The following is a 230,686-nucleotide window of genomic DNA, read 5'->3' on the forward strand; positions in this document are numbered from 1 at the left end:
GCTCGAGGAGACCGGACTGCTGCCACACCTCAACCCGGGGGTGATGACCTGGTCGGAGCTGGCGCGGTTGAAGCCGGTGGCGCCGTCGATGGGCATGATGCTGGAGACCACCTCGCGGCGGCTGTTCGAGACCCGCGGGGAGGCGCATTACGGCAGCCCCGACAAGGATCCCGCAGTGCGGCTGCGCACGCTCACCGATGCGGGGCGGCTATCCATTCCGTTCACGACGGGGCTGTTAGTCGGGATCGGCGAGGACCTGACCGAGCGTGCGGAGACCATTCACGCGATCCGCAAGGTGCACAAGGAATTCGGGCACGTGCAGGAAGTCATCGTGCAGAACTTCCGGGCCAAGTCCGATACGGCCATGCAGACGACGCCCGATGCCGATATCGACGACTTCCTGGCGACGATCGCGGTGACCCGGCTGGTGCTGGGGCCGAAGATGCGGGTGCAAGCTCCGCCAAATCTGGTGTCCCGCAGCGAATGCCTGGCGTTGATCGGGGCCGGTGTGGACGACTGGGGTGGGGTGTCCCCGTTGACGCCCGACCACGTGAACCCCGAACGGCCGTGGCCGGCATTGGATGATCTGGCGTCGGTGACGGCAGAGGCGGGTTACGACTTGGTGCAGCGCCTGACCGCGCAGCCACAATATGTGCAGGCCGGGGCGGCATGGATCGATCCGCGGGTCCGCGGGCACGTGGAGGCCCTGGCGGATCCGGAAACCGGTTACGCCTTGGATGTTTCGCCGACGGGCCTGCCGTGGCAGGAGCCGGATGAGACGTGGGAGTCGACGGGCCGGGTAGACCTGCATTCGGCCATCGATTCGGAAGGCCGCAATACCGACACCCGCAGTGATTTGGCCAGTGCCTTCGGGGATTGGGAGTCGATCCGCGAGCATGTGCGGGAACTGAATGCGCGCGCACCCGAGAAGGTGGGCGCCGACGTGTTGGCGGCCTTGCGTGCCGCCGAGCGGGACCCGGCCGGGTGCAGCGATGACGAGTATTTGGCGCTGGCGACGGCCGAGGGGCCAGCCATGGATGCGCTTGCCGCGCTGGCAGATTCGATTCGTGCCGATGTGGTTGGCGATGACGTCACCTATGTGGTGAACCGGAATATCAACTTCACCAACATCTGCTACACGGGTTGCCGGTTCTGCGCGTTCGCACAGCGCAAGGGTGATGCAGACGCATTCTCGCTGTCCGCCGAGGAGGTGGGGGACCGGGCGTGGGAGGCGTATGTCGCTGGTGCCACCGAGGTCTGCATGCAAGGCGGTATCGACCCGGAGCTGCCCGTCACCGGGTACGCCGATCTGGTTCGTGCGGTGAAGAAGCGGGTGCCCAGCATGCACGTGCACGCCTTCAGTCCCATGGAAATCGTCAACGGCGCCTCCAAAGGTGGCCAGAGCGTGCGTGATTGGCTGACCGAGCTGCGCAGTGCGGGTTTGGATACCATCCCCGGAACCGCCGCCGAGATTCTCGATGACGAGGTCCGATGGGTGCTCACCAAGGGGAAGCTGCCGGCGTCGGAATGGATCGATGTCGTCAGCACCGCACACGAGGTGGGGCTGCGCTCCAGTTCGACGATGATGTACGGCCACGTTGACACCCCCAAGCATTGGGTGGGACACCTGCGGGTCCTGGCCGGAATTCAGGACCGCACAGGCGGATTCACTGAGTTCGTGCCGCTACCTTTTGTGCACCAGAGCGCGCCGCTGTACCTCGCGGGCGCTGCCCGCCCCGGGCCCACCAACCGGGACAACCGGGCGGTGCATGCGCTGGCGCGCATCATGCTGCACGGACGCATCGACAACATCCAGACAAGTTGGGTCAAGCTGGGCATCGAGGGCACTCGTGCGATGTTGCAGGGTGGCGCCAACGATCTCGGTGGCACGCTGATGGAGGAAACCATCTCGCGGATGGCCGGCTCCGAGCATGGATCGGCCAAGACCATCGCCGAGCTGGAGGAGATCGCCGAAGGCATCGGACGTCCCGCGGTGGAACGCACCACCACGTACTCGCGGCGGCCGTCGGCGGCGTAGTTGACGGTTACAGGGAATCTGCCCGAGCAAGGCAGTTGACGTCGTGACCGTCGCCTCGTGTGCCTGAATCGTGCAGGCGTCCGGCCAGGATCTCGCACGTAATCGATTCGGCCGAGCCCATTATCGGGTCAGCCCCAACAAGTTGGCTGCCGCTTGCTCCCTGGCTGAACCTCGCCGCGCCGCCGCAATGATTGGTGGTACTAAGTACTCCCGCCGCCGATGCGTCCGGGGCGGTGATGTCTATGCAGTCTGTGCCGGTCCAGTTGACGACTGTCTCGTAGCTTCCGCCTCCGGACAATGGGCCGGGGGCGGGGGTCGGCGTCGAAACTGGTTGTGGGACTTGCGTTGGCGGGATTGCCGGAGCAGGGATCGATTGGCTGGGTGAGTAGCGTGACGAGCCGGACTCGCATGCGACGCCGTCACCGTCGCGGTCGAGCTTCGAACTGTATCCGGGTTGACCGCGGTAGATGGGTGCGGCTCCTGCCGCTCGGGCGGCGGCGCAGCTGGGATACGCCTGCGCCAGGGGAGCGGAGACGAGACCGACAGCAGGGCCGGCGGCCACTGCGATGATGGCGAGAAATAGAACGTGAGTACGCAATTGGGCCCTCCTGGGGTGCATCGTGATCTTGATCTTCTACCGGACGCAGCAGCTGCTCGGACGCAATTCGGGAGAATGGGTGCGTCCCCGCCGAGACTGCGAGGGATCCCGCTAAGTTGACGGTCTCGGTCAGCACCTGACTGACTGGATGGCGTTGGGTTAACTCCCGCGATCGGTTTGGGCATCGTGATGTGCGTGATTGCCCGCCTGGTAGCGACAAGCTTCATCGTTGCGGTGCTTGGGTTTGTGGATGTCGCCCCGGCCCGCACGGAGCCGAGAGAGATGGCGCCGCAGTCGTATTCGCGGACGACCAGAGATGGCTGGCAGCTGCAGATCAGGCTCGACAACGAACGTGTCAACGCGGTGCCGAACTTGGCGGCGGCCGCGAATTCGCGCGAGGCATTCGTCACCTTGTCGGGGACCGCAGCAGCGACCGGCGGCGTCAATCCCATCACCGACAGCCTCTTTGTCATCGGCTACCAACTCGGCTGCCAGTCGGACGTGTCTTCGGGTTTGCAGCTCGGCGGGTCGGCCGGTGTCGCACCATCGGTAAGCCTGGGGGTAGTGCCGACGCCGACCGTCGGGGTCGGTGGTAGCGCGGGGGTGAGCGGTTTTGTGCAGACCGTGGTGCAGCCGGGTGTCATCGTGAACCTGCCGATGGGCAATATGGTGCTCTCCCGCGGCGGTACCGGGGCACTGGACTTGGACAACGTGCACGTGAAGGCCGATGCCTGCGGTGGAGACGTGACGATCCGTTCGTTCGCTTCGTTGCGCGCGTCGACCGAGACCGGCCATACCGAGTTCGCCATCTACGGCGACCCGATCAAGATCTGACGATGAAATTCATATGTGTCGCAACGCTGTTGGCGTGTTCGTTGTGGTGGGCGCCGGTGGCGGCGGCAGACCCGCCGCCCGGCAACCCCGCGGTACCCGTTCCGCTGCCCGGCGGGACACCCAACTATGCGGCGACCGCATCGCAGCCACCCTATGGCCTGGCCCCGCCGGTGCAGCGTGGAACCAGAATCTCTGCCGGCGTCGACTCTGGGTACACCGTCCGTATCGGCGCCGGAATGACCGGTGGGCAATTGGAGGACCCGCGCGGCACATCCGAAGGAGCAGCCCCGTGATTCGAACATTCTGTGTGGCACCGGTTATCGCCGCGGTTGCCGTCGGACTTGCCGTGCCCGTCGCCGCGGCGCCACCGCCGCCGAACCCGGGGCCCTACAACCCGGTGTTCGTCCCCGGTCAGCTACCGGCACTGCGGCCGTCGCGCGGGACGCAACTGCCGGTGCTGATGTCGGGACCGCCTCGCGGCCCAAGGATCGCTGCCGGCGTGGACGGAGCCGCAGCACCGGGCGGCGTCAAGCCGGGTGTCGGTGTCGGCGACGGAACGCTGGAAAGCCCCACCGGGGCGCCGGCGCGCTAGATCGCCGAGAGTGAAGCCATTGCGGTGATTCGGTCGATTTCCCGCAATAGCTTCACACTCGGCGTGTGGTTAGAGCTTGGCGGCCAGCTCGGTGCCCTGACGGATGGCACGCTTGGCGTCCAGCTCTCCGGCCAGCGCCGCACCACCGATCACGTGGGCGTTGATCCCGGAATCCTTCAACACGTCATCGAGATCGCGCACCGACTCCTGGCCGGCGCAGATCACCACGTTGTCGACTTCGAGCACGCGCGGGTCCTTGCGCTCCTCACCAAAGCTGATGTGCAGCCCGGCATCGTCGATCTTCTCGTAGTTGACCCCGGCCAACTCGGTGACCTTTTTGGCCTTGATGGATGCCTTGTGCACCCAGCCCGTGGTCTTACCGAGGCCCTTGCCCAGCGATCCCTTCTTGCGCTGGCACAGGTAGACCTCGCGAACCGCCGGCGCCGGAATGGGTTTGGTGAGTGAACCGCGGGAATCGTGCTCCTCCGAGATACCCCATTCGGCGCGCCACTCCTTGAGGTTGAGCGTCGGTGACTCGTCGGTCGTCAGGAACTCGGACACATCGAAACCGATGCCGCCCGCACCGACGACGGCCACGCGTTTGCCGACGGGCTTGACCTGCTTGATGACCTCCGGGTAGGAGAGCACCATCGGGTGATCGATACCGGGGATGGCCGGTACCCGAGGCTTGACGCCGGTGGCGATGATGACGTCATCGAACTTGCCGTCGATGAGCTCCTGGGCGTCCACCCTCTTGTTCAGAAGCACGGTGACGCCGTACTTCTTGAGCATCGTGGTGTAGTACCGGATGGTCTCGTTGAACTCTTCCTTACCCGGAATCTTGCGGGCCATGTCGAACTGGCCGCCGATCTCGGGGTTGGCCTCAAACAGCACCACCTTGTGGCCGCGCTCGGCCGCGGTTACGGCGGCCGACAGCCCGGCGGGACCCGCACCGACGACGGCGACCTTCTTGGCACGCCGAGTGGGCAGCAGCTTGAGCGTCGTCTCATTGCCCGCCCGTGGATTGAGCAGGCAGCTGGCCTTCTTGTTCGCGAACGAGTGATCTAGGCAGGCCTGGTTGCAGGCGATGCAGGTGTTGATCTCGTCGGCGTGATCAGCGGAAGCCTTTTTCACCCAATCCGGGTCCGCAAGCAATGGCCGCGCCATCGAAATCAGTTGCACCTGACCGTCACTGAGGATCTGCTCGGCCGACTGCGGCATATTGATGCGGTTGGAGGCCATCACCGGGATGGTGACCTCCTGGGCGATCTTGTTGGACAGGTCCACGAAGGCGTTCTGCGGTACCGAGGTGACGATGGTGGGGACGCGCGCCTCGTGCCAGCCGATGCCGGTGTTGATGATGGTGGCGCCGGCCGCCTCGATTTCCTTGGCGAGAGCCACGATTTCGTCCCAGGTCTGACCGTCGGGGACGAGGTCGGCCATGCTCATCCGGTAGCAGATGATGAAGTTGGGGCCGACGGCCTTGCGTACCCGCTTGACCGTCTCCACCGCCAGCCGACGGCGATTCTCGGGGCTGCCGCCGAACTCGTCGGTGCGGTTGTTGGTGCGCGGTGCCAGGAACTGGTTGATGAGGTAGCCCTCGCTGCCCATGATCTCGACGCCATCGTATCCGGCGAGCTTGGCCATCTTGGCGCTGTTGGCGAAGTCGCGCACCACATTCCAGGCGCCCTTGGTGCTCAGCGCGCGGGGCTTGAACGGGGTGATGGGCGACTTAATGTTCGATGCACCCCGCTGCAGTGGGCTGTACCCGTATCGACCGGCATGGATGATCTGCAGCAGGATCTTGCCGTCGTTCTTGTGTACGGCGCTGGTGACGGGACGATGCCGGTATGCCTCAAGGGGATTGGACATCTTGCCGGCAAAGGGCAGTAGCCAGCCCTCGCGGTTGATGGCGAAGCCGCCGGTGATGATCATCGCGGTGCCACCCTTGGCGCGCTCCGCGAAGTACGCGGCCAGCGCCGGGATGTCCCAGATGCGATCCTCCAGGCCGGTGTGCATGGACCCCATGACGACACGATTCTTCAGCTTGGTGAATCCAAGGTCCAAGGGGGACAACAGGGTTGGGTACGGATTACTCATTATCTTCACTTTCATCAGTCCGGGCTGGGACATTTGGGCTGGACAAAGCTGAAATCATTTCGTCGCACCAATCGGTGAAGCCCTCTTCCATGCGGACACCGCCGCGTAGGACGAGATATTGATGCAGGGCCGCGCCGGTGAGCTGATCCGGAGCGGGAAACTGACGTTTTTCCATTTCGCGGTAGTTGTCGAGCATGACGGCGTGTGCGTCGCGTTGAACGCTGATGTGCTCGACCACTGCGTCGATCTCGCCGTAGGTGCCGGCGCGGACCTTGAGGGCTAGGTCGCGCATATCGGTGCCCTCGGCGCTGTTGACCCACCGGGACAACTCGCGATAGCCGAGCTCGGCAACGTCGTACACCTTCTTGGCGGGTCGCCCTTCCTGGTCGACGACGGTGCAGCGCAGCCAGCTGTCGTCTTCCATGCGGCGCAGGGTGCGATAGATCTGCTGGTGCGTAGCGCTGTAGAAGTATCCGATCGACCGGTCGAATCGGCTCGTGAGCTCATAGCCCGACCCGTTCTGCTCGGCCAGGGACAAGAGAAGTGCGTGCGCTAGGGCCATGGATGAGCCGCTTGCGCGAAGACCGAGGGCGCGGGATGAGCCGCTTGCGCGAAGACCGAGGGCGCGGGATGAGCCGCTTGCGCGAAGACCGAGGGCGCGGGATGAGCCGCATGCGCGAAGACCGAGGACACGGCAGCATGCTGGCACGAAACGAGACCCTATGCAACTTGTTGCAGTGCAACAGGCTGCATACGGGCGCCAGTTAAGTGTTGTCGCTGGTGAGACGGGCGTACCGATTGCCGCGCAACTTCCCATTTAACGGCTGCGCGCGTCTTCTGGACGTTGGGCCAAGTTAAACGTTAAGCTCGGTACCTGTAACCCGTGGATACGGTTAGATTGCCCTGGCGAGTTAGGACAGCCTGTGTCGCGAGGCACATTTAAAGACCGGGATACTGGCCGCAACGCAGGAACTGGACATCGAGGAGAGCTTCGTGACCTACACGATCGCGGAACCGTGCGTCGACGTTATGGATAAGGCATGTATCGAAGAATGCCCCGTCGACTGCATCTACGAGGGCGGGCGGATGCTCTACATCCACCCCGACGAGTGTGTGGACTGCGGTGCTTGCGAACCGGTGTGTCCGGTGGAGGCCATCTTCTATGAGGACGACGTACCGGACCAGTGGGTCGGGTACACCCAGTCCAACGCCGACTTCTTCGTAGACCTGGGTTCTCCCGGTGGCGCCGCGAAGGTGGGCAAGACCGAGTACGACCCACCGTCGGTCAAGGAGCTTCCGCCTATGGGTGAGGGACACTGAGCTCAAGGCGTATCCGGCGCGTGTCCGCATTGCTGCCGGAATTTCCCTGGGACACCATCGCTGACGCCAAGGCGACGGCCGCGGCGCATCCCGATGGGATCGTGGATCTGTCGGTCGGCACCCCGGTGGATAGCGTCGCACCGTTCATTCGTGACGCGCTTGCCGCGGCGAGCGATCTGCCCGGATATCCGGCGACCGCGGGCACGCCCGCGTTGCGGCAGGCAATCCGCGAAGCAGTGACTCGGCGATACGGTGTTGTCCCGTTGGCCGACAACGCCGTGCTACCGGTCATCGGCACCAAGGAGCTCATCGCTTGGCTGCCCACGCTGCTCGGCTTGGGCGCCGACGACTTGATCGTCATCCCCGAATTGGCTTATCCGACCTACGAAGTGGGTGCACGGTTAGCCGGGGTCCCGACGGTTCGGGCCGACTCGCTGACGCAGTTGGGGCCCCAGCACCCCGCGGTGATCTACCTCAACTCGCCGAGCAACCCGACCGGCGCCGTGTTGCCGATCGAGCACCTGCGCAAGGTTGTGGAGTGGGCGCGTGAACGCGGCGCCCTGGTCGTCTCCGATGAGTGCTACTTGGGTCTCGGATGGGGCGCCGAGCCGGTGTCTGTGCTCGACCCTCGGGTCTGCGACGGCGACACCACCGGATTGTTGGCCGTGCACTCCTTGTCCAAGACCTCATCACTGGCGGGGTATCGGGCCGGTTTCGTCTTAGGTGACGCATCGTTGGTCGGGGAGCTGCTCGCGGTGCGCAAGCATGCCGGGATGATGGTGCCGGGGCCGGTGCAGGCGGCAATGACCGCCGCGCTGAGCGAAGACGAGCATCAGCGGGAGCAGCGGGCACGCTACGAGCGTCGCCGCGACAAGTTGTCGAAGGCGTTGACGGGTAATGGATTCCGGATTGACCACTCCGAGGCCGGCCTGTATCTCTGGGCCACTCGGGGCAGCTCTTGCGATGACGCGCTGGCATATCTGGCGCAGCGCGGGATCTTGGTAGCACCCGGACGGTTCTACGGTCCCCGCGGTAAGGAACATGTGCGGGTCGCGCTGACCGCGACCGATGAGCGGATCGACACGGCGGTCTCCCGCCTCGCCGACTGACCGTCGAAGATCAGGACTACCACACGTAACGTCCCGCCGGATTTCGCCGTTACCTGAGGTTTCGTTGCGCAATCTTCGGAACCCTCGACACCCGCGGGCGAACAGGACCATGCTGGATGCATGGATGCCATCACCAATGTGCCGGCTCCCGTCAACGAGCCGGTGCTCACGTACGCTCCCCACACTCCCGAACGCGACCGATTGATCACGGCACTGTCGAACCTCACCACGACCGCCGTCGACCTGCCCCATGTGATCGGCGGAGTCCGCCGCATGAGCGATGGTGAGCGCATCGATGTTGTGCAGCCGCACAACCACCGCGCCGTGCTGGGCACCGTCACCAATGCCGGGCACACCGACGCCCGTGATGCGGTGGAAGCTGCCGTCGCCGCAAAAAACGATTGGGCGGCACTGTCTTTCGATGACAGGGCGGCCGTCTTCCTGCGGGCGGCGGATCTATTGTCCGGGCCATGGCGCGCCACGCTCAACGCGGCCACCATGCTGGGTCAGTCGAAGACCGCTTACCAGGCCGAAATCGACTCCGCGTGCGAGCTGGCGGACTTCTGGCGATTCAATGTGCAGTTCGCGCGACAGATCCTCGCCGAGCAGCCCAGCAGCGGCGACGGCGTGTGGAACCGGATGGAGTACCGCCCGCTGGAGGGCTTCGTCTACGCGATCACGCCCTTCAACTTCACCGCGATCGCGGGCAATCTTCCGACCGCCCCAGCGCTTTTGGGAAACACTGTGGTGTGGAAGCCGTCCATAACTCAGGCGTTCGCCGCGCACTTCACCCTTGAGCTTCTCGAGGCCGCCGGGTTGCCGCCCGGCGTCATCAACCTGCTCAACGGCGACGGGATCGCGGTATCCGATGTGGCGCTTGCCGACCCGCGCCTAGCCGGCATCCACTTCACCGGCTCCACCAAAACCTTCCAGCATCTGTGGCGTGAGGTGGGGGCGAATATCGACAGATACAACACCTACCCGCGGCTCGTCGGAGAGACAGGTGGCAAGGACTTCGTCGTCGCTCACGCGTCCGCGCGTCCAGATGTGTTGGCTACGGCGCTCATTCGCGGCGCGTTCGATTACCAGGGGCAGAAGTGCTCCGCCGCCTCCCGGGCCTTCGTGGCCCGTTCGGTCTGGGACAAAATGGGCGAACAGTTCCTTGACGACACCTCCGCATTGACCTACGGCGACGTCACCGACCTCACCAATTTCGGCGGAGCCGTAATCGACGAGAAGTCATTCACGCGCAATGCGGTCGCCATCGATCGTGCCAAGAGTGCCGGGGTGACGATTGCCGCCGGTGGCGAATACGACGACAGCGAAGGGTACTTCATCAGGCCCACCGTGCTGCTCTCGGACGACCCGACCGACGAGGCATTCTCGACCGAGTACTTCGGCCCGATCCTTGCGGTGCACGTCTACCCCGATGACGACTACGACCGCATCCTGGATGTTGTCGATACCGGCTCGCGGTACGGACTCACCGGTGCCGTCATCGCCGACGACCGTCAGGCCGTTCAGGCGGCCAGCGACCGGCTCCGGTACACGGCCGGGAACTTCTACGTCAACGACAAACCCACCGGTGCCGTTGTCGGCCAGCAGCCCTTCGGCGGCGGCCGGGCATCTGGCACCGATGACAAAGCCGGGTCGCCGCTCAATCTGCAGCGCTGGCTGTTGCCGCGATCCATCAAGGAAACATTCAACGCCCCAACGGAATACAAGTACCCTCATATGGAGCATGAGGATGGCTGAATGGTTCGGAAGAACGGCACGGCCCGTCATCCTGGCGGCCAGTAGGTCGGGACGTCTGCGCCATACTGCCGAACGGATGCCGCTAACCAGACAAGTGGTACGTCGCTTCGTCCCCGGTGAATCACAGGACGATGTGCTCGGAGCCAGTACGGCACTGCTGGATTCGGGACGATTCATCTCGATTGACTACCTGGGCGAGGACACCACCGACTCCGAGCAGGCCACCCGCACGGTTTCGGCCTACCTGTCATTGCTCGATGCACTGGCGCAGCGGCGTGACACCGTGCACACCGGCATGCGACCGCTGGAGATCTCACTCAAGCTCTCGGCGCTGGGACAAGCGCTGCCCCATGACGGGGAGCGAATCGCCCTGGAAAACGCTCAGCTGTTGTGCGCCAAGGCCGATGAGGCCGGTGTATGGGTCACCGTGGACGCCGAGGATCACACCACTACGGACTCAACCCTGAGTATCGTTCGCGAATTGCGTGCCGATTTCCCTTGGTTGGGTACCGTGCTGCAGGCGTATCTAAGACGTACCTACGCCGACTGCGCAGAGCTGTCCGGCGAGGGCTCACGCATCCGGTTGTGCAAGGGTGCCTACGACGAGCCCGAATCCGTCGCCCACCGGGACCCCGAGGACGTCGATGTTGCTTACTTGCGTTGTCTGCGCGTGCTGATGGAAGGTGATGGCTATCCGATGGTCGCCTCCCACGACCCAGCCATTATCGAGGCGGCCGGGGTGATGGCGCGTGAGACGAGCCGAGGTCCAGGCGATTTCGAATATCAAATGCTCTACGGGATCCGTGATGCTGAACAACGCCGCCTCGTCGGTGAGGGCCACTCTATGCGGGTGTACGTGCCGTTCGGTGAGCAGTGGTACGGGTACTTTGTGCGGCGTATCGCCGAGCGCCCCGCGAACATGACCTTCTTCCTGCGCGCGCTGCTCTCCCGGGGGTAGCTTTAGGCTGAACCCATGCTGTTGACGTCTCTTCACCCCAAGATGCCCGACCTCGCGGATGCGGTACGTATCGGTGAGGACAGCTGGGGCCGCGGCGACCTCGTGGGTGCTGCGACGGCGGCGGCCGAGCGGATCGGCGGAGCATCGGGACCGGTTGCCGTGCTGGCGCGCCCGAGCATCCAGACAGTGCTCGCGGTCATCGCCGGTCTCATCGCCGGGGTCCCGATCGTGCCGGTCCCCGCGGATGTAGGGATGGCCGAACGCCGTCACATCCTTGCCGACAGCGGGGCGGTCGGATGGCTGGGCGAGTTGCCTGATGAGTTGGAGGGATTGCCTCATGTACCGGTGCGTCTGCACGCCCGGTCGTGGCATCAATACTCCGAACCGCGCCCCGAGGCAACGGCACTCATCGTGTACACCTCGGGGACCACGGGCGCGCCTAAGGGAGTTCAACTGAGCCGCCGCGCGTTGGCCGCCAGCCTCGATGGGCTCAGGGACGCATGGGCGTGGGCACCCGACGACGTTCTGGTGCACGGGTTACCGCTATTCCATGTACACGGGCTGGTACTCGGATTGCTCGGATCACTGCGGGTGGGAAACCGTTTTGTGCACACCGTGAAACCGACGCCTGAGACCTATGCCGCCGCCCAGGGGACCTTGTACTTCGGCGTACCGACGGTGTGGTCGCGCGTCGCGGCGGACGAATGCTGTGCTCGGGCACTGTCTTCGGCTCGGCTGCTGGTATCGGGCAGTGCCCCGCTACCGGTGCCGGTTTTCGATGCGCTGCGCCGGCTCACCGGACACGCCGTCATCGAACGGTACGGCGCCACCGAAACCGTCATCACGCTCTCCACACGTTTCGACGGGGAGCGTCGCGCCGGTTGGGTCGGTCATCCGTTGACGGGCATCCAGACTCGTCTGCTGGCCGAGGACGGCACGGCGGCCCCACACGATGGAGAAACCGTTGGTCAGCTGCAGATTCAGGGGCCAACATTATTCACCGGCTACCTCAATCTGCCGGAGAAGACGGCGGAGGTACTTACCGAGGACGGGTGGTACCGCACCGGCGATGCCGCCGTCGTCGACGAGAGTGGAATGCATCGCATTGTCGGACGCGAATCCGTTGACCTCATCAAGTCGGGCGGCTATCGCGTCGGTGCGGGGGAGATCGAGACCGTGCTGCTGGGGCACCCCGACATCGAGGAGGCTGCGGTGGTGGGTGTTCCGGACGAAGACCTGGGGCAACGCATCGTCGCCTACATTGTCGGTGACGTGGCGGAGGCTGACGTCATTGATTACGTGGCACAACAACTATCGGTACATAAGCGTCCCCGTGAAGTGCGGCGTGTGGATGCATTGCCGCGGAACGCCATGGGCAAGGTACTGAAGAAAGAGTTGATCACGTGAACGTGACCGAGGAAGTCGTCGACCAGATCAATTGGCATTGGACATCGCAGCTGCGGCCTCGCTTCGACGGATTGACCGACGACGAGTACTTCTGGGAGCCGGTCCGCGACTGTTGGAGTGTGCGTCCACGCGACACCTCGACGGCGCCGTTGCTCGGCGGATCGGGGGAGTTCGTCATCGAATTCGCCGCTCCACCACCAGAACCCGCACCGGTCACCACCATTGCGTGGCGACTCGGCCACATCATCGTGGGCGTGCTCGGGGCGCGCATCGCCAGTCATTTTGATGGGCCGCCCGTCGACTACATGACCTACGACTACCCGGGTACGGCTGCCGATGCCCTGCAACGGCTCGATGTCATGTACGAGGCCTGGCGCGACGGGGTGCTGAGCAAGGACGAAACCGCGCTGGCGTTGCCGGTCGGACCGGCCGAAGGTCCGTGGGCCGAGAAACCGTTCCTGACGCTGGCGCTGCACATCAATCGCGAACTGTTGCATCACGGAGCGGAGATCGCGCTACTGCGCGACCTGTACGCCTGGCGTTAATGCCGAGACCGAGGTTGTGGCGAAAACGTGCGAGACGTTCTCGCCACAACCTCGGTCTCGATGCAGGGTTAGTTGGCGTGCAGGGCGGCGTTCAGCTCGAAAGCGCCACCGTCACGCGACACCACTTCGACCGCGCCGGTCTGCGAATTACGCCGGAACAGCAGGTTATTGGCGCCGGACAGCTCGAGTGCCTTGACGGTCTTGCCGTCGGGTGTGCCGACCTTGGTACCCGCCGTGACATAAAGCCCGGCCTCGACGATGCAGTCGTCGCCCAGGCTGATTCCGACACCCGAGTTGGCGCCCAGCAGCGAGCGTTGGCCCACCGAGATCACCTGGCTGCCACCACCGGACAGGGTGCCCATGATCGATGCACCGCCGCCGATATCGGAGCCGTCGCCCACCACGACACCGGCCGAGATACGGCCCTCCACCATCGACGCACCGAGCGTGCCGGCGTTGAAGTTCACAAAGCCCTCGTGCATCACCGTGGTGCCGGAAGCTAGGTGCGCACCGAGGCGCACCCGGTCGGCGTCGGCGACCCGGACACCCGTGGGCACCACGTAGTCGACCATGCGGGGAAACTTGTCGATACCGAATACCGTCACCACACCGCGGGCACGCAGCTTGGCCCGCACCGTCTCGAAGCCCTCGACGGCACACGGGCCGAAGTTCGTCCACACCACGTTGGTGAGCACGCCGAACAGTCCGTCCATGCTGGCGCCGTGCGGCTGCACCAGCCGATGCGACAACAGGTGCAGACGCAGGTAGGCGTCGTAGGCGTCGGCGGGCTTATCCGTCAGCGAGCCGATCGTGGTGCGCACCAACACCTTCTCCACGCCACGATCGGGGTCCGATCCGGCCAGCGCTGACAGTTCAGCGGGTGCGTCTGCCGCAGAGATCCGCTCGGTACCCGGCGTGCCGGGTGCATCGGTCGATTCGGGCGCCGGGAACCAGGTATCTAGTACCGATCCGTCTGCCGCGATGGTTGCCAGGCCAAGTGCTACTGCTCCGCTCACGTCGTACACGCTAGCCTGAATCGGTGCCGCTTGAACTCGCTGGTGACCCGGTTGCGCTGACCGCTGCCCTGGTGGACATTCCCAGTGAGTCCCGGCACGAGGCCCAGATCGCCGACGCAGTGGAGACCGCGCTGCGGGAACAGACCAGCGGTTTCGAGGTCATTCGCAATGGCAATGCGGTGCTGGCCCGCACCAACAACGGCCATGGCACCCGCGTGATGCTTGCCGGGCATCTCGACACCGTGCCCGCCGCCGATAACGTCCCGAGCCAGTGGAAGAGGGGGGAGGGCGGCGATCTTCTCTACGGCTGCGGCACCGTCGACATGAAATCGGGCGATGCCGTCTTCCTGCACCTGGCCGCCACGGTGACGCCCCGTGTCGACCTGACGTTGGTGTTCTACGACTGCGAGGAGATCGAATCCTCGCTCAACGGGCTCGGCCGCATCGAACGCGAACTACCGGAGTGGCTCGACGCCGACCTGGCCATCCTCGGCGAGCCCACCGCCGGCCTCATCGAGGCGGGCTGTCAGGGCACATTGCGTGTGGTCGTCCGGGCGGCCGGTACCCGTGCGCATTCGGCGCGGTCCTGGCTGGGCGACAACGCGATTCACAAGCTCGGTGCCGTGCTAGACAGGCTGGCGGCCTACCAGGCGCGCATCATCGACATCGATGGCTGCGAGTACCGGGAGGGCCTGTCCGCGGTGCGCATCGACGGCGGGGTCGCCGGGAACGTGATCCCCGACGCCGCGGCGGTCACCGTGAATTTCCGTTTCGCCCCCGATCGCACCCCGGAGCAGGCGCTCGCGCACGTCCTCGAAGTGTTCGACGGGCTCGGCGTCGAGATCGAACTCACCGACTCCGCCGCCGGCGCGCTACCTGGACTCGACCGTCCCGCCGCCGCCGAATTGGTCCGCGCGGCAGGAGGAGTGGTACGCGCCAAGTACGGATGGACCGACGTGTCCCGGTTCGCGGCGCGCGGCATCGCCGCGGTCAACTATGGACCGGGCGACCCCAACCTGGCGCACACCCGCGGGGAACACGTTCCGGTTCAGCAGATCACCGACGTCACCGAGGTGCTCCGGCGCTACCTCAGCGCATGACGGGCGAGGCATACGTACCCGGGGTTTGACCGAGGGTGCGCCGATACACGTCGATGAACGCACTTGGTGTGGCCCAACCACATTGATGCGCGACATAGGTCACCGGTTTGTCTTCCGCCAGCAGCCGCAACGCGTGATGAAGGCGGATCTGGGTGCGCCACTGCGGGTACGTCATCCCCATATCCGTGCGGAACAGCCTGGTCAGGGTGCGCTCACTGGCACCCACCTGCCGTCCCAACTCCGCCACGGTCCATACCGTGGTCAGGTCGCCCTCCACCAGGGCGCACGCCTCGGCCAGACGCTCGTCGCGAGGGGTGGGTAATTTCAGCGCCTGCTCCGGGCTGTGCCGCAGTTGGTCGACGAGAACGCCACGTAGCCTTGCGATTTCATCGCTGGGCAGCTCGCCCGGATCGGAGCAGCTGATGATCAGCTCACGCAGCAGCGGTGACACCGCGATCACCGTCGGGCTGCTCATCTCCACCACGTACTTTTCGGGATCGAAGCCCACCGAGTGAAACGCGGTAGGCCCGTAGAAGCGGTGTTCGTGACCGGCGCCGGCAGGTATCCACAACGCGCGGTTCGGCGGTGCGATCCAGGTGCCTTCGGCCGTCGTCACCGCGATGACGCCGGAGGCCGGGTACACGATCTGGTGCACCTCATGCCAGTGGTGGTCGATGCGATGGCCACCAGCCAACGACATCACTCCGGTGACGTGGCGGTTAATCAACACAAGATGGCACTTTATCGGAAGTTCACGTGATGGGGAATCCATAACCTTGCGTCGTGACCGATCTAGCGAACGATGAACAGCTGACTACCGAGCGAGTCATGCCCGCCGCTCCATCATCGACATCGGCGTGGAATCGCATGCGGTACTGGGTCATCGCACATGCCGTTGACGACTTCTATCAGGGTCTGGTGCCCGCGGCGATCCCGTTCTTCGTGTTGGAACGCCACTACAGCTATGCGGCGGCATCGGGTCTGGCACTCGCGGCCACCCTGGGCAGCGCCTTACCTCAACCGCTGCTCGGGATCATCGCCGATCGATGGAAGCTGCTGTGGATGGCCCCTGCGGGCCTGGCCGCCGCCGGGATCGGTGCCGGACTAGCCGGGATGATGCCCGGCTACTGGCTCGTCTGGACCATGTTGCTGATCTCCGGCCTCGGCGTGGCGGCCTTCCATCCCGCGGCGGGACGCGACGCTCGCCGCGATGCGGGCAACAGCGCCACCGCGATGAGCCTGTTCGCCGCGGGCGGCAGCGTCGGCTTTTTCCTGGCTCCGGCGTTGGTGACACCCGCGTTGGTGTCCTGGGGGCTCGATGCGACGGCCTGGTTCATCCCGCCGGCCGTCGTCATGGGATTTGTACTGTGGCGGTATCAGCTGCAGCAGGGATCAGCGACCTCTGTTGTGCGGGAGCTGACGGGACACGACCGCTGGGGCGCGTTCTCGATCCTCGTCGGCGTCGAAGTGGTGCGTTCGGCCATCTACTTCGGCATGAATACGTTCATCGCCTTGTATCTCATCGACCATCTGGGCGCGTCCGCCGCTCTAGGCGGCGTGGGGCTGGCGATGTTTCTGGGGGGAGGCGTGATCGGCACGCTGCTTGGCGGCCGGATCAGCGACCGCATCGGCATGATCGCGACGATCCGGATCGGCAGCGTCGTTGCCATCCCGGCCTTCGTCGCCCTGCGGGTGTCCCCGCAGCCGTGGATCGCGCTGGCGTTGGCGGCCCTCGCCGGAATCGCGGTCAACATCCCGTTCGCGGTGCTGGTCAAACTCGGGCAGGACTACCTGCCGACGCGACCGGGAACGGCCGCCGGGGTGACGTTGGGTTTGGCGGTGAGCGTCGGCGGGTTCTTCGTCCCGCTGCTGGGAATCTTGGCCGACCACCACGGTCCTGAGGCGGTGCTGACGGCACTTTGCTTCGTGCCGATTCTGGCGATCGTGCTGGCCTTCCTGTTGCCGCGTCCCGAGCGGGAATAGGGGCCCGAACGCGACGGGTTGGCCGAGAGGTGAAACTCGGAGTGGCCATCGGCCGACCTCTCAGCGTGCAAACCGACACCAACCTCGTCGACTCGTTCATCGCGCACGGGCGCAGGGTGGCCGAGGCCGGGATCAGCACGCTCTGGCTCGGGCAGATGTACCACTATGACTCCATAACCATGGCCGCAGTGGTCGGGCAGGCAGTTCCCGGTGTCACCGTGGGGGTTTCGGTCATTCCCATCAATCCGCGCCACCCCATCGAGGTGTCCGCCGCGGCGCAGACCGCGCAGGCCGCGACCCATGGGCGGTTCCAGCTGGGGCTGGGGCTCGGCGCGCCGACGATCGAGGGGCCGAGCTATGGCCTGCGCGTGGAAAAACCCATCCGCCGCCTGCGCGAATACCTGACCACGTTGCGGCAACTGCTGGACACCGGAACCGCGGATTTCCATGGCGAAACACTCACCGTCGCACCAAAATTCACCACCGCTCATCCTGGTGGCGAGAACGTTCCGGTGTTGGTGGCGGCCATGGCGCCGCAGGCGCTGCGCGCCACCGGAGAGCTGGCCGACGGCACGATTCCCCTGCACGCCGGACCTCGGGCGCTGGGTCAGCAGATTGTGCCCGTCATCAACCAGGCCGCCGAGCGGGCCGGACGACCGCGGCCCCGCGTCATCGCCGGAGTGGCCGTCGTCGTCACCTCCGACCCGGACCGGGTGCGAGCCTTGGCGATCGAGGACATGGCGTTTTACGAGACAATCCCGTCGTATCGGAAAGTGCTTGAAGCCGAAGGTGTTCAGCACACCGGGGAACTGGCGATCATCGGCGACGAGGTGCATGTGGCCAAGGGGCTGCAACGATACTTCGACTCCGGTGCCACCGAAGTCTTCGCGAGCCACACGGAGCTGGGCGGGCCCGACGACGAGGCGCGCACCCTGGCGCTGCTGGGTGAGCTCAGCACCTCTCGCCGACACGCCCGTTAGCGGCGGATGTGTGCGATACGAACCCGTCATGAGATGGCGTGTCGGCGAGTTTGAGGTCGGCCCTTAGGCTGGCAAGGTGCCCGAAAGTACCGAACCCCAGCTACACGGACCGGTTCAGCTGCGCCGTGATCGCTGCGAGAACATCACCGCCGACCAGCGACTCCTGGATACCCGAGACACCACAACCTGGACGCATACCGACCCATGGCGGGTGCTGCGCATCCAGGGCGAATTTGTCGAGGGATTCGACGCACTTGCGGAAACCCCCAAGGCGGTAACGGTTTTCGGCTCGGCCAGGACAAAGCCGGATTCACCCGAATACCGGCTCGGTCGTGAGCTGGGGATTGCCCTCGCCAAGGCGGGATACGCCGTCATCACCGGCGGCGGGCCGGGCGCCATGGAGGCCGCCAACCGCGGCGCCAGCGAATCGGGCGGCTACTCGGTAGGCCTGGGCATCGAGCTGCCCTTCGAACAGGGCCTCAACGAATGGGTGGACCTGGGCATCAACTTCCGCTACTTCTTCGTCCGCAAGACGATGTTCGTCAAGTACGCGCAGGCATTCGTCTGTCTGCCCGGCGGGTTCGGCACCCTCGACGAGCTCTTCGAGGCGCTCACCCTGGTGCAGACCCGCAAGGTCACGCGCTTCCCGATCATCCTGCTCGGCACCGAGTACTGGTCGGGCCTGATCGACTGGATCCGCGGCACGCTGTTGCCTGCCGGCAAGATCGGCGAGCAGGACATCGCGCTGCTCTCGGTGACCGACAGTGTCGAAGAAGCCGTGGCGGCGATCCTTCAGGCCGAGGCAGCCAACGGAAATGGAAGCGGGGCACGTTCATGAGTTGGTCGGTCTGCGTGTACTGCGCCTCTGGGCCTCGACACCCAGAACTGCTGGACCTGGCTACCCGGCTGGGTACCGCCATCGCCGAACGCGGCTGGACCTTGGTATCCGGCGGCGGCAACGTCTCGGCCATGGGTGCAATAGCCCAGGCGGCCCGCGCAGCCGGCGGACGCACCATCGGCGTCATCCCCAAGACCCTGGTGCACCGGGAGGTCGCCGATACCGACGCCGACGAACTCGTGGTCACCACCACCATGCGCGAACGCAAGCAGATCATGGAGGACCGCTCCGATGCCTTCATCACGCTGCCGGGTGGAATCGGGACCCTCGAAGAGGTTTTTGAGACGTGGACGGCCGGCTACCTGGGATTACACGAGAAGCCGGTGGTGCTGCTCGACCCCGACGGTCATTACACCGGGCTGCTGAGCTGGCTCGACGAACTACAGGACAAGGGTTACGTGGCGGCCCCCGCCCGGGACAGGCTGCTGGTGCACACCGATATCGGTGCCGCATTGGACGCGTGTAAATCTACGGATTGACGGCGCCTGACGGTTCGTCAACAATGCGGTGAGCCAATACCTACCGGGCGGTAAGAAACGTGGATGACCCGCTTGCGGGAAGACCAAAAGTGTGGATGAGCCGCTGGCGCGAAGACCGAGAACAGGGAGACCTAGATGTCTGCAAGTAGTGCCATTCCGTCCACCGCCCGTGAACGGGTCCGGCTGACCGAGGTGCTCGCACAGCTGCCCGGCATAGCTTTTGACCTGCCGATCATGGCGCGCGGCATCATCAGCGGTATCAAGTCCAGCCCCACGGGAAATTGGTCGATCGGGGCGGTATTCGCTCAGCGCGCCGCCAAACACGCTGACCGGGTCTTCCTGCGTTTCGAAGGTCAAGACATCACCTATGCGCAGGCGAATGCCACCGCCAACCGCTATGCCGCCACCCTTGCCTCGAAGGGCGTCGGGCGCGGCGACGTGGTGGGCATCATGCTGCGCAACTCGCCTCAGACGGTGCTGCTGATGCTGGCCACCGTCAAACTCGGCGCCATCGCCGGCATGCTCAACTACAACCAGCGCGGCCATGTGCTGTCCCACAGCATCGGTCTGCTTGATGCCAAGCTGCTGATCAGCGATGCCGAATTCGTTGACGTCGTCAATGAATCCGGCGCCAATGTGGTGTCGCTGATGACCGGCGATGAGCTCGACAGGCTGTCAGTCCTGGCGCCGACCAGCAATCCTGCTGTCACCGAAGCCGTGATGACCAAGGATCGGGCCTTCTACATCTTCACCTCGGGCACCACCGGGCTGCCGAAAGCCAGTGTGATGACCCACTATCGGTGGCTGCGGGGCATGTCGGGTATCGGCGACATGGCATTGCGGCTGCGCCCCAACGATGTGCTCTACAGCTGTTTACCGCTCTACCACAACAACGCGCTGACGCTGGCGGTCTCGACCACGATCAACGCCGGCGCCACCCTGGCGATCGGCAAGTCATTCTCGGTGTCGCGGTTCTGGGACGAGGTGATTGCCAGCCGTGCAACGGCTTTCATCTACATCGGCGAGCTGTGCCGATACCTGCTCAACCAGCCCGCCAAGCCCACCGACCGCCAGCACAAGGTGCGGGTCATCATCGGCAACGGACTGCGGCCGGAGCTGTGGGGCGAGTTCACCCAACGGTTCGGCATTAAGCGGGTGTGCGAGTTCTACTCCGCCAGCGAGTCCAACACCGCGTTCGTTAACGCCCTCAACATCGACCGCACCGTCGGGATCTGCCCGATGCCCATCGCCTACGTCAAGTACGACGTGGAGACCGGTGAGCCGCTGCGTAATTCGAAGGGTTTCCTGACCAAGGTGGGTGCGGGTGAGGCCGGCCTGCTGATCAGCAAGATCACCAGTCTCTCGCCGTTCGACGGGTACACGGATCCGTCGGCATCGGAGAAGAAGCTGGTGCACGACGCCTTCAAGAAGGGCGACACCTGGTTCAACACCGGCGATCTGATGCGCAACCTCGGCTGGGGCCACGCGGCATTCGGTGACCGGCTCGGTGACACCTTCCGGTGGAAGGGCGAGAACGTGGCCACTACCGAGGTGGAGGCCGCAATCGACCACAACGGCGCCGTCGAGGAGTCGACGGTCTTCGGCGTAGAGGTGCCCGGGACCGACGGGCGCGCAGGGATGGCCGCGGTCAAGTTGCACGACGGCGTGGAGCTCGATCCAAAGGCGCTGGGCGACACGGTGTACCAGCACCTGCCCGCCTACGCGCTGCCGCTGTTCATCAGGATCGTCGACAGCCTGGAGCACACCACCACCTTCAAGAGTCGCAAGGTGGAATTGCGCAACGAGGCCTTCGGCGAGGCGGTGACCGACCCGGTGTACGTGCTGGCCGGCCGCAGCGAGGGATACGTCCCGTTCTATCCCGAGTACCCGGCCGAAGTGGCGGCCGGGCAACGTCCTAAGGGCTAAGGGTCCCAAGGGATAGGCCCCCAAGGGGTTACTGTTCGGAGCGTGGGAGTCAGCCGACGAGTGCGCGCCTCGCGGCGCCGTCAACGCCGGGTGAAGCTTGCCGACAATGACCTCACTGATGCCGAATGGTCCGCGCTGGTAGCGGCGTGGGGTGGCTGCGCCTACTGCGGTGCAACTGGATTGGCTTTGCAGCGTGACTGCGTGCAGGCGATCTCCCGGGGCGGGCGCTACACGCGCTCAAATGTCGTGCCCGCCTGTGCATCCTGCAACGCAAGTAAATGCAATGCGGAAGTCACCAGCTGGATGCGGCGTAAACGGCTCGATGAGAGCGCCTTCCTGCGCCGGTACGTGGAGGTCACCGCGACGCTGGCCTAGCGCCCCGTTGCGTTCGCCGAGTGTGATGTCACCGTGGTGTATCTGCCGTTTTTTCGGTGACGTCACACTCGGCGCAGGCGTCAAGGCCTTGGCCTGCACAATGAGGGCGTGCAGGAGACGTTCTGTGGGAGACCCGTCCGGACGGACCGTGCGCTCATCATGGCGATCGTCAACCGCACGCCCGACTCCTTCTACGACCGCGGCGCCACCTTCACCGACGACGCCGCTCAGGCCGCCGTGGACAAAGCGGTGGCCGACGGCGCGGATGTTGTAGACATCGGCGGCGTTAAGGCGGGCCCTGGCGAGAACGTCGACGCCGAGGCGGAGATCGCGCGGGTAGTGCCGTTCATCGAATGGGTGCGCGGAGCCCATCCGGACCTGCTGATCAGCGTCGACACCTGGCGCGCTGAGGTAGCGGATAAGGCCTGTGCGGCCGGCGCCGACCTCGTCAACGACACTTGGGCGGGCACCGATCCAGACCTACCTGCAGTGGCGGCCGCGCACGGCGCCGGTTTGGTTTGCTCACACACGGGCGGCGCGGAACCGCGGACCAGGCCGTTCCGGGTGAATTATGGGACTGAAGTGCACGGTGTGGTTGACTCCGTCATCGCCGAGGTGACGGCTGCGGCCGAGCGCGCGGTAGCGCTGGGCGTGGCCAAGGATGCGATTCTGATCGACCCGACCCACGATTTCGGCAAAAATACCTTCCACGGGCTCGCTTTGTTGCGCCAGGTAAACGATCTCGTTAAGACCGGGTGGCCAGTGTTGATGGCGTTGAGCAATAAGGATTTCATCGGGGAGACTCTTGGTGTGGGACTGACGGAACGACTCGAGGGCACTCTCGCCGCGACCGCGTTGGCGGCGGCGGCCGGTGCTCGCATGTTCCGAGTACATGAAGTCGGACCCACTCGCCGCACGCTGGAAATGGTGGGCTCCATCGTGGGAACCCGTCCGCCGGCGCGAACAGTGAGGGGGTTGGCATGACCGCAACTGTTGGAATTGACTCAGGTTGGATCTCGCCGGCTCCGCGTCTCCCGGGCTGGCTGGACACCCACAGCTGGAACCGGCCCGAATGGACTGTTGAACAGCTCATCGCCGCGAAGAAGGGCCGCACCGTATCGGTGGTGCTGCCCGCGCTTAACGAGCAGGAGACCGTCGCGGCCGTCGTCGACACCATCAGCCCGCTGCTGGGCGGTCTGGTGGATGAGCTGATCGTGCTCGACTCCGGCTCCACCGACGACACCGCGATCCGTGCGGTGGCCGCCGGGGCGCGAGTCATCAGCCGGGAGCAGGCGCTGCCCGAGGTGCCGCCCACGCCCGGTAAGGGTGAGGTGCTGTGGCGGTCGGTGGCCGCGACGACGGGCGACCTGATCGCATTCGTTGACTCCGACCTGATCGACCCCGACCCGATGTTCGTGCCACATCTGTTGGGCCCGCTGTTGTTGGGGCAGGGCATCCATCTTGTGAAGGGCTTCTACCGGCGTCCGCTGAGGGTGAGCGGCGCCGAGGACGCCAACGGTGGTGGACGAGTCACCGAGCTGGTGGCCCGGCCCATGCTGGCGGCGCTGCGGCCCGAGCTGAGCTGCGTGGTGCAGCCGCTGGGCGGCGAGTACGCCGGAACCCGTGAGCTGCTGTCGTCCGTGCCGTTTGCGCCCGGCTACGGCGTGGAGATCGGCTTGCTGATCGATACCTACGACCGGCTGGGGCTGAATTCCATCGCCCAGGTGAATCTGGGTGTGCGCAGCCATCGCAACCGGCCGCTGGTCGAACTCGGGGTGATGAGCCGTCAGGTGATGGCGACCATGCTGTCGCGGTGCGGCATTCCGGATTCCGGAGTGGGGATCACTCAGTTCTTCGCCGACGGTGACGGGTTCACCCCGCGTAGCTCGACGGTCTCGTTGGACGACCGTCCGCCGATGAACACCCTGCGCTGACCTCATCTTTTCGTCGAGTGAGAGCGCCAGCGCTCACTCGACGAAGCTGTCAGATCTTCTGGATTTCTCGCTCGCCCTCGGTGGGCGACCACACCGTGACGACCATGTGGCCACCATCAAGCCGGACTGCGGACGCCCCCTCGATATCGGCGACGTAGAACGGCGCGAACCGGCGTTCGCGCAGATCGAATCCGATCGTGGCGTAGAGATGCTCGGCGAAGGCGGCATGCAGATCGAGATCTTGCTCGTCGCGCACGGTGCCCCAGACCTTCGCGTCGCCCTCGACGATGTGGGTGTCGGTGGAGGCAGTGTGCAGCTCGAACCGGGGATCACGGGCCAAGTCGCCGAGCTTGGTGGTGCCAGGCATGCCGCCGACGATGAGTCGGCCATCGAAGACGCGTGGCTCCATCGGGCTGATGCGTGGGGCGCCGCTGCGGCGAAGCGTCGAGAGAAAGCACAGATTGCGCGTCGCGGCGTGGCGGCGGACGAAGACTTCGGTGATCGTCGGAGCTTGTTGCGTGAACTCTTGCCAGGAGGTCATCACCCCACGGTAGGTCCGATTGTCGGACCTCGCTGGCAAGATCGGTGTCGTGACGTTCGCACTGACATATCTGCTGGTTCTCATCGCGGTGGCCGCCGTGCTGTTCGTGTTGGGCTCGACGCTCTTTGGTCGCGGTGAGGAGCTGCCACCCCTACCCAAGGGCACCACCGCCACCGTCCTGCCGGCCGAGAAGGTGACCGGCCCTGACGTGGATGCCGTCAAGTTCTCGCTGGTGTTTCGCGGGTACAAGGCCAGCGAGGTCGACTGGGTACTGGACCGGCTCGCCCGGCAGATCGACAAACTGCGTGCCGAGCTAGACGAGGTGCAGGACGCCCGCGCCAGGACCGAAGCCCATGTCGAGTAAGGAGCCCACCCGCTGCTCCTGGGCCGTCGACCCGCCCGGATCCACGTTATACGCCGAGTACCACGACACCGAATGGGGACGCCCGTTGCGCGGACGCGACGCCATGTTCGAGCGGTTGTGCCTGGAGGCGTTCCAGAGCGGCCTGTCCTGGATCACCATCTTGCGTAAACGCGAGGGGTTCCGGCGTGCGTTCGACGGATTTACTCCGGAGACCGTCGCTCGGTACGGCGACAAGGACATCGCCCGGCTGATGGATGACGCGGAGATCGTCCGCAACCGCGCCAAAATCGTATCGACCATCTCCAACGCGCGGGTTGTCGTCGATCTGGACACCGATCTTTCTGACCTGTTGTGGTCGTTCGCACCGAAACGCCGCGCCCGGCCACAGCGCGTTTCCGACGTCCCCGCCGTCACCGACGAATCCACGGCGATGGCGATCGAACTCAAGCGTCGTGGGTTCCGTTTCGTGGGTCCTACCACGGCATATGCACTGATGCAGGCCACCGGGATGGTGGACGATCATGTGCGGTCCTGCTGGGTTCCACGAGTCGATACCGCACCTGCCGGATAGCTCAGTTGAGGGTCTGCTGTCCCCAGATGTTCGCGATAGGGAAGAATGGTCCAGTGAAACGGCAGCTCAGATAGGGAACAATGGTCTGAGATGCCGAACACCCTTGGCAGGAATTTGGAGGGAGCAACACGATGGCGGCCATGAAGCCCCGAACAGGCGACGGTCCTCTCGAGGCTACGAAAGAGGGGCGCGGGATCGTCATGCGCGTGCCACTGGAAGGTGGCGGTCGCCTGGTGGTCGAGCTGACCCCCGATGAGGCTGCCGCGCTCGGCGACGAGCTCAAGAACGTCACCAGCTAGGACTCCTCCCGCGGGAGGTACCCCCACCCGCGGGAGGGTGGCCTTAGCGCACCTTTTCGTAGATCTGCAACGTCATCTCCGCGATGTGCGCCCACGAGAACTCCTCGATACATCGCGCTCTTCCCGCAGTGCCGAATTCTTTGGCACGCGTAGGATCGGCGACCAACGCATTGACCGCATCGGCGAGCCCCGCCTCGAATGCGGCGGCCTCGCTGCTCTCATACGCCACCAACGTTCCGGTAACGCCGTCCGCGACCACTTCGGGTATCCCGCCGACGCGTGAGGCGACGACAGCCGTTCCGCACGCCATGGCCTCGAGATTCACAATGCCGAGCGGTTCGTAGATCGACGGGCACACAAAAACCGTTGCTGCGGAAAGCACTTCCCGCAGCTTGTGGGTGGGCAGGAACTCGCGTATCCAATGCACTCCCGGCCGTACGGCGGCCAACTCGGTGACGGCGCCGGTGATCTGCTCGGCGATTTCCTGGGTGTCCGGCTCACCGGCGCACAGAATCACCTGGATCTCGGGGTCGAAGTGGTGCGCGGCGGCGACTAGATGCCCGAGTCCCTTCTGCCGGGTGATCCGTCCGACGAATACGACAATCGGGCGCGCCAGATCCACACCCAGCTCGGCAAGCACCGACCCGGGTTGAGCGATCGCTTCCGCCGGGTCCACCGGGTACCAGGTAGCGGTGTCGATTCCGTTGCGCACCACGTGAATCCGGCTGGGGTCCAGGTCCGGGTAGGTCGCCATTATGTCCTCGCGCATCCCGCTGCTGACCGCGATGACGGCATCGGCTGCGTGCATTGCGGTGTGTTCCACCCACGACGACACCCGGTATCCGCCGCCGAGCTGCTCGGCCTTCCACGGACGGCGCGGCTCCAGAGAATGCGCGGTCACGACGTGCGGGATGCCGTGCAGCAGCTTGGCCAGATGCCCGGCCATGCCCGTGTACCAGGTGTGCGAATGCACCACCGCCGCCCCGGCGGCCCCGGCGGCCATCCCCAGATCGGCCGACAGCGTCGTCAGTGCCGGATTGGCGCCGTCCAACGCGGGATCGGGTCGATGCACGTGTGCGCCGTCGCGGGGCACGCCCATGCAGTGCACCTCGACGTCGCAGAGTGTGCGCAGCTGAGCCACCAACTCGGTGACATGCACCCCGGCCCCGCCGTACACCTCGGGTGGATACTCCCGTGTCATCATTGCCACCCGCATAGCCACGACCGTAGTAGGTGGCTCGGATGAACGCAGGCTCGCCACGGGGCGTAGCGCTGGCCGCTTATGCCGCATGCCGATAGGTTGATTGCTATGAGGGCATCGCCACACGTTCTGGGGATCGTGCTTGCCGGCGGTGAAGGCAAGCGGCTCTACCCGCTGACCGCCGACCGTGCGAAACCGGCGGTGCCCTTCGGAGGTGCCTACCGCCTCATTGACTTCGTGCTGAGCAACCTGGTCAATGCGAGATTTCTGCGGATTTGTGTTCTGACCCAATACAAGTCGCACTCACTTGACCGGCATATCTCGCAGAATTGGCGACTCTCGGGTCTGGCAGGGGAGTACATCACGCCTGTTCCCGCGCAGCAGCGGCTCGGTCCGCGCTGGTACACGGGTAGCGCCGATGCCATCCATCAGTCGCTCAACTTGATCTATGACGAGGACCCCGAGTACATCGTGGTGTTCGGTGCCGATCACGTGTACCGGATGGATCCCGAGCAGATGCTCGACTTTCACATCGACAGTGGGGCGGCGGTGACGGTCGCCGGCATCCGGGTGCCCCGCGCGGAGGCCACCGCGTTCGGTTGCATCGACGCCGACGATACCGGCCGGATCCGCGAGTTCGTTGAGAAGCCGGCGGATCCTCCAGGGACCCCAGATGATCCGGACGCCGCTTTCGTCTCGATGGGGAACTACATCTTCACCACGAAGGAACTCATCGACGTTATCCGTGCGGACGCCGAGGACGACCACTCAGATCACGACATGGGCGGCGACATCATTCCGCGGCTGGTGGCCGACGGCCGTGCCGCGGTCTACGACTTCAACACCAACCTGGTGCCGGGGGCCACCGAACGCGATCATGCGTACTGGCGTGATGTCGGAACCCTCGACGCCTTCTACGACGCTCACATGGATCTGGTGTCCGTGCACCCGGTGTTCAACCTGTACAACCGGCGCTGGCCGATCCGCGGCGAGTCGGAGAACCTGGCCCCCGCCAAGTTCGTCAACGGCGGTTCCGCGCAGGAGTCGGTGGTGGGCGCCGGGAGCATCATCTCGGCAGGGTCCGTCCGCAATTCGGTGCTGTCCTCGAATGTCGTTGTCGACGACGGCGCCGTCGTCGAGGGCAGCGTCCTGATGCCCGGGGTGCGCGTGGGTCGTGGTGCCGTGGTCCGGCACGCGATTCTGGACAAGAACGTGGTTGTCGGGATTGGCGAGCAGGTCGGCGTCGACATCGAACGCGACAGGGAACGGTTCAACGTCAGCGCGGGCGGTGTCGTCGCCGTCGGCAAGGGCGTCTGGATCTGACGTGGTTCGCACGCCGGTGTCGATGTATGCGTCGATCCGCGAATGTCGAGTCGCGACAACACAATCAACCGTCGTTGGTCTCCCGTAACGCAGGCAGTGTGGCCAATCGGTTCACCGCCCGCCGGATCGTGGCCGGCTTGAGCTGTCCATATCCGAGAACCAGCCCGGGGCTCGACATGTCTGGACGGGCCCGGTAGTCATCGAGGTCCGTGATGTAGATACCGCGGCTACGGGCTTGTTCTACCGCCGCTGAGGCTGAAACACCTTGACGCAGTGACGCTAAGACGTGCAGCCCGGCCTCGGCTCCGGTGATGTGGTCGATGGCGGGGATTCGCTCCAGCGACCGCAACATGGTCAGGCGGCGGTCTTGATAGAGCCTGCGGACACGGGCAATGTGCCTGGCGAGTTCGCCACTGCTCAGTAAGTGGGTGACAGCTTGCTGTACCGGGGCAGCTACGGTCGTGCCCAACATGTCGCGAGTTTCCAGGACAGGACCCAGCAGGTGGGTTGGCACTCGTAGGTAGCTGAGCCGGAGTCCGGGGTCCAGGACTTTCGACATCGTTCCCAGGTAGATCGTGCTGGCGGTTGTGTCCAGGCCGGCCAGGCTGGGGAGGGGCGAGACGCCGAACCGGAACTCGCTGTCGTAATCGTCCTCGATCAGGATCACTCCTGCCCGGTTCGCCCATCGCAAGATGTCGCTGCGCATGTCGGGGGCGATCCGATGGCCTAGAGGGTACTGATGGCTGGGTGTCAGATACGCTGCTGCGATTGATGTTTCAGTGGATTGAAGGTTGGCCAGAAGTTGGTCGGGGTCGGTGACATCCACCGGCTCCCACGACACCCCGAGGGCGTGGAAGGTCCGTCGTACCGCGGGGTAGCCGGGGTCTTCGACGGCGACCGTACGTCCCTGCCACCGGAAGGCAAGTGCGAGAAGGGTTAACGCTTCCGAGGTTCCGGCGCACACCACGATCTGCCGGGGGTGGCACGGGAGTCCGCGGGACGATCCCAGATATGCCGACAACGCCTCACGTAACTCGAGGCAACCTGGTGGCGGGGGAGGCGTGGTGGAGGGTTCGATCGACCGCCAGGCTGCGCGCCAGCCGGCCCGTGAAATGTCTTCGGGGTTGAGATCGCCTGGGCGCATATCGATCTCGATATCTTGCCCCGAGGAGGTCTCTGACTGATCTAGATCGTGGTCGGTGCTGCTCGTGGCGTCCAGGCGGCGAGATACCACAGTGCCGGAGCCTTGAGAGGACTCGATCCAGCCCTCGCCTTCCAGTTCTTGAAGCGCCGATACGACGGTGCTCCTGGACACGCCCAATCCTGTTGCCAACGCGCGGCTCGACGGCACCGGACGGCCTGATGGGAGCAAGCCGGATTCCAGGGCATTTCGAAGCTGCTGGACGATCTGTGCCCGAATGCTCACGCCGGACGCACGGTCAATTCTCATCGGGATGTCCAGAGTCAAGCCAACACCTCACCGCAACGTGGCCCGAATGTATCGCAGGTCAACGGCATCATCTCACACCCGCACTGGACTGGTCGAAATCAGAGAATGTGGTCTGTTGTCCCAGAGCCGCTTCGCGGCACGATGGGCCCCATGACAGTAAGCGCGACGAATGCCGGTGACCGACTGCTCGACTCCCCAGACCTTCAGGTGCACCGCTATAAGTGGCTGCAACGGCGTGAGCGGTCCGACCTGTTCGCGGTTTTGGATGCAGGGACCATTGCCCATGTCGGTTTTGTCCGTCCGGACGGTAAGCCGATGGTGATTCCCATGGCGTATGCGCGGGACGGCGATTTTCTTCTCATGCATGGGTCTTCAGGCGCGGGTTTGACAAAATCTGTCAACGCGGGTGTCGAATTGGTCGCCACGATCTCCATCTTCGATGGTCTCGTTTTCGCGCAATCACTGTTCGACTCAACGGTAAATTACCGTTGTGCAATGGTTTTCGGCAACGCGATCGATGTTCCGGCGGAGGAACGCGAGGGCTGTATCCGCACAATCTCGGACCGCCTGATGCCAGGTCGATGGGCAGAAGTGCGACCACCGACGAAGCGAGAATTGGCCGCTACCCACGTGTTACGGCTGCCGCTGGACCACGCCAGCGTCAAGGTCCGTGAAGGGCACCCCACCGAGGACCCCAGCGCCGGGATATGGACTGGATATCTTCCATTCGAATCTTCCATCGGGGAGCCTGTGCCCCAGCCCGGTGTCGATGCCGTGCAGGCTCAATCCATCACAACGGCTGCGGATGCGTGGAGCGAGCGGCTGCTACGGCCATCATGGGATAGCTGAACGTAGGGTGTGGCTCGGCGCCCCTCACCACACCAACGGCACCGGGAGGCTGGGCACTTTCTTCGCGCGTCGGTGGCGTGTCAGGTGACTGGATAGCAGTCCGACGGGGTTGACTCGGGTCATGACAGTGGGGGCTGGGCGTGATTGACAGACGAAATTTCATGGCTGCCACGGTGGTAGCGGCCGTAGGCGCGGCGGCCGCCTGTGCGGCGCCTGCGGCGTCGGTTTCCTCCGCCGAAGACGATGTGTACTTCATGTCGCTTCTCGATGTCGCGAAGGAGATTCAGCACGGTCGTATCTCGCCGACAGAACTCACCAGCGCCATGCTGGACCGAATCTCCCGGCTGCAGCCGCGATTGCATGCCTACGTGACTGTCACCGAAGACCTCGCCATGCGCCAGGCCGCGCAGGCTGAGCAGGAGATCCGTCAGGGTCGCTATCGTGGGCCGCTTCATGGAATGCCGATAGCGGTCAAAGATCTGATCCGTACGCGGGATGTCCGTACCACCGCAGGGATGTCGATTTATGCTCACTACACACCGGATTACGACGCAACGGTTGTCGAGCGATTGCGGCAGGCCGGTGCGGTTCTATTGGGCAAGCTTGCGCTGACCGAGGGTGCCTCCGGAGAGCACCACCCCAGCGTGGTCGCACCGGTCAATCCATGGAACCCGGTGCATTGGGCTGGGGCGTCGTCGAGCGGTTCGGGGGTGGCGACCGCTGCAGGTTTGTGTTTCGCGGCCTTGGGTAGCGACACCACCGGATCGATTCGCTACCCAGCGGCCGCTAACGGGCTGACGGGTCTCAAGCCGACCTGGGGAAGAGTCAGCCGGTATGGGGTATTTCCCTTGGCGGAGAGCCTCGATCACGTCGGACCGATGACGAGGTCGGCGGTCGATGCGGGCGTTGTCTTATCGGCCATAGCGGGACGTGACCCCAACGACCCCACCACACTCGCGGCGGGTGTGCCCGATTACCTGGCCGCTACCGGGGCGCGAATCGACGGACTGGTGATCGGTTTCGACCCGGCTTACAACGATGCCGGTGCGGACGAGGAGACCGTGGCCATGATCCGAGCGGCTCGGAGCACCCTCGAATCGTTGGGCGCGGAATTCAAGGAAGTCACCGTTCCGGATCCGAGTGAACTCATCACTACGGGGATCGCATCATGCGCCTCCGAGGCGGCCCTTGCGCACGAGACGACGTATCCCGCTCGCGCTGCTGAATATGGCTCTCTGGCCAAGCTTTTAGATCTGGGCAGAGCGGCGACCGGTGTGCAAGTCATGAAGGCTCAGCATGCTCGCTTGAGATTTGCCGGTGGGCTTGATGCGTTGTTCGGAGATATCGATGTGCTTCTCACACCGACGCAGCCACCGTCGAACCTCACGATTGATCGCATCAAGCAACTGTGGGCAACCCCGGAGGGGACTGCGCTGATGTGGCGATTCACCGAACCCTTCAACATGTCCGGGAGTCCCACGATCACCTTGCCCGGCGGATCTACTTCGGGCGGCCTACCGCTGACATTCCAACTTGTGGCCCGCCATCTCGATGAAAGTATCTTGATCAGAACAGGTTACGCATACCAGCAGGTCACCGACTGGCATCGCAGACATCCTCCGGTGTAGCACTCACCACACCAGAGGCACCAGCCGGCTGCGCACCTTCTCGGTGTACTCGTCATACCCCTGCAGCTCGTGGCGCAGCATTTTCTCCTCGTCCACGATCCGCACCACCAGTGACCCGGCCGCTGGGATGACCGCGAGCAGACCCCAATAGGAGCCCAGCGCCAACGGCATTCCCACCATCATCACCAGCGAGCCCGTGTACATGGGGTGACGAACCAACCCGTACAGGCCGGTCGAGGTGACGGTCTGTCCGGACTCGACGGTAATGCTCGCCGCGGCATAGTTGTTCTGGGCCACCACCAGCGTGGCGGCGCCCAGTCCGAGGATCACCATCACCTCGCCGACTATCACCAGCCAGGTCGGTACATGCGACCAGCCGGAGCTGTGGTCGAACGCGCTCACCACGACGATCGCCAGGAACGAGCTCAGCAGCACCGTGACCGCGAACTTCTGCACGAGGCGAGTTTCTGCGATCGGACCGCCGTGTAAACGTCGCTGCAGCACAGCAGGATTGGTCTTGGCCAGATAGATCGAGGAGACCACGGAGCACGTCGTGAAGATTCCTAGGAAAACCCAGGCCTGCCAATAGTCGAATGTTCCCGCGGGCCAGAACAGCGCCGTGCCGAACACGCCGAGGCCGATGACCCCCGAAACAAAGGCTTGTACACCATTTTTCATGATCTTCCCTTCTCAGATTGCATCTCGACGGCGGTAGATGTTGCCGGCAGCGGCAATGAGCCCGGCACCGATAACCACCAGGACGAACATGGTGAACCACGGATACTCGACGGGCGCGCTGACGCGCATGACAGGAGATAGCTTCACCATCCAGGCCGGGAGCTGCAGTATCCCGGCGTAGAGCATGCCCACGGAGAGCGCCACCGTCAGCCAGCCAATCCAGGTCTGCCGCACCGCAACCGCGACGGCCGCAATGCCGCTGATGACCAACAGTGCCGGAATCTGTGCCAGCCCGGCGAGCGTGAGGCGCCACACCAATTCCGGGTTGTGCAGTGCGGCGGCTGCGCCCAGCCCACCGCCCACACCGGCGATCACCATGAGCAGCACACTGCCCAGCGCCGTCACTCCCACCGCGGATAGCAGCCAGTTCCAGCGTGATACCGCGCGCGCCAGCACGGCCTCGGCGATACCCGACTGTTCGTCCTTGGTGAGCTTCACGATCGCCGACACCACGTACGCGGTGACCGCGATGGCGAGCACCTGGTTGAAGGTGGCGAAGATGCTGTCGAGCCCGTGGGCCTTGAAGGCGCGGGCCAGCAGCGGGTTGGTGTCGATCGAATCCCGCAGACTCTTGGCCATCGAGCCGAATGCCATCCCGCCCAGGAAGACTCCGATACCCCAGCCCGCCAGCAGCCCACGTTGCAGTTGCAGGTTAAGCCCAAATACCGACCTGATCGTGAGGGCATTGGGGTTCTCGCCCCGCGAGGGCAGCACCCCCGCGTCGTACTGGCGATGCCCCTCGAGCACATGCGCGGTCAATATCAGGGCGAGCGTGGTGCCCACCAGCAGCAGGAAGGGCCACCAGCGCAGATCGACGAACGGCCGCATCTGCTGGGCCCAGGCCAACGGGGAGAACCAGCTCAAGGCGCTGCCCTTGTTGTCGATGATGTCGCCGAGTCCACGAACCACGACCGATGCTGCTAGAGCCGCCATGGCGACGCCACTGGCAGCTCGGGAGGTACGCCACAGCTGCGATGTGACGGCTGATATCCCGGCGAAAATCATGGAGGCTCCGGTGATTCCGAAACTGATCCCGAGGCTGTCGGCGACATCGAACCCGGCCGCGGACAACGCGAGCGTCATCGCGACGGCCAGGACCGCATTCATCAGGCCCACCACGATGAGCGCCGCGTAGGTGCGTGTCTGGTGCCCGACCACCGCCGACATCACCAGCTCGGCAGCGCCGGATTCCTCCTCGGCGCGGGTGTGCCGGATGACCGTCAGGATGGACATGATGGCGGCTGCGGCGATCATGACGGTCATCAGCTCGCTGGCCACCATGACGCCGATATCGGTCTCGTTGATCCCAAAGTTTGGTCCGCCCATGATGATTCCGGCGGGCGTCTTCATCATGGTGACCCGCGCCATGCGTTCGGTGCTCGTCGGATACATCGACTTGAACGCCAGCGGGGTGTACGTCATCAGCAGGGTCAGCCAGCCCACCCACATACAGATCCGGAATCTGTCGCGGCGTAGCGCCAGCGCGATCAAGGTGCCGAGGCCGGTCAACGGATGCCTCGGGGTGCCGTCCGAAATCGGATGTCGGATGGGGAGGGTCGCGTAGTCGGTCGTCACTGGTTCACGCCCTGATACTCGCGCATGAAGAGTTCTTCCAGCGACGCCGGCGCCACCGCGAGGTCGATAATCCCGAGGCTTGCCAGTTGTTCCATGGTGCGGTCCAGGTCGCTGCGCTCCACCGTGAAGGAGGCTCGATTGCCGCCGATAGTGAGGTCCCGCAACTGTGGAATGGACTTGAGCCCTGAGGGACTGGCCAGGGTGCGGACCGTGACCGATGTCCGCATCACGTGGCGCAGCTCGGCCAGCGAGCCGGAGAGCACCGTACGCCCGTCTCGCACGATGGTGACTCGGTGGCACAGCTTTTCCACCTCGGCCAGGATGTGGCTGGATAGCAGTACCGCACAGCCGCGCGCGGCCACCTCGGCCACGCACTGCTGGAACACCGTCTCCATCAAGGGATCTAGTCCCGATGTCGGCTCGTCGAGGATAAATAGCTCGGCATCGGAGCAGAACGCGGCAATGAGTGCGACCTTCTGCCTGTTCCCCTTGGAATAGGTGCGTGCCTTCTTGGACGGGTCGAGTTCGAAACGCTCAATGAGCTCGTCGCGCCGTGGCGGTGAAATATGCGCGGCGCCACGCATTCTGGTAAGGAAGTCGATCGCCTGCCCGCCGGTGAGATTCGGCCACAACGTGACGTCGCCGGGGACGTACGCGATGAGTCGATGCAGATCCACCGCGTCGACCCACGGGTCGCCGCCGAGAAGCTGCACGGTGCCGGCATCGGCGCGCAGCAGCCCGAGAAGCACCCGGATGGTGGTGGATTTTCCCGCGCCGTTGGGCCCGAGGAACCCAGCCACCTCACCGTGCGCGACAGACAGATCGAGCCCGTCGAGGGCCTTGGTCTTGCCGAAAGACTTCGTCAGGCCGCGAATTTCGACCGCATGGTTCGGGAACGTCACTTCGTATCTCCTTCGTTGGCAGAGTCTTTCTGTTGTGCGGCAAAGGCATCGAGCATGGTGGAGTCGGTCAACAGGCCTTCGGTGTAGATCTCGATTGCGGGGAAGATCAGTTCATCGGAGTAACGACGCAATACCGTGCGCAGGTCTTCGTCGGGGTGCATCTGTACGTAGATGGTCAGCGCGCCCAGGCCGTTCAATGACAACCACAGCGCCCGGCCCTTGGGGTTCCGGCTCGGCTTGATGGTGCCGGCGCGTATCCCGTCTTCGAGGTATTGCTCGGCGTCGGCGATGGAACGCTGGAGGAATGCGCGTCCCGGTTCCCCGCCCGACCGCACGCTGTGCAGCAGGTACCTGACCATCGGCGCGAACGATTCGATCTCGTCGAGGGCATCGAGCCAGACCCTGGGGTCATTGGAGGTGATGGTCCGCGATTTCTCCGAGCGGATGTACTCCAGAAGGTACTGGTCCACGGCCTCCCGCAGGCCGTCCTTGGATCCGTAATGGTGGATCACCAACCCGGGACTAACCCCGGCCGCATCGGCGATGGCCCGCACGCTGGCACCGAACCCTTGCTCGCCCCACAGCCTGATAGCGGCATCGCGGATCCGGGCGGCGGCGGTGAGGTCCTCGACTGAACGCATGTTTAGTAGACTAAACGGGCGTTCAGTCGAGCGTCAAGCATCCCGCGCCGAGTGTGAGTGCCAGGGCGATAAAAACGCCGAATGTGAGCAGTAGCGCTCACACTCGGCGGGGTGGTGACCGCGGAGAACTAGTCGCGGGTGGCGGCGAGCAGGCCACCGCCCAGAGGAATCAGCACCGCAGTAAACCGGCCGTCATCGGCGATGATGCGGGCCGCCTCACGGACTCCGATCACATCGGGATCGTTGGCCGAAGGATCTCCGGCGCGCCCACCGGCGGACGCTCCGTGGATGACGACAGCCCCGCCCGGACGCAGCAGTCGAATTCCGCCGGCCAGGAATTCGGGCTGATCGGCCGGCGCGGCATCGATCACGAGCAGGTCGTAGGACTCGTCGGCTAGCCGTGGCAGCACCTCTTGGGCGCGTCCGCCGATCAGCCGGGTGCGCGAGGGTGCGATGGATGCTTCCGAGAACGCCTGCTTGGCGCTGCGCTGGTGCTCAGGCTCCAGGTCAATGGTGGTCAGTACGCCGTCTTCGCGCATTCCTGAAAGCAGCCACAGTCCGCTGACTCCCGCGCCGGTGCCGACCTCGACGACGGCCTTGCCGCCGGACAGTCGCGCGAACACACTCAGCAGGGCGCCCACCGCGGGGGTTACCGGGTCCGCGCCCAGGTCAACGGCGCGTTCACGGGCGCCGGCAACAATGTCATCTTCGGAAATGGCGCCCTCGGCGTGGCTGACCATCGCCTCGACGGGGGATCGATCTGCGCTGGTGGTCACGATTCGATCCTGTCGAGCGGGAGTGGATCTGTCCTGCGACACGCCGAACTCCCGACCGATCGGCGGGTTTTCTTGCTGCGGATCCCCTGGTGAGATCGGATCGAGACCGCATTCTCAGGAAGAGTTAAGTTTGCTCATAAGTGCCCCACACCTCGGTGGTAGAGGGTCAGTACATGTCGCGATCGACCTTGAACCACAGCCGGAGTGCCCCGCGCCAAGCTGGGAATAACAGCGATGGCATCCGGGTTGAGCGAGCTGACAGTCTCAGCATCGAGACCGCCACCGTCGAACAGGAGGAACACGCGATTTCGCTTACGCGCATCAGCGAGCCAGCCGAATACAGCGACTTTGTTGAGGTCGCCGATCCCGATGAGCTGTCCGGGACCGCAGTATTCGATGCCACCGGAGACCAGGCTGCAATGCCGTCCTGGGATGAACTGGTTCGTGAGCATGCCGACCGCGTGTACCGCCTGGCCTACCGTCTCGCCGGCAACCAGCAGGATGCCGAGGACCTGACGCAGGACACCTTCATCAGGGTTTTCCGCTCGCTGCAGAACTACCAGCCCGGCACGTTTGAGGGATGGCTGCACCGCATCACCACCAATTTGTTCCTCGACATGGTGCGCCGCCGTGGACGCATTCGCATGGAGGCCTTGCCTGAGGACTACGACCGCGTCCCGGCAACCGACCCGGACCCGGAGCAGATCTACCACGACGCCCAGCTGGGCGCCGACCTGCAGGCCGCGCTGGACTCGCTCGCGCCGGAGTTCCGTGCCGCCGTGGTGCTGTGCGATATCGAAGGTTTGTCCTATGAGGAAATCGGCGCCACGTTGGACGTGAAGCTTGGTACGGTCCGTAGCCGCATCCACCGCGGCCGGCAGGCAATCCGTGAGTACCTGGCCGCACGTTCGGCGACCGCGCTCGCGGTTGCCGAATAGCACGCGACACCATTGGTGCAGGTTGGTACGCAATGAGTACATTCGCGCGCTACATTCGAGGTAGGTCGGGACGAGTCCGCCGGCCGATCCGGATGGAAGGGAGCGTCGCCGTGGTGGATGGTGGTTCGTTCCGCCGGGCGTTCTCGAGCTTCTCTTCGTTTTCGCGACTGCCGTCGCCCTTCGCCTCGCAGAGTGAGGCTCCGGTGGGCGCTCCACGACAGTTCGGGTCCACCGAACATCTGTCGACCGAGGCGATAGCGGCGTTCGTCGACGGCGAGCTGCGGATGAGCGCGCACCTGCGGGCGGCACACCACCTGTCGATGTGCCCGGAATGCGTACTGGAAATCGACGCCCAGCGCCAAGCACGCAGCGCTCTGCGCGATTCCGGGACGATCCGGGTGCCGGGTTCGTTGCTTGGGTTGCTCAGCCAGATTCCGCACATCCCGCATGAGGCGGCGTCGTCGTCCGCACCTGACGGCGACTTGCCGTCAGCATTTGGCGATGACGCGGTGCGGCCAGATAGCCGCGCACGCCGTAAGCGCCGGTAGGGTAGGCCGGTGACCGCAAATCAGGACACCGCGCAGCGGTTGGCGCCGCGCCCGGTTGACCGGCCGGCCGTTGATCCCGCTTCGCAGCGGGCGTTCGGTCGTCCTTCGGGGGTAGACGGTTCGTTCCAGGGGCTGGACAAGTACCGCGACCAGGGGGAGTACACGCCGAAGGTCGGGCCGCCCGACCCGGTGTTGGCGCAGGCTTTTTCACGGCCGGATAACTCCAATACTTCGTTGCAACGCCATCCCGCAGACGCCGGCAAGCTCAACGCCGTTGACGAGGGCCCGGATGCCGCCGAGGATCCGTGGCGCGACCCGACCGCACAGGTCGGGCTCGGTACGCCCGCCGTCGCCAAGGCGCCGGTCGCAGTCTCCGGTGCGCCGGCCCCGAAGTTGGGTGTGCGCGAAGTCCTGTTCGGTGGTCGGGTTTCGGTAACCGCGCTCGCGGTCCTTGCGGTGATTGCGCTGCTGATCGGCCTGCTCGGCGGCATCATCGGCCGTAAAACGGCCGAGGTGGTTCAGGCCTTCACCACCTCGAAGGTCACGCTGACAACTGATGACAGCACGCAGCCCGATGTGTCTCGCTTCACCGCGGTCGCCAATGCGGTCAAGGGTGCAGTGGTGACCATCGAGGCCAGCTCGGATGATGAGGTGGCCCAGGGCTCGGGAGTCGTCATCGATCCCAAGGGCTATGTCGTCACCAACAACCACGTCATCTCCGATGCTGCCAAGAACCCCGGCAAGTTCAAGATCGAAGTCATCTTCAACGACAGCAAGAAGGTGCCCGCCAACCTCGTAGGACGGGACCCGAAGACCGACATTGCGGTGTTGAAGGTGGACAACGTCGATAACTTGACGGTGGCGCGGTTGGGTGATTCCGACAAGGTCGAGGTGGGCGCCGAGGTTATCGCGTTCGGTTCCCCGCTGGGTCTGCGTAGCACCGTGACCAGTGGCATCATCAGTGCATTGCACCGCCCGGTGCCGCTGTCGGGTGAGGGTAGTGACACCGACACGGTGATCGACGCGCTGCAGACGGATGCCGCTATCAACCACGGCAACTCGGGTGGTCCGCTCATCGACATGAAGTCCCAGGTGATCGGCATCAACACCGCCGGAAAATCGTTGAGCGACAGCTCAAGTGGTCTCGGCTTTGCGATCCCGATCAATGAAGCGGCCGAGGTCGCGCAGACACTGATCCGCGACGGCAAGGTTGTGCATGCGACGTTGGGTATCAGCGCTCGCACGGTCAGTAACGCGACCGCGACGGGCGCCGAGGTGGCGAACGTCAAGGCCGGCAGCCCCGCGGAGAAGGGCGGCATGCTCGAGAACGACGTGGTCGTGAAGGTCGGTAACCGAACCGTGGCCGATGGAGACGAGTTCGCGGTCGCGGTGCGGCAGTTGAAGATTGGGCAGGAAGCCACCATCACGGTGCTGCGCCAGGGTCGCCCGGTCGAGCTCAAAGTCACTCCCGGCCCCGACACCCCCTGATGTTCGGCAGTATCGGCTGGGGCGAGCTCTTAGTTCTGCTGGTCGTTGGGCTTGTGGTGCTTGGCCCGGAGCGGTTGCCCGGGGCTATCCGTTGGACCACCGAATCGCTGCGCAAGGCGCGCGATTATGCGACCGGTGCGACGGCTTCCCTGCGCGAAGAGCTGGGCCCGGAATTCGACGATGTGCGCAAGCCGCTCGCCGAGCTGCAGAAGCTGCGCGGCATGACGCCACGCGCTGTTATCACCAAACACCTTCTGGACGGCGATGATTCGGTGCTCGATTCGTTGACCAGGCCGCTCGATGATGTGCGGAAGGCAGTGTCGGAGCCGGCACCCACGCCGGTTGTGAACCCCGAGCTCAAGCAGCCGGGCCCGACACGTTTCGACGCCGACGCGACGTAGTTTGCGCCGAGAGTGCGCTCACGCAGCGAAAAATGCCGAAATGTGTGTGTAGGCGCACACTCGGTGACTTAGTTCCGCCGGGCGGTGTCGATGTTCAACGACATGCCCGCCAGTCCGCGGCTGCGTGTCGAGAGTCTGTCCGCCACTGTCCGAAGGGCTTGGCCCGCAGCCGAATCCGGCTGGCTGAGCACGATCGGCAGCCCGTCGTCGCCACCCTCACGCACCGCGGGGTCGAGCGGGATCTGGCCGAGTAGCGGCACATTCGTACCCACTAGCCGGGTCAGACTCTCGGCGACCGCCTCGCCGCCACCGGACCCGAAGACCTCCATGCGGGAACCGTCGGGCAAGACCAGCCAGGACATGTTCTCGACTACGCCGACGATGCGCTGACGGGTTTGGGTCGCGATCGCGCCCGCCCGCTCGGCCACCTCGGCGGCGGCCTGCTGCGGCGTTGTCACAACCAGGATCTCGGCACCCGGAATGAGCTGCGCCACCGAGATCGCCACGTCTCCGGTGCCCGGCGGCAGATCCAGCAGCAGTACGTCCAGATCTCCCCAGAACACGTCGGCCAGGAACTGCTGCAGGGCCCGGTGCAGCATCGGCCCGCGCCACACCACCGGGGTGTTGCCCTGGGTGAACTGCGCGATCGAGATGACCTTCACGTCATGGGCCACCGGCGGCAGAATCATCCGCTCCACCTGAGTGGGGCGGTCCGAAGTACCCATCATGCGCGGCACCGAGTGGCCGTAGATGTCGGCATCGAGCAACCCGACGGACAGGCCCTTGGCTGCCATTGCCGCCGCGAGGTTGACGGTGACACTGGACTTTCCGACGCCGCCCTTGCCGGATGCCACCGCATACACGCGGGTCAGCGAGCCCGGCTGGGCGAACGGGATGACCGGCTCGGGGCTATCGCCGCGCAGCTGCTTGCGCAACTCGGTGCGCTGCTCGTCGTTCATGACGTCGAGCTGCACCCGCACGGTGCCGACGCCGTCGACGTCGGCAGCGGCCTGGGTGACGCGCTCGGAGATCTCGGTCTTCTTCGGACACGCGGAGGTCGTGAGGTAGATCCCGATCTCGACATTGTGGGCGTCGTCGAACGTGATGTTCTTGACCATCCCCAGTTCCGTGATGGGACGGCGAAGTTCGGGGTCGATAACCCCGGCGAGTGCGCTGCGCACGGCCGTGGTGAGCTCGGATGTCACTACCCGAGTCTAGGGCGTGCCGATCAGGGCTTTGGCGCTGCCGGTGCAGGCGCGGGTCCGGGGGCAGGCCCCGGTGCCGGTCCGAGCTCCACCGGCGGTGGCGGCGGGGCGAACGGATTGAACGGCTGCGGAGCCGGCGCGAACGGGTTGAAGGGTTCGGCCGGGGGCGGCGGCGCCATCGGTGCGACAGGCTCGGCCGGCGCTGGCGGCGCGCAGAAGAACATGCAGTTCGACGGGGGTGCCTCGGGGGCCGGGGCAACGACTCCTGGAGGCCCCACGACGGGTGTCAGCGGATTGCCGAGCCGTAGCTGAGCCAGCGGGTCTTCGGGGGAGAGGCTGGCGACATCGGTGGCCGAGCCCGGCCCGAGGCCGCGGGACTCGCCATCGCCGAGGTGGGCTTTGCGATCGGGTGAGACATCGGCGGCGGTCAGGGCCGGCAGGTTGAGCGGGATGACCCCGGTGGCGTAACCGGCCGCCCAGGCGAGCACGTTCTGCGCATAGGCCACCGAGTTGTTGTAGCGCAGGATGGACGACATCACCTGCGAGTGATCCCGCAAATTTAATCCGCCGCTGCATAAGTAGCGAGCCGCGGCGAGGCTGGCGTCGAAGATGTTCTGCGGGTCGGCCTTGCCGTCACCGTCGCCGTCGGAGGCGTAGTGGTTCCAGGTACTCGGCAGGAACTGCATAGGTCCCATGGCGCGGACGAACACCCGCGAGCCCTGGGTGCGGCTCTGCTCGTGGTCGACGATGACCTCGTTGCCCGGGAGGGTGCCGTCGAGACTCGGGCCGTAGATGGGGCGGACCACGCGGCCCTTGATATCGGTGGCGCCGTTGTTGGCGTGGCCCGATTCGATCCGGCCGATGCCTGCCAGCAGATTCCAGCTGACCCCGCAGCCCGGCGCGGCCTTGGCCATCATCTTTTCGGCGTTCTGATAGGCGTCCAGGGCGATCTTCGGGATGCCGAGGCCCCCAGGGGCCATCGCAAGTCCCGGCGGTGGCGGTGCGACCGCAGCGCTCGGTGCGACGCGGTATTGCATCGGCGGGCGGTTCACGGTCACCAGATTCAGTGGTCCAGTTTCAGCCGTTTGCGCCACGGCCGCGGAGGCCATCGGAACCGGGACGGGCACGACGGCCTGACCGCTGACCTGTGCGCTGCTGGCGGCCACGGCCGAGCCGACGATCACCAGGGCGCCGAGCCCGCCGACCCGAAGCCAGGGCACGGGGGCGTTGGTGACGCGGTGGACCGCATCGCGGGCATGGTTCACCGATGCCGCAATCCAACTCGGAAGCTCCACTCGGTCCCTTCCTCTGGGCCCCTATTTCTCGGGCCCCTGCCGTACATCGGGGTCATCCGTCGGCCGCCATTATGGCCCAAATTCTGACCTATGCGCCCGTGACGGGTGTGACCGATGTGAACCGGAGCAACCATACCGGCGCGGTGACGGTCGGGTTGCAAAACGGGCAAACCCCAACGAATCTCGGGTCTCCGTCGAATCCGGGCTGAGTATGGCGGGTTCGGTCCGCGGCGTGCGGCGGAAAATGGGCGAGTGGCTATCTCCGGCGGGCCAATGCCATTAAACTGACTTACGGTCAGTGTCTGGACGTAAACATAATGAGTTGATAGCGTTGCAGCATGACCGCTTCACCAGACGTTGCCGTCCATTGGGAACTTGGTTCGGACCGCCCCCGCGAGGATTACGGCTTCTTCGGGCCCGACTCTCCGACATGGAAGGTGTGGACCAGCCCTACCGCATTGATTGGGTTTCAGCGCTCGGTGGTCCTGGAGCATTTCGACCCGCACCTGGCCGCGGCCGTCGCCGATACGGCGGGTATCTACCGTGATCCGCGCGGACGGATGGACGGGACCCTCGCCTACTTCCTCATCGTCGCGACGGCCGATTCACGGACCGCCGTGGAGGCCTCCGAGCACCTGCAGAAGGTGCACGCGCGCGCCAAGGGCATCGACCCCGTCACCGGGACCCGGTACAGCGCCAACGATCCCGCCTCGCAGCTCTGGATTCATGTGACCGGTTGGCACTCGGTCCTCAAGTGCTACGAGATGTTTGGTGCCGGGCCGTTGAGCCAGGCCGAGGAGAACCGCTACTGGTCCGAGTGCGTGGTTGCCGCCGAGCTGCAGACCGTCAACCCGGCCGACGTGCCGCGATCCCGCGACGAGGTACGCCAGTACTTCGCCGAGATGCGCCCCAAGCTGTGCACCTCGGAACGGGCGCAGGCGGCCATGCATTACCTGCTGCGCACTCCCCGCTCGAGCAGCAATACGAGGTTTTGGGCGGCTAGCCGACTGATGGCTCCGGCGACGATTACGACGCTGCCACGCTGGATGCGGGAGCTGGGGCAATTCGATCAGCCCGGAATTGTCGACCTGGTTTACCGGCCGTTGGTATCGGCCGCGATGGCCATCGCCAGCGTTCCGACGGTCGAGGATTCGATTGCCCGGTTCGCGAGACTGCCGATGACAGCGACAACGCTGCGCGACTTCCACAAGGCCAAGACCCCGCTGCGGCCCGTGACCGTGACGCCGGCCGAAGGGAAGGAGCGTTACGGGAGGCGAGCCACCGCCTAGGGCGGCGCTTACTCTGGCTAGCTGTGACCTATCGCCTGTACCGTCCACGTCGGACCACGCTGGCCGTTCCCGGCAGCAGCCAGAAGATGATCGACAAGGCGAAAACCCTTCCCGCGGACGAGATCTTTCTCGACCTGGAGGATGCGGTCGCGGCCCCCGCGAAACTAGAGGCGCGTCAGCGCATTGCGGACGCCCTGAACGCGCCCGGATGGTCGGGGCAGCTGCGCTCGGTGCGTGTCAACGACTGGTCCACCGAATGGACCTATGGCGATGTGGTGGACGTGGTCTCTCAAGCAGGAGCCCACATCGACAACATTCTGCTGCCCAAGGTTGTGGACGCCTCACATGTGACGGCGCTGGATCTGCTGCTGACTCAGGTCGAGCGCTCGCACGGACTCGAGGTGGGCGCGATCGGTATCCAAGCGCAGATCGAGAATGCCGAGGGCCTCACCAACATCGATGCCATCGCATCCGCCAGCCCGCGCGTGCAGTCGTTGGTGTTCGGTCCCGCCGACTTCATGGCCAGCCTTGGCATGCGCACGCTGGTGGTCGGGGAGCAGCCACCCGGCTACGACGGCGAGGCGTATCACCACGTGCTGATGACGATCCTGGTGTCCGCTCGTGCCCACGGAATCGACGCCATCGACGGTCCCTATCTCAAGGTGCGCGATGTCGACGCGTTCCGGGTGGCGGCGAACCGTTCGGCCGCACTGGGTTTCGACGGGAAATGGGTGCTGCACCCCGCACAGGTCGAGGCCGGTAACGAGATCTTCAGCCCACGTCAGGAGGACTACGACAGGGCTGAGCTCATTCTCGACGCCTATGAGTGGCACACGTCGGTGGCTGGCGGTGCACGCGGTGCGGTGATGCTCGGTGACGAGATGATCGACGAGGCCAGCCGAAAGATGGCGCTGGTGATCGCGGGCAAGGGGCGTGCCGCGGGGCTGGCGCGGCAGGCGCCCCCGTTCGCACCGCCGACGGGCTAGAAGGAGCCCGAGGTGTCGCCGCTGTTGGAAATGCCGATGACCATGATCAGCAGCCAGAACAGTATGAGTGCGGCGCCGATGACGATGCCCGTGATGGCCAGCCCCTTGCCCTCCTGTTGTGAGGTCTTGAGCTGGCCCAGTGCGATGAAGCCCATGATGACGCCGGCAATGGATCCGAGGCCGCAGGTGAAGATGCCCAGGATCGATGCGACGAGCGATGCGATGGCCAGCCCGTTGGTGCCGCTCGTCTGCCCGTATCCGCTGTACCCGTAGGGATCGGCGTAGCCGGGCGCTGGATATCCCGGATAGCCGCCAGCAACGGGGTATCCCTGCGGCGGGGGGTAGGCGCCCTGTTGTCCCGGTGGGTACGAGGGATAGCCCTGGCCGTATTGGGGATACGACGGAGGAGCCGTCGGATATGTGGGAGGTGCCGTCGGATACGCGGGGTAGATCGGAGGAGCTCCTGGCGTCTCCCACGCGGGAGGGAGATTCGGCGGCACCGGGTTGGCCGAGGAGGCGGCATCGGCAGGCGGCGTGGACCGCTCCAGGGACGGATACTCGTACCCCGACGAGGCGTCGGATCCGGAGCCTGTCTCGGGGTGGTCGCCGCCCGGGGAAGTCATGGCGCCAACCTAGCGCATCTAGGCTGTTCCTGGCCGCGTCGCCGAGCCGAAAGTCGCAGGTAGCGGCCAAAGGGGCACCATTGGGTGCCGTCCGGCGTTAAATAAGTGCTAGCTCGAGCGTCACCGTGCATCATCAACTTCTCCAGGAGGACTGAACTCGTGGGACAACCGCTCACACCCGGGCAACCAACTCGCTCGACGTCACAGCGATCAGGGTTGTCTTCCGCAATGTCGTTGCCGACACCACCGCAGGGCTGGCCCATCGGTTCGTACCCGACGTACGCCGAGGCTCAGCGCGCCGTTGACTACCTGTCGGATCAGCAATTCCCGGTCGAGAACGTCACGATCGTCGGCGTGAACCTGATGCAGGTCGAGCGGGTGACCGGCCGCTTGTCCTGGCCCAAGGTGCTCGGTGGGGGCATGCTCAGCGGAGCGTGGCTGGGGCTGTTCATCGGCCTGGTACTGGGGATGTTCAGCACAAATCTGGCCGGCTCGCTCGTCGTGGGGCTCACGGTCGGGTTGGTGTTCGGATTGGTCACCGCCGCCGTGCCCTACGCGATGACAAGGGGTACAAGGGATTTCGCATCGACCATGCAGCTGGTTGCCGGACGGTACGACGTGCTGTGCGAGCCGGCGCAGGCCGAGGCCGCGCGCGACATGTTGGCCAAGCTAGCTATCTAGTCCGCAGCGGTTCGGGGCCGTATGGCGCTGGCCTGCGATGTTGCCGAGGCGCTCGACAGTGCGACGCACGCACCGAACGTGTTGCATGTCACCTGGTTTTAGCTCTACGGTTGCCGCGCGGGACGATGACGCCCGTCGTGCTCGCACGCAGGTGTGCCAGGCACGTCAACGGACCAGGAGGCGGTCGTGCTGGAGTCGTCGGCCGGATGGTTCCGACGTAAGGGTGTGGCGCTGGGCGTTACTTGCCTGACGCTGGCCGCGCTGACGGGATGTGCCCGCTCGGACGACGACATCGTCATCCGTTTCTACACACCGGCCAGCGAGGCCGGAACCTTTACGGCTGCCGCGCAGCGATGCAATGCGCAATTGGGTGGCCGGTTCACCATCAGGCAGGTAAGCCTGCCGAAGCGGGCCGACGAGCAGCGGTTGCAGCTGGCCCGGCGATTGACCGGCAATGATCGCACGTTGGACCTGATGGGCATGGACGTGGTGTGGACCGCGGAGTTCGCCGAAGCAGGTTGGGCGCTGCCGCTTTCCGATGACCCGGCGGGCGTGACCGAGTCCAACGCGCAGCGTGACACCCTGGCCGGTCCGTTGGCGAGTGCCCGGTGGAAGGACAAGCTGTACGCCGCCCCGTTGAGCACCAACACGCAACTGCTCTGGTACCGCAAGGATCTGATACCGGAGCCGCCGGCGACGTGGGATCAGACTGTGCAGGAGGCGGAAGGACTTGCGCGTTCGGGCGGACCCAGTTGGATTGCGCTACAGGGCAAGCAGTACGAGGGCCTGGTAGTGCTGTTCAACACCCTGCTGACCAGCGCCGGTGGCTCCGTCCTGGCCGATGACGGTAAGACCGTCACGCTGACCGACACTCCGGAGCACCGTGCCGCGACCGTCACTGCGTTGCGGATCATCAAATCGATTGCGACCGCCGATGGTGCCGACCCTTCGATCACCCAGACCGATGAGGGCACAGCGCGTTTGGCGCTCGAACGGGGCGATGCGGCGTTCGAGGTCAACTGGCCGTTCGTCATGGCCAGCATGATGGAGAACGCCATCAAGGGCGGGGTGCCCTTCCTGCGACTGGACCGACGCCCGGACCTGACCGGTGCGATCGGCGATGCGGGCAGGTTCACGCCGAGCGATGAGCAGTTCACCGCCGCGTATGAGGCGACCGGTGCCGCGCTCGGTTTCGCCCCCTATCCGGCCGTGGTGGCGGGGCGGCCTGCCAGGGTCACCATTGGTGGACTGAACATTGCGGTCGCTAAGACCACGCGGTACAAGGCACAGGCTTTCGAGGCGCTGAACTGCTTGCGCAGTCGGGAGAATCAGAAGGCGACGGCCATCGAGGGCGGATTGCCCGCCGTGGACTCCTCGCTGTACGACGATCCCGAGTTCCAGGCCAAGTACCCCGCGTACGCCATCATTCGTGAGCAGCTGGCCAACGCCGCGGTGCGTCCGGCGTCGCCTTACTACCAAGCCATCTCGACGCGGGTCTCGGCCGTGCTGGCTCCGATCACCGCGATCGATCCCGAGCGCACCGCCGACCTGCTCACCGATCAGGTGCAGAAGGCCGTCGACGGACGGGGGCTGATTCCATGACAGTTTCCGAGGGTAAGAAGTCCGAGCGCAGGCTGGGCCTGCTGCTCATTGCGCCGGCCGCAATCTTGATGATCGCGGTCACCGCCTACCCCATCTGCTACGCGGTGTGGCTGAGCGTGCAGAAGTACAGCCTCGCCAGTCCACAGGATCGCCAGTTCGTGTGGTTCGACAACTACGTCACGGTGCTGACCGACAGGTATTGGTGGAGCGCCTTGGTCGTGACGCTGGTAATCACCGTGATTTCGGTGGTCATCGAGTTCGCGCTGGGCCTGGCCCTCGCACTGGTGATGCATCGGACCATCTTCGGTAAGGGCGTGATCCGCACCGCCGTGTTGATCCCGTACGGAATCGTCACGGTGGCAGCCTCGTACAGCTGGTACTACGCGTGGACGCCCGGCACCGGATACCTGGCGAATCTGCTGCCCTCGGGCAGTGCGCCGCTGACACAACAGATCCCGTCACTGGCGGTTGTCATCCTGGCCGAGGTGTGGAAGACCACCCCGTTCATGGCGCTGCTGTTACTGGCCGGACTGGCGTTGGTGCCCGACGATTTGTTGAAGGCGGCCCAGGTCGATGGCGCCAGCGGTTGGAACAGGCTGATCCGCGTCACCCTCCCGATCATGAAACCCGCGATTCTGGTGGCACTGCTGTTTCGCACCTTGGACGCCTTCCGCATCTTCGACAACATTTACGTGCTCACCGGTGGTAGTAACAACACAGGGTCGGTATCGATCTTGGGGTACGACAACTTGTTCAAGGCGTTCAACGTCGGACTTGGCTCGGCGATCAGCGTCCTGATCTTCCTGTGCGTGGCCCTCATTGCGTTCATCTTCATCAAGGGTTTCGGTGCCTCGGCGCCCACGGCTGATGGTGGGGAAAACCGATGACCGCCGCGAATCCCCGCCGGGTTGCGGGATGGGTGATCGCCGACGTACTGGTGCTGTGTTACGCACTGGTGCCGGTGCTGTGGGTGCTCAGTCTTTCGCTCAAGCCCACCTCGACAGTCAAGGACGGCAAATTCATTCCGTGGCCGGTGACCCTGGACAACTACCGGGGCATCTTCAGCGGCAATGTCTTCACATCGGCGCTGGTGAACTCCATCGGCATCGGGCTTATCGCGACGGTGATCGCCGTGGGTGTGGGCACCATGGCGGCTTATGCGGTGGCGCGCCTGGACTTTCCGGGAAAGAAGGCGCTCGTCGGCGCCGCCCTGCTCATTGCGATGTTCCCGCAGATCTCGCTGGTGACACCGATTTTCAACATCGAACGCTCGGTGGGGCTGTTCGACACGTGGCCGGGCCTAATCATCCCGTACATCACCTTCGCGCTGCCGCTGGCCATCTACACGCTGTCCGCGTTCTTCCGTGAGATCCCGTGGGAATTGGAGAAGGCCGCCAAGATGGACGGCGCCACTCCGGCGCAGGCGTTCTGGAAGGTGATCGCCCCGTTGGCCACACCGGGCATTGTCACCTCCGCGATTCTGGTGTTCATCTTCGCGTGGAACGACCTACTGCTGGCGATCTCGCTGACGGCCACGGACCGGTCGATCACCGCGCCGGTGGCCATCGCAAACTTCACCGGCAGTTCGCAGTTCGAGGAGCCCACCGGATCGATTGCCGCGGGCGCCATCGTCATCACGGTGCCGATCATCATCTTTGTGCTGATATTCCAACGACGTATCGTCGCCGGATTGACCTCCGGTGCGGTGAAGGGTTAGCGATGGCTGAGATAGTGCTCGATCGGGTGTCCAAGACGTACGCGGACGGTTCCGCGGCGGTACAGGACGTCAGCCTGAGCATCGCTGACGGCGAGTTCATCATCCTCGTCGGGCCATCCGGGTGCGGTAAGTCCACGACGCTGAACATGATTGCCGGACTTGAGGACATCTCCTCCGGGGAGCTCAGCATCGCCGGCGAGCGGGTCAACGAGAAGGCGCCCAAGGACCGCGATATCGCGATGGTGTTCCAGTCTTACGCGTTGTACCCGCACATGACGGTGCGACAGAACATTGCCTTCCCACTCACTCTGGCCAAGATGAGCAAGGCCGACGTCAATGCCAAGGTCGAAGAGGCCGCGAAGATCCTGGATCTGACCGACTATCTGGATCGCAAACCTGCCAACCTCTCCGGCGGACAACGGCAGCGGGTGGCGATGGGCCGCGCGATCGTCCGCAGTCCCAAGGCGTTTCTGATGGACGAGCCGCTGTCCAACCTCGATGCCAAGCTGCGGGTGCAGATGCGCACCGAGATCGCGCGTCTGCAAAAGCGATTGGGCACCACCACCGTCTACGTCACGCATGATCAGACCGAGGCAATGACCCTCGGGGATCGGGTGGTGGTGCTGCGGGCCGGAAAGGTGCAGCAGATCGGTGCGCCTCAGGAGCTGTATGACACTCCGACCAACCTGTTCGTGGCCGGCTTCATCGGATCTCCGGCCATGAACTTCTTCCCGGCGACCCTTACCGATGTCGGTGTGCAGCTTCCCTTCGGCGAGGTGACGCTAGACGCCCAGGTGTACGCGGGCATCACCGCCAAGAAACAGTCTGGCGATGTGATCGTGGGCATCCGCCCCGAGCAGTTCGAGGACGCCACCCTGGTGGACACCTACAAGCGGATCACCGGGTTGACACTCACGGTCAACGCCGATGTGGTGGAGTCGCTGGGCTCGGACAAATTCGTGCACTTCACCACCGAGGGTGGGGCGGCCCATTCGGATGAGCTGACTGAACTCGCTCAGGAGGCAGGGTCGTCCGGGGGCAGCGAGAACGAATTCGTGGCACGGCTTTCCGCGGCATCGAAGGTCGTCGAGGGTCGGCCCATCGAGTTGATCATTGATACCGGCAAGCTGGTGATTTTCGACGCGGAGTCGGGGGAGAACCTCTCCCTCTCCGTCAATGACACTGCCGGCGAGTGAATTCTGACGATATCGTCCGCGGGGTGCGTGCGCACCTGGCCGGTCATTTCGCGGGTCTCGGTGCGGGGGAGCCTGATTCAGCCTCCGTCACGTTTCTGGGATCCGAACCATATGAGCTGCTGCGCTACGGCCCTGATGACGCCGGACTGTCGCATTTCGTGTCCCTTGGGGCTGCCCGATATCCCATGACGGATCCGACGGAGATGCTGGCCTCCGAGGATCTCGGCCCGCGGGCTGAGGTGCTGATCAGCCTGCGAGGCAGCGTGTTTCCCGGCCTGGCCCGATCTCTTGCGGTACTGGCCGCGTCGCCCGCGGTGGAAGGGCTGGTGCTCACCGAGGATGCGCTCGTCGATCTGGGTGAGCCGTTATGGGACGACCCGCAACGGCAGGCGTTCACCGCCGTATTGTTGCAGAGTAGCGATATCCCGGATTTCGCTCTGCCGGAACCGCTCTCACCCGTGCGCCTTATTGCGGCGGCGCCTATCACTGCCAATGAGGCCGCCTGGGTCCGGCTCAAGGGAGCCGATGCGCTGCGTGATGCTTGGCGGCAGGCCGGAATCGACATTTTGGACCCGGCGCGCGCCCACGCCCAGCCGTCCTGACAGGTCCGCTCGAGCGTGCGGTTTACGTCGGTTTTCGTGGGATTGTCAACACAATCCGCACACTCGGCCGTTGAGAGGGGAAGCTACAGCCAGCGGTTGCGCCGCAGTGTCCGGTACACGAACGTGCAGGCGCTCACCATGACCAACAACACCACCGGATAACCCCACGGCTGATGTAGCTCGGGCATGAAATCGAAGTTCATGCCGTAGATCCCGGCGATCATGGTGGGGACGGACACGATGGCGACCCAGGCGCTGATCTTGCGCATATCGGTGTTCTGCTGCATGGCCACCTTGCCGACGGCGGCATTCACCAGGGAGGTCAGCATCTCGTCGTAGCTCGAAATCTGGTCGGCGGCATGGGTCTGGTGATCCAGCACGTCACGCAGATACCGGCGGACTTCCTTGGTGATGAGATCATTGTGATCCTGCGTCAGCTTGCTCAGGGCGACCGAGAGCGGACTGATCGCCCGACGCAGCTCGACCACCTCGCGCTTGAGCATGTAGATGTGTTCGATGTCGGTGGCCGACCGCGGAGAGAACACGTTCTCTTCCATGGAGTCGATATCGTCCTCCACCAAATCGGAAACCTCGAGGTAGGAGTCGACGACACGATCGGCGATGGCATGCATGACGGCATAGGGGCCCAACCGCATGTGGTCGGGGTCGGCGTCCATCTGCGCGCGCACTTTCGCCAGCCCGCTGTGGTCGCCGTGGCGTACCGTCACCACGAAGTCGCCGCCGACGAAGATCATGATCTCGCCGGTCTCGACGATCTCGCGGGCCGTCGAAATTGATTCGTGTTCAACGTAATTGACGGTCTTGAGGACCAGGAACAAGGTGTCGTCGTACCGCTCCAACTTGGGCCGGTTGTGTGCGTGCACCGCGTCTTCGACGGCCAGTCGGTGCAGGCCGAACGGCCCAGCGACGGCTTCCATCTGATGTTCGTCGGGTTCGTGTAGCCCCACCCAGACAAACCCGCGATCCAGCGAGCGCACCTTCTCCAACGCGGCGGTCGGGGTGTACTTGCCGGGCAGCCGGACGCCGTCGACGTAGACGCCGCAGTCGACGATGGCGCGGGCCAGGGGAACCGGGATCCGTTTGGCGTCCGTCAGCGGTTCGCGACTGCGGATGGGCGAACGCAACGACGACGGATTGACCGACGGAAATCGCGCCATGATGTGGGCTCCCTGCTCGCAAACCAATCGTTCTCCGGAACCGTTCTGCGAGATGGTAGCTCGTGGTCCTGGGAGGGGCTGACCTAAGCCCGTTGCGGCCATGTCGGAGATGGCGGTGTGCCGCGCGGCGAATGTGAGCGCGGTATCAAGACTCAAGTATCTAGCAAACTGGAAACCGGGTTCTTTCAAGGAAGTTAGAACTGGACTCACCGGGTGGGCGGACGTCGCCACGTGTGTGGGAATCTGTCGACTTTCTCACACATTCAGCAAAGTCTGATAACACCGGTAACCAATCCAATCGTCTTCTGCGAGATGCGAACTGGCTGTTTTGAGTCTCGCGGGCAAAAGGGTCAACCAACTGTCGGCTGAAGAGTGAAATGGCTATTGAACAGCGCGTATATAGTCGCTTATGCGCGTCCTGCCGCGCTGGTTCTCGCGCGAGCGGCTAGCCGTACGAGGCTTCCGGGCCTAAGCAGGGGAATTTTTAGACGCCAAATTCAGAAATGTTAACTCTGTGTTAAACCGGATCTGGTTACCGATGGTGACTTGATACGTTGCGCCGGACACGTCGCCGAAGATGGGATGGCAAATGACGGATTCCGTGTGCCAATACGGGCATTCGCGGCACAATCACAGCTATCCATGTGCGGCTCCCTTGGCGGACAGAGAGGTGCTCCTGGGGAGCATCCCGGCATTCCGGAAAGACATCCTCAAGGCCACCAAACGTGGATGGGATCTCCATGGGGGCGTGGTGCGCTACCGGCTGGGTCCCATCGGCGTGTACTGCGTATCGGACTACACGCTCGCCACCGAGGTGCTGACAGATACGGCGGTCTACGGCAAGTTGGGAAAGACGAGCCCAGTGCGATTGCTTGTTGGTGAGGGCCTGCTGTCCATCGCCGATCACGACCGGTGGAAACGCAATCGCCGGATGATGCAGCCGATGTATGCCAGGAGTCATATCGCGGGGATGTGCGACACGATGACTGCCGCGGCCGCGGAGGCACTTGGCGATCTGTCTGTCGCTGGACGCGCCGCCGGAGCGGTTGACATCCACCCGATCATGACCCGGACGACTCTTGATGTGGTGTCACGGTGCATGTTTGGGCTCAAGGCCGCCGATGCGGAACTTGCCGTTACACCCGATGCTGTCGACGAAGTGATGACCTATGCCTTCAATCGGCAGCAGAACCCGTTCAGCCCTCCAGTGTGGTGGCCGAGCGCGACCAATCGCAGGTTCCGGGAACTGATGCGGGCGTTTGACGACTTTATCCATGGCCTGGTCCGGGACCGTCGGGAGAACCCCGGAGACCGGGGAGATCTGCTCGACATGCTGCTAGCCGCCAAGGACGCCGATACCGGTGAATCACTCTCGGACGCTGAGATTCGCGATGAGGTGATCACCACTTTCGCCGCGGGGCATGAGAGCACCGCGCAAACACTCACCTGGATCTTCTATCTTCTCTCCTTGAATCACGGAGTCAGGGCCGAACTCGAAGCGGAGTTGGATCGTGTGCTCGCCGGCCGTCTCCCGACGTACGCGGACTTGCCTGAACTCGCCTATACCTTGCAGGTCGTCAGCGAGGCCTTGCGGATCTACCCGTCTGCGCCGATCATTCCGCGGTTGGTGCTTCGGGATACGGTCCTCGGTCCTTACCGAATCCCCAAGGGCGCCCGACTGCTTATCAACGTCGTCAACATCGGGCATGACGGGAAGCGCTGGGCCGATCCGGACACGTTCGACCCGCACAGATTCGAGGGTGACAAACCCAGAGAAGCGCCCCATCGCGCCTACCTCCCATTCGGAGCTGGTCCTCGGATTTGCATCGGGAAACACTTCGCGCTGATGGAGGCGCAATTGATCCTGGCCGTCATCGCTCAGCGATTTCGGTTTGAACACGATCCGACGCATCCGGTGGAGGCAGAGGCCAAGTTCACTCTTCGTCCCAGATATGGGATGCGCATGATCGTCAGCGAGCGATAGCGATGTCACCGGAAAACCAACAACCCCAACGAATTTGACATGAAAGGCGCCCCATGACTGTCGCGACACCCACCACCGTCATCGGTGGGGTGAATGTGATCGACGCTGAATTGGCGGAATCGCTTCAACAGAGTCTGGCCGATGTCGAGCGGCGCTTCGCCGAGGAACTCGGTGACCGGGACGAGCGGGTGGTTGCCGCCACGACGTATCTGGCGAAGGCCGGCGGCAAGCGCTTCCGCCCCCTGTTCGCATTGCTTGCCGCGCAGTTCGGTCCGCGACCGCAGGACGAGAGTGTGCTGCTGGCCGCGACGATGATCGAGTTGGCGCACCTCGCCACGTTGTACCACGACGATGTGATGGACGAGGCTACCGCGCGACGCGGGAGCGCCGCGGCGAACATGGTGTGGGGCAATAAGATTGCCATCCTTGCGGGCGACTACCTGATTGGTCATGCCTTGCGTATCGCGGCGACTCTCGGGTCGCGGGCGATGCACGTGATCGCAACCACCTTCGCCGAGCTCGTCACCGGGCAGATGCAGGAGACGCTGGGAACTGACGATCCCGCCGGTGTCGAGGCCCACTACCTCCGGACGATCGAGTGCAAGACCGGGTCGTTGATCGCCGCGTCGGGTCACCTCGGCGCCCAACTCGCCGGCGCGCAAGAAGTGCACGTCGATCGTATCGAGAGCTTCGGCATGCGGCTCGGAACGATGTTCCAGATTGTGGACGACATCATCGACGTCTCATCCGCGTTCGAGCACTCAGGGAAGACTCCCGGCGCCGATCTTCGGGAGGGCGTCATCACGCTGCCGATCCTGTACGCGACCTACGACGAGGGGCCGGCGGGCAGGCGGCTGCGTGAGCTGCTCACTGGTCCTATCCGCGATGAACGGTTAATGGAAGAAGCCCTTTTCCTTATTCACGACGCGCATGGGGTGGAACTCGCTCGGCAGAAACTGGCCGGACTGGCCTGTCTTGCCCAGGCCGATCTGAGCTCGTTGCCGTCGGTGCCGGCCAGGGCCGCCTTTGCGAACCTGATCGATCACACCGTCACACGGGCGGCATAGCCATGGTCGAACTTTCCGGGCGCCAGCGTGCCGAAGCGTCGTGGCGGCACTCCGTGCGTATCCGCAGGCCCGAATTCCTTTCCAGCACTTTAGCGACGGTCTTGGTAGCCGCATTTCTGGCCGCCCAGTCGTGGCGGGACCTGTTCACGCTGCCATTCCTCGCGGCGGTGCTCGCCGTGATCCAGGGCGAGTGGGTCTGCAACATGGTGAACTGCCTGGCCGATCGGGAACAGGACGCGGCCCATAAGTCGGGGCAGGCCGATGCGGTTCAGTGCCTGGGGGAGAGCCGTATCAGATACGAGATCATGGGCACGACCGCGTTGGGCGTCGCGCTCGGGACGTACGTGGTGTTCGCAACCCGTCACTGGGATCTGTTGGCAGTCGGGCTGGTTGCATTGTTCTTCGGCGCGCAGTATTCGTTACCTCCGTTGCGACTCAAGGGCCGTGGCTTATGGCAGATCGTTGCGCTCAACGCCACGCTGACGTTAGTCCCGGGATTGCTCATCATGCGTTCGCTGCCATATCCGGTGGAATGGACCGCGGTGGTCGCGATCTTCGGTATGGGACTGACCCTCAACGGGATCATGATCGCCAAGACTGCCGAGGACATCCCCGAGGACGAGCAGTTTGGAGTGCGCACCAGCGTGCGGGCGCTCGGACTTGAGCGTTCTTTCGCCGTGGGGATCACGTTTCTATTCGTCGGCGGCGGCCTGATGGGTTGGGGCGCATGGCAACTCGCCGGCCCCTCATGGACTCTCGCCCTCTACGCGGCCACGGTATGCGCCGCCGCGCTGGTGAACGTCAGCATCCTGCAGCGGGTACGTGGCAAGCCGGTCTTAGAAGGGGTTGCCGTAGTCCGTTTGTACACAAGGTATTTACCGCTGTACGCACCTGTTCTGGCTTGGTCCACGCTGCTCCCGGCGATGCATGTGCTGCTCAGCAGGTAGAGAGGCGACCTCTTGCGCGTACCGACGAGTGTTCCTGAGCTGACTGGTGTGTCGAATCCTACGAAAGAGCAGCCGATGATTGATATGGACAAGGCGGAACTTGCCATTGCGGACTTTCTGGTGGCCGCGGGGGTTGATGAGGGGGAGCACACCCGCGAGACGCCGTCCCGAGTGGCCAGAGCGTGGCGGGAGGCCCTTACCGGCTATGAGGAGGACCCGGCCGTGCACCTGCGGCGTCAGTTCGAGGCGCCCGATGATCCGGGTCTGGTCATTGTGGCTGGTATCCGATTGGTGTCCACGTGCGCACATCATCTGCTGCCGATCACCGGCCATGCCACGGTCGCGTACCGCCCGGAGCCAGGCAATCGAGTGGTGGGCCTGTCCAAGTTGGCGCGGGTGCTGCATGGATATGCCCGCCGTCTGCAGGTGCAGGAACGGATCGGGTATCAGGTTGTCGAAGCGCTGCGAGCGGAATTGCGTCCGGTGGGTGCGGCGTGCGTCATCACGGCAACGCATGGGTGCATGGCGATGCGTGGGGTGATGGAACCGCACGCAGTGACCACCACGCACGCACTTGCCGGGCAATGGCGCCCAGAACACCCCGATGTACGCGCGGTTCTGGACGAGCACAACAAGAATCGTGAGGGGTAGCCAACGATGGCGACAACAATCACAACCGCAGAGATCGGCGACTACTACACGCAGACATGGCACCAGTATCGGCAGGTCTGGAGTGACGAATCCAGTTATGCTCTGCACTACGGGTTTTGGAGCGAAGACACGCGCTCGCACGCAGAGTCACTGTTAGAGGCTAACCGCAGGCTGCTCTTGGGTGTGTATCCGACTCCCGGGGCGCGGGTACTGGATGCCGGATGCGGTGTCGCGGGTACTGCGATGTGGCTGGCGCGCAATTTCGAAGTGACGGTGGACGGAATTACTGTGTCAGACAGTCAGATTGGCGTCGCCTCCGACCTCATTGCCGCAGCGGGCCTCGCTGACAAGGTCACCGTCGAGCGAAGGGATTTCATCGATACCGGGTATCCGGACGGGCGATACGATCTGGCCATCGCACAGGAAAGCATGTGTCACGCTCCGGACAAGGCGCGATTCCTGGCTGAAATGGCCCGGGTACTCAAGCCCGGCGGGCGCATCGTGGTTGCGGACGGATTTCGGACATCGCGCCCGCTACCGCCAGACGGCGAGCGAAGATTGAGCGACTGGGCGACGTGCTGGGCAGTGCCTGATCTCATCACGGCAGCCGAATTCGGTCGCTACGCAACGGCTGCCGGGCTCGTCGACGTGGAATGTCGCGATGCGACGACCAACGTCATGCGTTCGTCGCGTCGGATGCGAAAGCTGGCCATCGCCAAGTTGATTGTGGAGGCACCTACTCTCATCGCGCACCCTGGCCGCCGACAGACGCATGCCACCCGCAATGTCATCGGTGGCTTTCGGCAGGCGCGGGCGCTGCGCCGGGGCGATTGGATCTACTGCTTTGCCTCTGCGGTCAAGCCCGGTGGAGGGACCACATGACTCGCTGCGGTGCGGAACCGCGGTTTCTCGATACCGTCGATCCGGAGTTCCGATTCGACAGCGACGCAGTGGGGAATGCCCGCCGCCGGCATTGGTATGCCCGCACACCTCAGGCTCCGATGGTTCTCGGTCTCCCCGAATGTTATGAGCTACTGCGTAATCCAGGGCTTGTCCAGGACGGGCCGAGATTCATGCGGGCCCACGGCGTCGAGTCTGGTCCGTTCTATCGGTGGTTTGTTGCCACGATCCAGAACTCCACCGGTGAGACGCATTATCGGTTACGCAGGGTGCTTGGCCCCCTCTTACGCTGTCCCGAAAACGGTCAGCATGATCGTCACATCGAAGAGGTCGCGGCGAAGTTCGTAGAAGACATACCGGTCAACTCCGTCGTCGACTTCGGTTTCCACGCATCGCGATACGCCTCCGCGGTCCTATGCAAACTGCTCGGTATTGCAGAGACGGACTTCGATCGATTCTGGTGCCTCGCCCATGATGCCGGGCAGATCTTCGCGTGGACCGATCTGGTCTCCATTCGTGCGCGGCTTGATCAGGCCATCTCCGAGCTGAACCAGTTCATCGAGGAACTGGTGGACATCAAGAGCCGCAGTCCTTCTCGGGATGTCACGTCCGCTCTGCTTCTGGCGTCCGACGACGCCGGTTCAGCGGCTATGACGCGAACAGAGTTGGTGAACGCTTTGGTGTTCATGTCGTGGGCCGGACAGCAGTCGGTCGCCCGACAGCTCACGGAGGCCACTCGAGCCCTGTCGGCCCAACCCGAGCAGTGGGACGCTGCGGGAAGATCCGCGGCGGCAGCTCAGGGAGCCGTCGAGGAGGCCACCCGATGGGCACCCCAGATTGGCATGCTGTTCCGATTTGCTACGACCCGAATTAGCTTCCGAGACCTTGTGATTCCCCCGGGAACCTTGGTCTTGTTCTGCCCGCCCTCGGCTGCGCGCGACGCACGCCGCTATGTCGATCCGGACGTGTTCGACATATGGCGGAGGGAAAGGAACGGCTCATTGCTCTTCGGTCATGGGATCTACCGCTGTCTCGGATCAACCATCGCGAAAGCGGAACTTGAGCATGGTCTGGCCGCCCTCAGCCGACGGTTTGCGGCACCGACATGGTTCCCAGAGTGCGCCGATGCCGTTCCTACCGCGGCAGTGAACGCCAACAACTGTGCACCGGCGATGTTCCAGTCGAGGGAAGGTGGTGTGTGACATGGTCGAGTCGACCACGACGACAACGGGATTAGCTGAAAATGGCGAGCTGTTCGATCGCTACCGGTATCCCGACACGGCCGCCCCGTACGTGCGGGTCAGCTTCATCGCGAGCATCGACGGTGCTACCGAGATAGACAGTTTGTCCGGGCCGCTGGGAAATGCGGGTGACCATCGGTTGCTCGCGCTATTGCGCGAGATGGCCGACGTTGTGTTGGTGGGTGCGGGTACTGCCCGGGTCGAGCAGTACTCAACAGTGGCCGTGAGTCAGACCGCTGCCCTTGCGCGTCGGGCGTGCGGGCAGGCGCCAGTGCCCCCCATCGCGGTCGTCAGTGCCAGCCTGGATCTGGATACCTCCGGGCCGCTGTTCTCCGACCCGAGCACGCCACCCGTCGTCATCACCTGTGGTAGTTCACCGGTAGCGGCTCGGCGAGCAATTGCGGCGGCAGGAGGACTGGTAGTGCTGGCCGGCGACACCGCCGTTGAGCCACGGCAGGCCATCGCCGCGTTGGGCAGTCTCGGGTTGCACCGCATCTTGTGCGAGGGTGGGCCCACTCTCCTTGGTCATGTTGTCGCAGCGAGTCTGGTTGACGAGATTTGCCTGACCACTGCGCCGCTGCTGGTTTCCGGACCGTCGAAACGCGTGTGCCTCTCGTCGTTGCCGGTGCGTCAGCCCATGCGACGGATGTTTACGATCGACGATTGGGACGGCTATCAGTATTCACGTTGGATACGCGAACCCGGTCGATATCGCTAGCGTGACGAGCGACAGCCGGTGAATGCGTGGGATGGCCTGAGACACTGAAGTCGTGGCATTCGATATCGCGGTGTTCACCTCAGCTTTCATCACCCTGGTGGTCATCATGGATCCCCCGGGTGCGGTACCCGTGTTTCTGTCGCTGACGGGTCGGCTGCCCGCCGCGCAGCGACATCGCGCCGCCTGGCAGGCCCCGCTGGTATCGCTGACGGTCATTTCGATGTTCGCGATCGGCGGCCAGGCGATCTTGTCCTACCTACATATTGGTGTGCCCGCGCTGCAGGGCGCCGGCGGTCTGCTGCTCCTCATCACCGGCCTGTCGCTTTTGATGGGCGGCGCCACCAGTCAGAACGCCGACAGCGGGGTGAATGTGGCTCTGGTGCCGCTGGGCACCCCGTTGATGGCGGGGCCCGGAGCCATCGCGGCAACCATCATCGCGGTCCGCCAGGCCGAAGGTCAGTGGGGTACGTACCTGGCCATCGCTGCCGCGATCCTCTGCGTGCACCTGGTGCTCTATCTGACGCTGCGATTCTCGACGCTGCTCATCAGGGTGCTGCGTGAGGGCGGAATCATGCTGTTGGCCCGGGTGGCGGGTCTGTTACTGGCCGCTATTGCGGTGCAGATGATCGCCGAGTCGGTGCGCGGATTCGTGGCGGGCGCGTAACGGTCGTTTCACACGGTGAAGCCATGACGGCGTGAGCCGTGCAGGCCGGGGGCCACTTGCCCCCAATTCGGGGTCGAGCCGGGCGAGGTTACTCGGGAGTCGGACTGTCCGGTAGCAGGCAGGACCAGTAGCCTGACGCGGTGACCGCATCCGACGTCGTCGTAACCGATGAAGAGATCTTCGAAGCACATATCGATGGAAAGCTGTCGGTAGAGCTCAAGTCGCCGCTGGATACCCAGCGTGCACTCTCGATCGCCTACACCCCCGGCGTAGCGCAGGTGTCGCGCGCCATCGCCGCTGATCCCAGCCTGGCCAAGAAGTACACCTGGGCGCATCGCCTGGTTGCGGTGGTCAGCGACGGCAGTGCGGTGCTGGGGCTCGGCGACATCGGCCCGTCGGCGTCACTGCCCGTCATGGAGGGCAAAAGTGCCCTGTTCAAGACCTTCGCGGGGCTCAATTCCATCCCGATCGTGCTCGACACCAAGGATCCCGACGAGATTGTTGAGACGCTGATCCGACTGCGCCCGACGTTCGGTGCCGTCAACCTGGAGGACATCTCGGCCCCACGTTGTTTCGAGATCGAACGCCGCGTCATCGAGGCGCTCGACTGTCCGGTGATGCACGACGACCAGCACGGCACCGCGATCGTGGTGCTGGCCGCGCTCATGGGCGCGTCACGAGTGTTGGGCCGCGACCAGAAGTCGCTCAAGGTCGTGATCTCCGGTGCGGGTGCGGCGGGCGTCGCGTGCGCCAATATCCTGCTGGCGGACGGCATCACCGATGTCACCGTGTTGGATTCCAAGGGCATCGTGCACACCAGCCGCGACGATCTCAACGAGTTCAAGGCCGACCTTGCCGTGCGTACCAACCCGCGCGGTCTCGTCGGAGGGCAGGCCGAGGCATTGGCGGGAGCCGATGTGTTCCTGGGCGTTTCGGCCGGAAAGGTCGATGAATCGCTCATTGCGACCATGGCCGACCAAAGCATCGTCTTCGCGTGCTCCAACCCAGACCCCGAGATTCATCCGCATGTTGCCGCCAAGTACGCCGCCATCGTGGCGACCGGACGCAGCGACTTCCCGAACCAGATCAACAATGTGCTGGCCTTCCCCGGTGTGTTCCGGGGGGCGCTGGACGCCGAGGCCACCAAGATCACCGAACGGATGAAAGTGGCTGCAGCCGAGGCGATCTTCTCGGTTGTGGAACCGGACCTGGCGCCCAACAAGATTGTGCCCAGCCCGCTGGATCCGCGCGTCGGCCCTGCCGTGGCCGCGGCTGTCCAGGCTGTTGCCCACGAGATCGACTAAACGTTTGACTTCTCGTGCAGGGGCGGCGGGGCTGCTGATTGCGGTAGCGGTGCTGTCCGGCTGCTCCGGAACCCCTGGTCCTGCACCCTATTTGACGGTGGTGACCACCGCCGACCCGCAGCATCTGGTGCTCGCGCATATCTATGCGGCGGTGGTGAAGGCGACCGGTATTGACACCAAGGTGCGGGAGAGTGTCGATCCGGTGGGAGAGTTAGACACCGGGATCGCGAGTGTGGCACCGGGATTCACCGGAGGAGTGTTGCGCCAGTTCGCGCCTCAGCAGCGGCCAAGCGGTGACGCGGAGGCCACCTACACGGCCATGATCGCGGCGCTACCTGCCGGCGTGGCCGCCGCCGACTACGGCACCGCCGAAGATCGCCCCGCCGTGGCCGTTCCGGCCACCGCGGTCAGTGTGTCGGCCAAGCCCACGCTGGCCGGTCTCGCGCGCCATTGCGATGAACTGGCGCATGCCGGCCAGGTGGGTCAGGGACCCGTGCCCATCGCGCGCATCGGCACCTGCCCGACGGGTAATCCGCGGCAATTCACTGGCACCGGAGAGCTTTTCGCGGCGCTCACCCGTGGAGATATCGCGGTTGCTTGGACGTCTACCGCCAATCCAGCCCTTCCCGCCGACGGAGTTACCGTGGTCGACGACGAGAAGGACTGGCTTCCGGCCAACAATGTGGTGCCGCTCTACCGGCGCAATGAGCTGTCCGAGCCGCAGGTGCTATCGCTCAATAAGGTTGCCGGCGAGCTGACCACCGGGGAGTTGGCGACGATGACGCGTGAAGTCTCCCGCGGTGGCGACCCCCGTCGCGTGGTGGACACCTGGCTGGGCGATCACCAGATCCTGCTGCGTTGACGCCGTTAGGTCTGTGTTCCTGCTGAGTTACTCAGCAGGAAGTGCTGGACCTACGAGGGGATGCCCGGAGATGTGGGCCAGATCGACGCTGTGGACACTCCGCGGCAGGAAATCGGCGGTATCCAAGTTGGGCCCGGTCTGATCATCGGGCTCGGCGAATGCCGGCGCAGCGGCGAAGGCCATAATCCCGCCGGCGAGTGCGGCGACGGCAATGCCCGAAGTGATGCGGCTGATGGTGCTCATGATGTTCCCCTCCGTGGATGGTGCTCTGGTGGCGTGCGCGTGCAGCGGACGCCACCTTCCATTTGACCTGATGACTCTGTGAATTCAGTAAAAGTTCGGCTTGGAACTGGATCCGAGCACACCCCTCGACGCTCAATCGTGACTTGACCTGGCTATTTTGCGCGTGATAGTCACATCTGACTATGGCGATCCCACTAGGCCCCAATGTTGCGGCCACTGCACCTGCACGTATCGGCGAGCTTTACCCGGATGACCAGCCGGGATTGCGGCTGCCGTATGGGGTCGAGGGCTGGGCGCGGCCCGAGCTCGCGCCTGTTGTCCGGACCTTCGAGTGGATGTTCACGAAGTATCGCCTGGGTGGCGGTGGGCTGAGTGTCTATGTGGACGGCGAACCCGCGTTGGACATCTGGGCGGGTGCGGCTGCCGCCGGGCAGGGCTGGACCCGCGATACCGGAGCGCTCGTCTTTTCGGCGTCGAAGGGCATCGCCGCTACCGTCATTCACCGCCTGGTAGACCGTGGCCTGCTCGCCTACGACGCCCCGGTCGCGCGGTACTGGCCCGAATTCGGTGCCAACGGCAAGTCGTCGATCACCGTGCGGCAGGTGCTGGATCACCGCGCCGGACTTTCCCGCCTGGACGGAATCGTCTGCCATGCAGAGGAAATCGTCGATCACGAGCTGATGGAACAGCGCCTGGCCGCGGCGCCCGTCGACAAGTTCTACGGCAAGCGGGCGTACCACGCGCTCACCTTCGGCTGGCTGCTTGCGGGTATGGCGCGTGCGGTCACCGGGCAGGACATGCGTGAGCTGTTTCGTACCGAAATCGCCGAACCGCTTGGGGTGGAAGGGATTCACCTGGGTCGCCCGCCGCGCACCTCGCCGACCAAGGCTGCATCGATGTATCCGTTCCTGGAATCTGTTGTGAGCAAGCCTCTGGTGGGCCGGGTGCTGCCGACGGTCATCCGTGCCATTGACCGCCTCCCCGGTTTCGAAGGCGCCATTGGGACGATGTACGAGCCTGGAATGGAGCGGATCCTCGCCGATGACGGCACCTTGAACTCAGCGCTGTACGACATGCAGGCGCCCGCCGCCAACGCGGTGGCCACGGCGTCCTCGCTCGCCAAGATGTACGCGGCCCTCGCCGGCGGCGGCACCGTCGACGGGCGCGAGTTCCTTTCGGAGGAAACCGTTGCCGGACTGTCTCGTAAACCCAATCTGGCCATCGATCACACCATCGTGTTCCCCATGGGAATGCACCTCGGATACATGTCGCTGCCGATGAGAGGTTTCCGCAGCGGGTTCGGCCATATCGGACTTGGCGGTTCGATGGGATGGGCTGATCCCAAGCGCCGGATCTCGGTCGGCTTCACCCATAACCGGCTACCCATGACGATGGCACTCGACCAGATCTCGTTCGCGTTCCTGTGGCCGCAGATCGTCAAGGCCGTCGGCTGAGGGTGCGCGTGTCCTGACATTGCTGCGGACACCCTTGTCTTAACGTCAAGTACCTGGTACTCAGTGTTACATGGCACAACCGCACGGCCTTGATGACGGGGCCGCAGAACCGTCACCTTCGCAGTTCGCCTACCCGCCGCTGGAACGCGGTATGGAGCTGCCTGCGGGGGTGCATGGGTGGGCTCGCCCCGAGTTCCGGGGAGTCGTTCGGGTCTTCGCGCTCGCCTTCACCCGATACCGCGTCGGGGGCGGCGGTATCTGCGTGTACATGGATGGAGAACCCGTACTCGATCTGTGGGCGGGTACGGCGCAGAAGGGCCACGAGTGGACTCGTGACACTGCCGGGAACATCTTCTCGGCGTCCAAGGGGGTCACCGCGACGATCATCCATCGACTGGTGGATCGCGGGCTGCTCGAGTACCACCAACCGGTCGCACGATATTGGCCCGAGTTCGCGGCCAACGGTAAGGGCGCGATCACGGTCGACGAGATCCTGTCACACACCGCGGGTCTGTCGCGGCTGACGGGTGTGGCGCACAACTATGAGGAGATGTTCGATCCGGACCTGATGGCGGATCGGCTTGCCGCCGCACCCGTCGACAGATATTTCGGGAAGCCCGCCTATCACGCGCTGTCCATCGGCTGGCTGATGGGACGGCTCGCCAAGGCCGTCACCGGCAAGGATCTGGAGGAGCTGTATCGCACCGAGCTGGCTGAGACGCTCGGGGTTGACGGCATCTACCTGGGGCGCCCGCCTGCTGACGCGCCCTCCGAGTCTGCCGCGCTCACACCGTATTTGGATCGTGTCGCGCGGACCGGGTTCATTCGCCGCACCGCCCCGCCCGTCATGGGGATGTTGGACAAGATCCCCGGGGTTAAGGGTGCGGCGTCAACGCTGTATCAGCCCGGTGCGGAAATGCTGTTGGCCGATGACGGACACGCGAGCGCCGCGGTGATGGATCTGCGCTGCGGTGCGGGTAGCGGCTGTTGTACCGCACCGGCGCTGGCCAAGCTGTACTCCGCGCTGGCCGGTGACGGCAGCGTCGGTGGAATACGCCTGCTTTCACCGGAAGTCACCAAGGGGCTGGGGCGCAAGAACAGCTACCGGATCGATCATTCGTTGGGACTTCCCATGGGTTGGCATCGCGGCTACCACTCACTGCCGATTCCCGTCATCGGTGGTGGCTTCGGGCATATCGGTCTGGGCGGTTCCTTCGGTTGGGCCGATCAGAAACGCAAGATCTCCGTGGCCGTGGTGCACAACCGGCTTCCCAGCACGATGGTCTTCGATCAGACCATCATCGGTACCTTCTTGCCGTCGATTGTCCGCGCGGCGCGGTAACTCTCATTGCCGAGTAGACGCTTCTTACACGCGCATGCCGGGGATTTCGTGCAAGAAGCGACTACTCGGTGTGAAGGAGTGGGCTACTTCCCGGGCTTGGGCAGGACAAACCGGGTGACCAGCGAGAAAATATCCTCGTAGCGGGCACCGGTGACGCGCACCAGGAGATCGAGAACCTTGGCGTCGGCTCCGACGAGTACACGCGGCTTCTTCTTGCGGACCGCTGTCATGATGATGCGGGCTGCCGCCTCGGGGCTGGTGTGCGCCAGGTACTTGTCGAACATCGCCGCCATTTGCTTCTGGTTGTAGCCCTCGGCGGTGGTGGAGTTGCGTGCGATGGCGGTCTTGATGCCGCCGGGGTGCACGCAGGTGACGGCGACGGGCTTTTTGCCGATGATCATCTCCTGGCGCAGCGATTCGGTGAACCCGCGCACCGCGAATTTGGCTGCGTTATAAGCGCTTTGGCCGGGCATGGCCAGCACGCCGAACAGGCTGGAGACGTTGACGACGTGACCGTCGCCGGAGGCGATCAGGTGCGGCAGGAAGGCCTTGGTGCCGTTGACCACGCCCCAGAAGTCGACATCGATAATCCGCTCGATGTCCTTGAACTGGCTTTCCTCCACCTCGCCCTGGAAGGCGATACCGGCGTTGTTGTAGATCTGGTTGACCTTGCCGAAGTGGTCCTTGATGGCATCGGCGTAGAGCAGGAAGGCTTCGCGCTCAACGACATTGAGGCGATCGGCGCGCACCTCGGCACCCAGTGCCTTGACCTGGCGTTCGGTCTCGGCCAATCCTTCGGCGTCGACGTCACTGATGGCCACCTTGGCGCCGGAGCGGGCCAGCTCGACGGCCAATGCGCGTCCGATACCGGAACCCGCGCCTGTGACCACGGCGACCTTGCCGCTGAAGCCTTCCATGTGTGCCTCCTTGTTATACCTGTGTCTAGTAGTGAGCGTACTGGGTCAGCTGGATCGTTTGGGCATCAGGAACCGCTCGCCGAGGAGGAAGAGGTCCTGGTAGCGGGCGCCCGTCAGCCGAACCGCGACGTCGATCACCTTGGCGTCGGGTCCGACCAGTACTCGCGGCTTCTTCTTGCGGACGGCGGTCATGATGATCCGGGCCGCCGCCTGCGGGCTGGTTCGAGCCAGCTTGTCGAACAACTTCGAGAACTCGGCGTGGTCATACCCTTCGGCCATCGTGGCATTGCGGGCCACATTGGTCTTGATGCCGCCGGGGTGCACGCAGGTGACGGCGACGGGCTTTTTGCCCACGATCATCTCCTGGCGCAGCGATTCGGTGAACCCGCGCACCGCGAATTTTGCTGCGTTGTAAGCACTTTGACCTGGGCATGCCATCACACCGAAGATGCTGGAGACGTTGATGACGTGACCGTCGCCGGAGGAGATCAGGTGCGGTAGGAAGGCCTTGGTGCCGTTGACGACACCCCAGAAGTCGACATCGATGATCCGTTCGATGTCCTTGAACTCGCTGATCTCGACGTCGCCGTGGAAGTCGATGCCGGCGTTGTTATATATCTGGTTGACCTTGCCGAAATGTTCCTTGACGGTATCGGCGTAGAGCAGGAAGGCTTCGCGCTCAGCCACATTGAGGCGATCGGCGCGCACCTCGGCGCCCAGCGCCTTGACCTGGCGTTCGGTCTCGGCCAATCCTTCGGTGTCGATATCGCTGATGGCCACCTTGGCGCCGGAGCGGGCCAGCTCGACGGCCAGAGCCCGCCCGATACCCGAACCCGCGCCGGTAACCACCGCGACCTTGCCGCTGAAGCCCTCCATTGGGCACTCCTGACCATTTACGTTGTGAGGCTGACGTCAATGAGTGAGAGTAATGGATGACCTGCGGACGGGTGAGGGCTCATCATCCGTTCGGGTGGATCTGGCGCCTTACCCCGTCATTCGTGTCATCACGTTTCACGGCTAAGTGCCGTTCGCCTATTCCTTGCGCCCACTCACTCTTGCGGAGAGGTGGGTGCAAACGCCTCGTCGATGATCTCCTGCTGCTCGACTGCGTGCACCTTCGAGGAGCCGGAGGACGGTGCCGACATGGCCCGCCGCGAGATCTTGGTGAGGCCGGCCAGGCGCGGCACTACTTCGGGCAGATTCAGTCCGAAGGTCGGCCACGCGCCCTGGTTGGCAGGTTCTTCCTGCACCCAGATGTACTGCGTACCATCCGGATACCGTCCCAGGGTCTCTTCGAGGCGGTAGCGCGGGATGGGGTACAGCTGCTCGATGCGCACGATCGCAACGTCTTCGCGCTTGTCGGCGTTCTTGCGTGCCAGTAGGTCGTAGTACAGCTTGCCGCTGGTCAGCAGGATTCGCTTGACCTTGCTGTGATCGCCGATGCCGTCCTCGTAGGTGGGCTCTTCGAGCACCGAGCGGAACTTGCGGTCGGTGAAGTCCTTGATATCGCTGACCGCGGCCTTGTTGCGCAACATGGACTTTGGCGTGAATACCACCATCGGCCGGGTGATGCCGTCCAAGGCGTGGCGCCGCAACAGATGGAAGTAGTTGGCGGGCGTGGAGGGCATCGCTACCGTCATCGAGCCCTCGGCGCACAGTTGGAGGAACCGCTCGATGCGGCCCGAGGTGTGGTCGGGGCCCTGTCCTTCGTGGCCGTGGGGCAGGAGTAGCACTACCTCGGAGAGCTGACCCCATTTGGCCTCACCGGAGGAGATGAACTCGTCGATGATGGATTGTGCACCGTTGACGAAGTCGCCGAACTGGGCTTCCCACAACACCATTGCGTCGGGATTGCCTACGGAATAGCCGTACTCGAAGCCCAGCGCCGCATACTCCGACAGCGCCGAATCGTGCGCCACGAGGCGTCCACCCGTGGGATTGCCCTCGGCGTCGACCCCGACCAGTTGCAGCGGGCTGAACTCGATGCCGGTGTGGCGGTCGATGATCACCGCGTGGCGCTGGGTGAACGTCCCGCGCTTGGAGTCCTGACCCGTGAGCCGCACCACCTTGCCTTCGGCGACCAGGGTGCCGAGGGCAAGCAGTTCGCCGAAGGCCCAGTCGACCTTGCCTTCGTAGGCCATTTCGCGACGCTTCTCCAGCACCGGCTTGACGCGCGGATGCACGGTGAAGTCCTCCGGCACCGACAGGAATGCGTCGCCGATGCGTTGCAGTAGTGCCTTGTCGACGGCGGTGACCAGCTTCTGTGGCAGCTGCTGATCCTCTTCCACCGACTCGCTGGGCCGCTGCTGGTACTTCTCTAGATCGCGGACCTCGTTGAACACCCGCTCCAGCTGGCCTTGGTAGTCGCGCAGGGCGTCCTCGGCCTCCTTCATCGAGATATCGCCGCGGCCGATCAGAGATTCGGTGTATGTCTTGCGCACACCGCGCTTGGTGTCGATCACCTCGTACATCTGCGGGTTCGTCATCGAGGGATCGTCACCCTCGTTGTGGCCCCGCCGGCGGTAGCAGACGAGGTCGATGACGACGTCCTTGTTGAACTGCTGCCGGAAGTCGACGGCGAGTCGCGACACCCAAACGCATGCCTCGGGGTCGTCCCCGTTGACATGGAAGATCGGTGCCCCGATCATTTTCGCGACGTCGGTGCAGTACTCGGTGGATCGTGAATGCTCCGGGGAGGTGGTGAAACCGATCTGGTTGTTGACCACGATGTGAATGGTGCCGCCGGTGCGATAGCCCGGGAGATTGGCCAGGTTCAGGGTTTCGGCGACCACGCCCTGTCCGGCGAATGCGGCGTCACCGTGCAGCATGAGCGGCACCACGGTGAAGCGACCACCGTCGGTGTCGACGTCGAGAACGTCCTGCTTGGCCCGCACCAGGCCTTCCAGAACCGGGTCGACGGCCTCCAGGTGCGAGGGGTTGGCGGTCAGCGAGACCTCGATGTCGTTCTCGCCGAACATCTGGATATAGGTGCCGGAGGCGCCCAGGTGGTACTTGACGTCGCCGGAACCATGCGCCAGCGCCGGATTCAGGTTGCCCTCGAACTCCGTGAAGATCTTGGAGTAGGGCTTGCCGACGATATTGGCCAGCACGTTGAGGCGACCGCGGTGCGGCATGCCGATGACTACCTCGTCGAGGCTGTGCTCGGCACTCTGGTCGATGACGGCGTCCATCATCGGGATGACGCCCTCGGCGCCCTCTAGTGAGAACCGCTTCTGTCCAACGTATTTGGTGGCCAAGAAGGTCTCGAACGCCTCGGCGGCATTGAGCTTGGAGAGGATGTACTTCTGCTCGGCGACGGTGGGCTTGTCGTGCTTGACCTCGATGCGCTCCTGCAGCCACTTCTGCTGCTCGGGTTCCAGGATGTGGGTGTATTCCACCGCGGCATGCCGGCAGTACGCGTCGCGCAACACCGAGAGCACGTCGCGCAGCTTCATGTACTCCTGGCCCTTGAACCCCGAGACCTTGAACTCGCGGTCCAGGTCCCACAGCGTCAGCCCGTGGGTGAGTACATCCAGATCGGGGTGGCTGCGGAAGCGGGTTTTGTCTAGGCGCAGCGGATCGGTATCGGCCATCAGGTGGCCCCGATTGCGGTATGCCGCAATCAGTTCCAGTACTCGGGCGTTCTTGTCGACGATCGAATCGGGGTTGTCGATGCGCCAGCGCACCGGCTCGTAAGGGATGCCCAGCTCGCGGAAGATGTCATCGAAAAAGTCGTCGGAGAGCAGCAGCTGGTGCACCGTGCGTAGGAAATCGCCGGATTCGGCGCCCTGGATGAGGCGGTGGTCGTAGGTGGACGTCAGCGTCATGAGTTTGCCGATGCCCAGATCGGAGATGCGTTCCTCGCTGGCACCCTGGAACTCGGCGGGGTACTCCAGCGCGCCGGCACCGACGATGGCGCCTTGACCGCGCATAAGCCGCGGTACCGAATGCACAGTGCCGATGGTGCCCGGGTTGGTCAGCGAGATGGTGACCCCGGAGAAGTCCTCGGCGGTCAGCTTGCCGTCCCTGGCGCGGCGCACGATGTCTTCGTAAGCAGCGATGAACTGGCCGAAAGCCATTGTCTCGCAACCCTTGATGGCGGCGACGACAAGGGTGCGATTGCCGCCCTTGCCGGGCAGGTCGATGGCCAGGCCCAGGTTCACATGAGCGGGCGTCACCGCTACCGGCTTCCCGTCGATCTCGGCGAAATGCCGGTTCATGTTCGGGAAGCTCTTGACGCCCTGGACGATGGCGTAGCCCAGTAGGTGGGTGAAGGAGATCTTGCCGCCGCGGGTGCGCTTGAGGTGGTTATTGATGACGATGCGGTTGTCGATCATCAGCTTGGCGGGGATAGCCCGGACGCTGGTGGCGGTCGGGATCTCCAGGGATGCCGACATGTTTTTGACGACGGCGGCCGCGGCACCGCGCAGCACCTGAGTCTCGTCACCTTCGGCGGACGGTATCGGTGCGGGCGGGGCAGCGGGAGAAGGCACGGTCGCCGGCTTCGGCGCGGGAGCTTGGGGGGCAGCGGGCGCCGGCGCAGCGACCGCCGGAGCGGCAGGCACAGGGGCCGTGGGCGCAGGGGCCGCGGGTGCAGGTGTTGGGGCGGTCGCGGCCGCCTGGCCGTTGGCCGTCGCGCCGGCCGATTCGGCTACGGGCTCGGCTTGGTAGTCGGCGAGGAATTCGTGCCAGCTGGAGTCCACCGACGACGGGTCTTCCTTGAATCGCCGGTACATCTCCTCGACCAGCCATTCGTTCTGCCCGAATTGGGGATTTGAACCGTTCACGGCAGTCTTCGCCTCGCTCCGTCTCGTTCGATCTTCAGTCCGATTAGCGACCGGTACCAGGCTAACGCGTCGCCATTTGGGATGACGTGTCAGCGTTCCATGACAGCGGCGACATCTTCGGCGCGGCTGATGGCCGAGGAGTGGCGGCGCGGTGAACAGCCACCCCTGGTCGTTGCTAGCTGTTGGGCGCGACCAGCCGCAGCTGCGCCGGCCACGACCTCGGGGGCGGCCCAAAGGCATTGCGCGCATTGTTGATAATTCGTTTGCCGATGAACCTGTTCCCGCCGGCCCCGATCACGGCGCCGATCCCGGCGGGCAACAACTTGCCGAAAGCCATCGCGCCGCGCTTGAGCGCGAACTTCTTGGTGAACCGTTTGAGCAGGGTGGCATTCAGGTGGCTGAGTGCGGGCATCGGTAGCGTCGAGGTCGCTTCGGCCAGCCAGCCACCGCCGACGGTGCGCTCCTTGCCCAACACGTCCGAGACCGTCGTTTCACCGTCCTCGCCCAGCAGGACCGCGAGCACCAGGGTGTGCCGGTGCTCGACCTTGGCGAGTTCGATGTCGTGGACGGCGGCCAGCGCAAGGGTGAACAACGACGTCGCCTCGAGAAACAAGACCGCTTCGCCGGCGGTGGCCGACAGCGCGGCCAGTGTGCCGACTCCCGGGAAGGCGGCGGCGGCACCGACGGCCGCACCACTGCCCATCACCGTCGCCAGGTACCGTTTCTCCAGCATCGTGATGATGTCGGCGGGGCCGGCACCGGGGTGGGAAGCGCGCAGTTTTTGGACGTAGGCGCGGACCGCGGGCTCCTGAACCTTGGTGCTCTGGCCCAGGATGAGCGAGAGCAGCTTGCCGGAGGCCCCGAGCTTGGGCTCCTTCAACGCGAGCTGCCGCTGCGGTTCGGTGATACGAGTGCTCATCGGCGTGTTCCTTCAGTGCGGTGGGCTAGACGGGGATCACTGGTTATGAGCGAAGTTCCGTCCTCACAGTAGTGAAGACGAACGACGCCTGTTTTTCGTTCCTGGCGTGGCGGCCGAAGCGAACACTCGATGGGCACCGCGCTCATGAGACGCAGCTCACATTTGTTAGGAAAGGGAAGGATTTTCCACATGCGCGCGCTGAGCACTGAGATGACATCTGCCGCGAGTGAGACGACTACGCCCGCTCCCACGTCAGGGAGTCCGGTCGTGGCCCCCTCCACCCGGCTGGGTAGAGCCTGGCTCATCACCGTGCTGGGTGCGATGGTTGCCTTGGGCCCGCTCACCATCGACATGTACTTGCCGGCCTTGCCCGATATCGGGTCTGACCTGCATGTCACCTCGACCCTGACGCAGCTGACTCTCACCGGAACGTTGGTGGGTTTGGGTCTGGGGCAGCTGTTGGTGGGGCCACTGTCGGACTCGCTGGGTAGACGCCTGCCGCTGATCGCCGGGGCCGCCCTACACGTGGTGGCATCGCTGGCGATCACCGTCGCACCGAACATCGTGGTGTTGGGCATCTTGCGGGCCATCGAGGGAGTGGGTGCGGCGGCGGCCATGGTGGTGGCGATGGCGGTGGTGCGCGATCTCTATACCGATAAGGCCGCAGCCACGGTTATCTCCCGGCTCACCCTGGTGATCGGCATCGCGCCGATTCTGGCCCCGTCGCTGGGCGCGGCCGTGCTGGTGCGCGGGTCGTGGCACCACGTGTTTGCCGCCCTGTCGTGTTTGGGGGTTCTGCTCCTCATCCTGGCGGTGGTGGCACTGCCCGAGACGCTGCCGCCTGCCGCGCGGCGACCGCTACACGTGCGGTCCATCCTGCAGACGTATCGCGATCTGCTGCGCGACAAGGTGTTCGTGGTGCTGGTACTCGTGGCCGGGCTCTCGCTGTCCGGCCTGTTCGCCTATATCTCTGGTGCCTCCTTCGTGCTGCAAGGGCAGTACGGCATGAATCAGCAGATGTTCGCGATCGTCTTCGGCGCAGGAGCCATTGCGTTTGTCGCGGCGTCGCAGCTCAATGTGGTGTTGCTCAAGCGATTCGAACCGCAACAGATCGTGCAATGGTGCCTGTCGCTGGCCCTGATTCCGGCGGTGGTGTTGTTGGTGCTGGCCGGGCTGGGTATTGGTGGGCTCGTCGGATTCGTGGCGCCGGTATGGACGCTCATGGCGCTGATGGGATTCGTTATCCCCAACGCGCCGGCGTTGGCGCTGTCCCGGCACGGTGAGGCGGCCGGAACTTCGGCGGCGGTGCTGGGCGCCTCGCAGTTCGGCGTCGGCGCGGTGATCGCGCCCCTGGTGGGAGCGTTGGGCAACAACGCACTCGCCGTGGCTGTTGTCATGACGATCGGGGTGGTGCTGGCCCTGGTGGGGCTGGCGGTCGTGCGAAATCGTGTCGCCAGTTGAGCGACGACTAGATTCCGTGGCCGTGCACCCTGAATATCCGCGGCCGTGGACGACGTTGTGGGTGGTGCTGTTCGGGCTGTTCATGATCCTGCTCGACTCGACGATCGTGTCGGTCGCCAATCCCGCCATCAAGGCCGGGTTCGATGCCGACTACTCGGCGACGGTGTGGGTGACGAGCGCCTACCTGCTGGGCTACGCGGTGCCGCTGCTGGTCACCGGGCGACTGGGGGATCAGTTCGGTCCACGATCGATGTACCTGGCGGGCCTCGCGGTTTTCACGGCGTCCTCGCTGTGGTGTGGGCTCGCTGGATCGATCGGCATGCTGATCGCCGCGCGGGTAGTGCAGGGCGTTGGCGCGGCGATGCTGACGCCGCAGACGCTGACGGTGGTGCAGCGTGTGTTCCCGCCGGAGCGACGCGGCACCGCGATGGGGGTGTGGGGTGCGGTCGCGGGAATCGCGACGCTGGTCGGTCCGGTCGCCGGTGGCGTATTGGTCGACGGGTGGGGCTGGCAGTGGATTTTTTATGTCAACGTTCCCGTCGGAGTGCTGGGCATGATCTTGGGCGCGATCTACATCCCGACATTTCCCACGTGCCGACACCGGCTGGATCTGCTCGGCATCGTGCTCTCGGCCGTCGGCATGTTTGCGTTCGTGTTCGCCCTGCAGGAGGGGGAGAGCTTCCGTTGGGCGCCTGGCATCTGGGTGCTGATGGCCGCCGGTGTGGTGATGCTGGGGGTGTTCGTGTGGTGGCAGTCGGTGAATCGGGGTGAGCCGCTGATCCCGCTGCGCTTGTTCGCGGACCGCAACTTCTCGCTGTCCGGTGTGGGCATTGCGTCGATGAGTTTCTGCGTGATCTCCACCAGCCTGCCGATGATGTTTTACACCCAACTGGCGCTGGGCTTTTCGCCGACAAAGGCTGCGTTGACACAGGCCCCGACGGCCATTGTGAGCGGGATCCTGGCGCCGGTGGCCGGATGGCTGGTGAACCGGGTGCGGCCCTCGATTCTTGTCGGCGGGGGCATCTCGTTGATGATCGTCTCGACGTTGTGCTGGACGGCGATGATGCGGCCGGGCACGCAGATGTGGCAGCTCATGGTGCCGGCAGCGGGCATCGGTGCGGCTATGGCATGCATCTGGGGGCCGTTGGCCACCACCGCAACTCGAAATCTGCAGTCCGAGGTGGCGGGGGCCGGTTCTGGGGTTTACAACACACTGCGCCAGGTTGGCGGCGTGGTGGGCAGCTCGGCGATGGGGGCGTTGATGACGGCGCGACTCACGGCGAATATGCCTTCGATGTCTGGCTCTTCGGATCAGGTGGGTCCCGTGCCGGAGGCGTTGCGTGCGCCGTTCTCGACGGCAATGTCGCAGTCCATGCTGCTGGGAGTCGCCGCGCTGGTGGTGGGTCTGGTGGCCGCGCTATTCATGCGGCCCGCAGGTTCACAGGTAGGTGCCGTGCCCCTCGATCACGCTGTCGCCGTCGAAGATTAGGACCTCGTTGACGAGGTCGCCGCGGTGGTTTCGGTAGTTGATGACGATGGATGTGACACCCACATAGACGTTGACGGGTTCAAAGTGCAGATCCGGGTTGCTCTCTAGGGCCTTGGACCAATAGGCGCGTATCGCCTCCTTGCCCCGGAAGACGCCACCGGTCTCCGGCGCGACCTCGGCGCCGTACGGAGAGGTAAAGACGGCGTCGTCATGAAAATGCGCCAGCACCGCCTCCGCATCGTGGGCGTTCCAGGCCGCGATCCAGTTCTGGGTGAACTCCTTCGGATCACGCATTGTTGCTCCCGAACAGAACCGCCGGATTGAGATACCCGGTGGGATCGAACGCGGCCTTGACCGCCCGCATGGCGGCGATGTCTCCGGACGTGCGGGCCATGCCGAGGTAATCACGTTTGAGCGTGCCGACACCGTGCTCGGAGCTGACGTTGCCGCCGAGGTCGGCGATGAGCGTCATCATGGGCTGATACAACGCGGTGGAGTCGGGGCAGCGCAACACATTTAAGTGCAGGTTGCCCTCGCCGACATGGCCGAACAGTACGGGTATCGCGTCGGGGACGGTGGTGGCAATCAGCGCGGTGGCGCGGCGTTCGAACTCGCCGATCTGCGTCAAGGGCAGGGCCACATCGAATTTCAGCGGTGGACCGTAGGTGCCCAGCGCCTCGGCGATGGATTCTCTGACCTGCCAGAGCCTGTCGCGGGAATTGGCGTCCAGGCCGACGGCGGCCCGCTCGCCGACTCCGGCGGCGTCGAGCGCCTCGGCAAGGTCCTCGGTGGGATCGCCGTCTCGGGCGAGTTCAATGAGCAGCAGCCAGGGGTTGTCGACCGGGCTGGGGACACCCAACCTGGAATCCATGAGCTCCAGCGCGCCGATGCCGCTGAGATCACGGAAGAGCCGGCTTGCTTCCACGAGCCGATCCAGATTGTCGAATCCGGTGAGCGCGACGACGCGGCGTTTCGAAATGGGGTGCAGGCGCAGTTCGAGCGCGGTGATGACGCCGAGGGTGCCTTCGGCGCCGACGAACAGACTGGTCAGGTCGTAGCCGGTGTTATCGGCGCGAACATCGCTGTGGCGCTCCATGATTGAGCCATCGGGGAGTGCGACCTCTAGGCCGATGACTTGCTCGCGCATGTTGCCGAACTGCACCGTGCGCAGGCCGCCTGCGTTCGTGGACGCCATCCCGCCCACAGTCGCCGAGTCGCGCGAACCGATGTCCACACCGAACTGGAGATTCTCCTTGGCGGCGGCCTGTTGCAACGCGGCGAGGGTGACGCCGGCGCCCGCGCGGACCCGTCGATCGACGGTGTCGATGGCGCCGATATCGGTGAGCCGTTCGGTGGAAAGCAGAACGTCGTCGTGTTCGGGGACGGTGCCCGCGACCATCGACGTCCGTCCGCCCTGGGTAGTGACTGCCTGTCCCGCGTCTCGGCACGCCCGCAGTACCTTCGACACCTCGTCAGCGGATCCGGGTCGCACCAGGACGCTGGCGTGGCCGCTGTATCGCCCCGTGTGGTCGATGACCCGTCCAGCCAACACATCCGAGTCCGTACTCACGTACCGATCGCCGACGATCTGGGCGAGAGCCGTGAGGAGCGCAGACATGGGCCTCAGTCTGGCACGGCGTTATTGCTCGGATCGGGACTTAACGCCAGAAACGCTCCCAGCTCCACCAGTCCGTCGGGTGTGGCAGGCAGGTACTCGGTCAGCGCGGGGGAGCGCACGATGGTCGCTTGGTATTTCGCCCGGCTGATCGCGACGTTCAGCCGATTGCGATTCAACAGGAACGACATCCCTCGCGGGACGTCGTCGACAGCCGACGCCGTCATCGACACGAACACCACCGGCGCCTGCCGACCCTGAAACTTGTCGACGGTGCCCACCAGCACCTCGTCGAGCCCCGCTGCGGCCAGCGTGGTCCTTAACGTCAATACTTGCGCGTTGTACGGCGCGACCACCAACACATCGGACTGCTGTAGCGACCGTGTGCCGGATTCGTCGGTCCAGTCCGCGCCGATGAGTGCCTCAATCTCGGCGGCGATCGCGGAAGCCTCCTGCGGGCTACTGGTGGCATTGCCCTCATGGTGGACCAGCAGGGTCCGGACACCCGGTGTGTACCCGGCCAACGAGCGCATCGGCGCCGCGGACTCCAGCTCGCCGTCATAGGACAGCTGTGAAACCTGTTGGCATAGAGCCGGATGCATCCGATAGGAACGTTCCAGGAAGTATCCGCGCGCGGCGGGCAGCGCGCCGTGCCCCTCCACTAGCCAGCCCAATGCCGAGGTGTCCACGGGTTCTGGATGCACGCCCTGCGACACCTGCGGCAGCTGCTGTGGGTCGCCAAGCAGCAGCAGGTTCTGTGCTGCCCTTGCCACCGCAAGTGTGTTCGCCAGACTGAACTGGCCCGCCTCGTCGATGGTCAGCAGGCGCAGCGCGCCATCGGGCACCCGTCCCACGTTCGCGAAATCCCATGCGGTGCCGCCGATCACGGCACCATCGCTGGCATGTGAGGCGATGAACCCGGCATAGTCGCTATCCCGAATCTGGGTCCACGCCGCATCCCCGCTGTAGGGCGATGCCTTCTTGGCGACACGCTCGGGAGGCACCCCGGCCGCGACCACCTGATCCAAGAGGTGCTCCACGACGGCATGAGATTGCGCTACCACCCCGACTAGCCAGCCATCCCGCGTCACCAGTTCGGCGATGACGCGGGCCGCGGTGAACGTCTTGCCGGTCCCGGGAGGCCCGTGCACGGCCAGGTAGGAAGAATCCAGGTCGCGCAACGCAGAAGTGATCGCCCCGGCGTACTCGCCATCTGCCACCGTCGGCAGCGCGCCACCACGAGGGTTGCGGCGCAACAAGATATCCAGCGACGCGGTCTGCGGCATCGCGGGCAACCCGTCCGCCACATCGATAGCCACCTGGGAGATCGCGGCCTCCAAGGCCTGGGTTCTTACCGGCGCACCGGGCGCCAGCGCCATCGGGAATGCATGAAACGGTTCACCATTTTTGGGGGTGAGCTCCTGGATCGTCACCTCGACGGGGACGCCACCGGATTCGGTGATCTCCAGAACAGTTGCCAAACCAGCGGCCCGACGATCGGGATCGCCGTCGCCGAGCCCGGCGGGGGCCGGCGGCTCGTAGAGCGCGTAGATGCTGTCGTCGAGGACACCCCCGGCCAGATCGCCCGTCACCTTCACATGCCGTCGGAGCTTGCGCTGGCTGCCGGACTTGTGCCAGTCCTCGACCAGCTCGGCAGCTTCGACAATGAAGACGCCGGCGGCATCGGACCACTCGTCGGCCGGGTTATTCAGCCTGTCGAAGTGGCTCCACCAGAATGGCTTTCGTTCTCTGGTGTGATACCCGCGCGCCGCGGACACCATGGCGGCGGCGGTCTGCTCGGTCGTCCGATCCCCGGGCGCACTCTCTCCGACGAAGTTGGCGAGCGTCAGGCCCACCGAGTCTGGCTCCTGCTCTTCTGCCTCGGCTCCGGCATCACCCGCCGACGACAGGTGGGTAATGCCGTGTTCGAAAGCCCGCACCAACAACCAATCCCGCAGCTTGCGGGTCGAGGCGCAGTCATACCTGTTGTACTCGGCGATAGAGTCCAGCACTTCCTGCGCGGCGGGATCGCCGTTATCGCGCAGCGCGCAGTATCGCGCGTACTCATTGATCGAATCCACCGCGGTGGTGACCTCGCCGGAGCGCTTGCCAGACTCGATGAACAGTGGCTCCAGGGCCTTCAACCCGTAACCGCTGCTACCCGACCGAATGCTTTTGCGCACAATGGGATACAGGTCTACCAGCACGTTCTCTCGCAGCAGCTCATCGATCTGTTCCTCGCCCACGCCGTACCGTCCGGCCAGACGCAGCAGCGCGGTCTTCTCGTAGGCCGCATAGTGGTAGATGTGCATCCCGGGATAGCGGCGTCGACGCTTGGCGACCAGGTCCAGAAAGGTGATCAGCGCCTTGCGCTCGCTGCGGCGGTCGTGTGCCCAAATCGGCCGGAATTTCTCGCCGCCGGATCGGTCGTACTCGAGAACGCCGAACATGTACTCCAACCCCCACTGCACGCCATCCTCGGTCCATAGCGGGTCACCCTCGAAATCGAAGAAGATGTCGCCGGGGTTCGGTGCGGGCAGTGTTCCCAACGGAACCGGGTCGGCTACCTCGAATTGCGGTGTACCACTGTCTCGTTGGCGAATCTGCAACTCGGCCTGGGCGGTCAGCTGCTGCAGGCTGCGCGCTGATAGATCGACGACGGGCCGCGGGCCTGCGGCCAGCTGTGTGACGCTACCGACCCCTGCCTCCAGGAGTGCCGCCCGTTGACTGACCCGCATGCCCGCGACCAGCAGCAGATCATCGGTGCGTTCGACCTCCGGTTCGCAGACCGGACAGCGGAAGCAGGCGCGCACGGTGTCATCGGACCAGTGCACGGGAGAGCCGCCCGCCAGATGGCGATCAAGCAACTCCTGCAATTGGATTCGTCGCTGGCGGTAGACGCCGATCAGATCGGCCGCCGGATAGTCGACGGCCGAACGGTCACCCAAAATCAGCCGCACCTCCGCGGACACCGGCACACCTGTCGCGGTCAAACTATCGGCGTAGGCGGCCAACTGCAGCAGCGCCGTCACCTTGGCGCTGCGGGCTAGTTTCGTGTCACAGACGCGGTATGTGTCGTCCTCCCGGACCACGAAATCGGCGAAACCGACGAATCTCCCGTCGAACATCGTGGCCTGGTACACGACCGGATGCCCCTCATCGAAGGCCCGGGTGGTCGCCGCCGCCGCGGCCTGAAGGCCATCGAGCGTGAACCTGGGGCGCGCAATGTTGGCCACCCCGGTACCGAAACGCTCGTGCAATTCGGCGAGGTGATGCGCCTCATGGGCGTCACCCAAAGTGGCGGTGCGGGCCAGCAGTTCATCGTCACGCGGAGGTGCCGGTCCCCAGCCGAGTTTGGCGTCGAACCCCCGCAGCAGGGCGTATTCACAACGCGCGGCGGAGGCAAGATCCGAGGCGCTGTAGACGACCCGGCCGTCGAGGACGAACACCCGCTCACTGTATGTGGCGGTACCGACGGATCGCGGCTACTGCCCGGCCTGTTGCACCTTTTCGACGCCAGATCCGTTCCAGCGGAAGGACACCACGCTCTCCAGACCAGGAATGCCGTTGGAGAAGTTGAGCACGACGGTGTCCAACGTGCTGGCGGACAGGTCGATGGCGTTGTAGCCGTATGTGTCGGGGACACCGTGCGCGATCACGCCGCCCTGGTGGAAGAACACCGCGCGGGTGGCGGAATCAGTCGTGTGGGTGGCTCCGCTGCTGTTGGTGACGATGATCGCCGACAATGCCGCGCACTTGTTGTAATTCCCGGCCACGGGCACTGGGTTCCAGGTGGCCTCGCTGTTGGGAGCGGGCGGTAGCAGCGCGATGGCTGCCGCGACGGCCGGGTCTTTCAGATTGACCGCGCAATCGTCGGTGGGTGACGGCGGAGGCTTTGGCTTGCCCGACGCGCCGGCCTGTCCAGGGGATGACGGCGGGGACGTGATGGTGTTGGTCGGTGTCTTGGACACCGTGCTGTCACCACCGGTACATGCGCCGGCGAGCACCGACAAGGAGGCCAACAGAGCGACGAGCACCGGTGTCCTCGTCATCCTTCGCACGGCCCCGGACACTACCGACTTTTATCCGCTATGCCACGGAGGCGGGAGATTGGCGTGGGTGCGCCTACACTTCATAGCGTCATGACCTCCCCAGATGCCTCGCCAAACAACACAGCGCCCGACACCGCCGAGTCGTCGCACGCGCAACCAGCGGACGCCGCCGTCACCTTCGCGGACCTGCAGATCGCCCCTGCGGTGCTGCGTGCGGTGTCCGACGTCGGATACGAGACGCCCTCGGCGATCCAGGCCGCCACCATCCCTCCGCTGCTCGCGGGCTCGGATGTGGTGGGTTTGGCGCAGACCGGAACGGGGAAGACGGCGGCATTCGCCATCCCGATCCTGTCGAAAATCGATCTGACCTCCAAGAACACTCAGGCGCTGGTGCTTGCGCCCACCCGCGAGCTGGCCTTGCAGGTCGCCGAGGCCTTCGGCCGGTACGGCGCCCATCTGCCCAAGCTGAACGTGCTGCCGATCTACGGTGGACAGTCCTACGTGGTGCAGTTGTCTGGGCTCAAGCGTGGCGCTCAGGTGGTGGTCGGTACCCCCGGTCGCGTCATTGACCACTTGGAGCGCGGAACGCTTGATCTGTCGCACCTGGATTACCTGGTGCTCGATGAGGCTGACGAGATGCTCACCATGGGCTTCGCCGAGGATGTCGAGCGCATCCTGGCCGATACCCCCGAGTACAAGCAGGTGGCGCTGTTCTCGGCCACCATGCCCGCGACGATTCGCCGGCTCACCAAGAAGTATTTGCATGATCCGGTCGAGATCAAGGTCGAGGCGAAGACTTCCACCGCCGAGAACATCACCCAGCGCTTCATCCAGGTGGCCGGACATCGCAAAATGGACGCGCTCACCCGGATCCTTGAGGTCGAGACCTTCGAGGCGATGATCGTGTTCGTCAGGACCAAACAAGCCACCGAGGAGGTGGCTGACAAGCTCAAGGCGCGCGGGTTCGCGGCGGCCGCGATCAACGGCGATATCAACCAGTCACAGCGCGAGCGAACCATCAATGGCTTGAAGAGCGGCGCCATCGACATCCTCGTTGCCACCGATGTCGCCGCGCGCGGTCTGGACGTCGAGCGCATCTCGCATGTACTGAACTACGACATTCCGCACGACACCGAGTCGTATGTCCACCGCATTGGACGCACCGGTCGCGCTGGCCGCTCGGGAACGGCGGTGTTGTTCGTGTCGCCGCGTGAGCGGCATCTGCTCAAGGCCATCGAGAAGGCCACCGGCGCCAGGCTGGCCGAGGAGCAGCTGCCCTCGGTTGACGATGTCAATGCCCAGCGTGTGACGAAGTTCCGCGATGCCATCACCGCGGCGCTCGCGGCCCCGGAGATCGAGCTTTTCCGTCGGCTCGTCGAGGACTACGAACGCGATAACGACGTGCCAGTGGCCGATATCGCCGCGGCGCTGGCGGTGTTGTCGCGAGACGGTGAGCAGTTCCTGCTGAAACCCGATCCTCCCCGTGATCCGCGCCAAGAGCGCGGGGAACGTGGGGAGCGCCCCGAACGCGGGCCCCGCGAGCCACGTCAACAAACTCCCGGCTTGGCGACTTACCGCATCGCCGTCGGCAAGCGACACAAGGTGATGCCTGGCGCCATCGTGGGTGCGATCGCCAATGAAGGTGGTTTGCACCGCAGCGATTTCGGGCACATCACTATCCGTCCAGACCACTCGCTCGTCGAATTGCCCGCCAAGATGTCGGCCAAGACGCTGAAGGCTCTGGAGAGCACCCGGATCTCCGGTGTGCTCATCGAGCTGCGGCCCGCCGATAAGTCGGATGGCGCCGCGCGCCCCGACCGTAAGTACACGGAACGCAAGCATTCCGACCGTAAGCACACGGGCCACGAGCATTCGGGCGCGAAGAGGCCGAAGCGGTCTCCGAAAAAGCCGTGACCGCGGTGACCGAGGCCCGTCGCGCCCCGGTTGCGACGGGGCCGGGGCGTGTCGCTGCGCTCACGGGGGTTCGTGCGGTGGCCGCGACTCTCGTGGTCGCCACCCATGCGGCGTACAGCACCGGCAACTATGTGGTGGACGGGGTCTCGCCATGGCGGGCTTATTTCCATCTGCTGCAGTCTCGCCTGGAGATCGGCGTGCCGATGTTCTTCGTGCTGTCGGGATTCTTGCTGTTCCTGCCCTGGGTGCGGGCCGCTGCCAACAACACGGTGGCACCCTCGGTGAAACGTTATGCCTGGCACAGGTTTCGGCGCATCATGCCGGCGTACTGGATTCTGGTGGCCATCGCCTACATCTGGTATCACATTCGGGACCAGTATCCGAACCCCGGACACACCTGGCTGGGGCTGCTCCGAAACCTCACGCTCACCCAGATCTACACCTCTAACTATGGGTATCGCTACATCCACCAAGGGATGACGCAGATTTGGAGCCTCGCGGTGGAGGCGGCGTTCTATGTCGCTCTGCCGTTCCTGGCGTGGCTGCTGGTCAAGAAACTCTGTGGGGGACAGTGGCACCCGGTGCGGCTGCTCGCTGGGCTTGCGGCGTTGGCTCTGATGACGCCGGTGTGGATGACGTTGGTGTACACCATCAGCGCCTTCCCCGACGGTTCCAAGTTGTGGCTGCCGGCCTATCTGTCCTGGTTTGTCGGCGGCATGATTCTGGCCGTTCTCTCCGTTATGGGTGTGCGCTGCTACGCGATGGTGACGGTGCCGCTAGCGATCATCTGCTACCTGATCGTCTCGACACGGATTGCCGGAGACCCCACCACGTCGCCCTGGGCGTTGCCGCAGGCGTTGACGAAATCGATTTTCTACGTGGTGATTGCGACGCTGCTCGTCGCTCCTGCCGGGCTGGGCGACAACGGGTGGTATGTCAGGTTCCTCGCCTCGCGGCCCATGGTGTGGCTGGGCGAGATCTCCTATGAGCTCTTCCTCATCCACATGATCCTGATGGAAATCGTGATGGTCGACCTGTTGCATTACCACGTCTACACCGGTTCGGTGGTCATCGTCTTCCTGGTGACAATGGTGGTCAGCGTGCCCGCTTCGTGGCTGATTCACCGGACCGTGCAGGTGCTGCTGGGATGGGGTTCGCGTCTGCGGAAATCATGGGCGCCACGAACTCCGTGAGCAGTGTCCGCTCGTCCTCCGGGTTGTCTTCGGGATAGGCGAGCAGGGAGACGATCACCCGGACATACCATTTCGCCTTGAGGTGAGTCAGTGTGCTCTCCGGGGCGACGCTGTCGGACGAAACGAAGGCCGACACCATTGCGTTGATGACCTCGGAGTGCAGACCGAACGATCCGCCGAAATGTTCACCGGGACGGAACCAGGCTGAGAGTGCGGGGTTTTCCCGAACCATGCTGAGCGAGATGAGCATCGCTTCGACCAGACGCTCGGCCGGATCGTCGATACCGATGACGTCGGTGGCGACCTGCTGAGTGATCGATCGGGCCTCGCGGTGCACGTACGCGATGTGCAGTGCCTCGCGATTTTCGAAGTACCGGTACAGCGTTGCGCGGGAACATCCAGCGGCCTTGGCGATTTCGTTCATGCCGACGGCGGCGACGCCGTCCCGCACGAACAGCTCGGCGGCCGCGTCGAGAATCTTCTCGGCGGCCACCGAGGTGCGGCTATCGGCAAGCCAACTCATGCTGGTGCGTGCTCTTCGCGTAAGCGGCTCATGCCGGTTCATGCTCTTCGCGCAAGCGGCTCATGCCGGTTCATGCTCTTCACGCAAGCGGCTCATCTGACCATCATTGCACGCGGATGGGCACCGACATGGGTCTCCGCACATACGAACCGTCTGCCCACGTGACCCCGTCTAGGTCGATCTCGAAATTGGGTACGCGGGTGAGCAATTCTTCGAGCGCGACGCGCGATTGCATGCGCGCCGCGGCCGCCCCCAGGCAGTGGTGGTTGCCGTGGCTGAACGTGAGGATGTTGCGTGGATTCCGGGTGACGTCCAATTCTGCTGCGGTGTCGCCGTATTCGCGCTCATCCCGGTTGCCACTTCCGTACATCAGGAGTGCGCGACGGCCGGCGGGGATGGTGGCGTCACCGATGGTGACGTCCCTGGTGACGGTGCGAGCCAGTCCTTGCACGGGAGAGGTGAGCCGCAAGAATTCCTCGACGGCACTCGGAATGAGTGACTGATCGTCGATCAGCTTTTGGCGTTGCTCGGGGTTCTGCTGCAGCAGTTGCACTGCGCCGCCGAGCATCCCGGTGGTCGTGTCGTTTCCGCCGGTGACCATGGTGAACGCGAAGCCGAGGATTTGGAGGGTTCCGGAGATATCCCCGTCGGCGCCCACTCCCGCGGCGACCAGGTGGGAAACGGTGTCGTCCTCGGGCTCGGCGCGCCGCCGCTCGATGAGCCCGGAGAAATACATCATCAGCTCGCCGATGGTCTGGGCGACCTCGCCCTGCATGGCCTCGATGTCGATGGCGCCACCGGATGCCGCCGCGACGATGCCGTCGGTCCAGGCATCGAACTGCTGGCGATCCTCCTCCGGCACCCCGAGATAGTGCGCGACGACCATGGACGGCAGCGGTTTGAACAACTCGACGACGATGTCGCCTTCGCCGCGCTCCTTAAGCCGCTCAAGGCGTTCCACCACGAACTCGCGCACCTTGGGCTCGACGGCGGTGACCTGGCGCGGGGTGAAGCCGCGCGAGACCAGCTTGCGGAAGCCGGTATGCGTCGGCGGGTCCTGCATGACGAACGGCGGGTTGTCGCCCATGCCGGTCTTTTCCAGGTCGCCGTACATGACGGTGAGGCCCTTGGCCGAGGAGAAGGTCTCCCAGTCGCGCGCGGCGTCATAGATATCGGCGTGCCGGGTCAGCACGTAGTAGTCGTCGTCGGGATTGTGCTCGGGAACCACGTGATGTACCGGATCGTGATCGCGAAGTGCCGCGTACATCGGCCATGGATTGGTCCAGTTGTCAGAAGCTCCCGGGATGTAACGCGGCGCAACCATGTGAGACATATCAACTGACATGTCTTATGTTTAAGGCATGTCGCCCCAGGTGTCAATACCTGGTTCGGCCCGTTGGGGTCAGATCAGCGTGCCGGGGTTGAGGATTCCGTCCGGATCGAGGGCCTGCTTGATGCGCCGGTTGACCTCCAGCACCTCCGGGCCGACCTGATTACCCAGCCAGGGCTTCTTGAGCCGTCCGACGCCGTGCTCGCCGGTGATAGTGCCGCCGAGTGAGATCGCCAGATTCATGATCTCGCCGAATGCCGCGTGGGCGCGCCGGGATTCGTCGGGGTCATTGGGGTCATGCACGATGAGCGGGTGCGTGTTGCCGTCGCCGGCATGCGCGATCACCGAGATCAGTAACCGGTGTTGCGTGGCAATGGCTTCCACACCTTGCACCAGTTCGGCGAGCTTCGGTAGCGGGACGCCCACGTCTTCGAGGAGCAGCGGCCCCTTGGCTTCGACGGCCGGGATCGCGAACCGGCGTGCCGCGACGAAGGCCTCGCCCTCTTGTTGGTCGTCGGTGGAAAAGACTTCGGCGGCATGGTGATCGGTGAAGGCCCGGGCCATCAGCTCGGCGTCGTCGGCCGAGGTCCTGCCGCGTTCATCCGAACGGGCCACTAGCATGGCGGCGGCCTTACGGTCCAGTCCCATCCTGAGCTTGTCCTCGATGGCGTTGATCGCCACCGAGTCCATGAACTCCAGCATCGAGGGTCTGATCTGGGCGGTGATCGCGAGCACCGAGGCGGCGGCCTCGGCCACCGAATTGAACGTCGCGACCACGGTGCACGGAGGCGGCTGCGGCGGAAGTAGCCGCAGGGTGACCTCTGTGATGACGCCCAGTGTGCCCTCGCTGCCCACGAAAAGCTTGGTAAGGCTCAGTCCGGCAACATCTTTGAGTCGCGGACCGCCCAATCGCAGGATGGTGCCGTCGGCCAGCACTACGTGCATGCCCAGCACATAGTCGGTAGTGACGCCGTATTTGACGCAGCAGAGCCCGCCGGCGTTGGTGGCGATGTTGCCGCCGATGCTGCAGATCTCGAACGACGACGGGTCGGGCGGGTACCAGAGTCCATGCTCGACGGCGGTCGCCTTCACCTCGGCGTTGAGGGCTCCGGGCTGTGCGATGGCGACCCGGGTGGTGGTGTCGATCGTGATGCCGCGCATCCGTTCGGTCGACAGCACGATGGCACCGTTCTGAGCGGTGGCGCCACCCGACAATCCGGTTCCGGCGCCGCGGGGCACCACCGCGATCCGATGGGCGCTGGCCCAGCGCAGCGTCTGGGACACCTGTTCGGTGCTGCTCGGACGCACCACGGCCAGCGGCATACCCGCGTCCGGATCGAACGCGCGGTCCTGCCGGTACGACGCGGTGATGTCGGGATCGGTGATCACCGCGCCCTCGCCGAGGAGGTCGGCGAGCTCAGTCAGTGCGTCCGATTTCATATCATTCGGGCGGTCGCACCGGCGTCGATCGGCAGCACGGTGCCGGTGATGTGTGAGCTGCCCTCATGCGCCAGGAACAGCACCGCGCGGGTGACTTCCTCGGGCTTGAGGAACGGTGCATATTGCAGGTGCAGCCCCGCGAAGACAGACTCGACGTCCTTGAGGGTCGGCTTCTCCAGATCGGGTCGCATGGTGCCCCAGACGAAATCGTTTTGGGTCATGGGGGTTTCGATATTGCCCGGCGCGACGGCGTTGACGGTGATGCCGTACCCGACGAGGTCATGCGCGGCGACCTTGGTCAATCCGATGACACCCCACTTCGATGAGACGTACGACGCCTGCGCCCACGTCGCGCTGTGCCCGAGCATCGAGGAGACGGTGATGATCCGGCCATAGTTCCGTTTGATCATCCCGGGCGCGACGGCCGAGATGGTGTTGAAGGTGCCGGTCAGATTGGTCCCGATGACCTCGTCCCATTGCGCGGACTCGACATCCGGCAGCAGTGCGATGGTGCTGACCCCGGCGTTGGCGATGGCGATATCGATGCCGCCGAGCGCGTCCTCGACCTCGGCGACGAAAGACTCCAGCGCCGGCCGGTCGGTGACGTTGAGCTTGGTCGCGATGCACTTTCGTCCGGTCGCCTCGACCAATGCGACCGTCTCGGCCAGATCGTCCTCGGTCGCCAGCGGATACCCGACGACGTCGCTGTTCTCGCATCTATCGCAGAGCGCGATATCGGCGCCCGCCTCGGCAAGCGCAAGGGCGTGCGAGCGGCCCATGCCCCGCGCGCCGCCGGTGATCAGTGCAATTTTTCCCTCGAAGTCAGCCACGGAGCCGACCCTACCGAGCCTGATTTACGACGGTTGCGGTTCGGCATGGTCCAACTCACGTAAGACGGGCATCTGGGTGCTGGCGATGGCGATAAGAAGCATGGGCACCCCGAGAATCGTCAGCGTCGACGCGATCCCGAACTGGTCGGCGATCGGCCCCGCGAGCATGAATCCCAGCGGTCCGGCGCAGTACGCGGTGGATGTCATCACACCGACCACCCGTCCGCGCAGGTGCTCGGGGGAGCGGGTCTGCATCACATAGTTGGCAATAGGTGCGACCGGTCCATAGATGAATCCCAGGCATGCGCACAGCACCAGCAGGATGGCGATCGGCGGGAGCAGTGACATACCCAATGTGGTTGCGCCGGCGGTGAAAGTGGCGCACAACATGATGGTGCGGCGTTTGACGTGGCGCACCATGGTGGCGTACCCGAGCGCTCCGATGAGTCCGCCGACGGAGATTGCCATCAGCACCCAGCCGAGCTGTTGTGGTGTTCCCTTGTCGCTGAAGTATTTGGGAAAGAGCACGCTTTCGATCGGCAGGTACAGCGCGGTGATCGCCATATCTATGAGGGCGAGGGTGCGCAGGATCTTGACGCTCCAGACGAACTTCAGTCCTTCCACCGCACCGCTGAACACACCCGTGGGCCGGGTTTCGGTGGCTGGTGCCCCGGAACCATCGACCTTGAGGAAGGCGATCGCCAGGATGGACACCACAAAGGTTGCCGCAGTAGCCCACATGGTGTTGACGCCCCCGATGGCGGCGATCAGCAGACCTCCCAGACCCGGGCCCACGATGTACGCGACGTTGAAGGCCGCCTCGTACATGCTGTTCATCCGGTCCAGTGACCATCCTGCGGCCTTGGCAGCGGCGGGCAGCATCGATTCGCGGGCAGTGATTCCGGCGGGATCGAAGAGCGCGCCGACTGCGGCGAGGGCCGCGAGTAGAGGGACGCTGAGTCCGGTCGTCATCGCCAGAATCGGTATGGCCGAGACCGAGAGAAACGAGAGCACGTCGGAGGCGATCGACATCTTGCGGCGCCCGAAGAAGTCGACGGCGGTTCCCGAGATCAGCGTCGAGAAGACCAGCGGCAGGGTTCCGGCGGCGGCGACGATGGCTGCGTCCGCGGCAGATCCGGTGCGCTGCAGCACGAGCCAGGGGAGCGCAACGATCGATATGCCGTTGCCGATGGCGGCCACGACGGATGCGAAGAGCAGTAGGAAAACCGGCCGGCGATTCACCTGATCGATTGTCGGCGAACTCGCCGTCGGAGTGGACATGTCGCCCGAAAAACTAACAGCGGTCTGGCCGTAGGTCGAGCGAGTTTCTTGGGTAGGGCCGGCACCCGGCTAGTTGACCTGGATTGCCTCGCGGATGATCCGGGCGGTTCCCTCCAGGTCAGGATCGCGACGGACGACGAATCCCTTTGCGAAGGACAGTTTGTCGCCGCCGTGGCGGGGCACCACATGCAGGTGTGCGTGCATGACCGTCTGGAACGCGACGCGGCCGTCGTTGAGAGCCAGGTTGGTGCCGTCGCTGCGTAGTTCCGAACCCCTGATGGCGTTGGCGATGCGCTGGCCGACCGTCATGATGGCGGCCGCGTCCTCGGGCTTGAGATCCACGAGGTCCTGAGCGTGGGCCTTCGGAATCACCAAGGTGTGTCCGCGAGTGACGGGGCGGATATCGAGGAAGGCGAGCGTCGCCTCATCCTCGTAGACACGGAACGAGGGCGACTCCCCGCTGACGATGGCGCAAAAGACACACGACATGAGCACACCGTAGCGGGGTCTTAGTCGGTCAACTATGTCGGCCGATTCCCGCCAGCGCAGCCCTCGCGGGGTTCTTAGCGTTGCGGCATGGTTACCGAGTTGCGTCCGCCCCCCGTTCCCGCCGTGCTGTCCCGCTCCACGGTCTGGTTTATGGCCCTTGCGGCGGGTGTCGGTACCGCGACGATCTATCCGCTGCAGCCGGCCATCGCCATGGTGGCCGGGTCGGTCCATGGGTCGATTGCCGACGTCGGTGTGGCTCTGGCCTGTGGTCCGGTCGGCTACCTGGTCGGGCTGGGCGTCTTGGTTCCGCTTGTCGACCGGTTCGCGCCCCGAAGTGTGGTGAGTCTTCAGTTCGTGATGATGGCAATGGCGTTGGTGGTCAACGCGACCGCAGGACGTGCGTGGATCCTCGGGATGGCGATAGGGATGGTAGGTGCGGCGTCATCGGTTGGAGCGCAACTTAGTTCGGTGGCAGCGCGCTTCGCCGATACCCGCCGCCAAGCGACCGTTCTCGGGATCGTCACCGCCGGAATCTCGGCGGGCATTCTGGCCGGTCGAATCGTCGGAGGCTGGTTGGCTGACCTGATCGGCTGGCGCGGAATGATTCTGGTGTTCGCGTCTGCGTGTGCGATCCTCGGCGCGGCGTCGTTCGCCGTCTTGCCTCGCGCTTCCGGCGCCAACGCCACGGGTTATCTCGCTACCATCCGAGGTATTCCAGGGCTCTACCGTCGATGCGGTGCGTTACGGCTCGCTGCGGGACGGGGTGCCTTGTGGTTCTTCGCCTTCTGTGTGATGTGGTCGGGGCTGGCAGTAGCGCTGTCGGAGGCGCCGTATTCGTATTCACCGGAGCGGATCGGTCTCTACGCTCTTGCGGGATTGACCGGTATTGGAGCGACGCGGCTCGCGGGGGTGTGGACTGATCGTGTCGGAGCGCGCAGGGTCGTTGGCATCGGGCTGGCCGTGGCCTTGATTGCGGCGCTGGGTTCTAGTGTGGCGCTGTCGAACAGCGTGGCGATGTTCGTGTGCCTTGGTTTGTTCGACGCCGGATTGTTCGCGGCCCAAGTGGCAAACCAGAGCACCGTTCTCGCGATCCAACGCGACGCGCCGGCGCGGTTCAACAGCGCCTACATGGTTGTCTACTTCGTCGGCGGGAGTCTGGGAACTGCGTTCGGTGCGACTGCCGTGGAGTGGTTCGGGTGGCATGTCACTGTGGCATTCGCGGCGGGTGCCATCGCGTTGGCAGGGTTGATCACCGTGCTGGCGCGAGCCGACGTGGATCGCTAATTCTCTTCTGTCACTTTGGTTTCTGGTGTCACATACCGCGGAATTTTGTCGGTGGGTGTCGTTAGTGTTAGCACATGCGTTCGATTGGATTGTTGGAGGAGGCGGCCGACGCCTTCGGGTCCGACATGTCCGTCGAGCTCACTGCCGCGCAGGCGTTGACGGTTCTGGCCCGGTTGGAGGTGGTGCAGCGACGTCTGTCGGCCAGCGGGCTGGGGTTAATCCCGAAGGTGACAACGCAGGCTTCCCCGGTGGAGTTGGGTGGGACGTCGTTCCAGGATGTGTTGTCACAGCGGCTGCATATCAGTAAGGGTGCCGCCCGGCGAAGGATCTCCGATGCCGAACAGTTGGCGCCGCGGCGCGCGTTAACCGGTGAGGTGTTGGCACCACAACTGCCGAACATGGCGGACGCATTCGGGCGCGGCGAGGTCGGCGAGGAACACGTGCGGGTGGTGCGCCAATTCTTTGACCGACTCCCGGTAGTGGTCGATGCGCCCACCCGCGAACGCGCCGAAGAGCAGTTGGCGGACATGGCGGTGCGGTTTCGGCCCGAACAACTACGCACCGGCGCCGAACGCATGATGGCGCTACTGAACCCCGACGGCGAGTTCTCCGACATCGACAGGGCCCGGCGCCGCGGGTTGACGATCGGGCAGCAGGGTTTCGACGGTATGTCACCGATCTCGGGTTTGTTGGATCCCGAAACCCGCGCCTACCTCGATGCCGTCTTCGCCAAGCTCGCGGCCCCTGGCATGTGCAACCCGAACGACCAAACACCCACCGTGGACGGGGAACCCGCACCCGAGGCCGCCGAACGCGACGCCCGCACCGCAGGACAACGCAATCATGATGCGCTGCGCGCATGCCTGCGCTCGAGCGTGATGTCCGGCGAATTGGGTTCTCATCACGGCCTACCCGTCACCGTCGTGGTCACCACCACCCTGCACGAGTTGGAGCAGGCCGCGGGTGTTGCGATCACCGGCGGCGGCACCCGCCTGCCCATGCGCGACCTCATCCGCATGGCCGCCCACGCCCACCACTACCTCACGATTTTCACCGACCACGGCCGCCCGTTGTATTTGGGCCGCACCAAGAGGATCGCCAGCCCCGATCAGCGGATCGTGTTGCACGCCAAGGACCGCGGCTGCACCCACCCCGGCTGCGGCGTTCCCGGATACCTCTGCGAAGTCCACCACATCAACGAATGGGCCACGGGCGGCCACACCGATATCGACCGACTCACCTTCGCCTGCCCCGCCCACCACCGCCTCCTCAACCACGGCTGGAAAACCCGAAAACAACCAGACGGCACCACCCAATGGATACCCCCACCACAACTCGACCTCGACAAACTGCTCGGGTTTGAGTCGGTGCGCCCAACCGAATGACCTGGCATGCTGGTGTTATGGCTGGTAAAGAAATCGACAGGCAGCGGGCGAACGCCGCGCTGGCGGTGATCCGGCAGCATCCCGGGATGGCGCTGTTCGCGGCCGTCCCGGTGCTGGCGGTCCTGGGAGCCGTGTGGTGGATGGCCGGTCTCGGTTGGGCCCTGGTGCTTGCCGTCGTCATCGTGCTCGCAGGCGGCGCCGCAATCGTTATGCGCCGCAGCTGAGTCCGGCTACCACCGGTCGCCGTTGGTGCTGTCGACTGGTTGAGGCCCCCACTGGTCTGCAAGAAGTTTGCAAAGCTCCATGAGTTGCGCATCAGTATTGTTCTGGGCCCGCATCGACTGTTCGATCACATTTGTAAGTGAACCTATGGACAGATTGAGTCTGGCGATCTGCTCTTGCAGGGATTCGATCTTCGGAGACAGGTTGTCGGTCGATGCGGTCAATTGGTTGTTGGACAGGGTTGATGCGGGGAAGCATCCTGCCAGGGTTTCGGTGCTCGTCCTGTTGTTGAGCAGGGCATTCGCTACTTGTTGACTGACCTGCGACATGTGCCATACCGCCTCGCGAAGAGACTCACTGGCCGACAGATTCTCCTGCAACCTTCCGGTCAATCCAGCGATGTTGCTTGAAAGAAACGACGATGTGGCGGTCGATTCGTCTGTGGCATGCATGGCTGTGGTCAATGACTGCTGTAAGTCGCTAGCCGATCCCTCCGTTGATTGTGTTGCATGGATTTGTGCCATGGTGTTGGCGCCCAGTGCATCGGTCAATTCTTGGTTGTGTTCGTTGGTCACTTGTCTTCCCCTGTCGGTATCTGTGTTTCAGTTTGCTATCCGCAGTATGGGGCGTACCACCGACATCTCCGCCCGAGAACGCGTGCGTGCGCACCGCAGCTCTAAGCCTGTGTCATCGCGAAGTAGGCACCGCGGCGGGCCAACAGTTCCGCATGGGTGCCGCTCTCGACCACGCTGCCGTCGTCCATCACCACGATGCGGTCGGCATCTCGGATCGTGGAAAGCCGATGGGCGATAATGAAACTCGTCCTGTCCCGGCGCAACTCGGCCATAGCCCGCTGAATCCGCAGCTCGGTGCGGGTGTCCACCGAACTGGTCGCCTCATCGAGTATCAGCAGCTGAGGTCGCGCCAGAAACGCCCGCGCAATGGTGATCAATTGCTTCTCGCCGGCGCTGACGTTCTCGCCGTCGTCCGCGATCCTGGTGTCATATCCGTCAGGCAGCGTCTGCACGAACCGGTCGACATATGCGGCACGTGCCGCCTCATGTACCTCATCCATGGATGCCCCGGGTTGCCCGTAGGCAATGTTCTCGGTGATGGTGCCGCCGAATAGCCAGGTGTCCTGCAGCACCATCCCCACTCGCGACCGCAGGTCGTGCCGCCTCATCGTCGAGATATCCACGCCGTCAAGCAGTATCCGTCCCGAATCGACGTCGTAGAAGCGCATGAGCAGGTTCACGAGCGTGGTCTTTCCTGCCCCGGTCGGCCCTACGATCGCCACCGTCTGTCCCGGTTCGACGCGCAGCGTGAGCCCATCGATCACCGGAGTGCCGGGGGAGTAGCCGAAGCTGATGTCGTCGAACTCCACACGGGGAGACCCGGCTGGAACTGAAACCGGAGAAGCGGGATCCGGCGTTTCTTCGTCGGCATCGAGCAGCTCGAATACCCTTTCGGCGCTGGCCAGTCCGGACTGCAAGGTGTTGTACATCGAGGCCACCTGCGTCAGCGGCATGTTGAATTGCCGCACGTACTGCGTGAATGCCTGGATGCTCCCCAGCGTCAGGTCACCGGAGGCAACCTTGAGACCACCCACCACCGCCACCGCCACATAACTCAAGTTCCCGATGAACGCTGTCGCGGGAGACACCAACCCGGAGAAGAATTGCGCGCCAAAGGCGCTGCGATACACCTTGGCATTCCGCTCGGCGAACTCCGCCTCTGCCGAGGCGCGATGCCCATAGGTCTTCACGATGGTGAAGCCGCTGTATGTCTCCTCGATATGGGCGTTGAGCTTCCCGGTATTGGCCCACTGCGCCACGAACAACCGTTGTGAGCGCCGCGCGATGGTGCGCGTCACCCAGAGCGACAACGGCACCGTCGTCACGGTGATCAGCGCCAACAGTGGCGAAATACTCAACATCATGGCCAGTACGGCCACCAAGGTCAGCATGGAGCTCAGCAGTTGGTTGATGCTCATCTGCAGAGATGTCTGGATGTTGTCCACATCGTTGGTGACGCGGCTGAGAACCTCGCCGCGCTGACGGGAATCAAAGTACGACAACGGAAGCCGGTGCAGTTTGTCTTCCACATCGGCGCGCAACGACACCACGGTGCGCTGCACGGTGACGTTGAGCAATCGTGCCTGCGCCCAGGCCAGCAATCCGGCCACCAAATACAAACCCAAGGCCAACGCCAAGGTCGCGCCCACCTCGCGGAAGTCGACACCCACCCCGGGCGTCACATTCATGCCGGAGAGCATCTGCGCGAACTGCCCGTCTCCGCGTGTGCGGGCGGCTGCGATGGCCTGTTCCTTGGTGAGCCCCGCGGGCAGTTCCCGGCCGATCACCCCGTTGAACAACAGATCGGTGGCGTGCCCCAGGATCCGCGGCCCGATCACGCCGATCGCGATTCCTGTCATTGACAATGTGATCACCAAGACTGTCAAAAGCCGTTGCGGAGCAAGGCGCTTCACCATGCGTAGTGCGGTACCGCGGAAGTCGCGGGAACGTTCCGCCGGCCCCTGCTGGACGCCCCGGAAACCTATTGGCCGCGTCACTGGGCGTGATCCTCTTCGCTCAAGTGGCTCATCGGCAGCACCACCGCCTGCGAGTCGCAGATCTCCCGGTACATTCCGCAGCACTCGATCAGCTCGGCGTGGGAACCCACCGCGGCCACTCGGCCGTCCTCCAGGACGACGATCTGGTCGGCGTCCACGATGGTCGAGACACGTTGTGCCACCACGATGACCGTCGCGGAGGCGGCAACCGACCGTAGTGCCGTCCGTAGTCGCGCATCGGTACGCACATCTAGCGCCGAGAAGGCGTCATCGAACAGGTAGATACTCGGACGGCGAATCACCGCACGCGCGATGGCGATGCGCTGCCGCTGCCCGCCCGAGAAATTGACACCGCCCTGCGATACCGGCATCTGCAGACCCGCGGCATGCGAGTGGACGAAATCCGCCGCCTGCGCCACCCGCAATGCCTCCCACATCTCGTCCTCGGTGGCGTCCGACTTGCCATAGCGCAGATTGCTCTCCACCGTCCCGGAGAACAGGTACCCCCGCTGCGGTACCAAACCCATTACCGTCCACAGGCTTTCGGGGTCGTAGCGCCGGACATCGTGACCGCTCACCCGCACCGAGCCGGCGGTCACGTCGTGCAGGCGAGGAACCAGCGACAGCAGGGTGCTCTTGCCGCACCCGGTCGCGCCCACCACTGCGGTAATCGTCCCCGGCCTCGCTGTGAACGAAACACCTTCCAGGACGGCGCGTTCAGCCCCGGCGTAACGGAACCCCGCGTCCGTGAACTGGACCGTGGGATTCAGTACGTCGACGCCGATTGGATCCTCGGGTGCCGTGATCGAACCAACCGTCTCGAACACCTCGGTGATCCGTTCGGCGCATGCCGATGCGCGCGGCACCATTACGGCCAACATCGTGAGCATCATCATCGACATGAGGATCTGCAGGAAGTAGGACAGGAACGCCACCAGCGATCCCACCTGCATCTGTCCCTGGTCGATGCGCATCCCGCCGAACCAGATCAGCGCCACGCTCGAGGTGTTGATGACCAACGAGGTGGTGGGCAGCATCAGGGCTTGCCACCGGCCGGCGGCTAACGCCGCCTCGGACACTTCGGCGTTGGCAACACCAAATCGTGTGCGCTCCACCGCTTCTCGGGTGAACGCGCGAATGACCCGAATGCCGGAAAGTTGCTCCCGCATGACCCGGTTGATGCCGTCGATGAGCCGTTGCATCGTGCGGAAGATCGGCAGCATCGACCGCACGATGTACCAGTTGACCAATCCGAGCGCGGGCATGCTCACCATGAGCAACCACGACAACCCCGCGTTCTGGTGGATCGCCATGGCGATGCCGCCGATGCACATGATCGGGGCCGTCACCAACATGGTGCAGGTGACCTGGACCAGCAGCTGCAGCTGCTGCACGTCGTTGGTGGTGCGGGTCAGCAGTGTGGGCGCGCCGAACCGCGCCGACTCCTCGGCCGAGAATCCGGTGACGTGGTGGAACAGCGCCGAGCGCATATCGCGGCCGAAGCCCATCCCCGTCCGGGAGCCGAAAAACACGGCGCCGATTGAGCAGGAGATCTGCACCAGCGTCACCGCGAGCATCACCATGCCGAGTCGCACGATAGTGCGGGTATCGCCTTGCGCCACCCCGTCGTCGATGATCGCCGCATTGACGGTCGGCAGGTACAAGGACGCCAATGTGCTGACGATCTGCAGCGTGACGACGACACCGACCAGGCGGCGGTACGGGCGGACGTAACGTCCTAGGAGGGCCCGCAACTGACCCTGAGGCATGGGCACAACTGTCGCACACGCCACCGGCAACAAACCCGCAGCTCAGCACAGACTCATGTTTCTGCCGCTACAGTGCACATGTGAGATTGGGCCTGGATTCACGCAACGTGTGGAGCAAGTGTGCTGTCGCTTTGGTGATGGTTGCACTGGTGTTGGCAGGCTGCTCGGGCGGCGATAAGTCCGACCAGCCCAATGGCACTGCGCCCAACGCGACGTCACCGGCGCAGACCAAGTCCAAGGGCGTCGAAGGTCCAATGTTCTCGGAGTGCGGAGGCGTTAGCGATCAGGCCATGATGCAGCTGACCAAGATCGTCGGCCTGACCGGCACCGCCAAGAATTCCGTCGGATGTGTCTGGCTCCGGGGCGGGAGCATCGTGGGCCCGCACTTCTCGTTCAACTGGTATCGCGGCAGCCCCATCGGCCGCGAGCGGGCGACCGAAGAGCGGACGCGTCCCAGCGTCGAGGACATCGAGATCGCCGGATACAAGGGATTCATCGCCATGGGCGGGTACCCGGGCACCGAGAACACTCTCTGTGAGATCGGTATGGATTTCGGCAACGACTTCATCGAATGGTCCATCAACTTCGAGGCCGGAACCGGCGCCCCCGATTCCTGCGACGTGGCCAAGCAGCTGACCGAGACCTCCATCAAGGCGGCCAAGAAATGACGCATCGGATTACTAAGTCACTGTTCGCGGTCGCGTGCGCCGCACTCGTCACGCTGGGGTCCGCCGGCTGTGGTGGCACCGTCGACGGTGAGGCGGTCATGGCGGGAAGCGGTGATTTGGGGGACGGCACGCCCGCCGAGCAGAAGTACCCCAACCTGCTCAAGGAATGCGAAGTCCTCACCACAGACGTCCTGGCCAAGGTCGTTGATGCGGACCCGAGAGATATCCAGAGCACCTTCGTGGGTGCGCTCTGCCGTTGGCAGGCGCTGAGTAAGAGCGGCGGACTGGTCGACATCACCCGCTTCTGGTTCGAGACCGGCAGCCTAGAGGCCGAGAAGGCCACAGCGAACAGCCTCAAATACAACGTCCAGGAACGGGCGATCCAGGGGATCCCGTCAATTGTGATGAGGCCGCCGGATCAGCCGGGCGCCTGCGGAGTTGCCAGCGACACCGCAGGTGTTGTTGGATGGTGGGTCAACCCGCAGGGCCAAGGCGGAGACTCATGCACGCAGGCAATCAAATTGATGGAGATGACGCTGTCAGTGAATATCTGACGCGTCGTGTTCGCTCGTCCCGGATCGTCGGGATGCTCCTGAGTGCTGTGCTGGCCCCGGGAATCCTGCTCGGCGCCGGATGCTCCAGCGACCACCACGAACACGGCGGCCACCATGTGTCGACCGCGGACGATATTCGGTTAGGCCCGGCGTACTCCGAGTGCGGCAGCCTCACCACACCCGACGTTTCGGCGGTGGTGCGCCGCCCCGACCTCAAGCTGATCGCGAAAACCCCGGTGGGGTGCACCTGGTCGCCCAACGGATCGTGGAGTGCGCTGCCGAGCGTCACCCTCTCCTGGTTTAGGGGCAGCCCGATCGGGCGCGAACGTGAAGGTGAGGAACGGACGCGGGACGAGGTCAAGGACTTCTCGGCCGGGGGAAAGAGCGGTTTCATCAGCTCGACCTACGGGATGTGCGTCACCGCCTTGGAGTACGGGGAGGGCCAGTTCTTCGAAGTGGCGGTCACGCTGCTCGGCGGCGGTCACGGTGCATCGTCGGATGCCTGCCACTGCGCGATGAAGTTGTCCACCCAAGTGGCGGAGAAAGTCTGAGGAGGCCGCTAGCGCGGCACGTGGAACGTCGTGAGCGACGCCCCACCCAATTCGAGCTGTGACCAGGGCACCCGAGTTGTCAGGACCGCGATCGCCGAGGTCGGAAACTTCGTGGAGATGCGGTTGGCGGCATCGGCATTGCTGGTGCCCGCGTTGGCCAGGGCGAGCGCCAGCTGCGACGTGGTGGGTTCGTGTCCGACAACAAGGACGGTGATCGCGGAATTGGGCACGGCATTGATCTCTCCGAGAGTGATCCCCGCCGTCGAGTCGTACAGCTTGTCGCTGAACCTGACGAGTTGACTGTGCACGCCGGTCTGAGTCAGCGTCGCGCGCGTCCGGGTGGCGGTTGAACACAGCACCGCGTCGATCCGACTGAAATTATCCTGCAGCCAGGTCCCCGCCTGAGTCGCTTGCCGGGTGCCACGCAGGTTCAGCGGACGCTGGTGATCGTCGACGCCGGGCGGGTAGGCCGATTTCGCATGACGCATAAGGATGAGAGTTCGCTTCACCGCGGATGAGCCGCTTGCGCGAAGACCGACAACGGTGTCTGGCGACATGAGACGTACCGTAGCCCCGCGATGCGACGAGCGCCGGGCAAATGATGGACCTGGGGATGGATGGAGTGCCGGGCTGCGCGAGATCACGCTCAGCCTCCCGGAGGTTGTCGGTCGACAGCCATAGACTCCGGCATGTGAAGTTCCTGCACACCGCTGATTGGCAGCTCGGCATGACCCGGCATTTCCTTGCCGGCGAGGCCCAGCCGCAGTACTCAGCCGCGCGTCGAGAGGTGATCACCTCGCTCGGGGACGTTGCTGTGGCGCACGGTTGCGACTTCATGGTGGTGTGCGGAGACGTCTTTGAGTCCAATCAGCTCGCGCCCCGCGTCATCAGCCAGGCCCTGGAGGTCATGCGCGGAGTCGGCGTCGACATCTACCTCCTGCCCGGCAATCATGACCCGTTGGATGCCGCCTCGGTGTACTCCAGCGAGCTGTTCTTGGCCGAGAAGCCGTCGAACGTCCATGTGCTGGACGCTGCCGGAGTGCATCGGGTAGCCGACGGTGTCGAGTTGGTCGCGGTGCCGTGGCGATCGAAGGCGCCCACGCATGATCTGGTGGCCGAGCAGCTGGAGGGACTGACCGCCGACGGCACCCGGCGCATCGTGGTGGCCCACGGCGGCGTCGATGTTCTCGATCCGGATCCGACGAAGCCCGCGCTTATTGCTCTGCAGGCCGTCGAGGACGCCATTGCCCGTGGCGCGGTGCACTATGTGGCGTTGGGGGACAAGCATTCCCGGACTGAGGTGGGCCCCAGCGGGCGAGTTTGGTATTCCGGCGCGCCCGAGGTCACCAACTACGACGATGTCGAATCCGATCCGGGGCATGCGCTGGTGGTGGATATGGACGAATCGGGTGCGGTGCAGGTCAACACGCATCACGTCGGCCGGTGGCGATTTGTGACCCTGCGACGGTCGGTGGACAACCCGCGCGATATCGCCGATCTGGGACTCAACCTCGAACTGTTCGAGGATAAGGAACGCACCGTCGTGCGGCATGCACTGACCGGGACTCTCAGCGTGACCGATAACGCCATGCTCGAGGAATGCCTGGACAAGTACACCCGACTGTTCGCGAGCCTGCGGCCGTGGGAGCGGCACACCGACATTGCCGTGGTGCCCGCCGATGGCGAGTTCAGCGATCTTGGTGTTGGGGGTTTCGCTGAGACGGCGATCATCGAGCTCAAGGAAATGGCGACCGGTGGCGGTGCGGCGTCCGAGGATGCGCAGGGTGCGCTGTCGCTGCTGCTGCGGCTGGCATCTAGTGCCGCAACCAGACGAGGGTCGGCGGCGTGAAGCTGCACCGGCTCTCTGTTACCAACTATCGCGGAATCGCGCACCGCGACATCACCTTTCCTGATCGCGGGGTCGTGGTGGTCAGCGGTGCCAACGAGATCGGCAAGACGTCGATGATCGAGGCGCTGGATCTTCTTATCGAATCCAAGGACCGCTCCACTAAGAAGGATGTCAAACAGGTCAAGCCGACCTTCGCTGATGTCGGTTCCGAGATTGAGGCCGAGATCAGTTGCGGTCCTTATCGGTTCGTGTATCGCAAACGCTTCCACAAGCGCGCCGAGACGCACCTGACAATCATCGAGCCGCGACGCGAACAACTCTCCGGCGATGAGGCGCATCAGCGAGTGCTGGACATGCTCGACCAGTCAATCGACATGAATCTGTGGAAGGCGCAACGCGTTCTGCAATCAGCAGGGGCGGGTGTGCTCGATCTGTCGTCGAGTGATGCACTCACGCGGGCGCTGGATCTGGCTGCCGGGCAATCGGTTGCGCTATCGGGCAGCGAGCCCGATCTGGTGGAACGGATCGACACAGAATACGGGCTGTACTTCACCGGAACCGGTCGCGCTACCGGCGAATGGTCCAAGGCCACTGCGCGACTAGCCGCCGCCGAGGAGGCCCTGGCCGTTGCGCATGCGGCCGTGGCCGAGGTCGATCAGCAGGTCCGCCAGCATGACGAGCTGACCCGGGAACTCGCCTCTGTGATCGGTGACCGTGTGGAAGTCGGCCATCGTCTGGTTCCGTTAGAGCAAGCCTCCCAAGCGGTTTCGATGCTTGCGCAACAGCGCGTCACTGCGACGGTGGTTGCCGAGGCGGCGCAGACCGCCGCAGTGGCGGCACAGGCGAAACGTGACGAGCGGGCCCAGCTGATCGCCGATCTCCGGACCCGGCGAACCGCGATTAACGGGTTGGCCGAACAGCTTGCCGCCGCGGTGGCCGAGCACGCGACGGCGCAGCAAGTGTCTGAGGCTGCCGAGGCCGCGGCAGCCGATAGCACACAAGCGGTGGACTGCACCCGTACCCGTGTGCAGTCTGCCCGGGACACCTTGGATCGGGTAATGGCCCGCGATGAGGTGGATGGGCTCGCGGCCAGGGTGTCGCGTATCGATCTGACGGCCCGGCAGTTGACGACCGTCGGCGCGGAGCTCGACACAATGGCGATCACCGCGCAGACGCTGGCGTCGATCGACGCAGCGGCGCGGACGTTGGGGATGGCGGAGGTGGCCCTGGAGACCGCCTCCGCGCAGGTCGAGGTGCGTGCGCTGGCCGACGTGCAGATCACCGCCAACGGTGAACTGAGACGGGTCGCGGCGGGGGAGACGTGGGCGGGCACGGCCACCGACACCATCGAGATCACCGCTCCCGGCGTGTCGGTAACCCGTATCATTCCGGGGGCCAACGCGTCTCAGCTGCGTGACAAACTGGAGAACGCCCGCGAGACATTGTCTGGAGCGCTGGCCGCTGCCGGTGTCGCCGATGCCACGGAGGCGCAGCAGCAGTACGAACGGCGCGCCGAGTTGATCGCCGAACGTGACCGGTTGACGGCCCTCCTCGACGGCTTGCTGGGGTCCGAGAACCTCGAGGTGTTGCGTGAGAAGCTCACCCGGCTGCGTGAGTTGGCGCCGGAGGCCACCGGGCTGTGGGATGCCATCGATCCGGCGCACGCCCGTGCCGAGGTGACCAGGCTCGTATCCGAGGTGCAGCGGTTGCAGGCCGAAGAGGTCACTCATCGGCAAGCGGCTCAGATATCGGGCCAGCGACTCGCTGAGAAGGGTACCGAGGCAACGGTATTGCGGGAGAAGCGAGCGGCGCGTGCTGAAGAGTTGGCGGCGGCCGAGCAGCGTTTGTCCCAGGTGCGGGCCTCGGCATCCGACGATGCACTCACCGAGCGTTGTAGCGATGCGGTGCGCGCAGCCGATCTGACCGCACGCCGAGTCACCGATCTGGCGGGCCAGTTGGCGGCGTTGGAAGCCGAGCGGGTGAGCGCCGAACTCGCCGAAGTTTCCGCGCAGGCCCTCACCTTGGATCAGCGCCATGAGTCGCTGCGCCATCAGCTTCGTGATATCTCGGTACGTCTGGAGGTGTTCGGCAGGCAGGGGCGCAAGGATCAGCTGGACGTCGCTGCCTCCGAACATGAGTACGCAACAACGGAATTCACGCGGATCGGGGCGAAGGCCCGCGCCGTCGACACGCTGCGATCGGTGATGCTGCGGCATCGTGACGGCATGAGGCTGCGCTACGTGGATCCCTTCCGCGCGGAACTGGAACGATTGGGCCGCATGGTCTTCGGTCCCACCTTCGAAGTGGATGTTGACAGCGACCTGACTATCCGCAGCCGCACCCTGGAGGGTAGGACCGTTCCCTATGAGTCGCTATCGGGCGGCGCGAAGGAACAGCTGGGTATCGTGGCGCGGCTGGCCAGTGCCGCACTCGTGGCACCTCAGGATGCGGTGCCGGTCATCATCGATGATGCACTGGGTTTCACGGACAGCGAGAGACTGGAGCGCATGGGCGAGGTATTCGGCGCCGTGGGCACCGAGGCACAGGTGATCGTGCTGACCTGCAGCCCCGACCGGTACGACGCGGTCACCGGGGCGCAGCGAATCAGCTTGTCGGCCTAGGCGACCTGGCTTCCCTCTCGAGAGACCCCTAGAAATAAGCGTTCGCGGGAAGCGGTGTGCCGTGCAGCAGATTCTGGCCGATGACCCGGGCCTTGTAATGCACCGGGTTATGCAGGCTGATGGTCCGGATGTTGCGCCAATGCCGATCCAGGTTGCGGCTGCGGCTGGATGCGCTGGCGCCGCCAAGGTCCAACAACTTGGTGGCGGCATCCAGTGCGACGGCATCGATGTGCACCTTGGCCTTGGCCACGGCCAACTGTGCTTCCTCGGCAAGCGCTGCGTCGGGCACTCCGTCGCGCACTGATGCGGTGGCGGCACCGATGACGTCGGCGGCGGCCAGCACGGTGGCCTCGGCGGCGAACGCGGTCGCAGTCAACTCGCCGAGGGTGCGTTGCAGCAGCGGATCGTCGACGGGCCGCTCGGTGAGCGCATGGCTGAAGTTGCGTTGACGCGACCGCAGCAGCGTGGCTCCGTCGTCGACAACCGACCGCAGCACGCCGGCGACGATCGCCAGGATGTAGAGCTGCAATGATGCGTACTGCGTGGTGGCCACCGGTGCGGCGTCATACGGTGTGTCGGAAAGAATTTCGTCGGCGGCGAGGTCGACCTGGGTGAAGATCGTGGTGCCTGTCCCGGTGCGGCGCTGGCCGAAGCCGTCCCAATCGTCCACCAGCCCAACCCCGTCGCGGTCGCCGGGAACGATCACCGAGGCCACCGAATCGTGATCGGTGGTGGCGGTGACTGTCAGGTAGTCCGCGAACAACGTCCCCGTGCTGTAGAACTTTTCGCCGTTCAGTCGATAGGCGTCTCCGACCTGCAGCAGGCGAGTGTTGAACACCAGGCCGCCGACCGCCAATCCGCCCTTCTCGCTGAATGCGTTGGCGAAGAGGTTGCCCGCGTTCACCTTGGCGAGCCAGGCCGCTGAGACAGGGTCGGGCAGCGTGCGCAGACGTTCCTCGACAAACCAGAAGTGAGTGCGGAAGATGTGCGCCACGATGGGGTCGGCCTGCGCCACGTCGATGATGGCGGAAAAGAGTTGCCGCACAGAAAGTCCCGCACCGCCGAGTTCGACGGGGATGCGCAGCCGGCCAAGCCCGGCCTCTTTGAGCAGGCGAACCTGGTCGAAGGGATTCTCGTCGGCCAGATCGCGATCACGCGCCCCGTCGGCAATCTGGGTCAGCAGACGCCGATAGGTGTCGGTGCCGGGTAATGCGCGGATATCGGTGACTGCTTCGACGTTCGAAGACGTAGCGATAGTCATGTCTTCGTTCTACGCAGCATGCCGCCGCGCGGCATCGCTTTGAATCAACCAGAACGGAAGCGGCAAGATGGGGCGCGATGATTCGCACAGTTCGGTCCTGGTTTCCGCGCATCACTCTGCTGTGCGCGTTCGTGCTCGCCTGCCTGCTGTTGTTCACGCCCGGTAGCGCCGTGCCGTCCGGTCCGCCGGGGGCGGACAAGGTGGTGCATGTCCTGATATTCGCCATGCTGGCGGTGTCCTCGCGCCACGCGCGAATCGGTGAGAAGCCCACGCTGGCCTGGGTTCTGGCGTTCGGGGCCTGCTCGGAGGTGATTCAGGCGCTGTGGGTTCCGCGCCGGGACGGCAGTGTGTGGGACCTGCTCGCCGATGCGGTAGGCCTGCTTACGGGGCTGCTGTTGTGGCGGAGGGTGCGCCGTGTGTCTCTGCTGCGGCGGGCTCCGGAATGACGGTCGTGACGAGTCCGGTGTGCGCGAGGCCGTTGATGACCAGGTCCAGCTGACGCAGTGCACGGTTCAGGGCGGCGTCCGCATCCGCTTCGGTGGGGTGATCCGTGTCCACCAGCATGCCGATGGTGTTGAGAATCGAGCTGGCGATGAGTTCTGCCGCGATTTCAAGATCTTCGGTGCTGTGATGGTTCATGGCCGGGTTGCGTGCCAGCTCCACCACTACGTCGCTGGTGAGCATGCGCATTTCATTGTGGATCGCGCGTCGGACTTGAGCTGAGCCACCGTGACGTTCACGCACCAGAAACCGGAAATTGTTCGAGTGCTCGCTGACTCGATCGACCATCAGGCCGAGAATCTTGGCGGGGTTGTCACTGCCCGCCTCGCGCCGGGCCAGACGAAAGGTGTCGCGTAGCGCGCGAACGCTCTCCTCGGCCAGGATGGTGCCCAGGTCCTCCATCGACTCGAAGTGTCGGTAGAACGCGGTTGGTACCAGACCGGCGGACCGGGCCACCTCACGCAGGCTCAGGGCGGCGAAGCCACGGACCTTGAGGAGGTCCAATGTTCCGTCGAGCAATGCGCGGCGGGTGTGCAGCTTCTTCTCGGCACGGCTATGGCGCATGTCCGTCAGTGTACGGTCGTGCTCTTATCGATTGATCTTTTTTGTTCGAAACCGTGTTGATGTCCGGTATTGACAGGTTCATCTAGGTTGCGCAGACTGGACTCAGTGTACGAATGTTCACTATTTGGTTACTGAATCCGGAAGGGCAGTGCAGCATGGTGGGACCGGTTGAGCGCAACGTCAACGTCGTCCAGGAAGTCGTGGAGTCGGTCGGGACTCGTGTTGGCCGGATTATCCGCATCATCACGCGGACGGTGGGGGAAGTTGCGCGCGAGGTGAGCGGCGTTGTGGCTGACGGATTCGATATCGCGGAGGCCAGCAAGCGAGCGCGTGCCGACCAGGAACGCTGGGAAGCCAATGACCTGGCCGAGGAAGACGTCGATGACGATGCCGACCTCAACGATGAGGTGGCTGATGGCGATGTGGAAGAGGACGCCGCCGACGAGGTCGAGGCCGCGGCCGAAGAGGTGACTTCCGAATCCGACGCACCCGCAGAGGCGGACGCTACTGATCTACCCCAGCAAGAGCGGGTCTAACCGTGTCGGCTCCAGCGTTGCAGCCAGACCCGGTACAGGCTCCCCCCGCGGTGACCGGCGGATGCCCCGTCAACCACGACCTTTACCCGGGTGGGCCTACCTTTCTGCGGTGGCATGACACGCGGGTTGGGTACCTCAAGTCGTGGCGGTTGGCGCTGGGCGCAGTCTGGTCCACGTATCGCCACACCATCTCGGAGTATGTCGCCGATCTTCCGGGCCAGGATGACCTCATCGTCGCGCGCGCACCCATGCGAAAGATGGTCATCATCCGCAACCCGGAGCTGGCCCGCCATGTCCTGGTTGCCAATCAGGACAACTACATCAAGAGCGCTGAATATGACTTGCTGGCAGTGGGTTTCGGCCGCGGATTGGTGACCGACCTCAACGAAGGGCTGTGGAACCGGAATCGTCGGTTGGTGCAGCCGATCTTCGCCAAGCGCCAGGTCGACCTGTTCGCGCCGCAGATGGCTGAGGCCAGCGCGCGCACGCTGGCTCGCTGGGATGCCCTGCATGAGCAGGGCAAGCCCGTCGATGTCACCGCCGAGATGAACTACCTGACCATGGACATCGTCGCGCAGACGATGTTCGGTATTGACCTGTCCGGTGACATGGCCGAGCGCATGCGCATCAACTTCGCGCGGCTGCTCACGCTCTTCGGCGTTGGTTTCATCGTGGGTGCGGCGCCGCCGCTGCGCTGGGTAGTGGACAAGCTCGCCACCCATGGGCCAGAAGAATTGTCCTCGCATACACCACGATTGGCGATCAGGGTGCTACGCGCCGCGGCATCGGTGACCGCTCCGCGGACCATGAAGGGGCTGCGCTGGGTGGAGCGCACCATCGATCAGCTCATCGCCGACCACCACAGTGGCCGGATCACCCGACAGGACAATCTACTGGCCCTATTGATGGCTGCCGAGGATCCAGAGACGGGTGCCAAGTACACAGACCTGGAGATCCGGGACGAATTGATGACGTTCCTGGGTGCGGGCTTCGAGACTACCGCCGCCGCCCTGGCCTGGACCTGGTACCTGTTGTCCCGCAACCCCGATGCGCGTGCCAAGCTCGGCGAGGAGGTCGACCGGGTGCTGGGCGGGCGGCTCCCCACTGCCGGCGATATCGACAACCTCCCGTGGACGGCCGCGGTGCTGAACGAGGCGATGCGCGTCTACCCGCCGATCATTGGTCTGGCTCGCACCGCGAAGGATGACGACGTGCTGGGGGACTACCCGATTCCCGCCGGAACGACGGTCGGGGTGCTCATCGACGGCATCCACCACAACGAGCGGGTGTGGGAGAACGCCAAGACGTTCGACCCCTCACGGTTTCTCAAGGAGAATCTGCAACCCGAACAGCGTAAGGCGCACATGCCCTTTGGCGCCGGAAAACGAATGTGCATCGCATCGGGCTTCGCGAATCTGGAAGCCATTATCGGCATCGCGTCGCTGGCGCAGCAATACGAGTTGGAGCTCCTGCCCGGGCAGAACCCCCGGCGTGAGGTGACGTTCACCGGTGGCCCCGAGGGCGAAATCCTCATGCGGCTGCGCAGGCGGCACTGATCGCTGCGTCGAGCTTCAGCCGCGCCGCCGCACCGTCATGAGCCCGTTGTTCTTCGGGCAGGAGGCAACCCCACGCGAGTGCCACTTCTCGTTGGGTGCCGTAGACGTTTCAATGGTGAAGTGCCGCAGTACGGTTCGTAGCACGATGTCCATTTCCATATTGGCGAAGGCTGCCCCGACGCACCGTCGGGTGCCCCCGCCGTAGGGAACCCACGAATTGCCGGGCTTGGTGTTCATGAAGCGTTCGGGGTCGAAACGTTCCGGGTTGGGGAAGGCGACTGGATCGTCGTGCATGAGGTTGATGCTCACCACGAGGGAGTGCCCCCGCGGGATCCGGTAGGGCCCGATATCGACATAGGGCGCCAGCACGTGGCGGCCGGCGAAGTCGATCACCGGCCGACTGCGTTGCACCTCAAGGATCGTCGCTTGGCGGAATTCACTGCTCTCGGTCTGGGCTTCTTCGGCTAGGCGGGACAACACCTGCGGATAGCGGGTGATTCGTTCGAATGCCCATGCCAGGGTGGTGGCGGTGGTTTCGTGGCCGGCCGCCAGCAGGGTGAGCAGTTCATCGGAGACATCGCTGCGCGACATCGTGGTGCCGTCGTCGTAGGTGGAACGCAGGAGCAAGGCCAGGATGTCGGTGCGATCCTCGAAATCCGGTGCTGCGAAGGCCTTGTCGATGAGCGCCTCAATCACCTCGTTGTACCGTGCTCGGTAGGTCTTGAGTCGGCCCCAGGGACTGAAGCGTCCGTAGTTGCGCCGGGGCTGTGGCAATCGGGTTGTGCTGGAGGCGAGCGCAACCCACGGTGGGATGAGCTGGCGCAGCTCGTCAAGCTCGGCGCCGTCGGCGCCGAAGACCGCGCGCAGGATCGCATTGAGCGTGATCCGCATCATCGGTTCCATGGTTTCGAACTGCCGGCCCTCGGGCCATGATGCACACTCGCGCAGCGTCTCCTGCTCGATGATCTGCTCGTACTGAACCATGGCCTTGCCATGGAACTTTGGTGCGAGCAGCTTGCGGCGGTGCCGATGCTCGTTGCGCTCCAAGGCGAACACCGAGCCGGGCCCTAGCTGCTGGCTCAGATTGGGCTGGATGTTGCCCAGAATCTCGGTGCTGGTGGTGAACACCTGCCGGGTGAGGTCCGGGTCCGCCACCACCACCGTGTGTCCGAACTTCGGGATATTGATCGTGTAGACCTTCCCGTACCGCTTCGCGAACCGGCTCGTGGTCCAGCGGCGCGAGGCCACGAAGGCGATCCCCTGGACCAGTTTGGGAAGCCCCACGAGTGGGGGCGCGATGGGCTCGGGCGTATCGGCTTCTCGGTCGATGGTTGAGCTCTCGGTCACGTCACCCTCCACGGCGTTGTGGTGTTAGTAGACATGTGTCTGATAGCACAGCCTACATCTGTCATGTCGGTCACACCAGGGGGAATCGCGGGAGATTTCTCCGGCGGGTCGACTTGACAGGGGTAACTCTGGCACCATGGACCTCGTCTGTCGCACAGGTGGCCGGGGTCTTGGAGGACACGTTGATAACTCGATGGGCGACCGCGCTGGTCGTCACCGCTGTTCTCGCGCTGGTCGCCCCAGTTTCGGTGACGTCTGGGACCGCGCACGCCGAACCCATGGCGGCAGGCAAGGACTTCTCGAAACCGGCCGTCGTCATCCTGGGGTACGGCCTCAAGCCCGACGGTTCGATGCGAGACAAGCTGTACCAGCGGGTGGCCACCGGCCGAGCGATCGCCAACATGTTCCCGAATTCATTCATCATCGTCACCGGAGGCAATCCGCAAAATGGCGTGTCGGAGGCCGAGCAGATGCGCAATATGCTTGTCGGTCTTGGATATCCATCCGATCGGATCGTCGTGGAGCCGCGGGCCAACAGCACCGTGCAGAACGCGCAGTTCTCGGTTCCATTGGCCAAACAGGCCGGTGCCTCGGGAATCATCCTGGTGACCAACTCGACTCACCAGCAGCGCGCAGACCGGAACTTCGCCGATGCGGGCGGCAATGTGCTGGCCACCGCGAGTTTTCCCGATGGGGACATGCCCGCCAATATCGGCCAGTTCATGCGCGACGTCATCAGCCCCTTCCGCTGAGCGCGGGAATGTTCCCGCCCGCCGAGTAGGTTGACCGACTAAAGCGCTCATCGGTGTGCGCTGCGCGGGCCCAGGGCCCAGCGCATCTGGACGCATACCGCATAGGAGTTCATTTGTGACCGCCGTCGTCGACGCACGCGTACAGCCCGCGCTGCCGGTGTCCCCACGGGTCCGTCGTGCCGCTATCTTCGCGCTGGCCATTGGTGGATTCGGGATCGGGACAACCGAGTTCGTAGCGATGGGACTGCTGCCCAATATCGCGCACGGCCTCGGTGTCAGCGAACCCCAGGCCGGCCACGTCATCAGTGCCTATGCGCTCGGTGTGGTTGTCGGCGCACCGGTCATCGCCGCGCTCACGGCGCGCGCCTCGCGCCGCCTGCTGCTCATCGCGCTCATGATCGCCTTCACCGTCGGCAATGCCGCGACGGTGTTCGCGCCGGGATATGGGGCGCTCATCGTCTCGCGGTTTGTTTCCGGACTTCCGCACGGCGCCTACTTTGGAGTGGCGGCCCTAGTGGCGGCGCATCTGGCGGGCCCCGCCGATCGCGCCAAGGCGGTCGGCCAGACGATGCTCGGGCTGTCGGTCGCCAACGTCGTGGGGGTGCCCGCTGCCACCTGGCTGGGCAATGCGGTGGGTTGGCGCTCGGCCTTCGCCGTAGTCGCGATCATCGGTGTGGTCACCATCGCGGCGTTGCTGCGGTACTTGCCGGGGTTGACGGATATGACGATCACCAATCCACTCACCGAGCTCGGGGCGCTGCGTCGCGCGCAGGTGTGGTTCACGCTGCTGATCGGCGTCGTGGGCTTCGGGGGCATGTTCGCCTTCTACACCTACATCAGCACCACACTCACGAGCGTGTCCGGATTGCCGGCGGCCATGGTGCCGCTTGCGCTGGCGCTCTACGGAATCGGCATGGTCACCGGCAACGTACTGGGCGGCTGGATGGCCGATCGCAGTGTGGTCAAGTCGATCGCCACCGGTCTGGTTCTCGTGGCCGTGATGCTGGTGATTTTCGCGGTAGTGTCCGGAAATCTTTGGGCCGCACTGATGCTGGTGTTCGCAGTGGGACTGTCGGGGACGCTGCTGGTGCCCGCGCTGCAGACTCGGCTCATGGACGTCGCCGATGACGCCCAGACCTTGGCGGCCGCGCTCAACCACTCGGCGCTCAATGTCGCCAACGCGGGTGGGGCCTGGCTCGGGGGGCTCGTCATCGCCGCTGGGTACGGCTACCGGGCTCCGTCACTCGTGGGAGCAGTGCTGGCGGTTGCGGGGCTGGGGGTGCTGGCGCTGTCGCTGCTGTACGCCCGGCGGCGGTCCACCGGCTGACTAGATCTGCGGGATGCCGTTGGGTGCCATCGTGGGCGGAGTGAAGGTCGGCGGCGGCATGAAACACGGTGGGACGCCGGGTGCGTAGGGAGGCACGCACGGCTGCGGGAAGCACTGCTGTCCGTTCCATCCCGACGGCTGATTGAACGGACACATCGGAATCGGATCTGCGTACGCGACCGGTGCCCCACCGAGGATCAATGCCGTCCCGATCGCACCAATCACGGCTTTCTTCAGCACGCATTCAATTCTATGGGAATAGCCTTTGGGTATGGCCGGGAGCAGCGAAGGTAAATCGGTACGCAAAGAATCATTCTGGGCCAGGTGGCGCGCTCACCTGATAGCGGCCGTTGCATTGCTGCTGGCGTTGGCGGTCCTGTACTTCGCGCTCTCGGCGTTCATTCCGCGCTGGTGGGCGCAGCGTATCGGCGATATGTCGGGCCACGGTAGCTTCGCCAAGGGAATCGGATCGGGTCTGATGCTGGGCCTCATCTGTACCGGAATTCCGCTGCTGCTGGTGATGTCGGCATTTCTGCTCTGGCGCCGCCGCGGTGGGAAATTCTTCGCCGGGGTACTGGCGCCGCTCGCATTGATTATCGCCGTGCCCAACCTCATGACGCTGACGATTGTGCTGGGCACCAGCGACTCTGCGCATGCCGGTGAGCGGGTTCTCGATGTCGAGGCGCCGGGGTTCCGGGGAGCGACCGCCATCGGGGCGATAGTCGCGCTGTTGATTGTTCTGGTCGTTGTCTACGTCGTGGTGCGCAACAGGCGCCGACGAGCGAAGGCGGAGAAGCAGCGGGTTCGTGAGGCCGCCGTGGCGCAGGATCCCGCGACCGAATGAATGTGTGTGCCCTCGGCAGGAATCGAACCTGCGGCCTTCTGCTCCGGAGGCAGACGCTCTATCCCCTGAGCTACGAGGGCATCAGGGCTTGGTAAGACTAGCGGGGACAGCCTAACGCATCCACTCGGGCGCCCCGACCACCGTTTCGGTCGCGGGTAAAGGATTCGGGGCCTGGATACCCCAGCCCATAGGATGATCGCCGTGACTCCCGCCGACCTCGCCGACCTGCTACGTTCCACCGCTACCACGGTGTTGGACGAGCGAGGCCTGGACACGTCGGCGTTACCGGCCATCGTGACCATCGAACGGCCTCGTAATCCCGAGCACGGCGACTATGCCACCAACGTGGCCTTGCAGGTCGCTAAGAAGGTGGGTGTGCCCCCGCGTGACCTGGCCACCTGGCTCGCCGAGGCGCTCACTGCCAACGCCGCCATCGCCGCGGCCGAGATCGCCGGACCCGGGTTTGTGAATCTGCGGATCGCCGCCGACGCGCAGGGCGCCATCGTCGCGAATGTCCTCAACGCGGGGGAGACCTACGGCAACTCCGATGCGCAGGCCGCGCACACCATCAACCTCGAATTCGTCTCCGCCAATCCGACGGGGCCGATCCACATCGGCGGCACCCGCTGGGCCGCGGTAGGTGACGCGCTGGGTCGCCTGCTTGCCCGTCAGGGCGCCAAGGTCACCCGCGAGTACTACTTCAACGACCACGGCGCGCAGATTGACCGATTTTCCCGGTCGCTCATCGCCGCCGCCGAGGGCAAGGAAGCTCCGGAGGACGGCTACGCCGGCGATTACATCGCCGATATCGCCAAGCAGGTTGTCGCCAAGCGCCCCGACGCACTCTCTCTTTCCGAAGACGAGAAGGCCGAGGCGTTCCGTGCTGTAGGTGTCGACCTGATGTTCACCCACATCAAGGAGTCTCTGCACGAATTCGGCACGGACTTCGACGTTTTCACCCATGAGGACTCGATGCACACCTCGGGCCGGGTGCAGGAGGCGATCGCGCAGCTGCGCAAGACCGGCAACATTTACGAGAAGGACGGTGCGTCCTGGTTGCGTTCGAGCAACTTCGGCGACGACAAGGACCGCGTCGTCATCAAGAGTGACGGCCAACCCGCCTACATCGCCGGTGACATCGCCTACTATCTCGACAAGCGTGAGCGCGGCTTCGACCTGTGCATTTACATGCTCGGCGCCGACCACCACGGCTACATCGCACGGCTGAAAGCCGTTGCGGCGGCACTGGGTTACGACGCCAACAGCGTCGAGGTGCTCATCGGCCAGATGGTCAACCTGGTGCGCGACGGCCAGCCCGTCCGGATGTCCAAGCGCGCCGGCACCGTCATCAGCCTCGACGATCTGGTGGACGCCATCGGGGTTGACGCCGCGCGCTACGCGTTGATCCGCTCCTCGGTGGACACCTCGATCGATATCGACCTGGAGCTCTGGGCCTCGGCATCGAGCGAAAACCCGGTCTACTACGTGCAATACGCGCACGCACGGATGTGCGCGCTGGCGCGCAACGCCGGTGATCTGGGCCTGGAGCACTCCATCGATCACCTCGAACTGCTCACCCATGAGAAGGAGGGTGCGCTCATCCGCGGTCTCGGCGAGTTCGGTCGAATCTTGGAGAGCGCTGCGGATCTGCGCGAACCGCACCGTGTCGCACGGTATCTGGAGGACATCGCCGGCGACTACCACCGGTTCTACGACTCGTGCCGGGTGCTCCCGCAAGGAGATGAGACACCCGGACCCCTCAACCAGGCACGGCTCGCGCTGTGTCTGGCCACCCGTCAAGTCATCGCCAACGGCCTGGACATCCTCGGTGTGAGCGCACCGGAGCGGATGTGAGCGCGCACCCGGCAGGCCCCCGCCACGCAGAAGGGGAACAGCACACCGTCATGACCAGTGCACCACCGGTCAATCCGACCGAACTAGCGCCGAATGTATGGCCGCGCAATGCTTCTCGCGGTACAGATGGTGAGGTCACCCTCGCGGACCTGACCGTCTCCGAGCTTGCCGAGGAGTACGGCACCCCGCTTTTCGTCATCGACGAGGACGATTTCCGCTCGCGCTGCCGGGATATGGCCGCGGCATTCGGCGGCGCTGCGCGCGTGCACTACGCCTCGAAGGCTTTTCTGTGCACCGAGATTGCGCGGTGGATCAAGGATGAAGGGCTGGGTCTCGACGTCTGCTCGTCGGGAGAGCTCGCCATTGCGCTGCGGGCGGACTTCCCGCCGGAGCGAATCGCGCTGCACGGCAACAACAAGTCCGAGGCCGAGCTGACGCAGGCGGTCGAGGTCGGCGTCGGACACATCGTCGTCGATTCGATGATCGAGATCGAGCGTCTCGATGCCATCGCGGGCAATGCCGGTGTGGTGCAGGACGTTCTGGTGCGCGTGACCGTCGGCGTCGAGGCGCACACCCACGAGTTCATCTCCACCGCCCACGAGGACCAGAAGTTTGGGCTTTCGCTCGCGGGCGGGCAGGCGCTGGAAGCCGTGCGTCGCGTCTTCGCCACCGACAACCTGCGACTCGTCGGCCTGCACAGCCACATCGGGTCGCAGATCTTCGATGTCGACGGGTTCGAGGTCGCGGCGCACCGTGTGATCGGGCTGCTGCGCGATGTAGTCGCTGAGTTCGGCACCGAGAAGACCGCACAGCTCAACATCATCGACCTCGGCGGTGGCCTCGGCATCAGCTATGTGCCCTCCGACGATCCTCCCCCCATCGAGGATCTGGCCGCCAAGCTCGGGGTGATCGTGCGCACCGAATCAGCGCTGGCCGGTCTGCCCGAGCCGAAGTTGGTGATCGAGCCGGGCCGCGCCATCGCCGGACCCGGCACCGTCACGCTCTATCGCGTGGGCACCACCAAGGACGTGATTCTGTCGAACGGTCAGCGCCGGTACGTCAGTGTTGACGGCGGCATGAGCGACAACATCCGCACCTCGCTGTACCAGGCCGAGTACCACCCGCAGCTGGTGTCCCGCGATACCGATGTCGCGCCGGTGCTGTCCCGGGTGGTCGGAAAGCACTGCGAAAGCGGCGATATCGTGGTCAGGGACGCATGGCTGCCCGAGGACGTGGCGCCAGGCGACTTACTGGCGGTGGCGGCGACCGGCGCCTATTGCTATTCGATGTCCAGCAGGTACAACCTGCTGACCCGCCCGGCGGTCATCGCCGTCAAGGACGGAAAAGCGCGACTGATCCTGCGGCGCGAAACCGTCGAGGATTTGGTGAGTTTGGAGGTAAGTGAATGACGGCCACCGTAGGCAGCCCCATAGGTGTAGCGATCCTGGGCCTGGGCAATGTTGGTAGTGAAGTAGCGCGCATCATGGAGAGCAGCGCAAGCGATCTCGCTGCCCGCATCGGTGCCCCGCTCGAGATTCGGGGGATCGGCGTGCGGCGCGTCGCTGATGACCGCGGCGTGCCCGTCGACCTGCTCACCGACGACATCGACGCCCTCGTTGCCCGCGATGACGTCGATATTGTGGTCGAGCTCATGGGCCCGGTGGAACCCGCACGCCGCGGCATCTTGGCCGCGCTCAACGCCGGCAAGTCGGTGGTCACCGCCAACAAGGCACTGCTGGCGCAATCGGCCGGCGAGCTCGCCGAGGCCGCCGAAAAGGCAAGGGTTGACCTCTACTTCGAGGCGGCCGTGGCCGGCGCCATCCCGGTGATCCGCCCGCTGACCCAGTCGCTGGCCGGCGACTCGGTGATCCGGGTATCCGGAATCGTCAATGGCACCACCAACTACATCCTGTCCGCCATGGATAACACCGGGGCGGGTTACGCCAACGCCCTCGCCGAGGCAGGGGAGCTCGGTTACGCCGAGGCCGACCCGACCGCCGATGTCGAGGGCTACGATGCCGCCGCCAAGGCCGCGATTCTCGCGTCCATCGCCTTCCACACCCGTGTGAGCGCCGAGGACGTGTATCGCGAGGGCATCACCAAGATCAGCGCCGAGGACTTCGAGTCCGCCCGCGCCTTGCAGTGCACCATCAAACTGCTGTCCATCTGCGAACGACTGGCTGATGCCGAGGGGCGCCAATGGGTTTCGGCTCGGGTCTACCCGGCGCTGGTGCCGTTGACGCACCCGCTGGCGAGCGTGAACGGCGCGTTCAACGCCGTCTTCGTCGAGGCGGAAGCCGCCGGGGAGCTCATGTTCTACGGCCAGGGCGCCGGCGGCGCACCTACTGCCTCTGCGGTGCTCGGCGATCTAGTGATGGCGGCCCGCAACCGGGTCCAGGGCGGGCGTGGCCCGCGGGCGTCTCGATACGCCCAGCTGCCCATCGCCCCGATCGGGCTCATCCCGACGCGGTACTACGTGCGCATGCGCGTCGCCGACAAGCCCGGCGTGCTGGCCACCGTCGCCGCCGAATTCTCCAAGCGTGAGGTCAGCATCGCCACCGTCCGCCAGGAGGGCGAGGTCGACGAGACCGGTGCCCGGCTGGTCGTGCTCACGCACAAGGCGACCGACGCTGCTCTCTCGGAAACAGTTGCCGCACTTGCCGATCTCGATGTGGTGCTGGGTGTCGCAAGCGTCATCCGGCTGGAAGGAACACAAGAGTGACCGTTCACACCCCTTGGCCGGGTCTCATCGCCGCGTACCGTGACCGCCTTCCGATTGGCGAGAACTGGACACCCGTCACGCTGCGCGAGGGTGGCACGCCGCTACTACCCGCCGCGCGACTCTCCGAGCTCACCGGCTGCACGGTGCACTTGAAGGTCGAGGGCCTCAACCCCACCGGATCGTTCAAGGACCGGGGCATGACGATGGCCGTCACCGATGCGCTGGCCCGTGGCCAGCGAGCGGTGCTGTGCGCTTCGACCGGAAACACCTCCGCCTCCGCCGCCGCCTACGCGGCCAAGGCGGGCATCACCTGCGCGGTGTTGATCCCCCAGGGCAAGATCGCCATGGGCAAGCTCGCCCAGGCCGTCATCCACGGTGCGCGAATCATCCAGGTGGATGGCAACTTTGACGACTGTCTGGAATTGGCGCGCAAGACCACGGCGGACTACCCGACCATCGCACTCGTCAACTCCGTCAACCCGGTACGCATCGAGGGCCAGAAGACCGCCGCGTTCGAGATCATGGATGCCCTTGGTACGGCTCCCGACATCCACGCGCTGCCGGTGGGCAACGCGGGGAACATCACCGCTTACTGGCGCGGCTACAACGAGTACTACCGCGACGGACTGTCCGACAGGCTGCCCAAAATGCTGGGCGCTCAGGCCGCCGGCGCGGCGCCGCTGGTGAATGGGGCGCCCGTCGCGAATCCGGAGACCATCGCCACTGCCATCCGGATCGGATCACCGGCGTCGTGGTCGGGTGCTGTTGCCGCACAGCAGGAGTCGGGCGGCAAGTTTCTGGCCGTCACCGACGAAGAGATTCTCAACGCCTACCGCCTGGTCGCCTCCAGTGAGGGTGTTTTCGTGGAGCCGGCCTCAGCGGCCAGCATCGCTGGTCTGCTGAAATCGGTTGCAGACGGCTGGGTTCCGAAGGGTTCCACCGTGGTCTGCACGGTGACGGGTAACGGCCTGAAGGACCCCGATAACGCGCTGAGTGGAATGCCTGACGTGACCCCCATCCCGGTGCATGCGAGCGCGGTTGCAGAGGCGCTGGAACTCGCGTGAGCGTGCTGAGCCTGCCGGCGGGGCTGTCCACCGCGGTGGTGGTGCCCGCCTCGAGCGCGAATCTGGGCCCAGGCTTCGACTGTCTCGGTATCGCGCTGTCGCTGTATGACGAGATCGCGGTCAGCACAACAGAATCCGGTCTGAAGGTGGCTGTCGAGGGTGAGGGCGCCGGCGAGGTTCCGCTAGACAGCAGTCACCTCGTGGTGCGCGCCATTGAACGCGGGCTCGCCGTTGGGGGAGTTGCGGCACCTGGTCTGATCGTTGAGTGCCGCAACAAGATTCCGCACTCCCGCGGACTGGGCTCGTCGGCGGCGGCGGCGGTGGCGGGGCTGGGGGCCGCGAACGGACTACTCGCCAAGGCGGGGCGGCCGGTGTTGTCCGATGCGGTGCTGGTGCAGCTGGCCTCGGAATTCGAGGGGCATCCCGATAACGCGGCGGCCAGTGTGCTCGGGGGAGCGGTCGTCTCGTGGATGAGCCGCTCGGGCGAAGACAATCAGGGGTGGATGAGTCGCTCGGGCGAAGGCAATCAGGGGTTGATGAGCCGCTCGAGCGAAGATGGACAGCCTTTGTCGGAAACCTCGGGTGAGGCGCCCGCCTATGCGGCCACTCGTCTCGATGTGCACCCGGATATCAGGATTGTTGCGGCCATCCCGGAGGAACAGTCTTCGACCGCACACACTCGGGTGTTGCTCCCTGAGGTGGTATCCCATGTAGATGCTAGATTTAATATTAGCCGTGCGGCGTTGCTGACCGTCGCGCTCACCACTCGGCCGGACCTGCTCATGACCGCCACCGAGGATCGTCTGCATCAGCCGCAGCGCGCTTCCGCGATGCCGGCATCGGCGGAGGTTTTGGGGTTCCTGCGCCGCCAAGGGGTTGCGGCGGTCCTTTCCGGTGCCGGACCTGCGGTGTTGGCGCTGACCACAGCCGAGCTGCCCGGCTCTGCGACGAATTACGCTGAAGATCAAGGGTTCTCACTCGTGTCGATGTCGGTGTCGGCGGGTGTGTCGGTTCGATAATCGACGTTATGGCTGGTGAGCCGGGGGACTCGCCGGGGGGTGCTTGTTGCTTGATGCCCATCAGAGGGTTATCCTCGGTATCAGTCCCCAGCAATTGCAGCTTCTGCGCACCTGTGCCGAGAACGAGGACGATCACAAATTCTTCCTGATAATTCAGTCGTCGCCGCCACGCGGCGATATTGGGCAAGGTCGATGGTGAGCTGCCATTTCTCTGGACCTCGCGCGGCCCTATCTGTGTGGGCCCGCAGCATGAACTTCGCGGTCAGCAACCTAACTGGCCGAAGTCAGACCCCTCGCCCCATGTTTGGCGGGGGAAGGAAAGGAAATCCGTGACCGATACGGACCTCATCGCGACCGAAGCTGCCCAAGATTCCGCCGACGCGCCCACCGCATCTTCTGGTGAACGCGCCAAGGAGCGGCGGGGTGGTGATGGCCTCGGTGCGCTGTCGACAATGGTATTGCCGGAGCTGCGTGCCCTGGCCAGCCAGGTAGGCGTCAAGGGCACCTCCGGAATGCGCAAGGGCGATTTGATCGCCGCCATTCGTGAGCATCAGGGTGCGCTCAGCGCGCCGAAGAACAATCAGGCGACTACCCGGGCCCAGCAGCCCCAGGCGTCCACTGCGCCCGCCGAGCCCGCCCAGACAGCACTGGATCTGCCGACTGAGGCGCCTAAATCCGTGGTAGAGGCAGAATCCGCTAAGGGCGTCGAGAGCAAGGACGCCGAGAACAAGGGCGCTGAGAGCAAGGACGCCGAGAAGACCGGAGCCTCCCGCGATAGCGAGAACCGCGGCGAGCGGTCTCGGAACCAGAACCGCAACCAGAACCGGAACGCCGACGGCGAGCGCAAGCAGCAGAACGGCGCCGGCGACAACGCCGACAACACCGAGAGCTCCGGCCGCGACGGCGGCCAGAAGAATCAGAATCAAGACAACAGCCAGGGCAATCGCAACAACAACAACGATGACGACGAGGGCGGCAGAGGACGGCGTGGCCGTCGCACCCGGGAACGTCGCCGTGGTCGTGACCGCAACAGCAACGAGGGCGGCGTCGGTGGCGACACCGAGCTGCGCGAGGACGATGTCGTCCAGCCAGTGGCCGGCATCCTCGATGTTCTGGACAACTACGCCTTCGTGAGGACGTCCGGGTACTTGGCCGGCCCCAACGACGTGTACGTGTCCATGAACCTCGTGCGCAAGAACGGGTTGCGTCGTGGTGATGCAATCACCGGCGCCGTGCGGGTGCCGCGCGATCCGGACGCGTCCAGAGACAATCAGCGCCAGAAGTTCAACCCGCTGGTGCGCCTCGACACCGTCAACGGCGGTCCCGTCGAAGACGCCAAGAAGCGCCCCGACTTCACGAAGTTGACCCCGTTGTACCCGAACCAGCGGCTGCGGCTGGAAACCACCACCGAGAAGCTGACGACCCGTGTGATCGACCTGATCATGCCGATCGGCAAGGGTCAGCGTGCGTTGATCGTGTCCCCGCCCAAGGCGGGTAAGACCACGATCATGCAGAACATCGCCAACGCGATCTCGGCCAACAACCCCGAGTGCCATCTGATGGTGGTGCTGGTGGATGAGCGGCCCGAAGAGGTCACCGACATGCAGCGCTCGGTCAAGGGCGAGGTCATTGCCTCGACGTTCGACCGGCCGCCGTCAGACCACACCCAGGCTGCCGAGCTGGCCATCGAGCGCGCCAAGCGCCTCGTTGAGCAGGGCAAGGACGTGGTGGTGCTGCTGGACTCGATCACCCGTCTGGGTCGTGCGTACAACAACGCCTCTCCAGCATCGGGCCGCATCCTGTCCGGTGGTGTCGATTCCACCGCGCTGTACCCGCCCAAGCGGTTCCTCGGCGCGGCCCGCAATATCGAGCATGGCGGTTCGCTGACGATCATCGCCACCGCGATGGTCGAGACCGGCTCCACCGGTGACACCGTCATCTTCGAGGAGTTCAAGGGCACCGGTAACGCCGAGCTCAAGCTCGACCGCAAGATCGCCGAGCGCCGGGTGTTCCCAGCCGTTGACGTCAACCCGTCGGGTACCCGCAAGGACGAGCTGCTGATGAGCGGTGACGAGTTCGCGATCGTGCACAAGCTGCGTCGCGTGCTCTCGGGTCTGGATTCGCATCAGGCCATCGATCTGCTGATGAGTCAGCTGCGCAAGACCAAGACCAACTACGAGTTCCTAGTGCAGGTCTCGAAGAACACGCCGAATGTCCCCGGCGCCGACGAGACGCAGTACAGCTAGATCGTGTCCACTGCCGTCACGCAGTAGGTGCGGGGCGGCAGTGGATAGGTGATCGGCGTGGTGCTGTCCGGGCATGGCGCACCGTCGGTTTCGGTCCGGCTCAGTACCCGGAACGGATTCGCGCTCGCCAGCCCACCGCAGCTGTTGTTGAGTTTGATGATCTTGGTGAACATGTCGTCTTCGTAGCAGTGTCCGGCGACGAGATTTTCGACTAAGCAGAGCTTGCCGGCGCTCTTGAACCCCACCTCGAGGCTGTACTCGACATAACTTTCGTTGGGGCACTTGGTGTCCGCGCCGATCCGGCTGGCCACCGTGTAGCTCGGGTCACGATCGCAGGGCGCGTCCGAGGCATTGACATTGCCCAATCCGCTGGCGGCCTTGGTCAGTATCAGACACTGGCCTACCGAGTATTTGTCGAGTTCCTTGCGTGCGTCGGACTCGGCGTTCTTTTCGCTCATCCAGTGGCGCACGAAGAAGACGATGACGCCCACCACGAGGGCAATCACCACCCGCTTGAGAAATCTGAACCACCACGGCTTTTGTTTTACGGCCCCGGTCATTTTCGCCCCCGTCTCGAATCTGTCAGCAAACGTGGTGCACAGTATCACCGGTACGGGTCAGTGATCTCTCTGAGCCTGGTCAGGCTGTCGACCATCTGGTCGTAAGCTTTGGGGCCCAGGTGCTTTCGCCATTCCGTGTACATGTCGGCAACCTCCAGGGCGGCGGTGCCCGCTAGCTCCTTGCCGAGGGGCGTCAACGTCACCAGGCGGGCTCGACCGTCAGATGGGTCGGGTACGCGCGTTACGTATCCGCTTCGCTCCAACTCATCCACGAGCGCGCCCGCGGTTTGTTTCGTGACGTCCGTCTGCTCTGCCAAGTCGGTGAGGCGAGAACCGCGTTCATGGTCTAGCCGTGCCAGGAGCCTCGCCTGTGCCTGGGTGATATCGGCCCCGGCGGTCGCTACTGCGTTCATGGTGCGTCGCTCGGCGGCGCGAAGCGCCACAAACATGAGCAGGGCTGGATTCGATGGGGCCATCCCATTGACTTTAGTACGATGACCTGACTATTTTAATCAGTATTCCTGACTAAAGGGGGTGTGGTGGACACCGATGTCATGTGGGGGCATATCGACGCCGAGCGATCCGGCGTTGCGGACATGCTCAGCGGACTCACCCCGCAGCAGTGGTCGACACCGTCGCTGTGTACGGGCTGGACGGTTCGCGATGTAGCGGTCCACCTCACCCAAGCACACACCGGCTTTGGGCGCTTGCTCAAGATGGCCATCAGGTCGGGCTTCCGGTTCAACACCATGATTCGTCGTGCCGCGGTGGAAGAGGACATGACGCAGGACCAGGTGGTTGCCGCATTGCGGGGGATGGTCGGGTCACGACGCAAGGCGCCCGGCGCATTTCCACTCCTTGATGTGATCATCCACGGCCAAGACATCGCGGTACCGCTGGGTATTGAGCGATCGATGCCGGTGGACGCCGCCATCGATTCCGCCCAACAGCTGTGGGGCATGCGATTTCCACTCAACCCGTCGCGCCAACTCCGCGGGCTCTCGATTCGGGCCACCGATGCCGAATTCACTGTCGGGGAGGGGCCGGAGGTGACCGGACCCATCCGGGACATTGTGCTGGTGCTCTCCGGCCGACAGGCCGGGCTGGCCGGCCTGTCGGGTGCCACGGGCAGAATTAGGTTGGGTGCCTAGGTCAGAGCGTCAGCCGACGGAAGCCAGCGGGATCCAGATGCCGAACAACCAGAAACCCCAGGTCCGGAATCCGTCATCCCAGATCGGCTGAACCCGGTTTCCCCAGTAGTCGAATGCCGGCGGCGGCGAACCCCAGCGGTCGGGGAGCGGGCCGCGCCACTCGGCACGAGGCGGCGGCGCCCAGCCCCACGGTGGTCGCTGGTTGTAATGCCACGGGTTATCGCGCCACTCGCGGCGATCGTCGCGCCAGTCCCTGTCGTGATCGCGTCGATTTCCGTTGTCGCACCAACTGTCGTTACCGCGCCAGTTTCCATTGTTGCGCCAGCCGTCGTGATCGCCCCAGTCATCGTCGTCGCCGTGAGGGCGATTCGGATGATCCTGGGTGTATCCGGGCGGTCCCGCGGGCTGCGCGTGCGCCGGAATAGCACCTATCCCAAGCGTGCCGATCGTCAATGCGCCGACGATTACCCCATGGGTCACAAGGCTTTTCAGATTCATGTGCGACTCCTGTCCGATTATCTCGGCGGTTCGCCCCGACTCAACCGATGTACAAACCTTCAACAGCAGCACCGCGATGGTTATGCCGTGGCTGCCGTATGGACTATCGATGGGATGTCAACGGCCGTTACATGCTTGGGTCAGGCTGGAATCACGGCTGCGGGATGCCCGGAATCGGAGGAATCGGAGGAGCCTGGGGAATGGGCGGTACCTCGGTGCCCTGCGGAATCGGCGGCGCCTGGGGGATAGGTGGAGCTGGCGGGGGTGTGATCGGGTCGGCGTTGGCCAGGCCCTGGGCACCTGCGAAGGTGGCCAAGCCCATTGCCGCGGCGGAGGCGCTCGTTACGATCAATCTCTTGATGTCCATGCTGTGTCCTCTCCGAGTCGGCTTCCTGATTCGGCGTGCTGTTCCCCAACGTACGCCGGGAATATGGCGCTCGTCGGCGTCGTTAGGTTCTGCGTAACTGAGCTGGCATAATGGCCTCTCAGCCTTATGGAGGGTTCCGGTTCACGCCCACAAGCGACCCGGCGACCACAACAAGCGGAGGAACAGCAATGAAATCGGGTATCCACCCCAACTATGTCGAGACCAGCGTGGTCTGTGGCTGTGGTAACACCTTTACCACCCACAGCACCAAGGACAGCGGCCACATCGTGGTCGAGGTCTGCTCACAGTGCCACCCGTTCTACACGGGCAAGCAGAAGATCCTGGACAGCGGCGGTCGCGTCGCCCGGTTCGAGGCGCGGTATGGCAAGCGCAAGGCCGCAGCCGACAAGTAGCTTTCTTGCCGACGCCCGGATCTGCCCTAGTGCAGGCCGGGCGTCGGTTTTTTTGTAGACCATCCCCGTAGGCGAACGTGAGGAGGGCGCATGAGCGAGACGCCGCTGATCGAAGCGATGCTGGCCGAGCATGCCGACCTAGAGAAGCAACTGGCCGACCCGGCGCTGCATGCCGATGCGGGAGCGGCCCGTAAGGCGGGCCGCAGGTTCGCGATGCTGTCGCCGATCGTCGCGGCCCACCGCAAGCTCGCCGCGGCCCGCGACGACTTGGACACCGCCCGGGAGCTATCGGCGGATGATCCGTCGTTTGCCGATGAGGTGACCGAGTTGGAGGCCTCGATCGCCGAGCTGGAGATCCAGCTCTCGGACATGCTGGCGCCCCGCGACCCCCACGATGGTGATGACATCCTGCTCGAGGTGAAATCCGGTGAGGGCGGTGAGGAGTCGGCGCTGTTCGCTGCCGATCTGGCCCGCATGTACATCAGGTACGCCGAGCGGCACGGCTGGAAGGTCACGGTGCTCGACGAGACCGAGTCGGACCTCGGCGGCTACAAGGACGCCACCCTGGCCATCGCCAGCAAGGGGAATAGCTCCGACGGTGTCTGGTCACGGCTGAAGTTTGAAGGTGGGGTGCACCGCGTCCAGCGTGTTCCCGTCACCGAATCCCAAGGGCGCGTACATACTTCGGCGGCCGGTGTACTTGTCTACCCCGAGCCCGAAGAGGTCGAGGAAATCCAGATCGACGAATCGGATCTGCGGATCGATGTGTACCGCTCCTCGGGTAAGGGCGGCCAGGGCGTCAACACCACCGATTCAGCGGTTCGCATCACCCATCTGTCGACGGGGATCGTGGTCACCTGCCAGAACGAGCGCTCGCAGCTGCAGAACAAAGCCCGCGCCATGCAGGTGCTGGCGGCCCGGTTACAGGCCCTCGCTGAGGAGCAGGCACAGGCTGATGCGTCGGCTGGCCGCGCCAGCCAGATCCGCACTGTGGACCGCAGCGAGCGGATCCGCACTTACAACTTCCCGGAGAATCGGATCACCGATCACCGCGTCGGATTCAAGGCGCATAACTTGGATCAGGTGCTCGACGGGGATCTGGATGCGCTGTTCGACGCGTTGGCCGTGGCCGACCGGAAGGCCCGCCTGCAGGAGGCGTGATGCAGGTACGCCAACTGATCGACGAGGCGGTTGAATCGCTCACCCGGGCAGGTGTTTCCAGCCCGCAGGTAGATGCCGAAGAGCTCGCCGCGCATCTGCTGGGCACCCCGCGGATGCAATTGCGCTTCGCCGAGATCGGCCCGGGTTTCTCCGAGAGGTACCGCGAGCTGGTGGCTCGGAGGGCGCAGCGAGTCCCCCTGCAGCACTTGACCGGTAACGCCGCCTTCGGCCCTATCGAGGTGGCTGTGGGTCCCGGCGTGTTCATTCCGCGCCCGGAAACCGAGTCTCTGTACGCCTGGGCGGCGGGGGAGTTGGCGCCCCACGCGACGGTCGTCGAGCTCTGTGCCGGGTCGGCCGCACTTGCCATCGCCTTGTCGCGTCACGAGCCGACGGCTCGAGTGATTGCCGTCGAGCTCGATGAGCGGGCACTGACCTACTCCCGTCGGAATGCCGCGGAAACGCTCGTCGAGGTGATCCAGGCCGATGCGACCGCGCCTGCGCTGCTGACCGAGCTCGACGGCACGGTCGATCTGATCGTCGCTAATCCGCCGTACATCCCCGAGGGTGTCGAGCTGGAGCCTGAAGTGGCGCAGCATGATCCGTCGATCGCCCTGTTCGCGGGCGTCGATGGGCTGTCGGTCATCGCGCCTATCGTGACGGCGGCCGGGCGGCTCTTGGCCGTGGGCGGTGTCATCGGTGTGGAGCACGATGACACCAACGGCGACGGAACGCGCGGGTTATTCACTGCCAGTGGACTATTCGATGACGTCACGCAGCGCTACGACCTGGTCGGCCGGCCGCGATTCGTCACTGCACGTCGCAAAACCTCGACGTCATAGACTGGTCGGGTGACTGTCGTCTACGACTGCCAGGACGCCGCGACTCGCCAGAAGGGTCTCGACGCGGCGGTGAGCGCGCTGAAGGTAGGCGAGCTGGTGGTCATGCCCACCGACACCGTCTACGGACTGGGTTGTGACGCGTTCGATTCCAACGCGGTATCGGCTCTACTCGCGGCCAAGGGGCGGGGTCGAGACATGCCTGTCGGCGTACTGGTGGGGTCGTGGCACACCATCGACGGGCTGGTGTTCGCCGTACCGCCGGCGGCCCGCGAGCTCATCGAGGCCTTCTGGCCGGGGCCGCTGAGCATCATCGTGACGCACGCGCCGTCGCTGTCCTGGGACCTCGGCGATGCCCAGGGGAGCGTGATGCTGCGGATGCCTTTGCACCCGGCGGCCATCGACCTCCTGCGCGCCGTCGGTCCGATGGCGGTGTCCAGTGCCAACGTCTCGGGCCAACCCGCGGCGCTCACCGCCGCGGATGCCCGCAGTCAATTGGGCGACACGGTTGCGGTGTACCTGGACGGCGGCACCGCGGAGCTGGGCGCGGCATCGACAATCGTCGACCTGACCGGGCCGGTACCGCTGATCGTGCGGGAGGGTCCGATCACCCGCGCACAGATCGTGGATGTGATCGGCGGTGCGGTCGGCCCCGCAGAAGCCGCCGAGACAGCGGAACCTACAGAATCTTGAAGTACGGTCAGACGCGTGAGTGAGCTGCTGGCCCTTGCCGATCGCGGCGCGGGTGTCCCGCTACGGGAACTTGCCCTGGTTGGGCTGACCGCGGCCATCGCGACGTTCTTCTGCACCGGTGGGGTCCGCCTGTTTGCGACCAGGGTGGGCGCGGTGGCGTATCCCCGCGAACGCGATGTGCACTTGCAGCCCACGCCCCGGATGGGCGGTCTCGGGATGTATTTCGGGGTGTGCGGTGCGATCTTCTTGGCCTCGCAACTACCGGCATTGACAAGGGGTTTCGTCTATTCGTCGGGATTGCCGGCGGTTGTGGTGGCAGGCGGCATCATCATGGTCGTCGGCCTCATCGACGACAAATGGGGCCTGGATGCGCTGACCAAATTCGCAGGTCAGGTCACCGCCGCCAGCGTCCTGGTCACCATGGGGGTGGCATGGAGCATGATCTACATCCCGTTTGGCGGGGTGGGGACCATCGTGCTGGACCAGATGTCTTCCATCCTGGTCACGCTGGCGTTAACGGTCTCAATCGTTAACGCCATGAACTTCGTGGACGGCTTGGACGGCCTGGCGGCCGGACTGGGGCTGATTACCGCGACCGCCATCTGCATCTTCTCCGTCGGGCTGCTGCGCAGCCACGGCGGCGATGTCCTGTACTACCCGCCCGCGGTGATCTCGGTGGTGCTGGCCGGGGCCTGCCTGGGTTTCCTGCCCCACAACTTTCATCGCGCCCGGATCTTCATGGGTGACTCCGGGTCGATGCTGATCGGCCTGATGCTGGCGGCCGCGTCGACGACTGCGGCGGGCCCTATTTCGCAGAGCTCCTACGGCGCCAAGGACATGTTTGTCTTGCTGTCACCATTCTTGCTGGTGATCGCGGTGCTGCTGGTACCGGCGCTTGATGCAATGCTGGCGATTATCCGGCGGACCCGCGCGGGCCGTAGCCCCTTCAGTCCGGACAAGATGCATCTGCATCACCGGCTGCTCCAGATCGGCCATTCGCATCGCAAGGCGGTGCTGATCATCTATTTGTGGGTGGCGATCATCGCCTTCGGCGCGGCCAGCACCATCTTCTTCGAACCCCGGTATGCCGGCGCGGTGGTTCTCGGCGCAATCGGTATCGCCATCGTCGCGACGGTCATCCCGCTGTTGCGCCGCGATGAACCTGATAGTTCGGTCGCCGCGGCCATGGGGCCGCCGGACGCCGAATCCGACCCGAGTTCGGTGGCGGCACCGGTCGTGTACGACGAAAAGTAGTAGGGGTGCATAACCGTCTCTACCATGTGATACGGTTCTGCCATACCCGAAAACTCACGGGTGCCGGCCACACCGGATCGGCGGATTCTGGGAAGATTTTCCGAAATAATCCCAGGCCCTGTCGGACCGTTTAACTGACCGACAGGGAGCTGCCCTTTGAGGTGAGTTCAGCGAGCCCGCGGACCTCCGATAAGGTCTGACACCGACGAACGCAGTTTTGTACGCCACCCCGACAAAGATGTGAGGTGACACCCCAGGTGACCGCGCCCCAGGCAAGCCCCGATGCCCCGTTAGTGCTTCCGGCATTGGCGTTCCGCCCGTTGCGTCTGACGGTTCTCTGTGGCGTTCTCGGTGCCCTGGCTCTGCTGGCCTCTGCCCTTCTTGGGAACTGGCAGCTCGGCGCATTCTTTGTTACCGGGCTCGGGCTCGGACTGGTGAACGCTCTCCTCGTTCGCCAATCCGCGGAAGTCATTACCGCGCAAGACAATCCAAGCAAGCAGAAAATGGCCATCAATTCCGCGGCGCGGTTGATGATCATTACCGTCCTCGCCCTGGTTATCGCGTATCTGTTCCGCCCCGCTGGTCTTGGGGTGTTGTTCGGAGTTGCGTTGTTCCAGGTGCTGCTGGTGTTGACCACCGCTGTGCCGGTGTGGAAAGGGATCCGTTCAGTGAGTAACGAGCAGGGCGCGGCATGAGCACCACGACTTTTCAGGCCGAGGGCGCTATCGAGGTTGGCCACCACACCCATTGGACGTGGCACGGCAACTTCTGGCCCTATGAGCTGACGTTCAACACCGACACCATCCTGGCGACTGCCATTGCCGGACTGATCGTTATTGCACTCGCGCTCTTCCTGCGTGCCAAGGTCACCTCGACCGGAGTGCCGAACGGTGTGCAGCTGTTCTTCGAAACGGTGACCGTCCAGTTCCGTAACCAGGTCGAGGCCGCGATTGGCATGAAGATCGCGCCGTTCGTGCTGCCGCTGGCCGTGACGATCTTCGTCTTTGTGCTCGTCTCGAACTGGCTGTCGGTACTGCCCGTGCAGTACAGCGCCAACGGTGCCACCGCTGAGCTGCTCAAGCCGCCGGCCTCCGATATCAACTACGTGCTGGCGCTGGCTCTGTTCGTGTTCCTCTGCTACCACGCTGCAGGGTTCATGCGGCGCGGCCTTATTGGTCACCCGATCAAGGTGATTAAGGGTCACGTTCCGGCCTTGGCGCTCATCAACATCGTCGAGGAGATCGCCAAGCCGATCTCGCTGTCGCTGCGGCTCTTCGGAAACATGTTTGCCGGCGGCATCATGGTTGCGCTCATCGCGATGTTCCCGGCGTACATCATGTGGGCGCCCAACGCCATCTGGAAAACGTTCGATCTGTTCGTCGGTCTGATCCAGGCCTTCATCTTCGCGCTGCTGACGATCCTGTACTTCAGCCAGTCGATGGAAACCGACGAACACCACTAATTACACAGACCAACCTGAATAGACCCCGGTAGCGCAGCTACCACTTAATAAGGAGGAAAGAGATGGCGGACCCGACAATTGTTGCTGGTGCCCTCATTGGCGGTGGTTTGATCATGGCCGGCGGCGCTATCGGCGCGGGAATCGGTGACGGTATCGCCGGTAACGCACTGATCTCCGGTGTGGCTCGCCAGCCCGAGGCTCAGGGCCGGCTGTTCACGCCGTTCTTCATCACCGTCGGTCTGGTTGAGGCTGCTTACTTCATCAACCTGGCCTTCATGGCGCTGTTCGTTTTCGCCACTCCCGGCGCTAGCTAATCGGCATGGGTGAATTGCACAGCGCCGTCGTGGCGCAGGCCGCCGAGCAGGGTGGGGAGAAGTCGAACTTCCTCATCCCCAACGGCACCTTCTTCGTTGTCCTGGCGATCTTCCTGATCGTGCTGGCGGTCATCGGCACCTTCGTCGTGCCGCCGATCCAAAAGGTGCTCACGGCACGCGAGGACATGGCCACCAAGACGGCCGAGGACAACCGGAACGCCGCTGAGCAATTCACCGCCGCCGAGGCTGACTACAAGGATGAGCTGGCCAAGGCGCGCGGTGCCGCAACTGCGGTGCGTGACGAGGCCAGGGCCGAGGGACGCGGAATTCTCGAGGACATGCGTCAGCGGGCCAATGCCGAAGCGACCGCCGTTAATGCGACGGCCGCCGAAGAGTTGGCCCGTCAAGGCGAGGCGAATTCCGGCGAGCTGGCGGCGAGCGTCGACAGCTTGTCTCGGACACTCGCCGAACGTGTTCTCGGCGTGAGCCTTTCGGAACCAGCGAGTGCAGGGCGAGGATAGGCGCAGATGTCGACATTTATCGGACAGCTCATCGGTTTCGCTGTCATCGTGTTCCTGGTGGTCAAGTTCGTGGTGCCGCCGGTACGCACGTTGATGGCCAAGCAGCAGGACACGGTGCGCCAGCAGCTGGCTGACAGCAAGACTGCGGCGGACAAGCTGGTCGAGGCCCAGGGTGCGCACGCCAAGGCCATCCAAGACGCCAAGGCCGACGCCGCCGAGATCGCGGAGGAAGCCAAGGCCGATGCCGTCCAGATTTCCAAGCAGCTGCGCGAGCAGGCTGACGCGGAGGTTGCGCGGATCGCGGTGCATGGCCAGGAACAGATCCTGCTGCAGCGTCAGCAGCTGATCCGTCAGCTCCGTGGTGATCTTGGTGCCGAATCCGTCAACCGCGCAGGCGATTTGGTTCGCTCGCACGTGAGTGACCCGACGGCGCAGTCCGCCACCGTCGATCGGTTCCTGGACGAGCTCTCCCAGATGGCCGGCAGTGTGAACACCGAACGTCGTCCGCTCGCCGCGGGTGGCGCCGGCCTGCACGCCGCGAGCCGCGAATCGCTCGCCGAGCAGGTAAAGGCCTTCCAGGCCAACGCGGTGTCGCTCGATAGCCTGACGCTGAATGCGCTAGCCGATGATCTGACCGCGGTCGCCGAGCTCCTCGTCAAGGAACTGGTGCTGCGTAAGCACCTGTCCGAGCCGGTCGACGCCAGTGAGCAGTCCGCCAAGGTCGCCCTGGTCGACTCGGTACTTGGATCCAAGATCGGACGGCCGGCGCTCGAAGTCGTGCGTGCGGCCGTGACCGCCCGTTGGTCTGCCTCCGGTGACCTGATCACCGCGATCGAATACATCGCCCGTCTCGCGCTGCTGGAGCGGGCCGAGCGCGACGGCCAGATCGACGATGTCGAGGACCAGTTGTTCCGTGTCAGCCGCATCCTCGACGCGGAGCCGCAGCTGAGCACGCTGCTGAGCAACACCGCCTCGCCTGCCGCCGACCGCGTAACACTGCTGAAGAACGTTCTCGCTGGCCGGTCCAACCTGATCGTGACCGGTCTGCTGGCGCAGACCGTGCGCCTGCTGCGTGGCAAGCGTGCTGATGTCGCCGTGCTTGAGGTCGCCGAGTTGGCAGTTGCCCGCCGTGATGAGTCGGTCGCGCACGTGAAGGCGGCAGCACCGGTCAGCGATGCGCAGATCGCGCGGCTGGCTCAGGTACTCGGACAGATCTATGGCCGCACCATCGCGGTGCAGTTGGATGTGGATCCCAACCTGCTGGGTGGCCTCGTCGTCAACGTCGGTGACGAAGAGATCGACGGCAGCCTGTCCACCCGGCTCTCCGCAGCCGCCCTCCATCTGCCCAATTAACCCCATATAGACGCATCCCCTAAAGACGAGCCAGGAACAGAAGGACGAGAAAAGCCATGACAGAGTTGACGATCTCCTCGTCGGATATCTCGGGCGCGATCGAGCAGTACGTCGCGACGTTCTCCGCCGACCCCTCACGCGAAGAAATCGGCATCGTCTCCGATACCGGTGACGGCATCGCCCACGTCGAGGGTCTGCCCTCGGTCATGACCCAGGAGCTCCTCGAGTTCCCGGGCGGCGTGCTAGGCGTGGCGCTGAACCTGGACGAGCGCAGCGTCGGCACCGTTATCCTCGGCGACTTCCACGGCATCGAAGAGGGCCAGCAGGTCAAGCGCACCGGCGAGGTGCTGTCGGTACCGGTGGGCGACGCCTTCCTGGGCCGCGTCATCAACCCGCTCGGCCAGCCGATCGACGGCCGCGGCGACATCGAGGCCGAGACCAACCGTGCCCTCGAGCTCCAGGCCGCGAGTGTGGTGGAGCGTCAAAGTGTTTCGGAGCCACTGCAGACCGGCATCAAGGCCATCGACTCGCAGACCCCGATTGGCCGCGGCCAGCGCCAGCTGATCATTGGCGACCGCAAGACCGGCAAGACCGCCGTCTGCGTTGACACGATCCTGAACCAGAAGCAGGCCTGGGAGACCGGTGACCCGGAGCAGCAGGTGCGCTGCATCTATGTCGCCGTCGGCCAGAAGGGTTCGACCATTGCTGCGGTGCGCCGCACCCTGGACGAGGCGGGCGCCCTCGAGTACACCACCATCGTCGCGGCCCCGGCCTCCGATGCAGCCGGCTTCAAGTGGCTTGCGCCGTACACCGGTTCGGCCCTTGGACAGCACTGGATGTACCAGGGCAAGCACGTCCTGATCGTGTTCGACGACCTGACCAAGCAGGCCGAGGCCTACCGCGCCATCTCGCTGCTGCTGCGCCGCCCGCCGGGCCGCGAGGCATACCCGGGTGACGTCTTCTACCTGCACTCGCGGCTGCTGGAGCGTTGTGCAAAGCTTTCCGACGCGCTGGGTGCCGGCTCGCTGACCGGTCTGCCGATCATCGAGACCAAGGCCAATGACATCTCGGCCTACATCCCGACCAACGTCATCTCCATCACCGACGGGCAGTGCTTCCTGCAGACCGACCTGTTCAACCAGGGCGTGCGCCCGGCCATCAACGTTGGTGTGTCGGTGTCCCGCGTGGGTGGTGCCGCACAGATCAAGGCCATGAAAGAAGTGGCCGGCTCGCTCCGCTTGGAGCTCTCGCAGTACCGCGAGCTGGAGGCCTTCGCGGCCTTCGCTTCCGATCTGGATGCCACCTCGAAGGCTCAGCTGGAGCGCGGTGCCCGCCTGGTCGAGCTGCTCAAGCAGTCGCAGAACTCGCCGTACCCGGTCGAGGAGCAGGTCGTCGCGATCTACCTGGGCACCGGTGGACACCTCGACTCGGTGCCTGTCGGTGACGTGATCCGTTTCGAGCGGGAGTTCCTGGACCACGTGCGCGGCTCCCACGCCGACATCCTGGCCGACATCAAGGGGACCAAGAAGTTCTCCGAGGACACCGAGACCAAGCTCACCGCCGCGATCAATGCCTTCAAGAAGAGCTTTGCCGCCACTGACGGCAGCTCGGTGGAGGTCAACGGCAAGGACTCGGGCGCGGCTCCTCTCGACGAGTCCGAGGTTGGCCAAGAGACCGTCCAGGTCCGCAAGCCGGCTCCGGCAAAAGCCAAGTAGAAGTAGGCATCTCGCTATGGCTGCACAAATCCGAGAACTGCGCCGGCGGATCAAATCCGCTGGGTCGATCAAGAAGATCACCAAGGCGCAAGAGCTGATCGCGACGTCACGCATCTCCAAGGCGCAGGCCCGCGTCGTGGCGGCGCGCCCATACGCGACCGAGATCACCAATGTGCTGACCGCGCTGGCCGACGACGCTGCGCTGGATCATCCGTTGCTGGTTGAGCGGGCCGAGCCGAAACGGGCCGGTGTACTTATCGTCTCGTCGGACCGTGGTCTCTGCGGCGGCTACAACGCCAACGTGCTGCGCACTGCCGAAGAACTGTTCGCTTTGTTGCGCGAGCAGGGCAAGACTCCGGTCGTGTACGTGGTCGGGCGTAAGGCGCTGAACTTCTACAAGTTCCGTGGCCGCAAGGTAACCCAGTCCTGGACCGGATTCTCCGAGCGGCCTGAGTACGCGCACGCCCAGGAAATCGCGGGCGTACTGGTGGACGCGTTCCTGTCCGGCGCGGACGATGATGGCGATGACCCGGGTGCCGACGGCATTCTGGGCGTGGATGAGCTGCACATCGTCTACACCGAGTTCAAGTCGATGCTGACGCAGTCGGCTGCGGCTAAGCGGATCGCGCCGATGGAGGTCGAGTACGTCGGCGAGTCCGCCGGACCGACCACTCAGTACTCGTTCGAGCCTGACGCCACAACGCTTTTCGCGTCGCTGCTGCCTCGTTACCTGGCTACCCGGGTGTACGCGGCGCTGCTGGAGGCGGCAGCCTCGGAGTCGGCATCCCGCCGACGTGCCATGAAGGCGGCCACGGATAACGCCGATGAGCTCATCAAGGGGCTCACCCTGGAAGCCAACCGTGCTCGCCAGGCCCAGATCACCCAAGAAATCAGTGAAATCGTCGGCGGCGTGGACGCGCTTGCCTCGGCCGCCGCAAGCGAACATTAGGAAGAGACGAGTAGATGACCGCTTCAACTGCTAACAAGACCGTCGGGCGAGTTGTTCGCGTTACCGGCCCGGTCGTTGACGTGGAGTTCCCGCGTGACGCCGTGCCGCCGCTCTTCTCCGCCCTTAATGCCGAGATCACTTACGAGGCAATGGCCAAGACGCTGACCCTCGAGGTGGCGCAGCATCTGGGTGACAACCTGGTGCGCACCGTGTCCATGCAGCCGACCGATGGTCTGGTGCGTGGCGTGGACGTCACCAACACCGGCAACACCATCGCGGTGCCCGTCGGTGACGGCGTCAAGGGCCACGTCTTCAACGCCCTGGGCAACTGCCTCGACGAGCCTGGCTACGGCAGCGACTTCGAGAAGTGGTCGATCCACCGCAAGCCGCCGGCCTTCGATCAGCTTGAGCCGCGTACCGAGATGCTTGAGACCGGTTTGAAGGTCGTTGACCTGCTGACCCCCTACGTGCGTGGTGGCAAGATCGCCCTCTTCGGTGGTGCCGGTGTCGGTAAGACCGTTCTTATCCAGGAGATGATCAACCGCATCGCCCGGAACTTCGGTGGTACTTCGGTATTCGCCGGCGTGGGTGAGCGCACCCGTGAAGGTAACGACCTCTGGGTCGAGCTCGCCGACGCCAACGTGCTGAAGGACACCGCCTTGGTGTTCGGCCAGATGGACGAGCCGCCCGGCACGCGTATGCGCGTCGCCCTGTCGGCGTTGACGATGGCGGAGTACTTCCGCGACGAGCAGGGCCAGGACGTGCTGCTGTTCATCGACAACATCTTCCGGTTCACCCAGGCCGGCTCGGAGGTGTCGACCCTGCTGGGCCGCATGCCTTCTGCGGTGGGTTACCAGCCGACACTGGCCGATGAGATGGGCGAGCTGCAGGAGCGCATCACCTCGACCCGGGGTCGCTCGATCACCTCGATGCAGGCCGTCTACGTGCCCGCCGACGACTACACCGACCCCGCACCCGCGACCACGTTCGCGCACCTGGATGCCACCACCGAGCTGTCTCGTGCGGTGTTCTCCAAGGGCATCTTCCCGGCCGTGGACCCGTTGGCTTCGTCGTCGACGATTCTGCTGCCGTCCGTGGTGGGCGACGAGCACTACCGGGTTGCGCAGGAAGTCATCCGCGTCCTGCAGCGTTACCAGGACCTGCAGGACATCATCGCGATCCTCGGTATCGACGAGCTGTCGGAAGAGGACAAGCAGCTGGTGGGCCGCGCACGTCGTATCGAGCGCTTCCTGAGCCAGAACATGATGGCTGCCGAGCAGTTCACCGGCCAGCCCGGCTCGACCGTGCCGCTCAAGGAGACCATCGAGGCCTTCGACAAGCTCACCAAGGGCGAGTTCGATCACCTGCCCGAGCAGGCGTTCTTCCTCATCGGTGGCCTCGACGATTTGGCCAAGAAGGCCGAAAGCCTCGGCGCCAAGCTGTAGTTCGTCACTAGCTATCTTCAAGGAGGTGCACTGAATGTCCGAGATTGACGTCGAGATTGTCGCCGTCGAGCGCGAGATCTGGTCGGGTAAGGCCACGTTCGTCTTTACCCGCACGACCTCCGGTGAAATCGGCATCCTGCCGCACCACATTCCGTTGGTGGCGCAGCTGGTGGACGATGCAGCGGTGAAGATCGAGCGCGAGGGTGCTGACGACCTGTGGTGGGCGATCGACGGGGGATTCCTCTCGATCACCGATACCAAGGTGAGCATCTTGGTTGAGTCTGCGCAGCCACGCGCTGATATCGACGAGTCAAAGGCCAAGACCGATTCCGGTTCGGAGGATCCACGGGTAGCGGCGCAGGGACGCGCGCGCCTGCGGGCCCTCGGCCAGACGGTTTAGCGTTAGCCACACGGCCTAACCGCCCTGAAATAAGCACTAAGGAAGCCGCTTTTGAGCGTGACGGCGATGATCGAGATATCGGTCATCGCCGTCCTTGCTTTGGCGGTAGCTGCGTTGAGCTTTCGTCTGCTCAAGTTGCGGCAAGGGGGGACCGCCGCGCTCCTGCGGGATCTACTCGACACGGGGGAGGGCCGCTGGCGTCACGGCGTCATGCGGTACCGCGAATCCGAGGCGGAGTTCTATCGGCTGTCCAGCATTCGGCTGTGGCCGGATCGCCGGCTGTCGCGGCGCGACCTCGAGATCGTTGATCGCCGGATTCCACGCGGCGACGAATATGACATCATGACCGCCGAGATCGTGGTGCTGCAGCTGCGCGACGGAGGACGTGAATACGAAATGGCGCTGGACCGCGGTGCATTGACTGCATTCATGTCGTGGGTGGAGTCCCGACCCTCGCGGCGTGCCGAACGCCGCACCCGCTAGCCGATCGTGCGCACCCGCTAGGCGGGTTGCGCGGGTCCGCCGGGCTTCCAGAGCGTGTCCTTGCCGTCGTTGGCGACTCGCGACAGGATGAACAGCAGATCCGAGAGCCGATTCAGATACTTGGCTGTCAGCACATTGGTGTCGTCCGGGTAGGCGTCAATGGCCGCCCAGGCCGACCGTTCCGCCCGGCGCACCACCGTTCGTGCCACGTGCAACAACGCCGAGAGCGGCGTACCACCTGGCAGTACAAAGGAATTCAGTTTCGGAAGATCCGCGTTGTACTCGTCACACCAGCCCTCGATGCGGTCGACGTATGGCTGGGTGATGCGCAGCGGGGGATAGTCGGGATCGGGCACTACCGGAGTCGACAGGTCCGCTCCCGCGTCGAACAAATCGTTCTGGATCTGCAGGAGCACGGAGGTGAGTGCAGCTGTGGGTGTACCCAGTACGACGGCGACACCGATGGAGGCGTTGGCCTCGTCGCAGTCGGCGTATGCGATCAGCCGCGGGTCGCTCTTCGGAACGCGCGAGAAGTCGCTCAGACCCGTGGTGCCGTCATCCCCGGTGCGGGTATAGATGCGGGTGAGATGCACGCCACTTGATGAGCCTCGCCCACGCTCGGAGTCCGTCTCGCTTGTGCGGGCTTCATCGGTCTCGTCGCCTCTTCGCGCAAGCGGCTCATCTGTCATGGCTTGAAACGTTACCCGGCTACGCTGTCGGGCGTGAGCGAGCATTTCTTGGTGACCGGCGGCGCCCGGCTTACTGGTCAGGTGGCGGTTACCGGTGCCAAGAACAGTGTGCTCAAGCTGATGGCGGCCACGCTGCTGGCGGAGGGGACCAGCACGATCACCAACTGCCCGGACATCTTGGATGTGCCGCTGATGGCCGAGGTGCTGCGAGGATTGGGTGCGACGGTAGAGCTAGCAGGCGATGTCGTCACGATCACCTCGCCGGATGAACCCAAGTACGACGCCGACTTCGCGGCGGTGCGGCAATTTCGGGCGTCGGTCTGTGTCTTAGGCCCCCTGGTGGGACGGTGCCGACGGGCCAAGGTGGCCCTCCCTGGCGGTGACGCCATCGGGTCGCGCCCGCTCGACATGCACCAGGCGGGCCTGCGCCAGCTCGGCGCGGAGTGCACCATAGAACACGGTTGCGTGGTCGCAGAGGCAAAGTCGTTGCACGGCGCTGATATTCAGCTCGAGTTCCCGTCGGTGGGTGCTACCGAGAACATCTTGATGGCGGCGGTACTCGCGGACGGTGTGACCACGATCCACAACGCGGCGCGCGAGCCCGACGTGGTGGACCTGTGCACGATGTTGGTTCAGATGGGCGCGCAGATCGAGGGGGCGGGCACGTCGACGCTTACGGTGACTGGCGTTCCGAAGCTTCATCCCACCGAACATCGCGTCATCGGCGACCGAATCGTTGCTGCCACTTGGGGTCTCGCTGCCGCGATAACCCGAGGCGACGTTACGGTCACGGGAGTAGACCCGGAGCACCTGCAGCTGGTGTTGCATAAACTGCATGACGCAGGGGCCACAGTTACGCAGGACGACAACGGATTTCGTGTGGTTCAGTATGAGCGCCCCAAAGCGATCAACGTGGCCACGCTGCCGTTCCCAGGATTTCCAACTGACTTGCAGCCCATGGCAATTGGGCTCGCGGCGATAGCCGACGGCACCTCAGTGATTACCGAGAATGTCTTCGAGGCCCGATTCCGCTTTGTCGAGGAGATGATGCGGCTGGGCGCGGATGCGCGGACCGACGGGCATCACGCCGTGGTGCGCGGTATCCGGCAGTTATCCAGCGCTCCTGTGTGGTCATCGGATATTCGGGCCGGCGCGGGACTCGTGCTCGCCGGGTTGGTGGCGGATGGCGTCACCGAGGTATACGATGTCTTTCATATCGACCGCGGTTACCCGTTGTTCGTGGAGAACCTCCAGAGCTTGGGTGCTGAAGTCGAGCGGGTCAGCTAGCGCTGACCGACCCCGAACCCCGAAGTTGACCAGGTTCATTGGACTTGGTACAGTGGTGGGGTTGCCCTGAAGAGCGAAGGCCGGGACAAGGAAGCGATTCCAAAATTCCGGTCTGGGTTGGTGCGCAGTTGACCAGCCCGCAACCCGGAGTTTGACTCAAGTTCATCAAACTTGATAAGGTTCCCGGGCCGCTTAGAAGGGTGAAAGCCGAAATAGAAGAAGAAATTCAGATATCTCGGCGATCGGATGGTGAGCAGGTGACCAGCCAAAACCGGGAATTTGACTCAAATTCACTGAATTTGATACGGTTTCCAAGTCGCCCGAAAGAGCGAAAGTCGGAATTCAGGAAGAAATTCCAGAATGTCGGCGATCGGATGGTGAGCAGGTGACCAGCCAAAACCGGGAATTTGACTCAAATTCACTGAATTTGATACGGTTTCCAAGTCGCCCGAAAGAGCGAAAGTCGGAATTCAGGAAGAAATTCCAGAATGTCGGCGATCGGATGGTGAGCAAGTGACCAGCCAAAACCGGGAATTTGACTCAAGTTCACCGAACTTGATACGCTTTCCAAGCCGCTGAAGAGCGGAGGTGAGAATAAAGGAAGTAATTCCCGAATTCATAGCCACTAAAAATAAAATGTGTTGTTTGAGAACTCAATAGTGTGTCAGTGTTTATTTTTTAACAATTCTTTTGACAGTTGTTTTGTCGGGGTTAAATTTTAATTGGAGAGTTTGATCCTGGCTCAGGACGAACGCTGGCGGCGTGCTTAACACATGCAAGTCGAACGGAAAGGCCCTTCGGGGTACTCGAGTGGCGAACGGGTGAGTAACACGTGGGCGATCTGCCCCGCACTTTGGGATAAGCCCGGGAAACTGGGTCTAATACCGAATAGGACCACGTGCTTCATGGCGCGTGGTGGAAAGCTTTTGCGGTGTGGGATGAGCCCGCGGCCTATCAGCTTGTTGGTGAGGTAATAGCTCACCAAGGCGACGACGGGTAGCCGGCCTGAGAGGGTGACCGGCCACACTGGGACTGAGATACGGCCCAGACTCCTACGGGAGGCAGCAGTGGGGAATATTGCACAATGGGCGCAAGCCTGATGCAGCGACGCCGCGTGAGGGATGACGGCCTTCGGGTTGTAAACCTCTTTCAGTAGGGACGAAGCGAAAGTGACGGTACCTACAGAAGAAGGACCGGCCAACTACGTGCCAGCAGCCGCGGTAATACGTAGGGTCCGAGCGTTGTCCGGAATTACTGGGCGTAAAGAGCTCGTAGGTGGTTTGTCACGTTGTCCGTGAAAACTCACAGCTTAACTGTGGGCGTGCGGGCGATACGGGCAGACTAGAGTACTGCAGGGGAGACTGGAATTCCTGGTGTAGCGGTGGAATGCGCAGATATCAGGAGGAACACCGGTGGCGAAGGCGGGTCTCTGGGCAGTAACTGACGCTGAGGAGCGAAAGCGTGGGTAGCGAACAGGATTAGATACCCTGGTAGTCCACGCCGTAAACGGTGGGTACTAGGTGTGGGTTTCCTTCCTTGGGATCCGTGCCGTAGCTAACGCATTAAGTACCCCGCCTGGGGAGTACGGTCGCAAGACTAAAACTCAAAGGAATTGACGGGGGCCCGCACAAGCGGCGGAGCATGTGGATTAATTCGATGCAACGCGAAGAACCTTACCTGGGTTTGACATGCATAGGACGTATCTAGAGATAGGTATTCCCTTGTGGCCTATGTGCAGGTGGTGCATGGCTGTCGTCAGCTCGTGTCGTGAGATGTTGGGTTAAGTCCCGCAACGAGCGCAACCCTTGTCCTATGTTGCCAGCGGGTAAAGCCGGGGACTCGTAGGAGACTGCCGGGGTCAACTCGGAGGAAGGTGGGGATGACGTCAAGTCATCATGCCCCTTATGTCCAGGGCTTCACACATGCTACAATGGCCAGTACAGAGGGCTGCGAAGCCGCAAGGTGGAGCGAATCCCTTAAAGCTGGTCTCAGTTCGGATTGGGGTCTGCAACTCGACCCCATGAAGTCGGAGTCGCTAGTAATCGCAGATCAGCAACGCTGCGGTGAATACGTTCCCGGGCCTTGTACACACCGCCCGTCACGTCATGAAAGTCGGTAACACCCGAAGCCAGTGGCCTAACCTTTTGGAGGGAGCTGTCGAAGGTGGGATCGGCGATTGGGACGAAGTCGTAACAAGGTAGCCGTACCGGAAGGTGCGGCTGGATCACCTCCTTTCTAAGGAGCACCATTCCCAGCCGAATGAGCTTGGGAACATAAAGCGGGTTTCTGTAGTGGTTACCTGCTTGGTGAATATGTTTTGTAAATCCTGTCCACCGTGTGGATAGGTAGTCGGCAAAACGTCGAACTGTCATGAGAATTGAAACGCTGGCACACTGTTGGGTCCTGAGGCAACACATTGTGTTGTCACCCTGCTTGGTGGTGGGGTGTGGTCCTTGACTTATGGATAGTGGTTGCGAGCATCTAACAAGCCTCGCTCGTTTACGAGTGAGGCTAGTTTTTGCAATTTTATTAGCTAAGTTCTTAAGGGCGCATGGTGAATGCCTTGGCACTAGAAGCCGATGAAGGACGTAGGAGGCTGCGATAAGCCTCGGGGAGCTGCCAACCGAGCTTTGATCCGAGGATGTCCGAATGGGGAAACCCAGCACGAGTGATGTCGTGTTACCCACTGCTGAATATATAGGCTTTGGGAGGAAACGCGGGGAAGTGAAACATCTCAGTACCCGTAGGAAGAGAAAACAACCGTGATTCCGTGAGTAGTGGCGAGCGAAAGCGGAAGATGGCTAAACCGCATGCATGTGATACCTGGTAGGGGTTGTGTGTGCGGGGTTGTGGGAGTAATACGTGTCGGCTCTACCAGGCCGGCGGACAGTAAAAAAGTGTCGTGATTAGTGGAAGTGGTCTGGAACGGCCTGCCGCAGACGGTGAAAGCCCGGTACGCGAAAATCCGACGCCTGTCTTGTGTTATTTCCCGAGTAGCAGCGGGCTCGTGGAATCTGCTGTGAATCTGCCGGGACCACCCGGTAAGCCTAAATACTCTCTAGTGACCGATAGCGGATTAGTACCGTGAGGGAATGGTGAAAAGTACCCCGGGAGGGGAGTGAAATAGTACCTGAAACCATGTGCCTACAATCCGTCAAAGCCCCCTCGTGGGGTGATGGCGTGCCTTTTGAAGAATGAGCCTGCGAGTCAGGGACACGTCGCGAGGTTAACCCGTGTGGGGTAGCCGTAGCGAAAGCGAGTCTGAATAGGGCGCCCATAGTGGCGTGTTCTGGACCCGAAGCGGAGTGATCTACCCATGGCCAGGGTGAAGCGGCGGTAAGACGCCGTGGAGGCCCGAACCCACTTAGGTTGAAGACTGAGGGGATGAGTTGTGGGTAGGGGTGAAAGGCCAATCAAACTCCGTGATAGCTGGTTCTCCCCGAAATGCATTTAGGTGCAGCGTCGCGTGTTTCTTGTTGGAGGTAGAGCTACTGGATGGCCAATGGGCCCTAAAAGGTTACTGACGTCAGCCAAACTCCGAATGCCAATAAGTTAGAGCGCGGCAGTGAGACGGCGGGGGAGAAGCTCCGTACGTCGAGAGGGAAACAGCCCAGATCGCCGGCTAAGGCCCCTAAGCGTGTACTAAGTGGAAAAGGATGTGCAGTCGCAAAGACAACCAGGAGGTTGGCTTAGAAGCAGCCACCCTTGAAAGAGTGCGTAATAGCTCACTGGTCAAGTGATTGTGCGCCGACAATGTAGCGGGGCTCAAGTACACCGCCGAAGCCGCGGCATTCATGCAATACATTCCCTTCGGGGCAGTGGCATGGATGGGTAGGGGAGCGTCCTGCACCCATTGAAGCTGCGAAGTGATTCAGCAGTGGAGGGTGCGGGAGTGAGAATGCAGGCATGAGTAGCGACAGGCAAGTGAGAAACTTGCCCGCCGAATGACCAAGGGTTCCTGGGCCAGGCTAGTCCTCCCAGGGTAAGTCGGGACCTAAGGCGAGGCCGACAGGCGTAGTCGATGGACAACGGGTTGATATTCCCGTACCCGTGTGTGCGCGCCCATGATGAATCATTGGTACTAACCGCCCAAAAGGTTCTAGATCAATCTCTTCGGAGTGCGACGTGAATCCGCTGCGTGGGACCTTCAGTGGTAGTAGTCAAGCGATGGGGTGACGCAGGAAGGTAGCTGTACCGGTTAGTGGTTATACCGGAGCAAGCCCGTAGGGCGACATCTAGGTAAATCCGGATGTCATAAGCCTGAGAGGTGACGCATAGCCGATTGAGGCGAATTCAGTGATCCTATGCTGCCAAGAAAAGCCTCTAGTGAGTTCACACACGGCCCGTACCCCAAACCAACACAGGTGGTCAGGTAGAGAATACTAAGGCGTACGAGATAACTATGGTTAAGGAACTCGGCAAAATACCCCCGTAACTTCGGGAGAAGGGGGACCTCGCTTGGTGACCGGACTTGCTCCGTGAGCTGAACGAGGTCGCAGAGACCAGTGAGAAGCGACTGTTTACTAAAAACACAGGTCCGTGCGAAGTCGCAAGACGATGTATACGGACTGACGCCTGCCCGGTGCTGGAAGGTTAAGAGGACCCGTTAACCCTTGGGTGAAGCGGAGAATTTAAGCCCCAGTAAACGGCGGTGGTAACTATAACCATCCTAAGGTAGCGAAATTCCTTGTCGGGTAAGTTCCGACCTGCACGAATGGCGTAACGACTTCTCAACTGTCTCAACCATAGACTCGGCGAAATTGCACTACGAGTAAAGATGCTCGTTACGCGCGGCAGGACGAAAAGACCCCGGGACCTTCACTATAGCTTGGTATTGGCGTTTGGTTCGGTTTGTGTAGGATAGGTGGGAGACTTTGAAGCAGGCACGCCAGTGTTTGTGGAGTCAACGTTGAAATACCACTCTGATCGTATTGAACCTCTAACCTCGGACCGTATATCCGGTCCAGGGACAGTGCCTGGTGGGTAGTTTAACTGGGGCGGTTGCCTCCTAAAATGTAACGGAGGCGCCCAAAGGTTCCCTCAACCTGGACGGCAATCAGGTGTTGAGTGCAAGTGCACAAGGGAGCTTGACTGCGAGACCTACAAGTCGAGCAGGGACGAAAGTCGGGACTAGTGATCCGGCACCTCTGAGTGGAAGGGGTGTCGCTCAACGGATAAAAGGTACCCCGGGGATAACAGGCTGATCTTCCCCAAGAGTCCATATCGACGGGATGGTTTGGCACCTCGATGTCGGCTCGTCGCATCCTGGGGCTGGAGCAGGTCCCAAGGGTTGGGCTGTTCGCCCATTAAAGCGGCACGCGAGCTGGGTTTAGAACGTCGTGAGACAGTTCGGTCTCTATCCGCCGCGCGCGTCAGAAATTTGAGGAAACCTGTCCCTAGTACGAGAGGACCGGGACGGACGAACCTCTGGTGTACCAGTTGTTCCACCAGGAGCACGGCTGGATAGCTACGTTCGGACAGGATAACCGCTGAAAGCATCTAAGCGGGAAACCTATTCCAAGACCAGATTTCTCACCCTTTTAGAGGGATAAGGCCACCCACAGACTATGGGTTCAATAGGCCAGACCTGTAAGCGTAGTAATACGTTCAGGGAACTGGCACTAATCGGCCGAAAACTTACTAATAAAACCGCAACCACTATTCGTCGTCATTTTGACGATCGCACTCCACCACCAGATAACTTTGTGTGTTATTCACACAATTAGAGTTACGGCGGCCACAGCGAGAGGGAAACGCCCGGTCCCATTCCGAACCCGGAAGCTAAGCCTCTCAGCGCCGATGGTACTGTTCTTAACACGGAACGGAAGAGTAGGACACCGCCGAACATAAATTGGAAATACCCCCCAGGAAACTGGGGGGTATTTTCATTTGTGCTGATAGATTTCTGCAGGTGTTCAAGGGCCGCCTGCGTCTGAAGCCCGCCGCGACAATCGTCGGCACTGTCGTGTTGGTACTGGTGATTTACGTGGGATTTCTCGTGGTGTACCGCATGCTGAACCAGTCGCTACCACCGTCACCCGACGCGGATTTGTCGAGGGATAACGAGACAGTGGTCGTGATCGACCTCCAAGATCTTCGTACCGTGAATAACCGGCTGGATGCCGAGGTGGTGGTGCTACCTGCGGACTCGTTGGTCGACGAGGATGGCCTGCTGAGTTCGGACGTAGCAGTGCGGCTGGTGTCCTCATTGGATTTTGGCGAGCGACATTTTGCGCGTGGCACCATCCCAGCAGCGACCGACGACACGTTGGTTGCGGCAGGCGATGCGCAGATCTGGCCCTTCGACGTGTACACCACTGGACACCTGCGGGCGGAAGTATTGGCGGGCAGTGGACCGGCGCGTCATCGGGTCCCGGCGCGCATCGAAGTAATCGGCAGTCTGGGCGGTTGGAAGGTTGCCCGGGACATGTCGACCGCATCCGACGGACACGAAGAAACCGTAGTGACGCTCAAACGCGCGCGCGGCACGCTGGCATTCGATGTGGGCATCTGCTTGGTGCTGATTACCCTGCCGGCCATGGCCTTGTTTGTCGCCATCGAAACCGTAAGGGGCGTTAAGAGATTCCATCCGCCGCTGACAACGTGGTTCGGAACCATGCTGTTCGCGATAGTTCCGCTACGGAACATCCTGCCCGGCGCACCGCCGCCGGGCGCCTGGATTGATCAGGCCCTCGTGCTATGGGTGCTCGTCGCGCTGGTGGTGGCGATGGTGCTCTATGTCGAAGCTTGGTGGAAGCAGTCGGATTGAGACGCCTCGGTTAGACCGGTACCGCAAGTTCTGTGGGCTCGGCGCGGCCCCGCAGAGTCACGGTATCGCCCGAACGCCAATGCAAGGCCTCGCGATGGTGTGCGCGCAGCACGGTGTCGAGGGAGGCGACCAACTGCCCCGGCACGGTCTTGGACAACTCGCAGAGCCGTGCGGCCTCGTTGACTGGGTCGCCGATGACGGTGTATTCAAATCGGTCGTGTGCGCCGACGTTTCCGGCCACCGCCTGCCCTGAGGCAACGCCGATGCCGGCCTGACATTCGGGGACCTCGGCGCGGAGGCGGCGGGCAATGGCCCGTGCGGCCGCCAGGGCTTGGCTCTCGGGACGGTCCTGCCGGACCGGCGCTCCGAACACCGCGAGGGTGGCATCGCCCTCGAACTTATTGACCATGCCCTCATACCGGTCGATCTCTTCGACGACGACGGTGAAGAACCTGTTGAGCAGTTCGACCACCTCGATGGCGGGTCGAGTGGCCGCCAGCTTGGTGGATCCGACGATATCGGCGAAAAGCACCGCGACATGGCGCTCTTCGCCGCCGAGTTCGGGCTGTTGCAGTTCGGCGGCCGCGGCGACCTCCCGTCCTACGTGCTTGCCGAAGAGGTCGCGAACCCGTTCGCGCTCGCGAAGTCCCTCCACCATCGTGTTGAAACCTGCCTGCAGCTCGCCGAGCTCGGTGCCGTCGTAGACGACGAGGTTGATGTCCAGATCATTCTGTTCCACGCGTTTGAGCGCGGCCTGTACTTCCTTGACCGGCGTTGCCGTCATCCATGATGCGATCCACATCAAGATGAGGCCGAAGAGCACGGGAAACGAGGACAGGATGATGACCGCGACCGCGAGCTGGTCCATGGTGAAGTTACGAAAGACTAGTGCGCCCAAAGCTGCGAGCATGATGCCAGCCGCTGGAACTCCCGAGCCCAGCATCCACGCCAGCATGGTGCGCATCATGATCCCCGAGATGAGTCGGCGTTTACGCGGTCCCGCCTCGAGGGCGCGAGCCGCCACGGGTCGCATGGCGAATTCGGTGAACAGGTAATTGGCGGCGCACACCACGATCCCGCTGAACCCCACCGCGAAGAAGATCTTCGGGATGTACATCGGATTCTGAAGCCCGTACAACGTCGTGAACAAGGCGGTCGCGCACGCCCAGAGAATCCCTTCGACGACTGTCAGCCGCCAGGGCACCGCGAAGGTGGCGCGCTGCTCGGCCTTCGTTGGTGGGCGCTCATCCATGGCCCAGCGCACCACCTTGAAGATCCGGCGGGTTCCCCAGTACGCGCCGATCAAGACGGCGAGTGTCACGTAGACCGGCACCACAACGAAGTTGATCCACCACGGCGCGTCGAAGATGTTGGGGTCGGGTATCGCGACGAGGACCAGCAAGATGATGACCCCGACGCCAATGAGGTTGGCGGCCACCACGAACACTGTGAGGATCAACTGAATACGGACTCGCTGAACCAACGCGCTTTGGTCGTAGCGACCGAGCAGCCACGAACCGTACCCGTCGCCGGCCTCGAGCCGCCCGGTCTGACCGGTAACCGCGGCGAGGGCGCTGCCCACTCGCCGCGACAAGGCACGCATTGACTCGTTAGCCATAGTTGTGGTCAGCCTAACGCCCGTTAGAGTGGGCCGGTGCGTCTCGTCGTAGCCCAATGCACGGTTGATTATGTCGGCCGGCTTACCGCCCACCTTCCCTCCGCCAAACGGCTCCTGCTCATTAAGGCAGACGGCTCGGTGAGCGTGCATGCCGACGATCGTGCGTACAAGCCGCTCAACTGGATGAGTCCGCCCTGCTGGCTGACCGAAGAAGCCGGTGAGAGCACCGTGTGGGTGGTGGAGAACAAGACCGGTGAGCAGCTACGGATCACGATCGAGAACATCGAGCATGACTCCGCCCATGAGCTCGGGGTAGACCCGGGCCTCGTCAAGGATGGCGTCGAGGCGCATCTGCAGGAGTTGCTCGCCGAGCATGTCGCGCTGCTAGGTGACGGCTACACCCTGGTGCGCCGCGAGTACATGACACCGATCGGACCGGTGGATCTACTCTGCCGGGACGCGGACGGGGCGACGGTTGCGGTGGAGATTAAGCGTCGCGGTGAGATCGATGGCGTTGAACAGTTGACCCGTTACCTCGAACTGCTCAACCGGGATACCACGCTGGCGCCGGTCGCCGGTGTCTTTGCGGCGCAACAGATCAAGCCGCAGGCCCGGACGCTTGCGGAAGATCGTGGAATCCGTTGTCTCACACTGGACTACGACGCGATGCGGGGAATGGACTCGAAAGAGTTCCGGCTGTTCTGACGTGGTTCGTCAGGGCAAGCACAGCAAGCGCCGTCCTTCGCGGGGTCGAGATGTCCCGGCGGGGCTGTCGATCGGCGGTGATCACGTAGAGCAGGGCGCGGACGGCCTCGACTATTTGGTGCGTCGCATCGCCGGGGCGCGCGCGGTCAAGGTTTACCGTTGTCCGGGATGTGATCACGAGATCGCGGTCGGGATCGCACACGTGGTGGTGTGGCCCGCGGCAGAGGGTCGCGACGGGGGAGTGGAAGACCGCCGACACTGGCATACGTCGTGCTGGACCAATCGGGGTAATCGCGGTCCGACCCGCAAGTGGAGTTAGTGGGACTGCGTCGGCTGGACGAGCTCGATGAGCACGCCGCCAGTGTCCTTGGGGTGCAGGAAGTTGATGCGTGAGTTCGCGGTGCCGATGCGTGGCTCCTCGTAGAGCGCACGGACTCCTGCGGCGCGCAGCTGATCGGTCAGCGCGTCGATATCGGTGACGCGGTAGGCCAGCTGCTGCAGTCCTGGGCCCTTCTTATCCAAGAACTTGGCGATGGGCGAGGACTCGTTGAGCGGTGCCATCAGCTGGAGCTGTGCGCTACCGGGCTCAGCGCCGGGGAACGACAGCATCGCCTCGCGGACGCCTTGGCCCTCGTTGATCTCCTCGTGCACCAGGATCATGCCGAGGTGCTCGTGGTACCACTCGATCGCGACATCGAGATCTGCGACCGCGATACCGACGTGGTCGATACCGGTTACCAGCCCGGTCGATAAGATCGACGGGACATCAAGAGGAGACGACGTCGTCATAACGCAACGGTAACTCGCTGGCGAAAACGGCGTCCAATCGGGAAGTGCTAGGGAGAACTCGATGACCGCGACCAATAGATCCGTGATAGTTGCTGGAGCCCGTACGCCGGTTGGCCGGTTCCAGGGATCTTTGAAGGACTTCTCGGGCGCCCAGCTTGGCGGAATCGCGATCGCCGGCGCCCTGGCGAAGGCCGGCGTAGCCCCGGGCGCCGTCGACTACGTGATCATGGGGCAGGTGCTGACCGCCGGTGCCGGGCAGATCCCGGCGCGCCAGGCCGCGGTGGCCGGTGGGATTGGGATGGATGTTCCCGCGCTCACCATCAACAAGGTGTGCCTGTCGGGTGTGGACGCGATTGCCCTCGCTGACCAGCTGATTCGGGCCGGCGAGTTCGAGGTGGTGGTGGCCGGCGGGCAGGAGTCCATGACCAATGCCCCGCATCTGCTGCCCAAGAGCCGGTTCGGCTTCAAGTACGGCGACGTGACACTCGTCGATCACATGGCCTTCGACGGTCTGCACGACGCCTTCACCGACCAGGCGATGGGCATCCTCACCGAACAGCGCAATGTCTCCGACAAGTTCACCCGCGAGGAGCAGGACGAGTTCGCAGCGCGGTCGCACCAGAAGGCCGCCCGGGCCTGGAAGGACGGCGTCTTCGCCGATGAGGTGGTCGCGGTGCAGATCCCGCAACGCAAGGGCGACCCGATCGAGTTCGCGGAGGACGAGGGCATCCGCGCGGACACCACGGCGGCCTCGCTGGCCGGGCTGCGTCCGGCGTTCAGTAAGGACGGCACCATTACGGCGGGGTCTTCGTCTCCGATCTCCGACGGCGCCTGCGCGGTCGTGGTGATGAGCAAGGAGCGCGCGGAGCGCGAGGGCCTGGAGTGGATTGCCGAGATCGGTGCACATGGCGTAGTCGCCGGGCCCGATTCCAGCCTGCAGCTACAGCCGGCCAACGCCATTCGGAAGGCCTGTGAGCGCGAAGGGATTTCACCCGAGCAGCTTGACTTGGTCGAGATCAACGAGGCCTTCGCGCTGGTGGGTTTGGCCTCGATCAAGGACCTGGGCATCGACCCCGCGAAGGTCAACGTCAACGGTGGCGCGATCGCGATTGGTCACCCCATCGGGATGTCCGGTGCCCGGATCACGCTGCACCTGGCACAGGAGCTCAAGCGCCGCGGCGGCGGAATCGGTGTGGCCGCATTGTGCGGCGGCGGTGGTCAGGGTGACGCCCTGATCGTGCGGGTGTGATTTACGACGTGTTGTAGTAGGTCCGATGAAGTGTCGGGTCCCCATCGGGCAGACTGAGGGCATGAATCACTCTGTGGACCTGCGTACGACCGCGGGCCGGTTCAGGGCTGTCGCCGTGCTGGAGGCCGTCAGCTGGGCCGGTCTGCTGACCGGGATGTACTTCAAGTACGTGCCGGACCCGGGAAATGAGATCGGCGTGAAGATCTTCGGGATGGTCCACGGAATCCTGTTCCTGCTCTATCTGCTGGTGGGCATTCTTGCCGGGCGCGAATACCAGTGGAAGCCGCTCACATGGTTGCTCGCGTTGTTAGCGGGGATTGCCCCGCTATGCAGTGTGATCTTTGTCATATGGGCTGATAAGACGGGTAAATTGCCCGTCGCCGGGACCGCCCCCGCTGGTGGCACGGCGCCGTAGTGCGCAGGCCGCGGGCCGTGACAGACTGGGGAGCGTGACCCGACCACGTCCCGCGATGGCTGCCGGAATGTCCGGAGCCGTCGACCTCTCTGCACTTAAACAACGGGCGCAGGAACCCGCGACACCGCGTCAGCCCGCGGCCGGTGGTGACTGGACCGTCGAGGTGACCGAGGCGAACCTGGAAGCCGAGGTGTTGGCTCAGTCCAACCGCGTCCCGGTCATCGTGCTGCTGTGGTCACCGCGTAGCGAGGCATCCGCCACGCTTGCCGCCACGCTGGGCGACCTGGTCGCCGCGGACAGCGGCACGTGGGCTCTCGCGACGGTCAACGTCGATACCAACCCGCAGATCGCTCAGGTCTTCGGGGTACAGGCCATACCGACCGTGGTGGCCGTGGCCGGTGGCCGGCCCATCACCAGCTTCCAGGGACCGCAGCCGGCCGATCAACTACGGCGATGGCTCGATTCAATTCTCGACGCGGTCGCCGGCAAGTTGCCCGACGCGCAACCGCCTGAGGGCGAGGGCGGCGAAGAGTCCGAAGACAACACGCAGACGGACCCGGAGCTCGCCGCCGCGCGTGATGCCCTGGACTCCGGAGACTTCGAGGCGGCCCTTGCCGCCTATCAGGGCTTGTTGGACGGAGGCGCCACCGGTGTCGTGGCGGCCGAGGCCACAGCGTCGGTACGGCAGATCGGGTTCCTGGTCCGGGCGACCGCCCAGCCACAGGATGCGGCGCTGGTCGCCAACGCTGCGCCGACCGATATCGAGGCTGGACTGGCCGCCGCCGACGTGGACGTTCTGTCCCAGCAGCCGGATGCGGCGTTCGACAGGCTGGTTGCGCTCATTCGCGTCACCAGTGATGACGACCGGGCGAAGATTCGTGCCCGGCTACTGGAGCTATTCGAGCTCTTCGATCCCGCCGACCCCGCGGTGGTCGCGGGCCGGCGCAAGCTCGCCAACGCCCTGTTCTAGTAGATTTTTGGGCCGGGCCCAAAAAACTACGGGAAACGCTTGGCGCAGGTCTGGTCGTTGCCCAGCACACCGATCCGGTAGGCGTCGATCCGGGAGAAGCCGGCCGGCGCGGTCTCGCCCTTCACATCGCTGGAAGCCTTACCGCTGGAAAGCAATTCGGATACGGCCTCGTCGAGGTCGCCGCCGGACAGGATGACCGGCGAGCGCGGGGTGGCGATGCCCTTACCCGCGGCGCGTGAGCTGAAGTATCCCGTCAGGCAGGCCGTGCGCAGCCCCGTCATGATGCCTTCGAGTTCCAGCCCGGCGGCCTTCTCTGCCGCCAGTGCGTAGCGCGAGACAATCACACTGAATGCCGAATAGTCACCGTTGACCTGTGCGGAGAACAGCGCCCGCTCTGTCGACGGCGTCGCCATTTTCTGCAGGGCCTTGGGGTCCATCGCGATGGTGTTGTCCTTGGGGCAGTACGAGGCTGGTGCCGTGCCCGAACCATCGGAGCACTTTCCGTCGCCGTAGACGGCCTTGGGTGGGTTGTCCAGGGGGAAAACCTGCGCCGCCGCGGCTAGTACCGCATCGATGGTGTCCGGGTTGATGGGCCAGTTGTCGCCATTAGGGCCCACACCCAGGCCCTTCGGGAGCTCACCGCGGCGTTTGAGGATTTCGCGGGCGTCGATGCGTTTGCAGGCCATCGGACCGTCGGTAAACCCGAACTGGAACGCCGATACCCGCTCGAATGCCGAACCGTGGATGGCCCACTTCTTGCTGGTGTCGTTGTCGCGGATCGCGATCATCGCGGCCGTGACCTTGTTCAGCCCATCGGCGGTGTTCAGGGTGAATCGCGGCGAATCGCCGGCGGTCACCCAGTGCAGGTACGCCCCGGCGAAGCAGTCGGCCTGCTGCTCCTGGTTGAGGCCGATGAGGTACTCGACCTGGTCCTTGCTCATCTTCGGATCATCGATTGGATTGATGAGCTGGGCGTGGTACTGGATTGAGTGCCCATACTCGTGGGCCATGACGGTGTTCATGGCCATATCGCCCATCTGCTTGCGCAGGTAGGGGAACAGTTGACCGCGATCCCATGCGAATGAGTTGTCCGGGAAGCAGAATGCGGCGTTGATGAAGTCGTTCAGGTTGCCCCCGCAGAACTCGATGTCGCTGTTGTCTTTGCGGGAGTCGACGGAGATGAGCGTGGACACGGGGCGGAAGTTGGCGAAGGAATCACCATAGAACTGCGTCCAGAAGTCCTCGATATCGGCGAGCGAGACACGGACATAATTGTCGATCTCGCCGTTGTCGGTGTTCTCGATCTCGCGCTTGGGTACCTGTACGCCGGGTTTCATGCCCGACGGACCGTCGACCGCCGGCATCCCCGCCACACGCAGGGGATCGGCGTAGATCGACTGTGGTTGCCCACCGAGCGGACGACCACACGACGTGATCACCAACACCAGCCCCACAAGCAGTGCCATCCAGCGTTTGGACATCGAGCCACCCCTTAATACGCGTGTTTGCGTCTAGCGCATCCTAATGTTTTCTACAGGTCCTCCGGCACGGGTTCCAGCCAGATGGCCGCCGCCGGTGGCAATGCCAGCGTGGCGGAGGCCGGACGGCCGTGCCATGGGTTTGGCGAGGCGATGACCTCGCCAAGGTTCCCGACGCCGCTCCCGTGATACTGCAGGGCATCGGTGTTGATGACCTCACGCCAGCGTCCGGTGAGGGGCAAACCCACCCGGTAGCTGCCGTGTTCGACGCCCGCGAAATTGAATATGCATGCCAGCGTCGAGCCGTCGTCACCGAAGCGCAGGAAGCTCAGCACGTTGTTGGCCGAGTCGTTGGCATCGATCCACGAATAGCCTTGAGGCGCGGCGTCCTGTGACCACAACGCGCGCCGCTGCTGGTAAGCGGAGTTCAGATCGGAGACCAGCGCCGCGATTCCCGATGAGTACCCGTCCTCGCCCAGCTGGAACCAGTCCACGCCGCGCTCATCGGACCATTCGGCGCGCTGACCGAACTCCTGGCCCATGAAGAGCAGCTGTTTCCCGGGATGTGCCCACATGTACGCCAGCAGGCTGCGCAGCCCGGCGGCCTTGGCATGATCGTCACCCGGGATGCGGGTCCAGAGCGTGCCCTTGCCGTGTACCACCTCGTCATGACTGATGGGCAGCACGAAATTCTCGCTGAATGCGTACAGCATCGAGAAGGTCATCTCATGATGGTGGAAGCTGCGATGGATGGGATCACGCCCCAGGTAGCCCAGGGTGTCGTGCATCCAGCCCATGTTCCATTTCATGGAAAACCCAAGGCCGCCAAGGCTAGTGGCTCGGGTGACGCCTGGCCACGACGTGGATTCCTCGGCCACGGTCACGATCCCGGGATGCAGTTTGTGCACCGTGGCATTCATCTCCTGCAGGAACTGCACTGCTTCCAGATTCTCCCGCCCGCCGTGGATATTGGGCGTCCACCCGCCCGCGGGGCGCGAGTAATCCAGATAGAGCATCGACGCGACGGCGTCCACGCGCAGCCCGTCGATATGGAATTCGTCGAGCCAGAACAGGGCATTGGCAACCAGGAAGTTGCGTACCTCGGGGCGTCCGAAGTCGAAAACATATGTGCCCCAGTCGAGCTGCTCACCGCGGTGCGGATCGGCATGTTCGTACAGGGGCGTTCCGTCAAACCGGGCCAGCGCCCAGGCGTCCTTAGGGAAGTGGGCCGGTACCCAGTCGACGATGACGCCGATGCCGGCTCGGTGCAGGGCGTCGACCAAATACCGGAAGTCGTCGGGGGTGCCGAGTCGCGAGGTGGGGGCGTAGTAGGAGGTCACCTGGTAACCCCAGGATCCGCCAAAGGGATGTTCGGCCACCGGCAGCAGTTCGACGTGGGTGAATCCTTGTGCCAGTACGTATTCGGTAAGTTCGACGGCAAGCTCCCGATAAGACAGCCCGGGTCGCCAGGATGCCAGGTGCACCTCGTAGGTGCTCATCGGTTCGAACACCGGATTGCGCGAGGCGCGCTGGGCCATCCAGTCGCCGTCCTCCCAGGAGTACGACGATGTGGTGGCGCGCGAAGCGGTGGCCGGTGGCAGCTCGGTCGCGAAAGCGAACGGATCGGCGCGATCGGTCACCGACCCGTCGGCGCCGTGCACGCGGAATTTGTACAGCGCGCCGAGCGTCATACCCGGCCAAAACAGCTCCCACACGCCCGAAGATCCCAGGGTTCGCATGGGGGCGTCATTGCCGTTCCAGCCGTTGAAATCCCCGATTACCGAGACGCCGCGTGCATTGGGCGCCCATACCGCGAAGGAGATGCCGCTGACCTCGCCGTCCGCGGTGACGAACGAGCGTGGGTGCGCCCCAAGGATTTCCCACAGCCGTTCGTGACGGCCCTCGTTGAACAGGTGCAGGTCCACCTCGCCAAGCGTGGGCAGGAATCGGTAGGCATCGGCAATCACATGTGTCGTGCCGCCGTAATCGACGTCGAGGCGGTAGTCGAGAAGGTTCAGGAACGGCAGCGCGACGACGAACAGGCCCGATCCGAGGTCGGTCATCGGATGGACTTCCTCGCCCACCAAAGCGGTTACCGCATCGGCCCCGGGCTTGAACGCTCGAATGACCGTGTGTCCCTTACCGCCCGGATTCGGAAACTCGTGTGCGCCGAGGATCGAATGTGGGTTGTGATGGGTGCCCGCCATCAGTTCGGCGATTTCGGCGGCGTCCGGTTTCAGGAAGGTGGCGGGTGTAGTCACGGGCGGTACACCAGGTGCTCCCGGGCAGGCTCGCGTACCTGCGGCAGGTTGAGGATGTGCGCCACCGATCGAGAGGGGTCGAGCCGCACATAGTTGGCCTGCCCCCAGCGGTACTGCTCACTGGTGAGTTCGTCACGCACCCAAAAGGTCTCGTGCCAATCAAGGCCGAGGGCGGGTAGGTCGAGCCAGATCGTGCCGTCCTCGGGTCCGAACGGGTTGAGATTCACTACGACAAGCACCGCGTCACCGGTCACCGGGTCGAACTTGGAGTACGCCAGCAGGGCGTCGTTCTCAACGTGATGGAAGGTGATGTTGCGTAGCTGGTGCAGGGCCGGGTGTAGTCTGCGAATCTCGTTGAGCTGCGTGATGAATGGCTCCAATGATTCGCCGCGTGCTGCGGCGCCCTTGTAGTCGCGGGGGCGGAGCTGGTATTTCTCCGAGTCCAGGTACTCCTCGCTGCCCTCGCGCGCCGGAACATGTTCGTACAGCTCGTATCCGGAGTAAACACCCCAGGTGGGGCTCAGTGTGCCGGCCAGTACGGCGCGGATGGCGAACATGCCGGGGCCGCCGTGCTGCAGGCTGGCATGCAGGATATCCGGGGTGTTGACGAACAGGTTAGGGCGCGCCACATCTGCCTTGGCGGCGATCTCCCTACCGAAGTCGGCGATCTCGGATTTACCGGTGCGCCAAGTGAAGTAGGTGTACGACTGGGTGAAACCCAGTTGAGCCAGGCCATAGAGCCGGGCAGGTCGGGTGAAGGCCTCGGAGAGAAACAAAACATCGGGATCGGCCGCCTTGACTTCGGTGATAAGCCACTGCCAGAAATCGGGCGGTTTGGTGTGCGGGTTATCTACTCGAAATATCTTGACGCCGTGGGAAATCCAATGCTGCACCACGCGCAGCACCTCGGTGTACAGCCCCGCGGGATCGCTGTCGAAGTTCAGCGGATAGATGTCCTGGTACTTCTTCGGCGGATTCTCCGCATAGGCAATGGTGCCGTCGGGGAGTTCGGTGAACCACTCGGGATGCGCACCCACCCATGGATGATCAGGCGCACATTGCAACGCCAAGTCCAGCGCCACCTCCAGGCCCAACTTGCCGGCGGTGGCCACGAACCGGTCGAAATCCTTCAGGGTGCCAAGCTCGGGGTGGATCGCATCGTGGCCGCCGGCGGCGCTGCCGATGGCCCACGGTGAGCCGACCTCTCCGGGCTCGGCGATCGGATTATTGTTGCGGCCCTTGCGGTTCACCTCGCCGATTGGATGAATCGGCGGCAGGTACACCACATCGAATCCCATCGCGGCGACCCGGGCGAGATCGGCGGCGGCGGTGGCGAGGGTGCCGTGCATGGGCCGCCCGTCCGGTCCGACGCCGCCGGTGGAACGCGGGAACAGCTCGTACCAGGAGCCGTACAGCGCGCGTGGTCGGTCCACCCAGATGCCGTATTGGGTGCCGCGAGTCAGCAGATCGCGCAGCGGGAACTCGGCAAGTAGCGCGTGTACCTCACCGGACAGTGCGTGTTGGAACCGTGCCTCCGGATCTTCGTGGGTGCGTAGCGCTTCGGCGGCCTCCAGCAGTGGTGGACGACGCTTGCGGGGTACCCCTGCTGCCGCACGTTCGAGCAGCCGTGCACCGATCTCCAGATCGTTGGCCAATTCCGTGGCCCCCTGCCCGGCCTCGAGTTTGGCCTGCACGTTGTGACGCCAGGTCGCGATCGGGTCGCCCCACCCGTCGACGCGAAAGGTCCACAGTCCCTCCCCGTCGGGGACGAAGCTGGCGTGAAATCGATCGAGCGCCCCACCCGGCTGCATCGGGACATGCATCGGTTTGATGCGCGTCGGGCTCTTGTCTTTGTCGCGGGGCGCCGACATCCGGCGCAGTGGACCCTCCGCAAGCTGCGGATAGTGAGGACCTAAGCAGCGCACCACCAGGGTCGCGGCGACCGCCTCGTGTCCTTCGCGCCAGACAGTTGCGGCCACGGGCACGACCTCGCCCACGACGGCCTTGGCCGGATAGCGTCCACCCGAAATCACGGGGGCGACATCGTCGATGCCTATGCGTCCGGTCACCACGTCCACCGTAGTAGACGCGGTGTTCGGGCGTTGGCCGGAAACCGGCGTTGACACGCCCGCTTGTGGTGAGCATGTGCGTGACGGAACCGCCATAACGCGGCGTGTCGGCGGAGATTGAACGCCGGACATGCGCCGACGGGAAATCTCAGTAAGGTTCTGAAGGGTGAAAGCCCTTCGTCGATTCACGGTTCGTGCCCATCTGCCGGAGCGGTTGGCGGCGCTGGGTGAGTTATCGAACAACCTGCGCTGGTCGTGGCACCAGCCCACACGGGATCTGTTCGCCGATATCGACCAGCGGTTGTGGGAGCAGACCAACCACGACCCGGTGGCGCTGATGGGGTCGGTTCCGGCGCAGCGCCTCGATGAACTGGCCGCTGACGACGGCTTCGTGGACAGGGTCGCGGCACTCGCGGGAGATCTGCACGATTACCTGAACCGTCCGATGTGGTACCAGCGTCAGCTGGAGCGCGGTGGGAACGACGGAGCCGATGCTTCAGATTTGCCGGCCGCCATCGCGTACTTCTCGATGGAGTTCGGCGTCTCCGAGGTGCTACCCAACTACTCGGGCGGCCTGGGAATTCTGGCCGGCGACCATCTCAAGGCCGCGTCCGATCTAGGTCTGCCGCTGATCGCGGTGGGGCTGCACTATCGGTCGGGATACTTTCGGCAGTCGCTGACCGCCGACGGCTGGCAGACCGAGCAGTACCCGCTGATCGACCCAGCGGGCCTGCCCCTGCGGCTGTTGGCGCACGAGGACGGTACGCCGATTCTCATCACGGTGCCGATGCCACAGGACCGGGTGCTTTCGGCTCGCATCTGGGTTGCCCAGGTGGGACGGATTCCGTTGCTGCTCTTGGATTCCGATATCGCCGAGAACGATCGTGAGCTGCGCTACGTCACCGATCGGCTGTACGGCGGCGATCAGGATCACCGCATCAAGCAAGAAATCCTGGCCGGTATCGGCGGAGTGCGCGCGATTCGCGCCTACGTCGGCTCGACCGGTGGCCCCAGCCCGGAGGTGTTTCATACCAACGAGGGCCATGCCGGGTTCCTCGGCTTGGAACGCATCCGGGAGTTCATCGGCCAGCACGGCCTGGACGTCGAGACGGCACTGACGGTAGTCCGGTCCAGCACCGTGTTCACCACGCACACACCGGTTCCCGCCGGTATCGACCGGTTCCCCGTCGACCTGGTACGCAGATACTTCGGTGAATCCGGGGATTCCACACTGTTGCCCGGGGTGCCGGTGGACCGCATCATCGCGCTGGGTGCCGAAGACGATCCCTCCACTTTCAACATGGCGCACATGGGACTGCGGTTGGCGCAGCGCGCCAACGGCGTATCGCTGTTGCACGGCCAGGTGAGCCGATCGATGTTCAACGGGCTGTGGCCGTCTTTCGATGCCTCCGAGGTGCCCATCGGCTCGATCACCAACGGTGTGCACGCACCCACCTGGGCCGCGCCGCAATGGCTGGAGCTGGGGCAGCAGCTCGTCGGCGCGGAGGCGTTCAATGAGGCCAGCGGATGGGAACGCATCCACGAAGTGGATCCCGGCCACATCTGGTGGATCCGTTCGCAGTTGCGTGCGCAACTGATCGATGACGTACGTCGACGGATTCGCGCATCGTGGCTGCAGCGCGGCGCGGCCGAGGCCGAATTGGGCTGGGTGGATAGCGCTTTCGATCCGGGAGTGCTGACCATCGGGTTTGCGCGCCGGGTTCCGACGTACAAGCGGCTGACGCTGATGCTGCGCAATCCTGACCGGCTACGCGAACTGTTACTCGATGAGAAGCACCCCGTGCAGCTCATCGTGGCAGGCAAGTCGCATCCCGCCGATGACGGGGGCAAGGGGCTCATCCAGCAGATCGTCCGGTTCGCCGATCAAGCCGACGTGCGGCACCGCATCACCTTCCTGCCCGATTACGACATGTCGATGGCGCGCTACCTGTACTTCGGTTGCGATGTGTGGCTGAACAATCCGCTGCGTCCGCTGGAGGCCTGCGGCACCTCGGGGATGAAGAGCGCGCTTAACGGCGGGCTGAACCTGTCCATCCGGGACGGCTGGTGGGATGAGTGGTACGACGGCGAAAACGGTTGGGAGATACCCACAGCCGAGGGCGTCACCGACGATGCCCGGCGCGACGACCTGGAGGCCGCGGCACTGTATGACCTGCTGGCGCAGAAGGTGGCGCCCAAGTTCTATGAGCGCGATGAGCACGGCACACCGCAGCGATGGGTCGAGATGGTTCGGCACACCCTGGAGAAACTAGGGCCAAAGGTGTTGGCGTCCCGGATGGTTCGCGATTACACCGTCGGCTACTACGCGCCGGCGGCCACGTCCTCGCGCGCCACGATCGGCGCCGACCATTCGTTCACCCCGGCCAAGGAGCTGGCTCGCTATCGGGAACGGGTACAGCAGGTGTGGCCATCGCTGGTCATCACCGAGGTGGACAGTTCAGGTCTGCCGGACACCCCGCTGCTGGGCTCGCAGTTGACGCTCACCGCGTCGGTTCAGCTGTCCGGCCTGGCTCCGTCGGAAGTCGCGGTGCAGGCCGTGATTGGGCGAGTCGACTTGGACGACAAGCTCTCCGAGTCGGTCATCGTCCCGATGACGCACACGGGCAGCCGCGGCGACGGGGTGGAAACCTTCTCCACCACTACCTCGTTGCCGGTGTCGGGGTCGGTCGGGTACACGGTGCGGGTGCTGCCGCATCACCCGCTGCTGGCGGGTGACAACGAGCTGGGTCTGTCGGTGTTGGCGGCTAGCGACCTGGAGCACTAGGTGTGCACCGACTAAGGCACTCTCTTGGCTAGCCCCGTGTGCGGGCGCCCTTCCCGGTCTAAGTCGCCGTGTGCTTCGCCATCAGGCGTTGCAGCGCCGCGGTGACCACCGAGACGTCGTTAGTCATCCAGAACGGTGGGAGCGATGCGCGCAGGAATCCGCCGTAGCCCGCCGTCGCCATCCGTGAATCGAGCACGGCGACAACGCCTCTGTCGTCTGCTCTGCGTAGCAGACGTCCGGCACCCTGAGCCAACAGCAGCGCCGCCTGGGTGCCCGCCACCGCCATGAACCCGTTGCCTCCGCGTGCGCTGATAGCGCGCTGTCGGGCGGCCCGAAGCGGATCGTCTGGGCGAGGGAAGGGGATTCGGTCGATGAGAACGAGCGATAGCGAGGGGCCGGGCACGTCGACGCCCTGCCACAACGAGAGGGTGCCGAACAGCGAGGACTCGGGGTCGGCGGCGAACTGTTCGACTAGAACCGATGTCGCATCATCGCCCTGGCACAACACCGGGGTATCGAGCCGGCCGCGCATCTCCTCGGACGCTTCCTTGGCGGCGCGCATCGAGGAGAACAGCCCCAGAGTGCGTCCTCCCGCCGCGCGCACCAAGGTCTCGATTTCGTCGAGCGCCGCCGCACCCAAGCCATCGCGGCCGGGGGCGGGAAGGTGACGGGCCAGATACAGGATCGCGGACTTCTCGTGTTGGAAGGGGGATCCGACATCGATGCCGTGCCAGATGGTCTTGGCCGCGGCGCGATCGGATTCGGCGTCCGCGTCCTTGACCGGGCCTTGGGCGGGTAATCCCCATGAGATCGCCATGGTGTCGAACTTTCCGCCGAGCGCCAGGGTGGCCGAGGTGAGGACTACGGTGCGCTGCCCGAAGAGCCGGGTGCGCAGCAGCCCAGCCACCGACAAGGGGGCGATCCGCAGCACCGGGCGTATCGAGCCCCGATTGTCCTCATGGTCGAGCCACACGACATCACCGCGCGCGGTGATCTCGGGCTCCGCCCAGCAAGCCAGCACGCGTGAGGCGGTATCGACGATATCGTCCAGTGCGACAACGGCTTCAGAGCGTGCCGCCGCGGTCGCGGGGTCGGTGGACTGGCCTGTCGGGATCTCGGTGCGTCCCGCGGCCGCGGCATCGCGCAGCGCTGTCAGGTAGGTGACGGTCTCCTCGTCCGCACGGTCGATGGTGCCCGGCCTGCTGTCGTGGATCAGCGAGGAGAAGGTGGCCGAGCTCGCCTCGAACCGGCTCGCCGTCTCCGGAGAAACCAGCCGACCGATGCGGCGGATGGTGACGGTGAGCCCGACGGCGGAAAGCTCTTGGGTGGCAACGCTGGTCACTCGGTCGACGAGATCGTGCGCTTCGTCCACGATGACCGCGTCATGCTCGGGCAGGATGTTCATATCGGCGATGGCGTCGATGGCCAGCAGCGCATGATTGGTGACCACCACATCCGACTGGCCCGCCTCGAGTCGAGCCAGTTCGGCGAAGCACTCGGTGCCGAATGGGCAGCGGGTGGCGCCCATGCATTCACGCGCAGACACGCTGACCTGTGACCAGGAACGGTCGGGGACTCCGGGTTTGAGCTCGTCCCGGTCTCCGGTCTTGGTGGTGTCGGCCCAGGCGTTGAGCCGTTGTACGTCGCGACCCATCGCGCTGGCCGCGAAGGGCTCGAACAATGTGTCGGGTGCTTCCTGGTCGGCCGCGCCACCGTTGTGCAACTTGTTGAGGCACAAGTAGTTTCCCCGGCCCTTGAGGATCGCGAATCTGGGCTTGCGGGGCAGCGAAGGCGTCAATGCCTCGGCCAGCCGGGGCAGATCGCGGTCCACGAGTTGGCGCTGCAGTGCGATGGTGGCCGTCGAGACCACGACCGGTGACGATTCCTCGATGGCATGGGCGAGGGCGGGCACCAGGTACGCCAGCGACTTTCCGGTGCCGGTACCGGCCTGAACCACCAGATGCTCACCGCTGTGCAGCGAGTGTTCGACGGCGGTGGCCATGGTGACCTGGCCGGCGCGTTCGGTGCCGCCGAGCGCGGTGACGGCGGTGGCGAGCAGCCCGCTGGAGTTGTTCTCGCTCAGCTGATCACCTCGACGCCGGCGCCCCGGAGCTCGTCCAGGGCGCGACCCACGGATTCTTCGGCAATGCCAACGGAATACGCGGAGAGCACGCGCGTGTGTAATCCCCGCTGTGCCGCATCGCGGGCGGTGGCGGCCACACAGTAATCGGTGGCGATACCCACCACGTCGACGCTGTCCAGGTCGCGGGACTGCAGCCAGTCCGCTAGGGCCGTGCCATCGACAGAGATGCCCTCGAAGCCCGAATATGCGGCGGCGTAGGCACCTTTGGAGAACACCTCGTCCACCGGTGTGAGATCGAGGTCGGGATGAAAGCTCGCGCCCGATGTGCCGACCCGGCAGTGCGGCGGCCAGCTGGTGGTGAAGTCCGGATTCTCGGAGAAGTGCTCACCGGGATCGATATGGAAGTCGCGGGTCGCCACCACTGCGTCGTACTCGCCGGAGTTGGTGAGGCCGTTGAGCGTCCCTGCCAAGGCGCCGCCGCCAGGAACCGCCAAGGAGCCGCCCTCGCAGAAGTCGTTCTGCACGTCGACGACGATAAGCGCCCTGCCCATGGCACCGACCGTACCCCGGAGGGGGCTCAATCGAAGATCGCTGGAACCTGGCGGCCCAGGCGTGAGATGTAGTCGATGAGCTCATCGCGGGTGATCGAGAGATCGCCGCGCAGGTAGTCGATGATGGCGCCCGACGCGGCCCCGACGAGCGATACCGAAAGGAACCGGCGGCGTCCGGGATCGGTCACGTCGACCAATGCCTTCTCGGCGAGGGAGGCGAACGCCATCGAGCCCGCGAACCCGGCGCTGCCGAGCGTGGGCTCGGTGAACGGAGCGATCATCAGGATGCGTCCGTACACCGGGTTGTCGACGGTCGCCCCGATGAACGTTTCCACCGCGCGGGTCTCCAGATCGTCACCGTCCACCGTGAACTCGGTGACGACACGCATCACCGACTCGAGTACGTCCTGATACACCGCGCGCACGAAGTCGTCGCGTTCGCTGAACTCCTCGTAGAAATTGCGTTCGGACACACCGGACGATCGGCACACCGTGCGGATGGTCAAGGCCGGGCCGTCGGTGGCGCCAAGCGCCGCGATACCCGCGTCGAGCAGCGCGCGTCTACGCGTTGCCCGACGCTCCTCGGGCGTAGTTCCCGCCCATTGCCTTCTGGCTGTCATGTGTCCTCCGGCCCGGAATTATCCCACTAGGCGGGTGGGGATCGCAGGATCCCCGTGGGAAAGGCCGAGCCCCTCCCAGGGCAGGCTCAGCAGTCCGGCACGTACGCGCCCCCTGGCGTCTTCCAAGGAGTCTTCCGCGACGGGCGCCCCGCCGCGGACCAGCGGAATGGTGAGCACCCGGTGTGGCTCGTCCACCACCGGTTGGCCGACGGCCGCGCGGTACACCACCTCCTCGGTGATGGTGCCGGTCGGTTTGGCGGTGCGCAGTGCGCACTTGTGGCCGCCATGAGATTCCTTGTGGCTACTGCGCTTTGCCACTGCAATCCCGTCGATCTCGACGAGCTTGTAGACCATTCCGGCGGTCGGTGTTCCCGAGCCGGTCACCACCGAGGTGCCCACCCCGTAGATGTCGACGGGTTCGGCGCGCAGTGCCGCGATGGAGTACTCGTCGAGATCCCCGGAGACGACAATCCGGGTGCGGTGTGCGCCCAATCTGTCGAGTTGAGCCCGCACCTGGCGGGCCAGCACGCCCAGATCGCCCGAATCGATGCGTACGGCGCCCAGCTCGGGCCCCGCGACGGCGATGGCGTTCTCGACGCCGGTGGTGATGTCGTAGGTGTCTATCAACAAGGTGGTGCCGACGCCGAGCGCCTGTACCTGGGCGCGGAAGGCCTCGCGTTCGGTCTCGCCGGGACTCATTCCGTGCTGGGCGTGCAAGAGGGTGAAGGCGTGCGCCGCGGTGCCGCGGGCGGGCACCCCGTAGCGGCGCTGTGCTTCCAGATTGGAGGAGGATTCGAATCCCGCGAGGTAGGCCGCGCGGGCACAGGCCACCGCCGCGCGCTCGTGCGTCCGCCGCGACCCCATCTCGATGAGCGGGCGGTCGGCGGCCGCCGACACCATCCGCGCGGCGGCAGAGGCGATCGCGCTGTCGTGATTCAAGATCGACAGCGTCAGCGTTTCGAGGATCACGCACTCAGCGAAGGTTCCGCGCACGGTCAACACCGGCGATCCGGGGAAGTAGAGCTCGCCTTCGGGATAGCCGTCCACTTCGCCACCGAATCGATATGCGGCGAGGTAGTCCAGGACTTCACCGTCCAGAAAATCGGCGAGCGTGGTCAGTTCATCGGATCCGAATCGGAACTCGTCGAGCGCTTCGAGCAACCGTCCGGTACCTGCGACCACGCCGTACCGACGGCCGTCCGGGAGCCTTCTGGCGAACACTTCGAAGGTGGCGTGACGTCCTGCCGTGCCGTCGCGCAAGGCCGCGGAGAGCATGGTGAGCTCGTACTTGTCGGTGAGCAATGACGTAGATAGGTGCGCCATGAGTTGCAACGTTAGCGGGATGAGTACTCGCGCAGGTGGCTCGTGTGTCAGCCGGAAACTCCGAACTTGGTGCTGACAGTCTGGGCGGTCCCGGTATTCTGGGGCCATGGGTGCGCCGGCGCGAGCCTTGCCAGGGACTACTGCGGAGCGGTCTGTCGAGCATGTGGACGAGACCCAGTCGCCGTGGGTCACCATTGTCTGGGACGACCCGGTAAACCTGATGAACTACGTGGCCTATGTGTTCCAGCAGTTGTTCGGCTACAGCGAGAGCGAGGCCACCAATCTGATGTTGCAGGTGCACCACGAGGGCAAGGCGGTAGTTTCATGCGGCGCTCGCGAGTCGATGGAGATCGACGTCAGCAAGCTGCATGCGGCCGGCCTGTGGGCCACCTTGCAGCAGGATCGTTGAGTCGCTGATCCGTGCGAAAGTGGAAGCGCATCAACGCCTCCGATGGTATTCGGCTGCGTTCGGAAATGGAGCCACATGAGGCGGCCCTCTTACAATCCATGATCACCTCTATGTTGGCGATGCTGGATGAACGCGAATCATCTGCTCCCAGTGATGAATTGACTCTGTTGACCGGTATTCGCACCGGAAACACAGTCGCCCCCACCGATGTCACCCTGGGGCGCTTGCTTCCCGATTTTCACCGGCCCGACCAGGACGGCACCAGCAGCATCGAGGCTGTCAGTGGCCTCAACAGCGCGCTGCGCAGCCTGTACGAGCCGGAGATCATCGACGCCAAACGCGAGGCCGGACAACGGTTGCTGCGGACACTTCCTGCCGATGGCGGGCGGTTCGAGCTGTCGGAGGACGATGCGCGCGCGTGGTTGACCGCGCTGAATGACGTGCGGTTGGCACTGGGGGCGATGCTGGGAATCGACGGCGACGGGCTCCGGGAGCTGCCCGACGACGATCCGATGGCCGGGCATATGGACATCTACCAGTGGCTCACTGTCATGCAAGAGCTGTTGGTGCTCGCGTTGATGGGGAAATCGTCCTGATGGTGAGGAAGATGCACGGATGAGTCTGTTCTCGGGGGCGATCACCGACGTGCCGGGAATCTCCGTCGGGCATTACCAGCGCGCGGATCCCGATGCGGCCCTCGGATCAGGCTGGGCCACCGGCACCACCGTGGTGCTGGCGCAACCCGGGACTACGGGCGCGGTCGACGTACGTGGGGGAGCTCCGGGAACCCGGGAGTCCGATCTGCTCGACCCTGCCAACACGGTCTCGACCGTCGACGCCGTGGTGCTGAGCGGAGGGAGTGCCTACGGATTGGCCGCCGCCGACGGGGTGATGCGCTGGCTGGAGGAACGGGGCAGGGGAGTGGTACTGCCGGGTGGGACGGTGCCCATCGTGCCGGGGGCCGTCATTTTCGATCTCCCGGTGGGGGCCTGGAAGAATCGGCCCGACGCCGAATTTGGCTACCGTGCGGCAGAGCTCGCCAGCGATTCGCCGCAGTGGGGTGCGGTCGGTGCGGGCACCGGAGCGCGGGCGGGCACCCTGAAGGGCGGCGTCGGATCGGCAAGCATCGATTTGGGGGACGGGATCGTCGTCGGGGCCGTCGTGGTCGCGAATCCGGTTGGACTGGTGATTAATCCGGCGACCGGTCGGCCCTGGAACCCCGATGTTGCGCCGGAGCTGAGCGCGCCGACGGCCGCCGAGATCGGGAAGCTGGGCGGCCTGCCTGACAAGTCGGTGTCGTTGAACACGACCATCGGCGTGGTGGCAACCAATGCTCCGCTGAGCAAGGCGCAGTGCCGCCGGGTTGCCATTGCCGCCCATGACGGGTTGGCCCGGGCCATCAGGCCCGCGCACACACCGATGGACGGGGACACGTTGTACGTGCTCGCGACCGGGACGGGCGAGGGCGATCCCGCTGCTCTTACGGTTGCCGTCGGGATCGCGGCCGCCGATTGCGTCGAGCGGGCCGTGGTGCGTGCGGTGGTGGGTGCCGCGAGCGTCGCAGGAATACCCGCATATCGTGACGTGTTGCCTGGAGCGTTTTCTTAGCGTGCATAGGAAGGGATGAGAGTGCTGGTAATTCGTGCCGACCTGGTCGACGCCATGGTGACGCATGCCCGCGCCGATCACCCCGACGAGGCGTGCGGCGTGTTGGCGGGCCCGGAGGGCTCCGATCGTCCCGAGCGGCATGTCGCCATGCTCAATGCCGAGCGCTCACCGACTTTCTATCGCTTTGATTCTGGTGAACAGCTTCGGGTTTGGCGCGCGATGGACGAGGCCGACGAGGTGCCGGTGGTTATCTATCACTCGCATACCGCCACCGAGGCCTACCCGAGCCGCACCGATATCAACTTGGCCGCCGAGCCCGATGCCCACTACGTCCTGGTGTCCACCCGTGATCCCGAGCAGCACGAGTTGCGCAGCTATCGGATCGTCGACGGGGTGGTCGCCGAAGAAGAGATTTCCGTCGTCGAGCAGTACTAAGGAGAGGCTGAACATGACCGTTGAGGTATCGATTCCGACCATCCTGCGCACCCACACCGGTGGCGAGAAGCGGGTGGCGGCAACGGGTTCTACCCTGCAGGCGGTGATCACGGATCTGGAGTCCAACTACTCGGGGATCTCCGAGCGTCTGGTCGACGCGGGCAAGCTGCACCGCTTCGTCAACATTTATGTCAACGACGAGGACGTGCGGTTCTCGGGTGGGCTGGACACCGCGATCGCCGACGGCGATACGGTCACCATCCTGCCTGCCGTGGCCGGTGGGTAGCGGCGTGCCGGTGTACGGCGGCCTTCGTCTGACGCACACGCCGAAGTGCCCGGCTACGAGCGACAATCAGGGCGCGCTCGCGATGTTGTCGCTTAGGGGCGGGCAACACGGACATCCACTCCGGAACGGAGCTGCCTGGTGACGCGCTACGACTCGCTGCTGCAAGCACTCGGGAACACCCCGTTGGTCGGGCTGCAGAACCTTTCCCCGCGGTGGGATTCGGATGGTGACGGTTCTCCGCATGTGCGTCTCTGGGCCAAGCTCGAAGACCGCAATCCGACCGGTTCGATTAAGGACCGGCCAGCGCTGCGCATGATTGAACAGGCCGAAAAGGACGGGCTGTTGGAGCCGGGCGCCACCATCCTGGAGCCCACTAGCGGCAACACCGGCATCTCGATGGCGATGGCCGCGCTACTCAAGGGCTACACGATGATCTGCGTGATGCCGGAGAACACCTCCATCGAGCGGCGTCAGCTGCTTGAACTCTACGGTGCAAGAATCATCTCGTCCCCGGCCGAGGGCGGCTCTAACACGGCCGTCGCCACCGCGAAAGAGCTTGCCGCACAGAATCCTTCGTGGGTGATGCTGTATCAGTACGGCAACCCCGCCAACGCCGATGCGCACTACTACGGGACCGGCCCGGAGATCCTGGCCGATCTGCCCGAGATCACCCACTTTGTCGCCGGGCTGGGCACCACCGGCACCCTGATGGGCACCGGGCGGTTCCTACGCGAGAACGTGCCGGGCGTACAAATTGTTGCTGCCGAACCGCGCTACGGCGAGGGTGTCTACGCGCTGCGCAATATCGACGAGGGCTTCATTCCCGAGTTGTACGACCCGGAGGTGCTCACCACCCGCTTCTCGGTCGGGTCATTCGATGCGGTGCGTCGCACCCGCGAGCTGGTGCAGGTCGAAGGCATCTTCGCGGGTATCTCGAGTGGGGCAATCCTGCATGCGGCACTGGGCATGGCCGCCAAGGCCGTCAAGGCCGGGGAGCGCGCAGATATCGCGTTCGTGGTGGCCGATGCGGGATGGAAGTACCTGTCGACGGGCGCGTACGCCGGTACCGTGGATGACGCGGAGGATGCGCTGGAAGGACAGTTGTGGGCATGACGGGATATGGCGGCGGATCAGAACTTTCGGACTCCGCCCGTCCCGAGCGGTCCGGACGCCCCCAGTGGGTCACGGGCGGAATTCTGGTCACCGCATTCGTCGCCCTGCTCTACGTCGTCGAGGGGATCGACGCGGTGACCGGACACCGTCTCGACGAGAACGGCATCCGGCCTCTGGAGGCCGACGGACTCGATGGCATTCTCTTCGCTCCGCTGCTACACGCGAACTGGGGGCATCTTGTTGCCAACACCGTGCCCGCCCTCGTCCTGGGTTTCCTGGCCGCGGCCGCCGGGCTCGGACGCTTCTTGCTGGCAACCGCCATCATCTGGGTGCTAGGCGGCGCGGGGACGTGGCTGATCGGCAACATCGGTTCGCCCTACGAGACCAATCACATCGGGGCGTCGGGACTGATTTTCGGCTGGCTCACCTACGTGATCGTCAGGGGATTCTTCAACCGCAACGTGTGGCAGATCCTTATCGGCGTCGTCGTGATCGTCGTCTACGGCGGGGTGCTGTGGGGCGTGCTGCCCGGACAGTTCGGGGTGTCCTGGCAGGGGCACCTGAGCGGGGCCATCGCCGGCGTGCTCGCGGCCTACTGGCTGTCCGGTAGGGAACGCAAGGCGAAGGCTCGTTCAGAGCTGGGGTCGCCACCGAGGTTGACTACGTGACGAGCCCCGGCTCGCCGATCGGGATCTTCGATTCCGGGGTCGGCGGGCTGACTGTCGCGCGCGCCATCATCGACCAGCTGCCCGACGAGGACATCGTCTACGTCGGCGATACCGGCAACGGCCCGTACGGTCCGCTGACCATTCCAGAAATTCGCAAGCACGCGCTGGCCATCGGCGACGACCTCGTCGGGCGTGGCGTGAAAGCCCTGGTTATCGCGTGCAATACCGCGTCGGCGGCATGCCTGCGGGACGCCCGCGAACGCTACGCCCCGGTGCCGGTGATTGAGGTGGTGCTGCCGGCGGTGCGGCGGGCCGTGCACACCACACACAACAACAAGATCGGTGTCATCGGCACCGAGGCGACCATCGCCTCGGGTGCGTACCAGGACGCGTTCGCGGCCGCGCGCGACACCGAAATTACGGCGGTGGCGTGTCCGCGGTTCGTCGATTTCGTCGAGCGCGGCATCACCAGCGGGCGGCAGGTGCTGCAGCTTGCCGAGGGGTATCTGGAGCCGTTGCAGCGGGCACAGGTGGACACCGTGGTGCTGGGTTGCACCCACTATCCGTTGCTGTCTGGATTGATCCAGCTCGCCATGGGTGAGGACGTCACCTTGGTCTCCAGCGCCGAGGAAACCGCCAAGGACCTGGTGCGCCTGCTGTCGGATCGTGACCTGTTGCGTGCACACGATGCACCGGTGGCGAGCCGGGTGTTCGAAGCAACCGGCGACCCGGATGCATTCCGAGCCCTGGCGGCCCGATTCCTCGGCCCGGCCGTGACGGCGGTGCAAACTCGGGCTAGCGGTGTTATCGGTTACACCGAAATTACGCGGTCCAGTTAGACACCCGTTGCGCCCCTCTGCCGAGACGCTTGCCAGGCGTGGCAAGCTAGGGCTGTGCGAGTCACCGTGCTCGGCTGCTCAGGCAGTGTCACCGGACCGGATTCCCCGGCGTCTGGTTACCTCCTGACGGCACCGGATGCGCCACCGTTGGTCATCGACTTCGGTGGTGGTGTCTTGGGCTCTCTGCAACGTTTCGCCGATCCCGGATCGGTGTCGGTGCTGCTGTCACATCTGCATGCCGACCACTGCCTCGACCTGCCCGGTCTGTTCGTGTGGCGTCGCTATCACCCGAATCCGCCGAAGGGTAAGGCGATCATGTACGGGCCGGCTGACACCTTGGTTCGAGTGGGTGCTGCCTCGGCCGAGATCGGTGGCGAGGTCGACGATTTCACCGACATCTTTGACCTGTATGCGTGGGCCGAGGGCGAGCCCGTCGAGTTCGGATCGCTCACGGTGACGCCTACCCGAGTGGCGCACCCGCCCGAGTCATACGGGCTACGCGTGGAGGATGCCTCGGGTGCCGTTCTCGCTTACAGCGGAGACACCGGCATCTGCGATGCCGTGGTCGAGCTGGCTCGCGATGCCGACGTGTTCCTGTGCGAGGCGTCGTGGACGCATATGCCAGGGCACCGTCCGCCGGACCTTCACCTCTCGGGGACCGAAGCCGGACAGATCGCCGCTCGGGCGGGCGTCAAGGAACTGCTGCTGACGCACATCCCGCCGTGGACCTCGCGCGAGGATGTCATCGCGGAGGCCAAATCGGCGTTCGACGGCCCGGTGCGTGCCGTGGTTGCCGGGGAGACCATCGACGTCTAGTTCTCTCGCCGAGTGTGAGCGCAGGTGCGCACACTCGGCGTTTTTGACGCACTGACGCTCACACTCGATGACGGGGCCGTTACGCTCGAAGGCGTGTCCAGACGAGAAGACGGCAGACAAGACGACGAACTGCGCCCGGTGACCATCACGCGCGGATTCACTGCGCATCCGGCCGGTTCGGTGCTCATCGAGTTCGGCCAGACGCGGGTGATGTGTACCGCCAGCGCTACCGAGGGTGTGCCTCGGTGGCGCAAGGGTTCTGGACTTGGTTGGCTGACAGCCGAATACGCGATGCTGCCCGCCTCGACGCATACCCGCAGCGACCGTGAATCGGTTAAGGGCCGTGTGGGCGGCCGCACCCAGGAGATCAGCCGGCTGATCGGGCGGTCGCTTCGAGCCTGCATCGACCTGTCGGCGTTGGGGGAGAACACCATTGCCATCGACTGCGATGTGCTGCAGGCCGACGGTGGTACCCGCACCGCCGCGATCACCGGGGCGTATGTGGCGCTCGCCGACGCGGTGACGTACCTGGCCGCGCACGGCAAGCTGGCCGACGACGAACCGCTGTCGTGCGCGATCGCCGCGGTGAGCGTCGGCGTGGTGGACGGCCGAGTGCGCGTCGACCTTCCGTACGAAGAGGATTCGCGCGCTGAGGTGGACATGAACGTGGTGGCCACCGACACTGGCACGTTGGTGGAGGTGCAGGGCACCGGTGAGGGCGCGACCTTCCCGCGTTCGACGCTGGACAAGTTGCTCGATGCTGCGGTGGGTGCGGCCGAGCAGTTGTTCGTGTTACAACAGGAAGCGCTGGCGTTGCCGTACCCGGGTGTGCTGCCCGATGCACCGCAGAAGAAGGCATTCGGTTCGAAGTAGGCGGGGGCCATGAAAATACTTGTCGCAAGCCGTAATCAGAAGAAACTCGCAGAGCTGCATCGGGTACTTGAGTCATCAGGGGTTTCCGGTGTAGAGCTCGTCTCACTGGCCGATGTGCCGGATTATGAGGAAGTGCCGGAAACCGGTGCGAGTTTCGAGGACAACGCGCTGATCAAGGCGCGCGAGGGTGCGCGACGTACCGGATTGGCTTGTGTTGCCGATGATTCCGGGCTTGCCGTGGACGCACTCAACTGGATGCCGGGGGTGCTATCGGCGCGCTGGAGTGGACGCCACGGCGATGACGCTGCGAACACCGCGTTACTGCTCGCGCAGCTGTCCGAGGTCCCCGATGACCGTCGCGGCGCGGCGTTCGTGTCTGCATGCGCGCTGGTGACACCCGAGGGCGAAGAGGTCGTCGTGGAGGGTCGCTGGAAAGGGTCCGTCGCGCGCAAACCTGCGGGGACGAACGGCTTTGGTTATGACCCAATCTTCGTGCCGCGCGGTGGAATTCGCAGCGCAGCGGAGATGTCGGCCGAGGAGAAGGACGCGGTATCGCATCGCGGGCGAGCGCTCGCGGCCCTGCTGCCGATGCTTCGCAACCTAGTGAACCTCGGCCGCACTGCGCCGTAGTCCCTCTGCAGAGCAGTCCCCCGCGCGGGGGACTGCTCTCCAGACGGTTATGGCTGCAGGATGATCTTGCCGCGGGCGTGGCCCGTCTGGCCGTACTCGTGGGCCTGGCGTGCCTCGGCCAAGGGGTACGTGCGGTCGACGGTCACTTCCAGATCGCCGTTCCCCGCGAGCCGGATCAACTCGGAGCGGGCGGCGAGGCGAATGTTGGTGCCTGGATCGGCGCCGGGACCGCCACCCAATGCCTTGAACCCATCGCTTGCGGCACGGCCGAATCCGGCGATAGTGGCGATCCGGTCCTTGTCGGCAACCAACGCCACCGAGACGTCGGCCGCTTCGTCGGTGCCGACGAGATCGAGTGCTGCGTCGACGGCTCCGATTGCGCTGACACGCTCTTGGAGACCGGGGCCGTACTCGACGGGTATTGCGCCATAACCACGTAACTGGTCGTGGCGTGCCGCGCTGGCGGTGGCGATCACCTTGGCGCCGCGGGCCTTCGCGAGTTGCGTGGCGAGCAGCCCCACGCCGCCCGCAGCGCCGTGGATGAGGACGGTATCGCCTTCGGTGACATTTGTGGCCTCCAGGAGGTGGACCGCGGTCTGTCCGGTGAGGAGGAATCCGGCGGCCTCCGGGAAGGACAAGCTTGCGGGCTTCTTGAATACCTGGTCCGCGGCGGCGGCGACCTGGCCGGCATAGCCGCCGATCTGCCCGGCGGCGATCACTTCGTCACCCGGTTTGAGGCCCTCGACACCCGGGCCGACGGCCGCGACCGTTCCCGAGACTTCGAGGCCAAGGCGCATGGGGAGATTGTTGGGGTCGGTGCCGAAGGCGCCCGAGTAGAGCTTCCAGTCGATCGGATTGACGCCAGCGGCTTTGACGTCGACAAGGACTTGGCCTTCACCGAGAGGTGGGGTCGGGACGTCCCGAAGCTCCAAGGCATCCGGACCGCCATATGTGGTCGCTACAACGGCTCGCGTCATGTTCATACACCTACGCAAGGTTCGAGCACATGTCAATATTCCTGACATGCGAGATTCTCTTTCGGCTAGATGCCGAACTGCTCCTTGACCTGCTTGGTGCGATAGTGCTCGACGATGAATCCGAGCAGCGGGATGGTGCCCGCGAGCAGCGTGCCGATGGTGCGCGGCCAGGGCCAGCACACCTTGATCGCCAGGTCGGTGGTGAAGATCAGGTACACGAAGTAGATCCACCCGTGCACAATCCCGATCCAGCTCGGCGGATGCGGTACGTGCTCAATGTATTTGAGCCACATCTCCCAGCAGAGCGCGATCAGCCAGACACCGGTGGTCCACGCCAGGATGCGGTAGCGCCACAGCGCGCTGCGGATCTTGGCGACCGGGGTGGCGACGGCAGGCGTGTCGGGCGTGGCTTCTTGCTCGGTCACGGTGTGGGCTTCCTATCTTGTTCGGCCAGGGCGGCGAGGTAGGCGTTGTAGTCGGTGAGCGTGTGGTCGGCGGGGTCCGGCTGCGCCGCGGCGGGGCGCTGGGGCAGCAGCCCGTCGGGAATCTCTGTGACCAGGTCCGTGGGCGGTGCGGGCGGTCCTTCGTCCTCGTATTGGACGAAGCGGCGGTAGGCCCAGATCACGAACGCCGCGAACAGTGGCCACTGCAGTGCATATCCAAGGTTCTGCCCGTCGCCCGTCACAGACTCGAAGCGCTGGAACTGCCAGTAGGCCAACCCCAGGAATGCGACCACGCTGACGCCGACCAGCACGATGAGTGCAGGTCTCCGACGCCGTGTAGTGGACACGTCCTGACGGTACCGCGTGATGTCGGCGGGGGTGCTATCACCCCTGGTCAGCGCTTCGGTCCGATGAACTCGTCGAGACGAGCGGTGGCCACTTTGCGGTAGATCGAGACGACATACTTGGTCGATCGCGTCCACGGGATTTCGAGTGTGTCGAGGGCGGCGGTGAAGAGGCTGAGGATGTCTTCGCTGCGATTCGTGAAGTGATATCGGATGCTGGTGACGCCGCGATCATTGGCGACCACACGACAGCCATCGCTGTGGATCAGGCCGCGGAGGAACTCTTCGGTGGCTTGGTCGACCAGGCCTTGCTGCCATGGTTCAAGGGCGATCGTGCGGGAGTGCTTGCGGCCCGGGCCGTGCTGGGGAAACAGGCAGGGCCAGTGCTTGGAGTATGACGATACGTCGACGCAATTGCCTTTGCGATCCACAATCGACGCGTGTTGTCCGGGCGTCAGCTCATCAATTGCCCTGCGGCATTCGCTGACTATTTCGGGATACCTCGTGTCGCAGGTGACTCGCAAGCGCCACGTCCGGGGCGAGCGTGAGACATAGCCGTCGCCGAGATACATGCCTAGGAGGTAGGCGTAGGGGCCGGTGGGCAGGTTAGTGAAATCGTGCGTGGCGCAATCGTCTGCGCGCTCGATCCGCTTGGGAATTGGGTGACGTCGCCAGTGGCATACGGTTCGCCGCGGGATTCCCGTGCGCCGGGCAATCGCGCAGTCATTCAGTCCGGCCTCGATAAGAAGCCGAACGCCCTCAAACTCCTGGTGTGACCGGGTCAACGTCATCCTTCGTTGGAAGCGAACCTATACAGGCCCACTGACAGACTCGGGTACGATCGGGACGCCGCGGGCGTGATGAAATGGCAGACATGCTGGCTTTAGGTGCCAGTGCTCGAAAGAGCGTGTGGGTTCGAGTCCCTCCGCCCGCACCAAGGTTTGTTGGCGTCCCGGTGCCGCCCACGACCACGCCTAGACTTGAAACCGTGGTTCGCGGTGACGGTTTGCTTGATATTGACGATTGCTTGGATGCCCAGGGAAACATCGCGCTGCCACCAGGCACCACGATGATCTCCCTCATCGAGCGGAACATCAGGAACGTCGGGGACACTGTCGCCTATCGCTACCTGGACTTCACGACGTCGGAAGATGGCACCCGCATCGAGCTCACCTGGGCTCAGCTCGGGGTGCGCCTGAACGCTGTGGCCGCCGAGATCCAGCGCCACATCGGACGCGGCGATCGTGTCGCCATCCTGGCTCCGCAGGGCCTCGACTACGTCGTCGGCTTCTTCTCGGCCATCAAGGCAGGCGCCATCGCGGTGCCGCTGTTCGCGCCCGAGCTGCCCGGCCATGCCGAACGACTCGACACCGCCTTACGAGACTGCACGCCCACGGTGGTCCTGACGACGGCGGCCGTACGGGATGCCGTGCAACAGTTCCTCGACGGTCAGCCGGAATCGCCACGGATCCTTGTCATCGAGGAGATTCCCGACGAGGCAGGGGAGACGTTCGAGTACGTGCACCTCGTCGAGGAAGACGTCTCGCATCTGCAGTACACGTCGGGCGCCACCCGCCCGCCGGTAGGCATTGAGATCACTCATCGCGCGGTCGGCGTCAATCTGATGCAGATGATCCTGTCGATTGACCTGCTGGATCGAAACACCCACGGTTGCAGCTGGTTACCGCTCTACCATGACATGGGTCTATCGATGATCGGCTTCCCGACCGTCTACGGCGGCCACTCCACCCTGATGTCGCCGACGGCGTTCATTCGTCGCCCACTGCGCTGGATCAAGGCACTCTCGGACGGTTGTAAGGAAGGCCGCGTGATCACCGCTGCACCGAATTTCGCCTACGAGTACACCGCGCAGCGCGGCGTACCGGAGGACGGCGCCGACATCGACCTCGGCAAGGTCGTGATGATCATTGGGTCCGAACCGGTCAGTATCGACGCCATCCGCGCGGTGGAAAAGGCATTCGCGCCCTTCGGATTACCGCCCACCGCATTCAAGCCGTCGTATGGAATCGCCGAGGCCACGCTGTTCATCTCCAACATTGCACCGGATGCCGAACCCTCCGTTGTGTACCTCGACCGCGATGAACTTGCAGCCGGGCGGGCCGTGTCAATGCCTGCCGGTACTGCACATGCGTCATCTCACGTGTCGTGCGGTCAACTCGCCCGCAGTCTCCACGGCGTCATCGTCGACTCCGCTACCGGAGATGAGTTGCAGGACGGCCGTGTCGGCGAGATTTGGTTGCAGGGCAACAACGTTGGGCGCGGCTACTGGAACAGGCCCGAGGACACGGCGAAGGCCTTCCATGCCCGGCTCGGCCGGATGCTTGCACATAGCCATGCCGCCAAAGCCGATGCCACCGGCGACTGGCTGCGCACCGGCGATATGGGCTGCTATCTCGACGGTGAGCTGTACGTCACGGGACGCCTTGTCGATCACATCACCATCGACCGCCGCAGCCACTACCCGCAGGACATCGAGGCCACCGTGGCAGATGCGTCGCCCGTCGTCCGTCGCGGTTATGTCACCGCCTTCACGGTGCCTAACGGTCTTGTGATTGTCGCCGAGCGTGCCTCGCGCACGGCCAAGGCCGACCCACAGGAAGCCATCGACGCGATCACGGTCGCCGTCGCCGTCGAGTACGGCCTGGACCTCTGTGACGTGCGGCTGCTCCCGGCTGGTGCCATCCCGCGCACTACCAGTGGGAAGCTCGCACGACGGGCCTGCCGCCGCCAGTACCTGGACGGAACCCTCGGCGTTCACTGAGGCCCCAGCTAACCCATTTGTCTCATTTGTCCCACGTCAGCGAGCCCATTCGCCACGCCTCCGTTCGACCGGTAGGTTTTCCGGGCCAGCAGCCACGTCGGGCGCCTGGCTCCGGGGACAAACCACGAGCAACGTGATGGAGGTGCGCAATGAATGACCTGACAGTCGATGAGCTGTTCGCGCACAACGACGACGTGCAGAAATCCCGTGCGGTCCGGCTGCTGGCCGCTAAGAATCTGGCCCCGTACATCACGCTCATGGAACGCCATCTGGACCGCAGCGCGAAGGTTTCCGAACCCGCGCTTGTGGCCAAGCTAGATAGGGACCTCACCGCCGTCGGCCTGGGTGAACAGTCTGGCCTCGCTCTGATTAAGAGCTGGGCCAGCGATGGCTGGCTACACCGGGCGTCCGACGGCACCGGCCCCGACGCCGAGAATGTCTGCTCACTGACCGAGGACGCCCGCAGTGCGTTGGCCTTCGTCCGCCGCCTGCGCCGGGCCGACACCGTGGCCACCGGTGGATCCATTGCGGGTATCGCCGCGGGTCTCAAACGTGTCGCCACTCAGCTCGACGGTGACCCGTCGCGCCTGTGCGCCGATATCGAAGCTCAGATCGCCGAGCTGCAAACCCAGCTGCACGCCATCGACGACGGATACCGGCCCGAACCGGACATCGTGGATCTCGAAGACGAGACTCGCGCCATCGCCTACCAGATGGAGCAGGTGATCACCGACATCGTCCGCTACGGCAGCATGCAGAACGAGATCACCGCCGGTCTCATCGACGCCGCGGAGGACACAGATTCCGGTTTCCGCGACCGCGCGCGCCGGATGTTCGCCGACTACGACGCCCTCTTCGACTCCCGTGAGCGGGCCTCCTTCGCGGCGTTCACGCGCTCCATCCAGGACCCAGATCAGCGGGCCGCGCTGCGCAACGATATCGCTTGTGTCGCTGAGGGATTGCCCGAGCTCGACCCGGGCCTGCGCGATGTCATGAAGAACTTCTTCAAACTGGTCTCCCAGCAGATCGCGGAGGTCTCGCGCATCGAACAGCGTTGCGCACAGCGCATCCGGCGATTCTTCGCCGCAGGTACCACGGAGCAGGCGCGCGGACGCGCCCGACAGCTCAACGACGCGCTGGCTGCCGGGCATGCGCTGCTCAAGGTGTCCACCGCCGACTCGCCGATCGCGGCCGAACTACCCATCGGCCGTTCGGCCGCGGCATCCATTGGCGCCCTGTCGTTCACCATTAAGGACACCGCGCCGCCGGTGCTCGCGCAGGAGGCGCCATCGGGGCCGTTGGATTTGAGCGGGTTCTCGGCGTTAGCGACCCAGGTGGACATGGCGTCGTTGGCGCAGACCGTGAACAGTGCCGTCGCCAAGGGGCCAGTTTCGTTGCCCGACATGATCTCTCATGTCGATGCGCCGTATCTGGGCGACGTGATCGTGTTGTGGTCACTCGCCCTCAAGCAGGACACCACTGCCGACCGTGAAGCGGTGAAGGTGAAGTTCCGGTCCCTGGACGGACAGGACCGGGTGATGGAGGTACCTCAGTTGATGTTCCGTGACCCGGTGCTGGCCACCCTCGACGAGGAGGGGCCGACGCTATGACGACAACGCCATTGGGGAATATCAACTTTGACGACCTGCCGGGTGTGGAACCCGACGCGTCCGCGCCGCGGACCATCAAGGGCCCGCGGTTCGACGGCGATACCAGCGAACTGCCCGACAAGGCGTGTTGGGCGCTGCAGAACCTGGTGGCCCGCCGCTACCTGAGCAAGGATGGCCAGCCTGAACTGTGGGCGTCGATGATCGAACATCGCAAGGTGCTGGCCGCACGGCTCTCCGAATTGGACCTGCGGCTGCGGGTATTCGATGACCTTGAGGTCGCCTACGCCGAACCGGCGCCCTTGGAGAGCTCCAGCCCGTACGGTGCCCGGGTGCTGCGCCGGGAACCCTTGGGCACCTATGCATCGATCGTGGCGCTGCACTTGGCGAAGATCGCCCGGACCGCACATGACGAACATGTGCTGGTAAGCCGTGACGATATTCACGAGCTCTTCGCCAACGTCAGCCACGATATCGACCGTGATGAGGCGATGCTGCGCGATCGTGTCGATGAGGCCATCAAACGGCTGTCGAAGGCCGAAATCCTGCAACGCACCCGCGATGACGAGCACAGCTACACCATCAGCCCGGTCATCAATGCCCTGATGTCCGCGCAGATGATCGAGGCCCTGCAACGCCAATACGAGCAGCTGCAACGTGGCGGCACCGCCCCCGAAGACGGCACCGACTCCCCCGACGAAGAAGAGGGCGATACCGATGACGGTGACTATGAAAACGAGTGACACAGTCACCCAACAGTTCTGGCTGTCCCGATTGCAGGTCATCAACTGGGGCGTCTTCGACGGGTACCACAGCATTGAGTTCAGCCGGAACGGCACGCTGATCACTGGCTCCTCGGGCAGCGGTAAATCTTCTCTGCTGGATGCGATTTCGTTGGCGTTCCTGTCCTCGAACCGCCGCAATTTCAACGCTTCGAGCGACACCACCGCCGCGGGCTCCAACATGGGCAAGCGCACGGTCGACAAGTACATCCGCGGACTGTGGGGCGAGCTGAAGAACCCGGGGGAGCGGCCCAAGCAGATGTTTCTACGCGGCAAGGGCGGGGCATGGTCAGCGATCGCGGTCACCTACGCAGGTACCGACGGCCGCGTCATCACCGGACTGGTGCTCAAATGGCTTGCTCCGGGCTCAGATTCGGACTCATCGAGCCGCTATTACCTGATTGACGCCGACGCCGATATCCGTGACCTATGCAACGCCTGGGCCAGCAGGGGATATGCAGGGTCGATCTTCGAAGGCGCGGGCTGGCGCGGTCACAAGAGTGAACGCTGGTACCTGGAACAGCTGTACGCCGCCGTCGGTATTCAGGGGTCCTCGGCCGCGCAGCAGTTGCTGGGGAAGGCGAAATCGCTCAAGAGCGTTGGTGGCCTTGAGCAGTTCGTGCGCGAATACATGCTCGACGAACCCGAGTCGATGGCTGCGATCTCCGAGGCGCTCGGTCAGATCACCCCGTTGGTCGACGCACGAGCAGCGCTCGCGGTCGCGCAGCGCCAGCGGCAGACCCTGGGCGATATCGAACAGATCCAACAGACCTACGCCAGCGATGCGGCGCACCTGGCCACCGTCGACGTCGTGGACCACCACACCGTGCGCGACTACGTGGATCAACAGCGCCTCGCCCTAGCGGGCCCGGAGATCGACCTGCTGGACACCGAGATCACCCGGCTCGGCGGCGAATGCGACGAAATCCAGACGCGTCAGGACATTCTCACCGGTGAGCGTGACAAGCTGCTGGGCCGGATCGCCGCCGCCGACAGCAATCTGGCGCCGCTCAAGAGCGAGCTGGCGCATGCCCGCGCCCGCGCCGAGGAGGTGTCGCGTCGCCGCACCGCCTACGACAGCGCGATCTGGGACCTTGGGCACGGCGACGACATCGAGTCCGCCGAGGAATTCGAGTCCATGCGGGTGGAAAGCCTGCGTGCGGTCACCCGGATCAATGCGGAGCTCGAAGCCGGGCACGACGCATACGTCATGGCCGCCGGCGCATTGTCCACGGCACGCGACCAACTGCGTGCCGCGTCATCCGAACTCAAACGTGTCGAGCACGTTGGCACCTCGGTGCCGCCCGATGAGGACCGCATGCGCGGGGAGATCGCTGCGGCACTGGGCCTTACCTCCAAGGATCTGCCCTACGTCTGTGAGCTGATGGACCTGCGCCCCGGTCAGGAACGCTGGCGCAGGTCTGTGGAGAAGGTGCTCCGGTCCACGGGTCTGTGCCTGCTGGTTCCCGATCAGCATCACCGTCAGGTGCTGCGGTACGTCAACGAGAACCCGATGCGTGGGTATCTGCAGATGGAGCGGGTGATCCCGTCGGGCGCACCGCGGCGTCCCGAGCCAGGCACCCTCGCGGACTGCCTGCGCGTGACGAACCCGAACCATGAATGCGCCGGCGCCGCCATGAACCTGGTTGCCGGCGTGGGTGATTACGTGCTGGTGGACACGCCCGACGAGTTCAGCAAGCACCGCCGCGCCGTCACCGATCAGGGCCTGCGCAAGGACGGCGACCGGCGCGCGGTCAAGGATGACCGGCGCGAATTGCGCGCTTCGCAATTCATCTATCAAGGCAATGCCGGGGACAAGCGGGCGGCGCTATCTGACGATGTCGTCGAGGCGCAGCAGGCCGTGGGAGATGCCGAGAAGTTCATCGGCGAAATGGACACTAAGCGTGAGGAGCTGCGCTCCGAGGTGGTGCGCTGGTCCAAACTACATAGCCAGTACGAGTACTGGAGCCAGATCGACACCGAATCGGCCGAGGCCGCCGTCTCGCGGTTGCAGGATCAGTACGACGCGATGCTGGAGGCGAACCCGGACCTGACCGGTCTGCAGCAGCAGGCCGACTCGTATCTCGACGAGATCAAGAAGCTCTCTGAACGTATCGGCGCGCTGAGAAGGCAGGAGTCCGAGCATGATTCACGTCGGACCCGGCTACTGGATCTGATGGACAACCTGAGCCCGCGCGAGGTGGGCGGACACACCCGCTCCGGTATCGAGGCGTATGTGCCTCAGCTCTCGTCCAGCCTGGACGTGCTGGAACCCGACACCTACCGGCTGGAGCTGTGGCGCCAGATCGAGAAGGACCAGTCGGTACTGCGGGAAAGCGTGACGCGCTCACGCAACGAACTCAATCGAATCCTCAACGCCTACGACCGGGACTTTCCGGATTCGATTCCCAACGACAGCGAGAACTTCGACGAGAAGATCCACGACTACGTCGCGCTGTGCCGCAGGATCGACGAACGTGATCTGCCCGCTGCCTACGAGCGGATGCTGCGGCTCATCACCGAACAGGCGCCCACCGCCGTGCTGCGGCTGCACCAGCTCGCCGAGGAAGAAGCGCACCGCATCACCGACCAGATCGACCGTGTGAATAGCGGTTTGGGTTCGGTGGAGTTCAACCGTGGAACACGGTTGACCCTGCGGGCCGAGCCGAGGGCGCTCGAGGCGGTCGGCGAACTCAACGAACGTGCGCGGAGCATCTCGGGGCGGGCGGTGGCAGTTTCGATGGGGGACGAGAAGGCCATTCACGACCAGTACCAGGACATCCTGCAGCTGCGGAATCTGCTGGCGGCCGAGACACCCGAGGCCCGACAGTGGACGCGCGACGCGTTGGATGTACGCAACCGGTTCGTGTTGTACTGCGAGGAGCGGGACGCCGCCACCGGAGAAGTGATTCGCACCTATAGCAATGCGGGCGCGAATTCGGGTGGGGAGCAAGAGAAGCTGATGGCCTTCTGTCTGGCCGGCGCGCTGAGCTTCAACCTGGCCAATCCCGAAACGGGGGACAACCGGCCGGTGTTCGCACAGTTGATGCTCGATGAGGCGTTCTCGAAATCCGATCCGCAGTTCGCGCAGCAGGCGCTCTCGGCCTTCCGTAAGTTCGGGTTCCAGTTGGTGATCGTCGCTACCGTGCAGAACACCACGACCATCCAGCCCTACATCGACAGCGTGGTGATGGTGTCGAAGCCGGACGGTCCGGGTGTGCGCCCCGTTGCCTCGACGCGCACGGTGCCGATCGGGGAGCTGGGCGATATCCGGAAGGCTGTCAGCGCCCGAGGGGCGTGAGCTTCTTCGCGCAAGCGCTCATCAGCGTCCAACGAACTCGGCGGTGGTGCGGGACAGGAAGGCCTGCACGCCGAGGGCGGCGTCCTCGGTGGTGAAGAGCTCCCTAATGGTGGGCACTAATTGTGTTTCGGCGGCTCCCTCGCCGTCACGAACGGCCAACCGCGCGTTGCGCAGGGTGGCCTGTACCCCCAGGGGCGCCTGACGGGCGATGGTGTGTGCGAGGGCGATTGCCTTGTTGACGTGCTCGCCGGCGCGTACGACTTCTTGCACGATTCCGATGCGATGCGCCTCGGTGGCATCGAAGGACTCGGCCGTCAACATCCATCGCATGGCATTGCCCCAACCTGCGGTCCGGGGAAAGCGGATGGTGGCGCCACCGAACGGGTATATGCCACGGTTGATTTCGAGCTGCGCGAAGGTGGCGGTCTCATCCGCGATCACGATATCGCCGGCGAGCGCCAGCTCGATGCCCAGGGTGAGCACCTTGCCGTGCACGGCAACGATCAGGGGTTTGGACAGGTGCGTGCCGTCGACCTGCCACGGATTGATCCCGCCCTCGGGGGTCAGTGACGCGCCGCCCTGAATCTCGGCGGCCACGCTGGCCAGGTCGAGTCCGGCGGTGAACATCGGCCCTTCTCCGTACAGCACCGCGGCCCGTAGCTCACCGTTTGTGTCGTATTCGCCGAGTGCCAACGACAGGTCCTGCAGCATCGTCTTGTCGAACGCGTTTCGCTTGGCGGGCCGGTTCAGGCCGATCACCAGGACGCATCCATCGCGCCGGACGCTCAGGGTTTCGTATTCGCTCATTGACTTCTCCGTCTCCGTCGCGGATTATGTAGAGCATCATACATATCCGTCACGGGTCCGGGAAGGACGACAGTTGAGCACCCCGCGTGAACGAATGGTTGCCTCGGCGGCCCTGCTGATCCGCGAGCGCGGTGCACATGCGACGGCCATTTCGGATGTTCTGGAACACAGCGGTGCGCCACGGGGCTCGGCGTACCACTACTTTCCCGGTGGGCGTACGCAGCTGCTTGCCGAGGCGGTGGATCTGGCGGGGGATTACATCGCGGCAATGATTGACGCGAAGCCCTCCGTGGCGGAAGCTCTCGACCTGCTCGTCGCCTCCTATCGGAAGCAGTTGATGCGCAGCGATTTCCGGGCCGGATGCCCGGTAGTCGCGGTGGCCGTGGAAGCGGGTGACCCGGAAAGTCCGGCCAGTAATCAGCAGCTCATCGAACGGTCGTCCGCCGTGTTCCGGCGCTGGATCGGTCTGATAGCTGACAAGTTGGTTGCCGCCGGCGTTGCTCGAACACGTGCCGACGAGCTTGCGATGATGGCATTGACCTCGCTGGAAGGGGCCATCATCGTTGCCCGTTCTACCCGGGATATCACGCCAATAGATGTGGTGCACAAGCAATTACGCACACTGATCGAGGAGGCCTTGCGATGACCACTGCCAACTGGCTGCCCACCGCCTGCATCCTGTGTGAGTGCAACTGCGGCATCGTCGTCCAGACGGAGGGCCGCACGCTTGCCAAGATCCGCGGGGACAAGGAGCATCCGGGAAGCCAGGGCTATACCTGCAATAAGGCGCTGCGCCTCAATCACTATCAGAACAACGCAAACAGGCTCACGTCGCCGATGCGTCGCCGCTCCGACGGCACCTATGAGGAAATCGATTGGGACACGGCGATCGTGGAGATCGCCGAGGGTTTCAAGGACATCCGCGACAGCCACGGCGGAGACAAGATCTTCTACTACGGCGGTGGTGGCCAGGGCAATCATCTGGGCGGCGCCTACAGCGGCGCGTTTCTCAAGGCCATCGGGTCCAAATATCGGTCCAACGCGCTCGCTCAGGAGAAGACGGGCGAGGCCTGGATCGACAAGAACCTCTACGGCGGGCATACCCGCGGGGAGTTCGAGCACGCGGAGGTGTCGGTCTTCGTCGGGAAGAACCCGTGGATGTCGCAGAGCTTCCCGCGGGCGCGCGTGGTGCTCAACGAGATCTCCAAGGATCCGCAGCGCTCGATGATCGTCATCGACCCGGTGATCACCGATACCGCCAAGATGGCCGATTTCCATCTGCGGGTGCTACCGGGAGCCGACGCCTGGTGCCTGGCGGCACTGACCGCAGTGCTCGTTCAGGAGAATCTTTGTGACGAAGCATTTCTCGCAGAGCACGTGACCGGTACCGAGGAGGTTCGGGATGCGCTGCGTGACGTTCCGATCGCCGACTACGCACAGCGCTGCGGCATCGATGAGGACCTGATCCGGCGCGCGGCCCGTCGGATCGCCGCGGCCGACAGTGTGGCGGTCTTCGAAGACCTTGGTATTCAGCAGGCCCCGAACAGCACGCTGAGCTCCTACCTCAACAAGATGCTGTGGATACTCACCGGGAACTTTGCCAAACGCGGTGGCCAGCATCTGCATTCGTGGATGGCGCCGCTGATGGGCGGATTCTTCGGCAACACCCCCGTGACCGGCGCCCGAATCATCGGCGGTCTGGTGCCCTCCAACGTCATCCCCGACGAGATCCTCACCGACCACCCCGACCGGTTCCGCGGGATGATCGTGGAGAGCAGCAATCCCGCCCATTCCCTGGCAGATTCGGCCAGATGCAAGGAGGCCTTCCAGGCGCTGGAGCTGCTGGTCGTCGTTGACGTGGCGATGACCGAGACCGCCCGCCTGGCCCACTATGTGTTGCCGGCCGCCACCCAGTTCGAGAAGGTGGAGGCGACATTTTTCAATCTGGAGTTCCCGCACAACACGTTCCAGCTGCGGCACCCGCTGTTCGAGCCCGCGCCGGGAACCCTGCCCGAACCCGAGATTTGGGCGCGGTTGGTCCGTGCGCTGGGAGAGGTCGACGATGCGGATCTGCAACCGCTCCGGGAGGCCGCAGCACAAGGCCGGGAGGCCTACTTACAGGCATTCTTCGCGGTACTGGCCAATCCCACGCTCGGGCCGTTGGCTCCCTACGTCCTCTACGAAACCCTCGGCCCGACGCTGCCCCATGGGCTGGAGGGGGCCGCTGCGCTCTGGGGTCTGGCGCAGAAGGCGATGATGACCTACCCGCAGGCGGTGGCGCGGGCCGGACACCCCGACGGCAACGCGCTGTTCGATGCCATCTTGAACAGCCCCTCTGGTATCACCTTCACCGTTCATGACTACGAAGACGACTTCTCCCTCATCACCCATGCGGACCGCAAGATTGCGCTCGCCATCCCCGAAATGCTGGATGAAATCCGGGGATTGGTATCACGTCCGGCCCAGCTGACCACACCGGAATTTCCGATTGTGCTCTCTGCGGGAGAGCGGCGGGCCTACACCGCCAACGACATCCTCCGTGATCCATCCTGGCGCAAGCGTGACCAGCAGGGTGCGCTGCGGATAAGCCCGGAGGACGCACAACATCTAGGTGTCGCCGATGGAGACCGGGTGCGTATCGCGACCGCGGCGGGCAGCGCCGAGGCCACCGTTGAGATCAGCGACATGATGCAGCCCGGCCATGCCTCGCTGCCGAACGGGTTCGGGCTGGACTACACCGACGAATCCGGGGAAAGGCATGTCCCCGGTGTCGCCCCGAACGCGTTGACCTCATCAGCCTGGCGCGACGAATATGCCGGTACCCCATGGCATAAGCATGTGCCGGCCCGCTTGGAGACATTGTCCGCCAGGGTTTAGCGCACGCGAGCGAGATAGTCGCGCAAGGTCTTCTCATGTTCGGTCACCACGCCGCGGGGGACCATGCGTTACGTCTACGCAACTCGTACACATATCGGTCGGCCCGGTTGGATGGCCCGCTCCCGTAGGGCCGGCCACTACTGGTACAGGTACACGCTTTCGGCGGCGCACGGCGGGCGGTCCTTGCCCTCGGTTTCGTACTTGATCCCGTATGTCGCTTCGACGGTGCCCTTATCGCGCAGCTTGGCGGACAGCAGCGTGATGTGCCCACGCACTCTCGCGCCTACGTGCAGCGGCGCCGGGAACCGCACCTTGTTGACGCCATAGTTGAGCACTGCGTCATACGACTCGATTTCCAGCACCTCATCCAGGAATGCCGGGGCAAGTGCGAGGGTGAGGTATCCGTGCACGATGGTCCCGCCGAACGGGCCGGCGTTGGCGCGCTCGGTGTCGGTGTGAATCCACTGCCGGTCGCCGGTCGCATCCGCGAACTCGTTGACCTGTTCCTGGGTGATTTGAACCCAACTGCTGGTACCCAATTCGACTCTGCCCAGGGACAGTAGCTCCTGTGGTGTCGCCAGCTTGGTGGACATACCGCGCGCTCCTTCTCGGGTCGTGGTTCCTGATCGCATTACCGGGTTGCAAGATTAACTGGACCCTTCATACCCGAGTTCTCATGCCCGCCACGGGACAATGCCGAAATCTGGGGGAGCGCCGGATGCGGGTAGCGTTTGCCGACATGAGGTGGTCGGTGCCGCTCGTGTTCGCGTTGCTTCTGGTAGTGACGGGCTGCCAACGTGGAGTTGACGGGGAGGCAACGGCGGGTCGGGAACCGGGCGTGGCGGGGCCGATCCAGCCCGCCCAGCTCGACCAACTCCTCACCCCGGCGCAATCACTGACAGTGACCCCGGGAAAGCCATTGTTTGAAACCGATATGCAGTCGATCCTCTGGGTCGGCGCCGATCCCGCCGAATGCCAGGGCGTCGTGGGCTACGGCCGCTATCCGCTCTTTCCGACGGATTACACGGGGCGCGAAGCGCGAACGCAGACCGACAACCAGTATCCGAACCAGCATCAACTGCTGGAGGCGTCGGCTACCTACCCCGGCGATTTCCAGGCGGCGAAATTCTTGGAATCGGTTCGCAAGAGGGTGGCCGGGTGCCAGTTGCCGGTGGCCGCCTGGGGCGACGACGAGAAACGTCATACGGTCACGCCCAGTCCGGTCACCGCCGGGTCGCCGGACATGGTGCACTGGTCGACGAATCTCGGTGGCGATCAATGGATTTGCGAGTTCACGATGATCGCAAAGGCCAACGTGATCGCGCAGGTGGTCACGTGCTCGGCGGACCGGTCGCTCGACAATCGGGCCCTCTCAGAAGCACGGCTCAAGAAGATCGATGAGCTACTCAACGCCAAGTGGTGATCAGTCGGTCAGGATGATTTGCGCACCGCCGCGTTCTGGGCGATGTCCTCGGCAAGCAGATGCTCGGCGCGTTCGATGATTGCCTCGACGGTGAAGTTGAAGCTGGCGTCCGAGATCGTGGCGATCGAATGCCCCCGGGACGCGAGGTCGTGCATGGTGGGCGCGACCTTGGCGCTGGGCACCCGGTTGCGTGCCTCGCCGGCTGCAGGTATGACGGTGTCCAGATGCTCGAGTACCACGATGCCCCGAATGTGTAGGGACAGAGAGAAATACACGTCTAGTGCGTTATCTGGGCTGAATCCCACACCGATCAATGTCTGGACGAGGGACTCCAGGTGCTCGATGCTCGCCTGGAGTGCTTCTGCGCTCAGCTCGCTGGTGCGCATCAGGATGAGCTCGACAAGCACCGGGCGTTCTCGGAATGCCTGCCGCATCCGGTGGGCGTAGCCGCGCAGAGCGTCTTGCCAGGTTTCGTCACCGATGAACGGTGCGGCGAAGTGGTATTGCTTGGTGGCGCGATCGGTCATCGCGTCGAGTAGCTCGTCCTTTTTGCGGAAGTACCAGTAGATGCTGGTGACGCCGACGTCGAGATGTTTCGCTAGCAGCGGCATGCTCAGCCCGCAGATCCCGATATCCTCGGCGAGCTCGAATGCCCCGGCGATGATGTCCTCGGCGGTGATGGATCCACGCCGCCGCCGCTCCCGCTTAGGGCTTTGTGTGCTGGTCGCCTTGGCCTTGTGGCTGACACCGGCATCTCGCATATTTAATCCTCGCCGCGGCCCCCGTCGCGTCGTTCTGTCCTTGTCTCACGGCTATCAGGCCCCGGTAGCAAGTTGGCACCATACCGCAGGGAGCTGGCAGTGCGGTCAGCTCCCTGCCCAGGCGAGTTCGCTGCGCGGGCGGTAGCTAGTGATCCCCGACACTTTGCGCGTGGAGGTTCAAGGTCCGACCGCGATGCCACGATCGATGGATCTTGATCTGGTGATACCCCTGTGCGGTGTGGGGACTGCGAGGCACCATTGACACCGCGGAACGCGGTATGAGGCTGGCGGCATCGAGAAGGGTGTGGCAATGGCGATCGACAGGGATATCGAAAAAGATTTAGACAAGGACTCCGACAGAGACTCTGACCAAACGCCCACACATCAGAAATCCCCCTGGTGGGCGCGCCAGTACACGTTCACGGGCACCGCGATGGGTTTGGTCTTCCTCTGGCTATCGATGACCCCGTCGTTGCTTCCGCGTGGCCCGCTGTTCCAGGCGCTGGTCAGTGGGGGATCGGGCGCGATCGGATACGGACTTGGCGTGCTGGCGGTATGGCTGGTGCGATACATGCGGTCCAAGGATTCGAGTCCCCCGGCCCCGGCCATCGCGTGGCGCGTACTCATCGTGCTCGGGGTCGTCGGCACTGCCTTGATGATCGTGTGGTTCCACTTTTGGCAGGACCGTGTGCGCGACTTGATGGGCGTGCCGAGGCTGGCGTTCTGGGCACACCCGCAGACCGCGGTGATGTCGGTCGTCGTGTTGTTCGTCCTGGTCGAATTCGGCCAGTTGATTCGCCGGTTGATCCTGTTCCTCGTCGAGCGGCTGGATCGCGTGGCTCCCAAACGGGTTTCCGCGGTGGTCGCCGTCACCCTGGTGGTGGTTCTGGCGATAGCGCTGATCAACGGAGTCGTTGTGAGGTTCACCATGCGTGCGCTCAACAACACGTTTTCCGCGGTGAACAACGAGGAGGACCCGGACAACCCGCCGCCCACCACATCACTGCGTTCCGGCGGCCCGGGTTCTCTGGCCTCCTGGGCTTCACTGGGCAATCAGGGCCGTGCATTTATCGCGGGCGGTCCGACGACGCGAGAGCTTTCGGCGTTCAATCGTGCGCCGGCGACCGAGCCGATCCGGGCATACGCGGGGCTGGAATCCGCCAACGGAATCAAGGCAGCGGCAGAGCTCGCCGCGAGCGAACTGGAACGTGAGGGTGGCCTGCACCGGAAGGTGGTAGCGGTGGCCACCACGACGGGAACCGGCTGGATCAACGAAGCAGAGGCCGATGCCCTCGAATACATGTACAACGGCGACACCGCGATCGTCAGCATGCAGTATTCGTTTCTGCCTAGCTGGATTTCGTTCCTGGTTGACAAGGAGAACGCGCGGCAGGCGGGGCAGATGCTGTTCGAGGCGGTGTCTGCGCGGGTCCGCACCATGCCGGAGGGCATGCGCCCCAAGCTCGTGGTGTTCGGGGAGAGTCTTGGTTCGTTCGGCGGTGAAGCGCCGTTCCTGTCAGTGAATAACATCGTGGCTCGCACCGATGGTGCGCTGTTCTCGGGCCCGACGTTCAACAACTCCATGTGGCTTGAGGCCACGCACAATCGTGATGACGGGTCGCCGGAGGTGCTGCCCATTTACGACAATGGGCGAAACGTCAGGTTCGCCTCGCGCCCAGAGGATCTCAGCCGGCCGGCCGATCCCTGGGCCCGTCCGCGCATCGTCTATTTGCAACACGCGTCGGACCCGATTGCGTGGTGGAATCCCGACCTCATCTTGAGCAAGCCCGACTGGCTGCGTGAACCTCGTGGCTACGACGTGCTGCCGAGCATGGAGTGGATTCCTTTCGTGACCTTCCTGCAGGTGTCTGCCGATATGGCGGTCGCCGTCGACGTTCCCGACGGCCATGGCCATGTCTATGTTCGAGCCGTAGCCGATGCCTGGGCGGCGATCCTGCAACCACCTGGGTGGACGCCGGAGAAGACGCAGCGACTGAGGTCCCTGCTGCGGTCGGGCGAGTAGCCAGCGACTTTTTTCCGTACGGTGGCGGGGTGAGCCACACCCTGGGTTCGAGCAACTATGTAACCACTCCCGACGGGCGTGCATTGCACTACATGGCCGCCGGTGACGGGGCGCCGACCGTGGTTTTCGAATCGGGCATGGGCTTCTCGCGATCCGCCTGGGGGCTCGTGCAACCCCTTGTCGCCCAACGTTTTCGGTCTGTGGTCTACGACCGTGCAAATCTGGGCCGAAGTGACGATGATCCGCAGCCGCGCACGCTGGAGCGGATCACCGCGGACCTGGGTGCCCTGCTGACGGCGCTCGGGCCCGGACCCTTCATCCTGGTGGGCCACAGCTATGGCGGAACCATCGCACTGTCCTCGACAGTGGCCGATCCCGACCGGATCGCCGGCATCGTTCTCGTCGACCATTCCGACGAGAACTTGGATGCCTATTTCCGTCCCGCTTCGCCGGTGACGCGGGTAGTGGGCGTCGCCAACCGGGCGGCGCTGTCCACGGTCGGGTGGCTGGGCCTCATGCCGCAGTTGGCCCGGTGGACCATGCCGAAGATGCCGACGGACGTGGTCGAGGACATGATCGCCGAGGACTTCACCTGGCGGGGTGGACGTGGTGCCGACGAGGAGGACCGGCGCTTTGTCGCCGGCATGACCGCGCTGCGCGACGACCCGCCGATGTTCGAAGGAATCCCCGTCACCGTCATCTCGGGGGTCAGGTCGGAGTTGCTGAATGAGGAGACCCGGTCCGAACTCAACGTCGCACACCAGCTGACGGTCCAGCGGCTCGGGGCGCGTCACGTTCTCGCCCGCAAATCCGGACATCAGGTCGTCCTGACCGAACCGCGGTTGATCGCCGACGAGGTGTTTCGGGTCGCGGACGCCTAGACGTCACGGGGCCGACCGCGGAAGGCCTCTGGCGCCGACCAGCCGATGCGGTCGCACTGTGTCGCATGTGACTAGCGTGGCTACCGTGCTTGTTGGGGCAATTGTCGTAATCTGAGACGCAAGTTCAGTAACGGCCTTGTGAGGTAGTGGTGTCGGTAACGCGTCGGGGTCTCCTCAAATACGCCGCGGCTATGCCCGCGGCGTATGCGCTGGGCTCCGCCGCGTCCCTGGCCGCGGTCACTGCACCACGAGCTAATGCCGCCTCGCTGGGGACACTCATCGACTATGCCGGTGGGGTCCCGAGCCCCGAGTCGATCAAGGCCGCCGGACACCTGGGTGCTATTCGGTACGTGTCCGATCCGCGCAGCAAGGGATTGTCGGCGGGTAAGCCCATCAAACTGGCCGAAGCGCGCGACCTGTATCGCGCCGGCTTGAAGATCGTCTCCAATTACCAGTACGGCAAGCAGGACACCGCTGACTGGCTCGGTGGCCACGATGCCGGTATCAAGCACGCGCAGCGCGGCTGGCAGTTGCACATTGCCGCGGGAGGCTCCTACAACGTGCCGATCTATGTCTCGATCGACGACGATCCATCACCTGAGCAGTACAAGAATCAGGTGGCCCCGTATCTGAAGGCCTGGGAGTCGGTGGTGGGGCATGCCCGCACCGGGCTGTACGGGAACTCCAAGACCATCGACTGGGCGCTGCAAGACGGGTTGTGCTCCTATTTCTGGCAGCACAACTGGGGCAGCCCCAAGGGCTTCGTCCATCCGCAGGCTCACTTGCATCAGTTCGAGATCGACAAGCGCGAGGTGGGCGGGATCGGCGTCGACCTCAACGACATTCTTAAGCCCAACTTCGGGCAGTGGGCGTAACGCGGTTCTAGGCGGCGATCTCACCAGCGCCGTCGCGCCTCTTCGACCCATCCGGCGACTCAGGAACAAAGCGTTCTCGGTGGAGCCGGTGCCGTCCGTCCAGGTGCCGCCGACCTGCAGCGCGATGCTGTTGCCGTAGCCGGCGCCCGAGTTTCATCTCATGCGGTAGGGCCACCTACCCCGGCTGTGGTCGAGCACAGCGAACGCGTCGATGAGCTCGTAGGTGGTGTCGCCCAGCCGTAGCGTGCCCGCGCCGAACGCCCGACGTCCTTGGCGGTGTACTGAAAGCGAGTGGGGGACCAGGGAACCACCACGCCGAGCGATTCGTGATCCGGTGGCAGCGGAATATCCAGGTTGACCTCGACATCACGGGCGCGCGCATGGATCGTCGCGCTCTGCGGTGCTGATCGATGCTGACCGTGACGCCCATGCCCCTCGACTCGGCCCGGTTAAGACCGCTGATGTCGGGTAATGCGGTGCCGCGCGCCGGGGATGACTGTGTTCCTTGATGTTTCGGCACCAGTTCGCCGGTCAAGCACGGCCGGATGGTAGCGAGGTTCCCCCGGGATGATGCGTAGCTAGCTAAACATCATTAGTCACACTCGTCACACTCGTCACACGCGTGGGAACCGCGTGGCAGCGTCAGCAAACTTTGGGTACTTGTTCTAGTCTTTTTGGGTGCGAATGGCCGTGTGGACGGTGTCGAGTGCGACACGCGCGAACATGTCCGGTGCTACAGAAAATAAACATAACGATTCGATAACAATCTATGTCTGATCTGCGGTGTTATACCTACTCGGCCGTAACCACCTGCACGCAGCGGGTTTGATTCGGCGGTTAGTTGCCACGGCCTGGCCTGCCGTTACGTAAGCGGTGGTTACTCCTGCGTAGAACTCGGCAGTAACTATTACGCCAGAAGAAATCGCCACCCCTCTTATGACACTCTTAAGTCCAGACCTGCGGTGATGGTGCTGACGGCACGGCTCCACACGCTCCCGAGCGACAGTGACGACGACACGGGCGGCGGCGGCTGGATTCACGACTGATGGAAGACGGGACTACGACGTGACGATCAATGAATACGACAAGGTGACCAGCGCTGAGGACCCCGACGCGACCGGCGCTGTCGATCCAGGTCCAAGTGCGGGTCCCGCACTGATCGATCGTCTGGAGTCCGGTGAGCCCTACGCCGTCGCCTTCGGCGGCCAGGGCAGTGATTGGCTGGAGTCGCTCGCCGAGCTGGCGGCCTCCGCTGGTATCGAATCGGAGCTGGCCACCCTCGCTGGTGAGGCCGAGCTGCGGCTGGAGCCCGTCGCCAAGGAACTCGTGGTCGTGCGACCGGTCGGCTTCACGCCGCTCACCTGGGTGCGTGCGCTGACCGCCGAGGAGCCCGTACCCGCCACCGCGCAGCTCACGTCCGCCGCGGTCTCCATGCCCGGCGTGCTGCTGGCCCAGCTGGCCGCCGTCCGCGCACTCAAGATCCAGGGTCTGGATGTGGCCCAGCTGCCGCCGGTCGCGGTCGTGGGGCACTCCCAAGGCGTGCTGGCCGTCGAGGCGCTCAAGGCCCACGGTGTGCGTGATGTCGAGCTGCTGGCCATCGCTCAGCTGGTGGGTGCCGCTGCCACCCTGGTCGCGCGCCGCCGCGGCATCGTGGTGCGCGGTAACCGCACTCCGATGGTGTCGGTGACCAACGTCGACCCCGATCGCATCAAGCATCTGCTCGACGAGTTCGCACAGGATGTGCGAACCGTTGAGCCGCCCGCGCTGTCCATTCGCAACGGACGCCGCTCCGTCGTCATCACCGGCACTCCCGAGCAGCTGTCGCGCTTCGAGCTGTATTGCGAACAGATCGCCGAGCGCGAGGCCGCTGAGCGCAAGGACAAGGTCCGCGGAGGCGCCGTATTCAGCCCCGTCTTCGACCCGGTCAATGTCGAGGTGGGCTTCCACACTCCGCGCCTTGCCGACGGTGTCGAGATCGCCGGTCGCTGGGCGGCCGCCGCGGGGCTCGACGTCGAGTTGACCAAGGCGCTCACCGAATCCATCCTGGTGACTCCGGTCGACTGGGTGAACGAGGTGAGCCACGTTGCCGATGCCGGTGCGCGCTGGATCCTCGATCTGGGCCCCGGCGACCTTCTTACTCGTTTGACCGCCCCGGTCATCCGTGGCCTGGGGATCGGGATCGTGCCTACCGCCACCCGTGGCGGGCAGCGAAACCTGTTTATGCACGGCGCCGTTCCGGAGGTGGCCCGTGCCTGGACCTCCTTCGCGCCCACCCTGGTGTCGCTGCCCGACGGCTCGGTCAAGCTGTCCACCAAGTTCACCCGCCTCACCGGTCGCTCACCAATCTTGTTGGCGGGCATGACGCCGACCACCGTTGACGCGAAAATCGTTGCGGCCGCGGCCAACGCGGGTCACTGGTCCGAGCTCGCTGGTGGCGGGCAGGTCACCGAGGAGATCTTCAGCGCCCGTATGGAAGAACTGACCGGCCTGCTTGAGCCGGGTCGCCAGATTCAGTTCAACTCGCTGTTCCTGGACCCGTACCTGTGGAAGCTGCAGGTGGGTTCGAAGCGCTTGGTGCAGAAGGCTCGTCAGGCCGGCGCGCCGATCGACGGTGTCGTCGTGACCGCCGGTGTCCCGGAGCTGGAAGAGGCCGTCGCACTCATCGACGAGCTCACCGAAATCGGCTTCAGCCACATCGTGTTCAAGCCCGGCACCGTCGAGCAGATCCGCTCGGTGGTGCGCATCGCGGCCGAGGTTCCGACCCGCCCGATCATCATGCACGTCGAGGGTGGCCGCGCCGGTGGACACCACTCCTGGGAGGACCTCGACGACCTGCTGTTGGCCACCTACTCGGAGCTGCGTTCGCGCTCCAACATCACCGTCTGCGTCGGCGGCGGTATCGGCACCCCCGAGCAGGCTGCCGAATACCTGAGTGGCCGTTGGGCCTTGAAGTTCGGATTCCCGCTGATGCCGGTCGACGGCATCCTGGTGGGCACCGCGGCGATGGCCACCCTGGAGGCCACCACCAGCCCGTCGGTCAAGCAGATGCTGGTCGAAACCCAGGGCACGCCCACGTGGGTGCCCGCCGGAAAAGCGCAGGGCGGCATGGCCTCCGGGCGCAGCCAGCTGGGCGCCGACATCCACGAGATCGACAATGCGGCTTCGCGCTGCGGTCGCCTGCTCGACGATGTCGCCGGTGATGCCGATGCGGTGGCCAAGCGTCGCGACGAGATCATCGCCGCGATGGAGCCGACCGCCAAGCAGTACTTCGGCGATGTCTCCGAGATGACCTACGCGCAGTGGCTGAACCGCTACGTGGAGCTGTCCATCGGTGAGGGCAACAGCACCGCGGACAGCAAGCTGGAAGACTCACCGTGGCTCGCCGCCACCTGGCGCGACCGCTTCGAGCAGATGCTCAAGCGCGCCGAGGCCCGTTTACACCCCAAGGACTTCGGGCCCGTCGAGACCCTGTTCGTCGACGCGGCTTTGTTGGAGACGCCGGCCGAAGCCATTTCTGCTCTGCTGCAGCGCTACCCCGAGGCGCAGGACATCAAGCTGCACCCGGCCGACGTGCCGTTCTTCGTCGCGCTCTGCAAGACCCTGGGCAAGCCCGTCAACTTCGTGCCCGTTATCGACAAGGATGTGCGTCGTTGGTGGCGCAGCGATTCGCTGTGGCAGGCCCACGATGCTCGCTACACCGCAGACCAGGTGTGCATCATCCCCGGCACCGCCGCCGTCGCCGGGATCACCCGCGCCGATGAGCCGGTGGGCGAGCTGCTCAACCGGTTCGAGCAGACCGCCATCGACGAGGTTGTCGCCGCCGGTGTGGAGCCGCTGCCGGTGCGCTCGCGCCTGCGTCGCCGCTGGGATGTCGAGGGCCCGCTGGCCACTGTGTTGGATGCGCCGGATGTGTTGTGGTCGGGTCGCATTGCCGTCAACCCGGTACATCGGATCGCTCCCGACGGTGCCTGGCAGGTCTTCGAGGACCGCACCGCTTCGCATCCGTCGACCGGTGCACGCCTCGAGGTCCACGGAGCCGCAGGGTCGGCGACATCGGTGGAGGCCGAGGACTTCGTTAGATTGAGCGTGCCGCTGTCGGGCACCTGGGTCGATATCGACCTGACCCTGCCGACGACCACGCGGGATGGTGGCACCCCGGTGGTAACCACCGAAGCCGCTGCCGCTGCCATGCGCACCGTGCTTGCAGTGGCTGCCGGCTGTGAGGATCCGGCGGGCCTGCCGAAGGTCGAGAACGGCACGGCACGCGTTGTCGCACAATGGGATCCCGAGCGCGTTGCCGACCACACCGGCGTCACCGCGGTGCTTCCGGCGCCGCTGGCTCCCGGGTCGTCCATCGTGCCCGACGCGCTGGTCGGCCTGTGCTGGCCGGCGGTGTTCGCCGCTATCGGCGAGGCCAAAACGGAAACCGGGATCGGGGCCATTGAGGGCCTGCTTTCGCTGGTGCACCTTGACCACGCCGCGCACCTGATCTCCGCGCTGCCCGCCGAAAGCGCCGAACTGACCGTCACCGCAACGGCTTCCGCGGCCACCGACACCGAGGTTGGCCGGGTTGTTCCGGTTGATGTCACCGTCGCGGCAGCAGACGGCACCGTGCTGGCCACTCTGCAGGAGCGCTTCGCGATCCTGGGTCGTAACGGGGCGGCCGAGCTGGCAGACCCGGTCCGCGCCGGCGGTGCACTCTCCGAGCACGAGGTGGACACCACTCGTCGTCGCCGTCGTGACGCCAAGCTCTTCGCGCCCACCGATATGCGGGCGTTCGCGGTGGTCTCTGGCGATCACAACCCGATCCACACCGACAAGTCGGCCGCACTACTGGCCGGGCTGGGATCGCCCATCGTGCACGGCATGTGGCTCTCGGCCGCAGCGCAGCACGTGGTCACCTCGGCCGACGCCTCCAGCACGCCACCGCGCACGTTGGTCGGCTGGACCTCCCGCTTCCTGGGCATGGTGCAGCCGGGGGATCAGGTCGACGTGCGCGTGGACCGCATCGGAATCGATTCCGGCGCAGAGGTTGTGGAAATCCAGGCCAAGGTCGGCACCGACCTCGTGATGTCAGCCACCGCTCGCCTTGCGGCACCCAAGACGGTGTACGCCTTCCCCGGCCAGGGCATCCAACACAAGGGCATGGGCATGGACGTGCGCTCACGCTCCAAGGCCGCCCGCAAGGTCTGGGACAACGCCGACAAGTTCACCCGTGAGCGCCTTGGCTTCTCGGTGCTGCACGTGGTGAAGGACAACCCCACGAGTCTTATCGCCGGAGGTGTGCATTACCAGCACCCCGAAGGTGTGCTGTACCTGACGCAGTTCACCCAGGTGGCGATGGCCACCTTGGCGACCGCGCAGATCGCGGAGATGAAAGAGTCCGGGTCGTTCGTCGAAGACGCCATCACCTGTGGTCACTCCGTCGGTGAGTACACCGCGTTGGCCACCGTCAGCGGCGTCATCCCCCAGGATGGTCTGCTTGAGGTGGTGTTCCACCGTGGGTCGGCGATGCATGACATCGTCCCGCGAGATGAGCAGGGGCGCAGTAACTACCGTCTGGCCGCGATCCGTCCGTCGCAGATCGGCCTGGAGGACGCCGACGTCGACGCGTTCGTCGCAGGGATCGCCGAACGCAGCGGTGAATTCCTACAGATCGTGAACTTCAACCTGCGGGGTTCGCAGTACGCCATCGCCGGCACGGTGCGTGGCCTCGAACTTCTGGAAGCCGACGTCGAAAGGCGCCGCGAGGAGTTTGGCGGTCGTCGGTCGTTCATCATGGTGCCCGGTATTGACGTGCCGTTCCACTCCGAGGTGCTGCGGGTCGGTGTTGCCGAGTTCCGCCGTTCCCTGGAGCGGGTGCTGCCCATGGACGGTGACCCGAACCTGATCATCGGCAAGTACATCCCCAACCTGGTGCCCAAGCCGTTCACCCTGGACCGCGAATTCATCCAGGAGATTCGGGACCTGGTTCCGGCCGAACCGCTCGATGAGGTGCTGGCGGACTACGACACCTGGCGCAATGAGAAGCCGGTGTTGTTGTGCCGCAAGGTGCTTATCGAGCTGCTGGCTTGGCAGTTCGCCAGCCCGGTGCGATGGATCGAGACCCAGGACCTGCTGTTCACCGAGGAGGCCGCTGGCGGTCTCGGTGTGGAGCGGTTCGTCGAGGTGGGCGTGAAGTCGATGCCGACGGTCGCCGGTCTGGCCAACAACACCCTGAAGCTGCCCGAGTTCAGCCATAGCTCGGTCGAGGTGCTCAACGTCGAGCGCGACCACGCCGTGCTGTTTGGTACCGATACCGATCCGGAACCAGAACCCGAGGTGGAAGACACGGCAGAGGTTTCCGCTCCTGATTCGGCTGCACCTGCCGCGACGGCCCCGGCTCCGGCCGCCGCTCCCGCCGCACCCAGCGGCGGCCCCCGTCCGGACGACATCGGGTTCGATGCCTCCGACGCCACGCTCGCGCTCATCGCGCTGTCGACCAAGATGCGCATGGATCAGATCGAGCCGGTGGACTCCATCGAGAGCCTCACCGATGGTGCCTCCTCGCGTCGTAATCAGCTGCTGGTGGACCTGGGCTCCGAACTGAACCTGAGCGCGATCGACGGTGCCGCCGAGGCGGACCTCTCCGGATTGCGTTCGCAGGTCACCAAATTGGCGCGTACCTACAAGCCGTTTGGTCCGGTGCTGTCGGACTCGATCAACGACCAGCTCAAGGCGGTCTTCGGGCCGTCGGGCAAGCGTCCCGCCGCGATCGGCGAGCGGGTCACCAAGACGTGGGAACTCGGCCCAGGCTGGGTCAAGCACGTCACCGTCGAGCTGTCGCTGGGTACCCGTGAGGGCACCAGCGTCCGCGGCGGCGAACTCGGGGGCTTGGCTGCCAGCACACTGGCAGACGGCAATGCGGTGGACGCGGCGATCGACGCCGCGGTAGGCGCGGTGGCCGCGCGTCGCGGTGTCGGTGTCTCCCTGCCCTCGGCCGGCGGTGGTGACGGTGCGACCGTGGATCTGGCTGCGCTGAGCGAGTTCACCGATCAGATCACCGGCCGTGACGGCGTGCTCGCCTCGGCGGCGCGTCTAGTGCTCGACCAGCTTGGCCTCGCGGCTCCGGTCGCGATTCCCGATGGCTCCGCCGATACCGAGCTCGTCGAGCTGGTGTCCGCCGAGTTGGGTTCGGACTGGCCGCGTTTGGTGGCGCCGAGCTTCGACGGCAAGAAGGCCGTGGTGTTCGACGACCGCTGGGCCAGCGCCCGCGAGGACTTGGCCCGGTTGTGGATCGCCGACGAGGGCGACATCGATCAGGATTGGTTGAGCCTGGCAGCCGGCTTCGAGGGTGCCGGACACGCCGTTGCCGCGCAGGCCAATTGGTGGCAGGGCAAGTCGTTGGCGCAGGGCCGCAACGTTCACGCCTCGCTGTACGGGCGCATTGCCGCCGGTGCGGAGAGCCCCGAGGGGGGCAAGTGGGGCGGCGAGGTCGCGGTGGTGACCGGCGCTTCTAAGGGTTCGATCGCCGCTTCGGTGGTGGCCGAGCTGCTGTCCGGCGGTGCGACGGTTGTCGCCACCACCTCGCGTCTCGACGAGGACCGGTTGGCGTTCTACCGCAACCTGTATCGGGAGAGCGCCCGGTTCAGCGCCAGGCTATGGGTGGTACCGGCCAATATGGCCTCGTACTCCGATATCGACGCGCTGGTGCAGTGGGTGGGCACCGAGCAGTCCGAAAGCCTTGGGCCGATGTCGATTCACCTCAAGGATGCGCAGACCCCGACGCTGCTGTTCCCGTTCGCCGCACCGAAGGTGGTCGGGGATCTGTCGGAGGCCGGCTCGCGTGCCGAGATGGAGATGAAGGTGCTGCTGTGGGCCGTGCAACGGCTTATTGGCGGGCTGTCGGCCATCGGCGCCGAGCGGGATATCGCTTCGCGCCTGCACGTGGTGCTGCCCGGTTCGCCGAACCGCGGCATGTTCGGCGGCGACGGCGCGTACGGCGAGTCCAAGGCGGCACTCGATGCGCTGGTCACTCGCTGGAAGGCGGAATCGTCCTGGGCGTCACGAGTCAGCCTGGCGCACGCGCTGATCGGCTGGACCCGCGGCACCGGACTGATGGGTCACAACGACGCCATCGTCACCGCCGTTGAGGAAGCGGGAGTCACCACGTACTCCACCGCGGATATGGCGTCCATGTTGTTGGCACTGTGTACCCCGGAAGCTCGGGTGCAGGCCGCACAGGCACCGGTCGAGAAGGATCTCACCGGCGGATTGGCCGAGGTGGAACTCGACATGGCCGAGCTGGCCGCCAAGGCCCGCGAGGACATGGAAGCGAAGGCGAAGGCCGAAGCCGCCGCGGCATCCGACGAGGAAGACGACCCGAATCTCATTGCGGCACTACCTTCTCCGCCGCGCGGATACACCTCGACGCTGCCGCCGGAATGGGCCGACCTGGACGTCGACCCGGCCGATCTGGTGGTCATCGTCGGCGGTGGTGAGCTCGGGCCGCTGGGCTCCTCGCGGACCCGTTACGAGATGGAGGTCGCCGACGAGCTGTCGGCGGCCGGCGTGCTGGAGCTTGCCTGGACCACCGGACTGGTCAAATGGGAGGACGACCCCGAGGCCGGTTGGTACGACACCGAATCCGGTGAGCTGGTGCCGGAGTCGGAGCTGGTGGAGCGCTACCACGACAAGGTGGTCGGCAACATCGGTGTCCGCGAGTTCGTCGATGACGGTGCGATCGATCCCGATCACGCCTCACCGCTGCTGGTGTCGGTGTTCCTGGACAAGGACTTCACCTTCACGGTGTCTACCGAGGCCGAGGCGCGCGAGTTCGTGCGGTGGGATCCCGAGCACACGGTGATCCAGCCGGTGGCCGAAGGCAGCGACTGGCAGGTGACCCGCAAGTCGGGCACCGAGGTTCGGGTGCCGCGCAAGACCAAGCTGTCGCGGACCGTCGGCGCTCAGATCCCGACCGGATTCGATCCGACGGTGTGGGGTATCACCCCCGACATGGTCAGCTCGATCGACCGGGTTGCGTTGTGGAACATGGTTGCCACGGTGGATGCGTTCCTGTCGGCGGGCTTCACCCCGACCGAGCTGATGCGCTGGGTGCACCCGAGTCTGGTGGCCAACACCCAGGGCACCGGCATGGGCGGCATGACCTCGATGCAGACCATGTACCACGGAAACCTGTTGGGCCGTAACAAGCCGAACGACATCCTGCAGGAAGTTCTGCCGAACGTCGTTGCCGCGCACGTGGTTCAGTCGTACGTCGGTTCCTACGGCTCGATGATCCACCCTGTGGCGGCCTGCGCCACCGCGGCGGTATCGGTCGAGGAAGGTGTCGACAAGATCCGGCTCGGCAAGGCGCATCTGGCGCTGGCCGGCGGTTTCGATGACCTGACGCTGGAGGCCATCATCGGCTTCGGTGACATGGCCGCGACCGCCGACACCGAGATAATGCGGGCCAAGGGCATTGCAGATAAGCGGTTCTCGCGTGCCAACGACCGTCGTCGCCTCGGCTTCGTCGAGGCGCAGGGTGGTGGCAGCGTGCTGCTGGCGCGCGGTGACCTGGCGCTCAAGATGGGTCTGCCGGTGCTTGCGGTGGTGGCCTACGCGCAGTCGTTCGGTGACGGTGTGCACACCTCCATCCCGGCTCCGGGCCTGGGTGCGCTGGCCGCCGGGCGTGGTGGCAAGGACTCGGATCTGGCGCGCTCGCTGAACAAGCTGGGCGTCACGGCCGACGACATCGCCGTCATCTCCAAGCACGACACGTCAACGCTCGCCAACGATCCCAACGAGACCGAGCTGCATGAGCGGCTCGCCTCCTCGCTGGGGCGCTCGGATGGTGCACCGCTGTTCGTCATCTCGCAGAAGAACCTGACAGGCCACGCCAAGGGCGGTGCGGCAGTCTTCCAGATGCTCGGCCTGTGCCAGGTGTTGCGCGATGGCGTCATTCCGCCGAACCGCAGCCTGGACTGTGTCGATGACGAGCTGGCCACCAGCCAGCACTTCGTGTGGCTGCGTGAATCGTTGCCGCTCAAGGAGAAGTTGCCGCTGAAGGCGGGCCTGGTGACGAGCCTCGGCTTCGGTCACGTGTCGGGCCTGGTCGCCCTGGTGCATCCGCAGGCGTTCATCGCCTCGATGCGGCCGGAGGACCGCGCCGACTACGAGAAGCGTTCGCGTGAGCGTGTTCTCGCCGGGCAGCGTCGCCTCGCGTCGGCGATGGCCGGTGGCCGGCCGATGTACGAGCGGCCGGACGGACGTCGCTTCGACCACGATCACGACGAGTCGGAGAAGCGTCAGGAAGCCTCGATGCTGCTGGATCCGGGTGCACGCCTGAGTGAGGACGAGGTCTACCACCGGTGACCGTTGTCGGTATCGGGATAGACCTGGTCACGATCTCCGAATTCGGAGAACAGTTGGCCAGTCCCGGAACGGCTTTCGGGTCTGCGTTCACGCCAGGGGAGCGGCGTGACGCGGCCTCGAAGACCGGTGGCGAGGCGCGTTATCTCGCCGCCCGCTGGGCCGCCAAGGAGGCTGTCATCAAGGCGTGGTCGGGGTCCCGGTATTCGCAGCGCCCGGTGCTGCCCGAGAACATCCACCGCGATATCGAGGTGGTGACGGACACGTGGGGTCGTCCCCGTATTCGGCTTTCCGGGGGGATCGCCGAGTATCTAGCGGATATGACGGTGCACGTGACCCTGACGCATGACGGCGACACGGCGGCGGCCTTCGTCGTCCTCGAATCCGAGTCCCCCTAACGCCGAGTGTGAGCGCCAGCGCTCACACTCGGCGGGGCGGGCCGCGATCCCGCTAGCCTGACGGTGTGGCCCCGCTGCTGACGCTGATCGGATTTCTCATCTTCGGCGTAGCGCTACTGGTGATGTACAAGAGCCGAGGCATCCGCCCGACGTGGAGGAACCCCTACCTGCCGCATCCCTTGTTGTGGCGTGGTGCACCGGACATGCCCGAAGTCCCGCGACCTCCGTGGCCCATTGACGAGGACGGCAATCCGATCGACGTCGACGAGCCGACCGGGGACGAGCGGGATACCCGGACGTAGCCTTCCCGTAGGGTGCCGATTCAATTCGGTTCTGCTGTGCACAGACTTCGTGGGAGAGGCAGCCATGCTCGCAACTGTTCGCCAACGGCTGGTGGCCTACGTGACAGCGTTGACCGGGTCACCGGTCCAGTTCGGTGTGGGAATCATGGCTCTGTGGTTGACCAGCAACGGACCGGCGGCCTACCTGACCTGCACATCGATGCTCTTCGATCCGATGACTGCATGCACCACGCAGGTATTGGGATTCATCCCGGTTACGGTGAACCTGTGTCACACGGTGTGTCACTTGATCACCGGCATTATTGGCCTGGTGGCTGTGCTCCGCCCTATGTGGGCCATGGCCTATGCCGCGATCGGCGGGGTGTTTTACATCGTGTGGGGTGCACTCGGATTGCTTGGGGGCTCGGACATCCGGCACCACCTGGGTGTCGATGTCTTCGGCAGCTGGGTTCACGTCGTGGAGGGACTGATCCTCCTCGCGATCTGGCTAGGTCAACGACTAGCCGGCAGGCCGCTGGTGACCGGTCCCGCGGCGTCGCGATCGTGATCAATTGTCAGGGCTGATCGCCTTCAGAATCGTCGCACGATGATTCGACAGCGATCCGTGATTGTCGATGAGTAGCCGGGGTTCGGTGAACGGCTCCCATTCGCGCGCCTGCACCTGTGCCCACGTGGGATTACCCTGCCCGGGCCAATCCGGTACCCGTTCTTCCACACGGCGCTTGTGTTCGTCCGAATCGGAACAAATCACCTCGACCCACCGAAGGCTGGCGCCCGTACGTACGGACAGTTCGTGCCACATGTGGCGAGCAACGCGCAGGTTGTTACAGGCATCGACGACAACGGGACGGCCCGCCCGCAGCTGATCCTCCGCTATCCATTGCGCGGCAACATATCCCACCGGATTGTTGTCGACGGCCGAGAGTGTCGAGGCGATTGCGGCCTCGATCGTGTCAACCCGTAAGAATGTGGCAGACAGTTCGTCCGCAACTCCGCGAGCCAGCGTCGTTTTGCCGCTACCGGGGAGCCCGGCAAAGACGACTAATAGACCCGTCATTGCCCCATTTATACCGAAAGGTCGCGGCGTAGCTTCGCGACGTGGCCGGTCGCCTTCACGTTGTAGAAGGTTGTGTGCGATTCAACATCGTGGTCTCAATCCCAACCGGTATGGAGTCGATCAGCGGCGAGCTGTCTGGCATGGTTCAGCGCCGTATGCACAGCGTTCATCACCTGAAAGAGTTGTGTTGGTTCAGGCATCCGGCCTTCATTGATGATGGGATTCCGAAACGCCATCTCGACTGATGGCCCTCCTAGCGCTACTAGATTAACTGCATTGAGTGCTTCATGAAGCGTGTAATCCTGCGTGAGCATGTGGGCACCGCTGATCTCAAGCACGAAGGTCTGGGCGAGCATCCCCAGTTGCTTACTAAGCGGACGGAGCGCATCTTCTCGCGCACGTCGGTCTGGTAGTTCGGCCGCTCGCCGTCCTTCTTCGATCAAGGTTGCGAGCTCGTGGGTATAGGTGCTCCCTGCACGCGACACACGAATGAGTGACCGCTTGAACTCTTGTTCTCTCAGATGCACACGTTGGATTCGTGCAAGCTCGACCTGTGCGTCTACCTGCGTTTTGGCGAGTTCACGTTGCGCTGAAAGCTCGGTTTTGTGACGGTCTTCGGCAGCAACAAGTTCTTGCTTAAACCTGTCAGCCGCCTCATTGGCTTCGTCCTTTGCTTGACGCCGAACGATGACTGACTGCCACAGCGCAACAACGACGGCGAAGATGGTCCCGCCAGCAGCGAACGCGTCAGAGACGCTGCCCCAGTCGATCTTTGGGTGCACATGTAGAAGCTGGAGTGCTTGTAGGACACCAATGCAGAGCAATATTGCAGTGGCCACGGCGAATACCAGCGCGAGATAGGTAGCGTTTGAGCGCCAACAGCCGACGACTCGATTCGTGAAGTTTCCCCACCAAGATCCCATCGGGCGCAGAGTACGCGCCGATACCGACGACCCGTGGTGTAATCAACGCCGCTGTTCGGAGGACTCAGTTGGATGCGACGTGCTCCAAGATCTTCTGGATCTTTGTTGTTGTATGTGCGGCCTTCACGTTGTAGAAAATTGAGTTCGACTTCGACAACGTTCAGTTGAGCGTCTTGGTGAACCGGCGGCAGACGTGGACTCGGGTGAATCGCCGTCGGAGTTGCTTCTCGTGAGCCAGTTCTGCATGTAAGAACGCTGACATCAGTTGTAGACCGGGGAGCATGGCGTCAACTGCGCGATCCGGTTCGGCCGGGTCAGCATTGTGATCGGCGAAGACGTGTAGGTAGTGATCGGTGTCGGTGAATCCCATTGTGCGATACCAGTGCAATGTGCCGGGGTCATCGCGCGTCCATGCCGAAAGCTCGGTGAGACTTTGGGCGTGTGCTCGTGTGATCGCGTGGGCCAACAGGCTACGCGCGATACCGCGCTGTTGATGTTCAGGATGTACCGCCAGGTTATCGATCGTGCCCACCATGTCGCTGATTGTGACGTCCATCAATCCCACAACAGCGTCGTCCGTGTTGATGGCGACGAGTTCAAAGCCAGGGGCCTTGATGGTGGGCTTGGTCGTCACAACGTCATCGAAATAGGTGGAAGTCAGAAACGAGAGCACGCGACAACGTAGCCAAGACGGTTCGTCGCTGCTGGTGTAGTCGCGTACACGGTAACCATTGGGATGCACCTATTTAGCTACCTCGGCAAGGATTTTCTGGATCTTTGTTGTCGTATGTGCGGCCTTCACGTTGTACTGCGCCACCTCAATGTTGCCCTTCTCGTCCACGACGAAGGTGGACCGGATGACTCCGACGACGATCTTTCCGTACAGCTTCTTCTCGCCGAAGGCACCGTATGCGGTCAGCGTCGTCTTATCTGGATCAGACAGCAGCGGGAAGTTCACACCGTCGTGCTCGCGGAACTTGGCCAGCTTCTCGGGCTTGTCGGGAGAGATGCCGATGACGTCAAGGCCCGCGCCATTGAGCTCGGCGAGGCTGTCACGGAAGTCGCAGGCCTGCTTGGTGCAGCCGGGGGTCATCGCGGCCGGGTAGAAGTAGACGATCACCTTGCGGCCCTTGTACGAAGACAGTGACACCTTGTTGCCGTCGGCGTCGAGCAGGGTGAATGCCGGAGCTTTGTCGCCGACTTCGAGCCGCGTGGTCGCGGAAGGGTCAGTCATGGCCGCCTTCTCTCTATCCGTACAGTTGTTGCCCTAGGGTAGTTGCTTGAGTTTGTCCGCAGACGTGGAGGAGTGCTGGTGGCCAGGGATCCTGAGGCAATCAAGGCCGATATCGACAAGGCCCGCGACCAGCTCGCGGCGACGGTTGACACCCTGAGTGACCGCGCCAATCCACAGCGCTTGGCCGAGGACGCTAAGGCCTCGGTGTTGGCGACCCTGAACAAGCCGGCCATCAAGTTCACCATCTTGGGCGTCGGTGCCGTGGTTGCGGCGCTGGTAGTCCGGAGGGTCGTAGGCAAGCTCCGTCGCGACTGATGTAGTGCGGGGTTAATCCGTACCGCTATCTTGACGGATAGTTTGCTGACTGGGCTATGATCGCCGCATGTGGCTTCGGCTGGCGATGGCGTCCTGGTTTACCCGAACTGTGGTGTTGGTTCTGCTTGCCAGCGTGATTGCGGCGCTGATTTCCTTCGGAACGGATCTGCGTCGCAAGGGCTGGAGCGCCTCGGTAGCGGAACTGGGTCAGCTTGGATCATGGATCGGCGTTGGATTGTTTAGCGTCGTGGTCGGGTCGCTGTTGGGCATGTTTATGGAGTTTGAGAAGGAGAAGTACGAGGAAGCGCTGCGGGGGGTCGATGTTGCCGACTTCACGAAGGTCTCGCGAGCACTTGCGCGTGGACCCGTGCCCGAGGACCCGGCAATTCGGCGAGCTGCGATGGGTATCGCGCAGATCTATCTCGACAGGGAGCCGAAATCACGCGTGGGTTCGATGTTCGTCTATCCCCTCATGATCGGATCGCAGGTCTACATTCTCCGTTCAGCGACCCAGGATTGGTCGGGTCCATGGAGTGCTTATGCGACCTTGCTGATCTCGGCCGCACTCGGCGCGGTAGTGACGCGTGCGTGGTTCCGGCGCCCGCTTCTTCGGGCCCGCGTCGAGCTGTTCACAATGCACGAATCCCAGGTGCTCGCATGATGATTCGACTGGCACTGGCACCGTTCTGGGTGCGGCTCCTGGCCAACATCGCGATCGGCTGGGTGATGGCGAGCCTTGCATTGGTGTTCTGGACGCCGGGCGATCCTTCCCCGCCTCGGGGGCAGGTGGGCTGGTGGGTGGTCGTCGGGATCGTCGGGTTCGCGTTTGGTGTGTTCATCGCCGTCATGGCGCAGATCCAGGGTGCGCCCTGGCGAGCCGCGCTCAACGACGTTCCGCCGCAGGAACGTCAACGCATTGCGAAGGCTCTGACTCGTGGACCGTTGCCGACAGAACCCGTGGCTCGATCGGCACTGATTCGCCTGGCGGACGGATATTTGGCGCGCGCGGCCCAGCTGCCGCGCGGCTACGGAAAGTTCGTCCTGGGCCTGCTCTGCTTCTGGTGCCTGCTCGCAGTCGTGCAGAGCCTGAGCCTGCACCCCAACCCGGAAATCGTGGCGATGAACATGCCCGTCTGGGGCTGCGTGGCCATCCAGCTGTACTACGTGGTGCCGCTCGTCGAAGCCCGACGCGCGTTGATGCTGAATGCTGAAGGTATGTAGGTGGATCGGGTGTCCAGCTAGCCAGCGGGAACTGCCCCGGCGGGGATGGGTTCGAGTAGCTGTACCCGGCCGTTGGTGTAGCGGGCGGGGATCGTCACCTGCTTCCGGCTGGGCAGCAGCAGGAACCTGACGTGGATCAACGTGGGATCGGTCTCGTCGGTCTTACCCCACAGTCCGTAATACGGCCTATCGGTCGCCGTTCCCACGAATCGTCCCCGATCGAAAAACAGGACTTGGTTTGGTGCGGTGGGGTCGCCGGCAGACATCTCGCCTTCGGCGATGAAGGCTTGCAGAGCTCGGCAGGAATACGCTTCAAGATCATAGAATCGGTTGTTCCACTTGATATTTCCGGTTCTCGGCAGCGAGTTCAGGGCATCGGTCAGGATCTGCTGTGTCACGAGTGCGCCGCAGTATGTGCCTCTCGATGTGCGCGGCTCGACTCGGGTGTCTCGGGGCAGCGCTTCCGCGGAGCGCAAGGGAGTGAGCGCATCGCGGGTGAGCTGAAAGCCGGTGTCGCTTGAGTAGTCGACACAGGTGATATCGCCTTGGCCGCTGAGGCATTCGACGTCGCCGAAACGAATGGTCGATCCGGCGGGCAGTGTGTTGCCGTCCGGGAACACCACCACACTGCCGTTGAACAACCCGTACCGCAGGCCGGTGGGACCGAGCTCGATGACCTGCTGCCAGGCGACCGGCCCGTTGCCGGGACCTGTCGGTCGGGGCGCCTTGGGAATGCCGGATTCTCGTACTTCACAGAAGATCCCGCCGATCGAACCCGAACAGTGGATGTTGCCGTCCGAGGTCGAGAAATGGATGAGCGAAACGTCCGAAGACACAGGTGCGGCGCGGCTCGGAGCCCACTCATGGAATCCGCCCGAGTCGACCAGCGCCCCGTCGGCCACGCGCGCGAGGCGTTCTCTCGCGTCGCTGCTCGGCTGAATGACCAGCGGTTCACTGGCTGCCGGGGGTTGCGCCGGGCTTGCGTACGGCACGGCGGTGGCGGGGATGCTCGGCCCCGGATTGTGTGGCGCGGGCGCGCAGGCGCCGACGACGAGCAGGCAGGCCAGTCCAAGAAATCCCAGAGTGCGCACCGCTCAACTTTATGTGCAGAGTGTTTGCCCTAGAACGCGAACCGCAGGATGCGCGCCGATCGTTTCATCGACGTGCTGTACCGCGCTAACCGCGACGAAATCCGCACCCAGGTCGGGAACAACTCCACTTCGGGCGCATCTACCATGCTGAACTCTTCCACGAATTTGAGCCGAGGATTCCACTGCTCCGGGGTGTGCGGATCGTTGTAGCCCTCGAAGCCACGCAGCTGATTCACCTTCTTGAACATCTTTTGCGGGAACAGTTTTGAGATCCACACCCCGACCACCATGCGGCCGTAGTCGTTGAAAGCCAGCTGCCCGGTGGGGAAGTGGTCGGTGATGGCCAGCATCGTGGCGATGATCTGTGCCTTGGTGAGGAACGCGAAGAAGCCGTCGGCGACGACCATCGTCGGGCGATCCGAGGGTATGCCCGCGGTCCATGCCGGGTCGGTGACGGAAACTCCGATGGTGTGCTCGCCCGGCCCCGGCGGCATGACCTGATCGCGCAGCGCTGCCATCCCTGGTAGGTCGACGCTGTACCAATCGACGGTCGCGGGCGGCCGCACGCGACGGTACCCGTCATCGAGGCCCGCGCCGATGTCGACGACGACCGCATTGGGATGGTCGGCCACGAACGCACGCACCCGATCGTCGAGAAGTTTTGCACGCAAAGAGGACTGGCATACCACCGGGGTGATCACCCCAAGCGCGCCGAAATCGTAATCGATCTTCGCCACCGCCTCCGACGCGCCCGGATCGGCCAGGATCGGACGCGGCCAACCGTTGTTGACTGCGCGCGCCTTCAGGGTGAGGAAGGCGGTTTCTTCCTCGGGGGTGATGCCGCTGGTGTCGATGCCCATGGATCCGACTATACAAGCGTGTAGTCAATTGTCCAGTCGTGTAATATTTGGCAATGGAGACCGTGGACCCCGACGACCTCACCGCCCGCGCCCGGATTCGGGAATCGGCGCTACATGAGTTCGGCGAGAAGGGATATGACGGAGCCACCATCCGCGGAATCGCCGCACGGGCTGGCGTGTCCTCGGGGCTGCTACGTCACCACTTTGGGTCCAAGCAGGAGCTGCGCGACGCATGCGACGACTATCTCGTCAAGACGATGCGCAACCTCAACCAACAAGTCCAGGCGAACGTGGAACGCGGTGACGTGCACTACGTTTCGGCACGTATCCCGATCGGTCAGCACCAGGACTACATCACCAGAGCGCTGGTTGACGGCTCGGCGGGCCAGATTTTCGACGAGATGGTCGCGATGACCGAAGGCTGGCTGGCGAGTGCCGATGAACACCGCGCCGCTCCGCCCGAGGTCGATATGAGATCTCGCGCCACCGTCATTACTGCCATGGCGTTGGCGGTGCCGCTGCTTCAGCAACATGTTTCGCGTGGGCTTGGCGTGGATATTGGCTCGCCCGAGGGTGATCTGAAGATGGCGGCCACGCTTGTCGATGTCTATGCCAACCCGCTGTTGACCACCGAGCAGGCACAATCGGCGAGCGAGGATCTCGCGCGCCGAATGGGTAGCCGACCCTAACCGTAAAAACTTGGCTACATGGCGTCGTATTTATGCCACTACCTGGGTATTCTATGGCCGTGCCACGTTACCGCGTGCAGGCCCGCCTCCAATGATTGTTGTCGCTGGTCTGCGGCTGGATGCGACCGCGGTCAAGGCCTCAGCGATGGTGCTCTATCTTCTCGGATTCGCATTCACCGTGTTCTTCGGCGTGGACAGTGTGCGTTTGATCGTCGTGTTGCTCATCGGCATCGCAGCGACGGTGCTGCACTACTGGCCCGGACGGTCGAAATTCGACCGAATCTCTGTCACGGTCGCGGTCGGGCTGGCCGTCGCCCTCGTCCTTGACGCCTGGTCGAGCTGGGTTATCGACCACACGCTGGCGCCCGGCATCGGAATCAGCATTGCGCGCCTGCTCGCTTGGTTGCTATCCGTGACAGGGATCCTGGCGTTTCCGCGCAGCCTCATCGACAGGGATCCCGGCTCGGAGGTCTAGACCCCGGTGCTCTCCAGCCGTGACGGCCTCGTCAATAGGTACGAGAGCACACCGGCAGTGCGGGGCGAGCGAGCTCTGGACCACCTCAACAGCAGCCCGCGTAGCAGCGGCGCCGGCGACCACCAGAACCACTTGCCGAGTAGCCCCGCCATCGCGGGAACCACGAATGTTCGGACGATCAGCGTGTCGATGATCAATCCGACACCAATAGCCGTGCCGACCTGCTCGATGCTCAGCACGTCGCTGGAGAGCATGGCGAACATGGTGATCCCGAAGACGATCCCGGCCGTGGTGACCACGCCGCCCGTACCGCCGAAGGCGCGGACCATCCCAGTGCGTAGGCCCGCCCCATCCAGGAATATCTCCTCGCGCATACGCATGGTGAACAACAAGTTGTAGTCGGCGCCCACTGCGACCAGTGCAATAAGGGCGATCGACGGGACCGACCAGTGCAAGTCGTGTCCCAGTAGGTCATGCCATATCAGCGTGGTTATCCCGAGTGCGGAGGCGTAGGAGGCTACGACGGTTCCGATCACTACGGCGGCCGCCACAGGGCTGCGCAGCATTACCAGCACGATCAGGAACACCAGGCCCAGAGCCACCGCGGCCAGGAGCAGGAAATCGTCGCTGACGTATCCACGCAATTCGGCGGTGCCGGTGCCGAATCCGGCGATGTTCATGGTGCTGCCCGCGAGGGTGCCCTCCTTGGTAGCCTCGCTCACCGCGAGCGTGATTTGGGGAGATCGGTGTGCGCCGTCCGCGCCAAACACCTTGCCGTCTCCGAATACCAGCATGCGGGTCGATCGACCGTCGGGGGCGAAGTACAGGCCGGCCGCCCGCTGGAAGCGCGGGTCTTGCCAGGCGCGCTGGGGCAGATAGAAACCACCTTCACCGCTGCTGCGGAAGTCCTCGCGCATAGCGCGCAGATACTCGGTGAGCCCGGAGAACATGGTGCGCGTCTCGCCTACGGCGTTGGTCAGCTGTTCGGTGATCGAGCTCAGCTGTGCCACTGTTCCTTTCATGTCCTGCACCGAGGTCACCGCGCCCGAAAAGGACTTCTGCATGCTCTGCGTACCGGCGCCGAAGGTGGCGGTGCTGTCGGTGAGCGAGGCGGTCGCCGCCAACATCGAGTCCATCGGTTCGACTGCCTTGAGTACCAGTGAGCAGATCGCGTCATTGGCGCAGTTGGGATTGCCCTTGGTGAAGTCGCGCAGTGGGTCCATGTACTCCGAAACCTGAGACACATTGTCCTGCAGCGTCTTCATCCCTGAATGCATGACGCCGATACCGGAGTTGAGGTCGCCTATCCCGCTCACGCCGCCGGCAAGTCCCTTCTGCAGCTGGGAGATGGCCGCGGAGAATTGCTTGAGCGTCGTCGAGAGCTGATCGACCGCTCCCAAACGACGGCTCATTTGGGTCGTGCCGTCGTCGAGCTGATCGGCGATGATCCCGGCCTGCTCGGTGAGCGCCGCCTGCTCGGGGATGGAACCCGCCGGGCGCGAGGCCGACTGCACCATCCGGATTCCGGGAATCTCCATGAGCTTCTTGGTGACTCGCTCGATACCGATGACCCCGGCAGGGTTGCGCAGATCGTGGTCCGCCTCGATCGAGACGATCTCCGGCAGCAGCCGGTTCGGCGGGAAATGTCTGTCCATGGCCTGATAGCCCTGGTTGGCGTGCGTGGAAAGTGGCTGCGCGGCGAGCTCGTCGAAACCAAGGCGCAGGCCGGCGACCGGAATGGCGCAGACGATGAGCACCAGCACGGAGCCGACCAGCACCGGGCCCGGCCAGCGGGCCACCATCGTGCCCACCCGGCGCCAACGGCGTCCCGGCTGCCCGCGTAAGGGGTGTGGTTGTGCGAGTCCGCGACGGCCGGCCAACCCAATCAGCGCCGGCAGCAATGTCAGCGACGCTAGCATGCCGGTGAGAATTCCTATGGCACAAGGTAACCCGGCGCTGCGTAGCATGCCGACCTGCGCGAACATGAGGCAGGAAAGGGCGGCGGCGATGGTCAGCCCGGATGCCGCGATGACCGGTGCCACGCTGCGATTGGCAATACCGAGCGCCTGTTCATGCTCCACTCCCGAGCGCCGTTGTTCGTGGTAGCGCCCGAGCAGGAAGATGCCGTAATCGGTTGTCGCGCCAAGTACAAGGGCGGCCAGCAGCGCGACAGAGAAGATGGAAACCTCGATGATGTTGCGTTCCCCGAAGAAGGCCACGATCGAACGTGCCACGGCCAGGCCCATACCTACGGTGATCAACGGGATCGCAGCGGTGCTCGCGGACCGGTAAACGACAAGCAGCAACAGTGCGATGAGGACCACCGTGACACCGGTAATCATGTACATCTGCGTGTCAATGGCGGTGAGCTCATCGGCAATGGTGGCGCCCGGCCCGGTAACCCAGGCGTGCATGCCGGCGGGCGCGGGCTCGTTGGCGGTGATCCGTCGGACGGCGTCCAAGGAAGCATTGGCCTGTGCACCGCCGAGCTCGCCGGTCACTCGTAGCATCGTGTACACGGCCTTGCCGTCCGGGCTGATCGCTCCCTCGGCGGTGAGCGGGTCGGCCCACAGATCCATCGCCGAGTCGAGATGGGCGGTATCGGCACGCAGTTTTGTCAGCAGACGATCGTGATACTGATGCTCGACGGGTCCCATTTTGTGGTCGCTTTCCAGGACCAGGTAGTTGAGGTTTCCGCCGTCGCCGTCCTTGAACTGTCTACCCATAGCGGCGCCCGCGGTGTTGACCGGTGCACCCTGTGGCAGGAAGCCGCGAGCGTGGTTGTGTGCGGTGCTTTCCACCTGCGGCACAAGGAGGTTTCCCGCAGCTGCGGCGAGTACCCAGAGCCCGATGACAAAAATCGCGTAGCGGCTACAGAACCTTGCGATGGCATCCCACATGGCAGCTGACGCTACGGAGAAGCCGCGGAACCCTCGTCGTGCTGTGGGCGAGACTTCTTCTCCTACCGTGGTAGGACACGCGGATCCGCGTGAAGCATGATGTGCGACGGAGCAACCGGCTCTACGCTGGCGCTATGGACCGGTTCCGGGAATGGGCGTACCGACGCCGCGCCTTGGTGCCGTACGAGTTTCCGTGGACCGTGCCCGGCGTGATGTACACGAGCACATTGCTCATCGTGGGCTGTGCCGTAATCCAGCGAGGCTTCACCCATCCCTGGTTGCTGGCGTCGGCGAGTCTGCTGGCACTGGCCCCGATACTCACCTTCCTCCTCGCCGGGTACAAGCTCAACACCCTCTGGAGCGTGGCCTGCAGCCTCGCGGGCGTGGCGCTGTTCCTGTCGTGGCCCGAGAATGTCATGGACGCCGCCCCGTTCCTGCTGATGTTCACTCTGGGCGAGATTGGTGCACTGGCTTCGGTGCGTGCCGGTCTGCTCGCTGCGAGCGCGTGCGTGGCGCTGTTGGTCGTGGCCGAGCAGTTGCATCACCTGGGGACGTTGTCGCTTTTCATGGTGTTTTTTCTGTTGTGCGGGTGGATGATCGGCCGCATCATGCAGCTGCAGCAGCGGCTGCTGCTGCAGGAACGCGCGCAGCAGGTTCGGATGCAGGAACAGGCTGCCTCCGATGAACGGCGTCGCATCGCGCGCGAAATCCACGACGTGATAGCTCATTCCCTCTCGGTGACGATGCTGCATCTGACTGGCGCGAGGCGAGCGCTTCAGGAGGATCGGGATGTGGAAGACGCCGTCGCAGGATTGGTCGATGCAGAACGCCTTGGTCGGCAGGCAATGTCGGATATTCGTGGCACTGTCGGTCTGCTGAGCAGGGGGCCGGATGGTGTTGAGCCGATGCGGCTGGCCCCCGAGCCGGGTATCGCCGATCTCCCTGATCTCGTGGCCGACTTCACGGCCGCGGGGATGGCGGTGGAGTCTGATATCGGTGAGTCCGACGGATCCATTAGTGCCGGTGTGGGTTTAGCGCTCTACCGGGTCGCGCAGGAATCTCTGGCCAATATCGCAAAACATTCCCCGGAATCGTCGGCGGCGGTGCACCTCGATGTCAGCGGTACCGCGGTGAGCCTGACCGTGCGCAATGACCTGACCCCGGGGGTTCGTATGGACATGCGTGCCGGGGGTGGACTGTCCGGCATGCGCCAGCGGGTCGAGGTACTCGGCGGCGAGTTCCGCGCCGGGCCGGAGCGGGAAGGATGGACGGTCTCGGCGACCGTGCCGCTGGAGTCCACCGGATCGCAGTGCCGCCAGCGGCGGAAGGTGTTGTGGCGCCATGACTGAATCCGAGGTGGGCGTGCTCTTGGTCGACGATCAGGAGCTGGTGCGCACTGGGCTGCGCCGGATTCTGCGCCGCAAGGACGGATTCGCGATCGTGGGGGAGTGCACCGACGGGAGCCAGGTCGCGGCGGCGGTCAGCCAGCTGCGGCCCGACGTGGTGGTCATGGATCTGCGCATGAAACAGATGAGTGGTATCGAGGCTATTCGGCTACTGCACGCGGCCGATGGGCCACCGGCGTTGGCACTCACGACATTTGATGATGAGGAACTGCTCTCCGGGGCGCTTCGTGCCGGTGCCGCGGGGTTCATCCTTAAGGACTCTCCGGCCGAGGAGCTGGTTCGTGCTGTGCATGCTGTGGCCCGCGGTGAGGCGTATCTGGATGCGGCCGTGACATCGCGTGTGCTGAGTGCCTACCGGCGGGCACCCACCGTCAGCTCCGGGGACGCCGAGGAGAAGCTCACTTCGCGAGAGCTGGATGTGTTGACACTCATCGCATCCGGATCCACCAACTCCGAAATTGCCCAGCAACTGGTGATATCCGAGGTGACGGTCAAGAGTCATATCGGGCGCATCTTCGTCAAACTCGATCTGCGCGACCGGGCCGCGGCCATTGTCTACGCGTACGACCACGGCGTCGTGTCACCGAAATAGGGCTACAGCGCGTCCTTTTTGAGGACTGCCTCCAGGGTTTCGTGTAGCTGCTCTAGTTCGCGACGCAGGTAGTCGCGGGTGGCGACCTCGCCGACCGCGAGGCGCAGTGCGGCCAGCTCCCGAGCCAGATACTCGGTATCGGCCTTGGTCTGCTCGGCCCGTCTGCGGTCTTCTTCCAGCGCGACGCGGTCGCGGTTCTCCTGCCGGTTCTGGGCCAGCAAGATCAGCGGCGCCGCGTACGCGGCCTGTGTAGAGAACGCGAGGTTGAGCAGAATGAATGGGTACGGATCCCATTGCATCTGTATTGCGAAGAGGTTCAAGATAATCCACACGATGACGAACACCGTCTGCATGGCGAGGTATCGTCCGGTACCGAGGAACCGAGCGATGTTCTCGCCGACCCTGCCGACCGCCTCGACATCGAGATTGAGGGATAGCCTTCGCGAGGAGCGCGGTGTGTCGAGCCGCTGCCGTGCCGACGCCTCGCTCATCAGCGGTCACCCCCGGACACGGCCTCGGGTTCTTCGGCGCGCCAGCCGTCGGGCATCAGGTGATCCAATACGTCGTCCACGGTGACGGCTCCGAGCAAGTGACCATCCCTGTCGATTACCGGGCCGCACACCAGGTTGTAGGCGGCGAAGTAGCGCGTCACCTCGGCCAGCGGCGCCTCGGCATCCAGATACGGCAGGTCGCTATCGAGAATGCCGCCGACCATCGCGTACGGGGGTTCCCGTAGTAGCCGCTGCAGGTGCACGCATCCGAGGTAGCGCCCGGTGGGCGTCGCCGTGGGTGGACGCACTACGAAAATCAGTGAGGAAAGTGCCGGCGTCAGGTCCGGATCACGTACGCGGGCAAGAGCTTCGGCAACAGTGGTGTTGGGGCTCAGAATCACCGGCTCGGGGGTCATCATGCCGCCGGCGGTGTTGGGGGAGTGCGTGAGCAGACGCCGGACAGGTTCGGAGTCTTCCGGATCCATCAGGGCCAGGAGCGATTCGGCCTCTGCCGGTGATAACTCGCCCAACAGGTCGGCGGCATCGTCGGGGTCCATGGCCTCCAGTACGTCCGCCGCACGTTCGTCCTCGAGCTTGGTCAGTACCTCGGCCTGGTCGTCCTCGGGAAGCTCTTGGAGGATGTCGGCCAGTCGCTCGTCGTCGAACGCGGCCAGCACCTCGTCGCGTCGCTTTGGCGGTAGCTCGCGGATGGCATCGGCCACCTCGACCGGCCGCATCCCCTCGAACTGGAGCATCAACTGGGCGACGCCCTGTCCGGGCAGGTTGAGTGTCGACGGCGTCAAGCCGTGGATGTGGCTCCAGTTGGCGACCTGTAGACCGCTGCGCCGTCCTAGCCGTCGCGGGCTGCGCATGGCTACGCGGGTGACCACCCAGTCGCGGGTGCGGGTCTGTTCGAGACCCAGGTCCACCACGGTGAGGTCGACACCTTGGAACTGTTCGAGCTCGGGATCGTCCGTTCGCACGGTGGTATCGAGAACCTGTCCGAGGACCAGCGCCTCGCTGGGACGCTGTTCGAAGCGGCGCAGCGAGACGTTGCCGGTATTCAGCGTCACGGATCCGGGCTCAATGGCAGTCACCCGCAGCATTGGAACGAAAATTCTTCGGCGCGTCAGCATTTCGACGACAAGGCCGATGACCCGCGGCTGTTTTCGGGTAACACCGATGCTGATCACAACATCGCGTACCCGGCCGATCGATTCGCCGTCCGGGCCGAGAACCACCAGGCCTGAGAGCCTGGCTGCGAACACCTTGCTCACTGCGGCCATGACAGCAAGATTAGGGGGTTGAACCTAACGGCCGTCCTCCGGCGTCTGCAGTCGGCCGCGTTTAGGGGCCGATTCCGCCGTACATCAATGCGATGACGGCGTCGGAGAATCGATCGGCATCCTGCACCTCACCGCCCCGTGACGCGTGCAATCCGTTGGCGAGGATCATCCCGGTCACCGCCCGGGCGGTGAACTCGGTATCGAGATCGGCACGTAGGTAACCCTTTTCGACACCATGCCGCAGATATGCCTCAGTAAGGTGGTCGCTGGTGGCGAGCATGCCGAACACGCGCTCGCGCAATTCGTTGTCGACCGAACCGGCCTCCAGGAGCAGTAGCGGCAGCCGCGGGTTCTCCCGGAACAGGTGCGCCAGCGCGGCGCCGATGCGTACCGACTGCTGTCGGTATTGGTCGATGTCGTCGGCGAGCCCGGCAGCGTTCTCGGCGCTGATCGCGTGAAAGATCTGCCCCGTGACGTCGTCGATGACATCCTCGATGATGTCCCGCTTGCTCTTGAAGTACCGGTAGAAGGTCCCATGGCCGATCCCGATCCGTCCGGCGATATCTGCGACGCCCGTGGCGTGGTAGCCCTGCTCAGCGAAGCACGCGAAGGCGGCGTCCAGGATCTCCTGTCTCATCTCGAGTTTCTTGCGTTCGGCACGACTCAGGGTGGACGGGCTGGACGACATGAGTGGCGATCCTACCGACCTTGACACCCATCAAGAATGACATATCATTCCGAAACTGACATGTGATTCCGCTGGAGGTTGATGTGAGTCGTTATCCGAAGATCGAATTGCCTGGTGCCGTGGTTGTCATCACCGGCGGAGCCCGGGGAATCGGCGCCGCGACCGCGCGCCTCTTCGCCGATAAGGGAGCCGACGTCTGGATTGGCGACGTCGACGATGTGGTTGCCAAGGAGACTGCGGGCGCAATCCCGCGTGCGCAGGCCGGTGCCCTCGACGTCACCAAGCCCGAATCGTGGACCGCGTTTCTTGACAGGGTGCGCGCCGAGTCGGGCCCCGTGGACATCTTGATCAACAACGCGGGCGTGATGCCGCTGGGCGGATTCATCGAAGAAAACGAACGCACCACCGACTTGATACTCGACGTGAACGTGCGCGGACCGCTCAACGGCGCGCGGGCCGCGCTGCCGGAGATGGTGGCCCGCGGGCGCGGGCACATCGTCAACGTGGCGTCGATGGCGGGCAAGCTCGTCGTCCCCGGCATGGTCACCTACAACGCCTCCAAGTTCGGTGCCGTCGGGCTCTCGCTGGCACTGCGCAAGGAGTATGGGAACACCGGCGTCAGCGTCAGCTGCGTGCTGCCGAGTGCGGTGCGGACGGAATTGGCTTCCGGCGCACCGTTAGGCAAGGGCATGCCGACTGTGGATCCGGAGGACGTGGCCGCCGCGATTGTGCGCAGCGTCGATACCCGGCGCAGTCAGATCTCGGTCCCGGGTTGGCTCGCCTTCGGCTGGGGGCTGGTGGACCTTTTTGTGCCCGAACCGGTTGAGCGACTTGCTCGTCGGCTCATCGATGACCGTCGCGCCTTGACCTCGCTGGACCTGAATGCGCGCGGCGCCTATATCGAGCGGATCGAGCGGCAGAGCGCGGAGCACCAGAAGTGAGCAGCGAGCGCACCCCGCGGGTCATTGTCGTTGGCGCAGGCATGGCGGGAATTGCCGTGGGCCATAAGCTCAAAGAAGCCGGATTCGACGACTTCACCATTTTGGAGAAGGGTGATGACGTCGGCGGCGTCTGGTACTGGAACCGATATCCGGGACTGACCTGCGACGTGCCCTCGCAGGCCTACCAGTACCCGTTTGCGCCGAGGACGGACTGGCCGCGAGTCTTCGCGACCGGCAGCGAGATTCAGGAGTATCACCGCAAGGCCGCCGAGGATCTGGGTGTGATGCCGCATATTCGATGCGGGCAGGAAGTGACGGCAGCCGAGTTCACCGGGTCCGGATGGCGTGTCACCACCGCGGCCGGGGAAACACTGGAGTGCGATTTTCTGATCGCCGCCACCGGCGTGCTGCACCACCCGAACATTCCGGATATTCCCGGGCTCGACAGCTTTCAAGGGAAGGTGGTGCACACCGCCCGCTGGGAAGATTCCATCGAACTGGCGGGCAAGCGCATTGCCGCCATCGGAACCGGTTCTACTGGGGTGCAGGTTGTTTCGGCACTGCAACCCATCGTTAGTCAGGTGACGTCGTTCATCCGAACTCCGCAATGGGTGCTGTGGGCGCCGATGGGGATGCGGCAGCCGAAGTTCGTCACGAAGATACTGGAGGCCCTGCCCACCGAACGGCTCGTGCGGTTTAGCGCCTTGACGGGCACCGATGCGTTGGTGAACATCGTGACCAGGCCGGGCTTTGGGCGGCGGTTAGTGCAGCGGTACGCACGGACCTGTCTGCATCTGATCCGCGATAAGGAGCTGCGACAGAAGCTCACCCCGGATTACGAGCCGCTGTGCAAGCGGCAGGTGTTGTCCGGGTCTTTCCATCGCGCCGTCCAGCAGCCGAACGTCGAGATCGTCACCGACCGCATCGATCGGATCACGCCCACCGGAATCGTGACGGTGGACGGTGTCGAGCGCGCATTCGATGTGATCGTACTGGCCACCGGATTCCAGGCACACAACTACATGCGTCCGATGAATCTGGTTGGCAAGGACGGATATTCGATCGATGAGGCATGGGAGAAGGGGCCCAAGGCCTACCGGATGACCGCCATTCCCGGTTTTCCCAACTTCTTCACCGTGCTCGGTCCCAACTCGCCGACCGGCTCGATCTGGCTTCAGTACACCGCCGAGCGCACCGCCGAGTACATCGTCAGCTGGCTACAGCGATTCGCCCGCGGCGAGATCACCACAGTCGAGGTGAGCCGCGAGGCCACCGATGAGTTCAACGATCAAGCGCGCGAAGCCATGAAGCCCACGGTGTGGGCCACTGGCTGCAACTCGTGGTACCTCACGGAGGACGGTTCGGTCGACCTGTGGCCGTTCGATCGAAAGACCATGGAGCACATGCTGGGATCTCCCGAGGAGCATCACTACATCGTGCAGTGATGCTCCTCGGTTCCGATCAGACGGTCTTGGTCACTCCGTAGTAGGCGACGATGTCTTGGGTCCCGCTGGAGGAGCTGGTCAACACCGCATATGACCGCAGGAAGGATTGTCCGACACATCCGTCGATCTTGATGTGTACATCCTTGAGAGTGATTCGCGATTCGGTGCCCTTGAACTTTTTCTTGCTAACCGAGACATTGATGACCTCACCAGGTTTCGGCCTCACTTCAATGTTGCCGATGAATGGCATGCTGACGTTGCCAAGCCCGGACTGGCCTATCGAGGAGGACAGGCCGATGCTTCCGGTCAGTCGGACTGAGCTCAGCTCGATGCCGCAGCCAATCTGATAGCCCGCCTCCACTGTTCCCCCCTTGAGCTTGGTGCTGCCGCCGCCCTTGACGCTCGCGGTGAAGGTGCCTCCCGTCAGGTACTCACGCGAAGATGTGGCGGTGGTCAGCGGTGGGATCGGCAGCTGGGTCTCCTCCTCGGCGGTGAGCGTCAACACCCACCCGTCGGGTGTCTTCACAATGCTTGGTTCCTCTGAGGCGACGACGCCGTTGTCCGGCGGCGGACCCGGCTCACCCTCGGCGGGGGGTGGCGGGGCGTCTGCGATGGAGGGCATTGGCGGTGGGGTCGCATCGGGGTCGGCCAGCGCTAGCGGTGCAGTCCCTGCAAGTAGTGACGAGATGGTCAAAGTGGCGAGGGTTCTACGCATAATAACTTGCCTCTCGGTGCTGAATCATATTGAGCAATAACCGGTTTGGTCTAGACAGCCTTGGTGGTGCCCATGTAGGTGATCACGTCTTGGGTGTCTTCGGTTGAACTGGTGAACACCGCGTAGGAGCGGATGAAGGATTGGCCTACGCAGCCGTCGATCTTGATGCGGAATGCGGAGATCGTCACGCGAGCAGAGGTCTCGCCCTCGAACGCCATCTTGGTGACCGGGATGATGGTGGCGGTGCCTGGCTTGAGCGTCGGACGGACCTGCGCGAAGACATTGGCTCCCACGCTGGGCACACCAACGGGGCTGATCTGTGGCGTGATACCGCCGCCAAATCTCAAATCAACCTCGGCGGCCGTTATGCCACAACCGATCTGGTAGCCGGCCTCGAGGACTCCGTCGGTGAGCGCGGTCTTGCCGGAACCCTGAATGGACCCGATGAATGTGCCGCCCACCAGGTACTCGCGGGAGGATAGCGCGGTGGTCAGCGGCGCGACGGGCCGCTGAATCTCGTCCTTGGCCGCGACCACCAGGATCCAGCCGTCCCGTGTGCGTAATGTGCCCGGCTCCGCTGACGCGACGACACCGTCGTCGACGGGCGGCGCAGATTCGGCGGCCGGGTGTTCCGGGAGCGGCTCATCGCCGGGCGGATTGGCCAGAGCGCTTGGCGCGATCGCGCCAAGCGTGCAGGCGACAGTTAGTGCGGCAAGGCTTTTCAGCATGGCGGCGTAGCCTCTCGGTTATCCAGCAGATTCCGCCCAAAGGAATTGGCGGCGCTTGTGAACTCAGGACCTGTACCCGACAGGGGTACGGGTATTCCTAGAGATTTCTAAGAGGGCGGCATTTCCGGCTGAAGAACTAAAGGCGAACGCAATGTGTAGGTCACGTGTCCGTTTCCTACGCACTGTCCTGCCGGGACCATCGACGGTCCCGGGCTGCGAGTGGAATCGACGGCTAGCGTAGGTTGAACGTCTCCGGGTCCGGACCGATTCGGCCGTCGGCAGCGTTCAGACCTGTGATGTGCTGTACTTCGTCCTCGTCGAGCTCGAATCCGAACACGTCGAAGTTGGCCGCGATGCGCTGCGGCGTCACCGATTTGGGAATGACGACATTGCCGAGCTGCAGGTGCCAGCGCAGGATCACTTGGGCGACAGTCACGCCGTGGGCGAGGGCGATGGCTCCGATTACCGGGTTGTCCAGGATCGTGCCCTGGCCGAGTGGCGACCACGCCTCGGTGGCGATGCCGTACTCGGCGTGGAAGGCGCGCAGCTCGGGCTGAGTGAACCGAGGATGCAGCTCGATCTGATTGAGGGCGGGAACCTCTCCCGTCTCGTCGATTAGCCGGGCCAGATTCGCCACCGTGAAATTGCTGACCCCGATGGCCTTGGCGCGTCCGTCGGCCTGGATCCGCTGCAGGGCTTTGAAGGTCGCCACGTACTCGTCGAGCTCGGGTACCGGCCAGTGGATGAGGTACAGGTCTACGTAGTCGGTGCCCAGCCGCTCCAGGGACGCATCGAAGGCGCGCAACGTGCTGTCGTAGCCCTGATCGGAGTTCCACAGCTTGGTGGTTAGGAAGACGTCCTCGCGTGGCAGACCGGACGCCGCTATGGCACGCCCGGTGCCCTCCTCGTTCTCGTACACCTTGGCCGTATCCACTGACCGGTATCCGACCTGCAGCGCGGTCAGTACGGCAGCCTCGGCGCCGTCACTGGGCACCTGCCAGACGCCGAAGCCGAGCTGGGGAATCGTGGTACCGGAGTTGAGGGACACATGGGGAACTTCATAGGGAGCCGTCACGGTCAACCCAACACCCGCTGGCGCCGAGTATTCCCCGGCATTTCCGCTACACGAAACGCCTCGTGCCCATCTCTGGGAACGAGGCGTTTCTGTGGTGCGCCGTCAGGGTTTCGAACCCCGGACCCGCTGATTAAGAGTCAGCTGCTCTACCAACTGAGCTAACGGCGCGTGAACGTGCGTGCAAGACCTTAGCAGCCTCGGAGCCCGTAACGAAAATTGAAATCTCTGCGATAGCCCGATCGCATTGGTTGAGGTCGTCGCTCACCGTCGCAAACCCGTACAATCATGGCTGAATTCGCATGCATCAAGACTCAAAGGGAGCAAAGCATGACCCGAGGTCGTCCACGCCTGCTGATCGGCGCGCGTCGGCGGTGGGCAGCGGTGCTGGTACTCCCTGTCGTGGCCATGGCAGTGCTGGCCGGATGCGCCGGAACGTCACCCCAGGAGCCCGCGAAAGTTATTGATAAGGCAACGCCTTACGCCGATCTGCTGGTGCCCAAGTTGGTGATGTCGGTTAAGGATGGAGCCGTTGGCGTGCCGGTCGATGCGCCGGTCACCGTGACCGCGGGCGAAGGTGTGCTGGGAAGCGTCAGCTTGGTCAACTCTGACGGCAAAGAGATTGCCGGCGAGGTCGGCCCCGATGGCGTCACTTGGTCGACCACCGAACCGCTTGGGTACGACAAGCAGTACACGATCAGGGCCGATGCCCGCGGGCTCGGCGGGGTGGCCCGCGCCAACGCGTCGTTCCGCACCCACTCGCCGGACGACATGACGATGCCCTATGTCATGCCGGGTGACGGTGAGGTGGTCGGTATCGGTCAGACGGTCGCGATCCGGTTCGACGAGAGCATTCCGAATCGGGCCGCGGCCGAGAAGGCCATCAAGATCACCACCGACCCACCCGTCGAGGGCGCGTTCTACTGGCTGAACAACCGCGAAGTGCGTTGGCGCCCAGAGACGTTCTGGGAGCCCGGCACGTCGATCGACGTGAAGGTTAACACCTACGGGGTGGACCTAGGCAACGGCGTCTTCGGGCAGGACAACGCGATGTCCAGATTCTCCATCGGCGACGCGATCATCAGCCGCGTGGATGACAACAACAAGGTCGTCAACGTCGAGCGAAACGGCGAGATCATCAAGACGATGCCGACCTCGATGGGTAAAGACAAGGCGCCCACCAACAATGGCACATACATCATCGGCGAGCGGTTCAAGGATCTGATCATGGATTCCTCGACGTACGGTGTCGCGGTCAATTCGCCCGACGGATACCGCACCAAGGTGCAGTACGCCACGCAGATGTCCTATAGCGGGATCTACGTGCACGCCGCGCCGTGGTCCGTAGGTGCCCAGGGCCGTACCAATACCAGTCACGGCTGCCTGAACGTCAGCACCGCGAACGCAAAGTGGTTCTATGAGAACACCAAACGCGGCGATGTCGTGATCGTCTCCAATACCGTCGGCCCGGTTCTTCCGGTTACCGACGGACTCGGCGACTGGAACATCCCGTGGTCGCAGTGGAAGAGCGGAAACGCCGGGCAGTAGTCGCATAACAAAAAGCCCCCGCACGGTGACCGTGGCGGGGGCATTTTTGTGTGTGTTACCCCTCGATGACCTTCTGGTCGAGGACCCGCTTGGACGGCACCATGATGATGGACTTCGAGTTGTCGCGATCCCGGTAGGCCGACTCCAGAATCGACGGGATGCTTTCCAGCTTGCCGTGCACGCTCATCAGCTGTTCGAGGATCGAGATGCGCTGCTGGCCAACCTCTTCCACGGACCGGCGGGCCTGATCCAGGCGCCGTTCGATCTGCTCGTCGGCCAGCCGCAGGCGGCGGTCTGCCTCATCCTTGGCATCTCCGAGTCGCTTCTCGCACTCGGCCTGGGTATTGCGCCGCTGATCGTCGACGGCCGATTGGGTCTCGGTGCGCAGCTTGGTCAGCTCCTCGTCCAATTCCGTCTCGGCCTTGTCGCGCCGCTTGGCCTCCGCGGCGCGGAGGCGCTCGGACTCGCTGACGGCCTGGGCCACAATCTGATTGGCTTCCTCGCGGGCCCGCGCCATGACCTCGGTGTACTCGGTCTCCAGCGCGCTCTGGCGGGCCGCCATGTCGGCAAGCATTTCCTTGTGCTTGGTGCGCATGGCTTCGGCGTCAGATTTTGCGGTCGCGACCAGGGCAGCCGACTCGGTGCGCGCCTCGCTCTGCATCTCGGAGACCTCGTCGACGGCGATGCGAAGCATCTTGGCCATCCGGTCGGTCATCGCGTGTGCAGACGGGGAAGTGTCGCTAAGCGTCGATACCTCGTTCTGGAGTGAGGAGACCTGCGTGGTGGCGTCCTCGAGCCGGCCTTTCAGCGTCTCGACATCGTTCAGCCCCGACTGGTGCATGATCGTCAGCCGGCTGATGTACTCGTTGACCTCAATCGGGTCGTACCCGTTACGGGTGCGAGTGAAGTTCCGAGTGGACTCATTGGTGGTGGTCGCGGTCACTGGTACCCCTTGAAAAAGGTATGGATGTAGTGGGAGGGCGTTAGCCCGCGAAGAGTATGACACGCGCTACCGGTCCGCGTATACCGATCCTGGTAAACAGTGGAGCCAAGTGTATCCAGATTGCTTGGCGCGGACATGCCTGGTCATGGGGCTGGAGTTGGTCAATGAGGCGATTGGCGGCGGGTCTCAGCATGGACGAACTGGATGCCTGGCCGAATTAGCGCAATCGCTATGCAATTTGCTGTCAATTTTCCTGTGCAGTCACTGTCGGTGTGTACATTTCGGAGTCATTGGTTTGCTGCAGCCGGAGTCGGGGAACGTATCGCCTATAGGTGGCGTTTCCTGAAATCGATCTTGATTGCGCAGTGGCGGGTAGCGATGGTTTGCGCGGTCCGATCGCGGCACGGGCCGTTCGTCGTGACAACAGAAACGCCGCCTACCTGAGTAGACGGCGCTTCTGAACTGGGGTGGCTGACGGGGCTCGAACCCGCGACATCCAGGATCACAACCTGGTGCTCTACCAGCTGAACTACAGCCACCATTGCCGCGCGAAGCGGCGTGGACGATCTTAACCGGTGATAGTGCCTTCAGCCGAATCGATATCCCGCGAGTTGGCCGGGCCGGCGTCTAGCTCTGCCACGATCGCGACAAGGTCGCTGGTAGACGGCCCGGGATCGGCGACGAAGGCCGCGCGACGGTAATAGCGCAGCTCGCGGATCGACTCCTTGATGTCGGCGAGCGCCCGGTGCGCCAAGCCCTTGTCTGGCTGCCCGAAGTAGATCCGTGGATACCAGCGGCGGCACAGTTCCTTGATGGAACTGACGTCGATCATTCGGTAGTGCAGAAAACCGTCGAGCGCCGGCATATCCCGGGCGATGAATCCGCGGTCGGTGGCGATGGAGTTCCCGGCCAGGGGAGCCGTCTTGGCTGACGGCACATGCTGGCGGATGTAATCGAGGACCAGCGCCTCGGCCTCCGCCAGGGAGACGGTCGAGGCGCGAACCTCGTTGGTCAGTCCGGACTTGGCATGCATCTCCTTGACGACGGGAGGCATCGCGGCCAATGCGGCATCATCGGCGTGTATGACGAGGTCGACGCCTTCGCCGAGGATATTGAGGTCACCGTCGGTGACGAGGGCGGCGATCTCGATCAGTTTGTCGGAGCCGAGGTCAAGCCCGGTCATCTCGCAGTCGATCCAGACAAGTTCATCGCGTGGGGCACTCACAGTCTGACCACAGTAGCCGCACACCGTCGCACTCGGCGATGACGGCACGCCCACGGGGCATTAGGGTGTGGCCATGGCCGACCAGACCGCCGCAACCAGCCCCGCACAGCAGATCGCCGCCGGTTACGCCACCACGGGGAAGGCACTCGAATTGGGTTCGGTTGTCGTCGACGGAACTGTCGACCCGACCGCGCGAATCCGCATCCCGCTCGCCACCCTGAACCGCCACGGGCTCGTCGCCGGAGCTACCGGAACGGGTAAGACCAAGACGCTGCAGGTGATCGCCGAACAACTCAGTGCCGCGGGTGTGCCCGTTGTCATGGCCGACGTCAAGGGCGACCTGTCGGGTCTGTCCAAGCCGGGTGAGGCCAACGACAAGTCGGCCCAGCGGGCCAAGGACACCGGTGACGACTGGGCTCCGACGGGCTTCCCGGTCGAGTTCGTGTCCCTGGGCACCAACGGGATCGGTGTGCCGGTCCGCGCCACCATCCGGAGCTTCGGGCCGATCTTGCTCTCAAAGGTGCTGGGGCTCAATGCAACCCAGGAGTCCACGCTGGGGTTGATCTTCCACTGGGCCGACCAGCAGCAGCTTCCGCTGCAGGACCTGAAGGATCTACGCGCGGTCATCACTCACCTGACCAGCGATGAGGGCAAGGCGGACCTGAAAAACCTCGGCGGTGTCTCGGCGGCGACTGCCGGCGTGATCCTGCGCGCGCTGATCAACCTGGAGGCCGACGGCGGCGACACGTTCTTCGGCGAGCCCGAAATCGATCCGAACGATCTGATGCGCACATCCGGAGACAAGGGCGTCATTACGCTTGTCGAGCTGGGGGCGCAGGCCGCGCGACCGGTGCTGTTCTCCACCTTCCTGATGTGGATTCTGGCCAACCTGTTCACGAAGCTGCCCGAGGTCGGCGACGTCGACAAGCCCAAGCTGGTCTTCATCTTCGACGAGGCGCATCTGCTGTTCGCCGACGCGTCCAAGGCGTTCCTGGAGCAGGTGGAGCAGACCGTCAAGCTCATCCGGTCCAAGGGCGTCGGTGTGTTCTTCTGCACCCAGCTGCCCACCGACGTGCCCAACAACGTGCTGTCGCAGTTGGGTGCGCGCGTTCAGCACGCGCTGCGTGCCTTCACGCCCGAGGACCAACAGGCTCTTACCAAGACCGTCAAGACCTACCCAAAGACGGATGTGTACGACATGGGCACGGCGCTGACATCGCTGGGCATCGGAGAGGCAATCGTCACAGTGCTCTCCGAGAGGGGCGCGCCGACGCCGGTGTCGTGGACTCGGATGCGCGCGCCGCGTTCGCTGATGGCCGCTATCGGGGACGACGCCATCAAGGCCGCCGCCGGGTCCAGCCCCCTGCAATCCAAGTACGGCCAGACTGTCGATTCGCGATCCGCCTTCGAGATCCTCGCCGAGAAGGCGGCACAAGCCGAGCAGGACGCCCCCGTCGAAGAGGCGCCTGCGAAGAGGAACGGCAAGCCCGCACCTGAGAAGGACAGCTGGTGGCGGCGCGTGCTCAGCAACAGGAGCTTTCAAAGCTTCCTCAGCGCTCTGGGCAAGCAACTTATCCGCAATATGGGTAAGCGGCGCTAAAGACCGTTGACAGTCAACGGGGGCGGGCGGTCAGCGTGCAACGCCCTCGGGCAGCATGCGTGATCGCCGCCAGAGGTACTGAACCAATCGGCCCTCGAGCATGTTCGCCTCATCCATTACTCGGACTAGCCGCTCGCCGAAGAACCGCAGATTCGCGTGATAATGCGGATTGCGCAGCGCGGCCCAGGCTGCCCGTATGGGTGGAAGTCCGGCGTCGCGGTACACGGCCGGTCGCACCATCACTAGTGGCACTACCGCCGCGCCGGCGGCAACGATCAAGCGCTCCACGGCCATTCGGGCGCGGCCGGTTCTTTCGACGGAGCGGATCAGGGCCGTACGCGCGTAGCTGATATGCCGAGCTTCCTCGATGACGTGGATCTTGGCGATGGCCCGGGTGCGCGGCTGGAGCGTCTCGTCGTTCATGGTCTGACGCTGCAACCGGTCCAGTATTTCCTCGACCATGAGCATCATCGAGAAGATCGTCGCGGACAGCGGCGCGAGCGCGGTCACGCCCACCAGTGCCCGGGCAATCATGGGCGGGTCATAGCTGCGGTCGCTGAGCGTATTGATTTGTCGGCCGAACATCACCGAGTGGCGGCACTCGTCGGCGACCTCGGTCAGCGCGTATTGCGCTGTGGCGCTTCGGGGGTCACTTACGGATGCCAGCTTGAGCATGGGGTGCATCAAGGCACTCTCGGCGAGGATGCCCCAACTGGCGAGGGCCGAGGCCTCCAGGCGCCCAAGGGTCACCTTCTCGTCCTCCGTCATGCGGTCGAAGATCTTTGTGCCGTACAGAGAGATGTATTTGTCGGGTACGTAGCGCAGGCCGGGAACGTCAGGCGCATCCCAATCGATATCGACGTCCGGGTAATAGGAGCGGTCTACCGACGAGCGCAGTAGCCGCACGGCGGTGCGTTCGACGGGAGATTCTTCCGACGTTGTGGTTGCTTGCGACACGACATGCCTCCTGCTGTTCGATGGGCAGCTACCCGCCAAGATTTATGTAGTACTGAAAAGTACCGGTTACTTCTAGTATCGTCAATGGCATGTCAGTTAGCGGAGACGCCAGGCGTGATCGTTGGGCACAGCACAAGGTCCGGGTGCGTCGGAAATTCATTGTCGCCGCGGTGGCGGCGATAGAGGCGAAGGGCCCGTCGGCCACTGTCGATGATGTCGTCCGCGCGGCTCAGTCCGCTAAGCCCAAGCTATATAGGCATTTTGACGACCGAGCCGATCTGTTCGACTCGGTGGCGCAAGCGATGGTGGCGGCTATCAGACGCCAGCTGACCGCGACCGCCGATACTCGCATGCCGCCGCGTAAATCTGCGCAACGCGCCGCAGCCCGCTTGATCGATTTGGTGGAGCAGTTCCCACAGTCGACACGCTTTCTCTTCGAGCACCAGATGGTGAGTGTGCGAGGGAGCCTTGCTCCAGCGCTTCGAGAAGGCGGGGCTGTCGCCGAACTCGCGGCGGCGACCTCGTCGTTTCTGGAACGTGTCAATGTGCACCCGGCCGGTGCCGATCAGCTGGCCGCCGCATTGATCGGCACGGCGGCCACGACCGCGCTATGGCGCGTGGCCCAGGTTGCCGTGCCGGGCGAGGCCGTCAGGGAGCGCCTCGCCGAGACGTTGTGGGCCTCGGTCGATGTGTTCTTGCGATCGAAAGGCGTCATCGTGGATCCGGATCGTGCGCTTGATCCGGGAAGGGCCGAGACGGCACGGTCTGCGCTACTCGACTTGCGGGGCGAGGGCTAGTTGCCGAGCTTTTTGTAGAAGCTCCCGACGATCGGGGCGACGATGGCACGCGGGGCGTAGCCTGCGGCCACCGACATCGCCTTGGACGTGATGCCCGGAACGACACGCATCTTGTTGCGTTCCAAGGCATCCAGCGAAATCCGTGCGGTGTACTCTCCGTTGATCCACAGGAAGTCGGGGACCACCTTGTCGACGATCGATGCCTCGGCGGGGTCGGGTTCGACGGTGCGCACCGGCCCGGGGGCCAATAGTGTGACGTGCACGCCGGTGCCCTTAAGCTCGCCGCGCAGCGACTCCGAGAAGGTATTCGCGAAGGCCTTGGTGGCGGCGTAGGTGGCGTTGTTGGGAATGGGGGAGTTGCCGGCGGCCGATCCCGAGGTCAGAATGCCGCCGGCTCCGCGC

General features: G+C 64.1%; 213 protein-coding genes, 4 tRNA genes, 3 rRNA genes and 1 pseudogene (2 of these 221 cut by a window edge). 138 read left to right on the top strand and 83 right to left on the bottom strand.

Annotated elements, in window-relative coordinates:
- On the top strand, positions 1 to 2,038 hold the 3' portion of the coding sequence (locus FZI91_RS10090; RefSeq protein ID WP_162525819.1) for a bifunctional FO biosynthesis protein CofGH. Its footprint begins 536 nt before the window's first position; the window shows 2,038 of its 2,574 coding nt (coding positions 537-2,574); its start codon lies off the left edge, out of view; its stop codon occupies positions 2,036 to 2,038.
- A gap of 7 nt (positions 2,039 to 2,045) precedes the next feature.
- Here the strand turns inward: FZI91_RS10090 and FZI91_RS10095 are convergent, their stop codons facing one another.
- On the bottom strand, positions 2,046 to 2,657 hold the full coding sequence (locus FZI91_RS10095) for an excalibur calcium-binding domain-containing protein (protein WP_155938871.1): 612 nt from the start codon (positions 2,655 to 2,657) through the stop codon (positions 2,046 to 2,048).
- Between the two features lie 174 nt (positions 2,658 to 2,831).
- Here FZI91_RS10095 and FZI91_RS10100 point away from each other — a divergent pair, with 174 nt between their 5' ends.
- The 3 genes from FZI91_RS10100 to FZI91_RS10110 are packed head-to-tail and all read left to right on the top strand — an operon-like array spanning position 2,832 to position 4,062.
- Positions 2,832 to 3,470, top strand: a complete 639-nt coding sequence (locus FZI91_RS10100) for an MspA family porin (RefSeq protein ID WP_162525805.1) — start codon at positions 2,832 to 2,834, stop codon at positions 3,468 to 3,470.
- A gap of 2 nt (positions 3,471 to 3,472) precedes the next feature.
- Positions 3,473 to 3,763 (top strand): hypothetical protein, encoded by a 291-nt coding sequence (locus FZI91_RS10105; RefSeq protein WP_155938873.1) that lies wholly within the window; start codon positions 3,473 to 3,475, stop codon positions 3,761 to 3,763.
- Entirely contained in the window at positions 3,760 to 4,062 is a 303-nt protein-coding gene (locus tag FZI91_RS10110) for a hypothetical protein (protein WP_162525804.1), read from the top strand. Before FZI91_RS10105 ends, FZI91_RS10110 begins: the two co-directional genes overlap by 4 nt.
- Positions 4,063 to 4,131: 69 nt before the next feature.
- Here the strand turns inward: FZI91_RS10110 and FZI91_RS10115 are convergent, their stop codons facing one another.
- The gene (locus tag FZI91_RS10115; protein ID WP_162525803.1) at positions 4,132 to 6,162 is read right to left on the bottom strand and encodes an NADPH-dependent 2,4-dienoyl-CoA reductase; all 2,031 of its coding nucleotides are present in this window, start codon (positions 6,160 to 6,162) and stop codon (positions 4,132 to 4,134) included.
- Positions 6,155 to 6,724, bottom strand: coding sequence for a PadR family transcriptional regulator (locus FZI91_RS10120; RefSeq protein WP_155938875.1), 570 nt, complete (start codon positions 6,722 to 6,724; stop codon positions 6,155 to 6,157). Before FZI91_RS10120 ends, FZI91_RS10115 begins: the two co-directional genes overlap by 8 nt.
- A 431-nt stretch (positions 6,725 to 7,155) precedes the next feature.
- Here FZI91_RS10120 and fdxA point away from each other — a divergent pair, with 431 nt between their 5' ends.
- The 6 genes from fdxA to FZI91_RS10150 all read left to right on the top strand — a co-directional run bounded on the left by fdxA (position 7,156) and on the right by FZI91_RS10150 (position 13,256).
- Complete coding sequence (gene fdxA, locus FZI91_RS10125; protein WP_162525802.1) at positions 7,156 to 7,482, top strand: ferredoxin; 327 nt, start codon at positions 7,156 to 7,158, stop codon at positions 7,480 to 7,482.
- A gap of 20 nt (positions 7,483 to 7,502) precedes the next feature.
- The gene (gene dapC / locus FZI91_RS10130) at positions 7,503 to 8,591 is read left to right on the top strand and encodes a succinyldiaminopimelate transaminase (protein WP_162525801.1); all 1,089 of its coding nucleotides are present in this window, start codon (positions 7,503 to 7,505) and stop codon (positions 8,589 to 8,591) included.
- Between the two features lie 120 nt (positions 8,592 to 8,711).
- The gene (pruA, locus tag FZI91_RS10135) at positions 8,712 to 10,346 is read left to right on the top strand and encodes an L-glutamate gamma-semialdehyde dehydrogenase (protein WP_155938878.1); all 1,635 of its coding nucleotides are present in this window, start codon (positions 8,712 to 8,714) and stop codon (positions 10,344 to 10,346) included.
- Positions 10,339 to 11,304, top strand: a complete 966-nt coding sequence (locus FZI91_RS10140; protein ID WP_162525800.1) for a proline dehydrogenase family protein — start codon at positions 10,339 to 10,341, stop codon at positions 11,302 to 11,304. The genes pruA and FZI91_RS10140 overlap by 8 nt, the downstream gene beginning before the upstream one ends.
- Before the next feature lie 15 nt (positions 11,305 to 11,319).
- Positions 11,320 to 12,711, top strand: a complete 1,392-nt coding sequence (locus FZI91_RS10145) for an acyl-CoA synthetase (RefSeq protein ID WP_155938880.1) — start codon at positions 11,320 to 11,322, stop codon at positions 12,709 to 12,711.
- Positions 12,708 to 13,256, top strand: coding sequence for a DinB family protein (locus FZI91_RS10150; protein WP_162525799.1), 549 nt, complete (start codon positions 12,708 to 12,710; stop codon positions 13,254 to 13,256). The genes FZI91_RS10145 and FZI91_RS10150 overlap by 4 nt, the downstream gene beginning before the upstream one ends.
- Positions 13,257 to 13,324: 68 nt before the next feature.
- Here the strand turns inward: FZI91_RS10150 and dapD are convergent, their stop codons facing one another.
- Positions 13,325 to 14,272, bottom strand: coding sequence for a 2,3,4,5-tetrahydropyridine-2,6-dicarboxylate N-succinyltransferase (gene dapD / locus FZI91_RS10155; RefSeq protein WP_162525798.1), 948 nt, complete (start codon positions 14,270 to 14,272; stop codon positions 13,325 to 13,327).
- Between the two features lie 23 nt (positions 14,273 to 14,295).
- Here dapD and dapE point away from each other — a divergent pair, with 23 nt between their 5' ends.
- Positions 14,296 to 15,372: a succinyl-diaminopimelate desuccinylase gene (gene dapE, locus FZI91_RS10160; RefSeq protein ID WP_162525797.1), complete on the top strand. Its 1,077-nt coding sequence runs from the start codon at positions 14,296 to 14,298 to the stop codon at positions 15,370 to 15,372.
- On the opposite strand, the gene FZI91_RS10165 is transcribed toward dapE, so the two are convergent.
- The gene (locus FZI91_RS10165) at positions 15,362 to 16,102 is read right to left on the bottom strand and encodes a helix-turn-helix transcriptional regulator (RefSeq protein WP_162525796.1); all 741 of its coding nucleotides are present in this window, start codon (positions 16,100 to 16,102) and stop codon (positions 15,362 to 15,364) included. The two genes, dapE and FZI91_RS10165, sit on opposite strands and share 11 nt — an antisense overlap.
- Before the next feature lie 53 nt (positions 16,103 to 16,155).
- Between FZI91_RS10165 and FZI91_RS10170 the strand changes: the two genes are divergently transcribed.
- The 8 genes from FZI91_RS10170 (at position 16,156) to FZI91_RS10205 (ending at position 23,947) form a co-directional block, all read left to right on the top strand.
- On the top strand, positions 16,156 to 17,355 hold the full coding sequence (locus FZI91_RS10170) for an MFS transporter (protein WP_162525795.1): 1,200 nt from the start codon (positions 16,156 to 16,158) through the stop codon (positions 17,353 to 17,355).
- Positions 17,356 to 17,384: 29 nt separating this feature from the next.
- Positions 17,385 to 18,335 carry a TIGR03564 family F420-dependent LLM class oxidoreductase gene (locus tag FZI91_RS10175; RefSeq protein WP_162525794.1) on the top strand — a complete coding sequence of 317 codons (951 nt, stop codon included), beginning with the start codon at positions 17,385 to 17,387 and terminating at the stop codon, positions 18,333 to 18,335.
- A gap of 76 nt (positions 18,336 to 18,411) precedes the next feature.
- Positions 18,412 to 19,173 (top strand): TIGR00730 family Rossman fold protein, encoded by a 762-nt coding sequence (locus FZI91_RS10180; protein ID WP_162525793.1) that lies wholly within the window; start codon positions 18,412 to 18,414, stop codon positions 19,171 to 19,173.
- On the top strand, positions 19,170 to 19,712 hold the full coding sequence (locus FZI91_RS10185) for a TIGR00730 family Rossman fold protein (protein WP_155938883.1): 543 nt from the start codon (positions 19,170 to 19,172) through the stop codon (positions 19,710 to 19,712). The genes FZI91_RS10180 and FZI91_RS10185 overlap by 4 nt, the downstream gene beginning before the upstream one ends.
- 135 nt (positions 19,713 to 19,847) lie before the next feature.
- A complete protein-coding gene (gene fadD6, locus FZI91_RS10190) occupies positions 19,848 to 21,638 on the top strand; it encodes a long-chain-acyl-CoA synthetase FadD6 (protein WP_155938884.1) in 1,791 nt (596 codons plus the stop codon).
- Positions 21,639 to 21,680: 42 nt separating this feature from the next.
- Positions 21,681 to 22,013 carry an HNH endonuclease gene (locus FZI91_RS10195; RefSeq protein WP_162525792.1) on the top strand — a complete coding sequence of 111 codons (333 nt, stop codon included), beginning with the start codon at positions 21,681 to 21,683 and terminating at the stop codon, positions 22,011 to 22,013.
- A gap of 108 nt (positions 22,014 to 22,121) precedes the next feature.
- Complete coding sequence (gene folP / locus FZI91_RS10200) at positions 22,122 to 22,997, top strand: dihydropteroate synthase (RefSeq protein ID WP_162525791.1); 876 nt, start codon at positions 22,122 to 22,124, stop codon at positions 22,995 to 22,997.
- Positions 22,994 to 23,947 carry a glucosyl-3-phosphoglycerate synthase gene (locus FZI91_RS10205; protein WP_155938886.1) on the top strand — a complete coding sequence of 318 codons (954 nt, stop codon included), beginning with the start codon at positions 22,994 to 22,996 and terminating at the stop codon, positions 23,945 to 23,947. Before folP ends, FZI91_RS10205 begins: the two co-directional genes overlap by 4 nt.
- Positions 23,948 to 23,996: 49 nt before the next feature.
- Here FZI91_RS10205 and FZI91_RS10210 read toward each other — a convergent pair whose 3' ends face one another.
- A complete protein-coding gene (locus FZI91_RS10210) occupies positions 23,997 to 24,488 on the bottom strand; it encodes a pyridoxamine 5'-phosphate oxidase family protein (protein ID WP_155938887.1) in 492 nt (163 codons plus the stop codon).
- Positions 24,489 to 24,537: 49 nt separating this feature from the next.
- Between FZI91_RS10210 and FZI91_RS10215 the strand changes: the two genes are divergently transcribed.
- From FZI91_RS10215 to FZI91_RS10225, 3 genes are all read left to right on the top strand, one after another.
- A complete protein-coding gene (locus FZI91_RS10215; RefSeq protein ID WP_309224075.1) occupies positions 24,538 to 24,852 on the top strand; it encodes a DivIVA domain-containing protein in 315 nt (104 codons plus the stop codon).
- On the top strand, positions 24,842 to 25,423 hold the full coding sequence (locus FZI91_RS10220; RefSeq protein ID WP_155938889.1) for a DNA-3-methyladenine glycosylase I: 582 nt from the start codon (positions 24,842 to 24,844) through the stop codon (positions 25,421 to 25,423). The genes FZI91_RS10215 and FZI91_RS10220 overlap by 11 nt, the downstream gene beginning before the upstream one ends.
- A 131-nt stretch (positions 25,424 to 25,554) precedes the next feature.
- Positions 25,555 to 25,722: a DUF3117 domain-containing protein gene (locus FZI91_RS10225; RefSeq protein WP_005059648.1), complete on the top strand. Its 168-nt coding sequence runs from the start codon at positions 25,555 to 25,557 to the stop codon at positions 25,720 to 25,722.
- A 43-nt stretch (positions 25,723 to 25,765) separates the two neighbouring features.
- On the opposite strand, the gene glgA is transcribed toward FZI91_RS10225, so the two are convergent.
- Complete coding sequence (glgA, locus tag FZI91_RS10230) at positions 25,766 to 26,938, bottom strand: glycogen synthase (RefSeq protein ID WP_155938890.1); 1,173 nt, start codon at positions 26,936 to 26,938, stop codon at positions 25,766 to 25,768.
- A 93-nt stretch (positions 26,939 to 27,031) separates the two neighbouring features.
- Between glgA and glgC the strand changes: the two genes are divergently transcribed.
- Positions 27,032 to 28,246, top strand: a complete 1,215-nt coding sequence (glgC, locus tag FZI91_RS10235; RefSeq protein WP_155938891.1) for a glucose-1-phosphate adenylyltransferase — start codon at positions 27,032 to 27,034, stop codon at positions 28,244 to 28,246.
- A 64-nt stretch (positions 28,247 to 28,310) separates the two neighbouring features.
- On the opposite strand, the gene FZI91_RS10240 is transcribed toward glgC, so the two are convergent.
- The gene (locus tag FZI91_RS10240; RefSeq protein ID WP_243733965.1) at positions 28,311 to 29,714 is read right to left on the bottom strand and encodes a PLP-dependent aminotransferase family protein; all 1,404 of its coding nucleotides are present in this window, start codon (positions 29,712 to 29,714) and stop codon (positions 28,311 to 28,313) included.
- Between the two features lie 132 nt (positions 29,715 to 29,846).
- Between FZI91_RS10240 and FZI91_RS10245 the strand changes: the two genes are divergently transcribed.
- Together FZI91_RS10245 and FZI91_RS10250 are read left to right on the top strand one after the other, a co-directional pair.
- On the top strand, positions 29,847 to 30,545 hold the full coding sequence (locus FZI91_RS10245) for a pyridoxamine 5'-phosphate oxidase family protein (protein ID WP_155938892.1): 699 nt from the start codon (positions 29,847 to 29,849) through the stop codon (positions 30,543 to 30,545).
- Positions 30,546 to 30,706: 161 nt separating this feature from the next.
- Positions 30,707 to 32,173 (top strand): amidase, encoded by a 1,467-nt coding sequence (locus tag FZI91_RS10250; protein WP_155938893.1) that lies wholly within the window; start codon positions 30,707 to 30,709, stop codon positions 32,171 to 32,173.
- A gap of 3 nt (positions 32,174 to 32,176) precedes the next feature.
- Here FZI91_RS10250 and FZI91_RS10255 read toward each other — a convergent pair whose 3' ends face one another.
- The 5 genes from FZI91_RS10255 to FZI91_RS10275 form a co-directional block, all read right to left on the bottom strand.
- The gene (locus tag FZI91_RS10255) at positions 32,177 to 32,851 is read right to left on the bottom strand and encodes an isoprenylcysteine carboxylmethyltransferase family protein (protein WP_155938894.1); all 675 of its coding nucleotides are present in this window, start codon (positions 32,849 to 32,851) and stop codon (positions 32,177 to 32,179) included.
- 12 nt (positions 32,852 to 32,863) lie between these two features.
- Positions 32,864 to 34,486 carry an ABC transporter permease gene (locus tag FZI91_RS10260; protein ID WP_162525790.1) on the bottom strand — a complete coding sequence of 541 codons (1,623 nt, stop codon included), beginning with the start codon at positions 34,484 to 34,486 and terminating at the stop codon, positions 32,864 to 32,866.
- Positions 34,483 to 35,388, bottom strand: a complete 906-nt coding sequence (locus FZI91_RS10265) for an ABC transporter ATP-binding protein (protein ID WP_162525789.1) — start codon at positions 35,386 to 35,388, stop codon at positions 34,483 to 34,485. The genes FZI91_RS10260 and FZI91_RS10265 overlap by 4 nt, the downstream gene beginning before the upstream one ends.
- A complete protein-coding gene (locus FZI91_RS10270) occupies positions 35,385 to 36,029 on the bottom strand; it encodes a TetR/AcrR family transcriptional regulator (RefSeq protein WP_155938895.1) in 645 nt (214 codons plus the stop codon). The genes FZI91_RS10265 and FZI91_RS10270 overlap by 4 nt, the downstream gene beginning before the upstream one ends.
- Positions 36,030 to 36,157: 128 nt before the next feature.
- Positions 36,158 to 36,805, bottom strand: a complete 648-nt coding sequence (locus FZI91_RS10275; protein WP_162525788.1) for an O-methyltransferase — start codon at positions 36,803 to 36,805, stop codon at positions 36,158 to 36,160.
- 173 nt (positions 36,806 to 36,978) lie between these two features.
- On the opposite strand from FZI91_RS10275, the gene sigE reads away from it, so the two are divergent.
- The 4 genes from sigE to tatB all read left to right on the top strand — a co-directional run bounded on the left by sigE (position 36,979) and on the right by tatB (position 40,180).
- On the top strand, positions 36,979 to 37,743 hold the full coding sequence (gene sigE, locus FZI91_RS10280; protein WP_155938896.1) for an RNA polymerase sigma factor SigE: 765 nt from the start codon (positions 36,979 to 36,981) through the stop codon (positions 37,741 to 37,743).
- 110 nt (positions 37,744 to 37,853) lie between these two features.
- Positions 37,854 to 38,291 carry an anti-sigma E factor RseA gene (gene rseA, locus FZI91_RS10285; RefSeq protein ID WP_166548245.1) on the top strand — a complete coding sequence of 146 codons (438 nt, stop codon included), beginning with the start codon at positions 37,854 to 37,856 and terminating at the stop codon, positions 38,289 to 38,291.
- A gap of 9 nt (positions 38,292 to 38,300) precedes the next feature.
- Positions 38,301 to 39,779 carry a S1C family serine protease gene (locus FZI91_RS10290; RefSeq protein WP_162525787.1) on the top strand — a complete coding sequence of 493 codons (1,479 nt, stop codon included), beginning with the start codon at positions 38,301 to 38,303 and terminating at the stop codon, positions 39,777 to 39,779.
- Positions 39,779 to 40,180 carry a Sec-independent protein translocase protein TatB gene (gene tatB, locus FZI91_RS10295; RefSeq protein WP_155938897.1) on the top strand — a complete coding sequence of 134 codons (402 nt, stop codon included), beginning with the start codon at positions 39,779 to 39,781 and terminating at the stop codon, positions 40,178 to 40,180. Before FZI91_RS10290 ends, tatB begins: the two co-directional genes overlap by 1 nt.
- Before the next feature lie 68 nt (positions 40,181 to 40,248).
- On the opposite strand, the gene FZI91_RS10300 is transcribed toward tatB, so the two are convergent.
- Both FZI91_RS10300 and FZI91_RS10305 read right to left on the bottom strand, forming a co-directional pair.
- Positions 40,249 to 41,385: an Mrp/NBP35 family ATP-binding protein gene (locus FZI91_RS10300; protein ID WP_309224074.1), complete on the bottom strand. Its 1,137-nt coding sequence runs from the start codon at positions 41,383 to 41,385 to the stop codon at positions 40,249 to 40,251.
- A 23-nt stretch (positions 41,386 to 41,408) separates the two neighbouring features.
- Positions 41,409 to 42,680, bottom strand: coding sequence for a lytic murein transglycosylase (locus FZI91_RS10305; RefSeq protein ID WP_162525786.1), 1,272 nt, complete (start codon positions 42,678 to 42,680; stop codon positions 41,409 to 41,411).
- Between the two features lie 338 nt (positions 42,681 to 43,018).
- Here FZI91_RS10305 and FZI91_RS10310 point away from each other — a divergent pair, with 338 nt between their 5' ends.
- Both FZI91_RS10310 and FZI91_RS10315 read left to right on the top strand, forming a co-directional pair.
- Positions 43,019 to 43,969, top strand: coding sequence for an oxygenase MpaB family protein (locus tag FZI91_RS10310; RefSeq protein WP_155938898.1), 951 nt, complete (start codon positions 43,019 to 43,021; stop codon positions 43,967 to 43,969).
- A gap of 23 nt (positions 43,970 to 43,992) precedes the next feature.
- Positions 43,993 to 44,955, top strand: coding sequence for a CoA ester lyase (locus tag FZI91_RS10315; RefSeq protein WP_162525785.1), 963 nt, complete (start codon positions 43,993 to 43,995; stop codon positions 44,953 to 44,955).
- On the opposite strand, the gene FZI91_RS10320 is transcribed toward FZI91_RS10315, so the two are convergent.
- Positions 44,952 to 45,578, bottom strand: coding sequence for a DUF4190 domain-containing protein (locus tag FZI91_RS10320; protein ID WP_155938899.1), 627 nt, complete (start codon positions 45,576 to 45,578; stop codon positions 44,952 to 44,954). The two genes, FZI91_RS10315 and FZI91_RS10320, sit on opposite strands and share 4 nt — an antisense overlap.
- Positions 45,579 to 45,794: 216 nt before the next feature.
- Between FZI91_RS10320 and FZI91_RS10325 the strand changes: the two genes are divergently transcribed.
- The 6 genes from FZI91_RS10325 to FZI91_RS10350 all read left to right on the top strand — a co-directional run bounded on the left by FZI91_RS10325 (position 45,795) and on the right by FZI91_RS10350 (position 51,376).
- Positions 45,795 to 46,259: a general stress protein gene (locus tag FZI91_RS10325; protein ID WP_155938900.1), complete on the top strand. Its 465-nt coding sequence runs from the start codon at positions 45,795 to 45,797 to the stop codon at positions 46,257 to 46,259.
- A gap of 186 nt (positions 46,260 to 46,445) precedes the next feature.
- The gene (locus FZI91_RS10330; protein WP_162525783.1) at positions 46,446 to 47,861 is read left to right on the top strand and encodes an extracellular solute-binding protein; all 1,416 of its coding nucleotides are present in this window, start codon (positions 46,446 to 46,448) and stop codon (positions 47,859 to 47,861) included.
- Complete coding sequence (locus FZI91_RS10335) at positions 47,858 to 48,748, top strand: carbohydrate ABC transporter permease (RefSeq protein WP_155938901.1); 891 nt, start codon at positions 47,858 to 47,860, stop codon at positions 48,746 to 48,748. The genes FZI91_RS10330 and FZI91_RS10335 overlap by 4 nt, the downstream gene beginning before the upstream one ends.
- Positions 48,745 to 49,578 carry a carbohydrate ABC transporter permease gene (locus tag FZI91_RS10340; protein ID WP_155938902.1) on the top strand — a complete coding sequence of 278 codons (834 nt, stop codon included), beginning with the start codon at positions 48,745 to 48,747 and terminating at the stop codon, positions 49,576 to 49,578. The genes FZI91_RS10335 and FZI91_RS10340 overlap by 4 nt, the downstream gene beginning before the upstream one ends.
- 2 nt (positions 49,579 to 49,580) lie before the next feature.
- Entirely contained in the window at positions 49,581 to 50,774 is a 1,194-nt protein-coding gene (locus tag FZI91_RS10345) for an ABC transporter ATP-binding protein (RefSeq protein ID WP_155938903.1), read from the top strand.
- On the top strand, positions 50,771 to 51,376 hold the full coding sequence (locus tag FZI91_RS10350; protein WP_162525782.1) for a suppressor of fused domain protein: 606 nt from the start codon (positions 50,771 to 50,773) through the stop codon (positions 51,374 to 51,376). Before FZI91_RS10345 ends, FZI91_RS10350 begins: the two co-directional genes overlap by 4 nt.
- A gap of 83 nt (positions 51,377 to 51,459) precedes the next feature.
- Here FZI91_RS10350 and corA read toward each other — a convergent pair whose 3' ends face one another.
- Positions 51,460 to 52,554 carry a magnesium/cobalt transporter CorA gene (gene corA, locus FZI91_RS10355; protein ID WP_155938904.1) on the bottom strand — a complete coding sequence of 365 codons (1,095 nt, stop codon included), beginning with the start codon at positions 52,552 to 52,554 and terminating at the stop codon, positions 51,460 to 51,462.
- A 589-nt stretch (positions 52,555 to 53,143) separates the two neighbouring features.
- Here corA and FZI91_RS10360 point away from each other — a divergent pair.
- The 10 genes from FZI91_RS10360 (at position 53,144) to FZI91_RS10405 (ending at position 62,892) form a co-directional block, all read left to right on the top strand.
- Positions 53,144 to 54,538, top strand: coding sequence for a cytochrome P450 (locus tag FZI91_RS10360; RefSeq protein ID WP_162525781.1), 1,395 nt, complete (start codon positions 53,144 to 53,146; stop codon positions 54,536 to 54,538).
- 53 nt (positions 54,539 to 54,591) lie between these two features.
- Complete coding sequence (locus tag FZI91_RS10365) at positions 54,592 to 55,605, top strand: polyprenyl synthetase family protein (protein ID WP_155938906.1); 1,014 nt, start codon at positions 54,592 to 54,594, stop codon at positions 55,603 to 55,605.
- Between the two features lie 2 nt (positions 55,606 to 55,607).
- Complete coding sequence (locus tag FZI91_RS10370; protein WP_155938907.1) at positions 55,608 to 56,552, top strand: prenyltransferase; 945 nt, start codon at positions 55,608 to 55,610, stop codon at positions 56,550 to 56,552.
- Between the two features lie 75 nt (positions 56,553 to 56,627).
- Complete coding sequence (gene folE / locus FZI91_RS10375) at positions 56,628 to 57,203, top strand: GTP cyclohydrolase I (RefSeq protein ID WP_155938908.1); 576 nt, start codon at positions 56,628 to 56,630, stop codon at positions 57,201 to 57,203.
- Between the two features lie 6 nt (positions 57,204 to 57,209).
- Positions 57,210 to 58,085, top strand: a complete 876-nt coding sequence (locus tag FZI91_RS10380; protein WP_155938909.1) for a methyltransferase domain-containing protein — start codon at positions 57,210 to 57,212, stop codon at positions 58,083 to 58,085.
- Complete coding sequence (locus tag FZI91_RS10385; RefSeq protein WP_162525780.1) at positions 58,082 to 59,305, top strand: cytochrome P450; 1,224 nt, start codon at positions 58,082 to 58,084, stop codon at positions 59,303 to 59,305. Before FZI91_RS10380 ends, FZI91_RS10385 begins: the two co-directional genes overlap by 4 nt.
- A gap of 1 nt (position 59,306) precedes the next feature.
- Complete coding sequence (locus tag FZI91_RS10390) at positions 59,307 to 60,062, top strand: pyrimidine reductase family protein (RefSeq protein WP_155938911.1); 756 nt, start codon at positions 59,307 to 59,309, stop codon at positions 60,060 to 60,062.
- Positions 60,063 to 60,114: 52 nt separating this feature from the next.
- A complete protein-coding gene (locus tag FZI91_RS10395; protein ID WP_162525779.1) occupies positions 60,115 to 60,726 on the top strand; it encodes a MarC family protein in 612 nt (203 codons plus the stop codon).
- Between the two features lie 140 nt (positions 60,727 to 60,866).
- Positions 60,867 to 62,030: an NADP-dependent malic enzyme gene (locus FZI91_RS10400; RefSeq protein ID WP_162525778.1), complete on the top strand. Its 1,164-nt coding sequence runs from the start codon at positions 60,867 to 60,869 to the stop codon at positions 62,028 to 62,030.
- Positions 62,031 to 62,034: 4 nt separating this feature from the next.
- On the top strand, positions 62,035 to 62,892 hold the full coding sequence (locus tag FZI91_RS10405; RefSeq protein WP_203448789.1) for a glycine betaine ABC transporter substrate-binding protein: 858 nt from the start codon (positions 62,035 to 62,037) through the stop codon (positions 62,890 to 62,892).
- Between the two features lie 27 nt (positions 62,893 to 62,919).
- On the opposite strand, the gene FZI91_RS10410 is transcribed toward FZI91_RS10405, so the two are convergent.
- A complete protein-coding gene (locus tag FZI91_RS10410) occupies positions 62,920 to 63,135 on the bottom strand; it encodes a hypothetical protein (RefSeq protein WP_155938912.1) in 216 nt (71 codons plus the stop codon).
- 182 nt (positions 63,136 to 63,317) lie between these two features.
- Between FZI91_RS10410 and FZI91_RS10415 the strand changes: the two genes are divergently transcribed.
- Together FZI91_RS10415 and FZI91_RS10420 are read left to right on the top strand one after the other, a co-directional pair.
- A complete protein-coding gene (locus FZI91_RS10415; protein ID WP_155938913.1) occupies positions 63,318 to 64,589 on the top strand; it encodes a serine hydrolase domain-containing protein in 1,272 nt (423 codons plus the stop codon).
- Positions 64,590 to 64,659: 70 nt separating this feature from the next.
- The gene (locus tag FZI91_RS10420) at positions 64,660 to 65,931 is read left to right on the top strand and encodes a serine hydrolase (RefSeq protein ID WP_155938914.1); all 1,272 of its coding nucleotides are present in this window, start codon (positions 64,660 to 64,662) and stop codon (positions 65,929 to 65,931) included.
- A gap of 83 nt (positions 65,932 to 66,014) precedes the next feature.
- Here FZI91_RS10420 and FZI91_RS10425 read toward each other — a convergent pair whose 3' ends face one another.
- The 4 genes from FZI91_RS10425 to FZI91_RS10440 all read right to left on the bottom strand — a co-directional run bounded on the left by FZI91_RS10425 (position 66,015) and on the right by FZI91_RS10440 (position 72,554).
- The gene (locus FZI91_RS10425) at positions 66,015 to 66,848 is read right to left on the bottom strand and encodes an SDR family oxidoreductase (RefSeq protein ID WP_155938915.1); all 834 of its coding nucleotides are present in this window, start codon (positions 66,846 to 66,848) and stop codon (positions 66,015 to 66,017) included.
- A gap of 45 nt (positions 66,849 to 66,893) precedes the next feature.
- Positions 66,894 to 67,724: an SDR family oxidoreductase gene (locus FZI91_RS10430; protein ID WP_155938916.1), complete on the bottom strand. Its 831-nt coding sequence runs from the start codon at positions 67,722 to 67,724 to the stop codon at positions 66,894 to 66,896.
- A 173-nt stretch (positions 67,725 to 67,897) separates the two neighbouring features.
- A complete protein-coding gene (locus FZI91_RS10435) occupies positions 67,898 to 71,635 on the bottom strand; it encodes a multifunctional oxoglutarate decarboxylase/oxoglutarate dehydrogenase thiamine pyrophosphate-binding subunit/dihydrolipoyllysine-residue succinyltransferase subunit (protein WP_162525777.1) in 3,738 nt (1,245 codons plus the stop codon).
- A gap of 175 nt (positions 71,636 to 71,810) precedes the next feature.
- Positions 71,811 to 72,554, bottom strand: a complete 744-nt coding sequence (locus FZI91_RS10440; RefSeq protein WP_155938917.1) for a hypothetical protein — start codon at positions 72,552 to 72,554, stop codon at positions 71,811 to 71,813.
- 189 nt (positions 72,555 to 72,743) lie between these two features.
- On the opposite strand from FZI91_RS10440, the gene FZI91_RS10445 reads away from it, so the two are divergent.
- Together FZI91_RS10445 and FZI91_RS10450 are read left to right on the top strand one after the other, a co-directional pair.
- The gene (locus FZI91_RS10445; protein WP_155938918.1) at positions 72,744 to 74,015 is read left to right on the top strand and encodes a multidrug effflux MFS transporter; all 1,272 of its coding nucleotides are present in this window, start codon (positions 72,744 to 72,746) and stop codon (positions 74,013 to 74,015) included.
- Between the two features lie 22 nt (positions 74,016 to 74,037).
- Entirely contained in the window at positions 74,038 to 75,504 is a 1,467-nt protein-coding gene (locus FZI91_RS10450; RefSeq protein ID WP_309224081.1) for a DHA2 family efflux MFS transporter permease subunit, read from the top strand.
- Here the strand turns inward: FZI91_RS10450 and FZI91_RS10455 are convergent.
- The 4 genes from FZI91_RS10455 to FZI91_RS10470 are packed head-to-tail and all read right to left on the bottom strand — an operon-like array spanning position 75,454 to position 81,156.
- Positions 75,454 to 75,798, bottom strand: a complete 345-nt coding sequence (locus tag FZI91_RS10455; RefSeq protein ID WP_155938919.1) for a nuclear transport factor 2 family protein — start codon at positions 75,796 to 75,798, stop codon at positions 75,454 to 75,456. The genes FZI91_RS10450 and FZI91_RS10455 overlap by 51 nt on opposite strands.
- Positions 75,791 to 77,122, bottom strand: coding sequence for an FAD-binding oxidoreductase (locus tag FZI91_RS10460; RefSeq protein ID WP_155938920.1), 1,332 nt, complete (start codon positions 77,120 to 77,122; stop codon positions 75,791 to 75,793). Before FZI91_RS10460 ends, FZI91_RS10455 begins: the two co-directional genes overlap by 8 nt.
- 5 nt (positions 77,123 to 77,127) lie before the next feature.
- Positions 77,128 to 80,568: a TM0106 family RecB-like putative nuclease gene (locus tag FZI91_RS10465; protein ID WP_162525776.1), complete on the bottom strand. Its 3,441-nt coding sequence runs from the start codon at positions 80,566 to 80,568 to the stop codon at positions 77,128 to 77,130.
- 36 nt (positions 80,569 to 80,604) lie between these two features.
- A complete protein-coding gene (locus tag FZI91_RS10470) occupies positions 80,605 to 81,156 on the bottom strand; it encodes an LppP/LprE family lipoprotein (protein WP_162525814.1) in 552 nt (183 codons plus the stop codon).
- A 105-nt stretch (positions 81,157 to 81,261) separates the two neighbouring features.
- Between FZI91_RS10470 and FZI91_RS10475 the strand changes: the two genes are divergently transcribed.
- Positions 81,262 to 83,085, top strand: a complete 1,824-nt coding sequence (locus FZI91_RS10475) for a DEAD/DEAH box helicase (protein ID WP_155938922.1) — start codon at positions 81,262 to 81,264, stop codon at positions 83,083 to 83,085.
- Positions 83,082 to 84,278: an acyltransferase gene (locus FZI91_RS10480; protein ID WP_162525775.1), complete on the top strand. Its 1,197-nt coding sequence runs from the start codon at positions 83,082 to 83,084 to the stop codon at positions 84,276 to 84,278. The genes FZI91_RS10475 and FZI91_RS10480 overlap by 4 nt, the downstream gene beginning before the upstream one ends.
- On the opposite strand, the gene FZI91_RS10485 is transcribed toward FZI91_RS10480, so the two are convergent.
- The 6 genes from FZI91_RS10485 to FZI91_RS10510 form a co-directional block, all read right to left on the bottom strand.
- A complete protein-coding gene (locus FZI91_RS10485; RefSeq protein WP_155938923.1) occupies positions 84,181 to 84,801 on the bottom strand; it encodes a TetR/AcrR family transcriptional regulator in 621 nt (206 codons plus the stop codon). The two genes, FZI91_RS10480 and FZI91_RS10485, sit on opposite strands and share 98 nt — an antisense overlap.
- Positions 84,802 to 84,904: 103 nt before the next feature.
- Positions 84,905 to 86,146, bottom strand: coding sequence for a cytochrome P450 (locus FZI91_RS10490; protein ID WP_155938924.1), 1,242 nt, complete (start codon positions 86,144 to 86,146; stop codon positions 84,905 to 84,907).
- Between the two features lie 57 nt (positions 86,147 to 86,203).
- Entirely contained in the window at positions 86,204 to 87,571 is a 1,368-nt protein-coding gene (locus FZI91_RS10495; RefSeq protein WP_155938925.1) for an FAD-binding oxidoreductase, read from the bottom strand.
- Entirely contained in the window at positions 87,568 to 88,401 is an 834-nt protein-coding gene (locus FZI91_RS10500) for a mycofactocin-coupled SDR family oxidoreductase (RefSeq protein ID WP_162525774.1), read from the bottom strand. The genes FZI91_RS10495 and FZI91_RS10500 overlap by 4 nt, the downstream gene beginning before the upstream one ends.
- Before the next feature lie 24 nt (positions 88,402 to 88,425).
- On the bottom strand, positions 88,426 to 89,682 hold the full coding sequence (locus tag FZI91_RS10505) for an MFS transporter (protein ID WP_155938926.1): 1,257 nt from the start codon (positions 89,680 to 89,682) through the stop codon (positions 88,426 to 88,428).
- A gap of 69 nt (positions 89,683 to 89,751) precedes the next feature.
- Entirely contained in the window at positions 89,752 to 90,171 is a 420-nt protein-coding gene (locus FZI91_RS10510) for an HIT family protein (protein WP_155938927.1), read from the bottom strand.
- An 87-nt stretch (positions 90,172 to 90,258) separates the two neighbouring features.
- On the opposite strand from FZI91_RS10510, the gene FZI91_RS10515 reads away from it, so the two are divergent.
- From FZI91_RS10515 to FZI91_RS10525, 3 genes are all read left to right on the top strand, one after another.
- Positions 90,259 to 91,455: an MFS transporter gene (locus tag FZI91_RS10515; RefSeq protein ID WP_239001681.1), complete on the top strand. Its 1,197-nt coding sequence runs from the start codon at positions 90,259 to 90,261 to the stop codon at positions 91,453 to 91,455.
- Between the two features lie 74 nt (positions 91,456 to 91,529).
- Positions 91,530 to 92,840 carry an HNH endonuclease signature motif containing protein gene (locus FZI91_RS10520; protein ID WP_155938928.1) on the top strand — a complete coding sequence of 437 codons (1,311 nt, stop codon included), beginning with the start codon at positions 91,530 to 91,532 and terminating at the stop codon, positions 92,838 to 92,840.
- Between the two features lie 17 nt (positions 92,841 to 92,857).
- Complete coding sequence (locus tag FZI91_RS10525) at positions 92,858 to 93,064, top strand: hypothetical protein (protein WP_155938929.1); 207 nt, start codon at positions 92,858 to 92,860, stop codon at positions 93,062 to 93,064.
- Between the two features lie 6 nt (positions 93,065 to 93,070).
- On the opposite strand, the gene FZI91_RS10530 is transcribed toward FZI91_RS10525, so the two are convergent.
- From FZI91_RS10530 to FZI91_RS10540, 3 genes are all read right to left on the bottom strand, one after another.
- On the bottom strand, positions 93,071 to 93,637 hold the full coding sequence (locus tag FZI91_RS10530) for a hypothetical protein (protein WP_162525699.1): 567 nt from the start codon (positions 93,635 to 93,637) through the stop codon (positions 93,071 to 93,073).
- Positions 93,638 to 93,738: 101 nt separating this feature from the next.
- On the bottom strand, positions 93,739 to 95,634 hold the full coding sequence (locus FZI91_RS10535) for an ABC transporter ATP-binding protein (RefSeq protein WP_162525698.1): 1,896 nt from the start codon (positions 95,632 to 95,634) through the stop codon (positions 93,739 to 93,741).
- Entirely contained in the window at positions 95,631 to 97,388 is a 1,758-nt protein-coding gene (locus FZI91_RS10540) for an ABC transporter ATP-binding protein (protein WP_203448781.1), read from the bottom strand. Before FZI91_RS10540 ends, FZI91_RS10535 begins: the two co-directional genes overlap by 4 nt.
- 152 nt (positions 97,389 to 97,540) lie before the next feature.
- On the opposite strand from FZI91_RS10540, the gene FZI91_RS10545 reads away from it, so the two are divergent.
- Genes FZI91_RS10545 through FZI91_RS10555 form a run of 3 tightly spaced genes read left to right on the top strand, consistent with a single transcriptional unit; the run spans position 97,541 to position 99,176 of the window.
- On the top strand, positions 97,541 to 98,071 hold the full coding sequence (locus tag FZI91_RS10545; protein WP_155939097.1) for a DUF3558 domain-containing protein: 531 nt from the start codon (positions 97,541 to 97,543) through the stop codon (positions 98,069 to 98,071).
- Positions 98,068 to 98,625, top strand: a complete 558-nt coding sequence (locus tag FZI91_RS10550) for a DUF3558 domain-containing protein (RefSeq protein WP_155938931.1) — start codon at positions 98,068 to 98,070, stop codon at positions 98,623 to 98,625. Before FZI91_RS10545 ends, FZI91_RS10550 begins: the two co-directional genes overlap by 4 nt.
- Positions 98,626 to 98,657: 32 nt before the next feature.
- Positions 98,658 to 99,176, top strand: coding sequence for a DUF3558 family protein (locus FZI91_RS10555; RefSeq protein ID WP_155938932.1), 519 nt, complete (start codon positions 98,658 to 98,660; stop codon positions 99,174 to 99,176).
- An 8-nt stretch (positions 99,177 to 99,184) separates the two neighbouring features.
- Here FZI91_RS10555 and FZI91_RS10560 read toward each other — a convergent pair whose 3' ends face one another.
- Complete coding sequence (locus FZI91_RS10560; protein WP_155938933.1) at positions 99,185 to 99,733, bottom strand: histidine phosphatase family protein; 549 nt, start codon at positions 99,731 to 99,733, stop codon at positions 99,185 to 99,187.
- A 134-nt stretch (positions 99,734 to 99,867) separates the two neighbouring features.
- Here FZI91_RS10560 and FZI91_RS10565 point away from each other — a divergent pair, with 134 nt between their 5' ends.
- Together FZI91_RS10565 and FZI91_RS10570 are read left to right on the top strand one after the other, a co-directional pair.
- Entirely contained in the window at positions 99,868 to 101,025 is a 1,158-nt protein-coding gene (locus tag FZI91_RS10565; protein ID WP_162525697.1) for an exonuclease SbcCD subunit D, read from the top strand.
- Positions 101,022 to 103,646, top strand: coding sequence for an AAA family ATPase (locus FZI91_RS10570; RefSeq protein ID WP_162525696.1), 2,625 nt, complete (start codon positions 101,022 to 101,024; stop codon positions 103,644 to 103,646). The genes FZI91_RS10565 and FZI91_RS10570 overlap by 4 nt, the downstream gene beginning before the upstream one ends.
- A gap of 28 nt (positions 103,647 to 103,674) precedes the next feature.
- On the opposite strand, the gene FZI91_RS10575 is transcribed toward FZI91_RS10570, so the two are convergent.
- Positions 103,675 to 104,907, bottom strand: a complete 1,233-nt coding sequence (locus FZI91_RS10575) for an acyl-CoA dehydrogenase family protein (protein WP_155938934.1) — start codon at positions 104,905 to 104,907, stop codon at positions 103,675 to 103,677.
- 77 nt (positions 104,908 to 104,984) lie between these two features.
- Here FZI91_RS10575 and FZI91_RS10580 point away from each other — a divergent pair, with 77 nt between their 5' ends.
- Positions 104,985 to 105,353, top strand: coding sequence for a VanZ family protein (locus FZI91_RS10580; protein WP_155938935.1), 369 nt, complete (start codon positions 104,985 to 104,987; stop codon positions 105,351 to 105,353).
- Here the strand turns inward: FZI91_RS10580 and FZI91_RS10585 are convergent.
- Positions 105,289 to 105,972, bottom strand: a complete 684-nt coding sequence (locus tag FZI91_RS10585) for a TetR family transcriptional regulator (RefSeq protein WP_155938936.1) — start codon at positions 105,970 to 105,972, stop codon at positions 105,289 to 105,291. The two genes, FZI91_RS10580 and FZI91_RS10585, sit on opposite strands and share 65 nt — an antisense overlap.
- 155 nt (positions 105,973 to 106,127) lie before the next feature.
- On the opposite strand from FZI91_RS10585, the gene FZI91_RS10590 reads away from it, so the two are divergent.
- Positions 106,128 to 106,508, top strand: coding sequence for a hypothetical protein (locus FZI91_RS10590; RefSeq protein WP_155938937.1), 381 nt, complete (start codon positions 106,128 to 106,130; stop codon positions 106,506 to 106,508).
- A 2-nt stretch (positions 106,509 to 106,510) separates the two neighbouring features.
- Positions 106,511 to 108,064 carry a cytochrome P450 gene (locus FZI91_RS10595; protein ID WP_162525695.1) on the top strand — a complete coding sequence of 518 codons (1,554 nt, stop codon included), beginning with the start codon at positions 106,511 to 106,513 and terminating at the stop codon, positions 108,062 to 108,064.
- Positions 108,065 to 108,079: 15 nt separating this feature from the next.
- Here the strand turns inward: FZI91_RS10595 and FZI91_RS10600 are convergent, their stop codons facing one another.
- Positions 108,080 to 109,423, bottom strand: a complete 1,344-nt coding sequence (locus tag FZI91_RS10600) for a cytochrome P450 (protein WP_162525694.1) — start codon at positions 109,421 to 109,423, stop codon at positions 108,080 to 108,082.
- Positions 109,424 to 109,581: 158 nt separating this feature from the next.
- Between FZI91_RS10600 and FZI91_RS10605 the strand changes: the two genes are divergently transcribed.
- Together FZI91_RS10605 and FZI91_RS10610 are read left to right on the top strand one after the other, a co-directional pair.
- Complete coding sequence (locus FZI91_RS10605) at positions 109,582 to 110,163, top strand: YdcF family protein (RefSeq protein ID WP_155939102.1); 582 nt, start codon at positions 109,582 to 109,584, stop codon at positions 110,161 to 110,163.
- A 115-nt stretch (positions 110,164 to 110,278) separates the two neighbouring features.
- On the top strand, positions 110,279 to 111,490 hold the full coding sequence (locus FZI91_RS10610) for an MFS transporter (protein WP_166548247.1): 1,212 nt from the start codon (positions 110,279 to 110,281) through the stop codon (positions 111,488 to 111,490).
- On the opposite strand, the gene FZI91_RS10615 is transcribed toward FZI91_RS10610, so the two are convergent.
- Positions 111,491 to 111,730: a hypothetical protein gene (locus FZI91_RS10615; RefSeq protein ID WP_155938938.1), complete on the bottom strand. Its 240-nt coding sequence runs from the start codon at positions 111,728 to 111,730 to the stop codon at positions 111,491 to 111,493.
- Positions 111,731 to 111,761: 31 nt separating this feature from the next.
- Between FZI91_RS10615 and FZI91_RS10620 the strand changes: the two genes are divergently transcribed.
- Positions 111,762 to 112,334, top strand: a complete 573-nt coding sequence (locus tag FZI91_RS10620) for a permease (RefSeq protein WP_155938939.1) — start codon at positions 111,762 to 111,764, stop codon at positions 112,332 to 112,334.
- Positions 112,335 to 112,341: 7 nt separating this feature from the next.
- On the opposite strand, the gene FZI91_RS10625 is transcribed toward FZI91_RS10620, so the two are convergent.
- A tRNA-Arg gene (locus FZI91_RS10625) sits at positions 112,342 to 112,414 on the bottom strand.
- A gap of 121 nt (positions 112,415 to 112,535) precedes the next feature.
- Between FZI91_RS10625 and argS the strand changes: the two genes are divergently transcribed.
- From argS to rho, 6 genes are all read left to right on the top strand, one after another.
- Positions 112,536 to 114,188 (top strand): arginine--tRNA ligase, encoded by a 1,653-nt coding sequence (argS, locus tag FZI91_RS10630; protein WP_162526159.1) that lies wholly within the window; start codon positions 112,536 to 112,538, stop codon positions 114,186 to 114,188.
- The gene (gene lysA, locus FZI91_RS10635; protein ID WP_162526158.1) at positions 114,185 to 115,597 is read left to right on the top strand and encodes a diaminopimelate decarboxylase; all 1,413 of its coding nucleotides are present in this window, start codon (positions 114,185 to 114,187) and stop codon (positions 115,595 to 115,597) included. The genes argS and lysA overlap by 4 nt, the downstream gene beginning before the upstream one ends.
- Positions 115,594 to 116,910, top strand: coding sequence for a homoserine dehydrogenase (locus tag FZI91_RS10640; RefSeq protein WP_155938942.1), 1,317 nt, complete (start codon positions 115,594 to 115,596; stop codon positions 116,908 to 116,910). The genes lysA and FZI91_RS10640 overlap by 4 nt, the downstream gene beginning before the upstream one ends.
- Positions 116,907 to 117,974: a threonine synthase gene (gene thrC, locus FZI91_RS10645; protein ID WP_162526157.1), complete on the top strand. Its 1,068-nt coding sequence runs from the start codon at positions 116,907 to 116,909 to the stop codon at positions 117,972 to 117,974. The genes FZI91_RS10640 and thrC overlap by 4 nt, the downstream gene beginning before the upstream one ends.
- 2 nt (positions 117,975 to 117,976) lie before the next feature.
- Positions 117,977 to 118,993 carry a homoserine kinase gene (gene thrB, locus FZI91_RS10650; RefSeq protein WP_396880083.1) on the top strand — a complete coding sequence of 339 codons (1,017 nt, stop codon included), beginning with the start codon at positions 117,977 to 117,979 and terminating at the stop codon, positions 118,991 to 118,993.
- A 329-nt stretch (positions 118,994 to 119,322) separates the two neighbouring features.
- The gene (gene rho, locus FZI91_RS10655; protein WP_162525673.1) at positions 119,323 to 121,239 is read left to right on the top strand and encodes a transcription termination factor Rho; all 1,917 of its coding nucleotides are present in this window, start codon (positions 119,323 to 119,325) and stop codon (positions 121,237 to 121,239) included.
- Here the strand turns inward: rho and FZI91_RS10660 are convergent.
- A complete protein-coding gene (locus FZI91_RS10660) occupies positions 121,236 to 121,799 on the bottom strand; it encodes a hypothetical protein (RefSeq protein WP_155938943.1) in 564 nt (187 codons plus the stop codon). The two genes, rho and FZI91_RS10660, sit on opposite strands and share 4 nt — an antisense overlap.
- A 44-nt stretch (positions 121,800 to 121,843) precedes the next feature.
- Positions 121,844 to 122,275: a MarR family winged helix-turn-helix transcriptional regulator gene (locus tag FZI91_RS10665; RefSeq protein WP_155938944.1), complete on the bottom strand. Its 432-nt coding sequence runs from the start codon at positions 122,273 to 122,275 to the stop codon at positions 121,844 to 121,846.
- Positions 122,276 to 122,338: 63 nt separating this feature from the next.
- On the opposite strand from FZI91_RS10665, the gene FZI91_RS10670 reads away from it, so the two are divergent.
- Positions 122,339 to 122,950 carry a maleylpyruvate isomerase family mycothiol-dependent enzyme gene (locus FZI91_RS10670; protein ID WP_162525672.1) on the top strand — a complete coding sequence of 204 codons (612 nt, stop codon included), beginning with the start codon at positions 122,339 to 122,341 and terminating at the stop codon, positions 122,948 to 122,950.
- Between the two features lie 9 nt (positions 122,951 to 122,959).
- Here the strand turns inward: FZI91_RS10670 and FZI91_RS10675 are convergent, their stop codons facing one another.
- Positions 122,960 to 123,448: a hypothetical protein gene (locus FZI91_RS10675; RefSeq protein WP_155938945.1), complete on the bottom strand. Its 489-nt coding sequence runs from the start codon at positions 123,446 to 123,448 to the stop codon at positions 122,960 to 122,962.
- A gap of 151 nt (positions 123,449 to 123,599) precedes the next feature.
- Positions 123,600 to 123,815, bottom strand: a complete 216-nt coding sequence (locus FZI91_RS10680; RefSeq protein ID WP_155938946.1) for a hypothetical protein — start codon at positions 123,813 to 123,815, stop codon at positions 123,600 to 123,602.
- Positions 123,816 to 124,003: 188 nt separating this feature from the next.
- Here FZI91_RS10680 and rpmE point away from each other — a divergent pair, with 188 nt between their 5' ends.
- The 15 genes from rpmE to FZI91_RS10755 all read left to right on the top strand — a co-directional run bounded on the left by rpmE (position 124,004) and on the right by FZI91_RS10755 (position 136,814).
- Entirely contained in the window at positions 124,004 to 124,228 is a 225-nt protein-coding gene (gene rpmE, locus FZI91_RS10685) for a 50S ribosomal protein L31 (protein WP_155938947.1), read from the top strand.
- 90 nt (positions 124,229 to 124,318) lie between these two features.
- Positions 124,319 to 125,389, top strand: coding sequence for a peptide chain release factor 1 (prfA, locus tag FZI91_RS10690; protein ID WP_155938948.1), 1,071 nt, complete (start codon positions 124,319 to 124,321; stop codon positions 125,387 to 125,389).
- Positions 125,389 to 126,228 carry a peptide chain release factor N(5)-glutamine methyltransferase gene (gene prmC, locus FZI91_RS10695; RefSeq protein WP_155938949.1) on the top strand — a complete coding sequence of 280 codons (840 nt, stop codon included), beginning with the start codon at positions 125,389 to 125,391 and terminating at the stop codon, positions 126,226 to 126,228. The genes prfA and prmC overlap by 1 nt, the downstream gene beginning before the upstream one ends.
- A gap of 9 nt (positions 126,229 to 126,237) precedes the next feature.
- Positions 126,238 to 126,918, top strand: coding sequence for an L-threonylcarbamoyladenylate synthase (locus FZI91_RS10700; protein ID WP_162525670.1), 681 nt, complete (start codon positions 126,238 to 126,240; stop codon positions 126,916 to 126,918).
- A 15-nt stretch (positions 126,919 to 126,933) separates the two neighbouring features.
- Entirely contained in the window at positions 126,934 to 128,172 is a 1,239-nt protein-coding gene (locus tag FZI91_RS10705) for a glycosyltransferase family 4 protein (protein ID WP_162525669.1), read from the top strand.
- 257 nt (positions 128,173 to 128,429) lie between these two features.
- Positions 128,430 to 128,867, top strand: a complete 438-nt coding sequence (locus tag FZI91_RS10710; protein WP_309224064.1) for an ATP synthase subunit I — start codon at positions 128,430 to 128,432, stop codon at positions 128,865 to 128,867.
- On the top strand, positions 128,864 to 129,634 hold the full coding sequence (gene atpB, locus FZI91_RS10715) for a F0F1 ATP synthase subunit A (RefSeq protein WP_155938950.1): 771 nt from the start codon (positions 128,864 to 128,866) through the stop codon (positions 129,632 to 129,634). The genes FZI91_RS10710 and atpB overlap by 4 nt, the downstream gene beginning before the upstream one ends.
- 62 nt (positions 129,635 to 129,696) lie before the next feature.
- Positions 129,697 to 129,948: a F0F1 ATP synthase subunit C gene (locus tag FZI91_RS10720; protein ID WP_005059842.1), complete on the top strand. Its 252-nt coding sequence runs from the start codon at positions 129,697 to 129,699 to the stop codon at positions 129,946 to 129,948.
- A gap of 5 nt (positions 129,949 to 129,953) precedes the next feature.
- Complete coding sequence (locus FZI91_RS10725) at positions 129,954 to 130,469, top strand: F0F1 ATP synthase subunit B (RefSeq protein WP_155938951.1); 516 nt, start codon at positions 129,954 to 129,956, stop codon at positions 130,467 to 130,469.
- 6 nt (positions 130,470 to 130,475) lie between these two features.
- Positions 130,476 to 131,822 carry a F0F1 ATP synthase subunit B/delta gene (locus FZI91_RS10730; protein ID WP_155938952.1) on the top strand — a complete coding sequence of 449 codons (1,347 nt, stop codon included), beginning with the start codon at positions 130,476 to 130,478 and terminating at the stop codon, positions 131,820 to 131,822.
- 56 nt (positions 131,823 to 131,878) lie between these two features.
- Positions 131,879 to 133,537, top strand: a complete 1,659-nt coding sequence (gene atpA, locus FZI91_RS10735; protein ID WP_155938953.1) for a F0F1 ATP synthase subunit alpha — start codon at positions 131,879 to 131,881, stop codon at positions 133,535 to 133,537.
- Positions 133,538 to 133,553: 16 nt separating this feature from the next.
- Positions 133,554 to 134,486, top strand: a complete 933-nt coding sequence (locus FZI91_RS10740; RefSeq protein ID WP_155938954.1) for a F0F1 ATP synthase subunit gamma — start codon at positions 133,554 to 133,556, stop codon at positions 134,484 to 134,486.
- A 14-nt stretch (positions 134,487 to 134,500) separates the two neighbouring features.
- On the top strand, positions 134,501 to 135,931 hold the full coding sequence (gene atpD / locus FZI91_RS10745) for a F0F1 ATP synthase subunit beta (protein ID WP_155938955.1): 1,431 nt from the start codon (positions 134,501 to 134,503) through the stop codon (positions 135,929 to 135,931).
- Between the two features lie 34 nt (positions 135,932 to 135,965).
- Positions 135,966 to 136,331 carry a F0F1 ATP synthase subunit epsilon gene (locus tag FZI91_RS10750; RefSeq protein WP_155938956.1) on the top strand — a complete coding sequence of 122 codons (366 nt, stop codon included), beginning with the start codon at positions 135,966 to 135,968 and terminating at the stop codon, positions 136,329 to 136,331.
- Positions 136,332 to 136,397: 66 nt separating this feature from the next.
- Positions 136,398 to 136,814: a DUF2550 domain-containing protein gene (locus tag FZI91_RS10755; RefSeq protein ID WP_155938957.1), complete on the top strand. Its 417-nt coding sequence runs from the start codon at positions 136,398 to 136,400 to the stop codon at positions 136,812 to 136,814.
- Positions 136,815 to 136,831: 17 nt separating this feature from the next.
- Here the strand turns inward: FZI91_RS10755 and FZI91_RS10760 are convergent, their stop codons facing one another.
- A complete protein-coding gene (locus FZI91_RS10760) occupies positions 136,832 to 137,407 on the bottom strand; it encodes a cob(I)yrinic acid a,c-diamide adenosyltransferase (RefSeq protein WP_162525691.1) in 576 nt (191 codons plus the stop codon).
- 129 nt (positions 137,408 to 137,536) lie between these two features.
- Here FZI91_RS10760 and murA point away from each other — a divergent pair, with 129 nt between their 5' ends.
- From murA to FZI91_RS10785, 5 genes are all read left to right on the top strand, one after another.
- Positions 137,537 to 138,790 carry a UDP-N-acetylglucosamine 1-carboxyvinyltransferase gene (murA, locus tag FZI91_RS10765; RefSeq protein WP_162525667.1) on the top strand — a complete coding sequence of 418 codons (1,254 nt, stop codon included), beginning with the start codon at positions 137,537 to 137,539 and terminating at the stop codon, positions 138,788 to 138,790.
- Between the two features lie 719 nt (positions 138,791 to 139,509).
- Positions 139,510 to 141,025, top strand: a 16S ribosomal RNA gene (locus tag FZI91_RS10770).
- A 296-nt stretch (positions 141,026 to 141,321) separates the two neighbouring features.
- Positions 141,322 to 144,434: ribosomal RNA gene (locus tag FZI91_RS10775) — 23S ribosomal RNA — on the top strand.
- 85 nt (positions 144,435 to 144,519) lie between these two features.
- Positions 144,520 to 144,636 (top strand): 5S ribosomal RNA (gene rrf / locus FZI91_RS10780).
- The 16S, 23S and 5S rRNA genes sit together here, the layout of an rRNA operon.
- A gap of 59 nt (positions 144,637 to 144,695) precedes the next feature.
- Positions 144,696 to 145,559: a DUF4436 family protein gene (locus tag FZI91_RS10785; protein ID WP_155939111.1), complete on the top strand. Its 864-nt coding sequence runs from the start codon at positions 144,696 to 144,698 to the stop codon at positions 145,557 to 145,559.
- Between the two features lie 10 nt (positions 145,560 to 145,569).
- Here FZI91_RS10785 and FZI91_RS10790 read toward each other — a convergent pair whose 3' ends face one another.
- Positions 145,570 to 147,177, bottom strand: a complete 1,608-nt coding sequence (locus tag FZI91_RS10790; RefSeq protein ID WP_155938959.1) for an adenylate/guanylate cyclase domain-containing protein — start codon at positions 147,175 to 147,177, stop codon at positions 145,570 to 145,572.
- 36 nt (positions 147,178 to 147,213) lie between these two features.
- Here FZI91_RS10790 and nucS point away from each other — a divergent pair, with 36 nt between their 5' ends.
- Positions 147,214 to 147,882, top strand: a complete 669-nt coding sequence (gene nucS / locus FZI91_RS10795; RefSeq protein ID WP_162525666.1) for an endonuclease NucS — start codon at positions 147,214 to 147,216, stop codon at positions 147,880 to 147,882.
- Position 147,883: 1 nt separating this feature from the next.
- Positions 147,884 to 148,201 (top strand): hypothetical protein, encoded by a 318-nt coding sequence (locus tag FZI91_RS10800; protein ID WP_162525665.1) that lies wholly within the window; start codon positions 147,884 to 147,886, stop codon positions 148,199 to 148,201.
- Here FZI91_RS10800 and mce read toward each other — a convergent pair.
- Positions 148,198 to 148,671 carry a methylmalonyl-CoA epimerase gene (mce, locus tag FZI91_RS10805; RefSeq protein WP_155938960.1) on the bottom strand — a complete coding sequence of 158 codons (474 nt, stop codon included), beginning with the start codon at positions 148,669 to 148,671 and terminating at the stop codon, positions 148,198 to 148,200. The genes FZI91_RS10800 and mce overlap by 4 nt on opposite strands.
- 61 nt (positions 148,672 to 148,732) lie before the next feature.
- Between mce and FZI91_RS10810 the strand changes: the two genes are divergently transcribed.
- The 3 genes from FZI91_RS10810 (at position 148,733) to FZI91_RS10820 (ending at position 151,305) form a co-directional block, all read left to right on the top strand.
- Entirely contained in the window at positions 148,733 to 149,920 is a 1,188-nt protein-coding gene (locus FZI91_RS10810; protein ID WP_155938961.1) for an acetyl-CoA C-acetyltransferase, read from the top strand.
- 61 nt (positions 149,921 to 149,981) lie between these two features.
- Positions 149,982 to 150,335 carry a DUF3817 domain-containing protein gene (locus FZI91_RS10815; protein ID WP_155938962.1) on the top strand — a complete coding sequence of 118 codons (354 nt, stop codon included), beginning with the start codon at positions 149,982 to 149,984 and terminating at the stop codon, positions 150,333 to 150,335.
- 34 nt (positions 150,336 to 150,369) lie between these two features.
- Positions 150,370 to 151,305, top strand: a complete 936-nt coding sequence (locus tag FZI91_RS10820; protein WP_162525664.1) for a tetratricopeptide repeat protein — start codon at positions 150,370 to 150,372, stop codon at positions 151,303 to 151,305.
- Between the two features lie 26 nt (positions 151,306 to 151,331).
- On the opposite strand, the gene FZI91_RS10825 is transcribed toward FZI91_RS10820, so the two are convergent.
- From FZI91_RS10825 to FZI91_RS10835, 3 genes are read right to left on the bottom strand one after another with little or no spacing between them, the layout of a single operon-like run.
- Positions 151,332 to 152,786 (bottom strand): neutral zinc metallopeptidase, encoded by a 1,455-nt coding sequence (locus tag FZI91_RS10825; RefSeq protein WP_155938963.1) that lies wholly within the window; start codon positions 152,784 to 152,786, stop codon positions 151,332 to 151,334.
- Positions 152,787 to 152,836: 50 nt separating this feature from the next.
- Positions 152,837 to 155,023 (bottom strand): 1,4-alpha-glucan branching protein GlgB, encoded by a 2,187-nt coding sequence (glgB, locus tag FZI91_RS10830; protein WP_162525690.1) that lies wholly within the window; start codon positions 155,021 to 155,023, stop codon positions 152,837 to 152,839.
- 17 nt (positions 155,024 to 155,040) lie between these two features.
- Entirely contained in the window at positions 155,041 to 157,113 is a 2,073-nt protein-coding gene (locus FZI91_RS10835) for a maltotransferase domain-containing protein (protein ID WP_162525663.1), read from the bottom strand.
- Between the two features lie 166 nt (positions 157,114 to 157,279).
- Between FZI91_RS10835 and glgP the strand changes: the two genes are divergently transcribed.
- The gene (glgP, locus tag FZI91_RS10840) at positions 157,280 to 159,898 is read left to right on the top strand and encodes an alpha-glucan family phosphorylase (protein WP_162525662.1); all 2,619 of its coding nucleotides are present in this window, start codon (positions 157,280 to 157,282) and stop codon (positions 159,896 to 159,898) included.
- A gap of 58 nt (positions 159,899 to 159,956) precedes the next feature.
- Here glgP and FZI91_RS10845 read toward each other — a convergent pair whose 3' ends face one another.
- From FZI91_RS10845 to FZI91_RS10860, 4 genes are read right to left on the bottom strand one after another with little or no spacing between them, the layout of a single operon-like run.
- Entirely contained in the window at positions 159,957 to 161,981 is a 2,025-nt protein-coding gene (locus FZI91_RS10845; RefSeq protein ID WP_162525689.1) for an ATP-dependent DNA helicase, read from the bottom strand.
- A complete protein-coding gene (locus FZI91_RS10850) occupies positions 161,978 to 162,532 on the bottom strand; it encodes an isochorismatase family protein (RefSeq protein WP_155938965.1) in 555 nt (184 codons plus the stop codon). Before FZI91_RS10850 ends, FZI91_RS10845 begins: the two co-directional genes overlap by 4 nt.
- Positions 162,533 to 162,558: 26 nt before the next feature.
- Positions 162,559 to 163,152 carry a TetR/AcrR family transcriptional regulator gene (locus FZI91_RS10855; protein WP_155938966.1) on the bottom strand — a complete coding sequence of 198 codons (594 nt, stop codon included), beginning with the start codon at positions 163,150 to 163,152 and terminating at the stop codon, positions 162,559 to 162,561.
- Between the two features lie 18 nt (positions 163,153 to 163,170).
- Positions 163,171 to 164,475: a nicotinate phosphoribosyltransferase gene (locus FZI91_RS10860; protein WP_155938967.1), complete on the bottom strand. Its 1,305-nt coding sequence runs from the start codon at positions 164,473 to 164,475 to the stop codon at positions 163,171 to 163,173.
- A gap of 106 nt (positions 164,476 to 164,581) precedes the next feature.
- On the opposite strand from FZI91_RS10860, the gene clpS reads away from it, so the two are divergent.
- The 11 genes from clpS (at position 164,582) to rdgB (ending at position 172,152) form a co-directional block, all read left to right on the top strand.
- Positions 164,582 to 164,884, top strand: a complete 303-nt coding sequence (gene clpS / locus FZI91_RS10865; protein ID WP_030094925.1) for an ATP-dependent Clp protease adapter ClpS — start codon at positions 164,582 to 164,584, stop codon at positions 164,882 to 164,884.
- 11 nt (positions 164,885 to 164,895) lie between these two features.
- Positions 164,896 to 165,480 (top strand): DUF2017 domain-containing protein, encoded by a 585-nt coding sequence (locus FZI91_RS10870; RefSeq protein WP_162525661.1) that lies wholly within the window; start codon positions 164,896 to 164,898, stop codon positions 165,478 to 165,480.
- A 19-nt stretch (positions 165,481 to 165,499) separates the two neighbouring features.
- Positions 165,500 to 166,492, top strand: a complete 993-nt coding sequence (locus FZI91_RS10875; protein WP_155938968.1) for a P1 family peptidase — start codon at positions 165,500 to 165,502, stop codon at positions 166,490 to 166,492.
- A 15-nt stretch (positions 166,493 to 166,507) separates the two neighbouring features.
- Positions 166,508 to 166,927 (top strand): Mov34/MPN/PAD-1 family protein, encoded by a 420-nt coding sequence (locus tag FZI91_RS10880; RefSeq protein WP_155938969.1) that lies wholly within the window; start codon positions 166,508 to 166,510, stop codon positions 166,925 to 166,927.
- Positions 166,928 to 166,940: 13 nt separating this feature from the next.
- On the top strand, positions 166,941 to 167,213 hold the full coding sequence (locus FZI91_RS10885) for a MoaD/ThiS family protein (RefSeq protein WP_155938970.1): 273 nt from the start codon (positions 166,941 to 166,943) through the stop codon (positions 167,211 to 167,213).
- 138 nt (positions 167,214 to 167,351) lie between these two features.
- A complete protein-coding gene (locus FZI91_RS10890) occupies positions 167,352 to 168,326 on the top strand; it encodes a cysteine synthase (protein ID WP_162525660.1) in 975 nt (324 codons plus the stop codon).
- On the top strand, positions 168,323 to 168,994 hold the full coding sequence (locus tag FZI91_RS10895) for a rhomboid family intramembrane serine protease (protein ID WP_155938972.1): 672 nt from the start codon (positions 168,323 to 168,325) through the stop codon (positions 168,992 to 168,994). Before FZI91_RS10890 ends, FZI91_RS10895 begins: the two co-directional genes overlap by 4 nt.
- Complete coding sequence (gene murI, locus FZI91_RS10900) at positions 168,991 to 169,833, top strand: glutamate racemase (RefSeq protein WP_162525659.1); 843 nt, start codon at positions 168,991 to 168,993, stop codon at positions 169,831 to 169,833. The genes FZI91_RS10895 and murI overlap by 4 nt, the downstream gene beginning before the upstream one ends.
- Positions 169,834 to 169,887: 54 nt before the next feature.
- Positions 169,888 to 170,649, top strand: coding sequence for a cyclic nucleotide-degrading phosphodiesterase (locus FZI91_RS10905; protein WP_162525658.1), 762 nt, complete (start codon positions 169,888 to 169,890; stop codon positions 170,647 to 170,649).
- A gap of 93 nt (positions 170,650 to 170,742) precedes the next feature.
- Positions 170,743 to 171,522, top strand: coding sequence for a ribonuclease PH (gene rph, locus FZI91_RS10910; RefSeq protein WP_162525657.1), 780 nt, complete (start codon positions 170,743 to 170,745; stop codon positions 171,520 to 171,522).
- 9 nt (positions 171,523 to 171,531) lie between these two features.
- Positions 171,532 to 172,152, top strand: a complete 621-nt coding sequence (gene rdgB, locus FZI91_RS10915; protein WP_155938973.1) for an RdgB/HAM1 family non-canonical purine NTP pyrophosphatase — start codon at positions 171,532 to 171,534, stop codon at positions 172,150 to 172,152.
- Positions 172,153 to 172,199: 47 nt separating this feature from the next.
- Here rdgB and FZI91_RS10920 read toward each other — a convergent pair whose 3' ends face one another.
- The 5 genes and pseudogenes from FZI91_RS10920 to FZI91_RS23950 all read right to left on the bottom strand — a co-directional run.
- On the bottom strand, positions 172,200 to 173,135 hold the full coding sequence (locus tag FZI91_RS10920) for an NADP-dependent oxidoreductase (protein WP_162525656.1): 936 nt from the start codon (positions 173,133 to 173,135) through the stop codon (positions 172,200 to 172,202).
- 59 nt (positions 173,136 to 173,194) lie between these two features.
- Complete coding sequence (locus FZI91_RS10925; RefSeq protein ID WP_162525655.1) at positions 173,195 to 173,554, bottom strand: DUF3817 domain-containing protein; 360 nt, start codon at positions 173,552 to 173,554, stop codon at positions 173,195 to 173,197.
- Entirely contained in the window at positions 173,551 to 173,919 is a 369-nt protein-coding gene (locus tag FZI91_RS10930) for a hypothetical protein (RefSeq protein WP_309224059.1), read from the bottom strand. The genes FZI91_RS10925 and FZI91_RS10930 overlap by 4 nt, the downstream gene beginning before the upstream one ends.
- A 47-nt stretch (positions 173,920 to 173,966) precedes the next feature.
- Complete coding sequence (locus tag FZI91_RS10935) at positions 173,967 to 174,488, bottom strand: LAGLIDADG family homing endonuclease (protein WP_239001654.1); 522 nt, start codon at positions 174,486 to 174,488, stop codon at positions 173,967 to 173,969.
- Between the two features lie 102 nt (positions 174,489 to 174,590).
- Positions 174,591 to 174,707: pseudogene (locus FZI91_RS23950) on the bottom strand (hypothetical protein); the annotation flags it as partial.
- 60 nt (positions 174,708 to 174,767) lie between these two features.
- Between FZI91_RS23950 and FZI91_RS10940 the strand changes: the two are divergent.
- The 5 genes from FZI91_RS10940 to FZI91_RS10960 all read left to right on the top strand — a co-directional run bounded on the left by FZI91_RS10940 (position 174,768) and on the right by FZI91_RS10960 (position 182,388).
- A tRNA-Leu gene (locus tag FZI91_RS10940) sits at positions 174,768 to 174,853 on the top strand.
- Between the two features lie 51 nt (positions 174,854 to 174,904).
- Positions 174,905 to 176,698 (top strand): fatty acyl-AMP ligase, encoded by a 1,794-nt coding sequence (locus FZI91_RS10945; RefSeq protein WP_162525654.1) that lies wholly within the window; start codon positions 174,905 to 174,907, stop codon positions 176,696 to 176,698.
- Positions 176,699 to 176,847: 149 nt separating this feature from the next.
- Positions 176,848 to 178,308: a DUF3375 domain-containing protein gene (locus FZI91_RS10950; protein ID WP_155938976.1), complete on the top strand. Its 1,461-nt coding sequence runs from the start codon at positions 176,848 to 176,850 to the stop codon at positions 178,306 to 178,308.
- On the top strand, positions 178,305 to 179,048 hold the full coding sequence (locus tag FZI91_RS10955; RefSeq protein WP_155938977.1) for a DUF4194 domain-containing protein: 744 nt from the start codon (positions 178,305 to 178,307) through the stop codon (positions 179,046 to 179,048). Before FZI91_RS10950 ends, FZI91_RS10955 begins: the two co-directional genes overlap by 4 nt.
- A complete protein-coding gene (locus tag FZI91_RS10960; RefSeq protein WP_155938978.1) occupies positions 179,035 to 182,388 on the top strand; it encodes an ATP-binding protein in 3,354 nt (1,117 codons plus the stop codon). Before FZI91_RS10955 ends, FZI91_RS10960 begins: the two co-directional genes overlap by 14 nt.
- A 21-nt stretch (positions 182,389 to 182,409) precedes the next feature.
- On the opposite strand, the gene FZI91_RS10965 is transcribed toward FZI91_RS10960, so the two are convergent.
- Positions 182,410 to 183,195 carry a crotonase/enoyl-CoA hydratase family protein gene (locus FZI91_RS10965; protein WP_155938979.1) on the bottom strand — a complete coding sequence of 262 codons (786 nt, stop codon included), beginning with the start codon at positions 183,193 to 183,195 and terminating at the stop codon, positions 182,410 to 182,412.
- A gap of 73 nt (positions 183,196 to 183,268) precedes the next feature.
- Between FZI91_RS10965 and FZI91_RS10970 the strand changes: the two genes are divergently transcribed.
- Positions 183,269 to 183,841, top strand: a complete 573-nt coding sequence (locus FZI91_RS10970; protein WP_155938980.1) for a TetR/AcrR family transcriptional regulator — start codon at positions 183,269 to 183,271, stop codon at positions 183,839 to 183,841.
- Positions 183,838 to 186,072 carry a molybdopterin oxidoreductase family protein gene (locus tag FZI91_RS10975; RefSeq protein ID WP_155938981.1) on the top strand — a complete coding sequence of 745 codons (2,235 nt, stop codon included), beginning with the start codon at positions 183,838 to 183,840 and terminating at the stop codon, positions 186,070 to 186,072. Before FZI91_RS10970 ends, FZI91_RS10975 begins: the two co-directional genes overlap by 4 nt.
- Positions 186,073 to 186,209: 137 nt before the next feature.
- Here the strand turns inward: FZI91_RS10975 and FZI91_RS10980 are convergent, their stop codons facing one another.
- Entirely contained in the window at positions 186,210 to 186,665 is a 456-nt protein-coding gene (locus tag FZI91_RS10980) for a MaoC family dehydratase (RefSeq protein WP_155938982.1), read from the bottom strand.
- 125 nt (positions 186,666 to 186,790) lie between these two features.
- Between FZI91_RS10980 and FZI91_RS10985 the strand changes: the two genes are divergently transcribed.
- On the top strand, positions 186,791 to 187,495 hold the full coding sequence (locus FZI91_RS10985; RefSeq protein WP_243733967.1) for a sensor domain-containing protein: 705 nt from the start codon (positions 186,791 to 186,793) through the stop codon (positions 187,493 to 187,495).
- Positions 187,496 to 187,503: 8 nt separating this feature from the next.
- Here the strand turns inward: FZI91_RS10985 and FZI91_RS10990 are convergent, their stop codons facing one another.
- Entirely contained in the window at positions 187,504 to 188,256 is a 753-nt protein-coding gene (locus tag FZI91_RS10990) for a TetR/AcrR family transcriptional regulator (RefSeq protein ID WP_155938983.1), read from the bottom strand.
- 310 nt (positions 188,257 to 188,566) lie between these two features.
- On the opposite strand from FZI91_RS10990, the gene FZI91_RS10995 reads away from it, so the two are divergent.
- From FZI91_RS10995 to FZI91_RS11005, 3 genes are all read left to right on the top strand, one after another.
- Positions 188,567 to 190,279, top strand: a complete 1,713-nt coding sequence (locus tag FZI91_RS10995; RefSeq protein WP_155938984.1) for an alpha/beta-hydrolase family protein — start codon at positions 188,567 to 188,569, stop codon at positions 190,277 to 190,279.
- Between the two features lie 29 nt (positions 190,280 to 190,308).
- Positions 190,309 to 191,160 carry an alpha/beta hydrolase gene (locus FZI91_RS11000; protein WP_309224058.1) on the top strand — a complete coding sequence of 284 codons (852 nt, stop codon included), beginning with the start codon at positions 190,309 to 190,311 and terminating at the stop codon, positions 191,158 to 191,160.
- Between the two features lie 191 nt (positions 191,161 to 191,351).
- Positions 191,352 to 192,035 carry a DUF1906 domain-containing protein gene (locus FZI91_RS11005; protein WP_155938985.1) on the top strand — a complete coding sequence of 228 codons (684 nt, stop codon included), beginning with the start codon at positions 191,352 to 191,354 and terminating at the stop codon, positions 192,033 to 192,035.
- Between the two features lie 158 nt (positions 192,036 to 192,193).
- On the opposite strand, the gene FZI91_RS24315 is transcribed toward FZI91_RS11005, so the two are convergent.
- A complete protein-coding gene (locus FZI91_RS24315) occupies positions 192,194 to 192,421 on the bottom strand; it encodes a DUF2804 family protein (protein ID WP_162525686.1) in 228 nt (75 codons plus the stop codon).
- 679 nt (positions 192,422 to 193,100) lie between these two features.
- Between FZI91_RS24315 and FZI91_RS11015 the strand changes: the two genes are divergently transcribed.
- From FZI91_RS11015 to FZI91_RS11030, 4 genes are all read left to right on the top strand, one after another.
- Positions 193,101 to 202,388, top strand: coding sequence for a type I polyketide synthase (locus FZI91_RS11015; RefSeq protein ID WP_162525651.1), 9,288 nt, complete (start codon positions 193,101 to 193,103; stop codon positions 202,386 to 202,388).
- On the top strand, positions 202,385 to 202,783 hold the full coding sequence (locus FZI91_RS11020; protein ID WP_162525650.1) for a holo-ACP synthase: 399 nt from the start codon (positions 202,385 to 202,387) through the stop codon (positions 202,781 to 202,783). The genes FZI91_RS11015 and FZI91_RS11020 overlap by 4 nt, the downstream gene beginning before the upstream one ends.
- A 122-nt stretch (positions 202,784 to 202,905) precedes the next feature.
- Positions 202,906 to 203,085, top strand: a complete 180-nt coding sequence (locus FZI91_RS11025; protein WP_239001653.1) for a hypothetical protein — start codon at positions 202,906 to 202,908, stop codon at positions 203,083 to 203,085.
- A gap of 64 nt (positions 203,086 to 203,149) precedes the next feature.
- The gene (locus tag FZI91_RS11030) at positions 203,150 to 203,632 is read left to right on the top strand and encodes a DUF4383 domain-containing protein (RefSeq protein ID WP_155938986.1); all 483 of its coding nucleotides are present in this window, start codon (positions 203,150 to 203,152) and stop codon (positions 203,630 to 203,632) included.
- On the opposite strand, the gene FZI91_RS11035 is transcribed toward FZI91_RS11030, so the two are convergent.
- The 4 genes from FZI91_RS11035 to bcp form a co-directional block, all read right to left on the bottom strand.
- Entirely contained in the window at positions 203,633 to 204,142 is a 510-nt protein-coding gene (locus FZI91_RS11035) for an AAA family ATPase (protein WP_155938987.1), read from the bottom strand.
- A gap of 95 nt (positions 204,143 to 204,237) precedes the next feature.
- Positions 204,238 to 205,065 carry a hypothetical protein gene (locus FZI91_RS11040; protein ID WP_155938988.1) on the bottom strand — a complete coding sequence of 276 codons (828 nt, stop codon included), beginning with the start codon at positions 205,063 to 205,065 and terminating at the stop codon, positions 204,238 to 204,240.
- Positions 205,066 to 205,225: 160 nt separating this feature from the next.
- Entirely contained in the window at positions 205,226 to 205,807 is a 582-nt protein-coding gene (locus FZI91_RS11045; protein ID WP_162525648.1) for a GNAT family N-acetyltransferase, read from the bottom strand.
- Positions 205,808 to 206,299, bottom strand: a complete 492-nt coding sequence (gene bcp, locus FZI91_RS11050; protein WP_155938989.1) for a thioredoxin-dependent thiol peroxidase — start codon at positions 206,297 to 206,299, stop codon at positions 205,808 to 205,810.
- A gap of 78 nt (positions 206,300 to 206,377) precedes the next feature.
- Between bcp and FZI91_RS11055 the strand changes: the two genes are divergently transcribed.
- The 3 genes from FZI91_RS11055 to FZI91_RS11065 all read left to right on the top strand — a co-directional run bounded on the left by FZI91_RS11055 (position 206,378) and on the right by FZI91_RS11065 (position 207,835).
- Positions 206,378 to 206,614 (top strand): DUF3618 domain-containing protein, encoded by a 237-nt coding sequence (locus FZI91_RS11055; RefSeq protein ID WP_162525647.1) that lies wholly within the window; start codon positions 206,378 to 206,380, stop codon positions 206,612 to 206,614.
- A 67-nt stretch (positions 206,615 to 206,681) separates the two neighbouring features.
- A complete protein-coding gene (locus tag FZI91_RS11060) occupies positions 206,682 to 207,275 on the top strand; it encodes a hypothetical protein (protein ID WP_155938990.1) in 594 nt (197 codons plus the stop codon).
- Entirely contained in the window at positions 207,272 to 207,835 is a 564-nt protein-coding gene (locus FZI91_RS11065; RefSeq protein ID WP_155938991.1) for a hypothetical protein, read from the top strand. The genes FZI91_RS11060 and FZI91_RS11065 overlap by 4 nt, the downstream gene beginning before the upstream one ends.
- 17 nt (positions 207,836 to 207,852) lie before the next feature.
- On the opposite strand, the gene FZI91_RS11070 is transcribed toward FZI91_RS11065, so the two are convergent.
- A complete protein-coding gene (locus tag FZI91_RS11070; protein ID WP_155938992.1) occupies positions 207,853 to 208,926 on the bottom strand; it encodes an LppP/LprE family lipoprotein in 1,074 nt (357 codons plus the stop codon).
- A 29-nt stretch (positions 208,927 to 208,955) separates the two neighbouring features.
- A complete protein-coding gene (locus tag FZI91_RS11075) occupies positions 208,956 to 209,786 on the bottom strand; it encodes a class I SAM-dependent methyltransferase (protein WP_155938993.1) in 831 nt (276 codons plus the stop codon).
- A gap of 53 nt (positions 209,787 to 209,839) precedes the next feature.
- On the opposite strand from FZI91_RS11075, the gene FZI91_RS11080 reads away from it, so the two are divergent.
- Both FZI91_RS11080 and FZI91_RS11085 read left to right on the top strand, forming a co-directional pair.
- The gene (locus FZI91_RS11080; RefSeq protein ID WP_155938994.1) at positions 209,840 to 210,475 is read left to right on the top strand and encodes a TetR/AcrR family transcriptional regulator; all 636 of its coding nucleotides are present in this window, start codon (positions 209,840 to 209,842) and stop codon (positions 210,473 to 210,475) included.
- Positions 210,476 to 210,566: 91 nt separating this feature from the next.
- The gene (locus FZI91_RS11085; RefSeq protein ID WP_155938995.1) at positions 210,567 to 210,950 is read left to right on the top strand and encodes a hypothetical protein; all 384 of its coding nucleotides are present in this window, start codon (positions 210,567 to 210,569) and stop codon (positions 210,948 to 210,950) included.
- On the opposite strand, the gene FZI91_RS11090 is transcribed toward FZI91_RS11085, so the two are convergent.
- Entirely contained in the window at positions 210,947 to 213,850 is a 2,904-nt protein-coding gene (locus FZI91_RS11090; RefSeq protein WP_155938996.1) for an RND family transporter, read from the bottom strand. The two genes, FZI91_RS11085 and FZI91_RS11090, sit on opposite strands and share 4 nt — an antisense overlap.
- 134 nt (positions 213,851 to 213,984) lie before the next feature.
- On the opposite strand from FZI91_RS11090, the gene FZI91_RS11095 reads away from it, so the two are divergent.
- Together FZI91_RS11095 and FZI91_RS11100 are read left to right on the top strand one after the other, a co-directional pair.
- A complete protein-coding gene (locus tag FZI91_RS11095; protein ID WP_155938997.1) occupies positions 213,985 to 215,199 on the top strand; it encodes a sensor histidine kinase in 1,215 nt (404 codons plus the stop codon).
- Positions 215,192 to 215,848, top strand: coding sequence for a response regulator transcription factor (locus FZI91_RS11100; RefSeq protein WP_155938998.1), 657 nt, complete (start codon positions 215,192 to 215,194; stop codon positions 215,846 to 215,848). The genes FZI91_RS11095 and FZI91_RS11100 overlap by 8 nt, the downstream gene beginning before the upstream one ends.
- Before the next feature lie 2 nt (positions 215,849 to 215,850).
- On the opposite strand, the gene FZI91_RS11105 is transcribed toward FZI91_RS11100, so the two are convergent.
- The 3 genes from FZI91_RS11105 to FZI91_RS11115 form a co-directional block, all read right to left on the bottom strand.
- Positions 215,851 to 216,339: a DUF1003 domain-containing protein gene (locus tag FZI91_RS11105; RefSeq protein WP_155938999.1), complete on the bottom strand. Its 489-nt coding sequence runs from the start codon at positions 216,337 to 216,339 to the stop codon at positions 215,851 to 215,853.
- The gene (locus tag FZI91_RS11110) at positions 216,339 to 217,625 is read right to left on the bottom strand and encodes a magnesium transporter MgtE N-terminal domain-containing protein (RefSeq protein WP_155939000.1); all 1,287 of its coding nucleotides are present in this window, start codon (positions 217,623 to 217,625) and stop codon (positions 216,339 to 216,341) included. Before FZI91_RS11110 ends, FZI91_RS11105 begins: the two co-directional genes overlap by 1 nt.
- 61 nt (positions 217,626 to 217,686) lie before the next feature.
- Entirely contained in the window at positions 217,687 to 218,313 is a 627-nt protein-coding gene (locus FZI91_RS11115; RefSeq protein ID WP_155939001.1) for a TetR/AcrR family transcriptional regulator, read from the bottom strand.
- Between the two features lie 83 nt (positions 218,314 to 218,396).
- Here FZI91_RS11115 and FZI91_RS11120 point away from each other — a divergent pair, with 83 nt between their 5' ends.
- Complete coding sequence (locus FZI91_RS11120) at positions 218,397 to 219,254, top strand: SDR family oxidoreductase (RefSeq protein WP_162525646.1); 858 nt, start codon at positions 218,397 to 218,399, stop codon at positions 219,252 to 219,254.
- Positions 219,251 to 220,699: an NAD(P)/FAD-dependent oxidoreductase gene (locus FZI91_RS11125; RefSeq protein WP_162525645.1), complete on the top strand. Its 1,449-nt coding sequence runs from the start codon at positions 219,251 to 219,253 to the stop codon at positions 220,697 to 220,699. Before FZI91_RS11120 ends, FZI91_RS11125 begins: the two co-directional genes overlap by 4 nt.
- 16 nt (positions 220,700 to 220,715) lie before the next feature.
- Here FZI91_RS11125 and FZI91_RS11130 read toward each other — a convergent pair whose 3' ends face one another.
- The 4 genes from FZI91_RS11130 to FZI91_RS11145 all read right to left on the bottom strand — a co-directional run bounded on the left by FZI91_RS11130 (position 220,716) and on the right by FZI91_RS11145 (position 223,385).
- Entirely contained in the window at positions 220,716 to 221,414 is a 699-nt protein-coding gene (locus FZI91_RS11130) for an MspA family porin (RefSeq protein ID WP_155939002.1), read from the bottom strand.
- A gap of 50 nt (positions 221,415 to 221,464) precedes the next feature.
- Positions 221,465 to 222,142: an MspA family porin gene (locus FZI91_RS11135; protein ID WP_155939003.1), complete on the bottom strand. Its 678-nt coding sequence runs from the start codon at positions 222,140 to 222,142 to the stop codon at positions 221,465 to 221,467.
- A gap of 232 nt (positions 222,143 to 222,374) precedes the next feature.
- Positions 222,375 to 223,190: an aldo/keto reductase gene (locus FZI91_RS11140; RefSeq protein WP_162525685.1), complete on the bottom strand. Its 816-nt coding sequence runs from the start codon at positions 223,188 to 223,190 to the stop codon at positions 222,375 to 222,377.
- A gap of 119 nt (positions 223,191 to 223,309) precedes the next feature.
- Positions 223,310 to 223,385, bottom strand: a tRNA-Lys gene (locus FZI91_RS11145).
- A gap of 159 nt (positions 223,386 to 223,544) precedes the next feature.
- On the opposite strand from FZI91_RS11145, the gene FZI91_RS11150 reads away from it, so the two are divergent.
- Positions 223,545 to 224,762, top strand: coding sequence for an Ig-like domain-containing protein (locus tag FZI91_RS11150; protein WP_155939005.1), 1,218 nt, complete (start codon positions 223,545 to 223,547; stop codon positions 224,760 to 224,762).
- A gap of 55 nt (positions 224,763 to 224,817) precedes the next feature.
- On the opposite strand, the gene FZI91_RS11155 is transcribed toward FZI91_RS11150, so the two are convergent.
- From FZI91_RS11155 to orn, 3 genes are all read right to left on the bottom strand, one after another.
- Positions 224,818 to 225,705 (bottom strand): DivIVA domain-containing protein, encoded by an 888-nt coding sequence (locus FZI91_RS11155; protein WP_162525644.1) that lies wholly within the window; start codon positions 225,703 to 225,705, stop codon positions 224,818 to 224,820.
- Between the two features lie 463 nt (positions 225,706 to 226,168).
- A tRNA-His gene (locus FZI91_RS11160) sits at positions 226,169 to 226,244 on the bottom strand.
- 29 nt (positions 226,245 to 226,273) lie between these two features.
- The gene (orn, locus tag FZI91_RS11165) at positions 226,274 to 226,930 is read right to left on the bottom strand and encodes an oligoribonuclease (RefSeq protein WP_162525643.1); all 657 of its coding nucleotides are present in this window, start codon (positions 226,928 to 226,930) and stop codon (positions 226,274 to 226,276) included.
- 73 nt (positions 226,931 to 227,003) lie between these two features.
- On the opposite strand from orn, the gene FZI91_RS11170 reads away from it, so the two are divergent.
- On the top strand, positions 227,004 to 228,530 hold the full coding sequence (locus tag FZI91_RS11170) for a helicase HerA-like domain-containing protein (RefSeq protein ID WP_155939006.1): 1,527 nt from the start codon (positions 227,004 to 227,006) through the stop codon (positions 228,528 to 228,530).
- Between the two features lie 30 nt (positions 228,531 to 228,560).
- Here FZI91_RS11170 and FZI91_RS11175 read toward each other — a convergent pair whose 3' ends face one another.
- Positions 228,561 to 229,487 (bottom strand): diiron oxygenase, encoded by a 927-nt coding sequence (locus FZI91_RS11175; RefSeq protein WP_162525642.1) that lies wholly within the window; start codon positions 229,485 to 229,487, stop codon positions 228,561 to 228,563.
- An 89-nt stretch (positions 229,488 to 229,576) separates the two neighbouring features.
- Between FZI91_RS11175 and FZI91_RS11180 the strand changes: the two genes are divergently transcribed.
- Positions 229,577 to 230,284 (top strand): TetR/AcrR family transcriptional regulator, encoded by a 708-nt coding sequence (locus FZI91_RS11180; RefSeq protein WP_155939008.1) that lies wholly within the window; start codon positions 229,577 to 229,579, stop codon positions 230,282 to 230,284.
- Here FZI91_RS11180 and cmrA read toward each other — a convergent pair.
- Positions 230,281 to 230,686 carry the 3' portion of a mycolate reductase gene (gene cmrA, locus FZI91_RS11185; RefSeq protein ID WP_155939009.1) on the bottom strand. 398 nt of this gene lie beyond the right edge of the window, so 406 of the gene's 804 nt are visible here — the last part of the coding sequence; its start codon lies off the right edge, out of view; it ends in the stop codon at positions 230,281 to 230,283. The genes FZI91_RS11180 and cmrA overlap by 4 nt on opposite strands.

This window comes from Mycobacteroides sp. CBMA 271, from assembly GCF_009729205.1.
Lineage (GTDB): Bacteria > Actinomycetota > Actinomycetes > Mycobacteriales > Mycobacteriaceae > Mycobacterium.

What these genes read in the sequence shown, in the direction of transcription:
- FZI91_RS10490 (WP_155938924.1), bottom strand. Translation starts at nt 86,146, where the DNA reads ATGTCAGTTGATATGTCTCACATGGTTGCGCCGCGTTACATCCCGGGA.
- FZI91_RS10880 (WP_155938969.1), top strand. Translation starts at nt 166,508, where the DNA reads ATGAGAGTGCTGGTAATTCGTGCCGACCTGGTCGACGCCATGGTGACG.
- FZI91_RS10250 (WP_155938893.1), top strand. Translation starts at nt 30,707, where the DNA reads ATGGCTGCCACGGTGGTAGCGGCCGTAGGCGCGGCGGCCGCCTGTGCG.
- FZI91_RS10380 (WP_155938909.1), top strand. Translation starts at nt 57,210, where the DNA reads ATGGCGACAACAATCACAACCGCAGAGATCGGCGACTACTACACGCAG.
- FZI91_RS10810 (WP_155938961.1), top strand. Translation starts at nt 148,733, where the DNA reads ATGACCGCGACCAATAGATCCGTGATAGTTGCTGGAGCCCGTACGCCG.
- FZI91_RS10875 (WP_155938968.1), top strand. Translation starts at nt 165,500, where the DNA reads ATGAGTCTGTTCTCGGGGGCGATCACCGACGTGCCGGGAATCTCCGTC.
- FZI91_RS10620 (WP_155938939.1), top strand. Translation starts at nt 111,762, where the DNA reads ATGGCCGGGAGCAGCGAAGGTAAATCGGTACGCAAAGAATCATTCTGG.
- FZI91_RS10505 (WP_155938926.1), bottom strand. Translation starts at nt 89,682, where the DNA reads ATGTCCACTCCGACGGCGAGTTCGCCGACAATCGATCAGGTGAATCGC.
- FZI91_RS10365 (WP_155938906.1), top strand. Translation starts at nt 54,592, where the DNA reads ATGACTGTCGCGACACCCACCACCGTCATCGGTGGGGTGAATGTGATC.
- FZI91_RS10895 (WP_155938972.1), top strand. Translation starts at nt 168,323, where the DNA reads ATGACGGGATATGGCGGCGGATCAGAACTTTCGGACTCCGCCCGTCCC.
- FZI91_RS11130 (WP_155939002.1), bottom strand. Translation starts at nt 221,414, where the DNA reads ATGCGTAGAACCCTCGCCACTTTGACCATCTCGTCACTACTTGCAGGG.
- FZI91_RS10990 (WP_155938983.1), bottom strand. Translation starts at nt 188,256, where the DNA reads ATGCGAGATGCCGGTGTCAGCCACAAGGCCAAGGCGACCAGCACACAA.
- FZI91_RS10975 (WP_155938981.1), top strand. Translation starts at nt 183,838, where the DNA reads ATGACCACTGCCAACTGGCTGCCCACCGCCTGCATCCTGTGTGAGTGC.
- FZI91_RS10980 (WP_155938982.1), bottom strand. Translation starts at nt 186,665, where the DNA reads ATGTCCACCAAGCTGGCGACACCACAGGAGCTACTGTCCCTGGGCAGA.
- FZI91_RS10140 (WP_162525800.1), top strand. Translation starts at nt 10,339, where the DNA reads ATGGCTGAATGGTTCGGAAGAACGGCACGGCCCGTCATCCTGGCGGCC.
- FZI91_RS10335 (WP_155938901.1), top strand. Translation starts at nt 47,858, where the DNA reads ATGACAGTTTCCGAGGGTAAGAAGTCCGAGCGCAGGCTGGGCCTGCTG.
- FZI91_RS10320 (WP_155938899.1), bottom strand. Translation starts at nt 45,578, where the DNA reads ATGACTTCCCCGGGCGGCGACCACCCCGAGACAGGCTCCGGATCCGAC.
- FZI91_RS11090 (WP_155938996.1), bottom strand. Translation starts at nt 213,850, where the DNA reads ATGTGGGATGCCATCGCAAGGTTCTGTAGCCGCTACGCGATTTTTGTC.
- FZI91_RS10680 (WP_155938946.1), bottom strand. Translation starts at nt 123,815, where the DNA reads ATGGACATCAAGAGATTGATCGTAACGAGCGCCTCCGCCGCGGCAATG.
- FZI91_RS10360 (WP_162525781.1), top strand. Translation starts at nt 53,144, where the DNA reads ATGACGGATTCCGTGTGCCAATACGGGCATTCGCGGCACAATCACAGC.
- FZI91_RS11065 (WP_155938991.1), top strand. Translation starts at nt 207,272, where the DNA reads ATGATGATTCGACTGGCACTGGCACCGTTCTGGGTGCGGCTCCTGGCC.
- FZI91_RS10885 (WP_155938970.1), top strand. Translation starts at nt 166,941, where the DNA reads ATGACCGTTGAGGTATCGATTCCGACCATCCTGCGCACCCACACCGGT.
- fadD6 (WP_155938884.1), top strand. Translation starts at nt 19,848, where the DNA reads ATGTCTGCAAGTAGTGCCATTCCGTCCACCGCCCGTGAACGGGTCCGG.
- FZI91_RS10345 (WP_155938903.1), top strand. Translation starts at nt 49,581, where the DNA reads ATGGCTGAGATAGTGCTCGATCGGGTGTCCAAGACGTACGCGGACGGT.
- FZI91_RS10960 (WP_155938978.1), top strand. Translation starts at nt 179,035, where the DNA reads ATGAAAACGAGTGACACAGTCACCCAACAGTTCTGGCTGTCCCGATTG.
- FZI91_RS10550 (WP_155938931.1), top strand. Translation starts at nt 98,068, where the DNA reads ATGACGCATCGGATTACTAAGTCACTGTTCGCGGTCGCGTGCGCCGCA.
- FZI91_RS11135 (WP_155939003.1), bottom strand. Translation starts at nt 222,142, where the DNA reads ATGCTGAAAAGCCTTGCCGCACTAACTGTCGCCTGCACGCTTGGCGCG.
- FZI91_RS10220 (WP_155938889.1), top strand. Translation starts at nt 24,842, where the DNA reads ATGTCGAGTAAGGAGCCCACCCGCTGCTCCTGGGCCGTCGACCCGCCC.
- glgC (WP_155938891.1), top strand. Translation starts at nt 27,032, where the DNA reads ATGAGGGCATCGCCACACGTTCTGGGGATCGTGCTTGCCGGCGGTGAA.
- FZI91_RS10245 (WP_155938892.1), top strand. Translation starts at nt 29,847, where the DNA reads ATGACAGTAAGCGCGACGAATGCCGGTGACCGACTGCTCGACTCCCCA.
- FZI91_RS10255 (WP_155938894.1), bottom strand. Translation starts at nt 32,851, where the DNA reads ATGAAAAATGGTGTACAAGCCTTTGTTTCGGGGGTCATCGGCCTCGGC.
- FZI91_RS10815 (WP_155938962.1), top strand. Translation starts at nt 149,982, where the DNA reads ATGAATCACTCTGTGGACCTGCGTACGACCGCGGGCCGGTTCAGGGCT.
- atpD (WP_155938955.1), top strand. Translation starts at nt 134,501, where the DNA reads ATGACCGCTTCAACTGCTAACAAGACCGTCGGGCGAGTTGTTCGCGTT.
- FZI91_RS10755 (WP_155938957.1), top strand. Translation starts at nt 136,398, where the DNA reads ATGATCGAGATATCGGTCATCGCCGTCCTTGCTTTGGCGGTAGCTGCG.
- prfA (WP_155938948.1), top strand. Translation starts at nt 124,319, where the DNA reads ATGAGCGAGACGCCGCTGATCGAAGCGATGCTGGCCGAGCATGCCGAC.
- FZI91_RS10860 (WP_155938967.1), bottom strand. Translation starts at nt 164,475, where the DNA reads ATGGCGCACCTATCTACGTCATTGCTCACCGACAAGTACGAGCTCACC.
- FZI91_RS10640 (WP_155938942.1), top strand. Translation starts at nt 115,594, where the DNA reads ATGACGGCCACCGTAGGCAGCCCCATAGGTGTAGCGATCCTGGGCCTG.
- FZI91_RS11040 (WP_155938988.1), bottom strand. Translation starts at nt 205,065, where the DNA reads ATGGGATCTTGGTGGGGAAACTTCACGAATCGAGTCGTCGGCTGTTGG.
- FZI91_RS10725 (WP_155938951.1), top strand. Translation starts at nt 129,954, where the DNA reads ATGGGTGAATTGCACAGCGCCGTCGTGGCGCAGGCCGCCGAGCAGGGT.
- FZI91_RS10455 (WP_155938919.1), bottom strand. Translation starts at nt 75,798, where the DNA reads ATGCGTGATCCGAAGGAGTTCACCCAGAACTGGATCGCGGCCTGGAAC.
- clpS (WP_030094925.1), top strand. Translation starts at nt 164,582, where the DNA reads ATGGGTGCGCCGGCGCGAGCCTTGCCAGGGACTACTGCGGAGCGGTCT.
- FZI91_RS10555 (WP_155938932.1), top strand. Translation starts at nt 98,658, where the DNA reads ATGCTCCTGAGTGCTGTGCTGGCCCCGGGAATCCTGCTCGGCGCCGGA.
- FZI91_RS10510 (WP_155938927.1), bottom strand. Translation starts at nt 90,171, where the DNA reads ATGTCGTGTGTCTTTTGCGCCATCGTCAGCGGGGAGTCGCCCTCGTTC.
- FZI91_RS10935 (WP_239001654.1), bottom strand. Translation starts at nt 174,488, where the DNA reads ATGTATCTCGGCGACGGCTATGTCTCACGCTCGCCCCGGACGTGGCGC.
- FZI91_RS10310 (WP_155938898.1), top strand. Translation starts at nt 43,019, where the DNA reads ATGACCGCTTCACCAGACGTTGCCGTCCATTGGGAACTTGGTTCGGAC.
- mce (WP_155938960.1), bottom strand. Translation starts at nt 148,671, where the DNA reads ATGACGACGTCGTCTCCTCTTGATGTCCCGTCGATCTTATCGACCGGG.
- FZI91_RS10410 (WP_155938912.1), bottom strand. Translation starts at nt 63,135, where the DNA reads ATGAGCACCATCAGCCGCATCACTTCGGGCATTGCCGTCGCCGCACTC.
- FZI91_RS10425 (WP_155938915.1), bottom strand. Translation starts at nt 66,848, where the DNA reads ATGGAAGGCTTCAGCGGCAAGGTCGCCGTGGTCACAGGCGCGGGTTCC.
- FZI91_RS10340 (WP_155938902.1), top strand. Translation starts at nt 48,745, where the DNA reads ATGACCGCCGCGAATCCCCGCCGGGTTGCGGGATGGGTGATCGCCGAC.
- FZI91_RS10120 (WP_155938875.1), bottom strand. Translation starts at nt 6,724, where the DNA reads ATGGCCCTAGCGCACGCACTTCTCTTGTCCCTGGCCGAGCAGAACGGG.
- FZI91_RS11025 (WP_239001653.1), top strand. Translation starts at nt 202,906, where the DNA reads ATGTACAAGAGCCGAGGCATCCGCCCGACGTGGAGGAACCCCTACCTG.
- FZI91_RS11075 (WP_155938993.1), bottom strand. Translation starts at nt 209,786, where the DNA reads ATGGGCATCGACACCAGCGGCATCACCCCCGAGGAAGAAACCGCCTTC.
- FZI91_RS10585 (WP_155938936.1), bottom strand. Translation starts at nt 105,972, where the DNA reads ATGCGCCATAGCCGTGCCGAGAAGAAGCTGCACACCCGCCGCGCATTG.
- FZI91_RS10920 (WP_162525656.1), bottom strand. Translation starts at nt 173,135, where the DNA reads ATGAACATGACGCGAGCCGTTGTAGCGACCACATATGGCGGTCCGGAT.
- FZI91_RS10665 (WP_155938944.1), bottom strand. Translation starts at nt 122,275, where the DNA reads ATGGCCCCATCGAATCCAGCCCTGCTCATGTTTGTGGCGCTTCGCGCC.
- FZI91_RS10955 (WP_155938977.1), top strand. Translation starts at nt 178,305, where the DNA reads ATGACGACAACGCCATTGGGGAATATCAACTTTGACGACCTGCCGGGT.
- tatB (WP_155938897.1), top strand. Translation starts at nt 39,779, where the DNA reads ATGTTCGGCAGTATCGGCTGGGGCGAGCTCTTAGTTCTGCTGGTCGTT.
- FZI91_RS10720 (WP_005059842.1), top strand. Translation starts at nt 129,697, where the DNA reads ATGGCGGACCCGACAATTGTTGCTGGTGCCCTCATTGGCGGTGGTTTG.
- FZI91_RS10475 (WP_155938922.1), top strand. Translation starts at nt 81,262, where the DNA reads ATGACCTCCCCAGATGCCTCGCCAAACAACACAGCGCCCGACACCGCC.
- FZI91_RS11150 (WP_155939005.1), top strand. Translation starts at nt 223,545, where the DNA reads ATGACCCGAGGTCGTCCACGCCTGCTGATCGGCGCGCGTCGGCGGTGG.
- FZI91_RS11105 (WP_155938999.1), bottom strand. Translation starts at nt 216,339, where the DNA reads ATGAGCGAGGCGTCGGCACGGCAGCGGCTCGACACACCGCGCTCCTCG.
- rdgB (WP_155938973.1), top strand. Translation starts at nt 171,532, where the DNA reads ATGAAAATACTTGTCGCAAGCCGTAATCAGAAGAAACTCGCAGAGCTG.
- FZI91_RS11060 (WP_155938990.1), top strand. Translation starts at nt 206,682, where the DNA reads ATGTGGCTTCGGCTGGCGATGGCGTCCTGGTTTACCCGAACTGTGGTG.
- FZI91_RS11170 (WP_155939006.1), top strand. Translation starts at nt 227,004, where the DNA reads ATGGCCGACCAGACCGCCGCAACCAGCCCCGCACAGCAGATCGCCGCC.
- FZI91_RS11080 (WP_155938994.1), top strand. Translation starts at nt 209,840, where the DNA reads ATGGAGACCGTGGACCCCGACGACCTCACCGCCCGCGCCCGGATTCGG.
- FZI91_RS10205 (WP_155938886.1), top strand. Translation starts at nt 22,994, where the DNA reads ATGACCGCAACTGTTGGAATTGACTCAGGTTGGATCTCGCCGGCTCCG.
- FZI91_RS11110 (WP_155939000.1), bottom strand. Translation starts at nt 217,625, where the DNA reads ATGGCCGCAGTGAGCAAGGTGTTCGCAGCCAGGCTCTCAGGCCTGGTG.
- FZI91_RS10580 (WP_155938935.1), top strand. Translation starts at nt 104,985, where the DNA reads ATGATTCGCACAGTTCGGTCCTGGTTTCCGCGCATCACTCTGCTGTGC.
- FZI91_RS11180 (WP_155939008.1), top strand. Translation starts at nt 229,577, where the DNA reads ATGTCAGTTAGCGGAGACGCCAGGCGTGATCGTTGGGCACAGCACAAG.
- FZI91_RS10460 (WP_155938920.1), bottom strand. Translation starts at nt 77,122, where the DNA reads ATGTCTGCGCTCCTCACGGCTCTCGCCCAGATCGTCGGCGATCGGTAC.
- FZI91_RS10525 (WP_155938929.1), top strand. Translation starts at nt 92,858, where the DNA reads ATGGCTGGTAAAGAAATCGACAGGCAGCGGGCGAACGCCGCGCTGGCG.
- FZI91_RS11005 (WP_155938985.1), top strand. Translation starts at nt 191,352, where the DNA reads ATGCCCGCGGCGTATGCGCTGGGCTCCGCCGCGTCCCTGGCCGCGGTC.
- FZI91_RS10790 (WP_155938959.1), bottom strand. Translation starts at nt 147,177, where the DNA reads ATGGCTAACGAGTCAATGCGTGCCTTGTCGCGGCGAGTGGGCAGCGCC.
- FZI91_RS11035 (WP_155938987.1), bottom strand. Translation starts at nt 204,142, where the DNA reads ATGACGGGTCTATTAGTCGTCTTTGCCGGGCTCCCCGGTAGCGGCAAA.
- glgA (WP_155938890.1), bottom strand. Translation starts at nt 26,938, where the DNA reads ATGCGGGTGGCAATGATGACACGGGAGTATCCACCCGAGGTGTACGGC.
- FZI91_RS10825 (WP_155938963.1), bottom strand. Translation starts at nt 152,786, where the DNA reads ATGTCCAAACGCTGGATGGCACTGCTTGTGGGGCTGGTGTTGGTGATC.
- sigE (WP_155938896.1), top strand. Translation starts at nt 36,979, where the DNA reads ATGTCGCGATCGACCTTGAACCACAGCCGGAGTGCCCCGCGCCAAGCT.
- FZI91_RS10095 (WP_155938871.1), bottom strand. Translation starts at nt 2,657, where the DNA reads ATGCACCCCAGGAGGGCCCAATTGCGTACTCACGTTCTATTTCTCGCC.
- FZI91_RS10495 (WP_155938925.1), bottom strand. Translation starts at nt 87,571, where the DNA reads ATGAAATCGGACGCACTGACTGAGCTCGCCGACCTCCTCGGCGAGGGC.
- corA (WP_155938904.1), bottom strand. Translation starts at nt 52,554, where the DNA reads ATGGCGCGATTTCCGTCGGTCAATCCGTCGTCGTTGCGTTCGCCCATC.
- FZI91_RS10995 (WP_155938984.1), top strand. Translation starts at nt 188,567, where the DNA reads ATGGCGATCGACAGGGATATCGAAAAAGATTTAGACAAGGACTCCGAC.
- FZI91_RS10185 (WP_155938883.1), top strand. Translation starts at nt 19,170, where the DNA reads ATGAGTTGGTCGGTCTGCGTGTACTGCGCCTCTGGGCCTCGACACCCA.
- prmC (WP_155938949.1), top strand. Translation starts at nt 125,389, where the DNA reads ATGCAGGTACGCCAACTGATCGACGAGGCGGTTGAATCGCTCACCCGG.
- FZI91_RS10145 (WP_155938880.1), top strand. Translation starts at nt 11,320, where the DNA reads ATGCTGTTGACGTCTCTTCACCCCAAGATGCCCGACCTCGCGGATGCG.
- FZI91_RS10675 (WP_155938945.1), bottom strand. Translation starts at nt 123,448, where the DNA reads ATGAATCTGAAAAGCCTTGTGACCCATGGGGTAATCGTCGGCGCATTG.
- FZI91_RS10485 (WP_155938923.1), bottom strand. Translation starts at nt 84,801, where the DNA reads ATGAGTTGGCTTGCCGATAGCCGCACCTCGGTGGCCGCCGAGAAGATT.
- FZI91_RS10105 (WP_155938873.1), top strand. Translation starts at nt 3,473, where the DNA reads ATGAAATTCATATGTGTCGCAACGCTGTTGGCGTGTTCGTTGTGGTGG.
- FZI91_RS10730 (WP_155938952.1), top strand. Translation starts at nt 130,476, where the DNA reads ATGTCGACATTTATCGGACAGCTCATCGGTTTCGCTGTCATCGTGTTC.
- FZI91_RS10855 (WP_155938966.1), bottom strand. Translation starts at nt 163,152, where the DNA reads ATGACAGCCAGAAGGCAATGGGCGGGAACTACGCCCGAGGAGCGTCGG.
- FZI91_RS10985 (WP_243733967.1), top strand. Translation starts at nt 186,791, where the DNA reads ATGCGGGTAGCGTTTGCCGACATGAGGTGGTCGGTGCCGCTCGTGTTC.
- atpB (WP_155938950.1), top strand. Translation starts at nt 128,864, where the DNA reads ATGAGCACCACGACTTTTCAGGCCGAGGGCGCTATCGAGGTTGGCCAC.
- bcp (WP_155938989.1), bottom strand. Translation starts at nt 206,299, where the DNA reads ATGACTGACCCTTCCGCGACCACGCGGCTCGAAGTCGGCGACAAAGCT.
- FZI91_RS10590 (WP_155938937.1), top strand. Translation starts at nt 106,128, where the DNA reads ATGGTGGGACCGGTTGAGCGCAACGTCAACGTCGTCCAGGAAGTCGTG.
- rpmE (WP_155938947.1), top strand. Translation starts at nt 124,004, where the DNA reads ATGAAATCGGGTATCCACCCCAACTATGTCGAGACCAGCGTGGTCTGT.
- folE (WP_155938908.1), top strand. Translation starts at nt 56,628, where the DNA reads ATGATTGATATGGACAAGGCGGAACTTGCCATTGCGGACTTTCTGGTG.
- FZI91_RS11095 (WP_155938997.1), top strand. Translation starts at nt 213,985, where the DNA reads ATGGACCGGTTCCGGGAATGGGCGTACCGACGCCGCGCCTTGGTGCCG.
- FZI91_RS10950 (WP_155938976.1), top strand. Translation starts at nt 176,848, where the DNA reads ATGAATGACCTGACAGTCGATGAGCTGTTCGCGCACAACGACGACGTG.
- FZI91_RS10445 (WP_155938918.1), top strand. Translation starts at nt 72,744, where the DNA reads ATGCGCGCGCTGAGCACTGAGATGACATCTGCCGCGAGTGAGACGACT.
- FZI91_RS10440 (WP_155938917.1), bottom strand. Translation starts at nt 72,554, where the DNA reads ATGAGCACTCGTATCACCGAACCGCAGCGGCAGCTCGCGTTGAAGGAG.
- atpA (WP_155938953.1), top strand. Translation starts at nt 131,879, where the DNA reads ATGACAGAGTTGACGATCTCCTCGTCGGATATCTCGGGCGCGATCGAG.
- FZI91_RS10850 (WP_155938965.1), bottom strand. Translation starts at nt 162,532, where the DNA reads ATGGGCAGGGCGCTTATCGTCGTCGACGTGCAGAACGACTTCTGCGAG.
- FZI91_RS10750 (WP_155938956.1), top strand. Translation starts at nt 135,966, where the DNA reads ATGTCCGAGATTGACGTCGAGATTGTCGCCGTCGAGCGCGAGATCTGG.
- pruA (WP_155938878.1), top strand. Translation starts at nt 8,712, where the DNA reads ATGGATGCCATCACCAATGTGCCGGCTCCCGTCAACGAGCCGGTGCTC.
- FZI91_RS10545 (WP_155939097.1), top strand. Translation starts at nt 97,541, where the DNA reads ATGGTTGCACTGGTGTTGGCAGGCTGCTCGGGCGGCGATAAGTCCGAC.
- FZI91_RS11030 (WP_155938986.1), top strand. Translation starts at nt 203,150, where the DNA reads ATGCTCGCAACTGTTCGCCAACGGCTGGTGGCCTACGTGACAGCGTTG.
- FZI91_RS11100 (WP_155938998.1), top strand. Translation starts at nt 215,192, where the DNA reads ATGACTGAATCCGAGGTGGGCGTGCTCTTGGTCGACGATCAGGAGCTG.
- FZI91_RS10560 (WP_155938933.1), bottom strand. Translation starts at nt 99,733, where the DNA reads ATGTCGCCAGACACCGTTGTCGGTCTTCGCGCAAGCGGCTCATCCGCG.
- FZI91_RS10370 (WP_155938907.1), top strand. Translation starts at nt 55,608, where the DNA reads ATGGTCGAACTTTCCGGGCGCCAGCGTGCCGAAGCGTCGTGGCGGCAC.
- FZI91_RS10270 (WP_155938895.1), bottom strand. Translation starts at nt 36,029, where the DNA reads ATGCGTTCAGTCGAGGACCTCACCGCCGCCGCCCGGATCCGCGATGCC.
- FZI91_RS10520 (WP_155938928.1), top strand. Translation starts at nt 91,530, where the DNA reads ATGCGTTCGATTGGATTGTTGGAGGAGGCGGCCGACGCCTTCGGGTCC.
- FZI91_RS10385 (WP_162525780.1), top strand. Translation starts at nt 58,082, where the DNA reads ATGACTCGCTGCGGTGCGGAACCGCGGTTTCTCGATACCGTCGATCCG.
- FZI91_RS10420 (WP_155938914.1), top strand. Translation starts at nt 64,660, where the DNA reads ATGGCACAACCGCACGGCCTTGATGACGGGGCCGCAGAACCGTCACCT.
- FZI91_RS10225 (WP_005059648.1), top strand. Translation starts at nt 25,555, where the DNA reads ATGGCGGCCATGAAGCCCCGAACAGGCGACGGTCCTCTCGAGGCTACG.
- FZI91_RS11085 (WP_155938995.1), top strand. Translation starts at nt 210,567, where the DNA reads ATGATTGTTGTCGCTGGTCTGCGGCTGGATGCGACCGCGGTCAAGGCC.
- FZI91_RS10515 (WP_239001681.1), top strand. Translation starts at nt 90,259, where the DNA reads ATGGTTACCGAGTTGCGTCCGCCCCCCGTTCCCGCCGTGCTGTCCCGC.
- FZI91_RS10660 (WP_155938943.1), bottom strand. Translation starts at nt 121,799, where the DNA reads ATGACCGGGGCCGTAAAACAAAAGCCGTGGTGGTTCAGATTTCTCAAG.
- FZI91_RS10430 (WP_155938916.1), bottom strand. Translation starts at nt 67,724, where the DNA reads ATGGAGGGCTTCAGCGGCAAGGTCGCGGTGGTTACCGGCGCGGGTTCG.
- FZI91_RS10415 (WP_155938913.1), top strand. Translation starts at nt 63,318, where the DNA reads ATGGCGATCCCACTAGGCCCCAATGTTGCGGCCACTGCACCTGCACGT.
- FZI91_RS10740 (WP_155938954.1), top strand. Translation starts at nt 133,554, where the DNA reads ATGGCTGCACAAATCCGAGAACTGCGCCGGCGGATCAAATCCGCTGGG.
- FZI91_RS10390 (WP_155938911.1), top strand. Translation starts at nt 59,307, where the DNA reads ATGGTCGAGTCGACCACGACGACAACGGGATTAGCTGAAAATGGCGAG.
- FZI91_RS10115 (WP_162525803.1), bottom strand. Translation starts at nt 6,162, where the DNA reads ATGAGTAATCCGTACCCAACCCTGTTGTCCCCCTTGGACCTTGGATTC.
- FZI91_RS10965 (WP_155938979.1), bottom strand. Translation starts at nt 183,195, where the DNA reads ATGAGCGAATACGAAACCCTGAGCGTCCGGCGCGATGGATGCGTCCTG.
- FZI91_RS10210 (WP_155938887.1), bottom strand. Translation starts at nt 24,488, where the DNA reads ATGACCTCCTGGCAAGAGTTCACGCAACAAGCTCCGACGATCACCGAA.
- FZI91_RS10575 (WP_155938934.1), bottom strand. Translation starts at nt 104,907, where the DNA reads ATGACTATCGCTACGTCTTCGAACGTCGAAGCAGTCACCGATATCCGC.
- FZI91_RS11115 (WP_155939001.1), bottom strand. Translation starts at nt 218,313, where the DNA reads ATGTCGTCCAGCCCGTCCACCCTGAGTCGTGCCGAACGCAAGAAACTC.